Source organism: Microbacterium festucae, from assembly GCF_025421715.1.
In the GTDB taxonomy this organism is placed as follows: domain Bacteria; phylum Actinomycetota; class Actinomycetes; order Actinomycetales; family Microbacteriaceae; genus Microbacterium; species Microbacterium festucae.
Window position 1 is genome coordinate 335,350 of sequence record NZ_JAOEFC010000003.1, and the last position, 188,295, is coordinate 523,644.

Sequence of the window (188,295 nt, forward strand, 5' to 3'; positions counted from 1 at the left end):
GGCTTCGAGGCGCGCTCGTTCACCGGCAGCCAGGCCGGCATGATCACCACCGCCGACCACGGCAGTGCCCGCATCGTCGATGTCACCCCGGTGCGCGTGCGCGAAGCGCTCGACGAGGGCGCGATCGTCATCGTCGCCGGCTTCCAGGGCTTCAACCGCGACACCCGCGACATCACGACCCTCGGTCGCGGCGGCTCGGACACCACCGCCGTCGCCCTCGCCGCGGCCCTCGAAGCCGACGTGTGCGAGATCTACAGCGACGTCGACGGCATCTTCACCGCCGACCCCCGCGTCGTCCCCAACGCGCGCAAGCTCTCGGTCGTCGGTGCGGAGGAGATGCTCGAGCTCGCCGCCAACGGCGCGAAGGTCCTCTACATCCGTGCCGTCGAGTACGCTCGCCGCCACGGCGTCATGATCCACGCCCGCTCCACCTTCAACCCCGGCGTCGGCACGTACGTGCTCGGCCCCGGGATGACGGTGCCGGGTGATGCAGAAGGAGAAGAGATGGAAGAGCCGATCGTCGCGGGCGTCGCGACCGACCTGAGCCAGGCCAAGATCACCGTCGTCGGTGTGCCCGACGTGCCCGGCAAGGCCGCCGAGATCTTCAAGATCGTCGCCAAGAGCGGTGCGAACGTCGACATGATCGTGCAGAACGTGTCGGCGGCCGCCACCGGCCGCACCGACATCTCCTTCACGGTCCCCAAGACCGACGCCGCCACGGCGCTGCGCGCCCTCGCCGGCGAGCAGACCGAGGTCGGCTTCGAGAGCCTCATCCACGACGACCAGATCGGCAAGCTGTCGGTGGTCGGCGCGGGCATGCGCACGCACTCCGGCGTCTCGGCCACCCTCTTCGAGGCGCTGTCCACCGCCGGGGTGAACATCGAGATGATCTCCACCTCCGAGATCCGCATCTCGGTGGTCGTCCGCGGCGACGACCTCGCCGGCGCCGCCCGCGTGGTCCACACCGCCTACGGCCTCGACGGCGACACCGAAGCCGTCGTCCACGCCGGCACCGGCCGCTGACCCCCGCCACCGCCCCGCCCTCGTTCGTTGAGTGAGCGCAGCGAGCCGAAACGCCACCCCCGGCGCATAACTCCTGCAGATTCGCGCTCCCAGCCCCCGCGCACCCCACGTTCTGCCTGAGTTATGCGCCCTGGCCGCCGCCGCACCTCCGTTCGTTGAGCGAGCGCAGCGAGTCGAAACGCCGCGCCCCGCTCCGTTCGTTGAGCGAGCGCAGCGAGTCGAAACGCCCCGCCCCCGGCGCATAACTCCTGCAGATTCAAGCCCCGAGCCCCCGCGCACCCCACGAGCCGCACGTTCTGCCTGAGTTATGCGCCCTGGCCGCCGCCCTGGCCGCCCACCCCACCGCCGCGCGCCGCGCGCCTCGCCACCCGTCGCGGCACGTCACACCGCGGCGAGGGGCCCCACGGGGCCGGTAGAATCGCGGAAACCCGCCGCCGGCACCACCCCGTTGCCCGCAGTCCCACGCCGCTTCACGCAAGGATTCACCATGACCCGCATCTCAGACTCCGGACTCTCCGTCGCCGTCGTCGGCGCCACCGGCCAGGTCGGCACGGTCATGCGCGAGATCCTCGCCGAGCGGGCGTTCCCGATCGGCGAGCTGCGCCTGTTCGCCACGGCGCGCAGCGCCGGTCAGGCGGTCGAGTTCGGCGGCGCGACGATCATCGTCGAAGACGTCGCCACGGCCGACCCCGCTGGCATCGACATCGCCCTGTTCTCCGCCGGCGCCACCGGCTCGCGCGCCCACGCGCCGCGCTTCGCCGAGGCCGGCGCGGTCGTCATCGACAACTCCAGCGCCTGGCGCATGGACCCCGAGGTGCCTCTGGTGGTCAGCGAGGTCAACCCCCACGCCATCGAGAACCTCCCCAAGGGCATCATCGCCAACCCCAACTGCACCACGATGGCCGCGATGCCGGTGCTCAAGCCCCTCCACGAGGCCGCCGGCCTCGAGCGGCTGATCGTCTCGACCTACCAGGCGGTCTCCGGTTCGGGGCTGGCTGGCGCCCAGGAGCTGCTGGGCCAGGTCGAGGGCGTGCTCGCACAGAACAACACCCTCGCGCTCGTGCACGACGGCTCGGCCGTCGACTTCCCGCAGCCCGAGAAGTACGTCGCCCCGATCGCGTTCGACGTCATCCCGTTCGCCGGCAACCTCGTCGCCGACGGCGACAACGAGACCGACGAAGAGAAGAAGCTCCGCAACGAGAGCCGCAAGATCCTCGAGCTCCCCGACCTGCGGGTGGCGGGCACCTGCGTGCGCGTGCCGGTGTTCACCGGCCACTCGCTGTCGATCCACGCCGAGTTCGCCGGTGACATCACCCCCGAGCGCGCCCGCGAGATCCTCGCGGCGGCGCCCGGCGTCGTGCTCGAAGAGGTGCCCACGCCCCTGCAGGCCGCCGGCGCCGACCCGAGCTTCGTCGGCCGCATCCGCGCCGACCAGTCCGCGCCCGAGGGCAAGGGTCTCGTGCTGTTCATCTCGAACGACAACCTGCGCAAGGGCGCGGCGCTCAACGCCGTGCAGATCGCCGAGCTCGTCGCCGCGCGCCTGAGCGCGGCGGTCTGATCGTCGCGGTCCGACGGGCCGCGTTTTCGCCCCGCGGAAAGAACCGCGGATGTTGACGGATGCCGGGCCGTCCCGGCGCGGCAGCACCACCTTCAGGGCCGCTTAGACTGGAACACCGTGACCACTCCCACCTACGACGCCGTGCTCATCGGTGGCGGCATCATGAGCGCCACCCTCGGGACCCTGCTGGCTGAGCTGCAGCCCGACTGGAAGATCCTCGTGCTGGAGCGACTGAGCGACGTGGCGCAGGAGTCGTCGAACGCCTGGAACAACGCCGGCACCGGTCACGCGGCCCTCTGCGAGCTCAACTACATGCCCGCCGCGGCCGACGGCTCGGTCGACCCGGGCAAGGCGGTGGCGATCAACGAGCAGTTCCAGCAGAGCCGGCAGCTGTGGACGTCGCTGGTGGAGCGGGGCGTGCTCGACGAGCCGTCGACGTTCATCAACGCCGCCCCTCACATGACCTTCGTGCGCGGCGAGGGCGATGTCGCCTATCTCAAGAAGCGCTACGAGTCGCTCAAGCAGCAGCCGCTGTTCGCCGGCATCGAGTACTCCGAGGACTCGCGCGTCATCAACCAGTGGGCGCCGCTGCTCATGCAGAAGCGCCGCCGCGGCGAGCCGTTCGCGGCCACGCGCGTGCCGGCCGGCACCGACGTCGACTTCGGCGCGCTGACCCGGCAGATGTTCGCCCACCTCGAGAAGCAGGGTGTGGAGGTGCACACCAACACCGAGGTGCGCCGGCTGCGCAAGCAGAAGGACGGCACCTGGAACATCGGCTTCCGCCGCTCGCTGGGCCGCACGCCCGGCGTGATCTCGAGCCGCTTCGTCTTCGTGGGCGCCGGCGGCTGGGCGATCAAGCTGCTGCAGTCCTCCCGCATCCCCGAGATCTCCGGCTACGGCGTGTTCCCGATCGGCGGCCAGTTCCTCAAGACGACGAACCCCGCCATCGTCGCCCAGCACAAGGCGAAGGTGTACTCGCAGGCGTCGGTGGGCGCCCCGCCCATGTCGGTGCCGCACCTCGACACCCGTGTCGTCGACGGCGAGGCATCGCTGCTGTTCGGCCCGTTCGCCACGTTCAGCCCGAAGTTCCTCAAGACCGGACGCATCACCGACATCGTCGCGCAGGTGCGCCCCGGCAACATCGGTCCGATGCTGAAGGTCGGCGCCACCAACATCGATCTGGTGAAGTACCTGGTGGGGGAGCTCACCAAGACCCACCGCAAGAAGGTCGACTCGCTGCGCGAATTCATGCCCACCGCCAAGGACGAGGACTGGGAGCTCATCCAGGCCGGTCAGCGCGCGCAGGTCATGAAGCGCGACCCCGAGAAGGGCGGCGTGCTGCAGTTCGGCACCGAGGTCATCACCTCCGCCGACGGCTCCCTCGCGGGGCTGCTGGGTGCTTCCCCCGGTGCGTCGACGGCCGCGTCGATCATGATGGGCCTGCTGAAGACCTGCTTCCCCGATCGGATGCCGGAGTGGGAGCCCATCCTGCGCGGCCTCGTCCCCAGCTACGGCACGACGCTCAACCCGGATGCCGCGGCGGCCGACGCCTCGATGACGCGCACCGCCGACGCGCTGGCCATCACGCGCTGACGCGCGGCACTTCGGACGACGACAGTGGCGAAGCTCTATTTCCGCTACGGCGCGATGAACTCGGGCAAGTCGACGGCGCTGCTGCAGGCGGCGTACAACTACGAGGAGCGCGGGCAGCACGTGCTGCTGGCCAAGCCCGAGATCGACACCAAGGGCGCCGATCAGATCTCCAGCCGGCTCGGCGTCTCGCGCGAGGTGGACTTCCTGATCGGTCCCGACGACGATGTGCGCGCGCTCCTGGCCGAGCATCGGCGGCGCCTGCCCGACCTCGCGTGTCTGCTGCTCGACGAGGCGCAGTTCCTGACCCCGTCGCAGGTCGACGATCTGCTGCGGATCGTCGTCGACGACGGCATCCCGGTGCTGGCCTACGGCATCCGCACCGATTTCCAGACCCGCGCCTTCCCGGGGTCGGCGCGGCTGATGGAGCTCTCGCACAGCCTCGAAGAGCTGAAGACGATCTGCCGCTGCGGGCGCAAGGCGCTGTTCAACGCGCGGCTGGTGGGTGGGCGCTTCGTCTTCGACGGCGACCAGGTGGCCATCGACGAGCTCGCTGCCGATCGGGTCACGTACGAGTCGATGTGCGCGCAGTGCTATCTCACCGCCTCGGGCGGCCGCCTCTCTTAGCACCTCCGTCACATGACGGCTACGGGTTTGCAAGGTCTGACCACCGGAGATAATGTGGTCTGACATTTGAGAGGACAGTGATGTCGGAAAGCACGACCCCCCGCGCCTGGCGCGTGGTGCTCGAGAAGATCGAGTCTGACCTGCTGGAGGGCCGCCTCGGCCCCGGCGACCGGCTGCAGCCCGAGCGGGAGCTCGCCACCACCCTCGGGGTGGGGCGATCGAGTGTGCGCGAGGCGCTGCGCGTGCTGGAGGTCATGGGCCTCATCCGCACCGCCACCGGCTCCGGCCCCACGTCGGGCGCGATCATCATCGCCACCCCGCACGGTGGTCTGGCGCAGCTGCTGCGCCTGCAGGTGGCCGCGCAGGGCTTCCCGATCCCCGACGTCTACGAGACGCGGCTGCTGCTGGAGGAGTGGGCCGTCGCCCACCTCGCCACCCGGTCGGATCCCGCGCTCGACGAGGCCCGCGCCACCCTCACCGCCATGGACCAGGACGGCCTGTCGGTCGAGGACTTCCTCGCCCTCGACGCGCAGTTCCACACCCGCCTCACCGACGCGGCCGGCAACGTCGTCGTCGCGGCGACGATGGCGGGCCTGCGTCCCACGATCGAGGGGTACATCCGTGCCGGTGCCGAGCGCATCGGCGACTGGGAGGCCACCGCCGAGCGCCTCCGTCATGAGCACCACGACGTGCTCGACGCCATCGAGGCGGGCCAGGCCGACCGCGCGCGCGACCTCGTGCGCGCGCACATCAGCGGCTACTACGGCGACGCCGGCCTCACCGACCCCGCCCGACAGAACTGAGAGAAGCTCCCATGGTCCAGCGTCAGCTCCCCAAAGTCCCCGAGCTGCTCGAGCTCATGCAGTTCAAGAAGCCCGAGTTGGATGCCACGAAGCGGCGTCTCGAGTCGGCACTCACCATCGCCGACCTGCGCACGATCGCCAAGCGTCGCACCCCGAAGGCCGCCTTCGACTACACCGACGGCGCCGCCGAGGGCGAGCTCTCGCTCGCACGGGCGCGCCAGGCCTTCGAAGACATCGAGTTCCACCCCGACATCCTGCGTCCCGCCGCCCACGTCGACACCTCCACCGAGATCCTCGGCGGTCCGTCGGCGCTGCCGTTCGGCATCGCCCCGACCGGCTTCACCCGCCTGATGCAGACCGAGGGAGAGGTCGCCGGCGCGGGCGCGGCCGGTGCCGCCGGCATCCCGTTCACCCTGTCGACCCTCGGCACGACCTCGATCGAGAACGTGCGCGCCGCCAACCCCGGCGGCCGCAACTGGTTCCAGCTGTACGTCATGCGCGAGCGGGAGATCTCCTACGGCCTCGTCGAGCGCGCGGCGGCGGCCGGGTTCGACACCCTCATGTTCACCGTCGACACGCCCATCGCCGGTGCCCGCCTGCGCGACAAGCGCAACGGCTTCTCGATCCCGCCGCAGCTGACCCTCGGCACGATCGTCAACGCCATCCCGCGGCCGTGGTGGTGGATCGACTTCCTCACCACCCCGCCCCTCGAGTTCGCCTCGCTCACCACCACCGGCGGCACGGTGGGGGAGCTGCTCAACGCGGCCATGGACCCGACGATCAGCTACGACGACCTGCAGATCATCCGTGACCTGTGGCCCGGCAAGATCGTCATCAAGGGCGTGCAGAACGTCGCCGACAGCACGCGCCTGGTCGACCTGGGCGTCGACGGCATCGTGCTGTCCAACCACGGCGGGCGTCAGCTCGACCGTGCGCCGATCCCGTTCCACCTGCTGCCGCAGGTCGTGCGCGAGGTCGGCAAGGACGCCACCGTGATGATCGACACCGGCATCATGAACGGCGCCGACATCGTGGCATCCGTCGCCCTCGGCGCGAAGTTCACGCTTATCGGTCGTGCCTACCTCTACGGCCTCATGGCCGGCGGCCGCCGCGGCGTCGACCGCACGATCGCGATCCTGCGCACCGAGATCGAGCGCACGATGGCCCTGCTGGGGGTCTCGTCGCTGGCCGAGCTCGAGCCGCGGCACGTCACGCAGCTGCAGCGCCTCGCGCCGATCGCCCGCCCCGAGGCTGCTCGCACTGCCGCCGTCACAGCCTGACGCCCGGCATCCGGTGCGCTCCTGACTCTGCCGCGCACCGATCTCGGAGATCGCCACCCAGCTCGGAGCATTCTCCCCGAATCCTCCGAGCCGGGTGGCATCCTCCGAGGTGGGTGACGCGTCGGCGCGAGCTGGGTGACGCGTGGGCTCCGCGTGCGTGCCGCGTGGGCTCCGCTCGGGGTCGGGGAGTGTCACGCTCGGGCTGGCGTCCTCTGCCCGGATGCCACGTCACCGACGTCGGAGATCGTCGCCCACGTCGGAGGTTCCAGCCGGAAAGCTCCGACCAGGATCGCATCCTCCGAGCGACGCCGCGCCCGGCCCGACCCGGCCCGGGCCCTCAGCGAACGGGGAGCGTCGGGATCAGGGCCTCGAGGTGCACGGCGGTGTCCTCCCAGCCGGTGACGGCGTGGCAGGCCACGCCCATGGCCAGCACGGGGTAGTCGTTGCCGTGCTCGTCGAGGCGGTCGCCGACGAAGAGCATGTCGTCGAGGTCGATGCCGGTCTGTTCGGCGAGCTGGCGCATGCCGTAGGCCTTGTCGATGCCCTGGCGGGTGATGTCGACCGAGGTCGAGCCGCCCGAGCGCACCTCGAGGTCGGGGATGCGGGCGGCCACGGCGTCGCGCAGCGCGTTCTTGCGGGCACCGGTCGGGTCCCACGCGGTCTTGGCGGCCACGGGCGCTGACTGCCCGAGGGCCGAGAAGGTGATCTGCGAGCCGCGGTCTTCGAGGATGGGGCCCCAGGTCTTCGACTCCCACAGGTCGAGGCGGCGCGCCTCCTCCTCGACGGCGGTCAGCGCGCGCGACTTCTCGTCGTCGGTGAGGGCGTGGGCGTAGACGGTCTGGGCGCCGTCGGCGGTGAGGCGGTAATACTGCGTGCCGCACGTGGGCATGAGGTGGAAGCGGGCGAGGATGCCGGCATCCGTGCCCGCGGGAAGACGGTCGACGACCTGCATCTGGAACTGCTGGAGCTGCCCGCCCGAGATGATCGCCACCTCGACGCGCTCCGCGAGGGCGACCAGCAGCTCACCCATGCGCTCGTCGATGGGGCTCTTCGACGGGGCCAGCGTGTCGTCGAGATCGAAGGCGACGAGGCGCGGAGCGGGCATGGGTTCTCCGATTCTGTAGTGAGACACGAGAGGCTCCACCGTGGCGGTGGAGCCTCTCTCTGGTCGGGGTGACAGGATTTGAACCTGCGGCCTCTTCGTCCCGAACGAAGCGCGCTACCAAGCTGCGCCACACCCCGTGGCAACCCCCCGAGTCTACCCTGTTCCGAGCCTCGACACGAATCGGGTCATGCCGCGGCGACCGGATGCAGCGTCAGCACGGTCGCCTCCGGACGGCATCCGAATCTCACGGGCGCGTAGATGGAGTGTCCGAGCCCGGCGCTGACGTTCAGGGGCACGGTGCGCCCGTCGGCGGTCCAGTGCGAGAGGCCCCGCGCCTGGTCGAGGGGGATGTCGCAGTTGGCCACGAGCGCCGAGCGGGAGAACGGGACGCGCACCTGTCCGCCGTGGGTGTGGCCCGCCAGCACCGCGTCGGCGCCCAGCTCGACGAAGCGGTCGAGCACGCGGCGGTAGGGGGCGTGGGTGACGCCGAGGGTGAACGGGGCGGATCCCCGCTCGCGCAGGCGCGCTCCGCGGCGCACGGCCTCGAGGGCGCCCGGCAGGGCGTAGAGGTCGTCCCACGAGCGGTGGGCGTCGTTCACGCCGAACGTGTCGAGGGTGATCCCCGCCACCCGCACGCGGGCGGCGGTGTTGTTGAGGTCGGTCCAGCCGAGCTCGTCCTGGAAGTAGGCGTCCATCGCGGGAGTGTCGAGCCGGTCGCCGCGCTTGGCGCGCTCGGACGGCCCCGAGAAGTAGCGCAGCGGGTTGCGCGCCGACGGGCCGATGACATCGTTCGAGCCGTGCACGAACAGTCCGGGCACCCCGCGCAGGGGCTCGAAGGCGGCGCGGATGCCGGTGAGTCCGTCGACATGGCCGAGGTTGTCACCGGTGTTGACGACGAGGTCGGGCTGCACGTGCTGGGCGACCCGGGCGATCCACTGCTGCTTGCGGTGCTGCCACGGCGCCATGTGGGCGTCGGACAGGTGCAGCACCGTCAGCGGGGGAGAGCCCGCAGGCAGCACCGCGAGGTCGTGGCGCCGCAGGGTGAACAGGTAGCGCTCGATGCCGATGCCCCACACCGCACAGGCCGCGCCGACCGCCCCCACTGCCGAGAGGGCGGTGAGGGCGGTGCGAGTCCCATCTGGCACGGTCAGCCGCGGCCGCCGCCGCCGACGCGGCTGCAGTCCTTGGCCTGGAACTGGATCGCGATGGCCGCGCCGCGGTTCGTGATCGTTCCGGCCGCCGGGTTGGTGCCGGTGACGACGCCCTGTTCGGGGGCGCCCTCAGATGCCGTGCACTCGGCGGTCAGCGAGGTGAACCCGGCCCGTTGCAGCTGCTGCGCCGCTTCCTGCGGGTTGCCGCTGACACCGGGGACGGCCACACCCGCGCCGTTGCTCGGGGAGATGACGACGTTCGTGCCGCCGGCGACCTTGCCCGCGCCGGGGCTCTGGGCGACGATCGTGCCGGCCGCCTCCACGCCGTCGACGGGGTCGCCCACGGTCACGCCGAAGCCGGCGCCCTGCAGCGTGCGGGTGGCCTGATCGACGTTCTGCCCGATCACCGAGGGAAGGTCGACGAGCACCTGCTTCGTCAGCTCGCCGTCGGGTGCGGCGAAGGCATCCCCGCCGTACTTCGAGTTGGCGGCGCGCTGCATCTCGGGCCAGATGCCGTTGCGCAGGCGCGAGAGGGTGTAGCCGGACTCGCGGTGCTTGTCGAGCTTGACGTGACCCTCGACGTTGCCGACCCAGACCACGGTGGTCACCTTCGAGCTCGAGCCGTCCATCCAGGTGTGCTCGAACTCGTGGATACCGGTCTTGCCGAAGATCGGGGTGCCGTCACCGGTGCGGGCGCCGGAACCGGTGCCGTCGGCCTGCATGACGCTCTGCAGCGTGTAGGCGGCGGTGGAGGCGACGGCCTCCGACAGCTGACGCTCGCAGGTGGTCGCCGGGATCGGCTGCTCCTCGCCCGCGCTGTTGACGACGCGGTCGATGGCCTTCGGCTGGCAGTAGATGCCGTTCGACGCGATGGCGGCGTAGGCGGCGGCCATGTCGATCGGCGCGACGTTCTTGTCGCCGAGCACGTTGTAGGGCAGGTTCGACGAATCCAGCGCCGAGCCGTCGCCGTACGTGACGCCGAGCTTGCCGGCGAGGCGGTTGGTCGAGCACACCGAGATGGTCGAGGCCATCGAGATGAAGCCGGAGTTCAGCGAGTCCTTCGTGAAGCGGTAGATCGAGCCGTTGTAGCCCGGGTTGCTCTCGAAGTTGCCGATGCCGCCGCCGCCGTTCTTCAGCTTCACCTTCTGGGTGGCGCCGTCGCAGGTCTGCACCGTCTTGTCGCCGATGCGACCGTTGATGTTCTCGTTGACCGAGTGGCCCTGCTCGAGCCAGTTCAGCAGGCTGAACGCCTTGTACGTCGAACCGGCGGGGTGGCCGATGCCACCGCCGTTGGCCTCGCGCACGTTGTAGTTGACGGACGTGGTGCCGCCGGACTCGTCGCCCTGCACGCTGTAGGGACGGTTCTGCACCATCGACAGCACGCGGCCGGTGCCGACCTCCACCTGCACGCCCGACGCGCCGAAGTCCATGTACGACACCGTCGCTGGCGCGATTGAGATCGCCTCCTGGGCGGCGGCCTGCAGGTCGGGGTCGAGGGTCGTGTAGATCTTCAGACCGCCACGGCGCAGGGCCGCGGTGCGCTCTTCGCTGGTCGCGCCGAACGCGGGGTCGGACTTCACGATCGACACCACGTACTCGCAGAAGAACTCCGAGCCGGCGGCCTGGCTGCAGCCGGTGGCGCGGGTCTGCACGTTGGGGGTGACCTCCGAGGCATCCGCCTCGTCGTACTCGGCCTGGGTGATCTTGCCGTCGGCGAGCATGCGACCGAGCACGTAGTGGCGGCGGTCCTTGGTGAGCGCGTAGCCGTCGGCGGCGCTGTTGATCGCCTCGCCGGCCTTGTTGGTGGCCGAGCCCTCGGGCTTGTCGATGCGGTAGGTGTTGGGCTCCTGCACCATGCCGGCGATGGTCGCGGCCTGGGCGATGGTGAGGTCCTTCGCGCTGACGCCGAAGTAGCGCTGCGCGGCGGCGCCGATGCCGTAGGTGCTGCCGCCGAACGAGGCGATGTTCAGGTACCCGAGCAGGATGTCGTCCTTCGAGTACTCCTTCTCGAGCTGGATCGCGTAGCGCATCTCCTGCAGCTTGCGCTGGTAGCCGTCGGTGCCCTTGGAGACGGTGGTCTCCTTGAAGCAGGTGGCGACCTCTTCGGAGTTCTTGGCCTGCGCCTCGCAGCTCTGCTGCAGCACGTTCTTCACGTACTGCTGGGTGATCGAGGAGCCACCGCGGTTGGAACCGGAGCTGGCGTTGCCCACGAGCGCCTTCACGGTGCCCATGAGGTCGACGCCGCCGTGCACGTAGAAGTTCTTGTCCTCACTGGAGAGGATCGCGTCGTACATGACGGGCGCGACTTCGTCGTAGGCGACGGGGATGCGGTTCTGGTCGTAGAACTCCGCCATCAGCGCGTCGCTGCCGTCGCTGGCCTTCTTGTAGATCTCGGTCGGAAGCATGAGCTTCTCGGGCTGCAGATAGCTCGGCATGTTGTCGAACATCTTGATCGCCGACGAGGCCGCATAGCCGGAAACGGCGATGGCGGGGGTGACCGTCGCAGTGATGAGGAGACCGGCGATGGCGCTCAGGCCGACGAGGCCGAGCAGTCCTCCGAGCACACCGGTGGCCGTCCGTTTCGAGTGGGGCATAGGGTTGATGCTAGGGGAGATAGCTGAGAGGAACCCTCCGGCGCCCCGTGCCATGTCGACCTCCGGGAGCCCCTCATGACCACGTGGGAATACCTCACGACCCCCCTGCTGATCCACAACACCGCCGCCATCCTCAACAACTGGGGGAAGAAGGGGTGGGAGCTGGTGCAGATCGTCCCCGGCCCCGAAGGCGGCCTCGTGGCCTACTTCAAGCGGCCCCTCGGCGCCGGCGAGACCAACGTCGGCATCGACGCGGCCGCCCAGGCCGCCCAGCAGTTCGAGCAGGCCTGATGACCGTCTCCGCCCGCCTGGCCGAGCTCGGCATCGAGCTGCCCGCCGTCGTGCCGCCGGTGGCCACCTACATCCCGGCGACCGTGCACGGCGACCTCGTCTACACCTCCGGCCAGCTGCCGATGGTCGACGGGGCGCTCCCCGCGACCGGCAAGGTCGGCGAGGGCGACGGGCTCGTCCCGCCCGCGGATGCCGCTGCCTACGCGCGCCGGTGCGCGCTCAACGCCCTGGCCGCCGCGGCGGGCGTCGCCGGCGGCGTCGACCGGATCACCCGCGTCGTCAAGGTCACCGGCTTCGTGGCATCCGTCCCCGCCTTCACCGGTCAGCCGGGTGTCATCAACGGGGCCAGCGAAGTGCTCGGCGAGATCTTCGGCGAGGCGGGCCGGCACGCCCGCTCCGCGGTGGGCGTGCCGGTGCTGCCGCTGGACTCGCCGGTCGAGGTGGAAGTCGTCTTCGCCTTCGCCTGATCCGGCTCGTCCGAGCGGATGCTCCGCCCGGCCTACTTGAGCTGGGCGGAGATGACGCTCATCACCGCGGTGTCGGCCAGCGTCGTCGTGTCGCCGACCTCGCGGCCTTCGGCGACGTCGCGCAGCAGGCGCCGCATGATCTTCCCCGAGCGGGTCTTGGGGAGCTCGCCGACGATGTAGACGTCGCGCGGGCGGGCAATGGGGCCGATCTGCTCGCCCACCCATCCACGCAGCGTACCGGCCAGGCCCTCGGGGGAGTGCGCGTCGAGGTAGCTCTGCTTGACGATGACGAAGGCCACCACCGCCTGGCCGGTCGTCTCGTCGGAGGCGCCGACCACGGCGGCCTCGGCCACCGCTTCGTTGCCGACGAGCGCCGATTCGATCTCGGTCGTCGACAGCCGGTGGCCCGAGACGTTCATGACGTCGTCGACGCGCCCCAGGAACCAGACGTCGCCGTCGTCGTCGAGGCGCGCGCCGTCGCCGGCGAAGTAGTAGCCCTGGGCGCGGAACTTCTCCCAGTACGTTTCGACGAAGCGGTCGGGGTCGCCCCAGATGCCGCGCAGCATCGAGGGCCACGGCTCGGTGACCACGAGCAGTCCGCCGTTGCCGTTGCCGACCTTCTTGCCGTCTTCGTCGACCACGTCGATCGAGATGCCGGGGAGGGGCACCTGCGCGCTGCCGGGCTTGGTCTCGGTGACGCCCGGCAGGGCCGACACCATGATCGATCCGGTCTCGGTCTGCCACCACGTGTCGACGATCGGCGCGGTCTTGCCGCCGATCACCTTGCGGTACCACATCCACGCCTCCGGGTTGATGGGTTCGCCCACCGACCCCAGCAGGCGCAGCGACGACAGGTCGAACTGCTGCGGGATCGCGCGCCCCAGCTTCATGAACGAGCGGATCGCGGTGGGGGCGGTGTAGAGGATCGTGACGCCGTACTTCTCGACGAGCTCCCACCAGCGGCCCGGATGCGGGGAGTCGGGGGTGCCTTCGTAGAGCACCTGGGTCACGCCGTTGGCGAGCGGCCCGTAGGCCACATAGGAGTGCCCGGTGACCCAGCCGATGTCGGCCGTGCACCAGAACACGTCCGTTTCGGGGTGCAGGTCGTGGACGACCTTGTTGGTGAAGGCGGTCTGGGTGAGGTAGCCGCCGGAGGTGTGGAGGATGCCCTTGGGCTTGCCGGTCGTGCCGGAGGTGTAGAGGATGAACAGCGGGTTCTCGGCGGGGAAGGGCTGCGCCTCGTGCTCGGCGGATGCCGTGGGCACGACCTCGTGCCACCAGAGGTCGCGCTCGTCGTTCCAGCTCACCTCGTTGCCGCCGCGGCGCACCACCAGCACGTGCTCCACGGTTCCCTGCACCCCGGCGCCGCGGTCGCCGAGCGCCTGGTCGACGGCGGGCTTGAGCGGCGAGACCTTGCCCTTGCGGTAGCCGCCGTCGGCGGTGATGACCAGCTTCGCCCCGGCGTCGTCGATGCGGGCGCGCAGGCTGTCGGCGGAGAACCCGCCGAAGACGACGGAGTGGATGGCGCCGAGGCGGGCCACGGCGAGCATCGCCGCGATGGCCTCGGGGATCATCGGCATGTAGATCGCGACGCGGTCGCCGGCGACGATGCCGAGGCCGGTCAGCACGTTGGCGACGCGCTTGACCTCGTCGGTCAGCTCGGCGTAGGTCACGCGGCGCTCGTCGCCGGGCTCGCCCTCCCACAGCAGCGCGACGCGGTCGCCGTTGCCGGCCTCGACGTGGCGGTCGAGGCAGTTGTAGGCGACGTTGAGCTCACCGTCGGCGAACCAGGTGGCGAAGGGCGGGTTCGACCAGTCGAGCACCTGGGTGAAGGGGGTGTGCCAGTGCAGCTCACGCGCCTGCTCGGCCCAGAACCCCTCGCGGTCGGCACGCGCGCGGGCGTACAGCTCGGCGTCGGCGACGGCCGCCGCGGCGAAGTCGTCGGACGGGGCGAAACGTCGGGTCTCGTTCAGCAGGTGGTCGATCTGGCTGCTCATCGGGCGCGCTCCTTTGCGGCGGGACGGGGGCGTCGCTGACGGCGCGACGATGCCGGAAATCTAACGGTGCGGTGCCCCCGGCACTACCGCCGTTAGTAGGGGACGGACAAGTCGCCCGCCCCGACTGATATATCGCGCCGCGACGCGCCGGAGGGGTTTTGGCGCCACGCGCGCGGATGCGTATGCTCGGTCGCGGCCGAACTTCGATTCTGGCATCGCAGCATCCGCACACCCCCCGATCGTCGGATGCTGCGCAGGGTGGCATCCCGTTCCCCCCATGGGATGCCACCCTCTTCCTTTTCTTGGGACCGCTCCCGGCGGAGCGGGTGCGCTCCGGATGCCACGGGTGCCACTTCCTCACCAGGTGCCCACCTGCGCGGTCCGTCCCCGGATCGGCCGGCTGCCGGTCACCGGCGCCCGCCGCGCTCGTAGCGTCTCGTGCATGTCCGAGCCGTTCGTCGTCCGCCCCCGCGGGGCGCCGTCGTCGGTGCCCGGGGCCGTGGCGCCCGCGCGACGCCGCGTGCTGCCCGACCATCCGGCGCTCGCGTCGCTGCGCCCGCACCTGGCCGACCCCGACGTGACCGACGTGTTCGTCAACGGCGGGGGCGCCCTGTTCATCGACCGCGGCCGGGGCGCGGAGCGCGTGCCCGGCTGGGCGGCCACCGAGGCCGAGGTGCGCGAGCTGGCGGTCACCCTCATCGGGCTCGGCGGCCGGCACCTCGACGATCTCGCTCCGCTGGTCGACGTGCGCTGGGAGCACGGGGCGCGGGTGCACGCGGTGCTCCCGCCGGTGGCGGTGGGCGGCGCGGTGATCTCCATCCGGCTGCCGTCGACGCGGCGACTCGACCTCGACGCGCTCGGCCGCCAGGGCATGTTCGACGCGGCCACCGGCGCCGTGCTGGAGCGGTTCGTCGCCGACCGCGAGAACGTGTTGGTGAGCGGGGCCACCGGCACCGGCAAGACGACGATGCTCGCCGCGATGCTCGGGCGGGTGCCCGCGGCGGAGCGGATCGTCACGATCGAAGACGTCGCCGAGCTGGCGATCGACCACCCTCACCACGTGCGCTTGGAATCGCGCCAGCCCAACCTCGAGGGCGCCGGCGCGGTGGGCCTCGCCCGGCTCGTGCGTGAGGCGCTGCGGATGCGACCCGACCGGCTGGTGGTCGGCGAGTGCCGCGGCGAAGAGGTGCGCGAGCTGCTGTCGGCGCTCAACACCGGGCACGACGGTGGAGCCGGCACCATCCATGCCGGCGGGATGGACGACGTGCCGGCGCGGCTCGAGGCGCTCGGCGCGCTCGCCGGGCTCGACGACCGGGCGCTGGCCCGGCAGGTGGCCAGCGCCGTGGGTGCGGTGGTGCACCTCGCCCGCGGCGCCGACGGCATCCGGCGCGTCGCCGCCATCGCCCGACCGGTGATCACCCGGGACCGCCTGGAGATGGCGGAGCGCACATGAGCACCGCGGGCGCCGTGCACCGGCTGGCGGTGCTGCTGGAGGCGGGCCTCACGCCGGGACGGGCGTGGGAGCATCTGGCCGCGGGCGGCGACGCCGATGCTGCGGCCGTCGTCGCCGGGGCCGCGGATGGGCGGCCGGTGGCCGCGGTGCTCGCCGCGCGCGCCGACCCCTGGCCCCAGGTGTCGCGGGCGTGGCAGGTGGCGGCCGAAGTGGGGGCGCCGCTCGCGCCCAGCCTGCGCGGCATCGCCGACGCGCTGCGCGATGCCCAGGCCGCCCGCGACGAGGTGCGGGTGGCGCTGGCCGAGCCCGCCACCACCGCGCGGCTGGTCTCCTGGCTGCCGCTGCTGGCGGTCGTCCTGGTCGTCGCCTTCGGGTTCGACGTGGTGCCCGTGCTCACCCAGCCCGTCGGCATCGCGTGTCTGGTGGCGGGCCTCGCCCTCATCGTGCTCGCCCGACGGTGGACGGCGCGGCTGGTCGCCCGCGCGCAGCCCGACCCCCGCATCCCGGGGCTCTCGTGCGACCTGGTGGCGATCGCACTCAGCGGCGGCGTGGCGATTCCGCGGGCGCTCGCCGTGGTCGGCGACGACGCGGCGGCCGAGACGGCGACGGTGCTCGAGCTCTCGCGCGCCAGCGGTGCCCCCGCCATCGAACTGCTGCGCGCCACCGCCGTCGACGCCCGCCGCGACGCGCGCACCGAGGGCCGGCTGCGCGCCGCGAAGCTCTCCGGCGCGTTGTTGCTGCCGCTCGGGGTGTGCACGCTGCCCGCCTTCCTGCTGCTGGGGGTCGCCCCCATGCTCCTGTCGGTGCTCACCGCCACCCCGCTGACCCTGTGACCCAGGCCCCGTGATCCTTGCGACCCGTGACCCCGTGACCCCGTGACCCCGTGACCCCGCGACCCGTGCCGACCATCCGTGCCGCCGAACGAAAGGAACACCATGTCCCACCCCATCCCCGCCCTGCCGCCCCTGACCCGTCGCCGCGCGCAACGCCTGTTCGCCGTCCACCGCTCCGCCGATCTGGCCGACGAGACCGGCGCCGCCACCGCGGAGTACGCGATCGCCACGATGGCGGCGGTCGCCTTCGCGGGACTGCTGGTGGTGATCATGCGCTCCGACGAGGTGCGCGGCATCCTCACCGACCTCGTGCGCCGAGCGCTGACGGTGGCGTGAACCTGCGCAGCCGCCGGCTCGGCGAGCGGGGAGCGGTGACGGCCGAGTTCGCCGTCGCCCTCCCCGCGGTCGTCGCGGTCGTGGCGCTGTGCATCGGCGCGCTGGCGACCGTGGGACGGCAGGTGCGTCTCGAGCAGGCCGTCGCCCAGGGGGCCCGCCTCGCGGCGCGAGGCGAGCCGGCCGACGCGGTGCACGACGTCGTCGCGCGCATCTCGGGGGCGGGGTCGGTCGCCATCGCCGGCGAGGGCGACCTCGTCTGCGTCAGCGCGGCGGTGGCCATCGCCGCGCCCTTCCCCGAGATCCGGGCCCGGTCGTGCGCGCTGGCCGGTGACCCCTGATGCCGGGCACGATCCTCGCCCTCGGCGCGGTGGCCGCCACCGCCGTGTTCGCCGTCGGCCTCGGCGCGGCCGCGGCGGTCTCGCTCGGGGCGACGCGCGCGGGCGTAGCGGCGGATGCCGCGGCCCTGGCCGCCGCCGACACGGCGGCCGGGTTCGCGGCCGGCGAACCGTGCACGCGTGCGGCCGAGGTCGCCGCCCGCGGGGGAGCGCGCATCGTCTCGTGCGACCTCGACGGGCTGGTCGCCACGGTCGAGGTCGCCGGGACGGCGGGGGTGTACGCGGTGCAGGCGCGCGCCCGGGCCGGGCCGCCGCCGTGAGGGTCGGGCGCCGCCGCGCCACGGGCAAGCCCCGGCCGCTCCCAGCATCCTCATGTGGCGGCGGTGTGTATGGTGTGCAACGAAGAAAGGACGGCCACGTGGCACAGGTCAAGGGCGGCAAGGTCGAGGGCAAGAAACTCGTCATCGTCGAGTCGCCGACGAAGATGCGGTCGATCCAGGGCTACCTGGGCGACGGGTACGAGGTGCTCAGCTCGGTGGGTCACATCCGTGACCTCGCTGACAAGAAGGACATCCCCGCCGAGTTGAAGAAGACCTCGGTCGGCAAGTACTCCATCGACATCGAGAACGGGTTCACTCCTCTTTATGTGGAGAGCGAACGCGGCAAGAAGACCGTCGCCGAGCTCAAGCGCGCCCTCAAGACCGCCGACGAACTGCTGCTGGCCACTGATGAAGACCGCGAAGGCGAAGCCATCGCGTGGCACCTGCTCGAGACCTTGAAGCCGAAGGTCCCCGTCAAGCGCATGGTCTTCCACGAGATCACCAAAGACGCCATCCGCGCCGCCGTCGACAACACCCGCGAGCTCGACCTCGCCCTCGTCGACGCGCAGGAGACCCGCCGCATCGTCGACCGCCTCTACGGCTGGGACGTCTCCGACGTCACCCGTCGCAAGGTCGGCCAGGGCACCTCCGCCGGCCGTGTGCAGTCGGCCGCCACTCGCCTCATCGTCGACCGCGAGCGCGAGCGCATGGCGTTCGTCTCGGCGTCGTACTGGGACGTCGAGGCCGCCGCACGCCGCGCCGAGGCCGGCGCCGACGCCTTCTCGACCCGCCTGGCCCGCCTCGACGGCGCCGCCCTGGCGCGCGGCACCGACTTCGACGACCGCGGCGCGCTGCGCAAGGCCGTCGTGGTGCTCACCGAGGCCGAGGCCCGCGAGATCGCCGCCGCCCTCGAAGCCGACGGCGCCGCCACCGTCACCTCCGTCGAGGCCAAGCCGGGCACCCGCAGCCCGAAGCCCCCCTTCACGACCTCCACCATGCAGCAGGAGGCCGGACGCAAGCTCTCGATGAGCGCCAAGCACGCCATGGGCGTCGCGCAGCGGCTCTACGAAAAGGGCTACATCACCTATATGCGCACCGACTCGACCTCGCTGTCGACGCAGGCGATCGCCGCCGCCCGTGCGCAGGCCGTCGCCCTCTACGGCGACCGCGCCGTGCCGGCGAGCCCGCGCAGCTACCGCAGCAGCAGCAAGAACGCGCAAGAGGCGCACGAGGCCATCCGTCCGTCGGGCGAAGACTTCCGCACCCCCGCGTCGGTGTCCTCCGGCCTCGACCGCGACGAACTGCGCCTCTACGACCTCATCTGGAAGCGCACCGTCGCCAGCCAGATGTCGGATGCCACGTACGAGACGACCACCGTCGTGCTGGAGACCACGGTCACCGGCCGCGTCGCCGCGTTCACCGCCTCGGGCACCGTCTACACCTTCAAGGGCTTCCTGGAGGCCTACGAAGAGGGACGCGACGAGAAGCGCTCCGACGCCGAGAAGGCCGACGACCAGTCGCTGCCCCAGCTCACCGTCGGCGACGCGGTGCGCCTGAGCGAGATCGAGCCCAAGGGCCACTCCACCAGCCCGAAGCCGCGCTACACCGAGGCGTCGCTGGTGAAAGCCCTCGAAGAGAAGGGCATCGGTCGCCCGTCGACCTTCGCCTCGATCATCGACGTCATCCTCGACCGCGGCTACGTGAGCAAGCGCGGTCAGGCGCTCGTTCCCAGCTGGCTGGCGTTCAGCATCGTGCGCCTGCTCGAGCAGCACTTCGCCGAGCTCGTCGACTACGACTTCACCGCCGGCCTCGAAGACGACCTCGACGCCATCTCGCGCGGCGAGGAGAACCGCGCCGAATGGCTGCGCGGCTTCTACTTCGGCTCCGAGGGCCACGTGGGTCTGCGCAACGTCGTCGACAACCTCGGCGACATCGACGCCCGCGAGATCAACTCCACCCCGATCGGCGACGTCGCGGTGCTGCGCCTGGGCCGCTACGGCCCGTACCTCGAGGTGCCGGGCGATGACCCCGAGACCCCGCGCCGCATCAATGTGCCCGCCGACCTCGCGCCCGACGAGCTCACCCCCGAGCGCGCGCAGGAGCTCGTCGACGCCCCCGTCGGCGGCGACCGCGTGCTCGGTCAGAACCCCGAGAACGGCCGCGACATCGTCGTGAAGGACGGGCGTTTCGGCCCCTACCTCGAAGAGGTGCTGCCCGAGACCGAGCCCGAGCCCGAGGCCGCCCCGAAGAAGCGCGGCGCGAAGAAGGTCGAGCCGGCCAAGCCCAAGCGCGCGTCGCTGTTCAAGAGCATGTCGCCCGAGACGATCGACCTCGACACCGCGGTGAAGCTGCTGTCGCTGCCGCGCGTGGTGGGGGTCGACCCCGAGACCGAGCAGCCCATCACGGCGCAGAACGGCCCCTACGGCCCGTACATCAAGAAGGGCACCGACTCGCGCTCCATCGCCAGCGAAGACCTCATCTTCGACCTGACGCTCGAGCAGGCGCTGGAGATCTACGCCCAGCCGAAGTACGCCAACCGCGCGGCCACCTCGCTCAAGGAGTTCGAGGCCGACCCCGTCAGCGGCAAGCCGATCCGCATCAAGGACGGCCGATTCGGCGCCTACGTCACCGACGGCACGACCAACGTGACGATCCCCAAGGGGCAGACCCCCGATGAGATCACCTTCGAGGTCGCGGTGCAGATGCTCGCCGACAAGCGCGCCAAGGGTCCCGCCCCCAAGCGCACGACCCGACGCGCCCCGGCCGCGCGCAAGGCGCCGGCGAAGAAGAAGTGACCGCCCCCGTGCCCCACGGCGCCGACGCCCCGCGCGCCGGCCTGTGGATCACCATCGAGGGCGGCGACGGCGCCGGCAAGACGACCCAGTCGCGGATGCTGGAGGAGTGGATGCGCGGCGAGGGCCGCACGGTCGTGCGCACCCGCGAGCCCGGCGGCTCGGAGGTCGGGGTGCTCGTGCGCGACATCGTGCTGCACCACCGAGGCGACATCGCCCCGCGCGCCGAGGCGCTGCTGTACGCCGCCGATCGGGCCCACCACGTGGCATCCGTCGTGCGCCCCGCCCTCGCGCGGGGCGAGGTGGTCATCCAAGACCGCTACCTCGACTCGTCGGTGGCCTACCAGGGCGCCGGGCGGGTGCTGGATGCCGGTGAGATCCGCGATCTGTCGCTGTGGGCCGCCGAAGGCGCGCTCCCCGACGTGACGGTGCTGCTCGACCTCGACCCGGCCCTCGCCCGCGCGCGGCTCGACGCCGACGACAAGCCCTTCGACCGGCTCGAGTCGGAGCGCGCCGAGTTCCATGAGCGGGTGCGCGCCGCCTTCCTCGCCCTGGCCGCCGCCGAGCCCGACCGCTTTCTGGTGCTCGACGCCTCGCGGCCCGCCGCAGAGCTGGCCGCCGCCGTGCGCGCGCGCGTCGCGCCGCTGGTGGCGCCCGGCCACGTCGGCGGGGCACCGTAGGCTGTTCGGCATGACCTCGATCGCCCTGCAGGAACTGCCGTGGGGTCAGGTGTGGGGGCAGGACGACGCGATCGCCCAGCTGCAGGCCGCCGCCGCCGATCCGGCGCTGCTGGCGCACGCGTGGCTGATCACCGGGCCGCCCGGCTCGGGCCGCTCCACGATCGCGACCGCCTTCGCCGCCGCCCTCATCGCCGACCCCGGTGACGAGACCGCCATGCGCCAGGTCATCGCCGGCACCCACCCCGACCTGACCACCCTGCGCGCCGAGGGCGTGATCATCTCGATCAAAGACGCCCGCGCCCTGGTCGAGCGCTCCTACTTCGCACCGTCGCTGGGCCGCCACCGCGTGATCGTCATGGAAGACGCCGACCGCATGGTCGAGCGCACCAGCAACGTGCTGCTCAAGGCGCTCGAAGAGCCGCCCGACCAGACCATCTGGATCCTCTGCGCCCCGAGCGACGCCGACCTGCTGCCCACGATCCGCTCGCGGGTGCGCACCCTGCGGCTGCGCGAACCCGAGGTCGCCGACGTGGCCCGCCTCATCGTCGAGCGCACCGGGGTCGACCCCGCCGTCGCCGAGCAGTCGGCCCGTCTCGCGCAGCGGCACATCGGCATGGCGCAGCGCCTGGCCACCGACGACGTCTCCCGCGCCCGGCGCGCCGAGACGCTCGCCGCCTCCCTCGGCGTGCGCGGCGTCGGCGATGCCGTCGAGACGGCCGCGCGCATCGTGCAGCTGGCCACCGACGACGCGAAGGCCCTCACCGCCGAGCGCGACGAGTCCGAGCGCACGGGCCTGCTGCGCACCCTCGGCATCGCCCCCGGCGGCCCGGTGCCCCCGGCGGTGCGCGGCCAGGTCAACGCCCTCGAAGAAGAGCAGAAGCGGCGTGCGACCCGCAGCCTGCGCGACGGCATCGACCGTGTGCTCACCGACCTCGAGTCGATGTACCGCGACACCCTCATGCTGCAGCTGGGCCGCGGCGGCGACCTCATCAACCTCGAACTGACCGCCGAGCTCACCACGCTGGCCGCCGCGTGGACCCCCGAGCGTACGCTCACCGTGCTCGATCAGATCGCCCTCACCCGCACGCACCTGCAGGGCAACGCCGCCCCCGCGCTCGCCCTCGAGAGCCTGCTCATCACCGTCGCCAGCGGAAGGACCCCGTGACCCTCACCCGTCGCCTCGTGACCGCCGTGGCCGGCATCGCCGCCGCCACCCTCGCCCTCACCGGGTGCATCGCCGCGGCGATCCCAGCCGAGTCGGGCGCCCCCGGGCCCACCCGCACGCCGGTCACCGACGGCGCCCCCGCCGGCTTCGAGGAGTACTACGGGCAGACCCTCATCTGGGAGGGGTGCACCGGGGCGGATGCCGGTGCGTACGACTGCACCGAGGTCACCGCGCCGCGCGACTGGTCTGACCCGGATGCCGGCGACCTCACGCTCGCCCTCATCCGCCGCGCCGCCGACAACGGCTCACCGCTCGGATCGCTGCTGACCAACCCGGGCGGCCCCGGCGCCAGCGGGTACGACCTCATCGCCGACTCGGCCACCTACGCCGTGGGGCAGCCGCTGCTGCAGAACTACGACGTCATCGGGTTCGACCCGCGCGGGGTCGGCCGGTCGTCGGCGGTGTCGTGCCTGGCGCCGGCCGAGATGGACGACTACCTCTTCGACATCCCGGAGAACCCGCGCGGGTCCGACGGGTGGCGTGCCGAGCTCACCGAGCGCAACGCCGGCTTCGTGGCCGCGTGCGAGGCGGGCAGCGACGGCCTGCTGCCGGCGATTACGACCGACGATTCCGCCCGTGACATGGACCTGCTGCGCGCCGTGCTCGGCGACGAGCAGCTCAGCTACCTGGGCTACTCGTACGGCACCTTCCTCGGGGCGACCTACGCCAAGCTGTTCCCCGAGCGCGTGGGCCGGCTCGTGCTCGACGGCGCGATCGACCCGTCGGTGTCGGGTCTCGACGTCAGCACCACGCAGGCGGTCGGGTTCGAGTCGGCGCTGCGCGCCTACATGGCCGACTGCCTCACCCAGCGCGACTGCCCCTTCACGGGCACCGTCGACGACGCCATGGCCGACCTCGGCACGCTGCTGGCCGGTGTCGACCGTGCACCGCTGCCCGCCGCCGACGGGCGCGACCTCGGCGCCGACTCGCTGATGACCGGCATCATCGCCGCGCTGTACTCGAAGGACAGCTGGCAGTTCCTCACCGTCGCCCTCACCCAGGCGCTCAAGGGCGACCCGTCGGCGGCGTTCCAGCTCGCCGACTTCTACTACGGCCGCAATGCCGACGGCACCTACGCCGACAACTCCACCGAGGCGTTCCGGGCCTACAACTGCATGGACTACCCGATGGACACCGACCAGGCCGACCTCGACGCCGCCGACGCGCGGGTCGCCGCTGAGGCACCGACGATCGCCCCCTACTGGGACGGCGTCGACGTGTGCGCATCGTGGCCCTACCCGCCGACGGGCGTGCGCGAGCCGATCGCCGCCGACGGGGCGGCGCCCATCGTCGTGGTCGGCACCACCAACGACCCCGCCACGCCCTACACGTGGTCGGAGTCGCTGGCCGCCCAGCTGTCGTCGGGCGTGCTGGTCACCCGCGTGGGCGAGGGGCACACCGGCTACAACAAGGGCAACTCGTGCGTCGACGACGCCGTGAACGCCTACCTCGTCAGCGGCACGGTTCCCGACGACGGTCTGCGCTGCGGCGGCTGACTGGGTCGCGGCCCGCCGCCGGCCGAGGCTCATGCCGCCGCTCGATCGGGTCGCGGCAGGGGCCGCGGCCGGGGGTCAGCGGCGCAGCACGCGCCGGGCGAGAGCGTTGCCGAGGAACTGCACGCCCTGCACCAGCACGATGATGATGAGCACGGCCGCCCACGTGACCACCGGGTTGAACTGCTTGAACCCGTAGACGATCGCGAACTCGCCCAGGCCCCCCGCGGCCACCGCGCCGGCGATGGCCGTCATGTCGACGAGGGCGACGACGATGAAGGTGTAACCGAGGATCAGCGGGCCGAGGGCCTCGCGCGGGATGAGGCGGAACAGGATGCGGCTGCGGCTGGCGCCGGCCGCTCGTGCGGCCTCGATCACGCCGGGGCGCACCGTCAGCAGGTTCTGCTCCACGATGCGGCTGATGGCGAACATCGAGGCGATCGTGATGGCGAACACGCCGAACTCGGGCCCGATGCCGGGGATGCCGAGCCCGCGCGCGAACGGCTGCACGGCGGCGAGGAGGATCACGAACGGGATCGGGCGGAAGAAGTTGACGACCACGTTCAGCACGCCGAACACGACCCGCTGCGGGTAGAGGCTGCCGGCGCGGGTCGCATAGAGCGCGAGGCCGAGCAGCAGCCCCGCCAGCCCGCCGAACACGAGCGCCAGGGTGACGACGTAGAGGGTCTCGGCCGTGGCCGACCACAGTTCGGGCAGCAGATCGATGAGCCTATCCACGGGCGTCCTCCTCGATGAGCGGGGCGATCTCGGATGCCGCGGCGATGGCCCGGCCGACGGCATCCGCCTCGCCGGTGAGGGCGAGGGTGAGGTGGCCGAACACGCGGCCGCGGATGTCGTTGATGCCGCCGTGGATGAGCTCGAAGCGCACCCCGTGGGCCGAGAGCGCGGCGAACACGTCGGCCTGGGTCACGTCGCCGTCGCGCACGGTGAAGGTGACGATGCGACCCGGATGCCGTCGGCGCAGCGTCTGCAGCTGTTCGCCGACCGGCACGTCTTCGATGATGCTCGCCACGAACCGGCGGGTGGCTCGGTGCTGCGGCGCCGAGAGCACGTCGAACACCTCGCCCTGTTCGATGATGCGGCCGTGCTCCATGACCACGACGCGGTCGGCGAGGGTGCGGATGACGTCCATCTCGTGCGTGATGACGAGGATCGTGATGCCCAGCTCGGTGTTCACCCGCTTGAGCAGCGTGAGCACCTCGTGGGTCGTGTCGGGGTCGAGGGCGCTGGTGGCCTCGTCGGCGAGCAGGATGCGCGGGTCGGTGGCCAGGGCGCGGGCGATGCCGACGCGCTGCTTCTGGCCGCCGGAGAGCTGCTCGGGGTAGCTCTTGGCCTTGTCGGCGAGGCCGACGAAGGCGAGCAGCTCGCTCACCCGGGCGGTGATCTCGGCGCGCGGGCGGCGGGCGACCTCGAGCGGGTAGGCGACGTTGCCGGCCACGGTGCGCGAGTCGAACAGGTTGAACTGCTGGAAGATCATGCCGATGTCGCCGCGGAGCGCGCGCAGGTCGCGCTCGCGCAGGCGGGTGATGTCGCGGCCGTCGATCTCGACGGTGCCCGAGGTCGGCGCCTCGAGGGCGTTCACGAGGCGCAGCACGGTGCTCTTGCCGGCCCCGGAGTAGCCGATGATGCCGCAGATCTGCCCCGCCCCGACGACCAGGTCGACGTCGTCGACGGCGGTGACCGGCGCGGCATCCTTTCCGGCCGGAGGGAAGGTCTTCGTCACGCCGGAGAGGCGGATGAGGGTCATGTGCGGCTCCTTGCAGACAAACGTGTGCGGCCCGCTCGGAGGAACGGGCCGCACACGCAGGGTATTACTGGTTGGCGCGGATGTCGTCCTCGACTGACTTCAGCGACGCGGTGAGCTCGTCGACCGGGGTGGTCAGCAGCACCGCGGTGTTGCCCGAGGCCTCCTGCACGCCGTCGAGCACGTCCTGGGTCTGCTGGTAGATCTCGACGAGCTTCTGGTACGTCGGGTTGTCGGCGTCGTCGGCGCGGGCCGCGAAGATGTTGACGTACGGCAGCGCGTTCGGGTCGGACGGGTCGTCCTGGGCGATCGCGTCGTCGAAGCTGAGGCCGGCGTCCTCGACGAAGTCGTTGTTGATGATGGCGGCGGCCACGTCGGGCAGCGAGGTGGCCGTGAAGGCGGCGTCGAGCGCCTCGACCTTGACCTTCGACTCGGGCAGCACGTCGGCGACGGTCGAGAAGATCGAGCCGCCGTCCTTCAGCTCGATGAGCCCGGCCGACTGCAGCACGAGCAGACCGCGGGCCTGGTTCGACTCGTCGTTGGGCACGGCCACCGTCTCGCCGGCGGGGATCTCGTCGGGCGAGGCGTACTTCGACGAGTAGAGACCCAGCGGGTAGATCGCCGTCGCGCCGATCGGCACCAGGTCGTCGTCGGCCTGCACGTTGTAGGTGGCGAGGTAGATGATGTGCTGGAACTGGTTGAGGTCCAGCTCGCCCGCCGAGAGGGCGGGGTTGGGCTGCGTGTACTCGCTGAAGTCGACGAGCTCGACGTCGATGCCCTCGGCGGCCGCGGCCTCCTTGTAGGTCTCCCAGTACGGGTCGCCGGCGCCGACGACGCCGATCTTGACGGTCTCGGTGCTGGCGGCGTCCCCCGACGCGGCGGGCTCGGACGAGCCGCTGGCGCAGGCGCCGAGCAGCAGGGCGAGGGGGAGCGCGAGAGCTGCTCCGACGATCGTCTTCTTGGACATGGTGGTGCTCCTTGTGTGTCGGGGCACCGCGGGCGCGGGGCGCCGATCATGGTCCGTGGACCGCGATCGCCTCATCGCGGTGCCTGTTCGACGCTACGCGGGATGCCGTGCGGTTCCGATTCGGCTGTAACACGGCGTCGCACCGGCCGGTCGGCGGTGGTTCGCGGGGGTGACGCCGACACTGTAAGATCGTTCTTCGTGCACGGCGCTCGCGCCTTGCGCCGCCTTAGCTCAGACGGCAGAGCGATTCACTCGTAATGAATAGGTCAAGGGTTCGATTCCCTTAGGCGGCTCCAACTCACCTCCCACGTCCACGACCGAGGGGTCCCCATGGATCACGCACTGGACGCGGTGCTGGAGATCTTCTCGTGGATCGGCTTCGCCGGCGCCGCGTTCTTCGGCGCCCTGTGGCTCGTGCTGTGGGCGGCCGACGGGTCGTGGCTGCCGGTGCAGGCGATCGTCGACCGCGACGGCGAGCACCCGGCGGTGCGCTGGTTCGGCACCGACGGCGCCCACCACGCGTTCCTGGCGCCCCACGACGCCGCGACCCTGGACGGGGCCGACGAGGCGACCGTGTGGCACCGGGTGGGCCGCCCCGAGCAGGTGCGCCTCACGCGGCGTCCGCCGGCGCTGGATGCCGTCGGCTGGGGCGCGGTGGGCCTGGCGGCTCTGGGCGTCGTGACCCTCATCGGGTCGTGGGTCGTGCTCTTCGTGCGCGGCTGAGCCGCTCAGGGGGCGATGCCGAGGATCGCGCCGGCGACGAGGGCCAGCACCAGACCCGCCCATTGGGCGGGGGCGATGCGCTCGCGCAGCACGAGAGCGGCGAGGATGACGGTGCCGGCCGGATAGAGCGCGGTGAGGGCGGCCACGACCGACAGGTCGCCTCCCGAGCGCAGCGCGGTCAGCAGCAGCAGATTGGCGACGGCGTCGACCAGGCCGCACGCGACGGCCAGCAGCCACGCGCGGCGCACCACTGAGGACGTGGCGGTGGATGTCGTGGTGCGGGCGATCAGCGCGTCGCGGGCGCGGGCACCCCGTCGGGCCGCGATGACGATCAGCGCGACCACGACCGCGCCGGTGATGAGCGCGTTGACGGCGCGGTTCATGATCAGGGGCACCACGCCACTGGCATCCGATGTCTGATCGATGAGGATCAGGAACGCGCCGATGGCCAGGCCCGACCCGAACGCCATCGTCAGCCCCAGTGCCGACGGTCGCGAGAAGCCCGCGGTCGGCAGGAAGGCCACCAGCACCACCGCCACGATCGCCAGGGCGATGCCGAGGATGCCGAGCGGGGAGAGCGCCTCGCCCTTGACGAGGGCGGCCCACAGGATCGGTGCCACCGCCGAGACGACGGCGGTGACGGGGGAGAGCACGCTCATCGGGCCGATCGCGAGGCACGCGTAGAGCAGGCCGATCGCGACCGCACCGGTGACCCCCGACAGCGCGCCCCACAGCACGTCGCGCGGGGCCCACACCCCGCCGAGCACGGGGAGGGAGACCAGCAGCACGGCCAGTCCCGACGTCGCCGCGGTGGCGGTGACCACGACCGCACGGAGGTGGCGGGAGGCCAGTCCTCCGAGGAAATCGGCCGATCCGTAGACGAGCGCGCCGACGAAGGCGAGGGCGGCCGAGAGCATGCGGTCAGCCTAGTGAGCGGCGTGCACAGATCCGGAGGTGACGAAACGGGTTATTGCTAGATAAGCTAGCAACATGAAGAACTACCGACCCTCCCGGTGGCTGCGTATCGGCATCCCCGTCCTGCTCGTGCTGATCTGGCTCGTGGGCGGATCCATCGGAGGGCCGTACTTCGGCAAGATCGACGAGGTCGCCACCAACGACCAGTCGTCGTTCCTGCCCTCGAGTGCCGAGGGCACGCAGGTGCAAGAGCGCCTGGGCGACTTCCTCGGCAGCGAGACGATCCCCGCCGTGGTCGTGGTGAGCTCGGACACCGCCCTCACCGACACGCAGCTGAGCGAGCTCACCGCGCTGTCGGAAGACATCGCCGCCATCGACGGCGTGGGGGAGGTGTCGCCGCCGATCCCGTCGGACGACGGCGAAGCGGTGCAGCTGTTCGTGCCGATCGACGCGTCGGGCGAGGTCAGCGACATCGTCGCCGAGGTGCGCACGCTGGTGCAGGACGAGGTCGGTGACGGGCTCGAAGCCTGGGTCACCGGTCCCGCCGGGTTCACCGCCGACCTGGTGAAGGGCTTCCTCGGCATCGACGGCCTGCTGCTGATCGTCGCGCTCGGTGCGGTGTTCGTCATCCTGGTGATCGTCTACCGCTCGCCGCTGCTGCCGGTGCTCGTGCTGCTGACATCGACCTTCGCGCTGTGCGTGGCGCTGCTGACGGTGTGGTGGCTGGCCAAGGCGGGCATCTTCCTGCTCAACGGCCAGGTGCAGGGCATCCTGTTCATCCTGGTCATCGGCGCCGCCACCGACTATGCGCTGTTGTACGTGGCCCGATTCCGAGAGGCGATCGGCACCGGCCAGAGCCGCTGGACGGCCACCGTGCAGGCGTGGAAGGGCTCGTTCGAGCCGATCATCGCCTCGGGCGGCACCGTGATCGCGGGCCTGCTGTGTCTGCTGCTGAGCGACCTCGCCTCCAACCGCGCCCTCGGGCCCATCGCCTCGATCGGCATCGCGTTCGCGGTGCTGTCGGCCCTCACCTTCCTCCCCGCACTGCTGGCGCTGTTCGGGCGCGTCGCCTTCTGGCCGTTCATCCCGAAGGATGCCGGTGTGGTGCTGCCCGAGCGCTTCGACGCCGACCCGGCCAAGGCCATGGACGCCCACCCGGTGAAGGGGCTGTGGGCCCGTCAGGCGCGCTTCGTCGCCCGGCGCGCACGCACCGTCTGGATCGTGTGCACCGTCGTGCTGCTGGCCGCGAGCGTCGGCGTGCTGCAGCTGAAGGCCGACGGCGTGCCCGCCAGCGACCTCGTGCTCGGCGCCTCCGAAGCGCGCGACGGTCAGGTCGCCCTCGCCGAGCACTTCCCGGCCGGCTCGGGCAGCCCCGTCTACGTGATCGTGCCGCAGGACGAGGTCACCGACGCGCTCACCGTGCTCGACGACAGCGACGGCGTCGACACCGTCGCCATCGCCTCGGCCGACTCGCCCACCGGCCAGGCCGGCATCGCCCTCGAGGGCGGCGAGCCGGTGATCTCGGCGCAGGGCCCTCCCGGAACCCCGGCGCCCGAGCCCACCGTCGTCGACGGCGACGTGATGCTCGTGGGCACCCTCACCGACGCGGCCGACTCGCTCGCCGCCGAAGACACGGTGCGCGATCTGCGGGCCGCCTACGCGGATGCCGTGCCGGATGCGCTCGTGGGTGGTTCGACCGCTCTCGACGTCGACACCAACGACACCTCGATCCGCGACCGCAACGTGATCATCCCCGTGATCCTGCTGGTGATCCTCGTGATCCTCATGCTGCTGCTGCGGGCGATCGTGGCCCCGGTGCTGCTGATCCTCAGCGTGGTGCTCTCCTTCGGTGCGGCCCTGGGGGTGAGCGCCCTGGTCTTCAACCACGTGTTCGGCTTCCCGGGTGCCGACCCGGCGGTGCCGCTGTACGGCTTCGTGTTCCTCGTGGCGCTCGGGGTGGATTACAACATCTTCCTGATGTCGCGGGTGCGCGAGGAATCGCGCGCGCACGGCACCCGTCCCGGCATCCTGCGCGGGCTCATCGCGACCGGAGGTGTGATCACCTCGGCGGGGCTGGTGCTGGCGGCCACGTTCGCCGCGCTCGGAGTGATCCCGATCCTCTTCCTCGCCCAGCTCGCGTTCATCGTGGCCTTCGGTGTGCTGCTGGACACCTTCGTGGTGCGCTCGCTGCTCGTGCCGGCGGTCGCCTACGACATGGGCCGGGTCATCTGGTGGCCGTCGAAGCTGTCGCGTCGGGATGCCGAGGCCACGACGACCGGCACCGACGGCGACGACGACATCGCCGTCGACCACCTCACGCGAGCGGAGTACCGGGCTACGCTCGACACATGAGCACCGCACTGTTCATCGTCGACGTCCAGAACGACTTCACCGAAGGGGGAGCGCTCGCCGTGGCGGGCGGTGACGCCGTGGCATCCGCGATAACCGCCTACCTCGCGCGCAACGCCGACCGGTACGCCCTGGTCATCGCCTCGCGCGACTGGCACGACGCCGAGGGCTCCAACGGCGGGCACTTCGCCGGGGTCGACTCCGACGCGGCCCCCGACTACGTCGACACCTGGCCGGTGCACTGCGTCGCCGGCACCCCGGGCGCCGATTACGACCCCGGGCTCGACACCACCGCCGTCACCCACCACGTGAAGAAGGGGCAGGGAGTGCCTGCCTACTCGCTGTTCGAAGGGGTGACCGACGACGGAAGCACCGTGGCCGACCTGTTGACCGCCCACGGGGTGGTCGACGTCGACGTCACCGGCATCGCCACCGACCACTGCGTGCGGGCCTCCGCCCTCGACGCGCTGGCCCACGGCCGGCACGTGCGCATTCTGACCGATCTCGTCGCGGGCGTCGCCCCGCAGACGAGCGAGGCCGCCCTGGCCGAACTCGCCCACGCGGGCGCCGATCTCGAGGAGAGCAAATGACCACCCCGACCCCCGCCGGATGGTACCCCGACCCCGCAGACCCCTCCCGCACGCGCTGGTGGGACGGTGCGCAGTGGACCGAGAACGTCGCGGGCGGCCAGCCCGCCGCACCGGCAGCCCCCACGGCACCGGCCGCACCCGCCTACGGTGAGAACCCGACGACGCCGGCCTACGGCGCCTACCCGACGGCTGCCGGCTACCAGGCCGCGCCCGCCTACCAGGGGGCGCCCGCCTACCAGTCGGGACCGTCGGCCCCGGGCGCCTCGGGCGACACGCTCTGGATCTACCTGTCGATTGCGGCATCCCTGCTGCCGGTGTTCAGCATCTTCTTCATCGACTGGACCCCGTTCCTGGCGATCAGCGCGACGCAGTCGCCCACCGATGCCGACGTGGCCGCGCTGATGACGGGCTTCTTCGCCCAGACGCTGCTGATCAGCGTGTTCTCCTACGCGATGATCGCCCTGTCGATCGTGTTCGCCTGGCTCGACTGGCGCGAGCTGAAGCGCCGCGGCGTGGCGCGCCCCTTCCACTGGGCGTTCGCGTTCTTCGCCCTCGTGATCTCGATCGGCGTCTACATCATCGGGCGCACCGTCGTGCTCAAGCGTGAGACCGGCAAGGGGCTCACCGCCCTGTGGGTGTGGATCGCCACCATCGTGCTCGCGATCGTCATCTCGATCGTGTGGACGGTCGGCCTGTTCGCCCAGATGGCCGAGTACATGCAGTACATGCCGTACTGACCTCACCCGTTGCCGCGGCCGTTGCCCTTGCCGTTGCCGTTGCCGTTATCGGAGTTCCCCGAGTTGCCGTTGCCGGAGCCGGAGTTGCCGGAGTTGTTGCTCCCGGAGTTGCCGTTGCCGGAGGTCCCGTCGCCCTCGTCGGTGCTCGCGCCGTCGTCGGTGGGCTGATCGACCACCACGGTCTCCGGTGCCGGCGGCTCGGATGCCGGTGCGGCGGGCACCTCGACGGTGGGCGTGGTGCTGGGGGTCGGCTCCGCGGTGGGGGAGACGCCGGCCGCGAGCGACCACGCACCGGTGACCAGCAGGGCGGCAGCCGCAGCCGAGGCCACCCAGACCCCGACGCGCCGTGCCCGGCGCCGCCGGCCGGTGGCGGCGGGCGCTGCGACCGGTGAGGAGGCCGCTGCCGCGGCGGCCGCGGCGGCCGGGATCGCCGGTGGCAGCACCATCGTGCGCGTCGGGTCGTCGGCATCCGCCATGGTCGGGGTCGACGCCGGCGGCGCCATCGCCGCCGTGGCGCCCCAGGCGGCCGTGGCCCCCATGGGGAGGATCGTCACGGGCGCCGTGGCCTCATCGAGGTCGGGGGCGCCGGCGGGGATCGCCGCCAGCAGGGTGAGCAGCTCTGCGGCATCCGGACGGTCGGCGGGAGTGCGCGAGGCCATGCGGGTGAACAGTTCGCGCCGGTGCGCACCGAGCGATGCGGGCACGAACGGGTCGCTGGTGAGGCGTGCGAGCATCTGGGCGCGAGGGTCGGTCATGCCGAACGCGCGGCGACCGGTCGCGGCCTCGATCAGCACGAGTCCGAGCGCGTAGATGTCGGACGGCGGCGCGGGGTCGGCGCCGTCGAGCAGCTCGGGAGCGATGTAGGCGGCGGTGCCGACGGTGAGCCCGGGGGAGGTCACCCGCGTGGCATCCAGCAGATGGGCGATGCCGAAGTCGGCGAGCTTGGCGCGGTAGGGACGCGAGGGCACCGGGGTGCGCGCGAGCAGCACGTTCGAGGGCTTCACGTCGCGGTGCACGATGCCCGCCGCGTGCACGATGTGCAGGGCTTCGGCGAGGTCGGCGGCGAGGGCGTCGAGCTCGGCGACCGGGAGGGGACCCTCGGCGATGCGCTCCGACAGCGTCGGGCCCGTGACGAACTCCATGACCAGGTAGGCCGGGCCGGTGCCGGTGCCGGTGCCGGTGCCGGTGACGCGGGCGTCGTAGAGGGTGACGAGCGAATGCCCGCCGACCGAGGCCAGCAGACTCACCTCGGCGCGCAGTCGTTCGGGGCCCGACTGCTCTTCGGCGTGGGCGTGCATCACCTTCACCGCGACCACGCGCCCGAGCGCGAGGTCGTCGGCCCGGTACACGTGGGCCATCCCACCTGTGCCGACGAGTTCGACCAGTCGATAGCGCTCATCGAGGGTGTCGCCGACGCCCGGCCGGTGCGAGTCGGTCATTCTTCGACCGTACGCCGGACCGGCAAGATGCGAGATCCCCTTGACAGGGGCGCCGTGTGGTGCCGTCAGCTGCGGTAGGCCGCGACGAGCAGCGGCCCGCGGATGTCGGTCAGCACGTCGACGAGGCGCTCGACGGTGCGTCGGCTCGTCGTGGCGGCGGTGACATCGTGCGGTCCGAGCGGGGGCAGCGCGCCGGCGCGCAGGCGCACCACCTCCCAGCCCGCGGCGCGCAGCAGCCGGTCTTTGCGGCGGTCGGCGTCTTCGCGTTGCCCGACGTGCTCGAGCCCGAACCTGCCGGTGGTGTCGTATTCGACGGCCACGCGCAGTTCGGGCAGCAGCATGTCGGGCCACACCTCGAGGTGCTCGAAGAACGGGCGGGCCACGCGCACCGCGTTCATGCCGCTGGTGACGGCGAGGGCGTCGAAGATCGCCGCGCGCAGCTTCTCTTCGGCGGCCGAGGCGGGCCGGGGCGCGCAGGCGCTCACGAACGCCGTGCCCACCGCGACGTCGGGGGTCTTGCCGCACAGGCGGCGGCGGGGGCGGGCGCGGGCGCGCGTCGCGGGCGTCGGTGCCGCCGGACTCGCGGCCGGGGTCGGCATGGGGGCCCTGACGATGCGCGGCGGCGCCGCCCCGGCCGTGCAGTCGGGGCACCACGCCGACCGCCGCCGACGCCCGGTGGGACGGGCACGCTGCTCGCTCGGGGTGGCCACGAACAGGTGGCCGACCTCGCACTGCCACAGCAGCAGCACGTCGGCGGCGGGCGGGATCTGCGAGAGCACGATCCCCGCGTTGAGGTCGGGGTGATACTGCCGCACGAGCATCGGGTACGACGACCATGCGTCACGGTAGGTGCCCACTTCGTAGGGCACGGCGCGGTCTCGGGAGAACTGTCGCCGCGCCCACCAGTCCTCGATGCGCTCCGCCACGCTCCGAAGGGTACGAGCGGCCTCCGACGTCGCCGCCCCGGTGTCGGCCGTGCGTGCGACGATCCACCCCACCGGCCCGTGACGGCGCCGGCGATCCAGGCGCGGGCGAACAGGAGGCGACATGCGGGGCGAGGCGACCGTGCTGCACGCCGACCTCGACGCGTTCTACGCGTCGGTCGAGCAACGCGACGCGCCGGCGTTGCGCGGCCGACCGGTGATCGTGGGAGGCGGGGTGGTGCTCGCAGCGAGCTACGAGGCGAAGGCCCGGGGCGTGCGCACGGCGATGGGTGGGCGGCAGGCGCGCGAGCTGTGCCCGGATGCCGTGGTCGTTCCGCCCCGCATGGAGGCCTACACGGCGGCCAGCCGCGCGGTGTTCGCGGTGTTCCGCGACACGACGCCGCTGGTGGAGGGGCTCTCGATCGACGAGGCGTTCCTCGAGGTCGGCGGGCTGCGGCGCCTCGCGGGATCGCCCGAGCAGATCGCCGTGCGGCTGCGCGAGCGCGTGCGCGTCGAGGTGGGACTGCCCATCTCGGTCGGGGTGGCGCGCACCAAGTTCCTCGCCAAGGTCGCCAGCGCCGTCAGCAAGCCCGACGGGCTGCTCGTGGTCGAGCCCGACGGCGAGGAGGACTTCCTGCTGCCGCTGCCGGTCGAACGGCTGTGGGGAGTGGGCGCCGTCACGGCCGAGAAGCTGCACCGTCTCGGCATCCACACCGTCGGCCAACTGGCAGAGCTCGAGACCGAGGCCGCGCAACGGCTGCTGGGCCGGGCGGCGGGAGCCCACGTGCATGCGATGGCACGCCTGCTCGACCCGCGGCCCGTGGTCACCACCCGCCGTCGCGGCTCGATCGGCTCGCAGCGGGCGCTCGGCAGCCGCCCCCGTAGCGCCGACGAGCTCGACGTGATGCTGACGCAGATCATCGACCGTCTCGCCCGGCGGCTGCGCGACGGCGGCCGCGGATGCCGCACCGTCGTGCTGCGGCTGCGCTTCGGCGACTTCACGAAGGCCACACGCTCGCGCTCGCTGCGGTCGGCGACCGACCGCACGGCGGTGCTCCTGGCCGTGGCGCGCACCCTGCTGGTCGCCGCGCAGCCCGAGATCGACGCACGCGGCATCACGCTCATCGGCATCTCGCTCTCGCAGCTGGTGCGCGCCGAGGAGATGCCGCCCGAGCTGCCCCTCGACGAGCCCGACGGCGCCCGCCTCGACACGGTGTTCGACAAAGTCCGCGACCGCTTCGGCGCGGCATCCCTCGCGCGGGCGACGCAGGTGGGGCGCGACCCGGGCTGGTCGGCCCCGTTGCTGCCGGAGCACGAGTGACCGAGGTCTCGTAGGCTGGAAGCATGAGCGGGCGTCCCGCATACCCGCAGGCCTGCCCCACCTGCGGTGACCCGTTGTCGTTCGAGATCCTCGACGACGAGAGGTTCCTCGTGGCGTGGTCGTGCGTGACCTGCGGGCTCATCCGCACGACCGAGCCGGTCTAGCGCGCCCTGCCGTGTGAGGGTGTTCCGGTGTCGTAGCGTCGTGGTGTGGCGCGCCGAGGCATCTATGTGGAGACGGTGGTCCGCGCCGACCTCGATCGGGTGTGGGAGGCCACGCAAGACCCCGTCCAGCACGTGCGGTGGGACGTGCGGTTCAGCCGCATCTCGCCGACCGGGGTGACCGATGCCGGTGCCACGACGTTCGGGTACGAGCGCCGCGTGCCGCTGCACACGGTGCGGGGCACCGGGGTCAGCATCGGCGAGCGGCACAGCACGGGCGGCGTCCGCACGTCGGCGCTGCGCTTCCACACTGCAGACCGGCTCTCGCCGATCGCCGCCGGCCGCGGCTACTGGCGTTACGTCCCTACCGCCGACGGGGTGACCTTCATCACCGGGTACGACTACACGCCGGGCTGGGGACCGCTCGATGTCGTCGTGCGGCCCGCCCTGGGATGGGCGACGGCGTGGAGTTTCGACCGCCTGCGCCTCTGGCTCGAGACCGGGGTGCCGCCCGAGCGGTGGCCGCTGTGGAGCGTGCTGTGGTGGTGGCGCCGCGACCGTCCGCGTGCCGCCCGATGCCGTCGCATGCCCGTCGGAGGGTCACGCCGCGGCGACCAGCTCGCCGCCGCCCCGGCATCCCTCGCTGCTCTTCCCGATCCGAAAGGCACGCGGTGACCTCGATCTTCGCGCAGGCGCTCGGCGCCGACTTCGACCGCCTGCACCCGCAGATGCAACGGCGCTTCGGCGTCGGGCTCGACTCCGGCGAGGCGTGCGTCGGGCGCGGTGTGATGACCAGCATCCGCCGCGGGCCGTGGTGGACGGTGCCGTTCTTGCAGATCGGGCGGCTGCGGAACATCCTCATTCCCGACACCGGCACCGACGTGCCGTTCGTCATCGAGAACTTCCCCTACGTCGACCCGTTGGGACGCGAGACGGTGACCTTCGTGCGGGAATACACGATCGGCCGCAAGCGGCGACGCTTCGACGCGACGATGGTGCTCGATCAGGGGCGCATCGTCGACTACCTCGGCACGCACCAGCATCTCGCCGTCGATCTCGAGCTGCGCGTCGACGACCGCGGCGGGCTCGTGCTCACCTCGCAGGCGCAGCGCTTCTACGAGGGGCCGGTCGGCTTCCGCTTCCCGATGATCTTCAGCGGTCGCGCACACCTGCGCGAGTACTACGACGATGCCGACCAGAAGTTCCACATCGACCTCGAGGTGCGCAACCACCGGTTCGGGTTCCTGTTCGGCTACCGCGGTTCGTTCACCCCGGAGTGGATGCCGGCCGTCGACGCACCGGCACGGCTCAAGCCGCGGCGCCACGAGCGTCGCACGTGAGCTGCACCGTTCCGGTCAGTTGAGGATCTCGCCGCGCTCGTCGGCGCGCAGGTCGGCGATGCGGCGTCGCCACTCCTGCAGGGCCTCGTCGGTGAGCCGCGTCCAGTCGTGCACCTCGGCGACAACGCGCAACGGTGCGGCCGAGCGGAACGACCGCGTGGGGTTGCCGGGGAACTTCTTGTCGGTGACGTTCGGGTCGTTCTCGAAGTCGCCCGTCGGCTCCACGAGGTAGACCCGCGGTGCGGCGTCGCCGGCGGCGAGCTCGGCCGCCAGCCCGGCACCGTCGCGAAGCGCCGTGAAGTAGACGTGGTTCATCACGACCTCGGGGCGGTAGTTCGAGCGGAACCCCGCCGTCAGCAGGTCGCCCTCACGCAGGTCGGCCTTCGTGCCATGAAAGAAGGGGCCGGGATCGAGCGGGGCGTCGGAGGCAGCATCCACGCCGACAGCGTACGCCGGGTGGGGTGGCCTCGTGAGCCGCTCCCTGGCGCGCGCAGGCAGACCCGCCGGGTCAGTCGGTCTCGCGTGAGGCCCCGGAAGACGGGCGATAGAAGGCGCGGGCGATGAGCGCGGCGCCGCCGAGCAGGCACAGCCAGGCCACCCCGAGTGCGGCGAACCCGAGAAGCTGATGGGAGTCCACCCAGGCCCGCACATCGGGGGTGCCCTTGACGAGCATCCACGTCAGGAAGAACGCGATGAGAACACTGCCGCTCAGCACGAGCCCGATCTTGTTCGCCATTCTTCGAGGGTAGGGGGCGGCGCGACGCTACGGTGAGCGGGTGCCCTTCGCTCTCGTCTTCACCGTGGTGCTGGTGCTGTTGGCGCTGTTTCAGCTGGCATTGGTGCTGGGCGCGCCGTGGGGGCACTTCGCGTGGGGCGGGGCAGACCGCGTGCTGCCCGCCGGCAAGCGCATCGGCAGCGTGATCTCGATCCTGATCTACGCGCTGATGGCGCTGATCGCGTGGGATCGCGTCGGCGTCATCGACGTCTTCCCCGACCTGTTCTCGCAGATCGCGATGTGGGTGGTCTTCGGATACTCGGCGCTCGGCATCCTGATGAACGCGATCTCGCGCAGCAAGCCGGAGCGCTACACGATGGTGCCGGTGTCGATCGTGCTCGCGGTGCTGTCGCTGCTGATGGCCCTCGGGTACGGCGAGATGGCGACGGCGATCTGACGGCGGTCGTCGCCCAGAGGCCCTCCGCTCAGCCGGTCGGGCGTCGGCGACCGAGCAGGAACCCGCCGATCACACCGAGCCCCACCAGGCCCGCCACCGCGAACATGCCCGCTGCCGCCGCGAGCGGCGTGAGGATGACGAGGGACTCGGGCACGAAGGTCGCCGCCGCCAGCGGCTGGTAGGCGAACCAGCCGAAGGATGCCGTCTGCGTCGGCCCGGCGGTGAGGAGCACGATCGCGCCACCGAGGAAGAACAGTCCGGAGACGACCGCGGCGATGACGAGTCCGATCGGGGTGCGGCGCATGACGTCACCCTACCGAGACGTCGACCGCCCGCCGCCTGCTGCCGGAGGAGAGAATGTCCTGTGATCGATCGCCTGACGCTTCCCGCTTCCTTGTCGACCCGCGACTTCCGCGTGGTTCTGCGCAGAGCGACGAAAGACGATCTGCATGCGATCATCGGGCTGCTCTCCGACGACCCCATCAGCGCGGGGCGTGGCGATGTCGCCGGCGCCGACGACGAGCAGGCCTACGGGGTCGCGCTCGACCGGATCGTCGCCGACCCGAGCAATGAGCTGCTCGTCGCCGTCAACGCTGCCGGCGCCGTCGTGGCGACGCTGCAGCTGACGGTCATCCCCGGTATGGCGCGGCGGGGGAGCACCCGGCTGCTCGTCGAGGCGGTGCGGGTGTCGAGTGCGGAGCGTTCGTCGGGAATCGGCTCCGCCATCATGCGGTGGGTCGTCGACCAGGCCGCGGTCGAGCTGGGCGCGCCGCTGGTGCAGCTCACCTCGGATGCGGCCCGGGTCGACGCGCACCGGTTCTACCTGCGGCTCGGCTTCGTCGACTCCCACATCGGCTTCAAGTACTCGGTGCCGCAGACTCCGGATGCCGCTCCGCCCGGCCCCACTGCGCACGAGGCCACGGGGTGACGCGCCCCGGCGTCCCGTCGGTCAGCGGACGTCGAGGAAGTCGCGGAGCGCGTCGATCCACTGGTCGAACGCGTCGAGGTGCGCGTCGTGCGAGGCGCCCGAGAGGTCGGTCCGGGTGACGGTGCGGCCGCGCGAGACGAAGGCATCCTTCTGCGCATCGGTGAACATGCCGCCGTCCGCATAGACGACGAGCGTGGGTGCCGTCACCCGCTCCCACTCGTCCCACCGGGGCTCGGCGACGGCGCGGATCGTCGCGACCATGGCATCCGCATCGAAGCGCGGGTGGAAGCCGTCGGGTCGCTCCTCGAGGTCCGCCGCCCACGCGGCGGCGAGCGGCCCGCCGCCCAGCGACGCCTGCGCTTGCGCGCGTGTGGCGAAGGGCACCTCCCACGACCGGAAGAAGTCGCCGAGCGCGGCGTGATCCGCCGCCGATCCGCCGCCCTCGTTCCCCTCGAGAAGCACCAGCCGACGCACGAGGTCGGGGCGAGCGGAGGCCACGAGCATCGCCGTGTGCGCACCCATCGACTGGCCGACGAGGTCGACCGGCGCCGCGCCTTCCGCCTCGATCACCCGCACGACGTCGCTCACGAACGAGGCCCGGGAGGTGTCGGCGGGCAGACGCGTGCTGCCGCCATGGCCGCGCTGGTCGATGAGGATCACGCGCCGCCCCGAGAGCGCTTCGGCGGTCGGCACGAACTCCCGGCTGCTGCCGGCCAGGCCGTGCAGGATCACCACGGCGGGGTGCGCCCCGTCGCGCACGGCATATGCGATCGTGGTGCCGTCGTCGGCGCGGATCTCACGTGCATCCAGGGTCACCCGGCGATCCTATCGACGGGCGACTCGGCGCCGACGCGACCGCGCGTGCGGGCGCGCGTCGTCAGCCGAAGAGCAGATAGGGCGCCGGCTTGTCGGGCTCGCGCAGTTCGAACTGCAGGGCCAGGTCTGTGCCGCGGATGAGCTCCAGCTGTCGGACGAACGGCTCACTCGCCGCGTACACGGCCGTGTCGAACCGCCACTCCTCGCTGAACCACGCGCGCAGCGCCGCGAGGAGGCGCTCGTCCATCCCCGTGGCGACCCGCGAGGCGCGAGCCCAGAAGTAGACCACGGCGTCGACGTCCGCCCACGCGGCATCCGCTACCGCGATGACCTCACACTTCGCCAGGAACCCGGCCGTCGTGGGGAAGATGTAGACGCATCCCAGGCACTCGGTGTCGTCGGGGTCGAGCACCGTGAAGGTGAACGCGCGATGTGCACGATGACGCTCTTCGAGGTCGACCAGGTCCACCCGGTTCTCCTCCACCGTGAACCCATCCGCGGGCCAGGTGGACTGCTCCCACAACCGCAGGTCGTCGGTGGTCTCGACCACGGCGGCGTGGTCGCGCTGCGCATCGGTGGCGAGGATCGGGCGCAGAACGAACTCATCGGCGACCAGGCCCGTCGGCACGACGGCGCTCGGGTCGGTGAAGACGGTTGACACAGAGGTTCCTTTCATCGGGTCACCCGCCCGGCCCGGTGGGGTCGATCGGTGCGCCATCGCCGTTCTCGGGCAGGTCGCCGCGTTCCACCGGACCTGTCGACGTGTCGGGAAGGTCGGAGAAGAGATGCTCGAGCTCGGCTTCCGAGGGCGTGCGTGCCGCCTGCGCGGCGGCGAGAAGGTCGGCCTGCGGGGCGCCATCCATGCCGATGACCTGAATCCACACGCCATCTCGCACGGTGACGTACTCGTGGATCGGGCCCGCCGATCGGTGCCAGAGGCCGCCCTCGTCGGTGCAGGTCACCGGTGCGTCCGGTGACTCCCACACCGGCGTCTCGGCGCACGACGCTGCCGTCATCTCGCCCCACTCGGTGCGGATGCTCAGCATGGCGTGTGTGGTCGCGTTGAACCACGTGGCGGACATGCCGTCATCGGCAGTGGGTCCCACAGACTGCGGTGCCACGTCGTAGCCCGCCACCTCGGTGGTGTAGACGAGCTCCGGCGCGATGCCGGCGGCGTCGGCGTAGGCGGCGATCGAGTCGGCGCTCGCCGCAGTGCCGGCGGATGCCGTCGCGCACCCGGCCAGCGAGAGCACGACCGCAGCGGCCGCGGCCGGCCCGGTCACGGTGACGGTCACCGTCGAGCTTCTGCGAGGCACGAGGGCATTCTTTCGCACGCGCCGGTCTTGCGCACGTGCGTCGCCGCGGTCGGGGAAGCGGGGGAGTCCCGATCCAATGGGGCGACGCCGGGCCACCTCCCAGGTGCCGGCTGTAGACTGATAGGGATAGGCGGACTTCTCATTCGTCTCGCCCCGGCTGTGTGGTAACAGTCGGGGCTTTTTCTTTGCCCTGGACGTCGAGTGGTCGCGGGCGCGATCGCGCCATGGCGGGGCGCTCTCCTTCTTACGACGCGGGTGCGGTGGAGGCGCGGAGGACGAAGCGGGGTTCGATCTGGATCTGAACGGGGGGCTCGGAGCTGGGCTCCCGGATGAGGTCGAGGAGAAGCTGCGTCGCGAGGGCTCCGACGCGGCGCCTGTCAGGTGCCACTGCCGAGATCGGGGGATCGGCGCGCGCCGAGACATCGTCGTCGTACGCGACGATCGAGAGGCGATCGGGAACAGAGAGTCCCCGAGCTCGAGCGTTCTGGAGGAGACCGAACAACGAGTTCTCATCGCCGTGGCAGAACAGTGCCGTGGCGTCGATGCGTTCAACGGCGTCGAGCACCACGTCCGCGCTCCCGCGCTCCCAGCGAGGGCCGGCACCGAGCTCGTCCGGCCCGAGAATCATGCTGTCAGGGTGCAGGCCGAGCCGATCGACGGCATCGCGCCAACCGCGTCGGACGAACTCGGCACTCTGCGAGCGGCCCCTGCTCACCATGATCAGTCGACGATGCCCGAGCTCGTAGAGGTGATGGAGAGCCCCGAGGGCCCCGCGTTCGTGGGCGGAGCGCACCGATGAGATCGATCCCAGCCCGCCGCCGGGCATCTCGCGCTCGACGAAGACCAGCGGCACTTCGATTCCTTCGACCTTCTCGCGGAAGCCCGACGGCGCGCCGCGCTCGGACACGGTGGGCACCCAGAGGAGCCCGTCCACGCCCTCGCGCACGAGTTCGTCGATGAGTCGGTATTCCTCTTCGAGGTCGTACTCGGAGATCACGAGCTTCATCTCGCCGCCCGAAGCGAGCGCATCGTCGATTCCTTCCACCACGTAGCGGTAGTAATACGAGGTGGGAACGACGACGCCGATCGTTCCCGTGAATGCTCCTCGTGCCGGAGCGGGGGAGTGATCGCCGCGGAGAACGGCGCCGCCGCGGACTTTGTCGAGGATCCGTTCCGCGACAAGCGCGTCCAGGTCTCGCCGGATGGTGACGTGGGACACGCCGATGTCGTCGACCAGGGAGGCGATGCGGACCGCGCCGTCCTGTTGGGCGCGGTCGATGATCATGGCGCGCCGCTCTGCTGCGAGCATCGGGTCCCCCTTCCGAGTGGCGTGGTGACCGTGTGACTCTCGTCGACGCCGGTCTTGCCGTTGCCCCTCTCGTATCGGAGGAGTCGGTTTAGAATACTTTCTCTTCGTTTCGAAATGTGAAATTCGTCGAAGCCGGTCAGGCGATGATCCCCAACGACGAGCGTTCCACGCGGTGCAACGGGTCGTGGCCGTCGATCAGACGCTGGATTTCGTCGAGTGCGGAATCGGCGAGCCTGCCAGTCTCTGCATGCATCGCTCCGGCGATGTGGGGGCTTAGCACCACCCCTGGAGTCTGGAACAGTTCGGAGTCCGGTGGCAGGGGCTCCGGGTCGGTCACGTCGAGGATCGCACGGAGAGTTCCCGTGCGACAGCGCTCAATGAGCGCGCGGGTGTCGACCAGCGAGCCTCGAGCCGTGTTGATCAGCACCGTGTGAGGTCGCATGAGGGCGATTCTGCGCGCGTTCAGCAGGTGGTGCGTGTCGGGCAGCTCAGGGGCATGGACGGTCACGATGTCGCTGAAGGCCAGCATCTCGTCGAGCTCGACCAGATGGGCGCCGAAGGCGGATGCCTCGTCGGCCGTGATGTGCGGATCGGCGACGAGCACATCAAAGTCGAACGGCCGCAGAAGCTCGGCGACCCGCCGACCCACTCGGGAGAGTCCGATGATGCCGACGGTGCCGCCGAAGTTCACGGCAGGGGGGATGACATCGCGCCAGGGGCCGCCGACCGAGCGGGTCTTGCGGTAGCCCTCGATGTATGTGGCGACGCGCTTGCCCTCGAGGAGGATCGTCGCCAAGGTGAACTCCGCGACGGGGATCGCATTGGCGTCGGCGGCACTGGTCACGACGATGCCCCGGTCCCAGAAGTCGGGTGACACGTGCTGCTTCACCGAGCCGCCGGTATGGATCACCGCGCGCAACGCCGGCGCGGCAGCGAGCACTTCGGGTCCGAGCGTGGGTGATCCCCACCCCGTCACGACGATCTCGGTGCGTGCGAGCCGGTCCATCGCCGCCGCGCCGCGGAGGTCATCCAGACGCGGCGGGTCGGCGATGTCCACCATGCCGCGCAACCGGGTCAAGCGGCGGGTGTCGAAGAGATCCGCATACGCACGAGACCCCATCAGGAGGAGTGCGGTGGGCCGGGCCGCTTCGGCGCGGTTCTCGACGACGGATGCCATGGACAAATAAGATCACGAATAAGCCAAACTTCACAAGTTAGAAACCCAAATGTGAAGAAAGCTTCAAAAACCTTGCAATGTGTGATTGCCGTCTGCATACTGGGCGAGACGCACGACGAGGTGTGACCGGATTCCCCGGATCCAGCTTCCGTCAGCGACCATCGCGACCGCAGCGCGCGGCCGTATCCGAACGGAGGAATCATGCACCAGCGCACCCGACGTGCCCTCGCCGCACTCGTCGTGGTCCCGCTCCTGGCAGGCACGGCTGCCTGTAGCAGCGGATCGAGCGGGGATCCGGAAGAGGCGGGTGACGAAGAGGTCACCATCTCCATCATGGGCAAGCCCGCTGCCACCAACACGGCGGCAGTCGAGCTGTTCGAACGGCAGGTCGCCGCCTTCGAAGAGGCGAACCCGAACATCACCATCGAAGCATCGGATGTGCCGTGGGACGCGAAGACCTTCGCAACGCGCCTCGCCGGCGGCAGCGCACCCACTCTCCTTCGCGTTCCTCTCACCGAGCCGCCGTCGTTGATAGAGCGCGGCCAGGTCGCCGACATCTCCGTCGAGGCCAGCGAGCTCGACAGCTTCGCCGACCTCAACCCCCGAGTGATGCAATTCCTCGAGCGCGACGGAGCCGTGTACGGCATCCCGGAGAAGAGCTACGCGTTCGGACTCGTCTACAACCGAGATCTGTTCGAACAGGCCGGTCTCGATCCCGACAGCCCGCCCGCAACCTGGGATGAGGTGCGCGAGTACGCCGACCAGATCGCAAAGGCCACGGGGAAGACCGGGTTCGGTGAGATCACCACGAACAACAGCGGCGGGTGGCATCTCACGGGGTACGACTACACCTTCGGCGGAAAGATCATCGATCAGGACTCCGACGGCACATGGACCGCGGCCTTCAACGATGACGCGGCCCGCGACGTGCTCGAGCTGTGGAAAGCAATGCGATGGGAGGACGATTCGCTCGGCGACAACGTGCTCGGCAAGCAGGAAGATCTCGTCGCGGACTTCACCGCCGGCAATGTGGGGATGTGGGTCTCCGCTCCGCCGGACGTCTACCCCAACTACATCGCGGCCGGGGGAGACCCGGGAGCATTCGGCGCCGGCCCCATGCCCCAGGGCGGAGGCGACGCGACCCTCGCGGGGGCGACGGTGCTCATGGTGAACGCTCAGGCCAGCGACGCGGAGAGAGCGGCGGCGGTCAAGTGGATCGACTGGCGTGCACTGCGCCCCAACTACGACCTGGAGGTCGCCGCGGAGACGGCGAAGGCGTCGGCAGCCGACGGGCTCCCCGTAGGTGTTCCCGTCGCCCCCATCTTCAGCGACTCTTCAGCGACGAAGCATATGCGGCGTATCGCGAAGCGATCGACGAGTACGTCAACTTGCCGGTCGAGAACTTCGCCCCGTACGTCGAGTCGCTCACTGCGTTCGAGTATGTGCCCGAGCCCGCAGTCGCATCGCAGGAGATCTACGCGGCGCTCGATCCGATCGTGCAGGCGATCCTGACCGATCCCAACGCCGACGTCGACACCCTCCTCACCGACGCCGAGGCTCGGGTGAACGCCATTCTGGCTCAGTACGCGTCATGACGATCACCTCCGAACGCCTGAGCGGTACGGTCGCCGACCGTGCCGCTCAGGCGGTGGCGGCCCCGCCTCGTCGGCGCAACTCGCAGCGTCACCGCGCCGCGCTCGCCGCCCTGCTCTTCCTCATCCCTGCGCTTCTGACCTTCGGCTACTTCGCCTGGTGGCCGATTCTTCAAAGCGCTGTTCTCGCCTTCCAGCAGACCAATCTCGTCGACCCGCCGGAGTGGGTGGGGCTCCGCAACTTCGAGCTCCTCTTCGCCGACCCTCTGCTGCCCAGAGCCGCACTGAACACCCTCTGGTTCACCGTTCTTTCGCTCGCGATCGGCTTGCCGGTACCCCTGCTGTGCGCTGTGCTCATGTCGGAGCTTCGCCGGGGTGGGGCGATCGCCCGCCTGCTCGCGTACCTGCCCGTCGTCGTGCCGCCGGTGGTCGCCGTGCTGCTCTGGAAGGTCTTCTTCAGCCCCGGCGAGTCGGGAGTCGTCAACGCCCTGCTCGCACTGGTGGGCATCGGACCGTTCCCGTGGCTGCAGTCGCCAGAGCTCGCCATGCCGAGTCTGGTGATCGTCGCCACATGGTCCGGCGCGGGTACCGCGGTCCTCATCTACCTCGCGGCGCTCGCGGGGGTGAGTCCCGAGCTCTATGAAGCCGCGGAGCTGGACGGCGCCTCGGTCTGGCAGCGCGTGCGATACATCACGTTGCCGCAGATGCGCGGGATCATCCTGGTGCTGCTCCTCCTGCAGATCATCGGGGCGATTCAGGTGTTCACCGAGCCCTATGTGATGACCGATGGCGGTCCTGCGAACGCGACCGTCACGATCCTGCTCATGGTCTATCGCTATGCGTTCCTGTTCGGCAATTACGGCATCGCGACGGCACTCAGCGTGCTTCTCGCCGTCGTGCTCATCATCGTGTCGGCGGTCTACCTCCGGTTGACCAGATCCTGGAGCTCCCGATGAGCGTCACCTCAGCCTCCCCGCGCGAACGACGCCGTGAGCCCCGCAGCCGCGAACGCGGCCTGCTGTCGTCTTTTGACTGGCGTCGGCCGCGCATCTTCGTGGGCTGGCGCGCCATGCATGTCGTTCTGTTCGGCGGCCTCATCGCATTCGGCGCCATCCCCATCGTCTGGATGCTGCGCGCCGCGATCTCGACGACCACCGACCTCGTGCAGCACCCGCTCAGTCTCGTCCCCGAACCCGCGCGCTGGGAGAACATCCCCACCGCGTGGAACCTCCTCGACATCGGTCACTACCTCATGAACACCGTCGTCCTGGTCGGAGGGTCGTGGGCGGTGCAGCTGCTGGTGTCCGCCACGGCCGGCTACGCGTTGGCCGTCATCCGTCCGTGGTACGGGAAGTATGTCTACGGCGCGTTCCTCGTGACGCTCTTCGTGCCCGCGACCGTGACGCTCATTGCCCTGTACCTCACGGTGCTGGACATGCCGCTGCTCGGGATCGGGCTGACCGACACACCCTGGGCGGTATGGCTCCCCGCCGGAGCGAACGCTTTCACCATCCTTCTGGTCAAGCAGTTCTTCGAGGAGATTCCACGCGACCTCTTCGAGGCGGCCCAGCTCGACGGCGCTGGATGGTGGACGATCTTCTGGCGCATCGTGCTTCCCATGTCCCGGCCCGTCCTCGCTGTCGTCTCGCTCCTGGCGATCATGAGCGCGTGGAAGGAGTTCCTGTGGCCGTTGATCGTGCTCACAGACCCCACCACGCAGCCGCTGGCCGTCGCGCTGCCGCGTCTCGCGCAAGCGACCGACCCCGCCTTCCTCATCGCCGGGATGCTCATCGCGAGCATCCCGCCCATCCTCATCTTCCTGATCTTCCAGCGCTCCATCGTGCGCGGAGTCGGATTCTCCGGCCTCAAGGGCTGACTCCCGAACCGAAAGGACCAGCGTCACCATGCCCGCAAAGCTCACCGGCGACGTATCCGCCGCACATCTCACCTGGCGGGATCTCAACGGCAACGGACGCCTCGACCCCTACGAGGACCCGCGCCTGACTGCCGCCGAGCGCACGGCCGATCTGCTCGCGCGTCTGAGCCTCGAAGAGAAGGTGGGGCTCATGTTCCACACCGTGATCGAGGCCGGGCCCGAGGGGACCCTTCTCGAGGAGCCCGGCCTGCTGAGTAAGTCGCCGACGAGCACGGTCGTGCTCGACAAGCGCATGAACCACTTCAACATCCATGCGCTCGGGCGGGCTCGAGACGCGGCGCGCTGGGCCAACGCCCTTCAGCACCTCGCCGCTCGCACGCCGCACGGGATACCCGTCACCATCAGCACAGACCCTCGGCACGGCTTCTTCGAGAACGAGGGGGCATCCTTCGCGGCGGGGTCGTTCTCACAATGGCCCGAGCCGCTCGGGCTGGCCGCGATCGATGACGACGACATTCGCGAGTTCGCCGAGATCGCGCGCCGGGAGTATCTGGCGGTGGGAATCCGGATGGCCCTGCATCCCCAGGTCGATCTCGCGACCGAGCCGCGCTGGGGCCGACAGTTACACACCTTCGGCTCCGATCCGAACCGCACGTGCCGTGCGCTCGCCGCGTACATCGACGGCTTCCAGGGATTCGATCTCACGCCCCACTCGGTCGCCTGCGTGACCAAGCACTTTCCGGGCGCGGGACCGCAGCAGGACGGCGAGGACGCCCATTTCCCCTACGGTCGTGAGCAGGTGTACCCCGGTGGGGCCTTCGACATCCACCTCGAGCCGTTCCGCACCGCGATCGCGGCCGGCACCGCGGGAATGATGCCCTACTACGGCATGCCGGTCGGACTCGAACGCGACGGCGTTCCGATCGAGGCGGTGGGATTCGGCTACAACCGTCAGATCATCACCGGACTGCTCCGCGAAGAACTCGGGTTCGACGGGATCGTGGTCACGGACTGGGAACTCGTCAACGACAACGTCGCGCAAGGGCAGGTGCTTCCGGCGAAAGCATGGGGTGTCGAGCACCTCGACCCCGCCGAGCGCCTTCTCGCCCTGCTGGGCGCCGGGTGCGATCAGTTCGGCGGTGAGGAGTGCGTCGACCTGCTCATCGACCTGGTGCGCGTCGGCCGCGTCAGTGAGGAGCGAATCGACGAGTCTGCGCGGCGCCTCCTCGAGCTGAAGTTCCGACTCGGTCTGTTCGACGACCCCTTCGTCGACGAAGATGCCGCCGAGGCGATCGTGGGCCGGCCCGACCATCGTGCGGCGGGACTTCGAGCCCAGGCGGCTGCGGTGACGGTGCTGCGCGTGACCGATTCGGGCGACCTCCCGCTGCTCCCGCTGGTCGCGCGCTCCGACCGACGCGTCTACGTCGAAGGGATCGATCCCGCCCAGGCCCGCGCGCTCGGTGTGATCGTCGACCGACCCGAAGACGCAGACCTCGCCGTCGTCCGCATCGCCGCGCCGTTCGAACCGCGCGATGACCTGCTGTTCGAGTCGCGGTTCCATCAGGGGTCCCTCGATTTCCGCCCCGGGCTCGTGGCACGCCTGGCGCGCATCAGCGCGGTCACCCCCCTCGTGCTCGACGTCGCCCTGGATCGACCGGCGATCCTCACGCCCCTCGTGCCGTTGGCGAGCGTGCTCGTGGCCACATTCGGGGCGAGCGATGCCGCACTGATCGCAGCGCTCACCGGCGCCGTCGAGCCGCGTGGTCGCCTGCCGTTCGAGATCCCTCGTTCTATGCATGCCGTGCGCCAGTCCCAGGAGGACGTCCCCAACGACACGGTCGACCCGCTCTACCCCGTCGGCTTCTCGCGCGCGGCGGCGGGCGTGCCCGCCCACCCGGCCGTCGTCACGCCCCGATGAATCGAGGCATCGTGCACTCCGATCCCCGCCGCGTCCGCGACCGGCTCACCCGTTTCGTCGAGGAGAGTCTGCGCGGCGCGGTGCACACCCGCGTCGCCCCGCTGACCATCACCGGCTGGGAGGTGCCCGGCGAGCCCGTGCCGTTCGCAGAAGCGCAGCGGCAGGCCTTCCAGCCGTTCGCCGTCGGCACGTGGTGGGGCACACCGTGGAGCACGCACTGGTTGCGCATCGAAGGCGCGATTCCGAAGGACTGGGTGCGCGACGAACGGCACCACGCGGAGGTGGCGATCGACCTCGGCTTCAACGGGCTCGCCCCCGGCTTCCAGGCCGAAGCGTTGGCCTTCCGGCCCGACGGAACGATCGTCAAGGGAGTCTCGCCCCGCAACTCGCACCTTCCGGTCGCCGCCGACGGCGTCGTCGACTTCTACCTCGAACTCGCCGCGAACCCGACCATCCCGCCCGAGTCGCATTGGGTCACCACCGGGCTCGGCGACAAGACAACCGCAGGTTCTCGCGCCTCGTACCGCCTGGAGCGACTCGAACTCGCGCTCGTCGATCGACAGGCCTGGGAGCTGCTGCAGGACATCGAGATCGTCCGCGGCCTCGCCGACAACCTGCCCGCAGACCTTCCCCGCGCTGCGCAGCTGTGGGCGGCGCTCGACGCCATGCTCGACACCGTCGATCCGGATGCCGTCGGTGCGACGGCATCCGCGGCGAGGGCGGCGCTCGCGCCTGCGCTCGCCGCGCCTTCCGTGCGGAGCGCACACACCTTGATGGCCACCGGGCACGCCCACATCGACTCCGCCTGGCTGTGGCCGGTGCGCGAGACCGTGCGCAAGTGCGCGCGCACGTTCTCCAACGTCGTCGCCCTCATGGACGAGCACCCGGACTTCCGATTCGCCTGCTCGTCTGCGCAGCAGCTCGCGTGGGTCAAGGAGAGCTACCCCGATCTGTTCGCCAGAATCCGCGAGAAGGTGGCGACCGGCCAGTTCGTGCCGGTGGGCGGGCAGTGGGTCGAGCCTGACACGAACATGCCCGGCGGTGAATCGACCGTGCGGCAGCTCGTCTACGGCAAGCGGTTCTTCCTCGAGGAGTTCGGTGTCGAGACCACCGAGGTCTGGCTCCCCGACACGTTCGGCTACACGGCGTCCTTGCCGCAGATCATCCGGCTGTCGGGATCGGACTGGTTCATGACGCAGAAGATCTCCTGGAACCAGACCAACGCGATGCCGCATCACACCTTCTGGTGGGAGGGCATCGACGGCACCCGCATCTTCACCCACTTCCCGCCGATCGAGACGTACAACGCCGAACTCTCGCCCACCGAGCTCGCTCACGCCCAGCGGACGTATCGCGATCACGGGGCCGGGTCCGTGTCGCTCGCCCCGTTCGGCTGGGGGGATGGCGGCGGGGGTCCGACGCGCGAGATGGTCGCGGCGGCGCGTCGCCAGGCCGATCTCGACGGCTCACCGCGCGTGCACCTGGGCACACCACGTGAGTTCTACGAAACGGCGCGGGCCGAGCGTGACGACCTGCCGGTGTGGTCGGGGGAGATGTACCTCGAACTGCACCGAGGAACCCTCACGAGTCAGTTGCGCACCAAACAGGGCAATCGCCGAGTCGAGCGCCTTCTGCGCGAAGCCGAGCTCTGGTCGACCACGGCAGCGCTCATACGCGGCCGCGAGTACCCGTACGACGAGCTCGCGCAGATCTGGCGCAGGACGCTCCTCCTGCAGTTCCATGACATCCTTCCTGGCAGCTCGATCTCGTGGGTGCATCGCGAGGCGGAAGCCGATCACCGGCGCCTGGCAGGCGAACTGGAACGGATCGTGGACGACGCGGTGCGCGCCCTGACGGGAGAGGGCACGCGGCGCCTCATCGCCAACTCCGCCCCCATCGCATTCGCGGAGACGGCCGCGGGAGCCATCGTGGCAGCGCCGGCAGAGCCGGCGACGTCGACGACGATGCGGCGCGCAACCCCCGGCGACGAAGCAACGGGGGGATGGGTTCTCGACAACGGGCGCCTGCGGGTCGTGGTCGATGCCGATGGACTTCTGCGGTCGGTGCGCGATCAGTCCGGACGCGACGCGATCGCTCCGGGAGAGCGCGGTGCGCTGCTGCGGCTTCACCGGGATGTGCCCGACAAGTGGGACGCGTGGGACATCGACCGGCACTATCGACGCGTGGCTGTCGACCTCGACGCGGCGGAGCAGGTCTCGTCGTCCATCCGCGACGGCGTCGCGGTCATCGAGGCCACACGGCGCGTCGGCCGATCCGTGATCACCCAGACGGTGGCACTCGGCCCGGGGCGGGATGCAGTCGACATCACCCTCGATGTCGACTGGCGCGAACGACACAAGCTCCTCAGGCTGTCGTTCCCGTTGGACGTGCACGCCGACCGTTCGACGTCCGAGATCCAGTTCGGTCATGTCGACCGGCCGACGCACGCGAACACCTCCTGGGACGAAGCGCGATTCGAGTTCGTGGCGCATCGATGGATTCGAGTGGCGGAAGACGGCTACGGGGTCGCTATCGCGAACGACTCGACCTTCGGCCATTCCGTCACCCGTGACACCCGTCCCGACGGGGGGACCACGACGTGGGTCGGGTTGTCGGTGCTGCGCGCCCCGACGTTCCCAGATCCGGAATCGGATCAGGGGCGGCATCTTCTCCGCTTCGCTCTCCGGCCGGCCGCGTCTGCTGCGGACGCAGCCGCAGAGGGCTACCTGCTCGATCGGTCCCTGCGCGATGTCGCCGGGGGCGAGGAGGTCGCGCCGGTGGTCTGCTCGAGCGAGCCGGATGTGCGCATCGAGGCGGTGAAGCTGGCGGAGGACCGCTCCGGCGACCTGATCGTGCGCGTCTACGAATCCAGCGGTGGGCGCCGGTCGACAGTGGTTGCGACCGGCGTCAAGGTCGAGGCGGTGCAGATCGTGGACCTGCTCGAGCGCCCGCTCCGCGACGCTCCCGTGCTCGACGGCGCGCCGAGTCGCCTCACACTCCACCTGCGGCCGTTCCAGATCATCACCCTGCGCTACAGGAGGGCGCGCATCGATCAGGTCGGGCGGTAGACGTCCACGCTTCCGCTGCGCACCCGCGCCGCGAGCACGAGGGCGATGATCCCCAGACCGAGAGTTCGCGCGAGGAACCCGACCGCGCCGATCAGGATGGCGATCTCGGCGTACCCCTGCGCGCCACCGGGACGGGAAGCCGCGAAGAGGAGCTGCGGAACGACTCCGGCGGCGACCGATGCGATCAGCGCCCACAGCGGCGCTCGATTCCACGGCGCCGGCACGACCCCGGCGCGGGCGATGCGCACACAGGCGAGCAGTGCGGCGGCGAGGGAGACCAGCAGGTTCACGTAGAACACCGCGGTCAGCGTGCCCTCGGCCGCGCGGTACGCCTCCAGGCCCGCATCGAAGGTCTCCGCGCCCATGGGGGGAAGAAAAGCCGCCACCACACGCATGACGAGTGGCCACACCGCCACCACCACGAGAGCGACCATCCCCAGGGGTTCACGGCGCACGACGCTGGCCGCACGCGACGACCCGATCGCGAAGACGAGCACCGACGACGCGAAGAGCGCGTCGAGCACGAGTCCGCTGGCCTGGGCCATGCCGACCACCGAATACTGCAGCATCCCGATGACGCCGCACACCACGAGGCCGATGCCGCCGATCATCCACGTCGATCGCTGCCGCCTCAGGCGCTGCCCGGAGTCGTCGGTCATACGGCGCATGCCGGACGCGAGGAGTTCTCGATCATTCGGGCGGTGTCTTGCGTGATGCCGTTCCGACGTGGTCGCATGCCACGATCGTATCCGGGGCCGACCCGGCTATCCCGGTGCTGACACAGATCCAGAGGTGGGCCCCGTGGGGCTCGAACCCACGACCCGCGGATTAAAAGTCCGATGCTCTACCGACTGAGCTAGAGGCCCTCGGCATCCAGCCTAATGGCTGAGTGTCGAGGGCCTCTGTCACGCGAGGGTGCCGCGGATCACATCGGGGGCATGAGCACCGTGTCGATGAGGTACACCGTGGCGTTGGCGGTCTGCACGCCGCCGCAGATCACGGTGGCCTGGTCGTTGACCATGAGGTCGTCGCCCGATCCGGTGACGGTCAGGTCGGCGCCGTTCACGGTCGCGTGGGTGCCGTCGATCTCGTCCGGAGCGATCTGGCCGGGCACCACGTGGTAGGTGAGGATCGAGGTCAGCGTGGCGCTGTCGGTCTTCAGCGTCTCGATGGTGGCGGGGTCGATCTTGGCGAAGGCGTCGTCGACGGGGGCGAAGACGGTGAACTCGTCACCGTTGAGCGTGTCGACGAGGTTCACGTCGGGGTTGAGCTGTCCGCTGACGGCCGCGACGAGCGTCTTCAGCAGCGGGTTGTTCGACGCGGCGGTGGCCACCGGGTCCTGCGACATGCCCTCGACCGAGCCGGCGCCGTCCGGCACCTGCTCTGCATACGCGGCGCAGCCGGCACCGACGAGGTTGGCGGCCGGGTCCATGGCCTCGGGGGTCATCTCCTCGGTGGGCGATGCGGGGGCGGGAGTCGAGCTGGTCTCCGAGCCGCTGGTCGAGCCACCCATCGAACATGCCGACAGGGCGAACGCGCCCGCAATCGTCAGAGTCAGAGCGGCGGTGATCTTCTTCTTGGTGCTGAGCATGATGTCCTCCAGTGCTGGATGCCGCGGGGGTGCGGCGTCAACAGTCCTTCGGAGCCGATGCCCGATCGGATGGGACGACTTTCCGAACGCGCATCATTGCGCGGCATCCGCCCCGCAATACGGCATGCTGGAAGGGATGGTCATCGATGGCATGGACGTACCCGAGGACGCGCCGGCGCGTGATGCCGTCGCCGACCTCCTCGTCCGCACGGCAGCCGGCGACCAGCAGGCGTTCGCCACTCTCTATGACACGCTGTCGTCGCGCGTGTTCGGACTGCTGCTGCGCGTGATCGTCAACCGCTCGCAGGCCGAAGAGGTGCTGCAAGAGGTCTTCCTCGAGATCTGGCAATCCGCCGGCGCGTTCGCTCCGAACAAGGGGCAAGGGAGATCTTGGGTTCTCACGATCGCTCATCGGAGGGCGGTGGACCGGGTGCGCGCGTCGCAGTCGGCCGCCGATCGCGACGTGAAAGCGGGGATGCGAGACCTCGGGACTCCCACCGAACGGGTGGACGAGATGGTCGAGACCGCGATCGAGGCGGAGAAGGTGGTGCGGGCACTGGCCGCGCTTCCCGAAGCGCAACAGGAAGCACTCACCCTCGCGTACTACGGTGGCTACTCGCAAAGCGAGATCGCCGCCCTCGTCGGGGCCCCGCTGGGGACGATCAAGACACGGATGCGGGACGGTTTGTCTCGCCTGAGGACGGAGATGGGGGTGACATCGTGACCGTGGAGGAGTTCGCCGAACTGTCGGCAGGCCATGCGCTGGGTGCGCTGTCGCCCGACGACGAGCGCGCCTTCCAGGCGGCGCTCGTCGCGCACCCCGAGTGGGCTGCGATCGCCACGATGGATGCCGACACGGCGGCCGCGCTCGCCGACACCGCGCCCCCGGTCGCCCCGCCCCTGAACCTGCGCACCAGCATCCTCGCCCAGGTCGCGGCCCAGGCCGCCGCCGAGGCGACCGCCGACGACCCCTCAGACGACGAGCCGGTGCGCGAAGCCCCGACCACCGACACCGCCCAGACCGTGCAGCGCCGCACCTGGACCAAGGCCCTGTTCGGCCTCGTCGCCTCGATGGTGCTGCTCGTCGGGCTCGGCTGGGGCGTCGGGTCGCTGTCGAACCTGTGGCAGACCCCCGCCGACGTGATCGCCCTCGAGCAGATCGAGGCGGCCCCGGATGCCGACTCGGCGACCATCGAGCTCGACTCGGGCGCGACGGCGACGGCGCACTGGTCGGCATCGCTCGGCTCGGTCGTCATGGTCATGAACGGCATGAGCGCGCTCCCCGAAGACCAGACCTACGAGCTGTGGTTCGTCCGCGGTGAGACCCCGGTCTCGGCCGGCACCTTCGCGGTGTCGGGGGACACGACCACGGCCGAACTCGACGGCGAGATGCAGCCCGGCGACACCATCGCCGTGACGGTCGAGCCCGCCGGCGGCGCCCCCGACGGCGTGCCGACCTCGGCGCCCATCCTCGCCATCGCCACCGCCTGAGCGCCCCTCCCGCGAGCCCGACGGCCCGAGCGCGGGTAGCCTGGATCGGATGAGCGACGCCCCTCGCGAGTTCCACAAACCCGTCCGCCGCCCCGGCGAGGTGTTCGACCGCGCCTTCACCTCCACCGACCCCGCCGAGGTCTCACGGGCCGCCCACGCCACGGCGACGGCCCTCGTCTCGCGGGTGCGCGAGAACCCCTCGGATGCCGTCGTCGACCGGCTCATCGACTTCACTGACACGCATGGCATCGACACGCTCGCCGAACTGTGGTCGCGGTCGCCGGCACGGTCGCTGCCGGGCGCGCTGTGGCGCATCTACCTGCTGCAGCTGATGGTGCACGACGATGCCCGCACTGCGGCACTGCAGTACGAGCGTGGGCGTCACGCCCTGGCATCCGCCGACGACGTCGTCGCCGGCGCACCGACCCCGGCCGGTCCCGACGAGCTCGTCGAACTGTCGGATGCGATTCTGCGCGGCGTCTTCACGGGCGACTTCGCCGTGGCGCTCGACCGCGCCGCGTCGTTCTGCCGGGTCGAGGCGGCCGGCGCCGCCGACCTGGCCGACGACGCCGACGACGTCGACCCCGAACGGGCGCGCGGGTACACCGCACGCGCCCTGCGGCTGGCGACCTACGCCGACGAGCTGACGGCGGCGGCCGGGCTGTGGCGCCGCGACGCACTCACCTGACGATTCGGTGAACGTTCGCACCGGCGAGGTCACCGCCGGTTCACCTGCGGTTCGCGCGGGGCGGGGAGGGTGGGCCACGCCCCATCGGGCGCTCTCCCGTATACAGAACCGAGGTATTTCCGCGTGTCCGCAGCTCATCCCCGCCCCCGAACACCGCGCGTCGTCGCATCCGTCGTCGGACTGGGGGTGTTCCTCACCGGCGCGTTGACGGCCGCCCCCGCCTATGCGGCCGACGGCTTCACCGACGCGCAGAAGCAGGCCGTCTACAGCTCCGACACCACCGCCGGCACCGGCAGCCAGTCGGCGCCTGACCCCGCCAACTGGTCGGTGGCGATGATGGACGTGTTCACCGATCTGCGCACCGACCGCGGCGAAGGCGGGAACGCGGCGGTGATGGACGTCAACGACCAGCTCACCAGCAGCATCAACCTCGGCGCCACCGACGCTCAGCGCGAGCGCGCCATCGTCGACCAGTACGGCGACATGGCCCTCACCATGGCCGACGGCCTGGGCGCGCGGCTCGGCGACATCTACGCCACGGCCTGGGAGGCGGGCGAGCTGCCCAAGACCCGCTGGCTGCTGAGCAAGAGCGGCGGCAAGGTCGGCTCGGTCTCGTCGACCAACCCGCCGAAGAACTTCTTCGACTTCGACCGCCCCTATCTGCGGCTCGACCCGCAGACGCAGCTGCGCTACGTCGACCGCGAGGGCGGCGACGCGTGGGGCTCCACGAGCGGCGCCTTCCCGTCGGGGCACACCTCGCAGGCCTACTGGCAGGGCGTCTCGCTGGCGACGCTGCTGCCCGAGCTCGCACCGCAGATTCTCGCGCGCACGTCGGAGGCCGGTCACAACCGCATCGTCATGGGGGCCCACTACCCGCTCGACGTCATCAGCGGCCGCATGATGGGCGAGAAGATCGTGCAGCTGCGCCTGGCCGACGACGCCTTCCGTGCGCTCATGGACGAAGCCTCGGCCGAACTGCGCTCGGTGCTCGCCGCCGGCTGCGGCGCGACGCTGGCCACCTGCATCGCCGACGACACCCCGTACCTGCCCACCGACGAGGCCCTCGCCGTCTACGCCGACCGCCTGCACTACGACTTCCCGACCACCGGGCCGGCAGACGCGGCCGTGGTGGTTCCCGAAGGTGCCGAGACGCTGCTGCTGTCGAGCCACCCCGAGCTGACCGCCGACCAGCGCCGCCAGGTGCTCGCCCTCACCGCCGCGCCGTCGGGTCACCCCCTCGACGTCGGAGAGCAGGAGAGCTGGCAGCGCCTCGACCTGGCCGCGGCCATGAGCGCCCAGGTGACCGTCGCCCCCGACGGCACCGTGTCGCTGGGCTCCGGCACCGGCCAGCCCCCGGTCGACCCCGAGCCCACGCCCGAGCCGACCCCCACCCCCGGCCCGACCACCCAGCCCACCCCGACCCCGGCTCCCACCACTCCGGCGCCGTCGGCGACCACCCCGGCCGCCCCGGTGGCCGACGGCGACGACCTTCCGGCCGCCGCCGAGGGTCGCATCACCGCGACGCTCTCGGGCAGCACGGTCTCGCTCGGCGGCCTGACGGCGGGTGAGCGCTACTTCGTCTACGCCTACTCGACGCCCACCGCGCTGGGCTGGACGCAGGCGGATGCCGCGGGCACGGCATCCGTGTCGCTGCCGGCCGCGCTCGCACCGGGGGCGCACCGCATCGCCGTGCTGAGCGCCGACGGCACCCTCGTCGGCTGGGCCGCGATCACCGTGCCCGCCGCCACACCGGCCGGGTCGGCGCTGCCGGCCACGGGCGGCGACGCGGCAGGCCTGTGGGTGACCGGACTGACCGCGTCGATGGTGCTCGCGGCGGGCATCGTGCTCGCCCTGCGCCACCGCGCACGTCGCGCCTGATCCACGGCACCCGCTGTGCGTGGGGGTGGCGTCGCGGGGCGTCGTCAGGCGGGTGAGAGCACGCGGGTCGTGCCGGCGGGGTGGCGGCGCAGCGCCTCGGCGGGGCGCACCGGCCGCAGCTGCAGGTCGCCGCCGCAGTTCGGGCACGCCCGCCCGGGAAAGCCGGCGACGCAGTCGGGGCACCAGGTGCACTCGAACGAGCAGATGAGCGCCGCGTCGTGCGGGGCCAGGTCGCGGTCGCAGCGTTCGCAGTTCGGACGGATCTCGAGCATGCCCCCACGGTAGGGGCGGGCGGAGGCGCCGGCGAGCAGGCGCCCGGCCACAGGTCGTCGCGTTCCTGCCAGCATGCGCAGACGCGGCGCCGGAGCGGGAGCGGCGCCCGGGCAGAGAAGTGCCGGGCCGCAGAAACGCCTCTCGGCGCAAGGCCGCTCGAAGCGGCAGAAGATGGAGCCCGGGGTTACTGCGGCCCGGCTGTTCCATTCTAACCGGCGCCGCCGCCGTGGCATTCCCTGAGGCGTCCCGGGGGCGTGGCTGAGGCGTGCCGGGGGCGTCCCGGAGGCGTGGCGGAGGCGTGGCTTTCGCGCGGCGGCGCCGTAGGCTCGACCCATGGCTTGGCGCTTCGCCCTCATGATCGACCCCGCGGCATCCGACGACGGCCGCACCGACTACGACGCGACGTTCACGCAGGTGGACCCGTCGGCTCCGGCTCTGACGGTGGGGGAGTTGAGCACGCAGCGCGGCGACGGCATCTTCGAGTCGATCGGCGTCGTCGACGGCCACCCGCAAGAGGTCACCGCGCACCTCGAGCGCCTCGCGCACTCGGCGCGGCTGTGCGACCTGCCCGTTCCCCACCTGGGGCAGTGGCGGCAGGCTGTGGCCCGCGCCGCCGCCGCGTGCGGTGAGGGGGAGGCGGTCATCAAGCTGATCCTGAGCCGCGGCGTCGAGCACGGTCCCACGCCCACCGCGTGGGTGACCGCCGCGACGGCGGCCGACTTCACCGCGCCCCGCACCGACGGCATCCGCGTGGTGACCCTCGACCGCGGCTACGGGCTGGCGACGCCGGCGCAGGCGCCGTGGCTGCTGCTGGGGGCGAAGACCCTCTCGTATGCGGTCAACATGGCCGCGCTGCGCGAGGCCCACCGTCGCGGCGCCGACGACGCGATCTTCACGACCAGCGACGGATTCGTGCTGGAGGCCCCGACCGCCAGCCTCATCCTGCGGCGCGGCGACACGTTCGTCACCCCGGCGCCCAACGCCGGCATCCTGCACGGCACGACGCAGCTGAGCCTGTTCGAGCACCTCGAGGCGCAGGGCCACGAGGTCGCCTACGAGACCGTTCCCGTCGCCGCGCTCGCCACCGCCGACGCCGCATGGCTGGTCTCGAGCGTGCGTCTGGCAGCGCCCATCACCGCCGTCGACGGCACCCCCGTGCCCCACGACGCCGCCCTCACCGCGGCGATGAACGCCTACCTGCTGAGCCCCCGCGACTGAGCCGCCGCCGCGCGCGCCGCGCGCCCGCCGCACAAGTGCGGTGCCGTCAGGCCGACACGCCGGCCCACGGCATCCGTCGGCGGCGTGTCGCGCTGCGGCTCACCCCGTTGTGCGGCCGGTGAGGTGCAGCCCCGCGTCGACGAGGCCCATCACGGCGGCTTCGACGGTCGGCCAGTCGTGCACGACCAGCGCGTAGTCGAAGCGCACGGTCAGGTAGCCCCACGCCGCCGCGTGGGCATCGCGCACGAGGTCTTTGTGCCGGTGCGAGGCGTCGTCGTGGTTGCCGCGGCCGTCGACCTCGACGATCAGCCGGTCGCTGATGAGCACGTCGACCACCCCGACTGAGGTGATGCGCACCTGCGTGCGCACGGTCAGCCGGCGATGCCGCAGCCGCCAGCGGAACAGCGATTCCAGCCCGCTGTCGGCGTCGTCGCGCGACAGCCGCAGCGCCTCGCGTGCCTGCGGCCCCACGCGCCCGTGCAGCCACTGACGTGCAGCGCCGCTCAGGATGCCGAGACGGCGAGCAGACTCGACGGCGACGAAGAACGCCTCGACGCCGCGGCACCGCAGCAGCTGCTCCAGCACGCGCGGCACCGAGGGCAGGCCGAAGCCGTCGGTGCGCCGCCGCGGCGACATCGGTGGACAGAGACGAAGAACGGATGCCGGGGGAGGAACCCCCGGCATCCGTCGTCAGCTCGCGGTGATCACCCGAAGCGGCCCGAGACGTAGTCCTCGGTGGCCTGCACGGTGGGCGTCGTGAAGATCGACGTGGTGTCGTTGTACTCGATGAGCTTGCCCGGCTTGCCGGTGCCGGCGATGTTGAAGAACGCCGTCTTGTCGGACACGCGCGAGGCCTGCTGCATGTTGTGGGTCACGATCACGATCGTGTAGTCGGCCTTCAGCTCGCCGATCAGCTCTTCGATCGCGTAGGTCGAGATCGGGTCGAGGGCCGAGCAGGGCTCGTCCATGAGCAGCACGTCGGGCGCGACGGCGATCGCACGCGCGATGCACAGACGCTGCTGCTGGCCGCCCGACAGGCCCGAGCCGGGCTTGTCGAGGCGGTCCTTGACCTCGTTCCACAGGTTGGCGCCGCGCAGCGACTTCTCGACGAGCGCGTCGGCGTCGCTCTTGGAGATGCGCTTGTTGTTGAGCTTCACACCTGCCAGCACGTTCTCCTTGATCGACATCGTCGGGAACGGGTTGGGGCGCTGGAAGACCATGCCCACCTGGCGGCGCACGAGCACCGGGTCGACGCCCGGGCCGTAGAGGTCGTCGCCGTCGAGCAGCACCTGACCCTCGACGCGGGCGCCGGGGATGACTTCGTGCATGCGGTTGAGCGTGCGCAGGAAGGTCGACTTGCCGCAGCCCGAGGGGCCGATGAACGCGGTGACGCTGCGGGGCTGGATGTCGAGGGAGACCCCCTCGACGGCGAGGAAGTCGCCGTAGAAGACGTTGAGGTCGTTGACTTCGATGCTCTTGGACACGTCGGTTCTCTCTGGTTCTTGATCGGATGCCGCGGGCTCAGCGGCCGAACTTGGGGGCGAACTTCTTCGCGATGAAACGGGCGAGCAGGTTCAGCACCATGACGAGGATGATGAGGGTCAGTGCGCCCGCCCACGCGCGCCCGAGGGCCGCGTCGATGTTGGTGCCGGGGTTCTGGAACTGCGTGTACACGAACACCGGCAGCGTCATCATCGGCTGGTTGGTGAGGTCGAGGTTCAGCGACGTCGTGAAGCCGGCCGTCAGCAGCAGCGGCGCGGTCTCGCCGATGACGCGCGAGATCGACAGCATGATGCCGGTGGTGATGCCCGCGATGGCGGTGGGGAGGACGACCTTGGCGATCGTGAGCCACTTGGGCACGCCCAGCGCGTAGCTGGCCTCACGCAGCTCGTTGGGCACCAGGCGCAGCATCTCTTCGCTGGAGCGCACGACGACGGGGATCATCAGCACCGTCAGCGACAGTGCGCCCATCATGCCCATGTACTTGCCGGGGCCGATGATCATGGTGAACAGGGCCACGATGAACAGACCCGCCACGATCGAGGGGATGCCGGTCATGACGTCGACGAAGAACGTGATCGCCTTGGCGAGACGGCCGCGACCGTACTCGACGAGGTAGATGGAGGTCAGCAGGCCGATCGGCACCGAGATGATCGCCGCGACCAGCGTGATCAGCAGGGTGCCCCAGATGGCGTGCAGGGCGCCGCCGCCCTCGCCGACGACGTTGCGCATCGTCCAGGTGAAGAAGGTCGCGTCGAAGCGGGCGATGCCGTTGACGATGACCGTGTACATCAGCGAGATGAGGGGGAGGAGGGCGATCGCGAAGGCGATGCTCACCAGCACCGTGGCCAGGCGGTCGACGGCACGGCGGGGCGTCTCGATGACGGCCGAGAGCACGACCAGGCCGATGCCGAACAGCACGATGGCGATGATGACGGCGGCGCCGATGTTGAAGGCGGCCGCGTCACCCCCGGCGAGGATCGCGAAGACCGCGCACGAGAGCACCAGGGCGATGCCCAGCAGGGTCCACGGCAGCCACTTGGGCAGCTGGCCGGCGGTGAGGCTGTTCGAGACGCGCTCGGGCGCCGGGGCGGGGGCGGTGGTCGTGGTGGCCATCAGTTGGCTCCCGAGAACTCGGCGCGGCGGCTGACGATCCAGCGCGCGAACGCATTGACGGCGAAGGTGACGATGAACAGCACGAGACCGGTGGCGATCAGGGCGTTGACGCCGCTGCCGTGGGCTTCACCGAACTTGAGGGCGATGTTGGCCGGGATGGTCGTCGGGTTGGTCGAGGTGAGCACCTCGAAGGTGACCGCGCTCGAGGCCGACAGCACCATGGTCACGGCCATCGTCTCGCCCAGCGCCCGGCCGAGGGCCAGCATCGCGGCCGAGACCATGCCGCCGCGGGCGAACGGGAAGACGGCCATGCGGATCATCTCCCAGCGGGTCGAGCCGAGGGCCAGTGCCGCCTCTTCGTGGAGCTTGGGGGTCTGCAGGAACACCTCGCGGCAGATGGCGGTCATGATCGGGAGGATCATCACGGCCAGCACGATCGCGGCGGTGAGGATGGTGCGGCCGGTGGCCGAGACCGTGCCGCTGAACAGCGGGAACCAGCCGACGTTGGCGTTGAGCCACACGTAGAACGGCTGCACCCAGCCGGCGAGCACGAGTGCGCCCCACAGGCCGAAGACGACCGAGGGGATCGCGGCGAGCAGGTCGATGATGTAGCCGAGCACCGCCGCGATGCGGCGGGGGGCGTAGTGCGAGATGAACAGCGCGATGCCGATGCTCAGCGGCGCCGCGAAGATGAGCGCCAGCAGGGCGGCCCAGATCGTGCCGAACACGAGCGGCCCGACGTACGCGAGGAAGGTCTGCCCGCGCAGGATCGAGTTGTCGGCGGGGTCTTCGGTGAGCGCGGGGATCGACTGCGCGACGAGGAAGACGGTGACGGCGACGAGGATGAGCAGGATCAGGATGCCGGAACCGAGGGCGGTGCCGGAGAAGACGGCGTCGCCGAGACGTCGCTTGGCGGCGACCGTCTGGGGTCGCACCGGGGTGGTGGCGGTGGTCATGGTCTCCTCGAACCTTGTCTCATCGAGTCGGGTCTCATCGAGTCGGGGCTTCCGGGCAGGTGCCCCGGCCTGAGTTCAGACCGGGGCACCTGCGGACGGGAGTGATCAGCCGATCAGCGAGATGGCGGCGTTGATCTGCTCACGCAGGTTGTCCGACAGCGGGGCCGAGCCGGCAGCCTCCTGGGCCACGTCCTGACCCTCGGCGCTGACGACGTAGCTGAAGTACTCGCGCACGAGCTCAGCGGTGGCCTCGTCCTCGTAAGCCTCGCACCCGATGAGGTAGCTCACCAGGGCGATCGGGTACGAGCCGGCCGGAGCGGCGGCGGGGTCGACGTCGAAGACGAGGTCGCCCTCGCCGCGGCCCTCGACCAGCGGCGACGCCTCGACGAGCGCGGCAGCGGCCTCGGACGAGTACGAGACGAACTCGTCGCCGACCTTGATCGCGACGGTGCCCAGGTCACGCGCCTGCGAGGCGTCGGCGTAGCCGATGGTGCCCGCGCCGCCCTTGACGGCGGCGACGACACCCGAGGTGCCCTGCGCGGCCTCACCCGATGCCAGCGGCCACTCGTCGGAGGCCTCGTGCGGCCACGCCTCGGGGGCGACCGCCTCGAGGTAACCGGTGAAGATGTCGCTCGTGCCCGAGGGGTCGGAGCGGTGCACCGGCGAGATGGCGGTGTCGGGCAGGGTCACGTCGGTGTTGAGGTCGGCGATGGCCGGGTCGTTCCACGTGGTGATGTCGCCGTTGAAGATCTTCGCGATGGTGGCCGCGTCGAGGTTGAGCGACTCGACACCCTCGAGGTTGAAGATGACCGCGACGGGGGAGATGTAGGCGGGGACCTCGACGATGGCGTCGCTGGTGCACGAGCCGAAGCCGCCGGCGGCGATCTCCTCCTCGTTGAACGCGCGGTCGGAGCCGATGTACGACTGGCCGCCGGCGAGGAAGTTGTCACGGCCGACGCCCGAGCCGGTGGCCTGGTAGTTGATGGTGACGCCCGGGTTCGCGGTCTGGAACGCGGCGACCCACGCCTGCTGCGCGGCGTCCTGCGACGAGGCGCCGGTGGCGTTGAGGGTGCCCTCGAGGGTCGAGGCGCTGGCGTCGCCGGAGGGGGTGCCGGAGGGCTCGTTGGCCGCACACGCGGTGAGGGCGAGAGCGGCGACGGCGCCCAGGGCGCCGATCTGGGCGAAACGGGAAAGCTTCACGGGGTGATTCCTTCGGGTGTCAGGGAGGTGCCCTGTCGTGCAGGGCGAGGATCTGCCCTTGGTGCAGGGCTCGTCCGAGACGGTAGACACCGACTCTTACGAGAGTGCGCTGCGGCGGTGAACGGGAGGTGAACGACTTCCCGCGTCACCCCGGTGCGGCGTTCATCTGCGGGCGATACCCTCACCGGCATGACCAAGCCCACGAAGGCCGAGCGCGCCGCGCGCGAGGCGACTGCCACCGCCGCCGACGCCGCGTCCCGCGCGAAGAAGACCGCTCGCACGCTGAGCAAGAAACTCGCCGGAGAGCTGGACGACTACATCGAGGAGGCCCGCGAGGCCGCCGACGTCTCCAAGAAGAAGCTGCGCGCCAAGCCGAAGAAGGTGGCCGCGCGCGCCGAGCGGGCCGCCCGCCGCCTCGAGCGCGCGGTGGCCAAGACCGTCGCCAAGGCCGAGCGCAAGTCGCGGCTGCGCGCCGAGGCCCGTCGTGCCGCCGAGGACGCCGCCCGCGCCGAGGCCGAGGCGGCAGCGCGTGCCGCCGAGGCCAAAGCACTGAAGAAGGCGGCCCGTCAGGCCGAGCGTGCCGCGGCCCGCGCCGAGCAGGAGTCGGCCGCCGCCGACGAAGAGCTGGCCGTCGCGCTCACCGCCCCCGCCGAGCCCGAGGTCGAGGTCGTCGAGACCCCGGCCTCGAAGACCCCGGCCCCGAAGACCACGGCCCCGAAGACCCCGGCCCGCCGAACCTCGAAGCAGACCCCGAAGCAGGCGCCGAAGGCTGCCGCCGAGCCCGTCGAGACCCTCACGGTGGCGCAGCTGCGCCAGCGCGCCCGCGCCGCCGGTCACACGGGCTACTCGCGACTGACCAAGGCGCAGCTGATCGATCTGCTGTCCTGACGTGCCCGCCCCCGCAGCCCCTTCGCCCGACGCCGCTTCCGACGCCGGCGCGCAGGCGGTGCTCGACGCCGCGCGCGTCGCGCCGCCTGCGCGCACGCTGCTCGACATCCTGCGGGAGACCGCGACGCGGCATCCTCAGGAGTCCGCCCTCGACGACGGCTCGGGGGCGCTGAGCTACCGCGAGCTGCTCGCGCGGGTGGGGCGCACGGCGGCGATGCTCGTCGAGGCGGGGGTGCGGCGGGGCGACCGGGTGGGCATCCGGATGCCGTCGGGATCGAAGGAGCTGTACATCGGCATCCTCGGCACGATCGCCGCGGGGGCGGCGTATGTGCCGGTCGACGCCGACGACCCCGAGGAGCGGGCGCGGCTGGTGTTCGGCGAGGCGGCCGTGGCCGGGGTGATCGAGGGCGCCGGGGTCTTCCGCCCCGCCGCCGCAACCGCCGAGCGCGCGCTCTTCGACGGCGAGAGCGCGCACCCGACGACCGCCGCCGTGCGCGCCGTGCCGCCGCCGACCCCCGACGACGACGCCTGGGTGATCTTCACCTCGGGGTCGACGGGGGTCCCCAAGGGCGTCGCCGTCAGCCACCGCTCGGCCGCGGCCTTCGTCGACGCCGAGGCGCGCCTGTTCCTGACGGGTGCCCCGCTCGCGCCGGGCGACCGCGTGCTGGCGGGGCTCTCGGTGGCCTTCGACGCCTCGTGCGAGGAGATGTGGCTGGCGTGGCGCCACGGCGCCTGCCTCGTGCCCGCGCCCCGCTCGCTGGTGCGCTCGGGCGAAGACCTCGCCCCGTGGCTGCTGCGGCAGGGCATCACCGTCGTGTCCACCGTGCCGACGCTGGCGGCGATGTGGCCGGGCGAGGCGATCGAGAACGTGCGCCTGCTGATCTTCGGCGGCGAGGCCTGCCCGCCCGAACTGGCCGCCCGCCTCGCGGCGGACGGTCGAGAGGTGTGGAACACGTACGGTCCGACCGAGGCGACCGTCGTCGCGTGCGCCGCGCTGCTGGGCGGCGAGGGACCGGTGCGCATCGGCCTCCCGCTGGACGGCTGGGCCCTGGCCGTCGTCGACGCCGAGGGGGCGCGCGTCGAGCCGGGCGGCATCGGCGAGCTCATCATCGGCGGCGTCGGGCTGGCGCGCTACCTCGACCCCGCGAAGGATGCCGAGAAGTACGCGCCGATGCCCTCGCTCGGCTGGGAGCGGGCCTACCGCTCCGGCGACCTCGTGCGCTTCGACCCCGAGGGGCTCGTCTTCCAGGGGCGCGCCGACGACCAGGTGAAGGTCGGCGGCCGCCGCATCGAGCTGGGCGAGGTGGAGGCCGCGCTGCAGGAGCTCCCCGGCGTCACCGGCGCCGCGGCGGCGGTGCGCACCACCGAGGCCGGCGTGCCGGTGCTCGTGGGCTACCTCGCCGCCCCCGCCGACTTCGACCGCGCCGCCGCCCGCGCCGACCTCGCCGGGCGGCTGCCCGCGCCGATGGTGCCCCTGCTGGCCGTGGTCGACGACCTGCCGGTGCGCACGTCGGGCAAGGTCGACCGCGCCGCGCTGCCGTGGCCGCTGCCGGGCATCGAGCCGGCCGCCACCGACTTCACCCCGGGCGAGGCGTGGCTGGCCGCACAGTGGCAGGCGGTGCTGGGCCTGCCGGTCACCCGCCGCAAAGACGACTTCTTCGACCTCGGCGGCGGCTCGCTCGCCGCCGCCCAGCTGGTCTCTCGCATCCGCGTGCGGGTGCCCGAGTTCTCGGTCGCCGACATCTACGACGTGCCGCGGCTGGGCGCGATGGCCAAGGCGCTCGGCTCGGCGCTCACCGACGACGTCGCCGACGGCTACCGGCGGCCCGCGCCCACGCCGCTGCGCATGCAGTGGCTGCAGTCGCTGCTGGCGGCGCCGCTGTTCGTGCTCACCGGCATCCGCTGGCTGCTGTGCCTGCTGACCGCGTCGGCGATCCTCGGCACCGTGCCGGGGTTCGAGGTGCTGCCGCAGGCCCCGCTGTGGCTGCTCGTGCTCGGCCTCGTGGTCTTCGCCACCCCGTTCGGGCGCATGGCGATCGCCGCCGTCGCCGCCCGGGTGCTGCTGCGGGGCCTGCGCCCCGGCGACTACCCGCGCGGCGGCTGGGTGCACGTGCGGCTGTGGCTGGCCGAGCAGATCGCCGACCAGGTGGGCGCCGTGGGGCTCGCCGGCGCGCCCTGGGTGAGCTACTACGCCCGCGCGCTCGGCGCCCGCATCGGCCGCGGTGTCGACCTGCACGCCCTGCCACCCATCACCGGCATGCTCCAGATCGGCGACGGGGCGGCGATCGAGCCCGAGGTCGACCTCAGCGGCTATTGGATCGACGGCGACGTCGTGCGCATCGGCGGCATCCGCATCGGCGCCGACGCCTCGATCGGCGCGCGCAGCACCCTGGCCCCCGGCACCCGCATCGGCCGCCGCGCCGAGATCGCCCCGGGCTCGGCGGTCTTCGGGCGCGTGCGGGCCGATCAGACGTGGGCGGGCTCGCCCGCCGTGCGGGTGGGCGGCGTCTCGACGCACTGGCCCGCCGAGCGCGCACCTGCGCCGCACCGCTGGCTGTGGGCGTATGGCGCCTCGGCGGCCGGGCTCGCGCTGCTTCCCATCGTCGCCTTCGCCGCCGGCGCCCTCGTCGTCGCGCAGGGGGTGCGCGGCGCTGCGACGCTCGGCGAGGCGCTGGCGGGCACGCTCCCGTGGCTCGTGCCGGGGGTGCTGGTGACCGGTGTCGTGTTCGCCGGTGCGGTCGTGGCGGCCGTGCGGCTGCTGTCGATCCGCCTCGACGAGGGCGTGCACCCGGTGCGCAGCCGCGTGGCCTGGCAGGCGTGGACCATCGAGCGGCTGCTCGACTCGGCCCGCACCATCCTCTTCCCGCTCTACTCGAGCCTGTTCACGCCGGTGTGGCTGCGGATGCTGGGCGCCGAGGTGGGGCGCGACGTCGAGGCGTCGACGGTGCTGTTGATCCCCTCGCTCACCCGCATCGAAGACGGGGCGTTCCTCGCCGACGACACGATGGTCGCCTCCTACGAGCTGCACGGCGGCTGGATGCGGCTGGGCACGGTGCGCCTGGGCAAACGCGCGTTCCTCGGCAACTCGGGCATGGCCGCCCCCGGGCACCGCGTGCCCAAGGACGGCCTGGTCGCGGTGCTGTCGTCGGCGCCCGCGAAGGCGAAGGCCGGCTCGTCGTGGCTCGGGTCTCCGGCCGTGCGGCTGCGCCGGGTGACCGCCGACGGCGATCAGGAGCGCACCTACCGCCCGGCCACCCGCCTGCGGGTCGCCCGCACGCTGTGGGAGCTGTGCCGCATCGTGCCGGTGATCGTCACGTGCGCCCTGGGGGTGCTCGTGGTGTTCGCGCTGGCCGCGCTCGTGGATGCGGTGGGCGTCGGCTGGGCGGTGCCGGTGTCGGGTGTGGTCGTGCTGGTGGCCGGCGCGCTCGCGGCGGGTGTCTCCACAGCCGCGAAGTGGCTGATCGTCGGGCCGATCCGCGCCGGCGAGCAGCCGCTGTGGTCGAGCTTCGTCTGGCGCACCGAGGTCTCCGACACCTTCACCGAGATGGTCGCGGCGCCGTGGTTCGCCCGTGCGGCGGCGGGCACGCCCGCCCTGGCGGTGTGGCTGCGCAGCCTGGGTGCCAGAATCGGGCGCGGCGTGTGGTGCGATTCATACTGGCTGCCCGAGCCCGACCTCGTCACCCTGGGCGACGCCTCGACGGTGAATCGGGGCTGCGTTGTGCAGACCCACCTGTTCCATGATCGAATCATGAGCATGGACACCGTCGAACTCGAGGCCGGCGCCACGCTCGGCCCGCACAGCGTGATCCTGCCCGCCGCCTCGATCGGCGCCGACGCCACCGTGGGACCGGCCTCGCTCGTGATGCGCGGCGAGTCGGTGCCGGTCGGCTCGCGCTGGAGCGGCAACCCGATCGGCCCGTGGCGCGCGGTCACCGTGCGCGCCTACCAGTCCACCACCTGATGGGCGGCGGCGACCCCTACGTCCCCGAGAGCGGCGACGCCTCGTTCGACGTCGACGGCTACGACCTGACGCTCGACTACACCGTGCGCACCAACCGGCTCGAGGGCCGGGCGGTCATCACCGCGACCGCCGTCGCGGCGCTCTCGGCGTTCAGCCTCGACCTGGTGGGGCTGCGCGCCACGCGCGTGCGCGTCGACGGCGAGCGGCGCACCGCGTTCCGCCAGGGGCCGCGCAAGCTGCGCATCACGCCGGCACGGCCGATCGCCGCGGGGGAGGCCTTCTCGATCGAGGTGACCTACGGCGGCGCGCCCGCCCCGCGCCGGTCGCGGTGGGGCACGATCGGCTGGGAAGAGCTCGAAGACGGCGCGCTGGTCGCCTCGCAGCCCACCGGCGCCCCCACCTGGTTCCCGTGCAACGACCGGCCCGACGCGCGCGCGCAGATGCGCCTGTCGGTGACCACCGACGCCGGCTACACCGCGGTGCCCACCGGTCGCCCGGTCTCGTCGGTCGCGGCCCGGGGCCGCACGACGGTCGTCGCCGAGAGCCGTGTCCCCGTGGCCACCTACCTCGCTGCCGTGCACGTCGGCCGCTATCGCGAGAGCTGGCTCGCCGCCGACCCGCGCGTGCGGGTGTTCGCACCGCCGGCGCTCGCCGCCGACGCGGCCCGCGGGTTCGCCCGGGTGCCCGAGATGATGGCCCTCTTCGAGTCGGCGTTCGGGCCCTACCCGCAGGAGGACTGCGCGCTCGTGGTCACCCCCGACGAGCTCGAGATCCCCCTCGAGGCGCAGGGCCTGGCCGTCTTCGGGGCCAACCACCTCGCGTTCGAGCAGCAGCGCCTCATCGCCCACGAGCTCTCGCACCAGTGGTTCGGCAACAGCGTCGGCATCGGCCGCTGGCAGGACATCTGGCTCAACGAGGGCTTCGCGTGCTTCGCCGAGTGGCTGTGGTCGGAGCGCTCGGGCGGTCACACCGTCGCGCAGAAGGCGGCGCGTCATCACGCCCGGCTGCACGCCCTGCCGCATGACCTCGTGATCGCCGACCCCGGGCCCGATCTGATGTTCGACGACCGCGTCTACAAGCGCGGCGCGCTCACCCTTTATGCCCTGCGGTGCGCCGTCGGCGCCGACACGTTCGCGCAGATCGTGCACGCGTGGGTGGCCGAGAACCGGCACTCGCTGGCATCCACCGACGACTTCCGCGCCTGCGTGGCGCGGGTGGCGGGCGAGGGGGCGGCTGCGGTGCTCACGCCGTGGCTGGATGCCGCGCCGCTGCCGCCTCTTCCCGCACCGCGACGCTGACCACGAGCCCCGCCGGTGCCGCCGGCTCCCACCCCGCATAGGTGTGCGCCGATCCCGGCACGCGCGCCGTCCACCCGTCGGCGTGCGCGGTGACGCGCACCGTCTGCGGCGCGACGGCGAGGCCGCGGCCGTCGGCCTTCAGGGCCGCCTCCACGCGCACCCACTGCGTCAGCCCGCCGGTGACCACGCCCTGCCAGCCCGCGGCGTCGCGCACCGCATCGTCCACCGGCTCGGCGTCGATCCCGAGGGCGGCGATCCCCGTCGCCGGCGCCACCGCGACCACGGCGAGCCCGCCGGCATAGCTCGCTGACGCCCGCCACGCCGCACCGGCCACCGTCAGCGCGCCGTGCCCGTCGCTGCCGCACCGACCGCAGCGCTGCGCGATCACGGCATCCGGGTGGCCCGTCTGGGCGAGCAGGCCCCGCAGCAGGGCGCGCGAGGTCTCGCGGCGGGCAGTCCCGTCGGGCACGGGTGCCCACGCGAGCAGCACGCCCCGGCCGGCCCCGGTCACCGGTTCGTCAGACCTTCGGCTCGTGCGTCTCGATCATGACGATGCCCGACCCGGGGTTGGTCGCCGACAGGTGCACGACCGAGAAGGCGCCCACCTCCAGCGCCGACGCGCTGCCGAGGTACGAGCCGCGCAGGGTGCCGGTGGCCAGGGCGAGCTCGGCGAGGATGTCGGGCAGCACCGGTCCGTGGCTGCACAGCACGGCGGGCTTGCGGGTGCGCACGCGCTTGCCGACCACCGCGCGCACCTGGGCGTCGCCGGCCTCCCAGGCATCCTGGCTCAGGCCGGGCTCGCGGGTGATGCGCTTGCCGAGGGCCGCCGCCAGCGGCGTGACGGTGGCCACGCACCGCACCGCACCGCTGGAGATGATCTTGCGCACCCCGAACGCGCGCAGCGGGCCCACCGCCGCGGCCGCCTGCTTCACGCCGCGGTCGGTCAGCGGGCGCGCCGCGTCGGCGCCCTTCCAGTCGTCGCGCGAGACCGCCTTGCCGTGGCGCAGCACGACGATGGGGAAGGTCGAGAGGATGCCGTCGCCGACGAGCTTCAGGAAGTTCTCGAGGATCTCGATGTCGACCGGGTAGCTCAGCCGCGACAGCGCCTTGCGCGGGCTCACCCACTCCAGCCCCGCGATCTCTTTGTTGGGCACGAACGCCGAGTCGCGGATGGCCTCGTCGCTGGCCTCGGCTGCCCAGTAGTGCACGATCTTCTGGCGCTTGTTGGGCATGCGGTAGCGCGAGACGCCCACCGGCACTCCGAGGGACACCCGGATGCCGGTCTCTTCGAAGATCTCGCGCACGGCGGTCTCGGCGAGGGTCTCGCCCGGGTCGACCTTGCCCTTGGGCAGGGTGACGTCGACGTAGGCGGTGCGGTGGATGAGCAGCACCAGCAGGCGCCCCTCCACCATCCGCCACACCACGCCGCCCGCGGCGAAGACGGCGGTGTCGCTCATCGCACCGCCCGCGAACGCCGCCGGCGCTGCACCTGCGCCATCGTCTTGTCCTGCAGGTCGATGAGCGGCTTGCCGTCGGCGCCGACCGAGTGGCGCGTCCACACGCCCTCGTCGCCCAGGTGCCACGAGCTCGTGGTGTCGGCCATCGCCAGGTCGAACAGGTCGACGAGCTCCTTCACGTGCGCCGGGGCGACCACGCGCACGAGCGCCTCGACACGGCGGTCGAGGTTGCGGTGCATCATGTCGGCGCTGCCGATGTAGACCTGCGGGTCGCCGTCGTTGTCGAACGCGAAGATGCGCGAGTGCTCGAGGTAGCGGCCGAGGATCGATCGCACAGTGATGTTCTCGCTCACCCCGGGCAGGTCGGTGCGCAGCGAGCAGATGCCGCGCACCCACACGTCCACGCGCACCCCGGCCTGGCTGGCCCGGTACAGCGCGTCGATGATCTGCTCGTCGACCATCGAGTTGACCTTGATGCGGATGCCGGCGGGCTTGCCCTCCTGCGCGTTGCGCCGCTCCTTGTCGATCTGCCGCAGCAGCCCCTTGCGCAGGTGCAGGGGCGCCACCAGCAGACGCTTGAACTTCTTCTCGATCGCGTAGCCCGACAGCTCGTTGAACAGGCGGGTGAGGTCGCGCCCCACCTGCTCGTCGGAGGTGAACAGGCCGAAGTCCTCGTAGAGGCGGCTGGTCTTGGGGTTGTAGTTGCCGGTGCCGATGTGGCTGTAGCTGCGCAGCATCCCGTCTTCCTCGCGGATGACGTGCAGCAGCTTGCAGTGAGTCTTCAGCCCCACCATGCCGTAGACGACGTGCACGCCCGCCTTCTCGAGCTTGCGCGCCCACACGATGTTGGCGGCCTCGTCGAAGCGGGCCTTCACCTCGACCAGCGCCAGCACCTGCTTGCCGTTCTGGGCGGCGTCGATGAGCGCCTCCACGATCGGGCTGTCGCCCGAGGTGCGGTAGAGGGTCTGCTTGATGGCGAGCACGTGCGGGTCGCGGGCGGCCTGCTCGAGGAAGGCGACGACGCTCGTGTTGAACGACTCGTAGGGGTGGTGCACGAGCACGTCGGCCTTGCGGATCGCGGCGAACAGGTCGGCGCGGCCGTTCTGCTCGGCGGGCTGGAAGGCGGTGGCGGTCGTCGGCACGTGCGGCGGGTAGTGCAGCTCGGGCCGGTCGATGCGCGACAGGTCGAACAGACCCCGCATGTCCAGCGGCCCGGGCAGGCGGTAGACCTCCTGCTCGGTGATGTCGAGCTCGTTGATGAGCAGCTCGAGGGTCACCTCGTCCATCTTCTCGGTGACCTCGAGGCGGATCGGCGGGCCGAACCGGCGCCGCAGCAGCTCGGCCTCGAGGGCCTGGATGAGGTTCTCGGTCTCGTCCTCCTCGATGACGACGTCTTCGTTGCGGGTGAGGCGGAAGCTGTGGTGCTCGAGGATCTCCATGCCCGGGAACAGGTCGCCGAGGTTCTGCGAGATGAGCTCTTCCAGCGGCAGGTAGCGCGCGGAGCGGCGCTCGCCCGACAGCTCGACGAAGCGGGGGAGCATCGGCGGCACCTTGAGGCGGGCGAACTCCTGGCGGCCGGTCTTGGCGTTGCGGATGCGCACCGCGAGGTTCAGCGAGAGTCCCGAGATGTAGGGGAAGGGGTGCGCCGGGTCGACGGCCAGCGGCATCAGCACCGGGAACACCTGCGCCTGGAAGTAGTCGTACATGCGCGACTTCTCGTCGGGCGCCAGGTCGTCCCAGTGCACGACCTCGATGCCCTCCTTCGCCAGCGCGGGGCGCACCTGCTCCTTCCACGCCAAGGCGTGACGCAGCTGCAGGGCGTGCGCGCTGGCCGAGATGTCGGCGAGCACCTCCTGCGGCGCCCGGCCGACGTTGGTGGGCACGGCCAGACCGGTGAGGATGCGGCGCTTGAGGCCCGCGACGCGCACCATGAAGAACTCGTCGAGGTTACTGGCGAAGATGGCGAGGAAGTTCGCCCGCTCCAGCACCGGCACGGTCTCGTCCTCGGCCAGCTCCAGCACCCGCTGGTTGAACGCGAGCCAGCTGACCTCGCGGTCGGTGTAGCGGTGGTCGGGCAGCAGCGAGTCGAACGCCTCGACGATGTCGTCGAAGTCGTCGTCGGCGTCACCCAGTCCGGAGTCCAGCGGCTCGATGTCGATCATCCCCTCATCATTGCAGGGCGAGGTGACGCGATTGTGAACGGCGTGCGCGTGTGGACGCTCAGGCGTCGGTGCGTTCGCGGCCGGCGCTGACCTGGTCGTCGTCGTACACGTTGAAGCGGTAGCCGACGTTGCGCACCGTGCCGATGAGCTGCTCGAGGTCGCCGAGCTTGGCGCGCAGGCGCCGCACGTGCACGTCGACGGTGCGGGTGCCGCCGAAGTAGTCGTAGCCCCACACCTCGCTCAGCAGCTGCTCGCGGGTGAACACGCGCGAGGGGTGCGTGGCGAAGAAGTGCAGGAGCTGGAACTCCTTGTAGGTGAGATCCAGCGGCTTGCCGTGCACCTTCGCCGAGTACGACGACTCGTCGATGGTGATGCCCGAGGTCTGGATGCGCGAGGACACCGGGTCTTTGGTCATGCGCCCGATGGCCAGGCGGATGCGTGCGTCGACTTCGGCGGGGCCGGCGCCCACCAGGATCACGTCGTCCACGCCCCAGTCGGTCGACACGGCGGTGAGGCCGCCCTCGGTGACCACGAGCACCAGCGGGGCGTCGAGCCCGGTCGTGTTGAGGATCTTGCACAGCGACTTCGCGCCGACCAGGTCGATGCGCGCGTCGACGAAGATGACGTCGGCGCTGGGGGCGTTCACCAGCTGGGCGGGCTCGGCGGGAATCTGGCGCACCCGGTGGCTGAGCAGCTCGAGCGAAGGCAGGACGGGACCGCCGCCATGCGCGGAACTCAGAACGAGCAGCTGTGCCAAAGGGGATCCTCCCGGTGCGAGACGCCGGAGTCGTGCCCCCATCTTAGGACCACGCTCAGGTGCGCCCAGGTCGGGTGGTGGGTCACAATGGACCCGTGACCCTTCCCGAGCTCGCGCCGCGCCGCACCTACACGGCCGTCATCGCGACGTGGATCCTCGCCGCGGTGCTCGCGCTCGCCGTCGGACTGCTCGCTCCCGAAGACTGGCGTGCCGCCTGGATGCCGGTGGCGATGGGCGTCTGCTTCATCGCGGCGTTCGCGCTCAACCTCGCCTCGGGCCGGTCGCAGGGCTTCATCCAGCGGATCGCGGCGAGCGTGCTCGGCGCCCTCGTGGTGATGGGTCTCATCGGCGCGGGGCTCGGTCTTGCCTCCCTGTTCGGCGGCGCCGTCTAGACTGGGCGCCATGGACCTCGTCGCACTCGAACTGTTCTTCGTGGGGCTGCTCGGGCTCGCCTCGCTCGCGATCGTCTTCGTGTCGGGAGTCGTGCTCAAGAACCTCTACCGCGGCCAGCGCTGAGCCCGTGTTCGATCTGCCCACGGATCTGCCGGCCGACCTCGTGCCGCTGTCGTGGCTGCTCGGCGTCTGGGAGGGCACCGGGGTCATCGACTACGACACCGGCGACCACCACTACACGGGTGAGTTCGCGCACCGGGTGAGCTTCAGCCACGACGGCGGCGACCACCTCAACTACGCCGCGTCGGCGTGGCTGCTCGACGCCGACGACGAGGGCGCCCGCACTGCGCTGGTGGCCGAGACCGGGTTCTGGAAGCTCTCCCGCCCCGCGGGCGACGACGACGCCGGCCCGGGCCTGCTGCCCCCGCGCACCGCGCGGGTGGCGCGCCGCACCGCCGACGACGTCGAGGCGCTGCGCACCGACGCGGGCGGCTTCGAGATCGAGGCCGCGATCGTGCACTCCGACGGCATCAGCGAGCTCTACCTCGGCCAGGTCACCGGGCCCCGCATCGATCTGGCCACCGACGCCGTCGTGCGCCCCGCCGGCGCGAAGGTCTACGGCTCGGCCACCCGCCTGTACGGCCTCGTCGACGGTCACCTGCTGTGGGCCTGGGACATCGCCGCCGTGGGCGGCGAACTCGCCTCGCACGCCTCGGCGCGCCTGGCGCGGGCCGAGTGATGACCACCGCAGCGGCCTCCCGCGTCTTCGCCGATGTGCCCGGCGCCGTCGTCGACGACGAGGGCCTGGCCCACCTCGGCGCACCGCTGCGCGAGCAGCGCCTGCTGGCCGAGGGGCGCGCCGTGGCCCCGCTCGGCGATCGCGCCGTGCTCACCGTGGCCGGCGACGACCGCCTGTCCTGGCTCGACTCGCTGTCGTCGCAGGCCCTCACCGCCCTGCCGCCCGGCGTCTCGACCGAGATGCTCATCCTCGACCCGCACGGGCACGTCGAGTACGCCGCCTCGGTGGTCGACGACGGTGAGCGCACGTGGCTCATCGTCGACGCCCCCGCCGCCGAGGGACTGCTCGCGTGGCTGCGTCGCATGCGCTTCCGCCTGCGCGTCGACCCGCAAGACGCCTCCGCCGACCACGTCGTCGTCGCCGGCACCGCCGCCGCCGTCGCGGGCCTCCCCGCCCTCGCCCGCTGGCAGGACCCGTGGCCCGGTGTCTCCACCGGCGGCTGGGGCTACGCCGAGCAGACCGGGCACGCCGCCGCGGGCCGCGACTGGACCGAGACCGTCGTCCCGGCATCCGCCCTCGACGCGCTGGCCGCGCAGGCCGCGGCGGGGGAGCGCGCGCTCGCCGGGCGCCTGGCCGCCGACGCCCTGCGCGTGGCCGCGTGGCGCCCGCGCGGCGCTGCCGAGGCCGACGGCAAGACGCTGCCGCACGAGGTCGACTGGCTGCGCACCGCCGTGCACCTGGCCAAGGGCTGCTACCGCGGGCAGGAGACCGTCGCCAAGGTGCACAACCTCGGCCACCCGCCGCGCCGGCTCGTCGCGCTGCAGCTCGACGGCAGCGACGCGCTGCTGCCGGCGCCCGGCGACGAGGTGCACCTGGGCGAGGCCGTCGTGGGCACGGTGACCTCGGTCGCCCGCCACTACGAAGACGGCCCCATCGCCCTGGCGCTCGTGCGCCGGTCGACCCCGGCCGACACCGACCTGCAGGTGGTCACCGCCGACGGCGTCGTCACCGCGACGGCGCAGACGATCGTCCCCGCCGATGCCGGGGCCACCGCCGACGTGCCGCGGCTGCCGCGTCTGGGTCGCCGCACGTCGTCGTGACGGTGGGGCGCACCCGGTGAAGCCCGGCCTCGCGCGGCTGCGCGAGTCGTGGCCGGCCATTGTGCAGATCGTCGTGGCGGCCACCGGCGCCTACGCGTTCTCGGTGTTCGTGCTCGGCCACAGCGCCCCGCTGCTGACGACGACGGTCACCATCTCGAGCCTGGGGCTCGTGCGCGACGCGCGCCCCCGCGTGCTGGCCGAGACCCTCGCCGGCATGGTGTTCGGCGTGCTCGTGGCGGAGGTGCTGCGCTTCGTGTTCGGCGCGGGGTGGTGGCAGCTGGGCCTGGCGCTGGCCCTCACCCTCGCCGTGGCCCGGTTCCTCTCGCCGCAGCCCTGGTTCGCGATCGCCGCGGCCATCCAGTCGGGCATCGTCATCGTCATCCCCGGCAACGAGCCGTTCGCCCGCCTGGCCGACGCGCTCGTCGGCGCGGTCGCGGCGCTGCTGGTGACCGCGCTGCTGCCACGGTCGGCGCGCAGCGTGCAGGCCCGCGACGGCCGGGCCCTGTTCGCCGCCTTCGACCAGGCCGCCGGCACGCTGGCCCAGGCGCTGCGCCGCGGCGACCCGCTGCGCGCCGCGCGCGGGCTCGAGACCGCCCGCGCCACCAACGAGCGCGTCGACACGTGGCGGGCGAGCCTGGACTCGGGCCGCGAGATCGCGCGCATCTCGCCGTTCCTGGCGCGGGAGCGCTCCGAGCTGGCACGGCACGCCGACGTGCTCGCCGCCATGGACCTCGCGGTGCGCAACCTCCGGGTCGTCGCCCGGCGCGTGGTCTACGTCGTCGACGACGGGCAGGCCCGGCCGGTGGCGGCCGGCATCCTCGGCGAGCTGCAGCGCGGTGCGGCCCTCGTCTCCGACGCGCTCGACGACATCTCGCTGCAGCCGGTGGCGCGCGCCGTGCTGGTGGCGGTGGCCCGCCGCCTCGACCCGGTGGCCCTCATGCCGGGCGCCTCCCACAGCGACCAGAACGTCATCGCGGCGATGCGCCCCCTCGCCGTCGACCTGCTGACGGCGACGGGCATGAGCTCCGCCGAGGCGCGCGCGGCCTTGCCGAGGGTGTGAGCGCGGCGCCGGTCAGCCCGGCGCCACCGACGCCCACGGCACGGTCAGCTCGCCCAGGCGCCAGCGGCTGCGGCCGCGCACCGACAGGCCGGCATCCGTCATCGCCTGCAGCGCCGCCTGCCAGCGCTGCTGCGGACCGAACGCGGATGCCGCCACCGCACGGGTCCACTCGGTCTCGAGCGCGGTCAGCACGTCGTGCACGCGCTCCCCGTCGACGTTGCGGTGGATGAGCGCCTTCGGCAGACGCTCGGCGGCGATCGCGGGCGATTCCAGCCCCGTGAGGCGCAGCGAGACCGTCAGCGTGCGCGGCACGGCGTCGGCGCCGACCTCGATCCACGTCGACACGCGACCGATCTCGTCGCAGGTGCCCTCGACGAGGATGCCGTCCGGCTGCAGGCGCGCGCACATGCGCGCCCAGGCGTCGGGCACGTCGGCCTCGTCGTACTGGCGCAGCACGTTGAAGGCGCGGATGACCGCGGGGCGTCGCCCGCCCGGCGCCGGCACCTCGAAGCCGCCGCGGGCGAACGACACGCGGGCGTCGGGGGCGAACGGGCCCTGACCTGCCCGCACGGCCTGCAGCTGCTCGCGCGCGCGGGCCACCCGCTCGGGGGCGATCTCCAGGCCCAGCACCTCGACGTCGGGCCGCGCCCGGCGCAGCCGCGCCTCCAGCTCCAGGGCCGTCACCCCGCTCGCGCCGTAGCCGAGGTCGACGACGAACGGGTCGGCCGTGCGGCGCAGCACCGGGTGCCGGGCGATCCAGCGATCGACCCGGCGCAGGCGGTTGGTGCCGGTGGTCCCGCGGGTGATCCGACCGACCGCCCGCCCGGGGGGTTTCTCCGGCGACATCCCTCCATGATGGCAGGGCCGCCCCGGTAGGCTGGCGACATGACTGCGCCGTACACGCTCATCCTCCTCCGCCACGGTCAGAGCGAGTGGAACAAGACCAATCAGTTCACCGGATGGGTGGACGTCCGCCTCACCGAGCAGGGCAAGGGCGAAGCCCAGCGCGGCGGCGAGCTGCTCAAGGAATCGGGCCTGCTGCCCGACGTGCTGCACACCTCGGTGCTCAGCCGCGCCATCCAGACCGCCAACATCGCCCTCGACGCCGCCGACCGCCTGTGGATCCCGGTGAAGCGCTCGTGGCGCCTCAACGAGCGCCACTACGGCGCCCTGCAGGGCAAGGACAAGGCACAGACCCTCGAAGAGTTCGGCAACGAGCAGTTCATGCTGTGGCGCCGCTCGTTCGACGTGCCGCCGCCCCCGCTGCCCGCCGACGACGAGTACAGCCAGTCCGGCGACCCCCGCTACGTCGGCATCGACGGCGAGGTGCCCGACACCGAGTCGCTGAAGATCGTCATCGACCGGATGCTGCCCTACTGGGAGTCCGACATCATCCCCGACCTCGCCGCCGGCAAGACGGTGCTCGTCACCGCGCACGGCAACTCGCTGCGGGGCCTGGTCAAGCACCTCGACGGCATCAGCGACGCCGACATCGCCGAGCTGAACATCCCCACCGGCATCCCGCTGGTCTACCGCCTCGGCGAGGACTTCCGTCCTCTCGGCCCGGGCGAGTACCTCGACCCCGAAGCCGCCGCCGCCGGCGCCGCGGCCGTGGCCAGCCAGGGCAAGAAGTAACCGCGACCCGCTCGCATACGACTGCGGCCCGGACCAGAAGGTCCGGGCCGCAGTCGTATGTCGTCGTCAGTTCTTGGTGATCGCCGGTCCGGCGATGACGGCGATCTCGTCGGTCTGGGTCGTCCACTCGCCGGTGGCGAGGTAGGAGACCTTCTTGGCCACCGACACCGCGTGGTCGGCGAAGCGCTCGAGGTAGCGGCTGGCCAGGGTGGCATCGACGGTGGCCGCCGCCTCGCCCTGCCAGTTGTCGCTGAGCACCTTCTCGAACACCGACAGGTGCAGGTCGTCGAGCTGCTCCTCGAGGGCGCGCAGCTCTTCGAGCAGGCCCAGGTCTTCGGTGCGCAGGATCTCGGTGAGCTTGCGCGCCGCCTCGACGTCGAGCTCGCCCATCTTGGTGAAGGTGCTCTTGAGGCCCTTCGGGATGGCCCGCTCGGGGAAGCGCATGCGGGTGAACTGCGCGATGTGCTCGGCGATGTCGCCCATGCGCTCCAGCGACGCGCTCACCCGCAGGGCGGCCACGACGATGCGCAGATCCCGGGCGACGGGCTGCTGACGGGCGAGGATCTCGATGGCCAGCTCGTCCAGGGCCGCGGCCTTGGCGTCGATGACGGCATCGGCCTCGATGACCTCTTCGGCCAGCGCCACGTCGCTGGTGCCGAAGGCGCGGGTGGCGCCCTCGATGGCGACGGTGACGAGCTCGGCGATCTCGACGAGACGTGCCTGCACGTCCTCGAGCGACTGGTGGAACACTTCGCGCATCGGAAACCTCTCATTCGCGGGAAGGCGCGCCGCGATCGGCGCCGCGGCGATCCTCCCCCGAGAAGGTTAACGAACGGTGCCGAAGGTGTGAACACTGCACGGAGGGCCGCGGGGAACGGGCCTCGGCGACGGGGGAGTACCTGCACGGCACTCTACGCTGGAGGCATGAATGCGACGCTGACGGCGCTCGTCATCCTCGCCGTCGGCATGATCCTCGGCGCTGCGGTGACCGCACTGGTCGTCTTCGCGATCAGCTCGCGCCAGCGCACCCGCATCCAGTCGTCCACGACGCTGCCCGATGGCGCGCGTGCCGTGCTGCAGGGGATGGACGAGGTCGCGGTCGTCGTCGACAACTCGCTGTCGATCGTGGCGGCCTCCGCGCCGGCGTCGGTGTTCGCCATGCACGAGGGCGGGGTGCTCCCCGACGACCAGCTGCGCCAGCTCGTGCGCGCGGCCCGCCGCGCCGACCGGCCCGAGGCGGCCACCCTGCGGCTGCGCCGCGGCATCGAACCGCGCCTGGTGGCCGCCCGCGCCAGCGTCATCACCCCGCGCCTCACCCTCATCGTCATCCGCGACATCACCGAGGCCGAGCGCGTCGAAGAGATGCGCCGCGACTTCGTGGCCAACACCAGTCACGAGCTGAAGACCCCGGTGGGCGCGGTGAGCCTGCTGGCCGAGGCCGTGGCATCCGCCGCCGACGACCCCGACCAGGTGCGCCACTTCGCCACCCGCCTGGGCGCCGAGGCGACCCGCCTGGGGCAGCTGACCTCGCGCATCATGCACCTGTCGCGCCTGCAGGCCGCCGACGACCTCACCGACCTGCGCGACGTGTCGATCGACGAGGTCGTCGCCTCGGCGATCGAGTCGCAGGCCCTCACGGCCGAGTCGGCGGGCATCCAGATCGTGCGCGGCGGCGTGCGCGGAGCCTACGTGCGCGGCGACGTGCAGGTGCTCACCGAGGCACTCTCCAACCTCGTCGCCAACGCGGTTGCCTACTCGCCGGCCGGCGCCCAGGTGGGCGTCGGGGTGAAGGTGGCCGACGACGTCGTCGACATCGCCGTCACCGACCGCGGCATCGGCATCCCCGAGTCGGAGCAGAACCGCGTGTTCGAGCGCTTCTACCGCGCCGACCAGGCCCGCTCGCGCCGCACCGGCGGCACCGGGCTCGGCCTGTCGATCGTCAAGTACGCCGTGCAGCGCCACGGCGGCGAGGTCGTGCTGTGGTCGCGCCCCGGCCGCGGCTCGACCTTCACGGTGCGCCTGCCGGCCGTCGAGGGCCCCCTCCCCGGCGAGAAGCCGAAGAAGCGCAAGAAGAACAAGCCCAAGAAGAAGCTCGCCGCAGCACCCACGCCGGCAGAGGGAGTACAGCCATGACCCGCGTCCTGATCGTCGAGGACGAGCCCGATCTCGCAGATCCGCTCGCCTACCTGCTGCGCCGAGAGGGCTTCGAGGTCGAGATCGCCGAAGACGGCCCCACCGCGCTCGAGGCCTTCTCCGCCCGCGGTGCCGACATCATCCTGCTCGACCTGATGCTGCCCGGGATGCCGGGGACCGAGGTGTGCCGCGTCGTGCGCACCACCTCGAAGGTGCCGATCATCATGCTCACCGCGAAGGACTCCGAGGTCGACATCGTCGTCGGGCTCGAGCTCGGCGCCGACGACTACGTCACCAAGCCCTACTCGTCGCGCGAGCTGCTCGCCCGGATGCGGGCGGTGCTGCGCCGCTCCGAGACCGACGACGTCGAGGTCGAAGACCGCATCCTCGAGGGCGGGCGCGTGCGCATCGACCTCGACCGCCACACCGTCGAGGTCGGCGGCGGCGAGATCGCGATGCCGCTCAAGGAGTTCGAGCTGCTCGAGGTACTCATGCGCAACTCGGGGCGCGTGCTCACCCGCGGCCAGCTGATCGATCGGGTGTGGGGGAGCGACTATTTCGGCGACACCAAGACGCTCGACGTGCACATCAAGCGCATCCGCTCGCGCATCGAGCAGAACCCCGGCGAGCCGACGATGCTGCTGACCGTGCGCGGCCTCGGCTACCGCTTCGAGGGCTGAGCGCCCCGCACGAACGACGAAGGGGGCCGAGTCGACTCGGCCCCCTTCGTCATCGCATCCGCTCAGCTGTCGCCGGCGCGCGGCACGAACTCCTCGTACTGCGGCAGGGTGCCGTCGAGCACCGGGATGGCCGTGGCCACGCCCTCGCCGTCGCCGGACTGGAACGAGATCTCCACGTCGGAGCCGGGCTTGCTGTCGAGGTTCTCGATGAGCAGCGGGTCGACGTCGACGCCGAGGCTCACCGTGGTGCGCGCGGGCACGCGCAGGGTCTGGAAGTCGCCGGCCACGCCGATGTTGAGCGTGACGCCGTCGTCGGTGTCGTTGATGACGGCGGCGAGCAGGTTGCCGGCCTCACCGCTCTCGTCGGCGATGACGAGGGCGTTGCGCACGATGAGGGGGCCGGAGTCGGGGACGTTCACGCCGTCGGACGGCGAGTACGAGATCGTCGTCGCCTGCGGCGCGACCATGCTGCAGCCGGTGGCTCCGAAGGTGAGGGCGAGGCCCAGGGCCAGGGGCGCGATCAGACGCGATTTCACGGATCCTCCAGGGTGACGATGCGGGGCGATCTCATTCTATGGTCACGACGGACCTGCGCACGGGGCCGGGCGCGAGGAGGGGCGGGCCGCGCGAACCGGCGAACCTTAGCGTATGTACGCTGTGGTATCCTTGAGGTTGCCGAAAGGACATAACTGCATGCTTTTTGAGGTTGGCGAGACGGTCGTCTATCCGCACCACGGCGCCGCGACGATCATCGAGGTCAAAGACCGGATCATCAAGGGCGAGACGAAGAAGTATCTGAAGCTGAACGTCACGCAGGGCGACCTCATCATCGAGGTTCCGGCAGACAACGTCGACCTGGTCGGCGTTCGCGACGTGATCGGCAAGGACGGACTCGAGCGCGTCTTCGACGTGCTGCGCGCGCCCTTCACCGAGGAGCCCACCAACTGGTCCCGCCGGTACAAGGCGAACCTCGAGAAGCTCGCCTCCGGCGATGTCATCAAGGTGAGCGAGGTCGTGCGCGACCTCTGGCGCCGCGACCAGGACCGCGGCCTGTCGGCGGGCGAGAAGCGCATGCTCGCGAAGGCCCGTCAGATCCTCGTCTCCGAGATCGCGCTCGCGCTGAAGACCGAAGAGGAGAAGGCCTCGGCCGTCCTCGACGAGGTCCTCGCGTCCTGATCGCGCCCTCGCGCTGACGGTACGCTCGCTGTCGTGAGCGCACCGATCCTTCCCGTTCCGCGCGTCGCGGTGATCGTCGTCGCCGCGGGCTCGGGCACCCGGCTGGCCGCCGGCGCGCCCAAGGCCTTCGTCGGCATCGACGGGCGCAGCGTGCTCAGCCACGCGCTCGACGGCGTGTTCGCCGCGCCGCTCGCGCAGGTGGTCGTCGTCGCCCCGCACGATCGTGTCGGCGACGCGCTCACCGAGACCCGGCAGATCGCGGGCGCACGCCACGACCTCGTCACCGTCGTCGCCGGCGGTGACACGCGCCAGGCCTCGGTCGCGGCGGGGCTCGCCGCCGTCTGGGCCGACGTCGAGCTCGTGCTCGTGCACGACGCGGCACGCGCCCTCACCCCGCCCGAGGTGTTCGCGCGGGTCATCGCCGCGCTGGATGTCGGCGCCGACGCGGCCCTGCCGGTGCTGCCGGTGATCGACACGCTCAAGCGCGTCGACGGCGACCGCGTCGTCGAAGCCGTCGACCGCGCCCCGCTCACCGCCGCCCAGACGCCCCAGGGCTTCCGTCGCAGCGTGCTGCAGGCCGCGTACGCGGGCGCCGCCGCCGACTTCACAGACGACGCCGCGCTCGTGCAGGCGGCCGGGCACGAGGTCGTGACCGTCGGCGGCGACGAGCGCGCTTTCAAGATCACCACCCCCGGCGACCTCGACCGCGCGCGCCGCCTGCTCGCCCCGGCAGCCACCCCGACCCCCGCTCCCGTGCCGCTCACGATCGGCGTTCCGCGCGTGGGCGTCGGCACCGACGTGCACGCGGTGGGCGGCGAGGGTGCGCTGTGGCTCGCCGGTCTGGAATGGCCGGGGGAGAGTGCGCTGTCGGGCCACTCCGACGGGGATGCCGTCGCCCACGCGATCGTCGACGCGCTGCTGTCCGCGGCGGGCCTGGGCGACATCGGCACCCACTTCGGCGTCGACCGCCCCGAGTACGCCGGCGCCCACGCCGAGGCGTTCCTGGCCCGCACCCGGGCGCTGCTGGCCGAGGCCGGCTGGCGCGTGGGCAACGTGTCGGTGCAGGTGCAGGCCAGGCGCCCCCGGTTCGCGCCCCGGCGCGCCGAGGCCGAGCGGGTGCTGTCGGCGGCGCTGGGCGCTCCGGTGTCGGTGGCGGCCACCACCACCGACGGCCTCGGTTTCACCGGCAGCGGCGAGGGCGTGCAGGCCTTCGCGGTGGCCGTGATCGTCCCTGCCTGAGCGGGCTCCCACGTCGGGCGGCGGTGCCGCCGGTAGGCTGGTGCAGTGACGATCCGGCTCTACGACACCAAGGCGCAGACACTGCGCGACTTCGTGCCCGGCGACCCCCGCAACGTCACCGTCTACGTGTGCGGTCCCACGGTGCAATCCGGCCCGCACATCGGTCACGTGCGCGCCGCGCTGGGCTTCGATCTGCTGCGCCGCTGGCTGCAGCACCGGTTCGGCCGGGTGACCTTCGTGCGCAACGTCACCGACATCGACGACAAGGTGCTCGCCGGGGCCACCGCCGACGAGCCGTGGTGGGCGCTGGCCTACCGCGTCGAGCTGGAGTTCTCGCGCGCCTATGCCGCCCTCGGCATCCTGCCGCCCACCTACGAGCCGCGCGCGACCGCGTCGATCCCGCAGATGCAGGAGCTCATCGCGCGCCTCATCGATGCCGGCCACGCCTACGCCGCCGCGGGCGACGTCTACTTCGACGTGCGCTCGTGGCCGCGCTACGGCGAGCTCACCCGCCAGTCCATCGACGCCATGGAGCCGGCCGCCGACGCCGACCCGCGCGGCAAGCGCGACCCCCGCGACTTCGCACTGTGGAAGGGCGCCAAGGCCGACGAGCCGGCGGATGCCGCATGGGACTCGCCCTGGGGCCCCGGCCGCCCCGGCTGGCACATCGAATGCTCGGCCATGAGCCGGCGCTACCTCGGCGCCGACTTCGACATCCACGGCGGCGGCCTCGACCTGCGCTTCCCGCACCACGAGAACGAGCTGGCCCAGTCGGCCGCGGCCGGTGACGGCTTCGCGCGCTACTGGGTGCACAACGGGCTCGTCACCGTCGGCGACCAGAAGATGTCGAAGTCGCTCGGCAACTTCCTCCTCGCCGCCGATGTGCTCGCCGACCACGACCCGCTGGTCGTGCGCTACGCCCTCGCCGCCGCGCACTACCGGTCGAGCCTCGACATCACGGCATCCTCGTTCGACGAGGCCGAGGCGGCGCTGGAGCGCATCCGCATCTTCCTCGCCCGGGTGCGCCGCACCGGCACCCCCGACGCCGGCGACACGCTCGCCGTGCCCGAGGCGTTCGCGGCCGCCCTCGACGACGACCTCGGCGTGCCCCAGGCCCTGGCCGTGCTGCACGAGACCGTGCGCGCCGGCAACGCCGCGCTCGACGACGGCGACCTCGACACCGCCCGCGCCCGCTGGCGCGACGTGACCGCGATGACCGGCATCCTCGGCATCGACCCGCACGACCCCGCATGGGCGACAGGGGGCGCCGGCGCCGAGACCGCCGCGCTCGACGCGCTCGTGCAGACGATGATCACCCAGCGCGCCCAGGCGCGCATCGACAAGGACTGGGCGTCCGCCGACCGCATCCGCGACGCGATCGCAGCGGCCGGCATCGCCCTCGAAGACGGTCCCGATGGGACCCATTGGAGTTTGAGCAATGGCTAAGCCAGGACGCCCCGGAGCGGGCAACAGCAAGAAGAAGGGCCCCACCAAGGGCACCGGCGGCAAGAACAAGCGCTCCCTCGAGGGCCGCGGGCCGACCCCGAAGGCCGAAGACCGCGCCTGGCACCCCGCCGGCAAGCGCAAGGCCGCCCAGGAGCGGTTCATCGCCGCCGGCGGCCGGCCCAAGACCTCGTCGGGCGGCAACCGCGCCCCGAAGTCGAAGGCGGGCGACGACACCGAGACCGTCACCGGGCGCAACTCGGTGCTCGAGGCCCTGCGCGCCAAGATCCCCGCCACGGCGTTCTACATCGCCCAGCGCGTGGAGATGGACGACCGCGTCAAGGAGATGCTCTCCATCGCCACCCACCGCGGTATCCCGGTGCTCGAGGTGACCCGTCAGGAGCTCGACCGCATGGCCGGCTTCGACGGCGTGCACCAGGGTGTGGCGCTGAAGGTGCCGCCCTACGAGTACGGCCACCCGCAGGACCTGCTCGAGGAGATCATCGACCGCGGCGAGGCGCCGCTGCTGGTGGCCCTCGACGGCGTCACCGACCCGCGCAACCTCGGGGCGATCATCCGCTCCACCGCCGCCTTCGGCGGGCAGGGCATCATCATCCCGCAGCGCCGCTCGGCGGGCGTGAACTCGGCGGCCTGGAAGACCAGCGCCGGGGCGGCCGCCCGCATCCCCGTGGTCATCGCCCCCAACCTCACCACCACGCTCAAGGAGTTCAAGAAGCAGGGCGTGTTCGTGCTGGGCCTGGACGGCGGCGGCGACGTGGAGCTGCCCGCCCTCGAGCTGGCCGACCGCCCGATCGTCGTGGTCGTCGGCAGCGAGGGCAAGGGCCTGTCGCGCCTGGTGACCGAGACGTGCGACCAGGTCGTGTCGATCCCGATCTCCGCGGCCACCGAGTCGCTCAACGCCGGCATCGCGGCATCCGTCGCGCTCTACCAGGTGTCGACCATGCGCGCCGCGCGCTGACCCACCCCGCCCGACCACACGCCCGACCACACCGAGGAGCACGCATCATGGCCCGTATCGCCGTCATCGGAGGCTCCGGCTACGCCGGGCGCCACATCGTCGCCGAAGCCGCCGCGCGCGGCCACGCCGTGCTCTCGGTCGCCCGCCGCATCCCGGCCGAGCGACACACCGGCGCGCTCTACATCGAGGGGTCGCTCGCCGACGTGCCCTCGCTGGTGAGCGAGCTGGAGGGCGTCGACGTGGTCGTGTCGGCCGTCGCCCCCCGCGGCGACATGGCAGGGCTCGTGCGCCCCAACCTCGCCGCGCTGGCGGCCACCCTCCCCGAGACGGTGCGCCTGGGAGTCGTGGGCGGCGCCGGCGGCAGCCTCGTCGCCCCGGGCGGTCCGCGCCTGGTCGACGAAGGGTTCCCCGAGGCGTTCCGCGACGAGGCGCTCGAGATGATCGGCGTGCTCGAAGACCTGCAGGCCGGCGTGTCCGACCGCGACTGGTTCTTCATCCACCCCGCCGGCGGCTTCGGAGCCTTCCACCCGGGGGAGCGCACCGGCACCTACCGCGACGGCGGCGACGTGCTCGTGACGGATGCCGACGGCGAGTCGTTCATCTCGGGCGAGGACTTCGGCATCGCGGTGGTCGACGAGATCGAGTCGCCCCGGCACGTGCGCGGCCGCTTCACCGTCGGCTACTGAGCCTGCGGCGCCGCGGAGCCCGCGGGCGGTCAGACCAGGTCGCGCCAGTTGAGCGCGGCGGTCTGCGGCGACGGCTCGGCCACCTCGTCGTCGTCGAAATCGCCCTGCAGCACCTCGATGGAGGTCGTGTCGGTGGGCGGGCCGGTGACGGTGGCCTCGTCGCGGCGGTGACGCAGCACGTCGTCGACGTACGACGAGAGGGCCTCGGCGATCGGCACCGAGCGGCCGCGCGCCTGCGAGGCGTACCAGCGGTGCTCGAGCAGCTGGTGGAACACCTCGGCGGGCTCGAGCTTGGCGCGCAGGTCGAACGGGATGGCCTTCACGACCGGCTCGAACACGCGGGTGAGCCACTCGTGCGCGACCATCTCCTCGTCCGAGCCCAGGCGTGAGACCCGGGCGCTGAACTGGTCCATGTCGTTGAGCAGGCGGCGGGCCTGGTTCTCCTCGACGTCGAGCCCGGTCAGCCGCAGCAGACGCCGCTGGTGGTGCCCGGCATCCACGACCTTCGGCTGGATCGACACGCGCGCGCCGTCGGGGGTCGCGTTGATCGACATCTCGCCGATGTCGAAGCCCAGCTCGTTGAGCCGGCGCACCCGCTCGGTGATGTGCCACGCCTCGTCGGCGGCGAAGGTCTCCTCGTCGCGCAGCGCGCCCCACAGCGAGTGGTACGACGAGACGATGCCGTCGGCGATCGCGACGGCGTCCAGGCCACCCTCGAGGCGGCCGCCGGCTTCGAGGTCCATGATCTCGCCGGCGATGTTGGTGCGGGCCACGTCGAGGTCGTGGGCGCGCTGACCGGGCGTGAGTCCGCGGCCGTGCAGCTCGCCGGTCTCGGCGTCGACGAGGTAGGCGGCGAACGCCCCGGCATCCCGTCGGAAGAGCGTGTTCGACAGCGACACGTCGCCCCAGAAGAAGCCGATGTTGTGCAGGCGCACCAGCAGCACCGCCAGCGCGTCGACGAGGCGCGTGGCGGTGTGCGGACGCAGGGTCTGGGTGAACAGGGCCCGGTAGGGCAGGGAGAAGCGCAGGTGGGCCGTCACGAGCGCGGCGGGCAGTTCCTCGCCCTTGGCGTCGCGTCGCCCCTCGATCACCGCGACGCGCTCGACGCACGGCACGTCGAGCTTGGCGAGCTGACCGAGCATCTCGTACTCGCGCCGGGCCATCGTCGAGGTGGTCTCCTTGACGGCGATGGTCTTGCCGGAGAGATTCGCGAAGCGCACCAGGTGGCGCGAGATGCCCTTGGGGAGCGAGACGATCGTGTCGCTCGGCCACGACCCCAGCGGAGTGGACCAGGGCAGGGCCAGCAGCCCCGCATCGATGCTGGATGCCGTGATGGTCAGCGATGCGCTCACGCCGTTGCCCTCCTGGATGCTGATGGATGCCACGGGCCGATGCCCCGTGGATGCGCCGCGGCGCGGGTGGTCAGATGACCCCCCGCGCCGCGTTGCTCTCGATCGGTGATCAGGCCGAAGCGATCGCCTTGTCGGTGAGACGCTCGCCCGACTCGCTGTCGAAGACGTGCACGTGGCCGGGAACCGGCGCCAGCACGACGCGGTCGCCCGCGTTGGGGTGACGGCGGCCGTCGACACGGGCCACGACGTCGGTGCGCTTGCCGCCGACCTCGGTGTGGCCGTACAGGTAGCCGTCCGCGCCGAGCTCCTCGACGAGGTCGACGTCGACCGTGATGCCCTGGCCGTCCTCGGGGTTGACCACGATGTCCTCGGGGCGCACACCCACGGTGACCTCGGAGCCGTGCGCCTTGCCGAGCGTGTCGGCCTCGACGCCGACGACCTTCGTGCCGAACTGCACGCCGCCTTCGGCCAGGCCCGCCGGGAACAGGTTCATGGCGGGGGAGCCGATGAAGCCGGCGACGAACACGTTGTTCGGCTTCTCGTACAGGTCGCGCGGGGTGCCGACCTGCTGCAGCAGGCCGTCCTTGAGCACGGCGATGCGGTCACCCATGGTGAGCGCCTCGGTCTGGTCGTGCGTGACGTAGACCGTGGTGACGCCCAGGCGGCGCTGGAGCGACGCGATCTGGGTGCGGGTCTGCACGCGCAGCTTGGCGTCGAGGTTCGACAGCGGCTCGTCCATGAGGAACACCTGGGGCTGACGCACGATGGCGCGGCCCATGGCGACACGCTGACGCTGACCACCCGAGAGGGCCTTCGGCTTGCGGGCGAGGTACTGCTCGAGGTCGAGGAGCTTCGCTGCCTCTTCGACGCGCTTGGCGCGCTCTTCCTTGCCGACGCCGGCGATCTTCAGGGCGAAGCCCATGTTCTCGGCGACGGTCATGTGCGGGTAGAGCGCGTAGTTCTGGAACACCATCGCGATGTCGCGGTCCTTCGGCGGGATGTCGGTGACATCGCGGTCGCCGATGAGGATGCGGCCGGCGTTGACCTCTTCGAGGCCGGCGAGCATGCGCAGCGAGGTGGACTTACCGCAACCGGAGGGGCCGACCAGAACCAGGAACTCGCCGTCGGCGATCTCGAGGTTCAGCTTGTCGACCGCGGGGCGGGTTCCGCCGGGGTAGAGGCGGGTTGCGTTGTCAAAGGTGACGGACGCCATTTGTTCTTCTCCTTCACCGGCAGGTACGTGCCGGACGATCCGTAGTGATGGAATGAGCGGGGGCTTGGCCCGCACGTCCCGGGAGGACGCGCGTTCAGTATCTCATGCCCGGCCGGTGTTCTGGCACGACGTGCGCAGGCTCCGTCTGGCCATTTCCCAGCCTGCTTCATTAGCATCGTCCTCGGTCGCAATACCCGTGCGCCAGGCCGATTTCTTCCGGCCGTTGTCTGTGTCGAGAGGTCCCATGTCCAACGACGACTCCACGAACGAGCCGGAGCGCGATCGCCGCGAGGTGCTGCGTGAGAAGGCGAAGCTCGTCCACGTGAAGCAGTCGCGCGCCCGCCTGGCGCGTCGCTCGGCGCTCGTGGTCACCGCCGTCGCCGCCGTGGCCGTGGTCGCCGTCGTCGTCTCGTGGGCCATCGGCTCGGCCGCCGACCGTCCGCAGCTCTCGCCCGAGAACACCGCCGACGACGGGTTCGCCGTGTCGTCGATCAGCGGTGCGGTGCAGGGTGCCTCCGACGAGACCCTCGACATGCAGGCCGCTCCTCCCGCCGACGATGAAGCGCAGGGTGAGGCCACCGCCCCCGCGCCGACCGCGACCGCCGAGCCGCCCGTCGACATCCGCGTCTACGTCGACTACCTCTCGCCCGCCGCGCGCGAGTGGCAGATCGCCAACGTGCAGCAGCTGTCGTCGTGGGTGGGTCAGGGCGCCGTCGCCCTCAGCTACCACCCGGTGTCGATGCTCACCGCCAAGTCGAACGGCACCAAGTACTCGCTGCGCGCCGCCAGCGCTGCGGCGTGCGTGGCGACCTACTCGCCCGACACGTTCTTCGCCTACAACAACGAGCTGCTCTCCAAGCAGCCGGCCGTCGACTCCGACGGCTTCACCGACAAGGAGCTCGCGACCCTCGCGATCGCCTCGGGTGTGGGCGACCCCAAGAAGGTGCGCTCCTGCATCGAGGAGGAGTCGTTCTCGACGTGGGTGAAGTCGGTCACCGAGCGCGCGATCTCCGGCATCCCGGATGCCGACGGCGTCTCGCTCACCGGCACCCCGATGGTGCTCGTCAACGGCGAGCAGTACGTCGGCTCGCTCAGCGACCCGGCCGAGTTCTCGCAGTTCGTGCTCACCAGCGCCAGCGACGCGTTCTACAAGACGCAGAGCCCCACGCCGACGCCGACCCCCTGACGTCTCCGTCGCAACGGGGCGGCGGCAGCGGCCCCGATAGACTGGGCGCTCTTGCCGGCTTGGCGCAATTGGTAGCGCACCGTACTTGTAATACGGGGGTTGCAGGTTCAAGTCCTGTAGCCGGCACCGTTCCGCCGTCGTCCCGCGACGACGTGCCCCGTCATCCCGGAGCGCCCGCGCTGTCGTCGTGACGCGCGTAGCGCGCCTTCCCCCGGTCGCGCATCCGCTTCCAGATGAGGTCGAACACCACCGCGGCGGCGAGGATCACCACGAGGGCCAGCGCGGTCTTCGGCTCGGCGACGAGGGTGGTCATCGTGAACACCACGAAGGTGCCGAGGGTCGTGATGAGCGCGATGACGAGCACCACGAGCCGGGCGTGCGTCTCGCGATATGTGCGGAAGTGGGCGACGGTGACCGCCGAGAAGATCAGCAGGGCCACGGCGCTGCCCAGCGACGCGATGCTGTTGAGGTCGAGCGCGACGATCATGAAGATCGTGAGCACCGCCATCACGACCAGTCCCACCGGTGCGCGCCGACCGATGTTGCGTCCGAACGCTCGGGGGAACTGACCGACCTCTGCCAGGTGCCGGGTCATCCCCGCCGAGGGGTAGAGGCTCGCGTTGACCGCTCCGGCGGTGGACAGGAGCGCGGTGATCACCATCAGCACGTACCCGGTCTGACCGAGCGTCGGCTTGGCCGCCTCGGCGAGGGCGGTGGCCCCGTACGCCACGACCTCGTCGGCGGTGAGGGTGGCGAACACGCCCACCGACACGGCGACGTAGATGGCGGTGGCGATGCCCAGGGCGAGGTACATGGCGCGCGGGAGCTGCCGCACCGGCTGCGGGAGGTCTTTCGCGGTGAAGGTGATGACGCCGAACCCGAGGAAGGCGAAGAAGGTCAGGGCGACGCTGGAGATGATCTCGCGCACGCCGGGGTATCCGCCCGGGTCGAGCATCGCCGCATCGCCGTTGGCGATGGTGACGACGGCGAACAGGGTGAGGATCGCCAGCACCACCTTCACGATCACCGACTGCACGCGGGCGACCGCGGTCGATCCGACGATGTTCAGCCCCGTCATCACGACGACCAGGAGCACGGCGAACACCACGGCCCACAGCGGGTCGTCGCCCGTGACGACCGCGCTGGCGTAGCCGCCGAAGGAGGTGGCGACCATCGCGGCCACGATCGCGCCGGTCATGTAGAACAGCCACGAGACGATCCCGGTGATGCGCCGTTCGCCGAAGCCCTTCGCCAGGTAGGTGAGCATCCCGCCCGACGACGGGTAGGTGGAGCCGAGCTTGGCGAACGAGTAGCCCTGCAGGGCCGCGATCGCCCCGGCGATGACGAACGACAGCCAGACGGCCGAGCCGGCCACCGCCCCGGCGGCACCGAGCAGCGCGAAGATCCCCGCACCGACCATCGCCCCCACGCCGATGAACGAGGCCTGCGTGACGCTCATCGGCTTCTTCGCGGCGGCGGCCGCGGGGGACGGACCCTGCTCGGTGCTCATGGGGGCCGTTAGGCGTCGTCGCGCAGTTCGCGCCCGTGCACGATCAGCGCGTAGATCACCAGGACGTCGATGGAGATGACGATCAGCGACCACCACGGCTGCGCCGGGACGAGCAGCAGCTGGCCCACGGCGCTGAGGATCGCCAGGATCACGGCGACGACCCGCCCCCAGGTCTGCCCGGCGAACAGCGCGAAGGCGACCAGCACCAGGAGCAGTCCGATGATCAGGTTCCACCACCCCCACCCGGCGACGTCGAAGAGCCACAGGCCGCCCTCGGTGCGCAGGTAGTAGGTGTCGGGGCCGATCAGCGCGACGATGCCCTGCACCGCGCTGAACAGACCGCTGAGCAGAAGGATGATCCCGGCGAACACGACCCATCCGGCCCATCCGGTCCTGCGTGCTGTCGTCGTGCCACTGTCTGTCATGTCACTCTCTCTTTCCGAAGGGCTCACGGCCGGAGCGCCGCGTAGCGCTGGAAGAAGTACGCCTCGGCGAGTGCGCACCGTTCGATCTCGTGGGGATCGACGCTTTCGTTCGGGGCGTGGATGAGCGCGAGCGGCTCTTCGACACCCATCAGGATGATCTCGGCCTGCGGATAGAGGTCGGCGAACACGTTGCACAGCGGAATCGAGCCGCCCTGGCCGAGCGTGGTCATCGGCACGCCGAAGGCCTCGCCCATCGCCCAGGTGAACGCCCGGTAGGCGGGGCCCGTGCTGTCTGCGAGGAAGGGCGCGCCCATCGCCTCGGTCTCGACGCTCACGCGCACGCCCCAGGGCGCCGCCGCCACGAGGTGCGCCACCAGGGCGTCGCGCGCGGCCTCGGGGTCGGTCCCCGGGGGGATGCGCAGGTTCAGGCGCGCGGCGGTGCGGGGGAGCAGCGCCGCAGTCGAGCCCAGCACCGGCGCCGCGTCGAGCCCGAGCACGGTCAGCGCCGGGCGTGCCCACAGCATGTCCGACACGCTGCCGTCGCCGATGAGCTCGACGCCCTCGAGCAGCGCGGCGTCGGCGCGGAACTGGTCGGGCGGGTAGCTCTCGCCGGTCCACGTGCCGGTGCGATCGAGCCCGTCGACGACGGTGTTGCCGGCGTCGTCGCGCAGCGAGGCGAGGATCTTCACGAGCGCGGCGAGCGCATCGGGCACCGGGCCGCCGAACATCCCGGAGTGGATCTCTGAGGTGAGCGATTCGACCGTGACGATGACGTTGACCATGCCGCGCAGGCTGATGGTCGCGGCCGGCTTGCCGACGGCGGCGTTGCCGGTGTCGCACACCAGGATCGCGTCGGCGCGGAACAGGTCGGGCCGCGCCGCGACCAGGGCCTCCAACCCGCCGGTCCCCGCTTCCTCCGAACCTTCCACGACCAGCCGGAGGTTGACGGGGATGTCCGCCCCGAGGCTGCGGAGGGCGACCAGGTGCATGAGGATGTTGCCCTTGCAGTCGGCCGCGCCCCGGCCGTACCAGCGCCCGTCCACCTCGTGCAGCTCGAACGGCGGCGTGCGCCAGGCGGCGTCGTCGAGGGGTGGCTGCACGTCGTAGTGCGCATAGAGCAGCACTGTCGGGGCGGCCGGATCGGCGCACGGCCGGGAGCCGACGACGGCCTGACTGCCGTCGGGGGTGAGTTCCAGCCGCACGTCGTCGAACCCCTCCGCGAGGAACTTGTCGCGCACCCACGCGGCGGCCCTTTCGCAGCCCTCCGGCGGGAACTGCCGGGGGTCGGCGACCGATCGCAGGGCGATGAGCTCGGTGAGCTCGTCGCGCACGGTGCCCATCAGCGCATGGCTGCGTTCGCGCAGATCCGCGCTCATGTGCGGTTCACCGACCCGAGCTCGTCGAGGAACTTCTCGTAGTTCGGGAACTCGTCGGGGCAGTAGACGCCGATGATGAGCAGCTGGCTCTTCAAGACGCGGTCTTCGACGATGACCGGGCGTCGGCCGGGACCGGCCGCACCGTTCATCAGCTCGCTGAGCACGAGACCGCGGGTGAGGGCGCCGTTCGGGTTCTCGCAGACGATCCCGCCGTCCTCGCCCAGCACCCGGGCGATCTGGTCGGGCGACGGGGCGGCCATGCCGACGGCATCCATCGCCTGCACGAGCTCGAGGGCCTTCTCGTCGGCCGCCTCGTTCTGACGATTCGTGCGGAAGGTGAACAGGGCGATCACCGTGAGCACGACGACCACGACGATCACGACGATGTAGATGACGGAGCGTTCCCGACCGCTCTGCGGCTGCGATTCGCTCATGACGACACCTCCGAGTCGGATTCGTCTGCCGGCGCGTTCGCGGGCTGCTTCCACGAGGGCTTGCGGAACTTGTAGAACAGGAACGGCACGAGCAGTCCGAGCCCGAGCGCCCCGCCGGCGACGATGAAGAAGTAGACGATCGGGTTGCCGCCGCCGAACTGCGACGGCGGGATGAAGCCGACCAGCAGCGCCATGAGCGAGGCGGTGAAGCCCACGCCGCACAGGGCGACCAGCATCGGTGCGCGAAAGCCCCGCGGATGGTCCGGCTGATGCTTGCGCAGTCGCACCGCCGCGACGAACATCAGCAGGTACATGATCAGGTACACCTGCGTGGTGATCACCGAGAAGATCCAGTAGGCGCTGGACACGTCGGGGATGAGGGCGTAGCCGAGGGCGATCACGGTCGTGACGACACCCTGCGTGACGAGCAGGTTCTGCTGGATGCCCTGCTTGTTCATCTTCTGCAGGAACGGGGGCAGGTAGCCCTCTTCGCGGGAGATGAGCAGCAGGCCGCGCGAGGGTCCCGCGAGCCAGGTCAGCATTCCGGCGAGGGATGCGGAGACCAGCATGATGCCGATGATCGGCGTCAGCCACTGCCACCCGAACGTCGCGAGCACCATGTCGAAGGCCTGCATCACGCCCGCGGTGAGCGAGAGCTCGTCGGCCGGCACGATCCAGCTGATCGCCAGCGCCGGGAGGATGAAGATCAGCAGCACCAGTCCCATCGACAGGAACATCGCCTTCGGGAAGTCCCTGCTCGGATTGCGCATCGACGACACGTGCACCGCGTTCATCTCCATCCCGCTGTACGAGAGGAAGTTGTTCACGATCAGCACCAGGCTCGCCAGGCCCGCCCACTGCGGCAGCAGGTTGTCGGCCGTCATCGGGGCCGCCGACGGGTTGCCCTGGCCGAGGAAGACCGCCCCCAGCAGGATCAGGATCGCTCCCGGGATCAGCGTGCCGATGATCAGGCCGCCGCTGGCAAGCCCGGCGACCGCCTTGGTCCCGCGGGACGAGATGAACACGCCCGACCAGTAGCAGACGACGATCACCAGCGCCGTCCAGACGCCGTTGCTGGCCAGGGCCGGATTGATCACGTAGGCGAGCGTGCTCGCCACGAACCCGAGCAGGGTCGGGTAGTAGAAGATCGTCATCGCGAACTGGCACCACACCGCGAGGAAGCCCATCGGCTTGGAGATGCCGGCCGCCACCCACTTGTAGACGCCGCCCTTCCAGCCCGAGGCGAGCTCCGCGGCCACCAGCGAGGTCGGCAGCAGGAAGACGATCGCCGGAACGATGTAGAGGAAGACGGATGCCAGGCCGTAGACGGCCATGGTGGGCGCCGGCCGCAGGCTCGCCACGGAGCTCGTCGTCATCAGTGCGAGGGCGACCCACGAGATGAAGACGGCCTTGGGCACCTTCGCCCGGGTCGGCGCGAGGGGCGTGGCGGCCGATCCGCCCGCGCTCACGACTGCACCCCGTCAGAGGAGGCCTGACCGTGTCGGCCGGTCGTGAGGGCGGTGCGCGGCGCACCCGCCCGGAGAGTGATGACTGCGATGCACATCGTTACTCCTTTGAACGGCGCCGATTCCGTCGACGACCCGGTGTCGGACTGCGACGAAGGGCCGGGCGGTGGGATGGAGAGTTCTGGCGCGCCTTGATCGCATTTCTAGAACCGCCGCCCAGCGTGGGCATCACCCGGATCGAATGAGATCCGACACGCCCCCGTTTCCGGGCCGCACGCCGATGCGGGGCGCGGCACGAATCACTCGGCGGGGGTGATGGCCGCCGACCCGCGGCGCGTCACCATGTCAGCGACGACATGATCCGGCGGGTGGGAGGCATCGCGCGTGTGGCAGCCAGCAGCGGGGCGACTGATCGGTCTCGCCGTGGTGCTCGTCGCCCTCTCCGGCGCCCTCAGCGGCCCTCTCAGCGGGCCCCTGGGCGACCAACTGAGCGCGCCGCTGGGCGCGGATCCGTCGGCCGACCCGTCGCCGACGCCCAGCCCGACGGGCGCGGTGGTGCCGACGCCCCCGGTCACCCCGACGGCCGAGCCGGTGCCGACCCTGCCGGTGACCCCCACGCCCACGCCGACGCCGGCGAGGTCGGCATCGCCCACGCCCACCGCGACCCCGACAGCGACGGCGACGGTGGTCGCGGTGCCGGCGGTGCCCCCGGCGATCGCGACGTCGGCCATCTCGCCGACGGCCCTGTTCATCGCCGTCGGCGTGCTGCTGGCCGGGGCGATCTTCCTCTGGTGGCTCGTGCGCCGCCGCCCGCCGTCGGCGCCGGCGATGCCGCCGACGGCGCAGCCGGTGCCGACCCCGGTGCTGCTGGACTCGATGGCCACGCTCGGCACGGCCATGATCGACAGCGGCTATCCGGTCGGCCTCATCCACGATGCCCTCGGCGACCTGGCCACGGCCAGCGGCAGACCGACGGTGCAGGCGGTGGTCTTCCCCACCTCTATCCTCGTGTCGGCGGCCGACGACGACGGGGCGCAGACGCGGGCCGTGGCGGCGGGGGAGTCGTCGTATCTGCTGTATCAGATCGACATGGTCGACCACATCGTGGCGGTCGCCCGGCGACGCCCGGGAGCAGCGCCGTGGGTCGGCCGGCAGGCCGCTCGGGTCGCCGATGCGCCGCCACCGTTCTCCCGCGCGCAGCGCATCGGCGCCTCGGGCCTGCTCTCGGCCGCGCTGAGCGTGCTGCTCGGCGCGTCGTGGCTGGGGGTGCTGGTGGCGGGTGTCCTCGGCGTCGCGGTCGGGGTGGTGCTGCTGACCACCGAGCGCGTCGCGGCGGGGTCGCAGGCGCTGGTGGTCGTGTCGGTGTCGCTCGGCGTCGCCCTCGCGGTGCTGCTGGTGGCACACACGGTCGATCCGGGTGTGCTGCCGGCGATGGTCGCCCCGCTGGTCATCCTGCTCCCCGGCGGGTTGCTGACGATCGCGGTCATCGAGCTGGCCACCGGCCAGATCATGTCGGGCGCCGCCCGAGCCGCCGCCGGCGCGATGCGGCTGCTGCTGCTGGCGACCGGGATCGTCGCGGCATCCGCGCTGATCGGGATCCCCGCCCGAGACCCTTTGCAGCTGAATCCGCTCGGCCCGGTGGCGCCGTGGATCGCGGTCGCGGTCTTCGGCATCGGCATCACCGTCTATCAGTGCGCCCGGCGCTCGTCGGTGGGGTGGATCCTCGTGGTGCTCTATGTGGCGTACGGCGCGCAGGTGGTCGCCGACGTGTTCTTCGACGGGGTGCTGTCGGCCCTCGTCGGCGCGGCCGTGATGACCCCCGTCGCCGTCGTCATCGCCCGGGAGCGCACCGGCCCCCCGGCCATCGCGAGCTTCCTGCCGGCGTTCTGGCTGCTCGTCCCGGGTGCCCTGGGGCTCGTCGGCGTGGCCGGCGTGCTCGAGGGTGACCTGGATGCCACGAGCACGATCATCACCACCGTCGCGACCATGATCGCCATCGCGCTGGGAGTGCTCGTGGGCCTCGCGATCGCCGGCACGTTGTGCGGCTCTGCGAGCGGCGACGACCCCGTCGACGCCGACGAGCTGATCCGGGGATCGGATGCCGGGGCGTAGCGCCTACGCGACGATCGCCATCTCGCGCGACGTGCGGTTGAGGCGCCTCCCGCCGTCGGGCGTCACGGTCACGATGTCTTCGATGCGCACACCGAACCGGCCCGGAAGGTAGACGCCGGGCTCGATGGAGAAGCACATGCCGGGCTCCAACTGCTGGTGCTCGCCCTCGACCATGTAGGGCGGTTCGTGGGTCGTGAGCCCGATCCCGTGACCGACGCGATGGATGAAGTACTCGCCGTACCCGGCGGCGGTGATCACCGCGCGCGCGGCGCGGTCGACGGTCTCGCACGGCGCACCCGGGCGCACCGCCGCGAACCCCGCCTGCTGCGCGTCGCGCACGACGTCGTGCACGGCCCGCTCTTCGGCCGTGGGCTCGCCGACATGCACCGTGCGGGTGGTGTCGGAGCCGTAGCCGTGCTGCAGGCCGCCGAAGTCCAAGACCACCATGTCGCCGTCCCGGATGACCCGATCGCCCATCTCATGGTGCGGGTTGGCCCCGTTGGGGCCCGAGCCGACCACCGTGAAGTCGACCTGGGAGTGCCCGAACCGCCGCAGCAGGTCCGCCAGGTCGGAGCCGACCTCGGTCTCGCTGCGGCCGGCGAAGCGCACCCCGAGGATCTCGGCGTAGGCGGCATCGGCCGACGCGCCCGCCGCGGTCAGCCGCTGGATCTCGTGCTCGTCCTTCACCGCGCGCAGCATCGGCAGCGCCGTGGTCATCGCGGCGTACGTCGTCGCGGGGAGGTGCGCCTGCAGACCGAGCAGGTGCATCGCCCATGCCGAGTCCGACAGCGCGTACCGGCCGGGCTGCAGCAGCCGCGCCGTCGCCGCATACGGGTCGCTGCCGTCGGTCCAGTCGACGAGTCCGACGGCGGCGGCCCCCGGGGCCTCCTGCGCGTCGGGGAGTTCGAGTCGCGGCACGACCATGGTGGCCTCGCCGCCGACGGGCACCACCAGCATGGTGAGCCGCTCGGTGATCGCCACCGGGGCGTAGCCGGTGAGGTAGAGCAGGTCGGGCCCCGGGGTCAGCACAAGCCCCGCCAGCCCGGCCGCCTCCGCCGACCGGGCTGCGCGTTCACGGCGGGCGGCGTAGTCGGCCGCAGTGAACGGGGGCGGTGCGACGGGCGTCGTCGGCTCGGTCATCGCATCCTCTTCCCCTCGAGGCCGCCCCCGCTCGGCGTGGTGGCCTATTCGTACGCTCCGTCGACCTCGTCGTCGAGCTCGCTGTCGTCGACGGAGAGATCGCGTTGCGTGACCGCCGTCGCGTTGCCCAACAGCGTCTCCAGCTCGGCGGTGTCGGCGGGATCGATGACGAACACGATGCCGGCGCTGCCCGCGTGCAGCGTCTCGCTGATCGCCTCGAGGTCCTTCGTCGGGGTCTTGCGGCCGATGTGACCGGCGATGGCCCCGATGCCGGCCCCCGACCCCCCGGCCACCAGCAGCGCGCCGCCGAGGGCGACGGCGGGGAACAGGGCGACGGCCAGCCCGCTCGCGAGCCCTACCGCCAGGCCCTTGCGTGCCCCGTGGCTCTTGTTGCCGTCGTCGCGGCGCACGATGGTGAGCTTGCCCTCGAAGTCGCGGGCGATCACCGCGGCGTCCAGCGGCGCATGGTCGTGCCGGTCGTCGTCCTTGTAGTGCGCGCGGATCGCGTCGAAGTCGGCGACGGCGCTCTCCTCGCTCGGGTACTGCGCTGCCACCGCGACATAGGTCTTGTCCGCCATGATCTGACTCCTTGTGGTCGTGAGCGGCGTCGTCGTCGACTCGCCGCGCCGGAATGGCCGGTCACGCGGAGCCTAGAATCGCCTTCCGCGCGTCGGCATCATCCGATGCAGGTGACTTCTGCCGTGCGCCGCCGTGCGCGCCGCATCAGGAGATGCGGGAGAAGTCCCGTGGGTCGATCAGCCCCGCTTCGACGGCGCGCTCGATCGCCTCGTCGCGCCCGCGCACGCCGAGCTTGCCGTAGATGTGGCCCAGGTGGGTCTTCACCGTATTCGTCGACACGAAGCAGCGTGCCGCGATGTCGGGGATCGTGAGCCTGCTGGGCAGGTAGGCGAACAGCTCCCGCTCGCGGGGCGTCAGGTCGTCGAAGGGGCTGGCCGTCCGTGGCGACGTGTCGGCGCGCAGGCGATCCTCCACCCGTCGCACGAACTCCGACCGCCGCCCGGGCACCCGGTCGAGCAGATCGAGCACGTGCGGCCCGACGCGCACGAACGGGTGCACGAGACCCTCGGGCTCTGCCACCGCCAGTGCCGCCGCGACGTGCTCCTGCGACTGCACGCGGTGCCCCTCCAGCGAGCTCTCCCAGCCCGCGAGCAGGGCGAACTCGACCGTGGTGAGGGGGCTGCGCGCCCTGCCGCGGGCCCCGAAGTGGGCCAGCCGGCCCTGGGCTGCCACCAGGTCGCGCGAGGCCAGCAGCGAGGCGATCTCCTCGAACGCGAGCGGCGACCATGACGACGCGGGTCTCGGCGGCGCGCTGGGGGTGCCGCGCAGACGCGAACGGCGCAGCACCAGCGCGGTCAGCGCCTGTCGCACGAACGGCGGCGGCGGCCCCGTCGGCCCGGCGGCGGGCGCCGCGTCGCCGGGTTCGATCAGCTGAGCGGCGAGGTGGGCGAACCACAGCAGCTGGGTGCGGTGGTTCGACGCGGCGCGGATGCGGCCTTCGGTGAGGGCGATCGCACCGGCCTCCGGGTCGCCGCGCTGGATCGCCATCACGGCGCGTGCAAGGTATGCGTCGGCCGGAGCGGGATGGGAGAGCAGCCCCACCTCTTGCGCGGCCTCGAGGGCTTCGTCGGCGTGGTCGGATGCCGCACCCAGGCGCCCGGTGAGGGCCTCGACCAGCGCGAGGCTGCCCAGCGCCTGCACCCGATAGGGCGGATACGACAGGCTGCCCGCGTCGTGCGCGTCGACGAGGGCGTCGTGGGCCTCGTCGAGCTGCCCGAGCATCAGCAGCGCACGCCCGAGCGAGAGCCGGCTGATGAGCAGGAGCATCGCACGGGAGGTGAGGCCCATCAGGTCGGGCAGCACCGCGTCGGGGTGCTGTTCCAATGCGGCCAGCGCCTGACGCGACGCCTCGAGGAACACCTCGGGGCGCGGCTCGAACTGCACCCCCGCCGCCGCGTACGCCAGCGCCACCTGGCGGTGTCCGTCGCAGAGGTCCGCGTGGGAGAGCACCTTCTCGAAGGCGTCCGCCGAGCGCGCGGCATTGCCGCCCATCCCCTGGGCGATGGCCATGAGCAGCTCGGCGTCGGGACGGGTGGCGAGCACCTCCGGCGGCACGAGGGAGAGCCAGTGGGCGACCGTCGTGGTGCGCATCTCCTCGTAGACCTCGCGGCCGGTGCTGAGCATCGCATCCATCACGCGCTCCCACTTGTGGGCGCGCTGCAGGCACTCCACGGCGGCGTCGAGGTCGCCTTCTTCGAGATGCCAGTCGGCGGCGGCTTCGAGGATGCGCGCCTCCGCATGGTCATCCGAGGCGCGCAGGCGGTAGAGCAGCAGGTTCCGGAAGAGCCGGTGCAGTCGGAACCAGCCGGCCCGTCCGGTGACGGGCACGAGGAACAGCGAGTCGCGTTCCAGGCGCGCGAGGAACTCGGCACCCGGGGTGTGCGCGACCGCCGTGATCAGGCCTGCCGAGACCTCGTCGAGCACGGCGAGCACCATGAGCGCCTCCCGGCGCCCGGGGTCCATCGCATCCAGCACCTCTTCGCTCAGGTAGTCGACGATGAGGCGGTCGCTGTCGGTGATCGCGGCGACGAGTTCGCCCGGGTCGTCGACCGACCGCAGGCGCAGTGCGGTCAGCTGCACCCCCGCGGCCCACCCCTCGGTGCGCGCGGTGACCGCGGCGGCGAGGTCGTCGTCGACCGGGCGGCCGGTGATCGCCGCGAGCACCTGCGCTGTCGTCTCGCGGTCGAACGCCAGTTCGCGCTGGCGGATCTCGACGAGACCGTGCTGCAGCCGGTGCCGGCTCCACCCCAGCTTGAGGTCGACCCGCGATGCGAAGATCGCGTGCGCGTTGGGTGGCAGCAGGTCGACGAGCCGCCACAGATCGGTCAGCAGGGCGCCGCCGGGGAGCCTGTCGAGATCGTCGAACACCAGCACGATCGTGCCGGCGCCCGCCATGCCCGCCGCCAGGCTCTCGAGGAACGGCTCGCCGAGCCGCTGGTCGGCGAGCTTGGCCGCCGCCGCCGGCGGCTGGAAGTCGGGCGCCACCGCGGCGATCTGCTCGACCAGGCGCCGGGCGAACGAGGCCGCGGGGGCGTCAGCCGCGGTGATGTCGAACCATGCCACGGCCACGTCGGGGCGGGCGTGCGCCCACTGGCTGAGCAGCACCGTCTTGCCCGAACCGGCGGGCGCGACGACCAGCGACAGTGGGCAGTCCAATCCGCGATCAAGCTGGCTGCGAAGGGCTGGTCTGTCGACGGCGTGCTGTGGAACCTGGCGAGGTAAGGCCATGGTCTGCTCTGCCCTCGTTGTGGATGCCTGCGTGGGCGAATCATCCCACACGGGTGACGCCGCCGCGAGAGGGGCGGAGCACGATGCGTCAGACAGGTCGATCGCAGACCTCGACCCACGCGACGACGGCGGGAGGTTGCCGATGGACAGCCAGGAGATCGAGTTCGTCGTGCGGGGGCGGATCGGCCCTGATCTCATCGCCGCCCTCGACGGGTTCTCGGTGTCACACCACCTGCTCGGCCGCACGCGCGTCGTGGGTGCGGTGCTCGACCAGTCGCAGATGCTCGGCATCCTCGCGATGTTCGACGAGATGCACATCGACGTCATCTCGGTGAACCCCGTGGCGGCCGACCCGCGGTGATTCTCACCCCCACCGGGTGACGTGGCGGGCGTGGGGGTCCTCGTAGCTTTTCGTCACACGGGCGATCGACTGGTACGCCCCCGACGATGGGTGGTTCGTATGGACATCTGGGCCTGGATCGCATGGTTCTTCTGGATCTTCGTGTTCGTCTCCTGCCTGATGGTGGTCTTCTCGATCATCGGCGACATCTTCCGTGACGACTCCATGAACGGCTGGGTCAAGGCGCTGTGGATCATCCTGCTGGTGTTCCTCCCGCTGTTGACGGCGCTGGTGTACCTCATCGCGCGCGGGCCGAAGATGCGGGAACGCTCGATGGAGCGGGCGCGGGCCATGCAGGCCGAGCAGGTCGCCTACATCCGCGCCACGGCCTCCACCGCTTCACCGGCCGAGGAGATCGCCAAGGCGAAGGGGCTGCTCGACGCCGGCGCCATCTCGCCGGCCGAGTTCGACACGCTCAAGTCGCGCGTTCTCGCCGGCTGAACCGAGGAAGGGAACACGACGATGACGACATTCGACTACGGTCCGATCGAGTTCTACGCGATCGGCTTCGACGGCGACAGGCCGGGCCCGGGCGTGCTGCAGGCGATCGACGACCTGGTGGAGTCGGGCACGGTGAACCTGCTCGACCTCGTGTTCGCCACCCGCGCGGCCGACGGCGAGCTGAGCGTCGTCGAGCTGAGCGACACCACCGACGACGGTGGGGCGCCCGCGCTGGATCTCATCGGCCTCACCGGGCACGACGACGTCGAGGCGCTCGCCGAGAACCTGCCGCCCGGATCGTCGGCGGCCATCCTCGCCGTCGAGCTGCTGTGGGCCAAGAAGTTCGCGGCGGCGCTCTATGACGCCGGCGGTGCGGTGATCGCACGCGAGGGCGTGCCCGCCCCGCTCGTGAACGCGTTTCTGGCAGCCCACGACGAACCAGAAGGAGACTGACATGCTTCGCAGAGGAGGACGGCCGGGCCTGCTCGGCATGGCCGCGCGCACGGCGGTGGTGGCCGGTACCGCCACGGCGGTCTCGGGGCGGGTGGCCCGCCGCCAGCAGGACCGCGCCGACCAGCAGTCCGAACAGCTCGCGTGGGAGGCGCAGCAGCAGCAGGCCGCGATGGACGCCTCCGCGGCGCAGGCCGTGGCCAACGCGCAGGCGGCGGCGCCACCCGCGCCGGCGCCCGGCGGCGGCTCCGACCTCATGGCGCAGCTGACCCAGCTCGCGACCCTCCACACGCAGGGCATCCTGTCCGACGACGAGTTCGCGTCGGCCAAGGCGAAGCTCCTGTCCTGACGGTCGTCCCGTCGTCCTGATGCCATGAACGCGCCGGAACCGGCGGTGCCGCCGGTGGAGGCTGTGGCCGCCCAGAGTCCGCGGGCCGAGTCGGAGGCGGTGTACGCCGCCCTCGGCGCCGGCGTGATCGGCGCCGTGTACGGGTGGATCGTCTCGCTGGTGGCGGGGTCGCTGGGCCTCGCGAACGAGGACCCCTTCGGGGTGTGGGCGGCGGCGGGGGCCGCCGTCGTGGCCGCGATCGCCGCGACGACGGGCTACTGGCGCGCCCGCGGCGATCCGGGGCAGGAGTGGCGGCGCACGCTTCCGGCCTGGAAGTTCACGATCAACACGATCTCGGTCGTCATCGTGCACACCGCCCTGGCCTTCCTGGGCACCTACGCGCTCTATCGGCTGCTGGCGCTGGGCTTCATCGGCCTGCCGGTGATCCGGTTCTGGGCGGTCGTGCTGATGGCGGTGACCCTGGGCATCACGACCTATCTGGTGTACCTGTCGGCCTCGAGCATGTCCACGCAGCGCACCTCGTCGCTGCTGATGGCCTTCATCGTCGCCGGCACCCTCACCGCGATGGTCACCACACCCGACCCCGACTGGTGGCGGGTGCACTTCAGCCAGCTCGGCACCTTCGACGAGCTGTCGAGTTGGGTCTTCAACGCCACCCTCATCGCCGGCGGACTGCTCGTCACGACGTTCGCCGTGTACATCGAGAACGAGCTCACCGCGCTCGTGGCGGCCGGGGTGCTTCCCGACCCGCGCGAGCCGGCGATCGTCTCCCGGCTGTTCGCGATCATGGGCATCATGCTCGCCTGCGTCGGCGTGTTCCCCGTCGACGTCAATCTGCTGCTGCACAACGTCTCGGCATCCGGCATGGCGGCGATGTTCCTCGTGCTGCTGATCGGCGGGCCGAAGCTGCTCGCCGGGATGCCGCGGACGTACTTCGTCGCCTCGTGGACGTTCTTGGCGGGGCTGCTGGCATCGGTCGTGCTGTTCGCCGTCGGGTACTTCTCGCTCACCGCGTTCGAGATCATCGTCTTCGCGCTCATCTTCGGCTGGATCGCCGTCTTCATCCGCTTCCTCGGGGTCGCCGGCAGAACCGACTGAGACCCCCGACACCGCGCGGCGGGGCGGGGAGCGGGGGTCAAGATCACCCCTCTCGGGTGAGTGCGCGCCGAGTACCGTCTGGCCATGAGCACGATCGTCGACACCCCTGCCCACCCCTGGCACACGCAAGACGCCGGCAGTGTCATCGCCGAACTCGGCACCGATCCGAGCACCGGATTGACGCGGGCCGAGGCTGAACGTCGCCTGGCCGAGCACGGGCCGAACGCGATCGCAGCCGAGCCGTCGCCCTCGGTCTGGCAGGTCTCGCTGGCCCAGCTGGCTGACCCCATGAACGTCATGCTCGTCGCCGTCGCGGTGATCAGCCTGTTCATCAACCAGGTCAGCGTCGGCATCCTGATCGGCGCCCTCGTGGTGCTCAACGTGGTGCTCGGGGCGCGGCAGGAGCTCAAGGCGAAGGCATCGGTCGACGCCCTCGCGAAGATGCAGATCCCGCAGGCGCGGGTCGTGCGCGACGGCATCCTGGAACAGGTGGATGCCACCACCCTCGTTCCGGGCGACATCGTCGCGCTCGAGGCGGGCGACATCGTGCCGGCGGATGCGCGCATCATCCGCTCGGCCACCCTCGAGACGCAGGAGGCGGCGCTCACGGGGGAGAGCGCGCCGATCGCGAAAGACGCCGCCGTGATCGACAAGGCCGACACGACGCTCGGCGACCGCACCAACATGGTGTTCCAGAACACCCAGGCCACCCGCGGCACCGCCTCGGTGGTCGTCGTCGCGACCGGCATGGACACCCAGATGGGCGAGATCGCATCGATGCTCTCGGCGATCCGGCCCGCGAAATCTCCGCTGCAGCGCGAGCTCGACGCCCTCACCGGCGTGCTCGGCTGGATCGCCTGGGGCGCGGTCGCGGTGATCGTGGTCACCGGGCTGCTGCGCGGGCAGGCGATCGCATCGGTCATCCTGCTCGGCATCTCGATGGCGATCTCGGCGATCCCCACCGGCATGCCCTCGTTCGTGCAGGCCATGCTCTCCTACGGCTCGCGGCAGCTGGCCGAGCACAAGGCCGTCGTCAAGAACCTCACCGACGTCGAGACCCTGGGGGCGACCAGCGCGATCAACTCCGACAAGACCGGCACGCTCACGATGAACGAGATGACGGTCGAGTCGCTGTACTTCGACGGCGAGTGGTTCACCGTCGGCGGCACCGGCTACGAGAAGTCGGGGGAGATCCTGCACGCGGCGGGGCGGCCGAACCCCGATTTCAGCCAGCTCGCGCTCGGGCTCACGCTCTGCAACGACGCGACGGTCTCCGACGAGGGCGCGGTGATCGGCGACCCCACCGAGGCGGCTCTGGTGGTGCTCGCCGCCAAGATGGGCGCCGATGCCGCGCTCACACGCACGCAGCATCCGCGCACCGCGGAGGTGCCGTTCGACTCGGCGTACAAGTTCATGGCGACCTTCCATGAGCTGCCGGGCGAGACCGGCGGGCAGTCCCGCGTCGTGGGGCTGGTGAAGGGCGGGCCGGATGTCGTGCTCGACAGGTGCTCGGCTGTGGCGACGCCGACGGGAACGGCGCCGATCGAGGAGCTTCGGCAGACCGTGCTGGATGCGAACCGGTCGCTGTCCGAGCGGGGGCTGCGGGTGCTCGCCTTCGCGGTGCGCCGCTTCGCCCCCGGAGAGGCGCTTCCCGCCGACCCGATGAGCGCCGTGCGCGACCTCACCCTCGTGGGGCTCGTGGGGATCATCGACCCGTTGCGGCCGTCGTCGGCCGAAGCGGTCAGGATCGCGCAGGAGGCGGGGATCGTCGTGCGGATGATCACCGGCGACCACGCGATCACCGCCGCCGCGATCGGCAAGAAGCTGGGGCTCGGCTCCGGCGCCGCCAGCGGCGCGGAGATCCAGGCGATGACCGACGAGCAGCTGGCTGCCGCGTTGCCGGGCCTCCACGTGTTCGGGCGGGTGACGCCCGAAGACAAGCTGCGCCTGGCCCGCATCATGCAGGAGCAGGGCGCGGTGGTCGCGATGACCGGCGACGCGGTCAACGACGCCGCCGCCCTCAAGCAGGCCGACATCGGCGTGGCGATGGGGTCGGGCAGCGAGGTCACCAAGCAGGCGGGCAAGATGATCCTCGTCGACGACAACTTCGGCACGCTCGTCACGGCGGTGCGGCTCGGGCGCTCCATCTACGACAAGATCGTCAGCTACGTGCGCTACCAGATGGCGCAGCTGTTCTCGCTCGTCCTGCTGTTCCTCGTCGCCAGCATCTTCGCGATCAACGACGGCGTGCCGCTCACGCCGATCATGGTGCTGTTCCTCAACTTCTTCGTCTCGATCTTCCCGGTGATCGTGATCCTGCTCGACCCCGTGTCGGATGGCATCATGCTCAAGCCGCCGCGCGATCCGAAGGTGACCATCGCCAATCGGGGCGCGGTGACGCTGTGGTTCGTCTACGGCGGTCTCATCTTCCTCACCACGCTGGTGCCGCTGCTGATCTACCCCGACCTGCTGAGCTCCACCGCGCCGAACGCGCCCGTCACGATGGCGTTCGTCGTGTGTGCGCTGGGGTCGATCTTCGGCGGCCTGGTGATGCGCCGCGATCCCGAGTCGGGGCTGAGCGGACCGCTAATCGTCGCCGTCAAGTGGCTGTCGATCCCGCTCGCGCTGACGGTCGCTGCGGTCGAGGTCGACTTCATGCAGCGACTCATCGGCACGACCTCGCTCGACGGAGGACAGTGGCTCGTGTGCCTGGGACTGGCCCTCCTCGTGCCGGTGCTGATCGAGCTCGAGAAGTGGCTGCGCCGCGCGCGGCTGCGCAGGCGCAGCAGAGGCGGCGCCCGACGGTGACCGTCGATCCGCAGCAGGAGACGCCCCGCCTGGTCAGGATCCTGATGACGGAGGAGGCCATCTACGGCCTCATCCTGATCTCCGGAATGATCGTGGTGAGCGGGACGACGGTGGGGACGGCGATCGATGCGCTGGTCACCGTGGCGATCACGGTGGTCATCTTCTTTGCGGCCCACGTGTACGCCGGCACGCTCTCCCGCCTGGCCGAGACCGCCGGCGCCTCGGGGCTGCGTGCCAGCCTGGGCGCTGCGGCGCTGCAGTCGTCGGGCCTGCTCGCGGCCAGTGTCGTGCCGCTGACGATCCTCGTGCTCGGCACGACGCAGGCGCTCGCCGACGACACCGCACTGTGGACGGCGTTGATCGCGAACACGGTGCTCCTCGCCGGGCTCGGCTGGGTCGCGGTGGCCCGGTGGAGCTCGCACTGGACGGCGCGGATCCTCGGCGCGCTCATCGCCGCGTGCTTCGGCGGCGCACTGACCCTGTTGAAGGGGCTGGTCTCGCATTGACCGGTGGGCGCCGGTTCACGTCCGGTCGACGCCGCCGCCCGCGTTCGCCGCGACGGTCGTGCGCATCACCGTCTTGCTCTTGCCGATGTGCCGTTCGAAGGTGAACCCCGCCTTCTCGAACATGGCGCGCGTGCCGTTGTGGAGGAACGACGACGACGTGCGCGTGCCGGGGACGAGCTCGTTGGGGAACGAGACCACCTCCCCGCCACCGGCCTGGGCGATCAGCGCGAGCGCCCCGTCGAGCGCCTCGCGTGCGACGCCGGAGCGACGGTGGTCGCGATCGACGAAGAAGCAGGTGATCCGCCACGGGGCGGGCCGGGTCTCGCCGGCGTCGTACTGCTTGCGGTGGTAGATGCCGGGCAGCTCGAGCGGCGACCCGTACTCGCACCACGCGATCGCGTCGTCGCCGTCGAACACGAGCGCGGCATGGGCCACGCCCTCGGCCACCAGGCGCTGCTTGAATGTGGGGCCGTCGTACTCGCTCTTCACGGTGTGCGCGGTGTCGCCGTGGAAGTAGGAGCAATAGCATCCGCCCCACACGCCGTTGTGCTTCTGCGCGAGCGCCAGCCACGCGGGGAAGGTCGCGGTCGTCAGCGGCTTGATCACGTGCCGCGCGGTCGCCTCCGCCATGGCGCCTCCTCCCGTCGGTGGCCCCAGTATGCTCCGCGGTCGCCGCACGCTGTAGACCCCCACCCATGCCGCGTGCGGCACACGTGCAGGCGCGGGGTAGGGAAGATCGGTAATCTTCGCTCATGACTCTGGGTGTGGGGATGGGGTGGGGGCGGCTGGGGCAGTCGCTCGCACACAACGGCAACGCGTGGCGACGGGTGACCGTGGCGGTGCGACTGACGCCGGAACAGCGTGTGCATGCCGCTGCGCCGATCGTCGCGTTCGACGGCGCGCGGCTGCGCCCCGACGGCGTGGTGCTCCCCGGACTGGGTGTCGTGCGGCACCGGCATCCGGCCGTTCTCAGCCCCTGGCTGCGCACGGTGCGCCTGCTCACCCTCAGCGACGGCAGCCACGCCGTGGAGTACACGGCGCGGTCGCTGGCCTCGGTGGTCACCCCGGTGCGCCTCATCATGCTGGCCATGACCGTGCTGGCTTCGGCCGTCTCGCTGTCGGCGCTCACCACGCGCGACCGGTTCTGGTGGATGCATGCCTTCAGCCGACTGGGCGTGTTCGACGACCTGTCGTCGCTCGCCTTCAACGGCGGCCTGATCGTGTCGGGCATCGTGTCGGGGCTGTTCGCCACGCGGCTGTGGCTCGACCTGGCGCGCCTGTCGCGGCGCGGCGCGCGGCCGGCGGCGGCCGTGGTGGTGCCCGCCCTGTGCATGCTGGCCAGCGTCGGCATCGTGTCGGTGGGGCTGTTCACCGAGTACGCCAACAAGGTCGTGCACGACATCTCGGCGGCCACGCTCGCCCTGGCGTTCGCCGGCATGATGATCACCGCGCCGTGGATGCTGAAGGGCCTCGGCCGCCGGCCGCGCCTGGTCACCCGCATCTGCTCCACCGGGCTGGTCGTGGGCATCACCCTGCACGTGCTCGAGATCATCAACCTGGCGCTGTTCGAGCTCGTGATGTTCGCACTGTTCTTCCTGTGGCTGGTGACGGTGTCGGTCGCCGCCCACAGCCGCCTCCACGCGCACGCCCTGGCCCGCGTCGGCGCTTCGCAGCCCGCCGCGCCGGAGCCGGTCATCGCGGTGCCGCAGACGCCGGTCATCGCGGTGCGTCACGCCGCGCCGCGCCGCATCGCGCCGGTCCGCCCCATATCGATGGCGCCGCGCCGCGTGTCGGCCGGTCGCGCCACCCGTGCCGTGCGCGTGGACCGCGCCCGCCCGCGCGTGCGCCGCACGGTCGCCCCGCGCCCGCACCGCAGAGAGCTCGCCCGCCGGCCGTAAGCTCGACGGGTGTCCCACCCCCGCATCTCCGAAGCCGCGCGGATGCCGGTGTGGTTGGCCGTCGGCGGCGCCGTGCTGGTCGGCGTGCTCACGGCGCTGCAGGCGCGCATCAACGGTCAGCTCGGCGGCATGCTCGGCGACGGCTTCGTCGCCGCGGCGATCTCGTTCGGCTCGGGACTGATTGCGCTGATCGTGCTGTCGACGGTGCTCCCGGCCGGGCGGCGCGGGTTCGCGCAGCTGTCGGCGGGCGTGCGGGAGCGCCGCATCCCGTGGTGGATGCTGGGCGGCGGCGCCGCCGGTGCGCTGACGGTGGCCACCCAGGGGCTCGCCGTCGCGGTGATCGGCGTCTCGCTGTTCACCGTCGGCGTCGTGGCCGGGCAGACCCTGCACGGGCTCGTTCTCGATCGCATCGGCTACGGCCCGGCCGGCGTGGTGGCCGTCACCGTGCCGCGCGTGATCGGCGGGGCCCTCGCCCTCGGGGCGGTGGTGGTGTCGCTGCAGGGCGGCGCGCTCGAGCGCGTGCCGCTGTGGATGCTGCTGCTCCCGTTCGCCGCGGGCGCCGGCATCGCCTGGCAGCAGGCCACCAACGGTCGCCTGCGTCAGCGGGTCGGCACGCCCCTCACGGCGACCCTCGTGAACTTCATCGGCGGCACCGGCATCCTCGTCGTGCTGGCCGCGGTGAGCGTGGCCGTCTCGGGGATGCCGGCTGCCCTGCCGACGCAGCCGTGGGTGTACCTCGGCGGGGTGATCGGGGTGACCTACATCTTCTTGTCGGCGGCGCTCGTGATGCATACCGGCGTGCTGCTGCTGGGCCTGGGCACCGTCGTCGGGCAGCTCGTCACGGCCTTCGTGCTCGACGCGCTGTGGCCGGCGCCCGCCTCACCCGGGTGGGTGCTGCAGCTGATCACCATCGGGATCGCGCTCGCCTCGGTGGTCGTGGCCACCGCGCCGCGCCGGCGCTGAGCGCTTACAGCGCGATGTCGCCGCCGGCGTGCGCGCCGCCCTGATGCTTCTTGCCGCCCTTGTCCTTCTTCTTCTGCTTCTTCTTGCCCTCGGCGGCGGGCAGGCGGCTGAGGTGCTTTCCCGCGTCGACGGGCTTGCGCCGGCTCGGGCGGGAGCGCACCGGCTTGCCGCCGACGTACAGCCACCCCAGCAGCGCCTCGTCCTTGCCCAGGCTGTGGAGCTTCGCCACCGCCTTCGAGCGGGTCGCCTCGCCGGTGCGCCAGAACACGCCCCAGCCGGCATCGTCGAGCAGCAGGCTCAGCATGTGGGCGACACCGGATGCCACGGCCTCCTGCTCCCAGTGCGGCACCTTGCTCTTGCGGTAGCTCGCCACCACCGCGATCAGCAGCGGCGCCCGCAGCGGCTTCGTGGATGGCTTCTTGTCGCCCTCCGCCTTGGCGATGGCCTCGCCCAGCCGCCGGCGGTCGGCGCCGCGCAGCTCGATGAGACGCCAGGGGCGCAGCGACGAATGGTCGGCCACCCGCCCCGCGGCACTGACGAACTCTGCGAGCTCGTCAGTGCTGGGGGCCTCGTCGGTGACCTTCGACCAGGAGCGGCGGTCGCGGACGGCCTCGAAGGCGCCCGTCATGCGTCCGTCTCGGCCGGGGTGGCCTCGGCGCCCTCGGGCGCGAACGACAGCGACAGCGAGTTCATGCAGTAGCGGTCGCCGGTGGGCGTGCCGAACCCGTCGGGGAAGACGTGGCCCAGGTGCGAACCGCACGCCGCGCACCGCACTTCGGTGCGCTGCATGCCGTGGCTGCGGTCGTCGATCAGCTCGACGGCCTCGGGACGCACCGACTCGTAGAAGCTCGGCCACCCGCAGTGCGAGTCGAACTTGGTGCCGGAGCGGAACAGCTCCGCCCCGCACGCGGCACAGGTGTACAGGCCCGCGCGGCTCTCGTCCAGCAGCTCACCGGTCCAGGCGCGCTCGGTGCCGGCCTGGCGCAGCACCGCGTACTGCTCCGGGCTGAGCTCCTCGCGCCACTGCTGGTCGGTCTTGTTCACTCGATATGTCATGGGGATGTCCCTCCTGATCCCATTCAACATCAGCGCGCCGCTCGCTGTTCCTGCCCGTGTGCGACGTAGCGTGGACGGATGGCCCTCTCCGCGCGCGATCTGACGATCCTCGACTTCGAGGCGCGCTGGGATCGGCACGGCGCGGCCAAGGAGGAGGCGGTGCGCACCGAGCTCGGTCTCACCCCGGCGCGGTACTACCAGCTGCTCACCCGGCTGCTCGACGACGCCGACGCCCTCGCCCACGACCCGCTGCTCGTGCACCGGCTGCGACGCCGACGCGACGTGCGCCGCAGCGCCGTGGCATCCGGCGTCGAGCAGGCGCTCATCTCCGGCCGGTAGCATTCTCGGGTGCCCCACACCCCCGCCGCACCGGACCGCTTCGACGACCTTCCCGCCGACTCCGCCCGTGTCGGGGCGCACCGCGCCGAGAACCCCCGCATCCGCGCGGGCGTCGTCTTGGTCTGGACGATCGTCTCGATCGTCGTGCTGGTGACCGCGGGCATCGTGGGCACGCTCCTGGCCACCGGCAAGATCGCCCTGGCCCCGTCGCCGGCGGTCAGCGTCGCGCCCTCGCCGAACGTCGACCCCGTCGTCGACCCGTCGTACCCCGTGCTCGTGCTCAACGCCACCACGCGCGACGGCCTGGCCGGACAGGTGCGCGAGCAGCTGGTCGGTGCCGGCTGGGCGGCCGGTGACGTCACCGCGGGGGAGGCCGGGTCGCAGGATTTCGCCCACACGACCGTCTACTACTCCAACGACGCCGACCAGGCGGCCGCCCTCGGGGTCGCCGAGGTGCTCGGCGGTGCGCGCACCGAGCAGAGCGAGGCCTACGTCCCCGCCGACGACCCGAACACCGGCGACGTCGACGAGAGCCAGGCCAAGCAGCTGGTCGTCGTGATCGGCGCCGACTGGGCGGGCGAGGGCGTCACTCCCTGACGCATCGGATGCCGCGTGTTTCACGCGTGTGAACACTTCGGTGCGCGTGTGTCAACACTTGCGGCATCGGCGAATCCGCCGCTCCGGCCGTGGTTAGCATTGCCACGTTCCGCCGCAGCATCAGGAGATTCACATGGCCCAGGGCACCGTCAAATGGTTCAACGCCGAGAAGGGATTCGGCTTCATCACCGTCTCCGACGGCGAGGACGTCTTCGTCCACTACTCCAACATCGACATGTCGGGATTCCGCGTGCTCGAAGAGGGACAGGCGGTGGAGTTCACCGTCGGAACGGGCCAGAAGGGCCCGCAGGCGGAGTCCGTCCGCCCCCTCTGAGCGCCCCGCTCGTCAGCGCCTGTGGCGCTGTGTGTCGTGCCCTCCCCGGCGGCTTGCACTCTCCAGGGTCGAGTGCCAGAATGGCTTAGCACTCCATCTTGCTGAGTGCTAAAGACCATCGTCTACGTCCGGGAGGGACGACACACATATGGCTAAGATCATCGCTTTCGACGAGGAGGCCCGCCGCGGCCTCGAGCGCGGCCTGAACATCCTCGCCGACGCCGTCAAGGTGACCCTGGGCCCCCGCGGCCGCAACGTCGTGCTCGAGAAGAAGTGGGGCGCTCCCACCATCACGAACGACGGTGTCTCGATCGCCAAGGAGATCGAGCTCGACGACCCGTTCGAGAAGATCGGCGCGGAGCTCGTCAAGGAGGTCGCCAAGAAGACCGACGACGTCGCCGGTGACGGCACCACGACCGCCACGGTGCTCGCTCAGGCGCTCGTGCGCGAGGGCCTGCGCAACGTCGCGGCCGGCGCCGACCCCATCTCGCTGAAGAAGGGCATCGAGAAGGCCGTCAAGGCCATCTCCGACGAGCTGCTCGCCTCGGCCAAGGAGGTCGAGACCAAGGAGGAGATCGCCGCCACGGCATCCATCTCCGCCGCCGACCCCGAGATCGGCGCGCTGATCGCCGAGGCCATCGATAAGGTGGGCAAGGAAGGCGTCGTCACCGTCGAGGAGTCGAACACCTTCGGCACCGAGCTCGAGCTCACCGAGGGCATGCGCTTCGACAAGGGCTACCTGAACCCCTACTTCGTCACCGACCCGGAGCGTCAGGAAGCGGTCTTCGAAGACCCCTACATCCTGATCGCGAACCAGAAGATCTCCAACATCAAGGACCTTCTGCCGATCGTCGACAAGGTGATCCAGGACGGCAAGGAGCTCGTCATCATCGCCGAGGACGTCGAGGGTGAGGCTCTCGCGACCCTCGTGCTCAACAAGATCCGCGGCATCTTCAAGTCGGCTGCCGTCAAGGCCCCCGGCTTCGGCGACCGTCGCAAGGCGCAGCTGCAGGACATCGCGATCCTCACCGGTGGCCAGGTCGTCACCGAAGAGGTCGGCCTCAAGCTCGAGAACGCGACGCTCGACCTGCTCGGTCGTGCCCGCAAGGTCATCATCACCAAGGACGAGACCACCATCGTCGAGGGTGCCGGCGACGCCACGCAGATCGAGGGTCGCGTGACCCAGATCAAGCGCGAGATCGACAACACCGACAGCGACTACGACCGCGAGAAGCTCCAGGAGCGCCTCGCGAAGCTCGCCGGCGGCGTGGCCGTCATCAAGGCGGGCGCGGCCACCGAGGTCGAGCTCAAGGAGCGCAAGCACCGCATCGAGGACGCCGTCCGCAACGCGAAGGCTGCCGTCGAAGAGGGCATCGTCGCCGGTGGTGGCGTGGCCCTCATTCAGGCCGGCTCGAAGGCGCTCGGCGCCCTGGAGCTGACCGGTGACGAGGCGACCGGTGCCAACATCGTGCGCGTCGCGATCGAGGCCCCGCTCAAGCAGATCGCCCTCAACGCGGGCCTCGAGCCCGGCGTCGTGGCCAACAAGGTCTCGGAGCTGCCCATCGGTCACGGCCTGAACGCCGCGACCGGCGAGTACGGTGACCTGTTCGCACAGGGCATCATCGACCCGGCCAAGGTCACCCGTTCGGCGCTGCAGAACGCCGCGTCGATCGCGGGCCTGTTCCTCACCACCGAGGCGGTCGTCGCCGACAAGCCCGAGAAGGCCGCCGCGCCCGCCGGCGACCCGACGGGTGGCATGGACTTCTGAGTCCGCAGCGATCCACGGAAGGGCCCCTCTTCGGAGGGGCCCTTCCCCGTTTCTTGCGGGTGATGGCGGCCGTGTCCGGGGGAAGCCGCCGCGTCAGCGGAACAGACCGGCCGCGGTCAGCTCGGTCTGCGCGTATTGCGCGCCGACGTGGCCGAGGGCCGCGCCGATATCGGCCAGGGCGGCGTCGAGGTCGCGCTGGGCGGCGCGCCAGCGCTCCACCACGCCCTGGAAGGCCACCGAGGCGGTACCGGTCCAGCTGCCCTGCAGCTGCGTGAGCTGGGCGAGCATCGCGGCGGTGTCGGCCTGCAGCCGGTCGCCGGTGGCGCGGATGCCGGCCGTGGCGACCATGACCTGGTCGCTGTCGACGGAGAAGACGGCCATGAGGGCTCCTTTCGAGAGGGTGCGCCCCACGGTAGGCCGCCCCGCGGCATCCGCCGGCGCGGCCCGACGCATCGGGGGAGCGATCGTGCCCGCGGCGGAATGGTGAGGAAGCTGCCACGGGCGCCCGCCCCGCCGCGCAGAGCCCGGCCTCTCAGAGCCCCGGTGCCCGGTCGCTCAGGGCTCAAGAGCCCCGGGGCTCAGCTGCCGGGGCGGAGCCGGGGGAGCGGCTGCGTCGCGATCGACAGGTGCTCCTGCGGGTCGCGGGTGCGCGCCAGCGGGAACGCGACGCGGAAGGTCGCGCCGCCGCCGGGGGTCTCGACGACCTCGATCGACCCGTGCAGGGCGTCGACGATCGACGCGACGATCGACAGCCCCAGTCCCGATCCGCCGGTCTCGCGGGTGCGGGAGTTGTCGGCGCGCCAGAAGCGCTGGAAGATCTTGTCGCGGATCTGCGCCGGGATGCCCTCGCCGTGGTCGACGATCGCGATCCAGCCCATGCCGCCGGTCTCGTCGACGCCGACGGTGATCTCGATCGGCGAGCCCTCGGGGGTGTAGCGGCGCGCGTTGGCGAGGAGGTTCGCGACGACCTGACGGATGCGGTGCTCGTCGCCGAGCACGATGGGCGCCCACCGCAGCGGCATCGTGAGCGGGCCGGTCTCGGTGCCGGCGGTGTCGGCCGCGCCCTCGCCGGCGCCGTCGCCGGTGCGGGGGCGGCGGCGCAGCAGCGAGCGGGTCGCCCCGGCCAGCCCCGCCGTCGCGGGACGCCGGCGCCCGGTCTTGGCGGTGCCGGTCACCGGCTGCGAGGCGGTGATGGTCGCCAGCGGGCGGGCGATGCTCTCGTCCACGAACCGGACGGTGCGATCGGGCGCGGTCACCCCCATGTCCATCGCCGCGTCGCGGCCGATCGGGCGCAGATCGATCTCGGTGATGGCGATATCGCGACGCTCGTCGAGGCGGGCCAGGGCTAGCAGGTCTTCGACCAGCGCGCCCATCCGCACCGCCTCTTTCTCGATGCGCTCCATCGACTGCGCGGTCTGCTCGTCGCCCGAGATGGCGCCCATGCGGTAGAGCTCGGCGTAGCCGCGCACGGTGACCAGGGGAGTGCGCAGCTCGTGGCTGGCATCGCCGATGAAGCGTCGCATCTGCTGCACGGTGGCGTCGCGCTGGGCGAGCGCTTGATCGACGCGGTCGAGCATCGCGTTAATGGCGTGGGTGAGCCGCCCCACCTCGGTGGTGGGGGAGTTCTCGCCCATGCGCTGGCTGAAATCGCCCGCCGCGATCGACATGGCGGTGCGCTCGACCTGCCCGAGGCTGCGGAAGGCGAGGGTCACCGCGCCGCGGGTGAGCAGCGCCCCGCCGAGGATGGTGAGCAGGGCCAGAACCGTGTAGATGCCGATGTAGGTCGCGACGGTCTGGTTGACCGAGGTCAGCGGCAGCGCCACCATCTGCGTGTACTGGTTGTCGACGACCCCGTCGATGGGCGGCAGGAAGTCGACGCCGACGTGGAACGTCGCCCCGCCCTCGGCGGCGGGAAGGGTGAACGGCTCGCCCAGCCGCATGTAGGTCTTCTCGAGGGTGAAGCTGTCGGGGAAGTCGGGTTCCGAGACCCCGCTGCCCCCGGCCGATCCGAGGAACTGCCCGTCGGGCCCGTAGACGGCCACGAGGTACTGCGTGGCCGGAGCCGACTCGTCGGCACGGAACTGCGGCACGCCGTCGGTGACCGTCACCGTCATGAGGGTGCTCGCCACATCGGTGGGGGCCAGCTGCATGAGGTAGTCGTCGAGCGCCTGGATCTGCGCGTTGCGCAGGAACACCATGGTGCCCACGCCCGCCGCGACCAGGCCCACCGCGAGCACGCCGACGGTCACCCCGGTGATCTTCGCGCGCAGGCTGATGCCGCGCCACCACGAGGTGACACGGTCGGTCTTGCGACGCGGTGCGGTCAGGAGCGGCCCTCTCGCCCGGTCAGGCGGACTTGGCCGTCTTGAGCATGTAGCCGAAGCCGCGCTTGGTCTGGATCAGCGGCTCGCTGGAGTGCGGATCGATCTTGCGGCGCAGGTAGGAGATGTAGCTCTCGACGATGCCCGCGTCGCCGTTGAAGTCGTACTCCCAGACGTGATCGAGGATCTGCGCCTTGCTCAGCACCCGGTTGGGGTTGAGCATCAGGTAGCGCAGCAGCTTGAACTCGGTGGGCGACAGGTCGATGGGCACATCGCCGACGATGACGTCGTGGGTGTCCTGGTCCATCGTCAGCTCGCCGGCCTTGATCGTCGACTCCTCGTCGGACTGCATCGTGCGGCGCAGGATGGCCTGGATGCGCGCGACGATCTCATCGAGGGAGAAGGGCTTGGTGACGTAGTCGTCGCCGCCGGCGTTGAGGCCCTCGATCTTGTCCTCGATCTCGTCTTTGGCGGTGAGGAAGAGGATCGGCGCGGTGTAGCCGGCGCCGCGGAGGCGCTTGGTCACACTGAAGCCGTTCATGTCGGGCAGCATGACGTCGAGGATGATGAGGTCGGGTTCCTCCTCGAGCACGGCCGAGATGGTCTGCGCACCGTTGGCCACGGCGCGCACCTGGAATCCCGCGAACTTCAGGCTCGTCACCAAGAGGTCTCGGATGTTCGGCTCGTCGTCCACAACGAGGATGCGCGGTGCAGTCATAGGTTCATACTGGCACCGGATGCCATGTGTCCGCTGGATATCGGCGGGCGTGGGCCCACCACTGCGAGGATGGGACCATGACGCCGACCCGCGCCCTGCCCGCCGACGCCACCTCTCCGGGGCTCGCCTTCCACCGCCTCGTGTTCGCCCGCCGCCGCAGCGCCTGGTGGACGCCGCTGCTGACCGGACTGCTCGGCGTGGCCCTGTACGCCGTGATGCTGCTGATCGTCGTGGCCGTCGTCATCGTCGCCTCGCTGCTCGTGCCCGGCGCCGCCGGCTGGATGATGTCCATCACCGAGACGGCCGCGTTCGACCTCACCGACCCGCTGTCGATGCTGCTGCTGCTCGGCACGATCGTGCTGATGCTCCCGGCCTACGTCATCGCCTCGCGCATCGTCAACGGGGCCCGCGTGGGACTCGTCTCGTCGGCGGCCGGACGGCTGCGGTGGGGCTGGATGCTGCAGTGCACGGCGCTGGCGGCCGTGCTGGCCACCGTGCTCACCGTCGCCACGTTCCTCCTGCCTTCGGATGCCGACGCGACGGGCGCCGGCGTGGTGCCGCCGTCGCAGAACCCGGCGCTGTGGGCGAGCCTGGCCGTCATCGTGCTGGTGGTGCCGCTGCAGGCCGCCGCCGAGGAGTACGTCTTTCGCGGGTACCTGCAGCAGGCGATCGGCCGGTGGCTGCGGCATCCGCTGTTCGCGATCCTGCTGCCGGTGCCGCTGTTCGTGCTCGGTCACCTCTACGACCCGCTCGGTCAGGCCGCCGTCGGACTGTTCGCCGTCGTGGCGGGCTGGCTCACCTGGCGCACCGGCGGGCTGGAGGCGGCCATCGCCCTGCACGTCGTGAACAACCTGTCGGCGTTCCTGCTGGCGCTGATGGGACTGTCGGACGTCAACGAGAGCGCGCCCGGGGTGGCCAGCTTCGTGTTCTCGTTCGTGATCACCGTCGGCTTCGCCGCGCTCGTGGAGGTTCTGCTGCGCCGCCGCCCGCTGCCGCGCACGCTCGTGCTGACCGCGCCGGTGGTGCCGGTGGCGCCTCAGGTGCCCGTGGCGGTTCCGGCGGGGAGCGCCTCGACCCCGTAGGTTTCGGCTCGCTGCGCTCGCTCAACCTTGTCCCGCAAGGGATCAACGCCGCTATGCGGCATTGATCCCTTCCGCGTCAAGAATCGTGTAGCTGTAGCCCTGCTCGGCGAGGAAGCGCTGACGGTTCTGCGCGAAGTCCTGGTCGACGGTGTCGCGGGCGATGAGGGTGTAGAAGCTGGCGGTGTGCCCGTTGGTCTTCGGGCGCAGCAGGCGGCCGAGGCGCTGGGCCTCCTCCTGGCGGGAGCCGAACGACCCCGACACCTGGATGGCCACGGAGGCCTCGGGCAGGTCGATCGAGAAGTTGGCGACCTTCGAGACGACCAGCACGCTGAGCTCACCGCTGCGGAATGCGCCGAACAGCTGCTCGCGCTCGTCGACGGGGGTCGCACCGGTGATCTTCGGGGCGCCGAGGGCGTCGGCGAGCACGTCGATCTGGTCGAGGTACTGCCCGATCACCAGGATCTGCTCGCCGGCGTGCCGCTCGACGAGGTCGCGGACGACGCCGATCTTGGCGTGCGCGGTGGCCGCCAGTCGGTAGCGCTCGTCGTCGGCGGCCGCGGCGTACTCCAACCGGTCGGATGCCGGCAGGTCGACGCGCACCTCGTAGCAGACGGCCGGTGAGATGAAGCCCTGCGCTTCGATCTCCTTCCACGGTGCGTCGAACCGCTTGGGGCCGATGAGGCTGAACACGTCGCCCTCGCGGCCGTCTTCGCGCACGAGGGTCGCGGTGAGGCCGAGGCGGCGGCGGGCCTGCAGGTCGGCGGTGAGCTTGAACACCGGGGCGGGGAGCAGGTGCACCTCGTCGTAGACGATGAGCCCCCAGTCCAGGGCATCCAGCAGCGCCAGGTGGGCGTAGTTGCCCTGCCGCTTGGCGGTGAGGATCTGGTAGGTCGCGATCGTGACCGGCTTGACCTCTTTGACCTGGCCGGAGTACTCGCCGATCTCCTCGGGGGTGAGGGAGGTGCGCTTGAGCAGCTCGTCGCGCCACTGCCGGGCCGAGACGGTGTTGGTCACCAGGATGAGCGTCGTCGTCTTGGTGTCGGCCATCGCGGCCGCGCCGACGAGGGTCTTGCCGGCGCCGCAGGGGAGAACCACGACGCCCGACCCGCCTTGCGTGAAGATGTCGACCGCCTGCCGCTGGTAGGGGCGCAGCGTCCAGCCGTCTTCGGCGAGGTCGATCTCGTGCGGGGTGCCGGGGGTGTAGCCGGCGAGGTCTTCGGCGGGCCAGCCGATCTTCAGCAGCTCCTGCTTGATGTGCCCGCGCGCCCACGCGTCGATCTCGTGGGTGTCGGGGGAGGGGCGGCCCACCAGCAGCGGCTGGATGCGCTTGTTGCGGGCGACCTCGGCGAGCACGGCCGGGTCGGATCCGCGCAGGATCAGGCGCTCCTCGGCGTCGCGCTCGATCACCAGGCGCCCGTAGCGGCCCACCGTCTCGCGGATGTCGAGCGACACCGACGGCGGCACCGGGAAGCGCGACCAGCGGTCGAGGGTGGCGAGCATGTCATCGGCCTGATGCCCCGCTGCGCGGGCGTTCCACAGTCCCAGCCGGGTGATGCGGTAGGTGTGGATGTGCTCGGGGGCGCGCTCGAGCTCGGCGAAGATCGCGAGCTCGTGGCGCGCGTTCTCCGCGTCGGGGTGCGCCACTTCCAGGAGCACGGTGCGATCGCTCTGCACGATGAGGGGGCCGTCAGCCATAACGGACCAGTTTACCTGTGCTGCGGTGACCGGCGGCCCGGACGGGTGGCCGGCGGAGCGGTCGGGCGTTCGCGCGGGTGTCAGGCGGGGCGGATGCCGGTGATGCTGGTCACCGGCAGGGTGCGCTCGACGTCGGCGGCGCGGTCGAGGCCGCGCAGGCGCCCGCCGCCCAGGCCCGCCGCCTCGACGGTGAACTCCCGCTCCGACCCGTCGGGCAGGCGCACCGCGACGACGATGGTCGAGCGGGCGCGCACGGCGAGTTCGAGCTCGCGGCTGAGCCAGCCGGCGCCCGAGTCGCGCTGCTGCGCGGCGCGCAGGCGTGCCAGCAGCGCGGAATGGTCGGGGCGGCCCGCGGCATCGAGGGCGCTGGCCAGCCGGTGGCGGTCGAGGGTGACCCGCTCGCCGGCGGCGTCGAGGGCGATCACCGGATAGCGTGCGTCGGCCAGCATCCAGAAGGTCGTCTCGCTGCTGGCGCGCGAGAGCAGCGCCGCACCGTCCGCGTCGTCGTCGAAGCGCAGACCCAGCGGCCGCAGCGCCTGGTCGACGGCGATGGTGCGCAGCAGATCGGCATCCGTACTGGTCACGCGGGTGCCGAGCACCGGGTCGGGCGCGACGCGCACGGCGCCGTGCCGGGCGGCGGTGCGCTCGATCTCGTAGGCGAGGGGCTGCGGCAGGCCGGTGAGGGAGAGCGACTGCAGGAAGTCGCGCAGCGAATCGGCCGTCTCGCCGGCGGTGAGGGCGGCATTGAGGGTCTCGGAGGTGAACCGGTAGCTCGAGGCCTGGGCGCGCGATTCGCGCCGGGCCATCGTGCGCAGCCGCAGATCGAGGGTCGGCTGCAGCGGACCGGGCGCGATCGCGGTGAGATCGTTCTGCAAGAAGACGCGGTCGACCTCGGGCGGCAGCAGGGCGCCGAGGGCCTCGGTGTCGGCGTCGGCGCCGGCCGCCAGCGGCGCGGCGAACGCGGCCGGGGTGCCCGTGGCATCGAGCATCGCCCAGCGCCGCAGCAGCCGTCGCAGGCGCGCGGCCTGGGCGGGCCAGGCCGCGTCGAACGGGTGCACGCCCGGCCAGTCGGCCGCGGCGACCCAGCCGCCGTCGGGCGTGCGCAGCGCGGGCGGAAGGGCCTCGCGCAGGTGGCGGGCCACGACGTGCCAGCGCTCGAGCGTGCCGGCGGCGAGCCAGTCGCGCCCGGCGGGCGTGACCAGCCACAGACGCTCGGCGGCGGCGACGAGCCCAGCCGCCTCGGCGATGCCGAGAAGGTCGTCGGCCGCGTCGGCGTCGTCGGCGGCGCCGCTCTCGACGAGGCGGCGGCGGTCGGCGGCGCCCAGCGCGCCCGAGCCGATGCGGGCCGGGGGTGCGGTGAGCGCGGTCTGCAGGATGTCGGCGAGCGAGGCCGATGCGGCGAACGCCCGCTCGGCCGCGTGCGCGTCGCTCTCGCGCTCCGCGGCGCCGACGGCGGCAGCGTCCGCGACCGCGGTGCGGGGCAGGGCGGCGAGGGCATCGGCGACGGGGGCGTAGGGGTGACCGTCGGCGTCGACGAGCGCCGCGGCGGTCAGGCGGGCACGCACCTCCTCGGCGACCGGCGCGCCGGTGCGGGCGGCGGATGCGAGAGCATCGGCATCCGCGGCACTCAGGCCGGTGAGGAAGCGGGTGAGGGTCGTCGGGTCGAGGAGGCCCTCGGCCACGTCGAAGAAGTCGGCCCACGAGACGCTCGCCGGCACGCGGCGCACGGCCAGCAGCGACGTCAGCGCGTCGTCGTCGGAAGCCGCCAGCTGTTCGGCCAGAGCGCGTGCGTCCGAAGCTGCCACGACTCAGCGGCCTCGGCCGGCCCGAGCCTTTCGGATGAAGGTCATGATCAGCACCGTCAGCAGCAGCGCGAAGGCCAGCAGCGGGGCGAAGTAGACGACCACGCCCACGGTGGGCCATGCGCCCGACTTCATGTCGGCGCCGGACGACGAGCCGATCATGATCGCCAGGAACGCGGCGATGGACAGCACGAGCAGTCCCAGCGACATGAACGCCAGGATGCGGTCGATGCGGCGGACCGGGAGGTCTTGGCCGGAGGACGGTGTGCTCATCCGTCCCAGCCTAGTGCGTCGGGGCGGGGTCTCCGGGTTGGTGGTGCCCTAGTGTTGAGGTGGGGCCGACGGGCCCCGGTTCCACTCTGCCCGCCGGTCGCGGGCGTACTCCAGCGAGGTTCAGCAATGCCCAGCGGCAAGGTCAGGTACTACGACGAGGCGAAGGGCTTCGGTTTCATCACCGCCGAAGACGGTCAGGACGTGTTCCTGCACGCCTCCGCCCTCCCCGCCGGCGCGGTCGTCAAGCCCGGCGCGCGGGTGGAGTTCGGTGTCGCCGACGGCCGCAAGGGCCCGCAGGCCCTGTCGGTGCGCGTGCTCGAGGCTCCCGTGAGCCTCGCCCAGCGCAACCGCATGAAGGCCGAGGACATGGCGATCGTCGTCGAAGACCTCGTGAAGCTGCTCGACGGCATCGGCGGCGACCTGCGGCGCAACAACTACCCCAAGGGTGCGCAGGCGAAGAAGATCGCGGCGATCCTGCGCAAGGTTGCCGATGACCTCGACGCCTGAGCCGGTCGACGAGCGGCTGCTCAACGCCCACGACCTCGCGCGCGCCGCGCTGCGTGAGATCACGCCCGACGCGACGGTCGGCGATGTCGCCGGCCACACCGTCGAAGAGGGCGGCGTCGTGTCGCTGCGCTTCCACAACCGTCTGGCCGCCTACCCCGGCTGGTTCTGGACGGTGAGTGTCGCCGTCGTCGAAGACGCCGAGCCCACCGTGCTCGAAGTCGAACTGCTCCCCGGTGAGGGCGCGCTCGTCGCCCCCGACTGGGTGCCGTGGGCCGTGCGCCTGGCCGACTACCAGGCCGCGCAGGCCGCGCTCGCCGAGACCGCGGATGTCGACGACTCAGGCGACGACGAGGATGACGACGACGAGGACGACGACGAGCTGAGCGATCTCGACGACGTGGACGCCGACGACTTCGACGAGGACGGCTCGCCGATCCTCCACGCCGGCGACCTCGACGGCGTCGACATCGACGAACTCGACGACACGGAGGACGACGACTCCGACGAGGACGACGACACCGTCTGACCCAGCGGTGCCGTCGTCGCGCTGATCGGCGGGATCAGCCCTTCAGGCCGTCGATGATGAACTCGATGCACTTGACGAGCTGACGCACGTCGTCGGGCTCGATCGAGACGAACGTGGCCACGCGCAGCTGGTTGCGGCCGAGCTTGCGGTAGGGCTCGGTGTCGACGATGCCGTTGCCGCGCAGGCTCGCCGCGACGGCGGCCGCGTCGACGGTGTCGTCGAAGTCGATCGTCGCGACCACGGGCGAACGGTGCTCGGGGTCGGTGACGAACGGGGTCGCGTAGGCGACCGACTCGGCCCAGTCGTACAGCACGCCCGACGACTCGCGGGTGCGCGCCGACGCCCAGCCGAGGCCGCCGTTGCCGTTGATCCACTCCAGCTGCTTGTCGAGCAGGTGCAGGGTGGCCACGGCGGGGGTGTTGAGCGTCTGGTTCAGACGCGAGTTGTCGAGCGCGTTCTTCAGGCTCAGGAACTCGGGGATGTACCGGCCGGATGCCGCGATGCGCTCGATGCGCTCGATGGCCGCCGGCGAGACCGCCGCGAACCACAGGCCGCCGTCGGAGCCGAGGTTCTTCTGGGGGGCGAAGTAGTAGACGTCGCACTGCGAGACGGCGAAGTTGATGCCGCCCGCCGCGCTCGTGGCGTCGATGATCGTGAGCGCGCCCTCGTCGCCGGCCACGCGGGTGACCGGGGCGAACACGCCGGTGGAGGTCTCGTTGTGGGGCCAGCCGTACACGTCGACGCCCTCGACGGGCTCGGCGGTGGTGCGCGAGCCCGGGTCGGCCTTGCGCACGTCGGGGGCTTCCAGCCACGGGGTCTTGGCGGCGGCGGCGAACTTGCCGCCGAACTCGCCGAACACGATCGCCTGGGCGCGGTTCTCGATGAGGCCGAACGCCGCGGCATCCCAGAACGCGGTCGACCCGCCGTTGCCGGCGATGATCTCGTAGCCGTCGGGCAGGCGCAGCAGGTCGGACAGTCCGGCGCGCACCTGGCCGACGAGGTTCTTGATGGGCGCCTGGCGGTGCGAGGTTCCCATCAGCACCGAACCGGGCCCGGCGAGCGAGGCGATCTGCTCGGCGCGGATCTTGGACGGGCCGCAGCCGAAGCGTCCGTCGGTGGGCAGGATCTCGCGAGGCAGCGTGACGTGGGCCATGCCCCGATTGTAGGGGTGACCCCGCACCTCTCCGGGCATCGCAGCCGTCACAAAGGATAGGCTGGCTTTGCTTTCCGACACCCCGTATCGAGGCCTCACATGACCGATCTGATCGACACCACCGAGATGTACCTGCGCACCGTCCTCGAACTCGAGGAAGAGGGCATCGTGCCCCTGCGCGCCCGCATCTCCGAGCGGCTCGGCCACTCCGGGCCCACCGTGTCGCAGACCGTCGGCCGCATGGAGCGCGACGGACTGATCGTGGTCTCCGAAGACCGCTCCCTCGAACTGACGGATGCCGGACGGCAGAAGGCTGTCGACGTCATGCGCAAGCACCGTCTGGCCGAGCGCCTGCTCAGCGACGTGATCGGGCTCGACTGGGCCTACGTGCACGACGAGGCCTGCCGGTGGGAGCACGTGATGAGCGAGCACGTCGAACGCCGCCTGATCGAGCTGCTCGACCACCCCACCGAGTCGCCGTACGGCAACCCGATCCCGGGCCTCGACCAGCTGGGCGATGCCCCGGCGCGCACGTTCGACGAGGGCGTGGTCGGCCTGGTGCGGCTGCTGGGCACGCTCGACGGCGCCGTCAGCGCGACGGTGCGCCGCCTCGCCGAGCCGGTGCAGGTCGACCCCGAGCTGCTCGGCCAGCTGCGGGGCGCGGGCGTGCTCCCCGGAGCGCCCGGAACCTTCCAGTTCAGCGAGGGTTATGTGCTGGCCCAGATGGACGGTCACGACGAGGGACTGGAGCTGCCCGTGGAGGTGGCATCCCACATCTTCGTCGTCGATGCGCGCGTCGAAAACTGAGGATCCGCGCAAAGAGATGCCCTGCAGGGGGCCGTTACGTGACTTATTCGTTACCTTCCGGTAGCCTCTGAGAGTCCGTCGGCGAGAAGCCCGCCACAGGACCGCCACCCGAATTGCCTCTCCGGTTCGTCGTTCGTGCGGTGAAGCCCTACGCCTGCGTCCGCGCACGCGACACACATAGTGCCGACGAACCAGTGCCCTCGGGCGCGGAGGCGCCGGAGGAACTATTGGCTGAAAAGTACGACCCGTCCGAAGACGCACCCGAAACGTCGACGACGGCCCCCACTCGGCGAGACCGCGCCCAGCGTCCCTCGGCACAGCGCTCGCCCGCCCGCCGTCCTGCCGCGAAGGCGCCCGCGACCACGTCGCCCGCCCGCCCCACCCGCGGTGCCGCGCACCACGTGCGCAGCTTCTTCACCGTCGCCGCCGTGGCCGGTCTCGTGGCCACCGTCGCGATCCCGGCGTTCGCCGCGACCAAGACCGACACCGCCGAGGCCGTGACGATCCAGCAGGTCGCTGCCGACAACGCGCAGTCGCTCGTCGTGGCCTCCGAGGCCTCGCCGGCCGCCTTCGACCGCGGCGGCTACAGCGCCACCACGCCCGAAGAGATCGCCAAGGTCAAGGCCGAAGAGGCCGCAAAGGCCGCGCTGGCCGCCCGCGTCGCCGCGCGCAGCGCGTCGTCGTCGTCGTCCTCTTCCTTCGCCGGCACGATCGCCCAGTCGATCGCCGCCTCCGGCGAGGTCGTGCGCCCGCTCACCTCGTTCAACAACTTCGGCACCCCCTACGCCGGCCACAAGGGCACCGACTACATGGCCGACCGTGGCACCCCGATCTACTCGATCGCCGACGGCGTCGTGGTGGCCTCCACCGAGAGCGGCCCGGGCTGGGGCGTCTACGTGAAGATCGCCCACAACATCGGCGGTACGAGCGTCACCTCGCTCTACGCGCACATGCTCTACGGCAGCCGTCAGGTGCAGGTGGGCGACACGGTGCACGCCGGTCAGCTGCTCGGCCAGGTCAGCGACACCGGTCGCGCCTTCGGCACGCACCTGCACCTCGAGATCTACGTGAACGGCGCCTGGACCAACGCCGAGTCGTGGCTGCAGGCCAACGCGCGGTGACGCGCGGCATCCGTTTCCTCACGCGTTGCGCCCCGGTCGGTTCCGGCTGGGTTACTCTGATCCCGACGCTCGCATGAGCTGAGGGGGAGCAGATGGACGCACGACCCCGCATTCGAACCCTGGATGCGCTAGGCCGTCATGTCCTTCGGCATCGTGTGCACGACACCCGCGGCTTCGGCCGTGGATGTGAAGGCGCTGTCATTTCGACAGCGCCTTTTTTCGTGCCCGCGCCCGCTCGTCACGCGCAGCGCCGCAGTCGGACAACCGCTGAAGCCGTCACGGCAGTTCGAGAGGAATCTCATGCGCACTCTGGTGCTGAACGCAGGATATGAACCCTTGGCCATCGTGTCGTTCAAGCGGGCCCTGGTGCTCGTGATGAACGACAAGGCCACCGTCGTCGAACGTGTCGACGGCGACCCCGTCTGGGGCACGCGGGGCAGACACGATCGACCCGCCGTGATCCTGCTGACGCGCTATGTGCGCGTGCCGGGCGCGCGTCGGGTGCCGGTGACCCGCCGCGGGGTGCTGCGCCGCGACGCCCACCACTGCGGCTACTGCGGGAAGGCGGCCAGCACGATTGACCACGTGCTGCCGCGCTCGCGTGGGGGCGCCGACTCGTGGGAGAACCTCGTGGCCTGCTGCCTGCGGTGCAACAACGTCAAGGGCGATCGCACCCCGCAGGAGATGAACTGGGAGCTCCGCTTCCTGCCGCAGCCGCCGCACGGCGCGCACTGGACGGTGCGGGGCACCGAGCGCAGCGAGCCGTCGTGGGAGCCGTATCTCGGGATGGCCGCCTGAGCGACCGCTGACCTTCTCGCGCCCGGCTTCCGCCGATGTCGGAAGTCGAGCGTATCTTCGACACGCACGCCTTGAAGGCGTCGTACAGATGTTCTAATCTGTCACGGTGAAGGTCGGAGTGAGGTCGTTCGTGGGCAACACTGCTGTCGCAGAACTGCGCGCCCGCGTCGAGCAGCTGCAGGGGCGGCGGCTCGATACGCCGGTGCTGCCGACCCATCCCGCCCTGGCGGGGCTGCTGCCCGGTCGGGGGTTGCGCACCGGATCGAGCTACGCGCTCGGGCCGTCGATGTCGCTGCTGTTCGCGCTGCTGGCCGCACCGTCGCAGGCGGGCTCGTGGTGTGCCGTGGTGGGGATGCCGGGGCTCGGCGCCGAGGCGGCCGCGCACGCGGGGGTCGACCTCTCCCGCCTGGTGGTCGTGCCCGAGCCCGGGGCGCGGTGGCTCGCGGTGACGGCCACCCTGGCAGATGTGCTGCCGGTGGTGGCGGTGCGTCCTCCCACCCGCGCCAAGGATGCCGAGATCTCGCGGCTGGCGGCACGCATGCGCGAACGGGGGTCGGTGCTGCTCGTGCAGGGGCCGTGGCCGCAGACCGAGGCGATGCTCGACGTCGACGCGCCGCAGTGGTCGGGGCTCGGCGACGGGTACGGCATCCTCGCCGAGCGGGAGATCACGGTGACCGTGTCGAGCCGGCGCTTTCCGGTGCCGCGGCGCACGCGGGTGCTGCTGCCCTCGGCCGGCGGCGAGGTGGCCGCGACGGTCGAGAGCGACGTGGCCGTGGGCGACCGGCCGCGCATGCGGGCGGTGAGCTGACGTGGCCGGCTCCCCGATCCCCGGCGCGCCGACATCCGGCGCCCCGATCCCCGGCGCTTCGATCCGCAGCCTCGTGGTGTGGGTGCCCGACTGGCCGGTGGTCGCCCTCACCCGTGACGGCGAAGACCCGCCCGACCCGGCCGCGCCCATCGCGGTCTTCGCGAAGGGCGCCGTCGTGGCGTGCTCGGCGGCAGCGCGCGACGAGGGGGTGCGTCCCGGGCAGCGGCGCCGCGACGCTCAGGCACGCTGCCCGCAGCTGATCGTGGCGGATGCCGATGCGGTGCGCGACCATCGGGTGTTCGCGCCCCTCATCGCACGGCTCGAGGAGCTGGCCCCGGGGGTGCAGCTGCGCGAGCCGGGGCTGTGCGTGCTGCGCGCCCGCGGTCCCGCCCGCTACTACGGGGGCGAGGCGGCGGCCGCCACGGCGCTGGCCGGCGCCCTGGCCGACGACGGCCTGGATGTGCGGGCCGGGGTGGCCGACGGTCCGTTCGCGGCCGAGCAGGCCGCCCGCATCGGCACCCGCGCCGGCGACCCGCTGCGCATCGTGTCGCCGGGGGAGACCCCCGCCTTCCTCGCCCCGCTGTCGGTCGCGGTGCTCGACGACCCGTCGGTCGACCTGTTCGCCCGGTTGGGGCTGCACACCCTCGGTCAGGTCGCGGCGCTGCCGCCGGAGCGGATGAGCGAGCGCTTCGGCCCGCGCGGGCTGCGCCTGCACGCCCTGGCCTCGGGGGGCGATGCGGCGCCGGTGACCCCGCGCACCCCACCGGCCGAGCTGCACCGCGAGATGTCGTTCGAGCCGCCGCTCGAGCTGGCCGAGCAGGTGGCCTTCGGCATGAGGGTGGCCGCCGAGGAGTTCATCGCCGGGCTCGGCGCGGCCGACCTGGTCTGCACCGCGCTGCGGGTGGTCGTCACCGGGGAGCGCGGCGAGCAGAGCTCGCGGGTGTGGCTGCATCCGGGGGCCTTCGACGCGTCGGGGGTCGTCGACCGGGTGCGCTGGCAGCTGGCCGAACGGGCGGTGCGCAGCGCGGTGGAGCGGGTGCGCATCGAGCCCGAGCAGCTCGACGACGCGTCCCATCACGTGCGGGCCCTGTTCGGCTCGGGGCCGGAGGAACGCGTGCACCATGCGCTCTCGCGCGTGCAGGCGATGCTCGGCCACCGCGAGGTGCTCACCCCGGTGGTCGGGGGCGGGCGCTGGCTGGCCGAACGGCAGGTGCTGGTGCCGTGGGGCGACCGCCCGGTGGCCGCACGCGACCCCGCCCAGCCCTGGCCGGGGAGCCTCCCCGACCCGCTGCCGGCCACCGTGTTCGCCACGGCGCTGCCGGTGGCGGTAGTCGACGCCGACGGCGACATGGTCGCCGTGGACGATCGCGGCGAGCCGACCGCGGCGCCGCAGGCGCTGATCGTCGACGGCCGTCCCCGCCGGGTCGACGGCTGGGCCGGGCCGTGGCCGGTGATCGAACGCGGGTGGGACCCGTCGCGCGCCCGTCGCGCGCACCGCTTTCAGGTGGTCGACGCCCAGCAGACCGCGTGGCTGCTGGTGTGCGAAGAGGGCGTCTGGCATGCCGAGGGGAGGTATGACTGATGGGCTTCAACAACCCCTCGGTGACCTGGGGGCAGATGGAGAAGCTGCTCAGCGGCAAGCCGCCCGGCAAAGAGCCCGACGGCGGTGACGGTCCGGCCTTCTCGCGCAAACGCGGAAAGTACGTGCGGCCGCCCATCGAGCGGCCCGACAACCCGGTGCCCTACGCCGAGCTGCACGCGCATTCCTCGTTCTCGTTCCTCGACGGCGCCTCCAGCCCTGCCGAGCTCGCTGAAGAGGCCGAGCGGCTGGGGCTGCACGCGCTGGCGGTGACCGACCACGACGGGTTCTACGGCATCGTGCGCTTCGCCGAGGCCGCCGAACAGCTGCAGGTGAAGACGGTGTTCGGTGCCGAGCTGTCGTTGGGGCTGCCGGGGCCGCAGAACGGCGAGGCCGACCCGGTCGGCTCGCACCTGCTGGTGCTCGCCCGTGGCGAAGAGGGGTATCACCGGCTGGCGGCCGCGCTCACCCACGCGCAGCTGTCGGGGGAGCAGAAGGGGCGCCCGGTCTACGACCTCGACACGCTCGCCGATCAGGCCGGCGACCAGTGGGCGATCCTCACCGGCTGCCGCAAGGGTGCCGTGCGCCAGGGGCTCGCCGCCGCGGGGCCCGGCGGCGCCGCCCGTGCGCTCGACGGGCTGGTGGCGCGGTTCGGGGCGGGTGCGGTGACCGTCGAGCTGATCGACCATGGCAACCCCACCGACACCCGCGACAACGATGTGCTCGCCCGCCTCGCCGCCGAGCGCGGGCTGCCGGTGGTGGCCACCGGCAACGTGCACTATGCGGTGCCGGATCGCGTGCACCTGGCGGCGGCGGTGGCCGCGGTGCGCGCAGGCCGCGGCCTCGACGAGCTCGACGGCTGGCTGCCCGCGCACGCCGGCGCGCATCTGCGTTCGGGTGCCGAGATGAGCCGCCGCTTCCGCCGCTATCCGGGCGCGGTGGCCCGGTCGGTGACGCTCGCCGACGAACTGGCCTTCCCGTTGCGGCGGGCAAAGCCCGCGCTGCCCAAGACGGCCGTGCCGGAGGGGCACACGCCGATGTCGTGGCTGCGGCACCTGGTGTGGGAGGCGGTGCCGCGCCGTTACCCCGACCTCGCCCCCGACGACCGGGCCCGCATCGAGCGGGAGCTCGCCGTGATCGAGCAGAAGGACTTCCCCGGCTACTTCCTCATCGTGCACGGCATCGTGCAAGAGGCGCGGCGGCGCGGCATCCTCTGCCAGGGGCGTGGGTCGGCGGCCAACAGCGCCGTCTGCTATCTGCTCGACATCACCGCCGTCGACTCGATCTTCTACCGGCTGCCGTTCGAACGGTTCCTCTCGGCGATGCGCGAGGAAGAGCCCGACATCGACGTCGATTTCGACTCCGACCGGCGCGAGGAGATCATCCAGTGGGTGTACGCGCAGTACGGCCGTGACCGCGCCGCCCAGGTGGCCAACGTCATCCAGTACCGGCCCAAGAACGCGGTGCGCGACATGGCCAAGGCGCTGGGGCATTCGCCGGGGCAGCAGGATGCCTGGTCGAAGCAGGTCGACCGGTGGGACGGCGTCTACGAGACGGTCGACACCGACATCCCCGACCGGGTGCTCGCCTATGCGCGCGAGCTGATGAAGGCGCCCCGGCATCTCGGCATCCATTCGGGCGGCATGGTGCTCACCGACCGGCCCGTGGGGGAGGTCGTGCCCATCGAGCACGCGCGCATGGAGGATCGCACCGTCATCCAGTGGGACAAAGACGACGCCGCCTGGATGGGGCTCGTCAAGTTCGACCTGCTGGGGCTCGGGATGCTCGCGGCCCTGCAGTACTGCTTCGACATGATCGCCGAGGCCACGGGGGAGAGGTGGGAGCTGGCGACCCTGCCCAAAGAGGAGCAGGGGGTCTACGACATGCTGTGCCGGGCCGATTCGATCGGGGTGTTCCAGGTCGAGTCGCGGGCGCAGATGGGGCTGCTGCCGCGGTTGCAGCCGCGGCGGTTCTACGACCTGGTGATCGAGATCGCCCTCATCCGGCCGGGCCCCATCCAGGGTGGCGCCGTGCACCCCTATGTGCGGCGCAAGCTCGGTCGCGAAGAGGTGACCTATGCCCACGAGAAGCTGCGGCCGGTGCTGGAGCGCACCCTGGGCATCCCGGTGTTCCAAGAGCAGCTCATGCAGATGGGCATGGCCATCGGCGACCTCACCGGTGAGGATGCCGATGTGTTGCGGCGCGCGATGGGATCCAAGCGCGGCATCGAGCGGATCGACTCGCTGCGGCAGAAACTCTATGACGGCATGGCGCGCAACGGTCTGGTGGGGGAGGCCGCCGACGACATCTATACGAAGATCCAGGCGTTCGCGAACTTCGGGTTCGCCGAGAGCCACTCGCTGTCGTTCGGGCTGCTCGTCTACGCGTCGTCGTGGTTGAAGCTGCACTATCCGGCCGCGTTCCTCGCCGCGCTGCTGCGCGCCCAGCCGATGGGGTTCTACTCGCCCGCCTCGCTCTCGGCCGATGCCCGCCGGCACGGGGTGAGCGTGCTGCGCCCCGACCTGCACGCCTCGGGCGCCGATGCCGTGCTCGAGCCGGAGCAGGAGGGGGTGACGGCGGCCACCGGCCGCGACACCTGCACGCACCGGCATCAGCCCCCGGTGCCGGGCTTCGACGCCGACGCGCCCGACGAGTCGGCGGCGCACCGCCGCGACGGGGCGTTCGCGGTGCGGCTGGGCCTGGCGTCGGTCACCGGCATCGGCACGCCGCTGGCCGAGCGGATCGTCGCCAGTCGCACCGCCGAGGGGCCCTTCCACGACCTCCGCGACCTGGTGCGGCGCACCGGGGCGACGGCCGCGCAGGTCGAGGCGCTGGCGACGGCGGGGGCGTTCGAGAGCATGGGAATCAGCCGACGCGAGGGCATGTGGCTGGCGGGGGATGCCGCGCAGGACCGCGCCGAGTTCCTGCCGGGCACGCTGGTGTCGGTGCAGCCGCCGCTGTTCCCCGACCAGTCCAGCTACGACATCCTCGCCGCCGACCTGTGGGCCACGGGGATCTCCGCCGACGACCACCCGCTCACCCACTACCGGGCCCAGCTGGATGCCCGGGGGGTGCTCACCTCACGCGAGCTGCGCGCTCACGAGACGGGGCGGCGCATCGAGGTGGCGGGTCTGGTGACGCACCGGCAGCGGCCGGCGACGGCATCCGGGGTCACGTTCCTCAACCTGGAAGACGAGCACGGCCTGGTGAACGTCATCTGCTCGGTGGGGGTGTGGAACAGGTATCGCCGGGTGCTGCGCGACAGTCCGGCGCTCATCGCCCGCGGCATCCTGGAACGTTCGCCGGAGGGGGTGACCAACGTGCTCGCCGACCGGTTCGACGACCTGCGGGTGGGGGTGCAGCATCGCTCGCGCGACTTCCGCTGACCCGACCGGCCGCTGACCCGACCGCCCGCGCGCGGGCCGCGTCGGCGACCCGCCCGCACATGCCGCGACGCCCCGGGAACAGGTCCCGGGGCGTCGCGGAAGTCGTGCGGTGGCTCAGCGCTGCTGGGCGAGGGCGAAGCCGATCGATCCGTCGTCGGCGACGCGGGCGTCGAGCACGCGATCGTCGAGCTGCACGGTGGCGACCGGGTCGACGAAGACGCGGGCTCCGGAGTTCTCGACCACGACATCGTCGGGCTGCGGGGCCGTGGCGAGGCTGACGGCGTAGCCGGCGCCGGGCTCGACGGCTTCGCTGATGCGGATGCCTCCGGTATCGGTCGGAAGCTGAGCCGCGAGGTCCTTCACGGCGGTGGCGGCGTTCTCGGTGAGTGTGAGCATGGGTGCTCCCCTTCCGTGGATTGCGTGCGGACCGGCCACGATTCCGAGAATCGGCGGCACACGCAACCTGAGGCCTCGACTCACACCGAACGCCAAGGTTCGGGGTGGGCGTAGCGTGGACGGCATGGCCAACGTCGCAGAGTTCTTCATCGACACGCTCAAGGCCGCCGGGGTGACCCGCGTGTGGGGCCTGCCGGGCGACTCGCTCAACGCCTTCACCGACGCGCTGCGCCGAGACGGCGACATCCGGTGGATGCACATGCGTCACGAAGAGGCGGCGGCGTTCGCAGCGGGGGCGGATGCCGAGCTCACCGGCGAGCTGGCCGTGGTCGCCGGCTCGTGCGGTCCCGGCAACCTGCACTTCATCAACGGGCTGTTCGATGCCAACCGCACGCGCGTGCCGGTGCTGGCGATCGCCTCGCACATCCCGTCGGAGGAGATCGGCAGCGCCTACTTCCAGGAGACCCACCCGCAGGAGCTGTTCCGCGAGTGCAGCGTCTACTGCGAGATGGTGAGCGACCCGGCGCAGCTGCCGTGGGTGCTCGAGATCGCCATGCGCACCGCCGTCGAGAAGCGGGGGGTCGCTGTGGTCGTGGTGCCCGGCGACGTGTTCTTCGCGCCGGCCCCCGGCCGTCGGGCGTCGGCGCCCATCCGCGCCACGGTGTCGTCGACCGTTCCCGCGCCCGAGACGCTGGCCGAGGCAGCCGCCCTGCTCAACCAGGCGCGGCGTGTGACGATCCTCGCGGGGGCGGGTGTCGCGGGTGCGCGCGACGAAGTGATCGCGCTCGCCGAGCGTCTGCAGGCGCCGATCGTGCATGCGCTGCGCGGCAAGGAGCACATGGAGGGCGACAACCCGTACGACGTCGGCATGACGGGGCTGCTCGGCTTCGCATCCGGCTATCGCGCGATGGAGCACTGCGATGCGCTGCTCATGCTCGGCACCGACTTCCCGTATCGGCAGTTCTACCCCGACAAGGCGAAGATCGTGCAGGTCGACATCCGCGGCGAGCAGCTCGGTCGTCGCACACCCATCGATCTCGGCATGGTCGGCGGGGTGAAAGAGACCGCGGCGGCCCTGCTGCCGCTGATCGCCGAGGGCCGCGACGACGCCCACGTGACCGACAGCGTCGAGCACTACCGCAAGACCCGGAAGGGGCTCGACGCGCTCGCCGTCGACGACGGCGATGCCCCGATCCACCCGCAGTACGTCGCGCGTCTGCTCGACGAGCTGGCCACAGGCGACGCCGTCTTCACCGCCGATGTGGGCAGCCCCGTGATCTGGGCCGCACGCTACCTGACCCTCGGGGGCGGGCGCCGGCTGCTGGGGTCGTTCCTGCACGGCTCGATGGCCAACGCGATGCCGCAGGCGCTGGGCGCGCAGGCCGACGACCGGTCGCGGCAGGTCATCGCGCTGGCCGGCGACGGCGGGCTGGCGATGCTGATGGGCGATCTGCTGTCGATCCGCCAGAACGACCTGCCCGTGAAGATCGTCGTGTTCAACAACTCGTCGCTCAACTTCGTCGAGGTGGAGATGAAGGCGGCCGGCATCGTGAACTTCGGCACCGAGCTCGACAACCCGAGCTTCGCGGCGGTGGCCGAAGCGGTCGGCATCACCGGCGTCCGCGTCGAGCAGCCGGGCGACCTGCGCCCCGCCCTGGAACGCGCGCTCGCGACCGACGGCCCGGTGCTGGTCGACGTCGTCACGGCGCGTCAGGAGCTGTCGATGCCGCCGGCGATCACCGCCGCGCAGGCGAAGGGCTTCACGCTGTGGGCGCTGCGCACCGTGCTGTCGGGGCGCGGCGACGAGCTGCTCGACCTCGCCGACACCAACCTGTGGCGGCGCATCTTCCACTGACGCGGTGAGAGCCCCGGGTAGGCCACACTGGGCGCATGAGAGCTGTGGTCTATGACCGGTACGGCGGCGTCGACCGGCTGCGGCACATGGAGCTGCCCACGCCCGACCCCGGCCCCGGCGAGGTGCTCGTCGAGGTGCTCGCCACGTCGCTGAACCTCAGCGACTGGGAGACGCTGCACGGGTCGCCGGCCTATTCGCGCATCGGCGCACCGCTGCGGCCGCGCCGCAGGATTCTGGGGTCTGACATCGCCGGGGTCGTGGCCGCCGTCGGCGCCGGGGTCACCCGCTGGCGGGTCGGCGATGAGGTCTACGGCGACAACCTGGCCCGCAAGGGCGGGTTCGCCGAGTATGCCGTCGCGCCCGAAGGGGTGCTGGCCCGCAAGCCCGAGACGCTGACCTTCGAGCAGGCATCGACCATCCCGCAGTCGGGAGCGATCGCCGCGCAGACGGTGGCGCGGGCGCAGCCGGGGGAGCGGATGCTGCTCAACGGCGCCGGCGGCGGCGCCGGGGTGTTCGCGATTCCGCTGGCCGCGGCGGCCGGCGTGCACCTCACCGCCGTCGACAACGCGAGCAAGCTCGCCTTCATGCGGGGGCTCGGGGCAGCCGAGGTCATCGACTACCGGCAGACCGACTTCACGCGCACCGGCCCCTATGACCTGGTGGTCGACCTCGTCGCGCACCGGTCGGTGTTCGCCTATCGCCGCGCGCTGGCCCCGGGCGGCCGCGCCCTGGTCGTCGGCGGCACGACGCGCACCCTGCTGCGGATGCTGACCCTCGGTGCGCTGGTCGGCTGGGCGAGCGGGAGGCGACTGGGCGTGATGGCCGTGCGCGAGGGGCCCGCGCACTTCGCGCCCGTCGCGGATGCCGTCGCCTCCGGCGCGGTGACCGTCGTGATCGATCGGGTCTACCCGCTCGCGCAGGTCGCCGAGGCGCTCACTCTCCACGGCGAGGGACGTGCGCTCGGCAAGGTCGTCGTGCGGGTGCGCGACTGAGCGGGTCGCCGGATCGTCGGACGCGCGGGTCGGGCGTTCGGGGCGGGCGTTTAGAATCGGAAGGCCAGCCTCTGTAGCTCAGTGGAAGAGCCACTCCGTCCTAAGGAGCGGGTCGGGGGTTCGAATCCCTCCAGGGGCACTTTTGCTTATTGCCTTTGACCAGGGTTTTCCTTCTTTCAACCAATCTCAGGATTGCCTTTTTGGCCGCTTTCTGGCCGCATTCTCGAATGCTGCGTGGTGAACTGGAGTCTTCAGAGGCCTTCATTCGGCTTCTCAGAGAGCCGATAACGGGCATTTCGAGCGTCTCGCTGCGGGCGAGAAAGTGAGCACTCTGCTCTCGGCGGTCAGTGTGGGCGGCGGTAGCGGGTCTGCGGCCCCGCGGGGAGCGCCACAAGCGGCATCGCGTCGTTCAGGCGCGCCGCGACGGCATCCAGATCGTCGTCGAAGAGGTCGGCATAGGTGTCGAGCGTCATCGCCGCCGACGCGTGCCCGAGCATCCGCTGCACGGCCTTCACGTTGGCGCCGGAGCTGATCGCGAGGGACGCAGCGGTATGACGGAGATCGTGCGGAGTGAGTCGCGGGATCGATGGATCGACAGCATGCGCGCGCTTCACGGCGTTAGCGAACCATCCCTGCGCACCCGAGTTGCGCATGTGGTTGACGCCGTCGCCGAAGAGCAGCCCTTCCAGACCCTTCCCTGCGCACGCCTGCTCGATCATCGGCGCGAGGCGCTCTGGGTAAGGGACCGAGCGCTTCTTGTGCGTCTTGGGCGTGCCGACGTGGATTTCGTAGCCGATCATCACTGCGTTCTCCTCGATGACGAAGCGTCGGCGCAGTCGGTTCACGGCGCGTACTCGCAGCGCGGTCGCCTCGCCCCAGCGCAGGCCGGTGTACGCCAGCGTCAGAACGAGCGTCGGATGCGCCGAGCATGCCGCCAGCGTCGCCACCTGATCATGCGTGAGGTAGACGCGGCGTTTGCCGGGCCCGTTCCGAGGGAGATTCCGGACATGGCGGGCCGGATTGTTCGTGAGGCGACGATCATCGATGGCGACATCGAGGATGCCGGCCAGGACTCCCAGAGCGCGAACGACGACAGTGCGCGACTTCTCCGTGGCGAGCTCGGATACCCAATCCTGGACTTCCGAGCGCCGGATCGACCAGATCTCTCGGTCAGCCCATACCGGAGCGACGTGGTTCTTCCACGCGCGCTCGAGCGTCATGTAGTACGAGGGCTTCGACATCGGCGGCTGCTTGGACCGCAGCCAGCTGTCGGCGAACATCCGGACCGGCACCCGCGACGCCGCGGGATCGATGTACTCGCCTTTCGACTTCGACACCGTGACCATGGAGAGGTAGAGCTGCGCTTCGCGCATGGTGGTGAAGCCGCGCTTCTGCGTCTCCGAGCGATCCGGCTTGTAATAGCGCACGCGGTAACGGCGGCCCTTCGCGGTCTCGTATGAGGTGATGGTGCCCACCTTGACCTCCGTTCGTGCTGGCTCGACGGCCAGCATCGGCCCAGTGTCGGACACTGATCGGATGCCGTCAACGCGGCGGACGACGGATGTGGATAGATGGCGGAAGACGTCGTCAATTGCCGTTGAGTTGAGGGCGCCTCCCTCCGACGCCGAGAGTGTAGCAATCGGCCGCGCCTCCGTTCTCGCCGCTCACTCCTTGCAGACTCCGCGCTGGCGCGCCTCGCTTAACAGCCGTTCGACGACGAGAATTGCGTCACGCCCGGTCGCTGAGTGGCCGCATGTCGGAGGAAAGCTGACCTTGGTCGCGCGTCGCTTCTTCGGATCCGCAGCGGCGTTGTGGCGTCACCGCGACGGCGGCGGTCGGATGACACTCTTGGACATTCGACTGAATCCGTTCTACTGCAATAGCCGCAGGATCACCGTGGTTTCCCGCCCCATGCCGACCTAAGGGGGATCACCATGGCGCGAATCGTGTCGGTTACGGCTGGGCATCAGGACGTCCGGCTGCACCAGTCGGAGGTCGAGTGTTTCGTGCAAGAGCTCCGCGGCCTGGACGACGAGAAGCTCCTTCACATCAGCGCCTTTGGGTCGACTCAGCGACAGTCTCGTCCGAAGGGCAGTCAGTCGATGCAATTCGACGAGGCGATGGCATTTGCGCTCGTCGAACAGTTCGTAGCGGTGTTTGGTGAGGACGTGGTCCCACGGCATCTGTGACGGGCTGCTGGGGGCGTCGAGCGGTCGCGGCGGGCGCGGTGCGGCCGTCCGATACGCCGACGGCACGAAGCACATACCGCGGGCACGCGTCAGCCATGCTGACGTGCCGGGGAAGAGCAGTCCGCGATCGGGTCCCGGATCCGGCCGAGGTCGACCCGTCACGACCCTCGCGCTCAGCGAAGAGGCGCATGATGTCGCGCTTGCGGCGCTGCTCTAGGCTCGACGCGTCCATCCATGTGAAGACGGACGGCACGGCTATTCGAAGAAGTCCTCGTCGATCTCGACGATCTGCACCGTTTGCCTGGTCTGCACGCCGATTCCGAATCGGATCATCAGCGAGGTGAGACGCTCGCCATCAATCAGGATGATTCGCGTTGGTACAGCGTCCGCATACTGTCGAGCGCCAGGGCTGAAGCGTCCCGTCGTGATGAACACTCCGCCGTCGGCTTTGCCGCTCAGCGCGCCGACGAAGCCCTGAACTTCCGGTCTGTTGACAGCGTTGTCGGGCGAGTATCTCTTGGCCTGAACGTAGACGCGACTGAGCCCAAGGGTGTCCTGATCAATGACTCCGTCGATGCCGCCGTCATTCGACGCGGACGTCACGCGCGCCTGTCCCTCCGCACCGCCGTAACCCATCGCGACGAGGAGGTCAACTACGGTCTGTTCGAAGAATGTCGGCGACTTCGCCATGAGACGAGTGAGAAGCTCGGCGGCAACCTCTGCCTGAATCTGCTTGATCCCCTGATCAATCAGTTCGGCAGGATCCAGGGATTCGACGTCTTCCGCCAGGTCTGCCGATGGTTGCGCGGCGGGGCGCGACCGACGATACCCCGTGACGGCTTCGACGTCGGCGCGGGTCACCGCTGGGCGCTGGGTCAGGAGCATCTGGCCTTGTTCGCCGATGACGTATCTCCCGCGCTCGGGGCGGAGCAACGCCCCAGCCTTGGTCAGGTGTGAGATCGCCCACCCGACGCGGTTCGCGTACATCGGCTGCCCGGTCGTCAGCGTGACTTCACGTTCAGCTTCCGTCAGGGCAACCTCATCCGCGGCGGCCTCCGTGATCTCACTGCGATCACGGGTTGCCCCGTCGCTCATGGCGCGCAGCACCGGCGCCATGAACTCATGCCACTTAGGTATCGACAACGTCAAGCTCCTTACGTCTTCTGGTCCAAACTCGAGGCTTTGCGATTCCTGCTCGGCCGACATTGCGGATTACGTCGAGGAGGACAGAGTTTCCCGAGGATACGTTGACCGTGGCGGGGCGGATCTTACCGGTGTACACCTGCCCGCACATTCGGGTCACGCCGGCGCCTGTCGTTTCGAGACCAGCGGTTGTCGTCGGAGCGCACTGCGCGGCCGTGGTGGTCAGTGGGTGTATCTCTCCAGGCGCATGCGACGGTGCAGTCCTGTGAATCTATCCGGTAGCGGCGTTAATCGCTGTTTGCGCGCAGCTGCTCTCACCGTCAACAGATCGTGAGGGGCGGCTGGCGTCGACACCGGGCGACAAGGTCGCGCCGCGTCACGTCGATAGGCCAGGTTTCGATACTCTGACGGCATGTCAGCCGATGATCGACTCCCCGCCGAAGCGCGGGCGAGGAAGCTCATTGACTCCCAACTCGAAGCCGCTGGTTGGGTTGTGCAAGACCGCAAGGCGTTAAACCTCTTCGCCGGGCAGGGCATCGCCGTCCGCGAGTTCATTATGGCGACGGGGCACGGCCGCGCAGACTACCTTCTGTACGTTGACAAGAAGGTGGTGGGCGTCATCGAGGCGAAGCCCGTCGGCACGCCGCTGTCGGGGGTCGAGTGGCAGTCTGCGATGTACGCGACAGGACTGCCCGAAGTTCACGCCAAACGCGCCATCGTCGCAGACGGGCGGCTGCCGTTCGTGCTCGAGGCGTCCGGAGTCGAGACGCACTTCACGAACGGCTACGACCCGCACCCACGCGCCCGCCGGCTCTTCGCCTTTCCCCAGCCCGCGACCCTGGCACGGCAGGTTCGCGAGGCGACCGAGAGACCGGATGCCCCGGCCTGGCGTGCGCGCGTGCGCTCCTTGCCTGCGCTCGACACGTCGAGTCTGCGTCCGGCGCAGATCGACGCGATCCAAGGGGTCGAGCGGTCGCTGCGCGAGCAGCGGTTCTCGCGATCGCTCATCCAGATGGCGACCGGCGCCGGCAAGACCTTCACCGCCGTCACCGAGGCGTATCGCCTGCTCGCGTTCGGCGGTTTCACTCGCATCCTGTTCCTCGTCGATCGGAACAATCTCGCCGATCAGACGCTCGCGGAGTTCCAGAACTACCGAACGCCCGGAGACGGGCGCCGGTTCACCGAGCTCTATCCCGTCGCGAAGCTCTCGAGCGCCGGGATGCTTCAGTCCTCGAGCGTCGTCATCTCGACGATCCAGCGCGTGCATCGGGCACTCCAGGGCAAGCAGGTCGATGACCGCGACGACCCGGGCATCGACGGGTATGTGCCGGACGAGCCGGTATCGGTGGCGTACAGCGCGACGCTCCCGCCCGAGGCGTTCGACCTTGTGATCGTCGATGAGGCGCACCGTTCGATCTACGGAGTGTGGCGCGGAGTGCTCGAGTATTTCGACGCGCACATCGTCGGTCTTACCGCGACGCCGGGCAAGCAAACGTTCGGCTTCTTCCAGCAGAACCTCGTCTCGGAGTACACCTACCCCGAGTCGATCGCCGACGGCGTCAACGTCGACTTCGACATCTACCGGATCAAGACGCGGGTCAGCGAAGAGGGCGGGCTGATCGAGGCCGGCACCGTCGTGCCGAAGATCGACCGGCGCACGCGACGACAGCGGCTCGAGGCGCTAGACGAAGAACTCGACTACACGGCATCCCAACTCGACCGCGCCGTGACGAATCTGTCGCAACTGCGCACCATCCTCGAGACCTACCGCGATCGCATGCCCGAGATCTTCCCTGGGCGCCGCGTCGTGCCCAAGACCCTCATCTTCTGCAAAGACGACAACCACGCCGAGACCGTCGTCACCCTCGTGCGAGAAGTGTTCGGCAAGGGCAACGACTTCGCAGCCAAAATCACCTACATCGCAAAAGACCCGAAGGGGCACCTGCGGGCCTTCCGCACATCGCCCACGCTCCGCGTCGCGGTGACCGTCGACATGATCGCGACCGGCACCGACGTGAAGCCGCTGGAGTGCGTCTTCTTCCTACGCGACGTGCGCAGCGCCCAGTATTTCGAGCAGATGAAAGGTCGTGGCGCACGCACGATCGCGTCGGCGGACTTTCAGGCGGTGACGCCGGACGCTCCGGAGAAGACGCGCTTCGTCATCGTCGACGCCGTCGGAGTGACGGAGCATGACTTCGTCGAACCGCCACTCAACCGCGATCGCGGCATCTCGCTGCAGAAGCTGCTCGCGAAGGTGGCCGACCTTTCGATCACCGAGGACGAGACCGCGACCCTCGCCTCGCGTCTTGCCGCCCTCGAGCTGCAGCTGACGCCCGGGGAGCGCACGGAACTCGACACGGTGGCCGGCGCATCAGTCCGCGACATCGTCCGCGGGATCGTGGATGCTGTCGACCCCGACAAGCAGGCCGCCGCGGTGTCCTCCGCTGTCGACCGGGAGGGAGCTGTCGCGGCGCTCATCGAGCGCGCCATCGAGCCGCTCGCGGCGAACCCCGACCTTCGCTCACGCATCCTCGAACTACGCCGTGCCCACGACCAGGTGATCGACGAGGTCACCATCGACGAGCTCGTGGACGCGTATGGCGTCGTCGACACGGGTCGCGCGCGCTCGATTGTCGAGTCCTGGCGCGCGTACCTCGCCGAGCATCGCAGCGAGATCAGCGCGATCCAGCTGCTCACCGACGCGAGTAACCGTCGCGTGCCGTTCGCCGCGATCTCGGAGCTCGCCGATCGCATCGCACGCCCTCCGCACAACTGGACTGTCGACCTCATCTGGCATGCTTACGAGACCCTGCAGATCGAGCGCGTGCGTCCCAATGCGCACGCGCGGCTGACGGACCTTGTCTCGCTTTTGCGTTACGAGCTGGGGGAGGATGCGGACCTCGTGCCTTACGCGGATGTCGTGCGCTCACGCTACAACGAGTGGCTCGGTCAGCAGCAACTCGCAGGTGTGACGTTCACCGAGTCCCAGCGGTGGTGGCTCGACCGAATGGCGGACGTCATCGCAAATTCGGCAGGATTGACGGATGCCGATCTCGACGCCGCACCCTTCACCGAGCGCGGCGGGGTCGACGGCGCCGTTCGTGACCTGGGAGCGGGTACGGGAATGCTGATCGAGGAACTGAACGCGGAGCTGACCGCGTGAGCCCGCCCAGTGGCTGGAAGCTGGCGCGGCTGGGTGACATCCTGATCGTGCGATACGGCAAGGCACTGCAGGCTGATTCCCGCTCGCAGGACGGCGAGTTCCCCGTCCTCGGGTCGGCTGGCCGACTCACGGGAACGTCGCAAGCGCTCACGAGGCAGCCGGCGGTGGTCGTTGGGAGAAAGGGCGCGGTCGGCGCTGTACACCTCGTTGAGGGTGGAAGCTGGCCGCTGGATACGACGTACTACATCAACGTGCCCCCGTCCTTCGAACCCCGCTTTCTCGCCTGGCAGCTTCGGGCACTTGACCTCGCGCAGCTCGACAGTTCGACTGCAGTTCCCAGCCTGCGGAGACAAGATCTCGAAGCTCAGTCGCTGCTTCAGCCGGAATTGCATGAGCAGCGGCGAATCGTCGACATCCTTGAGGACCACCTCTCTCGCCTCGATGCTGCTGGGTCTGGACTCGCTTCGATCACAGCCCGTGCAGAGGCACTACTCGCGAGCCAGGCCGCAGTCTCTCTCGCCGCAGCAGGTGGTCAGATGACGACGATCGGGACTGTCTCGACGAACGTCAAGAACGGCGTGTTCGTCTCGCGTTCGACCCAGCAAGCCACAGGAGTCCCGATTCTCCGCATCGGAAGCGTTAGGCCGATGAAGATCGACTTTTCGAACAGTGGTCGATCGGGCCTCACGGACGCCGAGGTCGATGCAGCGGGAGGTCGACTTGCGGAAGGCGACGTACTGTTTACCCGATACAACGGAAACCCCAAACTTGTGGCGTCCGCCGCGGTCGTCCCAGCGATCGGTCGAACCTTCACCTACCCCGACAAACTCATCCGGGTACGTGTGCGGCAGGATGTGGTCCGTTCAGAGTTTCTCGCCGTTGCTGCGCGGTGGGGAGCCACACGCACGAACCTCCAGTCCCGCGTCAAGACGACATCGGGGCAGGCAGGGATCTCGGGTGCCGACTTGAAGGCAACGCCATTGATTCTTCCGTCGCTGGCCGAGCAGGATGCGATTATCGCGCGGATCGGCGAGGTCGCACATGGTGCAGCGGCTCTGATCGACTCGGTTTCTCGCGCACACCGGCGATCGCATGCGCTTCGCCGGGCTCTGCTCGCGGCGGCGTTCTCCGGCCAGCTCGCGGGCGTGGCCTCCGATTCCGATCGCATTGAAGAGCTCGCGTCAGCGCTGTAACAGACTCGACTCAAGCCCTACCGAAGACCTGGAGCCCACTTCATGATCGATCCCCGCCGCCTCGTCGACAAGCTGTGGGCGTATGCGAACGTGCTGCGCGACGACGGTGTCGGCACCATCGACTACACCGAGCAGCTCACCTACCTGCTGTTCCTCAAGATGGCCCACGAGCGCGCGACGCGGCCGCTGCGTCCGGAGCGAATCGTGCCGGAGGGGTACTCGTGGCAACACCTGCTTGATGCCGACGGGATCGAGCTCGAGACCGAGTACACGCGCATCCTGCAGGGACTCGGCCGCGAGCCGGGCACGCTCGGCGTGATCTTCCGCAAGGCGCAGAACCGCGTGCAGGATCCCGCGAAGCTGAAGCGCCTCATACATGACCTCATCGACGCCGAGCAGTGGTCGCAGACGGGCGTCGACATCAAGGGCGACGCCTACGAGTCGCTCCTCGCCAAGGGCGCCGAAGACGTGAAGTCGGGCGCCGGCCAATACTTCACTCCGCGGGCGATCATCGATGCGATCGTGGACTGCGTCCGCCCGACGGTTGACGACACCGTCACCGACCCCGCGTGCGGCACCGGCGGGTTTTTGCTCCAGGCCTTCGAGTTCGCGTCACGGGAGGCGGCATCCTTCACTCCTCCCCAGCGCGAGCACCTGCAGAAGAAGTTGATCCACGGCGTCGAACTCGTCGACGGCACAGCACGTCTGGCCGCGATGAACCTCCTTCTGCACGGAGCGGGCGAGCCGAACGGTCCGTCGCTCATCGAAGTGAAGGACTCACTCATCGCCGATCCGGGGCGTCGCTGGAGCGTCGTGCTGTCGAACCCGCCGTTCGGGCGCAAGTCCTCGCTGACCATGGTCGGCGCCGACGGGCGCGAAGCGCGCGAACACCTCGAGATCGCGCGTCAGGACTTCGTCGTCACGACCTCGAACAAACAGCTCAACTTCCTGCAGCACATCGCTACGATCCTCGACATCAACGGCCGCGCCGCCGTCGTGCTTCCCGACAACGTTCTGTTTGAAGGAGGCGCCGGTGAGACATTGCGCCGCCGCATGCTGAAGGACTTCGACCTTCACACGATGCTGCGCCTGCCGACGGGCATCTTCTACGCGGGTGGCGTCAAGGCCAACGTGCTGTTCTTCGACAAGAGGCCGGCGGGCGAGCGCCCGTGGACTTCGAAGCTCTGGATCTACGACCTGCGCACCAACCAGCACTTCACGCTTAAGCAGAACCCACTGACCCGCGCGCATCTCGAGGACTTCGTCCAGTCGTTCGGAAGCGACCATGGCGCGCGCGTCGAGACCGAGCGGTTTAAGGCGTTCGATTACGCCGACGTGATCGCACGCGACAAAGTCAACCTCGATATCACCTGGCTCCGGGATGAGTCGTTGGAAGGTCTCGACAACCTCCCGGCACCGGAAGTCATTGCGCGCGAGATCGTTGACGATCTCGCCGCCGCCCTTGCCGAATTCGAGGCCGTGGCAGCATCGCTCGAGTCGAGCTCAGCTCCCGGGCACGCCTAGGTGTTACCAAGAACCGCACGGATATCGCCTGGGGCTGCTCGCCCTCACTCAGCCGGCCCGCCTTTCACACCACTTCCCGAGAGTCCACCCTCGATGGCTAGGCTCCCGGGCTTGATGCGCTGCAGCCCACCCGACCAAGTAGCGATCCAGGTAGCGATGCACGCAGGCACCAGCGGTGAGCGACCCCCTTTAGAAGCACTCCGCAACAACTACCTGCATGCCACAAAAATACCTGGATAACGGGTAAAAACGCTCGTACTCTGGCGCCATGCGAGGAGGCCTCGAGCGCTGGAAGCGGGGTGTCGAATCCCGAGGGGTTCGGCAGGCCATCGCGTACGCACTCGAGGGCACATGCGACGCCCACCTGCAGCAGGCGACGGGCCTGGCAGCGCTCGAGGCCTACAGCACCGCATCCGATTCCACCGTCTCTCGGTTCATCGTCGACAACGGCGTCATCACGTCGGACGAGCTCACGGCCGGCGGCCTCCGGGTATGGCTTACCGGTCATGACCCGGTCACGGGGGAGGAGCGCGGCCACCAGCGGCTGAGTCCCGACGCCGACCTCCTGCTTGACGGGACGCTCAACCACCCAAAGTCCTACAGCATCGCCGCGCTGCTACATCCCGAACTCGCTGTCGAGTTCGAGGCCCTGCAAGACCGGCTGCGTGAGCGCATCCTGCTCACCTGGCAGATCGAGCTCAACGCGCGGCGCGGACACGGTGGGCTCATCCGCGAGGCGATTGCGCGCATCGAGGTTGTCGAGCTGCAGCACCGTCGCTCGCGCGCGCTCGACCCGCACATCCACCGGCACCTCTGGCTGAACATCAAGGTGCGCGGCGCGGATGGCAAGTGGTCGAACCTCGATTCGCGCGTCGCGATGAAGCTGCACACCGTCATCAACGCCGAGGGCGAGCTCGCGGCCCGCACTGATCCCGCGTGGATCGCCGCGCTCGCGCGCCACGGCTACACGCTCGACGGCGCGGGGGAGATCGCCGAACTGGCCGGCGCCGTGCGTCCGCTCTCGCGTCGGTCCTCACAGATCGAGGCGAACCGTGCGCGCCTGATCGCGGAATGGTCGGCGGCGCACGGAGGATTGGCGCCGAGCGTCGACGCATTGCAGCAGATGGACCGACGGGCGTGGGCGGTGGCGCGTCCGAATAAGCCGGCCGACATCGACGAGATGTCGTGGGAGACGAAAGTCCGCGACGAGATCGCGGCGATCAATCCGAGCCTGATCTCACCGCGCGCAGCCGTTCCCACCGCCGCAAGAGATCTGCACACGGTCGATCTCGATCTGCTCGCCGCACAGGCGATTGTCGACGCAGACGAACGGTCCACCTCGAGCGGTGGGCGGTTCAGCATTTTCGACCTTCGCGCGGGTGCGATCCGCGCGCTCTCGCGCATGGGTGTCGTTGCCGAGCGTGACCGGCTGGATGGGGTGATCGCCGACGTCACCGAGCGTGCCACGCGTGCCGTGTATCGTCTTGTCGCGGATGACCCGCCGGCGCACGTGAAGGCGTTCATGGCGACCGAGACCCTGGGCGCGAAATTGCGTCTCGCCGGCCGTCTGGAAGCGCTCGCCCACCAAGGGCGCTCGCTGCTGCCGGGCGAACTGCGCCGATTCGCGCACAACGAGGATCTTTCAACACTGGATGCCACGCAAGCCGTGGCGGCGTGCGCCATCGCTGGCACGGACAATCTCGTGACGGTGACCGGCCCCGCCGGTACGGGCAAGACGACGATGCTGCGCGCTGCGTTCGCGGCGCTCACGGCTCAACGGCGGCGGATGCTCGTCGTTGCCCCCACGCGAAAAGCGGCGTCGGTGGCGTCTCGCGAGATCGGAGCCGCGGCATCCAGTCTTCACGCCCTCCTCTCGGATCACGGCTACCGATGGGGCGCGGATGAGACGGGAGCGAAGGTCTGGACGCGGCTTCGTCGAGGCGAGGTCGACCTCAGGGCAGGCGCTGTCTACGTTGGTCCGACCCGATACCCACTGGGTCCCGGCGATCGGATCGTCGTCGACGAAGCCGGCATGGTCGACCTGCAGACGGCCAACGTTCTTGTGGAGCTCGCGATCGAGCATGGCGTCGGGCTGGCGTTCGTGGGGGACACGCATCAAGCGCTACCCGTCGGACATGCGGGCGCGATGGGCTCCGCGATCCGGCACGCGAACGCTGCGGTCGAGCTCGACACGGTGCACCGGTTCCGCGATCCCGACTACGCCGCGCTCACGCTGCGACTGCGGAACGCCGGAGATCGCGAGCGGGCGCTGATGGTTGCGTCCGCGCTTGCGGAACGCGGTCACCTCGACCGGGTCGATCACCACGACGCGGCACGCGAGCGGATGATCGAGGCGTACTTCAAGTGGCATGCGCGCGGTAAGCGCGTGACGCTGGTGTCCGGCACCAACGCTGAGGCGGATGCCATCAACGACGCCATCCAGCAGCGGCGGGTGAACGAAGGTGAACTCGACGCCGGCGTCGCCGCGTGGGGGATGGGGGAGCAGCGCATCCTAGTTGGCGACACCGTCCAGACCCGTCGCAACGACCGGTTCACGGGCGTTGAGAATCGCGCGCAGTGGATCGTGCGCGGCATCCGGGACGAGCTCGTCGACCTGGTGTCGGTGGGCGACAGCGGCGAGCTGGCTCGCGTGTCCGCCGAGTATGCGCGCGAGCACCTGCAGCTCGCGTATGCGTCTACCGTGCACGGTGTGCAGGGCGACACGGCCGACGCATCGGTGGTCGGACCCGGTGTGGATGCCGCCGGGCTCTACGTCGGCCTCACCCGCGGGCGGGTGCACAACGCTGCGATTGTGGTTGCGCGGACGGATGCCGCGGCTCGCGAGTGCCTCGCGGACTCGATGCAGCGCGGTACGCCGGAATTGACGATGCAGGATGCCGTGCGCGCGGCCGAGGCGGAGCTGCGGCGTGCCGCGAGGGAGCGGGAGGCGGCGATGCTAACCGGACCAGTGACCGGGGCGCCGAGTGCGGGGCGCGGGATCGGAATGTAGAGGCAGCCGGTCCTATCTGTTGCCGCCACTACGCGTTACCGAATCACGCGACGTATGCCCTGCGGCGCCCTACAACAGGTAGGCCGTGGCCACGCCACCGCCGGCGACCAGCAGGACGAGCGCACCCACCAACGACCACGCAATAATCCGCGGCCAGTCAATCCATCGCCGCGTGCGGGTTCCGGGGCCGAACCCCGCGGCATCGGCGGCGCGGACGAAGTCGTCGAACCGGATGGTCACGCGCGGCGCCTCTGGCCGGGGCCGAGACTCGCTCGTGCGCGGGCGAGCGCGTTCGCGACGGGGCGGGGGAGTGCTCGTCGACGGAGGTGGCGTGCTCGCGAACGGGCCCGCAGACGGCTGAGCGCTCTCGCTTGACCGCGATGTTCTCGAGCTCGCAGCCGTGGTGGTCTCCACGCGTGCAGGGTCGCTGGTGAACCTTACGAGGATGTCCCGAGCTTCTCGCGCGCGAGCGAACTCACGTCCGAGCTGTCTCCGCCTCGCGTCATCCTCGAACGGATGCCGGCGTGCCTGGTGTTGGGAAGGACTCGACCGCCCATCAGATCGCGACACGCCGACCTTCACACGTGATCTCGAACGATTGATCGCATCGTATGTTGGCGACATGAGGGGCACCACGGCGACGCGGAATGGGAACGCAGCCACCGTACTGATCGTTGAGTTCTCGGACGAGTTGAAAGACGAGCTTCGAGCACGCTTTACTGCGTTCTGTTATGGAGCAGAGCGCGTGCAAGAAGACAACGACTACTACTCGATTGAGGCAACGGTATCCGAGTTCCTGACTCGATTCGACTCCAAGCCCGACGAGACGAAGATCGGGATGGTGGGAGAATTGCTGATGCATCTGCTGCATCCGACTACTTACGCTGATCTGCTGAGTGCGGCCGTGTACTTCAACAAAGAAGATCGAAGCATCAAGAAGGGCTTCGACCTTTCCTTCCTGCAACAGTCCCCGGACACTGTCTGGTATGGCGAGGTGAAATCCGGCGAACTCGGGGCTCTCGCGTCCGCCGACGACAAGCTGCACGCGCTGTTCCTGCACGCCGCGCGCGACCTTCACGAGAAGTTGACAACTCCGCAGCGCTCGCGATGGGACGCCGCGCTGCTCGACGCGGATCTCACCCTCGCATCCGGCCACGCCGCGACGGTGAAACAGCTGCTGCGGTCCGACACGCGTGCGTTAGAAGACGGAGCGTCCATCTCCCGTCGTGCGTTCCTGGGTTCGGTCGTGCTGCACGACATCGACGCTTCGGCCATCTCGCAAGATGGAACCGACCGATCGATGTCAAGCATTGCTGGAAGTGCGAAGTTTCAGGATGTGAAGCTCCTAGCCATCCAACACGTCGGTATACAGGAGATCGTGTCATTCATTCGAACGCAGATGGTGCGGGCCGATGCCGAGACAAGTTGAGCTCACAGCCACCAAAGTGCGAGACGCCCGGAACCTTGATGACTCGCGATTCCTGTCTCTGTACACAGCGCTCATACGCATAGACGCCATGACCGATGATGACCTTGTGGACGTGCTGCGGTTCGCGGTCCTCTTTCTTCGGTCCGATGATGCGCTTCTTCAGCGTTTGGGTTACCGGGTACTTCTGCAGTACGCCCAAGTGACGGGGGATTACGAGCCAATCCATGACATCGCACGCGTGAAGGATTTGATGCCGGTGGTGGTGGCAGCGGAGAGGCTTCAGAGCACTCTGTCCAGCACCGACTCATTCCACGATCTCCTTCACGTGGCTCACCGAACGAACTTCCGCGTCGCTGGTGCGGGCGATGACGAGACGTACCGAACTCGGGGCCAGATGGAGCTCCGACAGTTCAACAGTCGAGCGCAGCGCGCCGTCGTCGTGGCTCCCACTTCTTACGGCAAGTCCGAAATGTTGATCGACCGGGTGGCCGCCTCGTTGGGAGAGCGGATTTGCGTGATAGTGCCGACCCGTGCGCTAATTGCGCAGACACGCGCAAATCTGATGTCCGATTCTCGGGTGTATGACTCCCGGGTGAGAATCCTCACGCACCCGGATTCCTACGCCGGTGATGCCTCGTTCGTCGCGGTTATGACTCAAGAACGCCTCCAGCGGCTGTTCGTCGAGCAGAGTGATCTCGCGCTGGATGCTCTCCTGATCGACGAAGCCCACTCCGTGCTCCAGGCCGACGGAAGGGCGATTGATCTCGCCCAAGTGACGCTAGTCGCCCAGCACCGAAATCCAGGACTGCGGATCGCGTACTACACGCCCTTTGTTGCTGATCCAACGCTGTTGCGTCTAGTCGGAGATGAGCTCGAACTACCTACCAAGGTGACTAACGAGCATGTGAAGGCCGAGAAGTACCTGTGGGCGCGCGTGGGCGAGACTGCCCTGCTCTACGACCAGTTCCTCAATCGATTCATCGAAACGCGGCGCGAAATTCCGGCTGACCCGATCGACGCGATCTTCGTGCTGGCCGGCCGTCGGACACTTCTCTACGTCAACAAGCCGAGCCAAGCTCAAAAGCTCGCCGCCGAGATCGCCGCGCGGTTGCCGGAGCTTGACCTGTCGGAGCAAGCGCAGAGAGCGATTGCTGCGATCGGAGACCTCATTGACCCTGCCTACAGCCTGATCGACGCCATTAAGAAGGGCGTATTTTACCACCACGGACGGGTGCCAGACATCCTGCGCCACTACATCGAGCGTCTCTTTCGAGAGGACGCGTCCGTCGATCCCCGCTACATGGTATGCACCTCGACGCTCCTCGAAGGCGTGAATACTCCCGCTGATCGATTGATCATGCTCAGTCATAAGCGCGGCCGCAATACCCTCTCCCGCTCAGCCTTCCGCAATCTCGCTGGCAGAGTCGGCAGATTCAGTGAGGTGTTTGACCCTCGGCGAGAGACTCTCGACCTCCTTCAACCAGAGATAGCCCTCCTTCCGAACGCGGCATACTCAGATAGTCGCTGGAACGTGGAGAACTACCTTCCCCAGGTCGCCGATCTTCAGAAGGCCGTGGTCGACAAGGCCGACAACCCGCTCCTAGCGGCAGCTGAAGACTCCCTCGCACGCGCTGAGGCGCTCGAATACCTCGAAAACATCGAGCCCGGCATAACCCAGATGCTCGCTCCGCGAAGTGCTCAGACCGAGGTCGGAAGATTGTGCTTTGTCCACGGCGTGCGGGACTTCGACATCTTCGACAACGAGCACACGATTCAGTCGCTTGTCGATGAGTACCGCTCGCGACAGGTGGTGCTCAGTGATATGGCCGCGGTGGTCGACGCAGTGACGGACCTATTCATCGAACGGATCGACCCTGAGTCGAGGACGAAGGCGAACCTGCGGCGTTTGGCCGACAACGAAAGCGCTCGGGCATTCTATTCCGCGTTCCTGTCCTGGCGTACACAGAACGCCCCGTACAAGGTCCTGATTTCTCGATTCATGGGCTGGTGGGAGCAGAATGACGAAGAGTACGTCTACGTCGGTACCTCCTGGGGCGAAGAGCGGCTCGGCGGGCCGCTGCCGCTCTACGTTCGCATGCGTGAGAAGAGCCACACTGAACGCCTGAACCTTGCGGTAGCGAAGGTAAAGGAGGAGCACGACTTCGTTGACTTCAACCTGATGCGGTACGTGGACATCTTGAGCGCGCTGGATCTGCTTAGCGAGCGCCTCCATTTGAACGTGAAGTACGGCACCACCGACCCCTACCTCATCGCGTTGCTTCGAACCGGATTTTCGCCTGAGTTGGCTCGATTAATCGAGGCCGACTACCGGGACCACGTAGCTGTAGACCTGATAGCGGACCTCGTGGTCGTGGCCGACAGCCTCGCGACCTCAATGGAGCGCGATGGCGCTAACGACGTGCTCATCTATGAGGCTCGTACTCTCGCTGGCGGCCCGGGGCAAGCATCTGAGTAGTGCTGGCGACTGCGCGCTGAGGGATCGTTGGTGGCCCTTGCTCGCGCGATTCTTGCCCAGCAGAGAGGGTCGGAGGGGAGGCAATGCCTCCCCTCCGACTAGAATCAGGCGGCGATCTCCCACTCGGTCCGGTAGTCGGCCGATGCTGTGCGCAAGAAGGCGATCCGTTTGGGCGTTAGGGCCTGCACCGGGTCGACGAGCATGAGCTTGCCCGCCTTGACCATTGCGATGGCGGGGATCGCTGAGGCGTTCATCTGACGGGCGGCCATGGCGACCGCCGTTTCCATCACCGCAATCTCAGCCTCGAGGAGAGCATCGCTCGGGAAGTGCATGTAGGTGATGAGGTGACGTCCGTCGACGAGGACGAGCTCGACGTGCATGCGGATGCTGACTATTTCGTACTCGTCTGCGTCCTTCACGACGGTGCTTCGCTGGTGCCGGACTCCCTCGCGGGCAGGGTAGCGATCCAGAATCGCCTTCATGCCACGCGCAGCCTGGTCATAGCTCGCGCGCATCCGGACAGAGGCGTTGTGCACGGCATCGTCGAGCGCGCTTCCCCGAGAACCGCGCGCGACATAAGCGAGCAGGGCGGTGATGAACTTCTCATACACATGCGCGAAGATGCGCCCGTCCGCGGGGGCTTCCACCTGCTGGCGGTCTTGGGCGACGCGGGTGGGGCGACCGGCAGACTTCGCGCGAACGAAGACTCGGAGATGGTTGAACGACGGAATGTGATCTGCAGAAGGCATAGAGCCCCCTTCTCGCCCAGGACTGGGACGATGCGCAGAGACGGATCGCTGGCGAAAGGTGAGGGAACGAAGGGGCTGACGCTTTGTCAGCCCCTTCTGCTGTTATCCCTTGCCGAGGGTCGAGCCGGCCTGCGACTTGGCCGACTTGCTCGACGAGTCTGACGCGAGCGTCTTTCCTGCCTTGCTCAGCGTGGCCTTCGAGGGCTTGGACGACCGCGACGATGCCTTCGCCATGGTGATTCCTCTCTGACTTGAGTGGAGCAGGTCACCCGGTCAAGACCACCCGGCCTCGAACGCGTAGAGGCTACTGAGCCTCTAGAGTTGAGAAGTCCTCCACAGACACCTCAGCCCCGATCTGCTATGCACGAGAAGTCCTTCTCGGCGTGAGCCGATCGGGGCTGCATCGTACGTAGCCAAATTCTAGTGCGCACCCCTGACACCGCCCCTGGGTGCAGCGCGCCTATGGGGAGATATTGCACCAGCCTTGAGGTTTCCCCGGTCGCCTATGACCGTTGGGGCGGCAGAAGGTGCCTCCAAGCTCCACCGGCGGCACGTTTTTTGAGGCCGGGCCCCCGAGTTATCCACATTGCAGGCTCTAGCCCTCAGTTCGACCGAAAGCCGGAGGCCGTGCCCTGGACATGAGCGGGACCAGCCCCTCAAAGTCAACCCCGACTCGAAACCACCTCGAACACACGCGCCACATCGTGAAATCGAGTGCCCGTAAAGGGATGGTTCGTAGGGCGTTGTCAGCGCGTATTGAAAAACGCCGAATGGCCCAATGATGGGGATCATTGCAGCACGCCAGACTGGACGACGTGCTATCACACATCGGTAGGGCGAAAGCGCCCGAAATCCTGTCCTGGGATTGGTGGATGGACGGCGTTATTCCGACTGTTGGTGCGGTAGGCGCACTCGTCGTAGCCGTCGTCGCGCTTCTCATCTCAATTGGGGTTGCACGGCGAGAACGAGAGGAACGCGCCCGGAGCCAACGTGCTTCCTTCGCAGAGTCCGTATATCGCTTCCTAGACGGACTCTCCGTCGCGCCGCCCCTCGACATCCCCACGCTGGTCACACAGATCAAGCGGCCGCTCGACCAGATTCGCGACGAGGCCGCTGCTGGCTCTGACGGAGCAGCGGGCGTCGCGCGATGGGTCTTGAGCCAAACTAACGAGTGCGGAAAGCTCATTCTCTCGCCAGTCCCGGGGACATCGGAGAAGCGGAAGGCCCACGTTGTACAGGGGTGGTCAGTCTTCCAGGGAGCAATGCGGCGCCGGATTCGAGACTGGGTAGCAACAGGCGTGCTGAAGCCCTACCCGATCTTCAAACCGAACACGCCGATTCCCACCGCTCTCGACTGACGCGAATACCCGCGGGGACGGACCGACAGGATTTTCTCGGCGGCTGTCGGAGGCGCACGTGCGGACCCGCGCTACTGGAGTGGTGGCGTAACGGTACTGCGTTTCGGTCGGTGAGTGCGCATGGATCTCGCGCCGTCGCGTGCGACAGCTCTCAGACCTCGACGCCGAACGCGCGGAGCAGGCCGGCGCGCGGAATCATGCGGCGCGGGCCGAGCTGGATCGTCGGAATCGTTCCGCTGTCGATGCCGAGCTTGATCGTCCGGTAGTCGACGCCGACGAGCTTCGCGGCGTCCTTCATGGTCAGAGCCAGGCTCTCAGCTGATCGGTTCATCGTTCCATTCCTCTCGTGAGCCATCATTGACATTCACCTTTCGCCGCAAGCTACCACAGACGTGAGCCAAGATCGACACTCTTCTTCGCGGAATAGGTGAAGCCATGGAATAGTGGCGGCATGGCACACGTCGAGGCGTACGACATCAGCGAAGACCGCATCCAGCTCGGCAGCGGCGTGAGCGTGCCGAGCGCCTGGCATGTGCGCGTGGCAGGGGAGCAGGATGTGCCCGGGACGATCACGGTGCGCGTGGAGTGGGATGCCACGCTTGGCCGCACGGCGATCGCGTTCGCCGGCGTCGAGCGCGCCGAAGGCGGCATCGACATCACCAGCCAGATCCTGCGCGAAGTGCGTACTCACTGGATCTTGGCGAGCTCCGCGCTCGACGTCGTCACCGTCGACGAGGGGGCGGGGCGGACCACCGGTGCCCGGGAGTTTCTCGGCGAACAGCTCGCGCGCAAAGAACGCACGACAGAAGACGCGGTCGACGACGCGGTCGCGGTCTATCGCGTAGCGAGCGCCCTCAGCTTCCCGCCTCTCAAGCTCGTCTCCGACACGCTCCAGATCAGCCAGAGCACCGCGACCCGACTCATGAGCCGCGCGCGTGAGCTCGGCATCGCGCCGGAGATTCGGATGCAAGAGCCCCGACGGGCGCCGGCGATCGACCCTTACGGCCACGACCCGAGCCGCGCTTATCCCGCTCCGACGAGCCCCACCGGTCCCTCAGTCGAGATCTGAGTCATCTTGAGCATATTGCTCAGTTGCAAAGCCCGCAGAGCGGCTTGAGTTAGCAACCTGCTCAAATTGGCTTTGTCGGAATTTGACCCTGCCGGCAGCCTATTGCGGTGGGTCTCAAGGTGCCTGATCAGAGGCTCTATTTGTGGCCGCCTTTTGCCCGCAATCTGTTTGCACCTGGCTGTTTTCGGACGTTCCTGGATGTCGTCAAGCTTGTCAACTCCCGCGTAATTCCGCTGTTTTCTCCGCTAAATGTCGAAATGCAAAGTGCTCAAAACGTGTTCGAATCCCTCCAGGGGCAGTCTCTCCCGAACCACGCCGGCGCCCGTGTCAGTCCTCCGGGTCGCCCACCCGACCTCGGTACGGCAACCGTCCAAGCGTCGCCACGTCCATGGGCCTCGTTGCTTCGCCCATCAGGTAGAGGCCGCCGTCGACCGCGAAGGACAGGGGGGCGTCGGCGAACTCGAGGTCGGCGGGCAGCGGCTCCTTGTCGGTCGAGCTGAAGAACGACCGGCCGAACTCATCCCGGTCCATCGACAGGTCCCCCGAGGTCATCGGGCTGAGGATGCACCGATGCGCGCCGTCCTCGGCCCAGTAGGCGCGGTCGGAGAGCGGCATGTTCTTCGTCGCGGGCATGTTCATCCCGGCGCAGATCATCGTGGTGCCCGCGATCTTCGTGCTCAAGGCCGTCGGCCTGATGGGCACGGTGCCCGGGCTGATCCTGTTCATGTCGGCCTCGATGATCCCGTTCACGCTGTTCATGTTCAGCGGCTACATCCGGATGCTGCCGCGAACGCTCGACGAAGCGGCCGCCATCGATGGGGCGGGCCGTCTGCGCGTGATCTGGACGATCATCTTCCCGCTGATGAAGCCGATCGTCGCGACCGCCTTCATCCTGAACGCGCTGAGTGCGTGGAATGACTTCGTGAGCCTGCAGCTGATCCTCGGACCGGGTTCGTCGGCGAAGACGATCACGACGGGCGTGTACGCCGCGGTGTCGTCGTACTCGACGAACTACGAGATCGTCTTCCCCACACTGCTGCTCGCGGTGTTGCCGATTCTCGTGATCTTCATCCTCACCCAGCGGTTCATCATGGGCGGACTGGCGGCCGGCGCGGTCAAGGGCTGATCGGCCTCCCCACCGCGGCGGAGTGATCTCCGACCGTGGAGGGAGGTCTCGGCTTCGCCATCCGGGTTGGCTGGGTGCATGGATGCTTCACGATCGACCCCGACCGCGACCACCACAACCCCGGCCACCCCGCCGCCGCGACACCGACGACGCGCCGCCGCTTTCGTCGCTGCCGCACTCGCCGCCGGCCTGCTCGCCGGATGCACCACCGCTCCGGCGGCCACCCCCACGGCATCCGCCAGCGCAGCCGCACAGGTCGTCGCCCTGCCCGACACTGTGCTCGGGGAGCAGGCGCAGTGGGTGCTCGATGCGATCAACGGCGAGATCGACGAGCCCGCGGCCGAAGCGCCCGAGCACGTCTCGTCCCTTCTTCTCGAGCAGATCAGTGCGCAAGATCTCGCCGCCGTCTTCTCGCAGCTCGCGCCGCAGAGCCCCTGGGTGCCGACCGCGGTGCAGGATGCCGGTGACTCGGCGCTCATCACGATCGCGCCCGCGTCCGGCGATGCGCTGGACATGCAGATCGCGGTCGGCGCTGACGGACTGATCGCGGGACTCCTGTTCTCGGCGTCGGCCGCCGACCGCGTGCCCGCGACGTCGTGGTCGGAGCTCGAGGACTCGGTCGAAGGCTTCGCCGCCGACACCACGTTGACCGTCACCGACGTCACCGACGGCGCGTCTGAGCGCATTGCCGCCGCCGGCACGGGAAGCGCGGTGGGCGACACCGAGGCGAAGCCCTCGGGATCGATGTTCAAGCTCTACGTGCTCGGCGCGGTGGCAGAGGCCGTCGCTGCGGGAGAGCTCACGTGGGAGACGCCGCTGACCGTCACCGACGACGTCAAGAGCCTGCCGTCCGGTGAGCTGCAGAACGCCCCGTCCGGCACGACGGTGACGGTGCAGGAGGCGGCCGCGCAGATGATCGCGATCAGCGACAACACCGCCACCGACATGCTGATGTCAGCCGTCGGACCCGCTGCGCTGGAGCGCGCTCTGGCCGACCTCGGCCACCACGACCCGGCGCTGAACACGCCGTTGCTCACCACCCGTGCGGTCTTCCAGCTCGGATGGGGTGCGGGCGGAGCCGGCGGCCAGGCCCGCGCCGACTGGAGCGCCGCGACGACCGAGGGCGACAAGCGTGCGGTGATCGACGCGCTGCCCACCGGCCTGCTCGACATCCCGGTGACAGCGGTCACCACCCCCGTCTGGCAGGACGGGCTCGATTGGTTCACGACCCCCGATGACCTGGCCGCCGTCCACCTCGCGCTGCAGAAGCTGGCGACGACGGTTGCCGGGGCGCCGATCCGCGACATCATCGCCACGAACAGCGGCCTCGGCGACCTCGGCGACGAGTGGACCTACGTCGCGTTCAAGGGCGGCAGTTCGATCGGCGTGCTGGGCGGGTCGTGGTACCTCGAGCGGGCCGACGGCCGCGCGTTCGTCATCACGATCCAGGGGTCGACCGCCGAGGCGAGCGAGCTCGGCGATCAGGCCACGTTCTTCGGCCAGGTGACCGACGCCGTCGCTCTTCTCGAGAAGGAGTGAGGCCGAGTGGAACCTGCCGGCACGTTCAGCGGCGGCTGAGGCACGGCGCTCGCCGCCTGCCAATCTCGCCGCGATTTCCTGCCATCTGTGGCCGGCCGGGGCTCTGGCGACGGCGTGGGGATGCCGTCGCGGTCACAATCAGGACATGACCGACACCACCACCTCGACCTCACCGGCCGTCGCGCACTTCGCCGCCAAGCTCCGGTTCGAGACCGACCCCTCCGACGTGCACGCCGACCTCGAGGCCGGCGCGCGGTTCGCGTTCATCGACTCCCGAGCCGAGGTCGCGTGGGCGCAGGGGCGCGCCCGCGGCGCCGTGCACCTGCCGACCCGTGAGATCGCCGCGCGCGCCGCGAACGAGATCCCCGCCGACATGCCGGTGGTCGTGTACTGCTGGGGGCCCGGATGCAACGGTGCCACGCGCGCCGCGCTGGAGTTCGCGAAGCTCGGCTACGAGGTCAGAGAGATGATCGGCGGCTTCGAGTACTGGGCGCGCGAGGGCTACCCGACCGAGAACGACGAGGGCGCGATCGTGCGTCCCGTCGATCCGCTGACGGCGCCACTGGGCGCGATCAGCTGCGCCTGCTGAAGGAGAACGAGATGATCACCATCCACCTGCGATACGAGATCGACCCCGACAAGCTCGAGGAGTTCACCGCCTACGGCCGCGAGTGGATCCGCCTCGTGAACAAGCTGGGCGGCACCCACCACGGCTACTTCCTGCCCGCCGAGGGCGACAGCGACGAGGCATTCGCGCTGTTCACGTTCCCCTCGCTCGCCGCCTACGAGGTCTACCGCAACGCGTCGTTCGACGACCCGGAATGCCTCGCCGCTTTCCAGTTCGCGCGCGACACGCAGTGCATCCGGCGGTACGAGCGCCGCATCCAGAAGCCGCTGTTCGAGTGACGCCCGGCGCCTAGTCAGCCGCCGAACGTGCGCGTGTAGAAATCGATCGCTGTCGGAGCGGCGACGCCGAGGAGGACGACGAACGCGGCGGCGCCCCACAGCATCCGCACACGACTCGCGCGCGTCACTTCGCTCTGCAAGGCGGCGAACGCGGAGCCATCGGCGGGTCGGGGCGTCTCAAACGTCCACGTGTCGGTTCGGGATGCCGTCGTGACGATTCGAGCGACCGTCTCGTCGTCGAGCTGCGGCTTCTGGCGCTGCAACCAGCGGATGAGCGCCTGCGACCGCAGCACCGTCACGTGGTCGGGACGCTCGCGGATCGTGATGTCTCTCGCGCCGACGATGACGACGAGCCCCGTGACCGGCACGACGAGTCCGCCGGCCGACGACAGGAGTTCGTGCACACGGGTCGCCTCGTATCCGGCATTGCGGAGGTGGTCGGTCGGCTGGCCGTTCACGAGGAGCTTTCGACGACCGACCCAGACCCGGGCGCCGTCGTGGTGCTTCGTGTTGACGGTGAAGACCCCTGCGCGTCCGATGACGACGTGGTCGATGTCGCTGCCACGCGTACCGACCGGCACGGAGTGGAGCACTGTCCATCCCTCGCCCAGCGCATCCATCCGGCGTGCGACCTCGATCTCGCCGAGCGCACCGAGGTACCACCGGCGCGACTCGTCTGACAGCGGTGAGCGGCCGAAGAAGCGCGCCACCGGCGTTCGTTCCGGCACGTCGTGCTGCACGCGCAGCAACTCGGCGATCACGGCGGCGGCGGGCACCGCCCCGAACGCGGGACGGGGCTCAGCGCTCACACACCCAGCCGTCACCGTCTCGGTCGCGGTACCAGTTGTACTCCGGGTCGACGCCGGCCTGGTAGTCGCCGTACCCGGCCGCGTTCGCCTCGCGACAGGTGCCGAACTGCGGGTCGTTCGTCGGTGCCGCAGGCGCCGGCTGCGCGGGTGCGGGTGCGGGTTCCGCCGGCTGCGGGGGAGCGGGAGCGACGGGAGCAGGCTCCGGCGCCGGTTCGGCGGGCATCTCTCGCGCGGCATCCAGGCTGACGTACTCCGCCTGCTGCGGGTGTTGACCGTAGCCGTCGCGCCCGTCATAGCGGGCGACCGCCCACCCGGTGTCGATGAGATGCAGGCCGGCGTCGTGTCCGTTCACGCGCACGTATCGCAGCAGGCGGCCGTACTGGTCGACATCGTCGCGACCGGGCACGGCCACCAGGGTGAGGGCTCCGGCGGAGAGGAACTGCGTCAGCTCAGCGGTCCCTTCCGCGTAGCCCCACGCTCCCTGCTCCGGGGTGTCGATTCCGATCAGGCGGACAGTCCCAGCGCTCGTCTCGATGGTGTCACCGTCGACGACGCGAACGAGCGTGGCCGGGCTCTCGGTCGGCGTCGGCGTGGGTGTCGGCGTGGGTGTTGCGGTGGGAATGGAGCGCTCGGTCGCCTCGGCCGTCGGCGACGGCGAAGCTGCCGCGAATGCGACCGCATCGGCATCGGGCGATCTGCTGAGGATGGCGCCTGAGATGCTGCCGGTGACCAGCAGCATCATCGCGGCGGCAGCCGTCACCCACGCGGCTGCCGTTCGACTGCGAAATCGCAGCCAGGTGCGACCGCCGCGTGCCAGCGCCACGATGCCGGTGATGACGACCGCGAACGACACCAGGGCGAACACCGGCGAGAGGATGACGCCGACCACGAGGACGACTAGGGCGATCAGGATCCACGCCCAGACTGGCATGCGCCGCCTGGCGGCGGGCGTGCGGGCGGGGGTGGGCGGCAGCAGGGGTGGGGGTGTCGTCGTCGACATGGAGGCTCCGGGTGGTCACTTCATTAGATGAGAACACTCTAATGAAGCGGCTCGGTCCCTCCGAACGCCGTCGGTGGCTAGCGTCCCTGACGCTTCTTGTAGGGCTTCGGCTGGCCCTTCACGATCGGCGCTCGGCCCTTGCCCTTGGATGCCTTCGCCTTGCCGCCCGCGGGCGCGACGGTCTTCGGGGCGGGTTCGGGCGCCTCGGCGATGCGACGCCGAGCCTCGTCGAGCAGAAGGCTGCCGGCGGGGGTGAGCGTGGCCGCACCCTTCGCCCCGGACAGGAGCGGATGGCCGACCTCGTCTTCGAGCTTCTCGACCGACGTGTAGAGCGAGGCGAGGGGGATGCCCAGCACCTCGGCCGCCCGCGGGAAGTGCAGGTCATTGTCGACCAGTGCGACGAACCGGCGGAGCAGCGCGATCTTCATGCATCGATCCTCGCAGACAGGCCCGCCGGCAGCTCGTCGATCGCTTCGCGCCGTGAGTGGCGGCCATCGCGCGCGGTGCGGCAGGATGCAGGAAGTCGAGATCGAAGGAGACGGCGCTGGACGACCTGACCGAACTGCTCAGTCGTGAGCAGGAGCTGCTCGGCGACGCGCCCGCCCCGACCGATCCCGCTCCGCGGCGGGGCCGACGCATCGGTCTCATCGTGGCCGCCCTCGTCGTGGTGCTGCTGCTGGTGGTGCCGGCCGGCTATGTGGCCTGGGCGCTGTCGGCCGCGCTGCCCGACCCGGTCGAGACCTCTGCCGTCCCCGCGGTGGCGACGGTGCCGCCGGCGGCGCTCGCCGCTCCGACCGTCGGCGCGTTCGCGATCTCGGTCGCGGGCGCCGATGACTACCTGGGACCCGACGCGGCCGGCATCTGGGCCGCGGGCGGGGGCGACCAGCCGCTGCCGATGGCGAGCATCAGCAAGCTCGTCACCGCACTGGTCGTGCTCGACCGCCACCCGCTCACCCACCCGACCGACGCCGGGCCCGCCATCACGTTCGACAAAGCGGCCCACGCGCTCTACGACGAGTACTACGTGCGGGGCGCCACCATCGCACCCATGCCCACCGGCACCACCATGTCGCTGCGCGAAGCGCTCGCCGCCATGCTCCTGCCGTCGGCCAGCAACTACGCCGAGGCGGTGGCGGGCTGGGCCTACGGCTCGCAGGGCGCGTTCCTCAGCGCGACGCGGCGGTGGCTGGCGGCCAACGGCCTGACGCAGACCACCATCGTCGAACCCACCGGCATCGATGCGCGCAACACCAGCACGACCGCCGACATGATCGCCCTCGGCCGCCTCGCCGCCGCCAACCCGGTGGTCGCCTCGCTCGCCCGCACCCCGTCTCTCGACATCCCCGGCGCCGGTGTGGTGAGGAACACGAACCCGATGCTGGGCGAGCTCGGCATCACGGGGCTGAAGACCGGCACCCTCGAAGAGAGCGGCTCGAACCTGCTCTACACAGCCAGCCTGGATGTGGGACTCGAGGCGCCGCTGAGCATCGTCGGCGTGCAGCTGGGCGCCGAGGGCCGCGCCTCGCTCGAGCAGAGCGTGCGCGGCCTGCTGCAGAGCATCGCCGGCGGGTTCGACGTCGTGCCGCTGGCCGAAGAGGGACGGCTGGTGGGCACCTACGAGACCCCGTGGGGGAGCGAGGCGCGCATGGTGCTCAGTGCCGACGCGTCGCTGTTCACCTGGCGCGGGCGCCCTGTCACCGCCACCATGGAGACCCAGACCCCCACCACCTGGCTCGACGGCGAACAGGTCGGCACCGTCTCCTGGACCGACGGACTGCGCACCACCTCGGTGCCGGTGCGCATCGAGGGCGACATCACCGAGCCCGACGCCTGGTGGCGGCTCACCCACCCGGGGGAGCTCCGCTGACCACCCGCGCATGCGGATGGCAGAGTGGTGACCATGGTCGACGACGCGAGTGAACTGGCGGCGCTGCGCGCCCGGGCCTACGGCGCCGACGCCGACATCCACGACGACCCCGACGCCCTGCGCCGGCTGACCGCGCTCGAAGAGGCCGGCCGCCGCGCCCGCACCGCGCCGCCGGCGCCACCGCTCGTCACCACCGTGCCGCGGTCGGGCGGCACACCCCGGGCCCATCGCGCTCCGGCCACCGCGACGCCGACGGATGCCGGAGCGTCGGCCGATCCCGACGGCGTCGACGCCCTCGGGTCGGCGCCCCCGGAGAACGACGAGCCTCCGGTGCGGCGCTGGCGCACCGCCGCGCTGCTGCTGGCCTGCGCCGCGACGGCAGTGGTGACCGCAGCTCTCACGGCGGGGGTCGTGCTGCCGCTGAGCCTCCTGGCCGGCGACACCTCGCCCCGCCCGATCGCGGTGCTGCACGTCGACCCCGATGCGGAAGGGGACGAGACATCGCCCGGCGACGGCGCCGCACGATACGACGACTTCTACGGGATGCGGATCAGCAGCGGCGAGTACGACGAGACCGGCGGACGCTGCATCACGATCATGCCCGACGCGGCCCTGAGCGGCACCTCCACCGGCGTGTGCTCCGCGCCCGGGCTCGAGCCGAGCATCGACCTGACGGTGATGGACGGGCAGGTGGGCGAAGGCGTGATCGAGCGGTACGCCCCGGGCACCACCCTGCGGTTCACTCTCGCCGGCGACGAGGTGCGGGTCTACATCTCAGAGCCGCCCGCCACCTGACGGCCGCGACCCCACGGCCGCGCGGTTATCCACGGCGCGGCGCCCGCCGGCATCCGATGGCCGGTGGCTACCCTCGGTGGCGTGAACGATCAACCCATCGTCATCGACAGTGAGACCGATCCGACGGTCGTGCTCGGCTACGACTGACCGACGGCAGTCGCCCAGACGTCAGACGGCAGACGCCAGACGCCAGTCGTCAGTTCGCGGCGTCGTACGCCTCGAGCACGGCGGCGGGGATGCGGCCGCGCTCCGAGAGCGTGTAGCCGTTGGCGGCCGCCCACGTGCGCACCGGCGCGTAGTCGCGCTGACCCGAGCGGCGCTGGGTGCGTGCTCCGGCGCGCGGCGCCGGAGCCGAGCCGCCGCGGGGCGAGCCCGCACGCGCCGACACCGAGCGGCCCGCCGCGATGTAGGGGGCGAGCGCGTCGCGCAGGCCCGCGGCGTTCTCGTCGGTGAGATCGATCTCGTAGGCGGTGCCGTCCAGAGAGAAGAGGACCGTCTCGCCGGACCCGACCTCCAAGACGGTGCCGTCCAGGTCGTCGACGAGCTGATGCACGATTCTGCGGGTCATGCCGGAAGCCTAGTGGCGCCCGGCCCCGCGGCGCCGCACATTCGTGCGGCTGATCAGGGGAGCAATCCCGCGCGGCGAGCGCGGGCGACGGCGGCGTGCCGCGTCGAGGCATCCAGCTTCGACATCGCCGACTGCAGGTAGGACTTCACGGTGCCCTCCTTCAGCGACAGCGCCGCGGCGATCTCGGCGTTGGTCGACCCGAGGGCGGCGCACGCGAGCACGTCGGTCTCGCGCGGCGACAGGCGCACGTCGAGTTCGAGATCGTGCGGCTCGCCGTCGTTCGAGAGCGCGGCCAGCCGCCGCTCCAGCACCGACAGGCGCGAACGGATGCCGGCATCGGCGACCTCGGAGGCGATGCTGCGCAGCTCGGCGTAGGTCTCGCGCAGCTCTTCGCGGGCACGCGCGTCGATGCCGGTGTCGGAGGGGACGGCTGCCAGCGACAGGTGGCGCTGCACTTCGTCGCGCACGCGCAGCTCGGTCGCGAAGTCGGCGGCGACCTGCACGGCGGTGCGCGCGGTGGCCTCGCCGAAGCGCGAGGTCTGCCACGACCCGCAGTACAGCACGCTGCGCGTGCGCCCCGAGACGACCACGGGCACGGCGAACAGCGTCGAGATGCCCTCGCCCAGGATCACGCGGTCGTAGTCATGGGTGATGTGACGCGACGAGCGGTAGTCGAGGGCCAGCCGGGGGCGGCGCTCGACCATGGCGCGGCCGCCGAGGCCGCGGGTGGCGCGCACGACGAGGCCCGACAGGTGGGGGGTGCGGCTGCCGACGACGGCGGTCATCTCCACGGCATCCTGCACTTCGTAGCCGCCGAACGCCACAGGCAGCCCGGTGCGAGAGGCGAGATCACCCACCGCGCGGGCGAGCAGATCGTCCTCGGATGCGAGGCCGGTGGATGCCATCGCGTGCTACCTACTTCCGGGGGTGACGACCACGTCACCCGTTTTCGTAGCGTCGACGATACCACGCGGCCGGTCGACGGAGACCGGCCGCGGGAGCGCGCTCCCGTCATGAGGCAAGGAGGCCACATGTCCGCACCGTCCGATGGCTCGCCCCCCGGAATCGACCCCCCGGGCATCGACTACATCGCCGTCGAGGAGTCGCCCCGATTCGTCGAACTGCGGCGCACGCATCGCAGCTTCGTGTGGCCGCTCACCGTCGCCTTCCTGGTCTGGTACTTCGCCTACGTGCTGCTGTCGTCGTTCGCGACGGAGTTCATGGCCACGCGGGTGTGGGGTGACGTGACCATCGGCCTGCTGCTGGGCCTCGGGCAGTTCGTCACCACGTTCGCCATCACCATGGGCTACGTCAGCTACGCCAACCGCCGGCTCGACCCGATCTCATCCGAGATCCGCGCCGACCTCGAACAGCGGGAGGCCCGCTCATGACGCTCCGACCCGCTCAAGGACCCTGGGAGGCGGTCACCGCCGCCGTGGAGACGGTGGAGAACAACCCCATCCTCAACATCTCGATCTTCGGGGCCTTCGTCGCGGTGACGCTGTTCATCGTCATCCGCGCCAGCCGCAACAACAAGACCGCCGCCGACTACTACGCGGCCGGCCGCTCGTTCACCGGCCCGCAGAACGGCTTCGCGATCGCCGGCGACTACCTGTCGGCCGCCTCGTTCCTCGGCATCGTCGGGGCGATCGCCATCAACGGGTACGACGGGTTCCTCTACTCGATCGGCTTCCTGGTGGCGTGGCTGGTGGCGCTGCTGCTGGTGGCCGAGCTCATGCGCAACACCGGCAAGTTCACGATGGCCGATGTGCTGGCCTTCCGCCTCAAGCAGTCGCCGGTGCGCATGGCCGCGGCCATCACGACCCTCGCGGTGTGCTTCTTCTACCTGCTGGCCCAGATGGCGGGCGCCGGCGGACTGGTCTCGTTGCTGCTGGGCATCAACGACAAGATCGGCCAATCGGTGGTCGTCGCCGTGGTCGGCGTGCTCATGATCGTCTACGTGCTCGTCGGCGGCATGAAGGGCACCACCTGGGTGCAGATCGTCAAGGCGTTCCTGCTGATCGGCGGGGCGATCGTGATGACCATCTGGGTGCTCGCTATCAACGGCTTCAGCCTGAACACGCTGCTGGAGAGCGCGGTTGCCGCCTCGGTCACCGACCCGAAGGACGCCATCCTCGGGCCGGGACTGCAGTACGGCAAGAACCCGTGGGACTTCATCTCGCTGGCCATCGCGCTGGTGCTCGGCACGGCGGGTCTGCCGCACGTGCTCATGCGCTTCTACACGGTGCCCACCGCCAAGGAGGCGCGGCGCTCGGTCGTGTGGGCGATCTGGCTGATCGGCCTGTTCTACCTGCTGACGCTCGTGCTCGGTTACGGCGCGGGTGCCCTCGTCGGACCCGAGACGATCGCGGGCGCGCCCGGCGGGGTCAACTCCGCCGCGCCGCTGCTGGCCCTCGCCCTCGGCGGACCGGTGCTGCTGGGCTTCATCTCCGCGGTCGCCTTCGCCACGATCCTCGCCGTGGTCGCCGGTCTCACGATCACCGCCGCGGCCTCGTTCGCCCACGACATCTACGCGAACGTCGTGAAGAAGGGCAACGTGCCGCCCGACGGCGAGGTGAAGGTCGCCCGGCGCACCGTCATCGTGATCGGTGTGCTCGCGATCCTCGGCGGCATCGGCGTGCAGGGGCAGAACGTCGCGTTCCTCGTGGCGCTCGCCTTCGCCGTGGCCGCCTCGGCGAACCTCCCGACGATCATCTACTCGCTGTTCTGGCGCCGCTTCTCCACTCGCGGCGCGGTGTGGAGCATGTACGGCGGGCTCGCCGCCGCGGTCATCCTCATCGTGCTCTCGCCGGTGTTCTGGGGAACCGAGACCAGCGTGTTCAAGAACGTCGGCACCGCCATCTGGCCGCTCAACAACCCGGGCATCGTGTCGATCCCGCTGGGGTTCTTCCTCGGCTGGCTCGGTTCGGTCACCTCACGGCGCGCCGAGGATCGCGCCAAGGCCGCGGAGATGGAGGTGCGCTCGCTCACCGGCTACGGCGCCGAGAAGGCCGTCGACCACTGACGACCGCGCACTCCTGACAGCCGCGTCGCGGCGGGCGGCCTACACGCCCGCCGCGACGCGGTCTTCCAGGTCGAGCAGGAAGCGCTTGACCTCGGGGTGCCCGCCGTACTCGCCGATCGAGCCGTCGGCCCGCACGACGCGATGGGCGGGCACCACGATCGAGATCGCGGTGCGCGCGCACGCCGACCCCACCGCGCGGTGCGCCCCGGGCGAGCCGGCGAGCACGGCGATCTCGCCGTACGACGCGGTCTGCCCGTAGGGCACCGACTGCACGCTCTCCAGCGCCCGACGGGTGAAGCCCTCCGCGAACCACCAGTCGATCGGCAGATCGAACGCGCGCCGGTCGCCGGCGAAGTACTCGTCGAGCTGCGCGGCGACGGCGGCCGTGGCCGCAGGGTCTTCCCGCGGCACCGCGTGCAGGGCCAGGCCGATGCCCGCCAGCGCCGCGTCGTGCGGCCCGTCGAGCAGATGAAGGGCGGCCAGGCCCGCGTCGGTCGTCACGATGAGGGCCTGGCCGATCGGTGTCGGGTGCACCGAATACGCTGCGGAAGACATGGCCCCATCATGGCGTGCACGTCGGATGCCGCCGGCCCGGCCGCCGGCATCCGTGGACAGATCGCGGCGAGGGCGCCCTGTGGAGGAAGCTGCGGCGCACAGCGCGCCGAAACGCGGTGCAATCACGGAAAACGCGCGGGTCAGACGCGGGGTTCGCGTGATCCGCGCCTAAGGTGTCTCGTGTGTGGCGAGGAGAAGGTGGCGCCGTGCGAGGCATGGATGATGCCACGTACGACGATTCAGTGACCCCCGACGCGATCGACTTCTCGGAGCAGGGTGTGGTCGTCACGAACGTGGCGGAGCCGCAGCGTGCCCGCATCCGGGAAGAGTCGGCGCAACTGGGCGGGCGCTCGACGCTGCTGCACTACACCGACCACGGTGACGCCGGCATCGACATCACCAAGGCCCACCCCGGCAGCCTGCCGCAGTTCATCACCGGCCGCTCCACGCTGCTGTCTAATCTCTTCCGCGACGAGGTGGCCCTGCGCACCGCGCGCCTGGCCGCCGAGCGCATCGTCGCCAAAGACGTCGAGCTGCGCACCGCGCGCGGGCTCGACGCCGTGCACCTGGCCGTCGGCGTCGCCTCGTGGCGCATCGGCGGCGTGGGCTACGCCGCCCCCGTGCTGCTGCGCCCGCTCGCCATCCGGCGCCACCACACCGACGTCGAACTGAAGCTGCACGGCGCGTTCCGCATCAACCCCGAGCTGGTCACCGCCGCGCGCACCCACTTCGGCATCGCCCTCGACGGCAGCGCGCTGGCCGCCCTCGCCCACGACGGCGGCGTGTTCAAGCCGCAGCCGGTGATCGACCACCTGCGCGCCCTCACCTCGCACATCCCCACCTTCACGGTGCAGCCGCGGCTGGTGGTGTCGACCTTCGCCGACGTCTCGGGGAACATGGAGCGCGACGCCGCGCACCTCGACCACCCGATGCTCAACGCGCTCGCCGGGCACATCGCCGACCGCGAGTCGGTGTCGCTCGTGCGTGCGGTGCCGGCCCTGGTCAGCTCCGACGAGCGCCCCCCGGCATCCGATCGGCTGCTGCTGGACGCCGATGCCGAGCAGGAGAAGGTGCTCGCGCGCATCGTGGCCGGTCAGCCGCTGGCCGTGCACACGCTGCCCGGCACCGGCGGCACCCAGACCGTCATCAACGCGATCGGCGAGCTGGTGCGCGCCGGCAAGCGCGTGCTGGTCGTCAGCACCCGCCGCTCCACGCTCGACGGCGTGCGTCACCGGCTGGCCGGTATCGGCCTGCAGGGGCTCGCCGTCTCGCCCTCGCAGCCGCACCGCGACCTCATCCGCGCCATCGCGCGCAACGAGAAGGCCGAGCCGCCCAAGGTCGCCGATGTCGACGACGCGCTGGTGCGCCTGCGCGCCGTGCTGCGCGACTACCGCGGCGCGCTCACCCAGCGCCACCCGGCGCTCGGCGTCTCGCCGCTCGAGGCCCTGCGCACCCTCGCCACGATCTCGTCGGCCACCCTCGCACCCACCGCGCAGACGCGCTTCGACGTGTCGGTGCTGCAGTCGCTGTCGAACCGGCGCGCCGAGGCCGCCGAGGCGCTGTCGACGGCGGCGCGACTGGGCGAGTTCCGCTTCGGGCCCGACGATTCGCCCTGGTACGGCGTCGCCTTCGCCACGACGGATGCCGCGCGCTCCGCGCATGCGCTCGCCCGCCGCCTGCACCGCACCGACGTGCCCGCCATCCTCGAGCGCGGCTACGAGCTGATCGCCCAGACGCGCATGCGTCCCTTCGGCACGGTCGCCGAGCTCGGCGCCTACGTGAAGCTGCTGCAGGGCATCCGCGGGTCGCTCGACCGCTTCAGCCCCACCGTCTTCGAACGCCCCCTCGGCGAACTCATCCAGGCCCACGCCACGCGCCGCGACGCGCCGTCGATGACCGGCGCCAACCGCCGCCGCCTGCGCCACCTGTCGAAGGAGTACGTGCGGCCCGGCATGCACGTCACCGACATGCACGAGGCCCTCTCGCGCGTGCAGCAGCAGCGCGGACAGTGGCAGCAGGTCGTCGAGAGCGGCGTCACCCCCGAGATCCCGCTGGGCCTCGACGACGTCGCCACCGCGTGGCAGCGCGTGAACGCCGACCTCGCCGAGCTCGACCGCGTGCTCGGGCGGCAGATCCCGCTCGCCTCCACGCCCATCGCCCAGCTGCTGCGCACCCTGGCCGGGCTGGCCGCCGACTCCGACGTGTTCGACAACCTCGTCGAGCGGGCCCAGCTGCGCGACCGCCTCGCCCAGCTGGGGCTCGACACGCTGCTCACCGAGCTGTCGGTGCGCCACGTGGGCGAAGAGCGCGTGGCCGCCGAGTTCGAGTTCGTCTGGTGGCAGTCGGCCCTCGAGGCGATGCTGCGCAGCGACCGCGCGCTGCTGGGCGCCAACACCGCCGTCGTCGACCGCCTCGAGCGCGACTACCGACTCGTCGACGAGGCCCACGCCGGCTTCGCCGGTCCGCAGCTGGCGGCCGAGCTGGCCACCCGCTGGAAGATCGCCATCGTCGATGAGGCGGGGGAGACCGCGGCGCTGAAGACCGCGCTGCGCGGGGGCACCGCCACGGCATCCGAGATTCTCGCGACCGCGCCGACGCTGCTGCGCACTCTCGCGCCGGTGTGGCTGGCCTCGCCCTACGAGGTGCCGCAGATTCCCGACACCGAGGCCTTCGACGTGCTGCTGCTGGCCGACGCGGCCGCCGTGTGCCTCACCGAGGCGGCCCCGGCCCTGCGCCGCGCCCGCCAGGTGGTGGCCTTCGGCGACCCGGTGACCCAGAAGCCCACGCCGTTCCGGGTGGGCGCCGGTCGCAGCGACGACGACGAGCCCGAGGTGCCCTTCGACGCGGTGAGCGTGTTCGAGCGCCTCGCCGAGCTGGTGCCGGTCGAGACCCTCACCCGCAGCTACCGCGCCGGCGGCGAAGACCTCGCCGAGCTGGTCAACGACGCGTTCTACGGCGGCGAGCTCGTCTCGCTTCCGTGGGCGGGCTCGTACCTCGGCCGCGGCAGCCTCAGCGTCGACTACGTCGAAGGCGGCACCGGCACGCCCGACCCTGAGACCGGCGCCGTCGAGAGCCCCGATGCCGAGGTCGCCCGTGTGGTGAGCCTCGTCGTCGAGCACGCCGTCAACCGCCCCACCGAGTCGCTCATGGTCGTCACCGCCTCGACCCGGCACGTCGAGCGCGTGCGCGCGGCCGTCGCCGAAGCCTTCGCCGGCCGCTCCGACGTGGCCGAGTTCGTCTCGCGCGACACCGCCGAGCCGTTCGCGGTGCTGGGGCTGGAGGAATCGGTCGCCGAGAGCCGCGACCGCGTCGTGTTCTCGCTCGGCTTCGGGCTCACCAAGCACGGTCGCGTGCTCACCGACTTCGGCGACCTGTCGCGCGAAGACGGCGAGCGGCTGCTCACCGTCGGCATGACCCGTGCCCGCCGCTCCATGGTGATCGTCTCGTCGATCCGGCCGTCCGCCTTCGACGAGGGGCGGCTCGAGTACGGCGCCGCCACTCTCATGTCGATCCTCGGCGGCATCGCCGCCCGCGCCCGTGAGGCGCGGCTGGAAGACCTCGCCGACCCGCTGACCCTGTCGCTCGCGCAGCAGCTGCGCAGCCTCGGCATCTCGGTCGACGTCGACTACCGCGGTCTGCTGCCGCTGGTGGCCCAGTACCAGGGCAAGGCCGTGGTCGTCGAGAGCGACCCCGAGACCACGGGGGAGTCGCTGCGCGAGTCGCTGCGACTGCGCCCCCAGATCCTGCGCCGGCTCGGCTGGCACTACGTGCGCGTGCACTCCTTCGACCTGTACAGCGACCCCGCCGGCGTCGCCGCCCGGGTCGCCGCGATCCTCGGCGCCCCGCCCGACACACCCAGCGCGCAGGTGCCCACCCAGCCGATCGACGGCCTGCGGTGACGCCAGCAGACGACCGGCAGCGCATCGAGCGGATGCCGGGACGCCGCCGCGCCCGCCTCACTCCGGCGCCCGGCACCGATGCCGAGCCGGCGGCTGCCGACGACCGCACCGCGGCGCGGGCTGCAGACGCGAAAGAGGCGGGACCCAACGACGACCGGATGCGTCGCGAGGTCCCGCCCCATTACTGAGCCGCGGGTGTGTCGGGCTGAGGGCGTCGGGAGGTACGGGTCGGGTCGGCCGTGCCGAGTTCGGAGCCCGTCACCAGGATCGGAGTTTCTGGGCCGATTCCTCCGACCCGGGCGCCGATCTCCGAGATGGGTGCGCGTGAGGGGCTGTGACCGCACAGGGTCGTGGGGCTCTCGGTGTGACGCCCGGCACTCGGGCCCTCCCGGATCCACGCCCCGCGGCATCCGCACGCCTTACCGGATTCGGAGAACCTGGCCTCACCGGATTCGGAGACCAGCTCCAGAATCGGATGCTTTCGCCGCAATCCTCCGAACTGGGGCGCATCCTCCGAACTGGGGCGCACCCTCCGAACTGGGGCGCACCCTCCGAACTGGGAGCCACCCTCCGAACTGGGGGCCTCCGAACTGGGGCGCGCCCTCCCGAGACGGGTGCACAGAGGGCGCGAGTGACGGTCCAGCTCCGCAGCCCGCGGCATCCGCACGCCTCACCCGATTCGGAGACCAGCTCCAGAATCGGATGCTTTCGCCGCAATCCTCCGAACTGAGGCGCGCCCTCCGACGTAGGCCCACAAGTGCGCGTGACGCACGTGAGCTGCGGGGTCAGACCTTCGGCGTCTGGTTCTTCTCCAGCAGGTCGCGGATCTGGATGAGCAGCTCCTGCTCGGTGGGCAGCGGCTCCTCGGCGTTCTCGTTGACGCCGGCCTTGGCCGCCTGACGGCTCTTCCAGACGTTCATCGGGTAGACGAAGACGAAGTAGACCACGACCGCGACGGCGACGAAGCCGATGAGCGCGCTGATGAGGTCGCCGATCGGGAAGGTGACGGTGCCGCCGTAGAGGTCGGGCACGGGGAAGCCCATCTTGCCGGACGCGTCGGGCTTCCAGAAGATCGCGATGAGCGGGTTGATGATCGCGGCGACGACCGCATTCACCAGCGCGGTGAACGCGGCGCCGATGACGACCGCGACGGCCAGATCGATGACGTTGCCGCGGAGGATGAACTCCTTGAAGCCTTTGATCACGTGGGTGCTCCCTCTATCGCCGGCTTCTGCCGGGTTACGACCCCGACGGTGCGGGTGAGGCCTTCGCCTCGGACTTCGATGATGGCGAAGATCCGCCGGAGGCGCCACCCGAGCCCTGGCGGGAGTCGGTGCGGTAGAAGCCCGAGCCGTTGAAGGTCACGCCCACCGCGCCGTACTGCTTGCGCAGCGTTCCGCCGCACTCGGGGCACTCGGTGAGGGCGGCGTCGGCGAACGACTGCACGGCGTCGAAGGCGTGACCGCACTGCTTGCAGGCATACGAGTAGGTGGGCATGGGGCTCCTTCGAGCGGTCCTCAGCGGGCGTGGGCTGCGAGGGTGATGGTCTGGGTGGGCGTCACGACGCCCGACACCGGCTGGTCGTGCAGGTCGCGGGGGACCTCGTCGACCAGTTCGGAGTCGAAGATGACAGCGTAAACCGGCGGGCACTTCTCCATCGAACCGAGGGTCTTGTCGAAGAAGCCGCGCCCCCAGCCCAGGCGCATCCCGGTGCGGTCGACGGCGGCCGCAGGGATCAGCAGCAGATCGACGTCGTTGAGGGCGAGCGGGCTGAGTACATCGGCCACCGGCTCGGGAAGGCCGAACAGCCCCTCGGCGATGTCGACGTCGGGGGTCGCGACGGCCCAGTCGAGCAGCCCGTCGGCGCGGGTGATGGGCAGCAGCACGCGGATGCCGCGGCTCACGGCATCCGTCACGAACGCGTGCGTGCCGGGCTCGGTGGGGGTGGACAGGAAGCACGAGACCGAGCGGGCGCCGGTGGCGGCCACGAGGGCGTCGAGCTGCTGCTTCACACCCGCTTCGGCGGTCTCCAGCGATGCCTGGGAGCGCTGCTGGCGCCGCTCGCGGAGATCGGCTCGCAGGGCCCGTTTGGCGTCGCCGATGGCATCCGTCATGCGTCCGATTGTAGGCGCGGATTGCCGGCACGTCGGAGGCGCCCGCTATCGTGAAGCCATGTCGCACCGCGCACTCAAGGCCGTCGTTCCCGCCGCAGGCCTCGGCACCCGCTTCCTGCCCGCCACCAAGGCGCTCCCCAAGGAGATGCTGCCCGTGGTCGACAAGCCGGCCATCCAGTACGTGGTCGAAGAAGTCACCCGCGCCGGCATCCGCGACACCCTCATCATTCTGGGGCGCAACAAGAACGCGATCTCCAACCACTTCGACTCGGTGCCCGAGCTCGAGGCGAACCTCACCAACAAGGGCGACGTCGAGAAGCTGCAGCGCGTGCAGGCCTCGACCGACCTCGCCGACATCCACTTCGTGCGCCAGGGCGAGCCCAAGGGCCTCGGGCACGCCGTGCTGCGCGCGAAGGCGCACGTCGGCGACGAGACGTTCGCGGTGCTGCTGGGTGACGACCTCATCGACGAGCGCGACACCCTGCTCGAGACGATGCTCGACCAGAACGAGCAGACCGGTCTGACCGTCGTGGCGCTCATGGAGGTCGACCCCGACCACATCCACATGTACGGCGTGGCGTCGGTGGAGCCCACCGACAACCCCGACGTGGTCAAGGTCACGGGGCTCGTCGAGAAGCCCAAGAAGGAGGACGCGCCCTCCAACTACGCCGTCATCGGCCGCTACGTGCTCCCCGCGAAGGTGTTCGAGATCCTCGAGCGCACCGAGCCCGGCAAGGGCGGCGAGATCCAGCTGACCGATGCCCTGCAGGAGCTGGCCGTCACCGACGGCGTGCTGGGCGTCGTGTTCCGCGGTCGCCGCTACGACACCGGCGATAGGGTGGACTACATCAAGGCCATCGTGCAGCTGGCGACGGACCGGAGCGATCTCGGTGCCGACCTGCGGCCCTGGCTGAAGGACTTCGCCGCGACGCTCTGACGCGTCGCAGCCCGCGAACCGAGCGACTGGGGGTGCGGCATGGACCTGACGGTGCCCCGCCGCTACGGCCCGGTGTCGATACGTCTCGTGCGCGCGCGCGACGCGCGCCCGCTGCAGTCCGAGCTGATGTCCAACCGCTCGTGGCTGCGGCCGTGGGAGGCGACGAGCCCCGACGGTCCGGTGTCGTTCGACATGCGGCTGTCGATCCGCCGCCTGCTGCAGCAGTACCGCGACGGCGGCGGCGTGCCCCTGGTCATGGAGTACGACGGCGACGTCGCCGGGCAGCTGAACGTGTGGGGTCTCGCCCGCGGGTCGCTGTCGTCGGCGACGATCGGCTACTGGGTGAGCGAGCGCTTCGCCGGCCGCGGCATCACCCCCACCAGCGTGGCGCTGGCCACCGACCTGTGCTTCCAGGAGCTGCGTCTGCACCGGATGGAGATCTGCATCCGGCCCGAGAACCAGGCGAGCCTGCGCGTGGTCGAGAAGCTCGGCTTCCGCTACGAAGGCCTGCGCCGGCGGTACATCCACATCGACGGCGACTGGCGCGATCACTACGCGTTCGCGCTCGTGCGCGAAGAGGTGCCCGAGGGTGTGCTCAACCGCTGGGTGGCGGGTCGCGCCCCGCTGGATGCGGCGACCGTGCCGCTCGCAGATCGGATGCCGCAGCGCCCGGACGAGGCGTCGAGCCGCGCGTGAAACCTTCGAGTTCAACTCGAAGCTGAGACACGCGGACGGATGCGCGGGCTGCGCGGCATCCTGCCCCTACCGTTGTCGGCATGGGTGGACAGGTCTTCGGCGGTGGGGTGGTCGTGCTCGTGGCCGTCGTGCTGTGGCTGGTCTACCTGTTGCCGTCGTGGCACGGCCGCTACCGGTACAACGCGTCGGAGCGCAACGCCGTGCGCCTGAGCCAGGCCCTGCGCGTGCTCGCCGAGACCAGCGAGACCCCCGACGAAGTGCGCATGGAGCTGACGGCCCGTTCGGCCCTCGCCCAGCAGAAGCTCGCCCGTCGGATGCAGGCCGACATCGAGCGCGCCGACCGCGACCACGCCCGCGCCGCCCAGGAGGCCGAGCGCGCGCAGGCGCTGGCCGATGCCGCCGTCGCCCGCCAGCGGGCCCTCGCCGAGCGCGACCGCGCGCTGGCCGCCGCAGCTGCCGCGCACGCCGCGCCGGCCGCACGCCTGGCCCGCGCCCGTCGCCGGGCGCGCCTGACGACCACCGTCATCGCCCTCGCCGCACTGGTGCTGGCCGGTTGGGGCGGCTGGCAGCTCGCCCTCGGCGCCGCGCCCACGCTGCTGATCGCCGGTGCGCTCACCGTCGTCGGCTGCCTCGTCGTGCTGCAGCGCATGGCTTCGGTGCAGCGTCGTGCCGGCGTGCGCGTGACCGCCGCGCCGCAGGCCCGTTCCCTCGCCGATCTGCAGGATGTGCAGGACGTGTCGCTGGCCTCTGACCGCGTCGCCTGGACTCCGCGCGAACTGCCCCGTCCGCTCACGGCGTCGGCCGGCTCCCGCGCCGCCGCCGTGCTCGACGAGGCCGAGGCGCGCGACGCCTTGCGCCGCGCCGCGCTCGAAGAGGCGATGCGTGAGCGCGCTGCCAAGTCCGCACCCCGCGCCATCGACCCCGCTCGTCGCGAGCGCGCGGCCGCCCTGGCCGGCCCCGGCGACGACACCGCCATCGAGGCGCACGTGCGCGACCTGCTCGCCCGTCGCGCGTCGGGCCAGTAAGACCCGCACGCCCGTCGCGCCTCGGGCCAGTAGAGCCCGCACTAGGACCCGCACGCCGGCCGCGCCGACGGGCGCCGCGCACGACACTCGCCGCGCAGGGCCCCTCAACCGGAAGGCCGGTCAGCCCGCGAGCAGGCGCCCACCGCCGACGACGACCTCGCGGCGCGGCATCCGCACCAGCGCGTCCATCGGGTTCTCGGCGTCGATGAGCACGATGTCGGCGCGGTCGCCGACGGCCAGGCGCGCGGCCGGCAGGCCCGCGAACCCGGCGGAGGCTCCCGTGGCGATCTCCATCACGCGGTGCAGGTCTTCGTCGCGCACGAGGCTCGACGAGCGCGCGTACTGCCACGCGATGCCCAGCAGATCGCCGGTGCCGTACGGGCTCCACAGGTCGCGGATGCCGTCGGTGCCGAATCCGAAGCGCACCCCTGCCTCATCGAGTTCGTGCAGTGGCAGCTGGGGGAGGCGCAGCGGGGCGACCGTGGTCATCGATACGTCCAGCGCCCCCATCCGCTGCAACAGGTCGCGGCGGCGCACGGCGTCGAGCTGGGCGACGGCGAACCCGTGCGCGATGTTCACGCGGCCCGCCAGGCCCAGTCGCTCGGTGCGCTCGAGGATCAGCTCGATCTGGAACGCGCCCAGCTCGGCCGGGTCGTGCAGGTGGATGTCGACGCCGGCACCGGTCTCGGCGGCGAGGGCGAGGATCGCGTCGATCTGACCGACCGGGTCGCGGTCGATGGTCGCCGGGTCGAGCCCGCCGATGTGCTCGGCGCCCGCGTGGGCTGCCTGTGCCAGCCGCTCCATCACACCCGGGCGGCGCAGCACGCCGTCTTGCGGGAAGGCGACGACGGTGACGGTGACGGCGCCCTCGTAGGCGGCGGCGGCTTCGCGCACGACCTCGATGCCCCGCAGCCCCAGGCCCGGGTCGACGTCGACGTGGGTGCGCAGCGCGGTGGTGCCGGTCTCGACCGACCGGGCGAGCACCCGCGCGGTGATCGGCACCGACGGGATGCCGAGCTCGTCGCGGCGCGCCCGCTCGTGACGGATGCGCCCCTCGGTGCCGCCCTCGCCGCCATACGACTGCCACGGCAGCCCCCACCACGACTTGTCGACGTGCGCGTGCGCGTTGACGAAGCCGGGGAGGGCGAGCAGGCCCCGGCCGTCGATCTCGCCCGTCGTGACCGGGTGGGAACCGGCGGGGGAGAGGGCGGTGATCGTGTCGCCGTCCACCACGATGTCGACGGCTTCACCACCCCAGGGACGGACGTTGCGGACGGCGGAGACGGGGGTCGAGACGATCGGCATCCGTCCATTCTCGCGCCGCCCGCGGTGTGCGGGACGGCCGCGCGTGCGTGATAGTGTTGTCGAGTTCTCGGGCCTGTGGCGCAGTTGGTAGCGCGCTTCGTTCGCAATGAAGAGGTCAGGGGTTCGAATCCCCTCAGGTCCACCGCAGACAGATGAAAGCCCCTCCACGGAGGGGCTTTCATCGTTGACGGGCGCCGTTCTCACACCGTCCGCCGTCGCCGTGTGAGAAGACTGTTCACGCCCCGACACGCAATCGGAAAAGGCCCCGAAACAGCCGCGCCGTACCGTCTCCTCCATGACAGCGCGCACACAGCCCCCCACTCGGGACCGGACACGCCTGGTGGTGGTGGGCGCCGGGATGGTCGCCCACCGCTTCGTCGAGAGCCTGCTCGACGACGCGCCCGACGGTTCCGGGGCGCACGCGCCGTTCGAGATCACCGTGCTCGGCGAAGAGGGTCGCGCCCCCTACGACCGCGTCGCTCTCACCAGCGTGCTCACCGGCGGCACCGTGGCTGGCCTCACGCTCGACGAGCAGGTGCTCGCCGACGACCGCGTGCGCTTCGTGCCCGACGACGCGGTGCGCCGCATCGACCGTGACGAGCGCGCCGTCGTCACCGAGTCGGGTGCGCGCCACGAGTACGACCACCTCGTGCTGGCCACCGGCTCATACGCCGCACGCCTCGCCGTCGAGGGGTTCGACCTGCCCGGATGCTTCGTCTACCGCACCGTCGCCGACGTCGAGGGACTGGCCGATTTCGTCGCCGCCCGCAGCGCCGAGCTCGGCCGCCGGCTCACCGGCTATGTGATCGGCGGCGGCCTGCTCGGCCTCGAGGCCGCCGGCGCCCTGCAGGGACTCGACGTCGACTGCACGATCGTGCAGTCCAGCGACCGGCTCATGTCGGCGCAGCTCGACGCGCCCTCGGGCGGGATGCTCCGCCGCCTCATCGAAGCGCGCGGCATCGGCGTGCGCACCCAGACGATCACCACCTGCCTGCGCCCCGACCGCTCCGGCCGGGTGGCCGAACTCGAGTTCCGCGACGGGTCGACCGCCGGGGCCGACGTCGTCGTGTTCACCGTGGGCGTGCGCCCTCGCGACCAGCTGGCCCGCGAGGCGCAGCTGGAGTGCGACCCGCGCGGCGGGGTGCGCATCGACGGTGCGTGCCTCACGAGCGACCCGGCGATCTCGGCGATCGGCGAGGTGGCCAGCTTCGACGGCGCCGCCGTGGGCCTGGTCGCCCCCGGCTACGCCATGGCCGAGGTGGCCGCCACGCGCCTGCGCGGCGGCGAGGCCGCCTTCGCCGGCTACGACCTGTCGACAAAGCTGAAGTTGTCGGGCGTCGACGTGGCGAGCTTCGGCGACGCGTTCGCCACCACGCCCGGCGCGCTGGATGTCACGTACGCCGACCCGGTGACGGGCGTGTTCAAGAAGCTCGTGCTCTCGGACGACGCCAAGACGCTGCTCGGCGGCATCCTCGTCGGTGACGCCTCGGCCTACGGCACGCTGCGGGCGCTCGTCGGCGCCGACCTCGGCGCCGACCCCGCCGCCTACCTGCTCCCCGCCGACGGGGTGGCCGCACCCTCGGGCGAGCTGCCCGACGACGCCGTCGTCTGCTCGTGCTCCACGGTCACCGCCGGTCGCATCCGCCAGGCCGTGCATGAGGACGGCTGCGTCGACGCGGCAGAGGTCAAGGCCTGCACCAAGGCGGGCGCCACCTGCGGGTCGTGCTCGGCGCTGGTGGGACGCATCGTCGGCACCGAGCTCACCAAGCTCGGCAAAGAGGTCTCCCTCGCCCTGTGCGAGCACTTCGACATGTCGCGCCGGCAGCTCTTCGACGCCGTGCGCGTCTCGGGGCTCGGCACCTTCAGCGCCGTCATCGAGCGCTTCGGCCGCGGCCGCGGGTGCGACATCTGCAAGCCGGCGCTGGCCAGCATCCTCGCCGTGCTCACCGGCACGCACGTGCTCGACGGCGAGAACGCGACCCTGCAGGACACCAACGACCACGTCATGGCCAACATGCAGAAAGACGGCACCTACTCGGTCGTCCCGCGCATGCCCGGCGGCGAGGTCACCCCCGACGGCCTCATCGTGATCGGCGAGATCGCCCGCGACTTCGGGCTCTACACCAAGATCACCGGCGGCCAGCGCGTCGACATGTTCGGCGCCCGGCTCGAGCAGCTGCCCGACATCTGGAAGCGCCTCGTGGATGCCGGATTCGAGTCCGGCCACGCCTACGGCAAGTCGCTGCGCACCGTGAAGTCGTGCGTCGGCTCGACCTGGTGCCGCTACGGGGTGCTGGACTCGGTGGGGATGGCAGTGACGCTGGAGCTGCGCTACCGCGGACTGCGCGCCCCCCACAAGCTCAAGCTCGGCGTCTCGGGGTGCGCCCGCGAGTGCGCCGAAGCGCGCTCGAAGGATGCCGGCATCATCGCCACCGAAGCCGGCTGGAACCTCTACGTCGGCGGCAACGGCGGCTTCACCCCGCGGCATGCCCAGCTGCTGGCCGAAGGGCTCGACGACGAGGGGCTCATCACGGCGATCGACCGGTACTTCATGTACTACATCCGCACCGCCGACCGGCTGCAGCGCACGGCCCCCTGGGTCGAAGCCCTCGAGGGCGGTCTGGAGGGTCTGCGCGAGGTCATCTTCGACGACAGCCTCGGCATCTGCGACGATCTCGACGCGGCGATGGCACGCCACATCGAAGGCTACGAAGACGAGTGGGCCGCCACCCTCGCCGACCCCGAGAAGCTCACCCGCTTCCAGTCGTTCGTGAACGCGCCCACCACCCCCGACCCGTCGCTGGCCTACGTCGCCGAGCGCGGCCAGGTGCGTCCGGCCACCGCCGGCGAGCGGGAGAGCGGCGTGTTCATCGCCGGCACCACGCTGGAGGTGCGGCGATGACCCTGTCGATGCCCGCCCGCACGAGCACGTGGCGCCGTGTCTGCGGCGTGGCCGACCTCGAGGTGGAGCGCGGACGCGCCGCCCTGATCGACGGCGTCCAGGTGGCGCTCGTGCTCACCCCCGACGGCGCCGTCTGGGCCGTCGACAACCTCGACCCCTACTCGGGCGCCCACGTCATCTCGCGCGGGATCGTCGGCACACGCGGCGCCGCGCCCACCATCGCCTCGCCGATGTACAAGCAGGCCTGGGATCTGCGCAGCGGCGTGTGCGTGCAGACGCAGGGCAAGGAACCTCGCGCGCTGCGCACCTGGCTCGTCGAGCGCCGCGGCGACGACGTGATGATCTACTGGGAGGACCCGGCATGACCACGATTCTCGGCATCCCGCTCGCCGGCCGCGATGTGCTGATGGTGGGCGGCGGCGCGGTCACCGCGCGCCGCCTGCAGCGCTTCGCGGCAGACGGCGCCCTGGTGCGCATCGTCGCCCCGGCCCTCGCGCCCGAGACCCGCGCGCTCGTCGACGGCGCCGCCGCCACCTGGACGCCGCGCGCCTTCGCAGCCGGCGACCTCGACGGCGCCTGGCTCGTGCACACCGCCACCGGCGACCCCCGCATCGACCTCGATGTCGCCGCCGCGTGCGAGCGCAGCCGCATCCTGTGCATCAACGCGTCCGACGGCGCCCACGGGTCGGCGCGACTCACCGCCCAGACGACGTCGGGCGACGTCGCGGTGGGCGTGGTCTCGGATGCCGGTGTCGATCCCGGCCGTTCGTCGCGGGTGCGCGACGCCATCGGCACGCTGCTGCACGACGGCGCGCTGCCGGTGCGCCGTCGTCGCCGTGCCGCGGCCGGGCGGGTCGACCTCATCGGCGGCGGCCCGGGACCGGCCGACCTCATGACGGTGCGCGCCCGGCGCCTGCTCGCCGAGGCCGATGTGGTCGTCGCCGACCGGCTGGGACCGGCCGAGGAGATCCTTCCCCACCTCGACCCCGACGTGCTCGTGATCGACGTCGGCAAGGCGCCCGGCGCGCACCCGGTGCCGCAGGACGAGATCAACCGGCTGCTGGTCGCCCACGCCCGCGACGGCCGCCGCGTCGTGCGCCTCAAGGGCGGCGACCCGTTCGTGTTCGGCCGCGGCGGCGAGGAAGTGCTCGCGTGCCTGGCCGCCGGCGTGCCCGTCGACGTGGTGCCCGGCGTCACGAGCGCGGTCTCGGTGCCGCAGGCCGCCGGCATCCCGGTGACCCATCGCGGCACGTCGGCCGCGGTGCACATCGTCAACGGCCAGGCCGAGATCTCGGCCACCACGCTCGCGGCCATGGCCGACCCGGCCGTGACCACCGTCGTGCTCATGGGTGTTGCGGCCCTTCCCCGCCTCGTGGCCGCGGCCCTGCGCGCCGGCGCCCCGGCGGGCACGCCCGTCGCCATCGTCGAGAGCGGGCACACCCCGCGGCAGCGCACCACCCACGCCACGCTCGGCACGATCACCGAGGCGGCGACCGCGGCCGGGGTGCGCAACCCCGCCGTCATCGTCGTCGGCGACGTCGCGGCCGCCGGATTCCTGTACTCTGCTCGGTCATGGCAGGACGCGGCGACGAGGTGACCACGCAGACGCGCGCGCCGTTGTCGTCCGCGCTGCAGGGATGCTCCATCGTGATCGCCGTCGACCGCCGTGCCGGCGAGCTCACCGCGGCCCTCGAGCGTCACGGTGCCGCGGTGCGCCAGGCGCCGGCGCTGAGCATCGTGCCGCACGTCGACGACGCGGCGCTGCTCGAGGCGACGCGCGCGATCATCGCCGACCCGCCCGACATCGTCGTGGCCACCACCGGCATCGGCTTCCGCGGCTGGATGGAGGCGGCTCTCGAGGCCGATCTCGCAACCGAGCTCACCGCCGCCCTCGGGGGTGCGGTGATCGTCGCCCGCGGGCCCAAGGCGCGCGGCGCCATCCAGCAGGCAGGCCTGGCCGCCGACTGGGTGGCCGAGTCCGAGACCTCGGCAGAACTCGGCGCCTACCTGGTGGATGCCGGTGTGGCGGGCAAGCGCATCGCCGTGCAGCACCACGGCTCGGGCTCGGACGGGCTCGACGAACTCTTCGAGGAGCACGGCGCCGAGATCGTGAGTCTCACGGTCTACCGGTGGGGCCCGCCCGCCGACCCCGTCGCCGTGCAGCGGTCGGTGCAGCTGACCGCCGCCGGCGAGGTCGACGCGGTGCTGTTCACCTCGGCGCCCGGAGCGAGCGAGTGGCTCGCCGCCGCCGAGCGCGAGGGCGTGCTCGACGAGGTGCGTCGCCGCAGCGGCGGCGGCCGGCTGCTGATCGCGTCGGTCGGTCCCATCACCGCGGGACCGCTCACCGACGCCGGACTCGCGGTGACCATCGCCGATCGGGGCCGCCTGGGCTCGCTCGTGCGCAGCGTCGTGCATCACTTCTCGGGTGCGGGTGTGCCGCAGATCGCCACCGTCGCCGGCGACCTGTCGCTGCGCAGCGGCGGCGCCGTGCTCGACGGCGCGTTCGTGCCGCTCTCGCGCACCGGGGTCGATCTGCTGACCCTGCTGGCCGACAACCCCGGCGCGGTCGTCAGCCGCACCCGGCTGCAGACCGCGCTCTCGCGGGCGTCGCTGAGCCCGCACGCCGTGGAGATGGCCGTCGCGCGGGTGCGCGAGGCGCTCGGCGCGCCCGAGGTCATCAAGACGGTCGTCAAGCGCGGCTACCGCCTGAACACGGTCGACGACGCATGAGCGCGCTCATCGCGTGCGCGCACGGCACCCGTTCGCCCGAGGGCCAGGCCACCGTGGCCGCCCTCGTCGACAGGGTGCGCACGCTCCTGCCGGGAGTGGCCGTGCACGACGCCTTCGTCGACGTGCAGCAGCCCGAGATCGACGATGTCGTCGCCGCCGCCGACGATCCGCCGGTGGTCGTGCCGGTGCTGCTCTCGCGCGGCTTCCACACCCGCGTCGACATCGCCCGCGCGGTGCGCTCGCGCGAGGGATCGCGCCAGACCGCCCCGCTCGGCCCGCATCCGCTGCTGGCCGAGGTCTTGCGCGACCGCATCGTCGCCGCCGTCGAACTCGCACCCGGCGACCACGTCGTGCTCGCCGCAGCCGGGTCGACCGATCCGCGCGCCGAAGACGACGTCGCCGCCCAGGCCGACCTGCTGCGCGCCCTGCTGACGGTGCCGGTCTCGGTCGGCTTCGCCGCCGGCACGACGCCGACGATCGCGGATGCCGTCACGGCGGCGCGGCACGGGGGAGCGGCCCGGGTGATCGCGGCCAGCTATGTGCTCGCGCCGGGCTACTTCGCCGACGTCGTCGTGCGGGCCGGAGCCGACGTCACCACCGATGTTCTCGGTGCCGACGAGCGGCTGGCCCGCGTCATCGTCGAGCGCTACCGCGACGCCTGAGTCTCGGCGGCCGCCTTCTCGCGGGCACGCAGGTCTTTGCGGAGGATCTTTCCGGCCGCCGACTTCGGGATGGCCTCGACGAACTCCACCCGGCGCACCTTCTTGTAGGGCGCGACGTGCTCGGTGACGAAGGCGATGACGTCGTCGTCGGTGAGGGGCGACGCTGCGCCGGGCGCGGCGACGACGAACGCCTTGGGAATCTCCTCGCCGTCGTCGCGGGCCACGCCGATCACCGCGGCATCCATCACCTGCGGATGCGACAGCAGCAGTGCCTCGAGCTCGGCCGGGGCGATCTGGTAGCCCTTGTACTTGATCAGCTCCTTCACCCGGTCGACGATCTGGTACCAGCCGGCCTCGTGGCGCACCGCCACATCGCCGGTGTGCAGGAACCCGTCGGCATCCAGCGTCTCGGCCGTCGCGTCGGGGCGACCGAGGTAGCCGAGCATCACATTCGGCCCCTTCACCCACAGCTCGCCCGGACCGGTGAGGCCGTCGTCGCCCGCCTCGGTGATCTCGGCGCCGGTCTCGGTGTCGACGATCTTGCAGGTGGTGTTGGGCAGCGGTGTGCCCACCGAGCTCACCGGGATGTCGTCGCGGTCGAACGGCATCGCGTGCGAGACGGGGCTCAGCTCGCTCATGCCGTAGCCCTGCAGCATGCGCGCGCCGATGCGGCGCCCGGCGAGCTCCGCCGTCTCGCCGTCGAGCGGCGCGGCGCCCGAGAAGACCGTGTGCACCGTGGAGATGTCGTACTCGTCCACGAGCGGGTGCTTGGCCAGGGCCACCGCGATCGGCGGCGCGATGTACAGGTACGTGCAGCGGTGCCGCTGGATGTTGTCGAGGAAGGCCGGCAGCTCGAACCTCGGCATCGTCACCAGGCTCGCCCGCTGGCGCAGCGCCAGGTTGAGCAGCACCGTCATGCCGTAGATGTGAAAGAACGGCAGCACGGCCAGCACGCGATCGGTGGCGCGCAGGTCGATGTTCACGCGGCACTGGGCCACGTTGGCGACGAGGTTGCGATGGCTGAGCATGACGCCCTTGGGGATGCCGGTGGTCCCCGACGAGTAGGGGAGCACCGCCACGTGGGTGGCCGGGTCGAACGAGACCTCGGGGGCGGGCGCGCCCTCGCCGAGCAGGGTGCGCAGGTCGGCGTGGCCCTCGGCCCCGTCGAGCACGATCAGGCGCTCGTCGGGGATGCCGGCGGATGCCGCAGCTTCTCGCGCCTGCGGCAGCAGGGGACTGATGGTCACGAGCCACTGCGCGGCGGCGTCGCCGAGCTGGGTGGTGATCTCGCCCGGGGTGTAGAGCGAGTTGATCGTGGTCACGGTGGCGCCCGCGCGCAGGATGCCGTGGAACACGGTGGCGAACGCCGGCACGTTGGGGCACAGCAGACCCACCACGGTGCCGACGCCGACGCCCCGCGCGGCCAGAGCGCCCGCGAACGCGTCGATCTGCGCCCGCAGCGCGCCATAGGTCGTCTCGGCGCCGGTCGCGCCGTCGACGAGGGCGATGCGGCCGAGGTCGTCGGGCTCGAGCGAGTCGAACAGATACGCGTAGACGCTCACGTCGGGAATGTCGACATCGGGGTAGGGGCTGGTGAACACGGATCGTCTCCCTCGAGGATCGGCGCAGGTCCGGCCACGTCGCCGGGTGGCTTCATCCTGACAGCCGGAAACCGGCCTGTCACCTGCGTGCTCGCGCGCGACACGCCCGGGATGCGGGCTGGATTTGCCCGATCCCCGGGATCCGCGTAAGTTTCTATTTGTTCGCCCCACAGGGAAGCGGAGAGGCAGAAGCCCCGCCCCTCAAGTGGTAAACATCACCCCCTTCAGAACCTCGTCAGAGGATCACGAGCTCCGGCTCATCGGAGGGGTTCTGGATGCTTCCAGCGGACGGTTCGTCGGCGGTCGCGATCAGGCAGAAATGCCGGATCGGCCGATTTGACAGCCACCGCGAGAGGTGGTCTAAGATAGAGAAGTTGCCCTGCAGGGAAGGCCGAGAGGCTGGAAGGCGGGAGCATCCGATCCTTGAGAACTCAACAGCGTGCACTTGTCAAATGCCAAATAACCTCGACTCCATCTTTTTGGTGGGGTGAGATTCCTTTGGATCAAGTCCAATCCTCTCTTGTGGGGGGTTG

General features: G+C 70.7%; 177 protein-coding genes and 6 tRNA genes (1 of these 183 only partly in view). 109 read left to right on the plus strand and 74 right to left on the minus strand.

What is annotated here, in order from left to right:
• The 6 genes from N3K63_RS11915 to N3K63_RS11940 form a co-directional block, all read left to right on the plus strand.
• A protein-coding gene (locus N3K63_RS11915) for an aspartate kinase (protein ID WP_261580393.1) crosses the window boundary here: on the plus strand, window positions 1-1,023 show its 3' portion. 264 nt of this gene lie to the left of the window's left edge; only the last 1,023 of its 1,287 coding nucleotides appear in the window; the start codon falls outside the window, past its left edge; the stop codon is at window positions 1,021-1,023.
• A 487-nt stretch (window positions 1,024-1,510) separates the two neighbouring features.
• The gene (locus N3K63_RS11920) at window positions 1,511-2,581 is read left to right on the plus strand and encodes an aspartate-semialdehyde dehydrogenase (protein WP_261580394.1); all 1,071 of its coding nucleotides are present in this window, start codon (window positions 1,511-1,513) and stop codon (window positions 2,579-2,581) included.
• A gap of 162 nt (window positions 2,582-2,743) precedes the next feature.
• Window positions 2,744-4,174: a malate dehydrogenase (quinone) gene (gene mqo / locus N3K63_RS11925; RefSeq protein WP_390895191.1), complete on the plus strand. Its 1,431-nt coding sequence runs from the start codon at window positions 2,744-2,746 to the stop codon at window positions 4,172-4,174.
• 24 nt (window positions 4,175-4,198) lie between these two features.
• Window positions 4,199-4,798, plus strand: coding sequence for a thymidine kinase (locus N3K63_RS11930; protein ID WP_261580397.1), 600 nt, complete (start codon window positions 4,199-4,201; stop codon window positions 4,796-4,798).
• Between the two features lie 80 nt (window positions 4,799-4,878).
• Window positions 4,879-5,601: a FadR/GntR family transcriptional regulator gene (locus N3K63_RS11935; protein ID WP_261580398.1), complete on the plus strand. Its 723-nt coding sequence runs from the start codon at window positions 4,879-4,881 to the stop codon at window positions 5,599-5,601.
• An 11-nt stretch (window positions 5,602-5,612) separates the two neighbouring features.
• Window positions 5,613-6,881, plus strand: coding sequence for an alpha-hydroxy acid oxidase (locus N3K63_RS11940; RefSeq protein ID WP_261580399.1), 1,269 nt, complete (start codon window positions 5,613-5,615; stop codon window positions 6,879-6,881).
• A 337-nt stretch (window positions 6,882-7,218) separates the two neighbouring features.
• Here N3K63_RS11940 and N3K63_RS11945 read toward each other — a convergent pair whose 3' ends face one another.
• From N3K63_RS11945 to N3K63_RS11960, 4 genes are all read right to left on the minus strand, one after another.
• Entirely contained in the window at window positions 7,219-7,986 is a 768-nt protein-coding gene (locus N3K63_RS11945; protein WP_261580400.1) for an HAD-IIB family hydrolase, read from the minus strand.
• A gap of 60 nt (window positions 7,987-8,046) precedes the next feature.
• Window positions 8,047-8,123 (minus strand) — tRNA-Pro (locus N3K63_RS11950).
• A 48-nt stretch (window positions 8,124-8,171) separates the two neighbouring features.
• Entirely contained in the window at window positions 8,172-9,131 is a 960-nt protein-coding gene (locus tag N3K63_RS11955) for a metallophosphoesterase (RefSeq protein WP_261580401.1), read from the minus strand.
• Between the two features lie 2 nt (window positions 9,132-9,133).
• Window positions 9,134-11,731 carry a transglycosylase domain-containing protein gene (locus N3K63_RS11960; protein ID WP_261580402.1) on the minus strand — a complete coding sequence of 866 codons (2,598 nt, stop codon included), beginning with the start codon at window positions 11,729-11,731 and terminating at the stop codon, window positions 9,134-9,136.
• 75 nt (window positions 11,732-11,806) lie between these two features.
• Between N3K63_RS11960 and N3K63_RS11965 the strand changes: the two genes are divergently transcribed.
• Complete coding sequence (locus tag N3K63_RS11965) at window positions 11,807-12,022, plus strand: DUF4177 domain-containing protein (protein WP_261580403.1); 216 nt, start codon at window positions 11,807-11,809, stop codon at window positions 12,020-12,022.
• Window positions 12,022-12,489, plus strand: coding sequence for a RidA family protein (locus tag N3K63_RS11970; protein ID WP_261580404.1), 468 nt, complete (start codon window positions 12,022-12,024; stop codon window positions 12,487-12,489). The genes N3K63_RS11965 and N3K63_RS11970 overlap by 1 nt, the downstream gene beginning before the upstream one ends.
• Before the next feature lie 32 nt (window positions 12,490-12,521).
• On the opposite strand, the gene acs is transcribed toward N3K63_RS11970, so the two are convergent.
• The gene (gene acs, locus N3K63_RS11975; protein WP_261580405.1) at window positions 12,522-14,486 is read right to left on the minus strand and encodes an acetate--CoA ligase; all 1,965 of its coding nucleotides are present in this window, start codon (window positions 14,484-14,486) and stop codon (window positions 12,522-12,524) included.
• 442 nt (window positions 14,487-14,928) lie between these two features.
• Between acs and N3K63_RS11980 the strand changes: the two genes are divergently transcribed.
• From N3K63_RS11980 to N3K63_RS12020, 9 genes are all read left to right on the plus strand, one after another.
• The gene (locus tag N3K63_RS11980; protein ID WP_261580406.1) at window positions 14,929-15,939 is read left to right on the plus strand and encodes a TadA family conjugal transfer-associated ATPase; all 1,011 of its coding nucleotides are present in this window, start codon (window positions 14,929-14,931) and stop codon (window positions 15,937-15,939) included.
• Window positions 15,936-16,772 (plus strand): type II secretion system F family protein, encoded by an 837-nt coding sequence (locus N3K63_RS11985; RefSeq protein WP_261580407.1) that lies wholly within the window; start codon window positions 15,936-15,938, stop codon window positions 16,770-16,772. Before N3K63_RS11980 ends, N3K63_RS11985 begins: the two co-directional genes overlap by 4 nt.
• Window positions 16,773-16,874: 102 nt before the next feature.
• Window positions 16,875-17,108 (plus strand): DUF4244 domain-containing protein, encoded by a 234-nt coding sequence (locus N3K63_RS11990; protein WP_261580408.1) that lies wholly within the window; start codon window positions 16,875-16,877, stop codon window positions 17,106-17,108.
• The gene (locus tag N3K63_RS11995; protein WP_261580409.1) at window positions 17,105-17,446 is read left to right on the plus strand and encodes a TadE family type IV pilus minor pilin; all 342 of its coding nucleotides are present in this window, start codon (window positions 17,105-17,107) and stop codon (window positions 17,444-17,446) included. The genes N3K63_RS11990 and N3K63_RS11995 overlap by 4 nt, the downstream gene beginning before the upstream one ends.
• Window positions 17,446-17,763 (plus strand): Rv3654c family TadE-like protein, encoded by a 318-nt coding sequence (locus N3K63_RS12000; protein WP_261580410.1) that lies wholly within the window; start codon window positions 17,446-17,448, stop codon window positions 17,761-17,763. The genes N3K63_RS11995 and N3K63_RS12000 overlap by 1 nt, the downstream gene beginning before the upstream one ends.
• A gap of 98 nt (window positions 17,764-17,861) precedes the next feature.
• Window positions 17,862-20,558, plus strand: a complete 2,697-nt coding sequence (gene topA, locus N3K63_RS12005) for a type I DNA topoisomerase (protein WP_261580411.1) — start codon at window positions 17,862-17,864, stop codon at window positions 20,556-20,558.
• Entirely contained in the window at window positions 20,555-21,235 is a 681-nt protein-coding gene (tmk, locus tag N3K63_RS12010) for a dTMP kinase (RefSeq protein ID WP_261580412.1), read from the plus strand. Before topA ends, tmk begins: the two co-directional genes overlap by 4 nt.
• Window positions 21,236-21,245: 10 nt before the next feature.
• Complete coding sequence (locus tag N3K63_RS12015) at window positions 21,246-22,400, plus strand: DNA polymerase III subunit delta' (protein ID WP_261580413.1); 1,155 nt, start codon at window positions 21,246-21,248, stop codon at window positions 22,398-22,400.
• A complete protein-coding gene (locus N3K63_RS12020; RefSeq protein ID WP_261580414.1) occupies window positions 22,397-23,956 on the plus strand; it encodes an alpha/beta hydrolase in 1,560 nt (519 codons plus the stop codon). Before N3K63_RS12015 ends, N3K63_RS12020 begins: the two co-directional genes overlap by 4 nt.
• 75 nt (window positions 23,957-24,031) lie before the next feature.
• Here N3K63_RS12020 and N3K63_RS12025 read toward each other — a convergent pair whose 3' ends face one another.
• The 3 genes from N3K63_RS12025 to N3K63_RS12035 all read right to left on the minus strand — a co-directional run bounded on the left by N3K63_RS12025 (window position 24,032) and on the right by N3K63_RS12035 (window position 26,685).
• Complete coding sequence (locus N3K63_RS12025; protein ID WP_261580415.1) at window positions 24,032-24,691, minus strand: ABC transporter permease subunit; 660 nt, start codon at window positions 24,689-24,691, stop codon at window positions 24,032-24,034.
• Window positions 24,684-25,721, minus strand: a complete 1,038-nt coding sequence (locus tag N3K63_RS12030; protein WP_261580416.1) for a methionine ABC transporter ATP-binding protein — start codon at window positions 25,719-25,721, stop codon at window positions 24,684-24,686. Before N3K63_RS12030 ends, N3K63_RS12025 begins: the two co-directional genes overlap by 8 nt.
• A 64-nt stretch (window positions 25,722-25,785) precedes the next feature.
• Window positions 25,786-26,685 (minus strand): MetQ/NlpA family ABC transporter substrate-binding protein, encoded by a 900-nt coding sequence (locus N3K63_RS12035; RefSeq protein ID WP_261580417.1) that lies wholly within the window; start codon window positions 26,683-26,685, stop codon window positions 25,786-25,788.
• 220 nt (window positions 26,686-26,905) lie between these two features.
• Here N3K63_RS12035 and N3K63_RS12040 point away from each other — a divergent pair.
• Window positions 26,906-26,981 (plus strand) — tRNA-Thr (locus N3K63_RS12040).
• A gap of 34 nt (window positions 26,982-27,015) precedes the next feature.
• A complete protein-coding gene (locus tag N3K63_RS12045) occupies window positions 27,016-27,408 on the plus strand; it encodes a hypothetical protein (RefSeq protein ID WP_261580418.1) in 393 nt (130 codons plus the stop codon).
• A 5-nt stretch (window positions 27,409-27,413) separates the two neighbouring features.
• Here the strand turns inward: N3K63_RS12045 and N3K63_RS12050 are convergent, their stop codons facing one another.
• Window positions 27,414-28,325, minus strand: coding sequence for a DMT family transporter (locus tag N3K63_RS12050; RefSeq protein WP_261580419.1), 912 nt, complete (start codon window positions 28,323-28,325; stop codon window positions 27,414-27,416).
• A 73-nt stretch (window positions 28,326-28,398) separates the two neighbouring features.
• Between N3K63_RS12050 and N3K63_RS12055 the strand changes: the two genes are divergently transcribed.
• Genes N3K63_RS12055 through N3K63_RS12065 form a run of 3 tightly spaced genes read left to right on the plus strand, consistent with a single transcriptional unit; the run spans window position 28,399 to window position 31,999 of the window.
• On the plus strand, window positions 28,399-30,675 hold the full coding sequence (locus tag N3K63_RS12055) for an MMPL family transporter (protein WP_261580420.1): 2,277 nt from the start codon (window positions 28,399-28,401) through the stop codon (window positions 30,673-30,675).
• Window positions 30,672-31,262, plus strand: coding sequence for an isochorismatase family protein (locus tag N3K63_RS12060; RefSeq protein WP_261580421.1), 591 nt, complete (start codon window positions 30,672-30,674; stop codon window positions 31,260-31,262). Before N3K63_RS12055 ends, N3K63_RS12060 begins: the two co-directional genes overlap by 4 nt.
• Window positions 31,259-31,999 carry a DUF2510 domain-containing protein gene (locus N3K63_RS12065; RefSeq protein WP_261580422.1) on the plus strand — a complete coding sequence of 247 codons (741 nt, stop codon included), beginning with the start codon at window positions 31,259-31,261 and terminating at the stop codon, window positions 31,997-31,999. Before N3K63_RS12060 ends, N3K63_RS12065 begins: the two co-directional genes overlap by 4 nt.
• A 2-nt stretch (window positions 32,000-32,001) precedes the next feature.
• Here the strand turns inward: N3K63_RS12065 and N3K63_RS12070 are convergent, their stop codons facing one another.
• On the minus strand, window positions 32,002-33,438 hold the full coding sequence (locus tag N3K63_RS12070; protein WP_261580423.1) for a serine/threonine-protein kinase: 1,437 nt from the start codon (window positions 33,436-33,438) through the stop codon (window positions 32,002-32,004).
• Between the two features lie 65 nt (window positions 33,439-33,503).
• Window positions 33,504-34,364: a zinc-ribbon domain-containing protein gene (locus N3K63_RS12075; RefSeq protein ID WP_261580424.1), complete on the minus strand. Its 861-nt coding sequence runs from the start codon at window positions 34,362-34,364 to the stop codon at window positions 33,504-33,506.
• Between the two features lie 121 nt (window positions 34,365-34,485).
• Between N3K63_RS12075 and dinB the strand changes: the two genes are divergently transcribed.
• The 4 genes from dinB to N3K63_RS12095 are packed head-to-tail and all read left to right on the plus strand — an operon-like array spanning window position 34,486 to window position 37,183.
• On the plus strand, window positions 34,486-35,682 hold the full coding sequence (gene dinB / locus N3K63_RS12080; RefSeq protein WP_261580425.1) for a DNA polymerase IV: 1,197 nt from the start codon (window positions 34,486-34,488) through the stop codon (window positions 35,680-35,682).
• Window positions 35,683-35,705: 23 nt separating this feature from the next.
• A complete protein-coding gene (locus N3K63_RS12085; protein WP_261580426.1) occupies window positions 35,706-35,846 on the plus strand; it encodes a hypothetical protein in 141 nt (46 codons plus the stop codon).
• Window positions 35,847-35,891: 45 nt separating this feature from the next.
• Window positions 35,892-36,518 (plus strand): SRPBCC family protein, encoded by a 627-nt coding sequence (locus tag N3K63_RS12090; RefSeq protein WP_261580427.1) that lies wholly within the window; start codon window positions 35,892-35,894, stop codon window positions 36,516-36,518.
• Window positions 36,515-37,183 carry a DUF4166 domain-containing protein gene (locus N3K63_RS12095; protein WP_261580428.1) on the plus strand — a complete coding sequence of 223 codons (669 nt, stop codon included), beginning with the start codon at window positions 36,515-36,517 and terminating at the stop codon, window positions 37,181-37,183. The genes N3K63_RS12090 and N3K63_RS12095 overlap by 4 nt, the downstream gene beginning before the upstream one ends.
• A 15-nt stretch (window positions 37,184-37,198) precedes the next feature.
• Here N3K63_RS12095 and arr read toward each other — a convergent pair whose 3' ends face one another.
• Both arr and N3K63_RS12105 read right to left on the minus strand, forming a co-directional pair.
• On the minus strand, window positions 37,199-37,621 hold the full coding sequence (gene arr, locus N3K63_RS12100; protein ID WP_261580429.1) for an NAD(+)--rifampin ADP-ribosyltransferase: 423 nt from the start codon (window positions 37,619-37,621) through the stop codon (window positions 37,199-37,201).
• Window positions 37,622-37,691: 70 nt separating this feature from the next.
• On the minus strand, window positions 37,692-37,919 hold the full coding sequence (locus N3K63_RS12105; RefSeq protein ID WP_261580430.1) for a hypothetical protein: 228 nt from the start codon (window positions 37,917-37,919) through the stop codon (window positions 37,692-37,694).
• A gap of 40 nt (window positions 37,920-37,959) precedes the next feature.
• On the opposite strand from N3K63_RS12105, the gene N3K63_RS12110 reads away from it, so the two are divergent.
• Window positions 37,960-38,355 carry a hypothetical protein gene (locus N3K63_RS12110; RefSeq protein ID WP_261580431.1) on the plus strand — a complete coding sequence of 132 codons (396 nt, stop codon included), beginning with the start codon at window positions 37,960-37,962 and terminating at the stop codon, window positions 38,353-38,355.
• 28 nt (window positions 38,356-38,383) lie between these two features.
• Here N3K63_RS12110 and N3K63_RS12115 read toward each other — a convergent pair whose 3' ends face one another.
• A complete protein-coding gene (locus tag N3K63_RS12115; RefSeq protein ID WP_261580432.1) occupies window positions 38,384-38,659 on the minus strand; it encodes a hypothetical protein in 276 nt (91 codons plus the stop codon).
• 60 nt (window positions 38,660-38,719) lie between these two features.
• Here N3K63_RS12115 and N3K63_RS12120 point away from each other — a divergent pair, with 60 nt between their 5' ends.
• On the plus strand, window positions 38,720-39,283 hold the full coding sequence (locus N3K63_RS12120) for a GNAT family N-acetyltransferase (protein ID WP_261580433.1): 564 nt from the start codon (window positions 38,720-38,722) through the stop codon (window positions 39,281-39,283).
• Window positions 39,284-39,304: 21 nt separating this feature from the next.
• Here the strand turns inward: N3K63_RS12120 and N3K63_RS12125 are convergent, their stop codons facing one another.
• The 5 genes from N3K63_RS12125 to N3K63_RS12145 all read right to left on the minus strand — a co-directional run bounded on the left by N3K63_RS12125 (window position 39,305) and on the right by N3K63_RS12145 (window position 43,901).
• Window positions 39,305-40,099: an alpha/beta fold hydrolase gene (locus N3K63_RS12125; RefSeq protein WP_261580434.1), complete on the minus strand. Its 795-nt coding sequence runs from the start codon at window positions 40,097-40,099 to the stop codon at window positions 39,305-39,307.
• Window positions 40,100-40,160: 61 nt separating this feature from the next.
• Window positions 40,161-40,760 (minus strand): N-acetyltransferase, encoded by a 600-nt coding sequence (locus N3K63_RS12130; RefSeq protein WP_261580435.1) that lies wholly within the window; start codon window positions 40,758-40,760, stop codon window positions 40,161-40,163.
• 19 nt (window positions 40,761-40,779) lie between these two features.
• Entirely contained in the window at window positions 40,780-41,415 is a 636-nt protein-coding gene (locus N3K63_RS12135) for a hypothetical protein (RefSeq protein WP_261580436.1), read from the minus strand.
• Between the two features lie 244 nt (window positions 41,416-41,659).
• Window positions 41,660-42,724 carry a substrate-binding domain-containing protein gene (locus N3K63_RS12140; RefSeq protein ID WP_261580437.1) on the minus strand — a complete coding sequence of 355 codons (1,065 nt, stop codon included), beginning with the start codon at window positions 42,722-42,724 and terminating at the stop codon, window positions 41,660-41,662.
• Between the two features lie 136 nt (window positions 42,725-42,860).
• Window positions 42,861-43,901 carry a hydroxyacid dehydrogenase gene (locus tag N3K63_RS12145; RefSeq protein ID WP_261580438.1) on the minus strand — a complete coding sequence of 347 codons (1,041 nt, stop codon included), beginning with the start codon at window positions 43,899-43,901 and terminating at the stop codon, window positions 42,861-42,863.
• A 201-nt stretch (window positions 43,902-44,102) separates the two neighbouring features.
• On the opposite strand from N3K63_RS12145, the gene N3K63_RS12150 reads away from it, so the two are divergent.
• From N3K63_RS12150 to N3K63_RS12170, 5 genes are all read left to right on the plus strand, one after another.
• Window positions 44,103-45,413 carry an ABC transporter substrate-binding protein gene (locus N3K63_RS12150; protein WP_261580439.1) on the plus strand — a complete coding sequence of 437 codons (1,311 nt, stop codon included), beginning with the start codon at window positions 44,103-44,105 and terminating at the stop codon, window positions 45,411-45,413.
• 79 nt (window positions 45,414-45,492) lie between these two features.
• A complete protein-coding gene (locus N3K63_RS12155) occupies window positions 45,493-46,449 on the plus strand; it encodes a carbohydrate ABC transporter permease (RefSeq protein ID WP_261580440.1) in 957 nt (318 codons plus the stop codon).
• Window positions 46,446-47,369 carry a carbohydrate ABC transporter permease gene (locus N3K63_RS12160; protein ID WP_261580441.1) on the plus strand — a complete coding sequence of 308 codons (924 nt, stop codon included), beginning with the start codon at window positions 46,446-46,448 and terminating at the stop codon, window positions 47,367-47,369. Before N3K63_RS12155 ends, N3K63_RS12160 begins: the two co-directional genes overlap by 4 nt.
• 28 nt (window positions 47,370-47,397) lie before the next feature.
• Window positions 47,398-49,287, plus strand: coding sequence for a glycoside hydrolase family 3 protein (locus tag N3K63_RS12165; protein ID WP_261580442.1), 1,890 nt, complete (start codon window positions 47,398-47,400; stop codon window positions 49,285-49,287).
• Between the two features lie 11 nt (window positions 49,288-49,298).
• Window positions 49,299-52,355, plus strand: a complete 3,057-nt coding sequence (locus N3K63_RS12170; RefSeq protein ID WP_390895182.1) for an alpha-mannosidase — start codon at window positions 49,299-49,301, stop codon at window positions 52,353-52,355.
• On the opposite strand, the gene N3K63_RS12175 is transcribed toward N3K63_RS12170, so the two are convergent.
• The 3 genes from N3K63_RS12175 to N3K63_RS12185 all read right to left on the minus strand — a co-directional run bounded on the left by N3K63_RS12175 (window position 52,340) and on the right by N3K63_RS12185 (window position 53,946).
• On the minus strand, window positions 52,340-53,014 hold the full coding sequence (locus N3K63_RS12175) for a hypothetical protein (RefSeq protein WP_261580444.1): 675 nt from the start codon (window positions 53,012-53,014) through the stop codon (window positions 52,340-52,342). The genes N3K63_RS12170 and N3K63_RS12175 overlap by 16 nt on opposite strands.
• A gap of 134 nt (window positions 53,015-53,148) precedes the next feature.
• Window positions 53,149-53,221 (minus strand) — tRNA-Lys (locus N3K63_RS12180).
• Window positions 53,222-53,280: 59 nt separating this feature from the next.
• A complete protein-coding gene (locus N3K63_RS12185; RefSeq protein ID WP_261580445.1) occupies window positions 53,281-53,946 on the minus strand; it encodes a fasciclin domain-containing protein in 666 nt (221 codons plus the stop codon).
• A gap of 124 nt (window positions 53,947-54,070) precedes the next feature.
• Here N3K63_RS12185 and sigK point away from each other — a divergent pair, with 124 nt between their 5' ends.
• The 4 genes from sigK (at window position 54,071) to N3K63_RS12205 (ending at window position 58,003) form a co-directional block, all read left to right on the plus strand.
• Entirely contained in the window at window positions 54,071-54,670 is a 600-nt protein-coding gene (gene sigK / locus N3K63_RS12190; RefSeq protein ID WP_261580446.1) for an ECF RNA polymerase sigma factor SigK, read from the plus strand.
• Window positions 54,667-55,437: an anti-sigma factor gene (locus N3K63_RS12195; RefSeq protein ID WP_261580447.1), complete on the plus strand. Its 771-nt coding sequence runs from the start codon at window positions 54,667-54,669 to the stop codon at window positions 55,435-55,437. Before sigK ends, N3K63_RS12195 begins: the two co-directional genes overlap by 4 nt.
• A 49-nt stretch (window positions 55,438-55,486) precedes the next feature.
• Entirely contained in the window at window positions 55,487-56,125 is a 639-nt protein-coding gene (locus N3K63_RS12200; RefSeq protein WP_261580448.1) for a DNA-directed RNA polymerase subunit beta, read from the plus strand.
• A gap of 123 nt (window positions 56,126-56,248) precedes the next feature.
• On the plus strand, window positions 56,249-58,003 hold the full coding sequence (locus tag N3K63_RS12205) for a phosphatase PAP2 family protein (protein ID WP_261580449.1): 1,755 nt from the start codon (window positions 56,249-56,251) through the stop codon (window positions 58,001-58,003).
• Between the two features lie 44 nt (window positions 58,004-58,047).
• On the opposite strand, the gene N3K63_RS12210 is transcribed toward N3K63_RS12205, so the two are convergent.
• Window positions 58,048-58,275, minus strand: a complete 228-nt coding sequence (locus N3K63_RS12210; RefSeq protein ID WP_261580450.1) for a DUF1272 domain-containing protein — start codon at window positions 58,273-58,275, stop codon at window positions 58,048-58,050.
• A 334-nt stretch (window positions 58,276-58,609) separates the two neighbouring features.
• Between N3K63_RS12210 and N3K63_RS12215 the strand changes: the two genes are divergently transcribed.
• Window positions 58,610-59,494 (plus strand): aminodeoxychorismate lyase, encoded by an 885-nt coding sequence (locus N3K63_RS12215; protein ID WP_261580451.1) that lies wholly within the window; start codon window positions 58,610-58,612, stop codon window positions 59,492-59,494.
• 99 nt (window positions 59,495-59,593) lie between these two features.
• Here N3K63_RS12215 and N3K63_RS12220 read toward each other — a convergent pair whose 3' ends face one another.
• From N3K63_RS12220 to pstS, 5 genes are all read right to left on the minus strand, one after another.
• The gene (locus N3K63_RS12220) at window positions 59,594-60,130 is read right to left on the minus strand and encodes an endonuclease domain-containing protein (RefSeq protein ID WP_261580452.1); all 537 of its coding nucleotides are present in this window, start codon (window positions 60,128-60,130) and stop codon (window positions 59,594-59,596) included.
• A gap of 68 nt (window positions 60,131-60,198) precedes the next feature.
• Window positions 60,199-60,978: a phosphate ABC transporter ATP-binding protein PstB gene (gene pstB, locus N3K63_RS12225; RefSeq protein ID WP_261580453.1), complete on the minus strand. Its 780-nt coding sequence runs from the start codon at window positions 60,976-60,978 to the stop codon at window positions 60,199-60,201.
• A gap of 37 nt (window positions 60,979-61,015) precedes the next feature.
• Window positions 61,016-62,110 carry a phosphate ABC transporter permease PstA gene (gene pstA, locus N3K63_RS12230; protein ID WP_261580454.1) on the minus strand — a complete coding sequence of 365 codons (1,095 nt, stop codon included), beginning with the start codon at window positions 62,108-62,110 and terminating at the stop codon, window positions 61,016-61,018.
• The gene (gene pstC / locus N3K63_RS12235; RefSeq protein ID WP_261580455.1) at window positions 62,110-63,066 is read right to left on the minus strand and encodes a phosphate ABC transporter permease subunit PstC; all 957 of its coding nucleotides are present in this window, start codon (window positions 63,064-63,066) and stop codon (window positions 62,110-62,112) included. Before pstC ends, pstA begins: the two co-directional genes overlap by 1 nt.
• 105 nt (window positions 63,067-63,171) lie before the next feature.
• Window positions 63,172-64,266: a phosphate ABC transporter substrate-binding protein PstS gene (gene pstS / locus N3K63_RS12240; RefSeq protein ID WP_261580456.1), complete on the minus strand. Its 1,095-nt coding sequence runs from the start codon at window positions 64,264-64,266 to the stop codon at window positions 63,172-63,174.
• A 189-nt stretch (window positions 64,267-64,455) separates the two neighbouring features.
• On the opposite strand from pstS, the gene N3K63_RS12245 reads away from it, so the two are divergent.
• Genes N3K63_RS12245 through N3K63_RS12255 form a run of 3 tightly spaced genes read left to right on the plus strand, consistent with a single transcriptional unit; the run spans window position 64,456 to window position 70,413 of the window.
• Window positions 64,456-65,154, plus strand: a complete 699-nt coding sequence (locus tag N3K63_RS12245) for a hypothetical protein (RefSeq protein ID WP_261580457.1) — start codon at window positions 64,456-64,458, stop codon at window positions 65,152-65,154.
• 1 nt (window position 65,155) lies between these two features.
• Window positions 65,156-69,115, plus strand: a complete 3,960-nt coding sequence (locus tag N3K63_RS12250) for a Pls/PosA family non-ribosomal peptide synthetase (protein WP_261580458.1) — start codon at window positions 65,156-65,158, stop codon at window positions 69,113-69,115.
• Window positions 69,115-70,413 (plus strand): M1 family metallopeptidase, encoded by a 1,299-nt coding sequence (locus tag N3K63_RS12255; protein WP_261580459.1) that lies wholly within the window; start codon window positions 69,115-69,117, stop codon window positions 70,411-70,413. Before N3K63_RS12250 ends, N3K63_RS12255 begins: the two co-directional genes overlap by 1 nt.
• Here N3K63_RS12255 and N3K63_RS12260 read toward each other — a convergent pair.
• From N3K63_RS12260 to N3K63_RS12275, 4 genes are read right to left on the minus strand one after another with little or no spacing between them, the layout of a single operon-like run.
• Window positions 70,358-70,924, minus strand: a complete 567-nt coding sequence (locus N3K63_RS12260; protein ID WP_261580460.1) for a chemotaxis protein CheY — start codon at window positions 70,922-70,924, stop codon at window positions 70,358-70,360. The two genes, N3K63_RS12255 and N3K63_RS12260, sit on opposite strands and share 56 nt — an antisense overlap.
• Window positions 70,925-70,931: 7 nt before the next feature.
• Window positions 70,932-71,870 (minus strand): NUDIX hydrolase, encoded by a 939-nt coding sequence (locus tag N3K63_RS12265; RefSeq protein ID WP_261580462.1) that lies wholly within the window; start codon window positions 71,868-71,870, stop codon window positions 70,932-70,934.
• A complete protein-coding gene (locus tag N3K63_RS12270; RefSeq protein ID WP_261580463.1) occupies window positions 71,867-74,032 on the minus strand; it encodes an RNA degradosome polyphosphate kinase in 2,166 nt (721 codons plus the stop codon). The genes N3K63_RS12265 and N3K63_RS12270 overlap by 4 nt, the downstream gene beginning before the upstream one ends.
• Window positions 74,033-74,090: 58 nt before the next feature.
• On the minus strand, window positions 74,091-74,789 hold the full coding sequence (locus N3K63_RS12275; protein ID WP_261580464.1) for a response regulator transcription factor: 699 nt from the start codon (window positions 74,787-74,789) through the stop codon (window positions 74,091-74,093).
• A 95-nt stretch (window positions 74,790-74,884) separates the two neighbouring features.
• Between N3K63_RS12275 and N3K63_RS12280 the strand changes: the two genes are divergently transcribed.
• From N3K63_RS12280 to N3K63_RS12295, 4 genes are all read left to right on the plus strand, one after another.
• Window positions 74,885-75,181: a hypothetical protein gene (locus tag N3K63_RS12280; RefSeq protein WP_261580465.1), complete on the plus strand. Its 297-nt coding sequence runs from the start codon at window positions 74,885-74,887 to the stop codon at window positions 75,179-75,181.
• 128 nt (window positions 75,182-75,309) lie between these two features.
• Entirely contained in the window at window positions 75,310-75,921 is a 612-nt protein-coding gene (locus N3K63_RS12285) for an FABP family protein (RefSeq protein WP_261580466.1), read from the plus strand.
• Window positions 75,921-77,021 (plus strand): CAF17-like 4Fe-4S cluster assembly/insertion protein YgfZ, encoded by a 1,101-nt coding sequence (gene ygfZ, locus N3K63_RS12290; protein ID WP_261580467.1) that lies wholly within the window; start codon window positions 75,921-75,923, stop codon window positions 77,019-77,021. Before N3K63_RS12285 ends, ygfZ begins: the two co-directional genes overlap by 1 nt.
• Window positions 77,022-77,037: 16 nt before the next feature.
• Entirely contained in the window at window positions 77,038-78,081 is a 1,044-nt protein-coding gene (locus tag N3K63_RS12295) for an FUSC family protein (RefSeq protein ID WP_261580468.1), read from the plus strand.
• Between the two features lie 12 nt (window positions 78,082-78,093).
• Here the strand turns inward: N3K63_RS12295 and N3K63_RS12300 are convergent, their stop codons facing one another.
• Entirely contained in the window at window positions 78,094-78,927 is an 834-nt protein-coding gene (locus N3K63_RS12300; RefSeq protein WP_261580469.1) for a class I SAM-dependent methyltransferase, read from the minus strand.
• A gap of 39 nt (window positions 78,928-78,966) precedes the next feature.
• On the opposite strand from N3K63_RS12300, the gene N3K63_RS12305 reads away from it, so the two are divergent.
• Window positions 78,967-79,716, plus strand: coding sequence for a phosphoglyceromutase (locus tag N3K63_RS12305; protein WP_261580470.1), 750 nt, complete (start codon window positions 78,967-78,969; stop codon window positions 79,714-79,716).
• A gap of 66 nt (window positions 79,717-79,782) precedes the next feature.
• Here N3K63_RS12305 and phoU read toward each other — a convergent pair whose 3' ends face one another.
• Entirely contained in the window at window positions 79,783-80,475 is a 693-nt protein-coding gene (gene phoU / locus N3K63_RS12310; protein WP_261580471.1) for a phosphate signaling complex protein PhoU, read from the minus strand.
• Between the two features lie 165 nt (window positions 80,476-80,640).
• Between phoU and N3K63_RS12315 the strand changes: the two genes are divergently transcribed.
• Entirely contained in the window at window positions 80,641-81,849 is a 1,209-nt protein-coding gene (locus N3K63_RS12315; protein WP_261580472.1) for a sensor histidine kinase, read from the plus strand.
• On the plus strand, window positions 81,846-82,529 hold the full coding sequence (locus N3K63_RS12320) for a response regulator transcription factor (protein ID WP_261580473.1): 684 nt from the start codon (window positions 81,846-81,848) through the stop codon (window positions 82,527-82,529). The genes N3K63_RS12315 and N3K63_RS12320 overlap by 4 nt, the downstream gene beginning before the upstream one ends.
• Before the next feature lie 62 nt (window positions 82,530-82,591).
• On the opposite strand, the gene N3K63_RS12325 is transcribed toward N3K63_RS12320, so the two are convergent.
• Entirely contained in the window at window positions 82,592-83,065 is a 474-nt protein-coding gene (locus N3K63_RS12325) for a DNA modification methylase (protein WP_261580474.1), read from the minus strand.
• Between the two features lie 157 nt (window positions 83,066-83,222).
• On the opposite strand from N3K63_RS12325, the gene N3K63_RS12330 reads away from it, so the two are divergent.
• The 5 genes from N3K63_RS12330 to N3K63_RS12350 are packed head-to-tail and all read left to right on the plus strand — an operon-like array spanning window position 83,223 to window position 88,052.
• Complete coding sequence (locus tag N3K63_RS12330; protein ID WP_261580475.1) at window positions 83,223-83,705, plus strand: CarD family transcriptional regulator; 483 nt, start codon at window positions 83,223-83,225, stop codon at window positions 83,703-83,705.
• Window positions 83,706-83,738: 33 nt separating this feature from the next.
• On the plus strand, window positions 83,739-84,944 hold the full coding sequence (gene ispD, locus N3K63_RS12335) for a 2-C-methyl-D-erythritol 4-phosphate cytidylyltransferase (protein WP_261580476.1): 1,206 nt from the start codon (window positions 83,739-83,741) through the stop codon (window positions 84,942-84,944).
• 45 nt (window positions 84,945-84,989) lie between these two features.
• A complete protein-coding gene (gene cysS / locus N3K63_RS12340) occupies window positions 84,990-86,390 on the plus strand; it encodes a cysteine--tRNA ligase (RefSeq protein WP_261580477.1) in 1,401 nt (466 codons plus the stop codon).
• Window positions 86,383-87,366 (plus strand): 23S rRNA (guanosine(2251)-2'-O)-methyltransferase RlmB, encoded by a 984-nt coding sequence (rlmB, locus tag N3K63_RS12345; protein ID WP_261580478.1) that lies wholly within the window; start codon window positions 86,383-86,385, stop codon window positions 87,364-87,366. The genes cysS and rlmB overlap by 8 nt, the downstream gene beginning before the upstream one ends.
• A 47-nt stretch (window positions 87,367-87,413) precedes the next feature.
• Window positions 87,414-88,052, plus strand: coding sequence for an NAD(P)-dependent oxidoreductase (locus tag N3K63_RS12350; protein WP_261580479.1), 639 nt, complete (start codon window positions 87,414-87,416; stop codon window positions 88,050-88,052).
• A 29-nt stretch (window positions 88,053-88,081) separates the two neighbouring features.
• Here the strand turns inward: N3K63_RS12350 and N3K63_RS12355 are convergent, their stop codons facing one another.
• Window positions 88,082-89,404, minus strand: coding sequence for a DUF4032 domain-containing protein (locus N3K63_RS12355; RefSeq protein WP_261580580.1), 1,323 nt, complete (start codon window positions 89,402-89,404; stop codon window positions 88,082-88,084).
• Between the two features lie 109 nt (window positions 89,405-89,513).
• On the minus strand, window positions 89,514-90,617 hold the full coding sequence (locus N3K63_RS12360) for an ABC transporter ATP-binding protein (protein WP_261580480.1): 1,104 nt from the start codon (window positions 90,615-90,617) through the stop codon (window positions 89,514-89,516).
• A gap of 244 nt (window positions 90,618-90,861) precedes the next feature.
• Between N3K63_RS12360 and N3K63_RS12365 the strand changes: the two genes are divergently transcribed.
• Window positions 90,862-91,803 (plus strand): DsbA family protein, encoded by a 942-nt coding sequence (locus N3K63_RS12365; protein ID WP_261580481.1) that lies wholly within the window; start codon window positions 90,862-90,864, stop codon window positions 91,801-91,803.
• Between the two features lie 53 nt (window positions 91,804-91,856).
• Window positions 91,857-91,929: transfer RNA gene (locus tag N3K63_RS12370), tRNA-Thr, on the plus strand.
• 34 nt (window positions 91,930-91,963) lie between these two features.
• On the opposite strand, the gene N3K63_RS12375 is transcribed toward N3K63_RS12370, so the two are convergent.
• Genes N3K63_RS12375 through N3K63_RS12395 form a run of 5 tightly spaced genes read right to left on the minus strand, consistent with a single transcriptional unit; the run spans window position 91,964 to window position 97,017 of the window.
• The gene (locus tag N3K63_RS12375; protein WP_261580482.1) at window positions 91,964-93,313 is read right to left on the minus strand and encodes an APC family permease; all 1,350 of its coding nucleotides are present in this window, start codon (window positions 93,311-93,313) and stop codon (window positions 91,964-91,966) included.
• 8 nt (window positions 93,314-93,321) lie between these two features.
• Window positions 93,322-93,738, minus strand: coding sequence for a DUF7144 family membrane protein (locus tag N3K63_RS12380; protein ID WP_261580483.1), 417 nt, complete (start codon window positions 93,736-93,738; stop codon window positions 93,322-93,324).
• Window positions 93,739-93,761: 23 nt separating this feature from the next.
• A complete protein-coding gene (locus N3K63_RS12385; protein WP_261580484.1) occupies window positions 93,762-95,114 on the minus strand; it encodes a dipeptidase in 1,353 nt (450 codons plus the stop codon).
• Window positions 95,111-95,548: a hypothetical protein gene (locus N3K63_RS12390; protein WP_261580485.1), complete on the minus strand. Its 438-nt coding sequence runs from the start codon at window positions 95,546-95,548 to the stop codon at window positions 95,111-95,113. The genes N3K63_RS12385 and N3K63_RS12390 overlap by 4 nt, the downstream gene beginning before the upstream one ends.
• The gene (locus N3K63_RS12395; RefSeq protein ID WP_261580486.1) at window positions 95,545-97,017 is read right to left on the minus strand and encodes an APC family permease; all 1,473 of its coding nucleotides are present in this window, start codon (window positions 97,015-97,017) and stop codon (window positions 95,545-95,547) included. The genes N3K63_RS12390 and N3K63_RS12395 overlap by 4 nt, the downstream gene beginning before the upstream one ends.
• A gap of 381 nt (window positions 97,018-97,398) precedes the next feature.
• Between N3K63_RS12395 and N3K63_RS12400 the strand changes: the two genes are divergently transcribed.
• Window positions 97,399-99,126, plus strand: coding sequence for a threonine/serine exporter family protein (locus N3K63_RS12400; protein ID WP_261580487.1), 1,728 nt, complete (start codon window positions 97,399-97,401; stop codon window positions 99,124-99,126).
• A 3-nt stretch (window positions 99,127-99,129) separates the two neighbouring features.
• Here the strand turns inward: N3K63_RS12400 and N3K63_RS12405 are convergent, their stop codons facing one another.
• The 3 genes from N3K63_RS12405 to N3K63_RS12415 all read right to left on the minus strand — a co-directional run bounded on the left by N3K63_RS12405 (window position 99,130) and on the right by N3K63_RS12415 (window position 103,500).
• Window positions 99,130-100,266 (minus strand): M24 family metallopeptidase, encoded by a 1,137-nt coding sequence (locus tag N3K63_RS12405; RefSeq protein ID WP_261580488.1) that lies wholly within the window; start codon window positions 100,264-100,266, stop codon window positions 99,130-99,132.
• A gap of 44 nt (window positions 100,267-100,310) precedes the next feature.
• A complete protein-coding gene (locus N3K63_RS12410) occupies window positions 100,311-100,844 on the minus strand; it encodes a hypothetical protein (RefSeq protein ID WP_261580489.1) in 534 nt (177 codons plus the stop codon).
• A 145-nt stretch (window positions 100,845-100,989) separates the two neighbouring features.
• Window positions 100,990-103,500, minus strand: coding sequence for a LuxR C-terminal-related transcriptional regulator (locus N3K63_RS12415; RefSeq protein WP_261580490.1), 2,511 nt, complete (start codon window positions 103,498-103,500; stop codon window positions 100,990-100,992).
• A 214-nt stretch (window positions 103,501-103,714) separates the two neighbouring features.
• On the opposite strand from N3K63_RS12415, the gene N3K63_RS12420 reads away from it, so the two are divergent.
• The 7 genes from N3K63_RS12420 (at window position 103,715) to N3K63_RS12450 (ending at window position 109,624) form a co-directional block, all read left to right on the plus strand.
• On the plus strand, window positions 103,715-103,933 hold the full coding sequence (locus N3K63_RS12420; RefSeq protein WP_261580491.1) for a hypothetical protein: 219 nt from the start codon (window positions 103,715-103,717) through the stop codon (window positions 103,931-103,933).
• Window positions 103,934-104,032: 99 nt separating this feature from the next.
• Window positions 104,033-104,413: an SHOCT domain-containing protein gene (locus tag N3K63_RS12425; RefSeq protein WP_261580492.1), complete on the plus strand. Its 381-nt coding sequence runs from the start codon at window positions 104,033-104,035 to the stop codon at window positions 104,411-104,413.
• Window positions 104,414-104,434: 21 nt separating this feature from the next.
• Window positions 104,435-104,866, plus strand: coding sequence for a DUF6325 family protein (locus N3K63_RS12430; RefSeq protein ID WP_261580493.1), 432 nt, complete (start codon window positions 104,435-104,437; stop codon window positions 104,864-104,866).
• 1 nt (window position 104,867) lies between these two features.
• The gene (locus N3K63_RS12435; RefSeq protein ID WP_261580494.1) at window positions 104,868-105,212 is read left to right on the plus strand and encodes an SHOCT domain-containing protein; all 345 of its coding nucleotides are present in this window, start codon (window positions 104,868-104,870) and stop codon (window positions 105,210-105,212) included.
• 24 nt (window positions 105,213-105,236) lie between these two features.
• The gene (locus N3K63_RS12440) at window positions 105,237-106,310 is read left to right on the plus strand and encodes a DUF998 domain-containing protein (RefSeq protein ID WP_261580495.1); all 1,074 of its coding nucleotides are present in this window, start codon (window positions 105,237-105,239) and stop codon (window positions 106,308-106,310) included.
• A gap of 84 nt (window positions 106,311-106,394) precedes the next feature.
• Window positions 106,395-109,118 carry a cation-translocating P-type ATPase gene (locus N3K63_RS12445; protein WP_261580496.1) on the plus strand — a complete coding sequence of 908 codons (2,724 nt, stop codon included), beginning with the start codon at window positions 106,395-106,397 and terminating at the stop codon, window positions 109,116-109,118.
• On the plus strand, window positions 109,115-109,624 hold the full coding sequence (locus N3K63_RS12450; protein ID WP_261580497.1) for a hypothetical protein: 510 nt from the start codon (window positions 109,115-109,117) through the stop codon (window positions 109,622-109,624). The genes N3K63_RS12445 and N3K63_RS12450 overlap by 4 nt, the downstream gene beginning before the upstream one ends.
• Before the next feature lie 15 nt (window positions 109,625-109,639).
• On the opposite strand, the gene N3K63_RS12455 is transcribed toward N3K63_RS12450, so the two are convergent.
• Window positions 109,640-110,254 carry a GNAT family N-acetyltransferase gene (locus N3K63_RS12455; protein ID WP_261580498.1) on the minus strand — a complete coding sequence of 205 codons (615 nt, stop codon included), beginning with the start codon at window positions 110,252-110,254 and terminating at the stop codon, window positions 109,640-109,642.
• Window positions 110,255-110,376: 122 nt separating this feature from the next.
• Between N3K63_RS12455 and N3K63_RS12460 the strand changes: the two genes are divergently transcribed.
• Window positions 110,377-111,522: a DUF998 domain-containing protein gene (locus N3K63_RS12460; protein ID WP_261580499.1), complete on the plus strand. Its 1,146-nt coding sequence runs from the start codon at window positions 110,377-110,379 to the stop codon at window positions 111,520-111,522.
• A 42-nt stretch (window positions 111,523-111,564) separates the two neighbouring features.
• Window positions 111,565-112,485, plus strand: a complete 921-nt coding sequence (locus tag N3K63_RS12465; RefSeq protein WP_261580581.1) for a DMT family transporter — start codon at window positions 111,565-111,567, stop codon at window positions 112,483-112,485.
• 4 nt (window positions 112,486-112,489) lie between these two features.
• Here N3K63_RS12465 and N3K63_RS12470 read toward each other — a convergent pair whose 3' ends face one another.
• Together N3K63_RS12470 and msrB are read right to left on the minus strand one after the other, a co-directional pair.
• Window positions 112,490-113,113 (minus strand): nitroreductase family protein, encoded by a 624-nt coding sequence (locus N3K63_RS12470; RefSeq protein WP_261580500.1) that lies wholly within the window; start codon window positions 113,111-113,113, stop codon window positions 112,490-112,492.
• Window positions 113,110-113,541, minus strand: a complete 432-nt coding sequence (msrB, locus tag N3K63_RS12475; protein ID WP_261580501.1) for a peptide-methionine (R)-S-oxide reductase MsrB — start codon at window positions 113,539-113,541, stop codon at window positions 113,110-113,112. Before msrB ends, N3K63_RS12470 begins: the two co-directional genes overlap by 4 nt.
• 78 nt (window positions 113,542-113,619) lie before the next feature.
• Here msrB and N3K63_RS12480 point away from each other — a divergent pair, with 78 nt between their 5' ends.
• The 4 genes from N3K63_RS12480 to groL all read left to right on the plus strand — a co-directional run bounded on the left by N3K63_RS12480 (window position 113,620) and on the right by groL (window position 116,579).
• The gene (locus tag N3K63_RS12480; RefSeq protein ID WP_261580502.1) at window positions 113,620-113,880 is read left to right on the plus strand and encodes a DUF3263 domain-containing protein; all 261 of its coding nucleotides are present in this window, start codon (window positions 113,620-113,622) and stop codon (window positions 113,878-113,880) included.
• Window positions 113,881-113,889: 9 nt separating this feature from the next.
• A complete protein-coding gene (locus N3K63_RS12485) occupies window positions 113,890-114,477 on the plus strand; it encodes a LytR C-terminal domain-containing protein (RefSeq protein ID WP_261580503.1) in 588 nt (195 codons plus the stop codon).
• 133 nt (window positions 114,478-114,610) lie between these two features.
• A complete protein-coding gene (locus N3K63_RS12490; RefSeq protein ID WP_261580504.1) occupies window positions 114,611-114,811 on the plus strand; it encodes a cold-shock protein in 201 nt (66 codons plus the stop codon).
• A 148-nt stretch (window positions 114,812-114,959) separates the two neighbouring features.
• On the plus strand, window positions 114,960-116,579 hold the full coding sequence (gene groL / locus N3K63_RS12495; protein ID WP_261580505.1) for a chaperonin GroEL: 1,620 nt from the start codon (window positions 114,960-114,962) through the stop codon (window positions 116,577-116,579).
• A 93-nt stretch (window positions 116,580-116,672) separates the two neighbouring features.
• Here groL and N3K63_RS12500 read toward each other — a convergent pair whose 3' ends face one another.
• The 3 genes from N3K63_RS12500 to N3K63_RS12510 all read right to left on the minus strand — a co-directional run bounded on the left by N3K63_RS12500 (window position 116,673) and on the right by N3K63_RS12510 (window position 119,618).
• On the minus strand, window positions 116,673-116,960 hold the full coding sequence (locus tag N3K63_RS12500) for a WXG100 family type VII secretion target (RefSeq protein ID WP_261580506.1): 288 nt from the start codon (window positions 116,958-116,960) through the stop codon (window positions 116,673-116,675).
• Window positions 116,961-117,157: 197 nt separating this feature from the next.
• On the minus strand, window positions 117,158-118,828 hold the full coding sequence (locus tag N3K63_RS12505) for a sensor histidine kinase (RefSeq protein WP_261580507.1): 1,671 nt from the start codon (window positions 118,826-118,828) through the stop codon (window positions 117,158-117,160).
• 97 nt (window positions 118,829-118,925) lie between these two features.
• Window positions 118,926-119,618: a response regulator transcription factor gene (locus N3K63_RS12510; RefSeq protein ID WP_261580508.1), complete on the minus strand. Its 693-nt coding sequence runs from the start codon at window positions 119,616-119,618 to the stop codon at window positions 118,926-118,928.
• A gap of 77 nt (window positions 119,619-119,695) precedes the next feature.
• Here N3K63_RS12510 and N3K63_RS12515 point away from each other — a divergent pair, with 77 nt between their 5' ends.
• On the plus strand, window positions 119,696-120,700 hold the full coding sequence (locus tag N3K63_RS12515; protein ID WP_261580509.1) for a CPBP family intramembrane glutamic endopeptidase: 1,005 nt from the start codon (window positions 119,696-119,698) through the stop codon (window positions 120,698-120,700).
• Between the two features lie 51 nt (window positions 120,701-120,751).
• On the opposite strand, the gene N3K63_RS12520 is transcribed toward N3K63_RS12515, so the two are convergent.
• The 3 genes from N3K63_RS12520 to N3K63_RS12530 form a co-directional block, all read right to left on the minus strand.
• On the minus strand, window positions 120,752-122,395 hold the full coding sequence (locus N3K63_RS12520) for a DNA repair helicase XPB (RefSeq protein ID WP_261580510.1): 1,644 nt from the start codon (window positions 122,393-122,395) through the stop codon (window positions 120,752-120,754).
• Window positions 122,396-122,475: 80 nt separating this feature from the next.
• Window positions 122,476-124,200, minus strand: a complete 1,725-nt coding sequence (locus N3K63_RS12525; RefSeq protein ID WP_261580511.1) for a helicase-associated domain-containing protein — start codon at window positions 124,198-124,200, stop codon at window positions 122,476-122,478.
• A 3-nt stretch (window positions 124,201-124,203) separates the two neighbouring features.
• Entirely contained in the window at window positions 124,204-124,470 is a 267-nt protein-coding gene (locus N3K63_RS12530) for a multidrug ABC transporter ATPase (protein ID WP_261580512.1), read from the minus strand.
• Window positions 124,471-124,596: 126 nt separating this feature from the next.
• Between N3K63_RS12530 and N3K63_RS12535 the strand changes: the two genes are divergently transcribed.
• Together N3K63_RS12535 and N3K63_RS12540 are read left to right on the plus strand one after the other, a co-directional pair.
• Entirely contained in the window at window positions 124,597-124,977 is a 381-nt protein-coding gene (locus tag N3K63_RS12535; protein ID WP_261580513.1) for a cold-shock protein, read from the plus strand.
• Window positions 124,961-125,503 (plus strand): DUF3027 domain-containing protein, encoded by a 543-nt coding sequence (locus tag N3K63_RS12540; protein ID WP_261580514.1) that lies wholly within the window; start codon window positions 124,961-124,963, stop codon window positions 125,501-125,503. The genes N3K63_RS12535 and N3K63_RS12540 overlap by 17 nt, the downstream gene beginning before the upstream one ends.
• A 34-nt stretch (window positions 125,504-125,537) precedes the next feature.
• Here N3K63_RS12540 and serC read toward each other — a convergent pair whose 3' ends face one another.
• Window positions 125,538-126,656 carry a phosphoserine transaminase gene (gene serC, locus N3K63_RS12545; protein ID WP_261580515.1) on the minus strand — a complete coding sequence of 373 codons (1,119 nt, stop codon included), beginning with the start codon at window positions 126,654-126,656 and terminating at the stop codon, window positions 125,538-125,540.
• Window positions 126,657-126,755: 99 nt separating this feature from the next.
• On the opposite strand from serC, the gene N3K63_RS12550 reads away from it, so the two are divergent.
• From N3K63_RS12550 to N3K63_RS12575, 6 genes are all read left to right on the plus strand, one after another.
• Complete coding sequence (locus N3K63_RS12550; RefSeq protein ID WP_261580516.1) at window positions 126,756-127,463, plus strand: metal-dependent transcriptional regulator; 708 nt, start codon at window positions 126,756-126,758, stop codon at window positions 127,461-127,463.
• Between the two features lie 227 nt (window positions 127,464-127,690).
• Window positions 127,691-128,584 (plus strand): M23 family metallopeptidase, encoded by an 894-nt coding sequence (locus N3K63_RS12555; RefSeq protein WP_261580517.1) that lies wholly within the window; start codon window positions 127,691-127,693, stop codon window positions 128,582-128,584.
• A gap of 300 nt (window positions 128,585-128,884) precedes the next feature.
• Window positions 128,885-129,382 carry an HNH endonuclease gene (locus N3K63_RS12560; protein ID WP_261580582.1) on the plus strand — a complete coding sequence of 166 codons (498 nt, stop codon included), beginning with the start codon at window positions 128,885-128,887 and terminating at the stop codon, window positions 129,380-129,382.
• A gap of 130 nt (window positions 129,383-129,512) precedes the next feature.
• Window positions 129,513-130,190: a hypothetical protein gene (locus tag N3K63_RS12565; RefSeq protein ID WP_261580518.1), complete on the plus strand. Its 678-nt coding sequence runs from the start codon at window positions 129,513-129,515 to the stop codon at window positions 130,188-130,190.
• A gap of 1 nt (window position 130,191) precedes the next feature.
• Window positions 130,192-131,772 (plus strand): DNA polymerase Y family protein, encoded by a 1,581-nt coding sequence (locus N3K63_RS12570; protein ID WP_390895184.1) that lies wholly within the window; start codon window positions 130,192-130,194, stop codon window positions 131,770-131,772.
• Complete coding sequence (locus N3K63_RS12575; RefSeq protein ID WP_261580519.1) at window positions 131,772-135,155, plus strand: error-prone DNA polymerase; 3,384 nt, start codon at window positions 131,772-131,774, stop codon at window positions 135,153-135,155. The genes N3K63_RS12570 and N3K63_RS12575 overlap by 1 nt, the downstream gene beginning before the upstream one ends.
• A gap of 114 nt (window positions 135,156-135,269) precedes the next feature.
• Here N3K63_RS12575 and N3K63_RS12580 read toward each other — a convergent pair whose 3' ends face one another.
• Window positions 135,270-135,551 carry a HesB/IscA family protein gene (locus N3K63_RS12580; protein WP_261580520.1) on the minus strand — a complete coding sequence of 94 codons (282 nt, stop codon included), beginning with the start codon at window positions 135,549-135,551 and terminating at the stop codon, window positions 135,270-135,272.
• Window positions 135,552-135,675: 124 nt separating this feature from the next.
• Between N3K63_RS12580 and poxB the strand changes: the two genes are divergently transcribed.
• The 3 genes from poxB (at window position 135,676) to N3K63_RS12595 (ending at window position 138,537) form a co-directional block, all read left to right on the plus strand.
• Entirely contained in the window at window positions 135,676-137,406 is a 1,731-nt protein-coding gene (gene poxB / locus N3K63_RS12585) for a ubiquinone-dependent pyruvate dehydrogenase (RefSeq protein WP_261580521.1), read from the plus strand.
• A gap of 35 nt (window positions 137,407-137,441) precedes the next feature.
• Entirely contained in the window at window positions 137,442-138,398 is a 957-nt protein-coding gene (locus tag N3K63_RS12590; RefSeq protein ID WP_261580522.1) for an NAD(P)-dependent alcohol dehydrogenase, read from the plus strand.
• Window positions 138,399-138,465: 67 nt separating this feature from the next.
• Window positions 138,466-138,537 (plus strand) — tRNA-Arg (locus N3K63_RS12595).
• 205 nt (window positions 138,538-138,742) lie between these two features.
• Here the strand turns inward: N3K63_RS12595 and N3K63_RS12600 are convergent.
• The gene (locus tag N3K63_RS12600) at window positions 138,743-139,873 is read right to left on the minus strand and encodes a tyrosine-type recombinase/integrase (protein WP_449288829.1); all 1,131 of its coding nucleotides are present in this window, start codon (window positions 139,871-139,873) and stop codon (window positions 138,743-138,745) included.
• Window positions 139,874-140,332: 459 nt separating this feature from the next.
• On the opposite strand from N3K63_RS12600, the gene N3K63_RS12605 reads away from it, so the two are divergent.
• Window positions 140,333-140,587 carry a hypothetical protein gene (locus N3K63_RS12605; protein ID WP_261580524.1) on the plus strand — a complete coding sequence of 85 codons (255 nt, stop codon included), beginning with the start codon at window positions 140,333-140,335 and terminating at the stop codon, window positions 140,585-140,587.
• Between the two features lie 255 nt (window positions 140,588-140,842).
• Here the strand turns inward: N3K63_RS12605 and N3K63_RS12610 are convergent, their stop codons facing one another.
• Window positions 140,843-141,703: a restriction endonuclease gene (locus tag N3K63_RS12610; RefSeq protein WP_261580525.1), complete on the minus strand. Its 861-nt coding sequence runs from the start codon at window positions 141,701-141,703 to the stop codon at window positions 140,843-140,845.
• A 439-nt stretch (window positions 141,704-142,142) separates the two neighbouring features.
• Between N3K63_RS12610 and N3K63_RS12615 the strand changes: the two genes are divergently transcribed.
• The 4 genes from N3K63_RS12615 to N3K63_RS12630 all read left to right on the plus strand — a co-directional run bounded on the left by N3K63_RS12615 (window position 142,143) and on the right by N3K63_RS12630 (window position 150,620).
• A complete protein-coding gene (locus N3K63_RS12615; protein WP_261580526.1) occupies window positions 142,143-144,893 on the plus strand; it encodes a type I restriction endonuclease subunit R in 2,751 nt (916 codons plus the stop codon).
• Window positions 144,890-146,086 (plus strand): restriction endonuclease subunit S, encoded by a 1,197-nt coding sequence (locus N3K63_RS12620; RefSeq protein ID WP_261580527.1) that lies wholly within the window; start codon window positions 144,890-144,892, stop codon window positions 146,084-146,086. The genes N3K63_RS12615 and N3K63_RS12620 overlap by 4 nt, the downstream gene beginning before the upstream one ends.
• A 42-nt stretch (window positions 146,087-146,128) precedes the next feature.
• Entirely contained in the window at window positions 146,129-147,610 is a 1,482-nt protein-coding gene (locus N3K63_RS12625) for a class I SAM-dependent DNA methyltransferase (protein WP_261580528.1), read from the plus strand.
• 268 nt (window positions 147,611-147,878) lie between these two features.
• Window positions 147,879-150,620 carry an AAA family ATPase gene (locus tag N3K63_RS12630; RefSeq protein WP_261580529.1) on the plus strand — a complete coding sequence of 914 codons (2,742 nt, stop codon included), beginning with the start codon at window positions 147,879-147,881 and terminating at the stop codon, window positions 150,618-150,620.
• Between the two features lie 69 nt (window positions 150,621-150,689).
• On the opposite strand, the gene N3K63_RS12635 is transcribed toward N3K63_RS12630, so the two are convergent.
• Window positions 150,690-150,860 carry a hypothetical protein gene (locus tag N3K63_RS12635; protein WP_261580530.1) on the minus strand — a complete coding sequence of 57 codons (171 nt, stop codon included), beginning with the start codon at window positions 150,858-150,860 and terminating at the stop codon, window positions 150,690-150,692.
• A gap of 382 nt (window positions 150,861-151,242) precedes the next feature.
• Here N3K63_RS12635 and N3K63_RS12640 point away from each other — a divergent pair, with 382 nt between their 5' ends.
• Together N3K63_RS12640 and N3K63_RS12645 are read left to right on the plus strand one after the other, a co-directional pair.
• The gene (locus tag N3K63_RS12640; RefSeq protein WP_261580531.1) at window positions 151,243-152,049 is read left to right on the plus strand and encodes a hypothetical protein; all 807 of its coding nucleotides are present in this window, start codon (window positions 151,243-151,245) and stop codon (window positions 152,047-152,049) included.
• An 88-nt stretch (window positions 152,050-152,137) separates the two neighbouring features.
• Window positions 152,138-154,525, plus strand: a complete 2,388-nt coding sequence (locus N3K63_RS12645; RefSeq protein ID WP_261580532.1) for a DEAD/DEAH box helicase — start codon at window positions 152,138-152,140, stop codon at window positions 154,523-154,525.
• A gap of 104 nt (window positions 154,526-154,629) precedes the next feature.
• Here the strand turns inward: N3K63_RS12645 and N3K63_RS12650 are convergent, their stop codons facing one another.
• Both N3K63_RS12650 and N3K63_RS12655 read right to left on the minus strand, forming a co-directional pair.
• Window positions 154,630-155,274 carry a hypothetical protein gene (locus tag N3K63_RS12650; RefSeq protein WP_261580533.1) on the minus strand — a complete coding sequence of 215 codons (645 nt, stop codon included), beginning with the start codon at window positions 155,272-155,274 and terminating at the stop codon, window positions 154,630-154,632.
• A gap of 102 nt (window positions 155,275-155,376) precedes the next feature.
• The gene (locus N3K63_RS12655) at window positions 155,377-155,508 is read right to left on the minus strand and encodes a hypothetical protein (protein ID WP_261580534.1); all 132 of its coding nucleotides are present in this window, start codon (window positions 155,506-155,508) and stop codon (window positions 155,377-155,379) included.
• 581 nt (window positions 155,509-156,089) lie between these two features.
• Between N3K63_RS12655 and N3K63_RS12660 the strand changes: the two genes are divergently transcribed.
• Window positions 156,090-156,632: a hypothetical protein gene (locus N3K63_RS12660; RefSeq protein WP_261580535.1), complete on the plus strand. Its 543-nt coding sequence runs from the start codon at window positions 156,090-156,092 to the stop codon at window positions 156,630-156,632.
• Window positions 156,633-156,783: 151 nt separating this feature from the next.
• Here the strand turns inward: N3K63_RS12660 and N3K63_RS12665 are convergent, their stop codons facing one another.
• The gene (locus tag N3K63_RS12665; protein WP_261580536.1) at window positions 156,784-156,963 is read right to left on the minus strand and encodes a helix-turn-helix domain-containing protein; all 180 of its coding nucleotides are present in this window, start codon (window positions 156,961-156,963) and stop codon (window positions 156,784-156,786) included.
• Between the two features lie 120 nt (window positions 156,964-157,083).
• Here N3K63_RS12665 and N3K63_RS12670 point away from each other — a divergent pair, with 120 nt between their 5' ends.
• On the plus strand, window positions 157,084-157,701 hold the full coding sequence (locus N3K63_RS12670; protein WP_261580537.1) for a hypothetical protein: 618 nt from the start codon (window positions 157,084-157,086) through the stop codon (window positions 157,699-157,701).
• A 327-nt stretch (window positions 157,702-158,028) separates the two neighbouring features.
• Here N3K63_RS12670 and N3K63_RS12675 read toward each other — a convergent pair whose 3' ends face one another.
• Window positions 158,029-158,334 carry a hypothetical protein gene (locus N3K63_RS12675; protein ID WP_261580538.1) on the minus strand — a complete coding sequence of 102 codons (306 nt, stop codon included), beginning with the start codon at window positions 158,332-158,334 and terminating at the stop codon, window positions 158,029-158,031.
• Here N3K63_RS12675 and N3K63_RS12680 point away from each other — a divergent pair.
• The 4 genes from N3K63_RS12680 (at window position 158,315) to N3K63_RS12695 (ending at window position 161,272) form a co-directional block, all read left to right on the plus strand.
• On the plus strand, window positions 158,315-158,827 hold the full coding sequence (locus N3K63_RS12680) for a carbohydrate ABC transporter permease (RefSeq protein WP_261580539.1): 513 nt from the start codon (window positions 158,315-158,317) through the stop codon (window positions 158,825-158,827). The two genes, N3K63_RS12675 and N3K63_RS12680, sit on opposite strands and share 20 nt — an antisense overlap.
• A gap of 78 nt (window positions 158,828-158,905) precedes the next feature.
• Window positions 158,906-160,366, plus strand: a complete 1,461-nt coding sequence (locus N3K63_RS12685) for a serine hydrolase (RefSeq protein ID WP_261580540.1) — start codon at window positions 158,906-158,908, stop codon at window positions 160,364-160,366.
• Between the two features lie 145 nt (window positions 160,367-160,511).
• Window positions 160,512-160,955, plus strand: coding sequence for a rhodanese-like domain-containing protein (locus N3K63_RS12690; RefSeq protein WP_261580541.1), 444 nt, complete (start codon window positions 160,512-160,514; stop codon window positions 160,953-160,955).
• A gap of 11 nt (window positions 160,956-160,966) precedes the next feature.
• Window positions 160,967-161,272: an NIPSNAP family protein gene (locus N3K63_RS12695; RefSeq protein WP_261580542.1), complete on the plus strand. Its 306-nt coding sequence runs from the start codon at window positions 160,967-160,969 to the stop codon at window positions 161,270-161,272.
• A 14-nt stretch (window positions 161,273-161,286) separates the two neighbouring features.
• Here N3K63_RS12695 and N3K63_RS12700 read toward each other — a convergent pair whose 3' ends face one another.
• The 3 genes from N3K63_RS12700 to N3K63_RS12710 all read right to left on the minus strand — a co-directional run bounded on the left by N3K63_RS12700 (window position 161,287) and on the right by N3K63_RS12710 (window position 163,509).
• Window positions 161,287-162,081, minus strand: a complete 795-nt coding sequence (locus N3K63_RS12700; RefSeq protein WP_261580543.1) for a nuclease-related domain-containing protein — start codon at window positions 162,079-162,081, stop codon at window positions 161,287-161,289.
• On the minus strand, window positions 162,071-163,012 hold the full coding sequence (locus N3K63_RS12705) for a thermonuclease family protein (RefSeq protein ID WP_261580544.1): 942 nt from the start codon (window positions 163,010-163,012) through the stop codon (window positions 162,071-162,073). The genes N3K63_RS12700 and N3K63_RS12705 overlap by 11 nt, the downstream gene beginning before the upstream one ends.
• A 146-nt stretch (window positions 163,013-163,158) precedes the next feature.
• Complete coding sequence (locus tag N3K63_RS12710) at window positions 163,159-163,509, minus strand: LysR family transcriptional regulator (protein WP_261580545.1); 351 nt, start codon at window positions 163,507-163,509, stop codon at window positions 163,159-163,161.
• A gap of 56 nt (window positions 163,510-163,565) precedes the next feature.
• Between N3K63_RS12710 and N3K63_RS12715 the strand changes: the two genes are divergently transcribed.
• Window positions 163,566-164,948: a D-alanyl-D-alanine carboxypeptidase family protein gene (locus tag N3K63_RS12715; protein WP_261580546.1), complete on the plus strand. Its 1,383-nt coding sequence runs from the start codon at window positions 163,566-163,568 to the stop codon at window positions 164,946-164,948.
• Between the two features lie 33 nt (window positions 164,949-164,981).
• The gene (locus tag N3K63_RS12720) at window positions 164,982-165,743 is read left to right on the plus strand and encodes a hypothetical protein (RefSeq protein WP_261580547.1); all 762 of its coding nucleotides are present in this window, start codon (window positions 164,982-164,984) and stop codon (window positions 165,741-165,743) included.
• A 196-nt stretch (window positions 165,744-165,939) separates the two neighbouring features.
• On the opposite strand, the gene N3K63_RS12725 is transcribed toward N3K63_RS12720, so the two are convergent.
• Both N3K63_RS12725 and N3K63_RS12730 read right to left on the minus strand, forming a co-directional pair.
• Window positions 165,940-166,311, minus strand: coding sequence for a histone-like nucleoid-structuring protein Lsr2 (locus tag N3K63_RS12725; RefSeq protein ID WP_261580548.1), 372 nt, complete (start codon window positions 166,309-166,311; stop codon window positions 165,940-165,942).
• 53 nt (window positions 166,312-166,364) lie between these two features.
• Window positions 166,365-167,216 (minus strand): LuxR C-terminal-related transcriptional regulator, encoded by an 852-nt coding sequence (locus N3K63_RS12730; RefSeq protein WP_261580549.1) that lies wholly within the window; start codon window positions 167,214-167,216, stop codon window positions 166,365-166,367.
• Between the two features lie 126 nt (window positions 167,217-167,342).
• Between N3K63_RS12730 and N3K63_RS12735 the strand changes: the two genes are divergently transcribed.
• Together N3K63_RS12735 and N3K63_RS12740 are read left to right on the plus strand one after the other, a co-directional pair.
• Window positions 167,343-167,702: a DUF485 domain-containing protein gene (locus N3K63_RS12735; RefSeq protein ID WP_261580550.1), complete on the plus strand. Its 360-nt coding sequence runs from the start codon at window positions 167,343-167,345 to the stop codon at window positions 167,700-167,702.
• Complete coding sequence (locus N3K63_RS12740) at window positions 167,699-169,336, plus strand: solute symporter family protein (RefSeq protein ID WP_261580551.1); 1,638 nt, start codon at window positions 167,699-167,701, stop codon at window positions 169,334-169,336. The genes N3K63_RS12735 and N3K63_RS12740 overlap by 4 nt, the downstream gene beginning before the upstream one ends.
• A 39-nt stretch (window positions 169,337-169,375) precedes the next feature.
• Here the strand turns inward: N3K63_RS12740 and N3K63_RS12745 are convergent, their stop codons facing one another.
• Window positions 169,376-169,891, minus strand: a complete 516-nt coding sequence (locus tag N3K63_RS12745; protein WP_261580552.1) for a methylated-DNA--[protein]-cysteine S-methyltransferase — start codon at window positions 169,889-169,891, stop codon at window positions 169,376-169,378.
• 215 nt (window positions 169,892-170,106) lie between these two features.
• Here N3K63_RS12745 and N3K63_RS12750 point away from each other — a divergent pair, with 215 nt between their 5' ends.
• Together N3K63_RS12750 and N3K63_RS12755 are read left to right on the plus strand one after the other, a co-directional pair.
• Complete coding sequence (locus N3K63_RS12750) at window positions 170,107-173,790, plus strand: AAA family ATPase (RefSeq protein ID WP_261580553.1); 3,684 nt, start codon at window positions 170,107-170,109, stop codon at window positions 173,788-173,790.
• Complete coding sequence (locus N3K63_RS12755; RefSeq protein WP_261580554.1) at window positions 173,787-173,978, plus strand: hypothetical protein; 192 nt, start codon at window positions 173,787-173,789, stop codon at window positions 173,976-173,978. Before N3K63_RS12750 ends, N3K63_RS12755 begins: the two co-directional genes overlap by 4 nt.
• Before the next feature lie 597 nt (window positions 173,979-174,575).
• Here the strand turns inward: N3K63_RS12755 and mscL are convergent.
• The 3 genes from mscL to N3K63_RS12770 are packed head-to-tail and all read right to left on the minus strand — an operon-like array spanning window position 174,576 to window position 175,904.
• Window positions 174,576-174,995, minus strand: a complete 420-nt coding sequence (gene mscL, locus N3K63_RS12760) for a large conductance mechanosensitive channel protein MscL (protein ID WP_261580555.1) — start codon at window positions 174,993-174,995, stop codon at window positions 174,576-174,578.
• 34 nt (window positions 174,996-175,029) lie between these two features.
• Window positions 175,030-175,287: an FmdB family zinc ribbon protein gene (locus tag N3K63_RS12765; protein ID WP_261580556.1), complete on the minus strand. Its 258-nt coding sequence runs from the start codon at window positions 175,285-175,287 to the stop codon at window positions 175,030-175,032.
• Window positions 175,288-175,307: 20 nt separating this feature from the next.
• Entirely contained in the window at window positions 175,308-175,904 is a 597-nt protein-coding gene (locus tag N3K63_RS12770) for a 5-formyltetrahydrofolate cyclo-ligase (RefSeq protein ID WP_261580557.1), read from the minus strand.
• A gap of 58 nt (window positions 175,905-175,962) precedes the next feature.
• On the opposite strand from N3K63_RS12770, the gene galU reads away from it, so the two are divergent.
• From galU to N3K63_RS12785, 3 genes are all read left to right on the plus strand, one after another.
• Window positions 175,963-176,841 carry a UTP--glucose-1-phosphate uridylyltransferase GalU gene (galU, locus tag N3K63_RS12775; protein WP_261580558.1) on the plus strand — a complete coding sequence of 293 codons (879 nt, stop codon included), beginning with the start codon at window positions 175,963-175,965 and terminating at the stop codon, window positions 176,839-176,841.
• A 39-nt stretch (window positions 176,842-176,880) separates the two neighbouring features.
• Window positions 176,881-177,537: a GNAT family N-acetyltransferase gene (locus tag N3K63_RS12780; protein ID WP_261580559.1), complete on the plus strand. Its 657-nt coding sequence runs from the start codon at window positions 176,881-176,883 to the stop codon at window positions 177,535-177,537.
• Between the two features lie 80 nt (window positions 177,538-177,617).
• Window positions 177,618-178,562 carry a large exoprotein gene (locus N3K63_RS12785; protein ID WP_261580560.1) on the plus strand — a complete coding sequence of 315 codons (945 nt, stop codon included), beginning with the start codon at window positions 177,618-177,620 and terminating at the stop codon, window positions 178,560-178,562.
• 120 nt (window positions 178,563-178,682) lie between these two features.
• On the opposite strand, the gene N3K63_RS12790 is transcribed toward N3K63_RS12785, so the two are convergent.
• Window positions 178,683-179,867 carry an amidohydrolase family protein gene (locus N3K63_RS12790; RefSeq protein ID WP_261580561.1) on the minus strand — a complete coding sequence of 395 codons (1,185 nt, stop codon included), beginning with the start codon at window positions 179,865-179,867 and terminating at the stop codon, window positions 178,683-178,685.
• A gap of 69 nt (window positions 179,868-179,936) precedes the next feature.
• Here N3K63_RS12790 and N3K63_RS12795 point away from each other — a divergent pair.
• The 6 genes from N3K63_RS12795 (at window position 179,937) to N3K63_RS12820 (ending at window position 186,161) form a co-directional block, all read left to right on the plus strand.
• Window positions 179,937-180,009: transfer RNA gene (locus N3K63_RS12795), tRNA-Ala, on the plus strand.
• Between the two features lie 153 nt (window positions 180,010-180,162).
• Window positions 180,163-182,769 carry a nitrite reductase large subunit NirB gene (gene nirB / locus N3K63_RS12800; RefSeq protein WP_261580562.1) on the plus strand — a complete coding sequence of 869 codons (2,607 nt, stop codon included), beginning with the start codon at window positions 180,163-180,165 and terminating at the stop codon, window positions 182,767-182,769.
• On the plus strand, window positions 182,766-183,134 hold the full coding sequence (locus tag N3K63_RS12805; protein WP_261580563.1) for a nitrite reductase (NAD(P)H) small subunit: 369 nt from the start codon (window positions 182,766-182,768) through the stop codon (window positions 183,132-183,134). Before nirB ends, N3K63_RS12805 begins: the two co-directional genes overlap by 4 nt.
• Window positions 183,131-184,366: a uroporphyrinogen-III C-methyltransferase gene (gene cobA, locus N3K63_RS12810; protein WP_261580564.1), complete on the plus strand. Its 1,236-nt coding sequence runs from the start codon at window positions 183,131-183,133 to the stop codon at window positions 184,364-184,366. Before N3K63_RS12805 ends, cobA begins: the two co-directional genes overlap by 4 nt.
• On the plus strand, window positions 184,342-185,499 hold the full coding sequence (locus tag N3K63_RS12815; RefSeq protein ID WP_261580565.1) for a uroporphyrinogen-III synthase: 1,158 nt from the start codon (window positions 184,342-184,344) through the stop codon (window positions 185,497-185,499). Before cobA ends, N3K63_RS12815 begins: the two co-directional genes overlap by 25 nt.
• Window positions 185,496-186,161, plus strand: coding sequence for a sirohydrochlorin chelatase (locus N3K63_RS12820; RefSeq protein WP_261580566.1), 666 nt, complete (start codon window positions 185,496-185,498; stop codon window positions 186,159-186,161). The genes N3K63_RS12815 and N3K63_RS12820 overlap by 4 nt, the downstream gene beginning before the upstream one ends.
• Here the strand turns inward: N3K63_RS12820 and N3K63_RS12825 are convergent.
• Window positions 186,146-187,762 (minus strand): AMP-binding protein, encoded by a 1,617-nt coding sequence (locus tag N3K63_RS12825; RefSeq protein ID WP_261580567.1) that lies wholly within the window; start codon window positions 187,760-187,762, stop codon window positions 186,146-186,148. The genes N3K63_RS12820 and N3K63_RS12825 overlap by 16 nt on opposite strands.
• Window positions 187,763-188,295 lie beyond the last annotated feature (533 nt).

Coding starts and splice junctions, on each gene's coding strand:
- N3K63_RS12615 (WP_261580526.1), top strand. CDS start 142,143: ATGTCAGCCGATGATCGACTCCCCGCCGAAGCGCGGGCGAGGAAGCTC.
- N3K63_RS12300 (WP_261580469.1), bottom strand. CDS start 78,927: ATGTCGCCGGAGAAACCCCCCGGGCGGGCGGTCGGTCGGATCACCCGC.
- N3K63_RS12410 (WP_261580489.1), bottom strand. CDS start 100,844: ATGGCGGACAAGACCTATGTCGCGGTGGCAGCGCAGTACCCGAGCGAG.
- N3K63_RS12140 (WP_261580437.1), bottom strand. CDS start 42,724: ATGCTCGCAGCAGAGCGGCGCGCCATGATCATCGACCGCGCCCAACAG.
- N3K63_RS12670 (WP_261580537.1), top strand. CDS start 157,084: ATGGCACACGTCGAGGCGTACGACATCAGCGAAGACCGCATCCAGCTC.
- serC (WP_261580515.1), bottom strand. CDS start 126,656: ATGGCCCACGTCACGCTGCCTCGCGAGATCCTGCCCACCGACGGACGC.
- N3K63_RS12150 (WP_261580439.1), top strand. CDS start 44,103: ATGCACCAGCGCACCCGACGTGCCCTCGCCGCACTCGTCGTGGTCCCG.
- N3K63_RS11920 (WP_261580394.1), top strand. CDS start 1,511: ATGACCCGCATCTCAGACTCCGGACTCTCCGTCGCCGTCGTCGGCGCC.
- N3K63_RS12365 (WP_261580481.1), top strand. CDS start 90,862: ATGTCCAACGACGACTCCACGAACGAGCCGGAGCGCGATCGCCGCGAG.
- N3K63_RS12185 (WP_261580445.1), bottom strand. CDS start 53,946: ATGCTCAGCACCAAGAAGAAGATCACCGCCGCTCTGACTCTGACGATT.
- pstA (WP_261580454.1), bottom strand. CDS start 62,110: ATGGCCACCACGACCACCGCCCCCGCCCCGGCGCCCGAGCGCGTCTCG.
- N3K63_RS12610 (WP_261580525.1), bottom strand. CDS start 141,703: ATGGCGCCGGTGCTGCGCGCCATGAGCGACGGGGCAACCCGTGATCGC.
- cobA (WP_261580564.1), top strand. CDS start 183,131: ATGACCACGATTCTCGGCATCCCGCTCGCCGGCCGCGATGTGCTGATG.
- N3K63_RS12405 (WP_261580488.1), bottom strand. CDS start 100,266: ATGACCGAGCCGACGACGCCCGTCGCACCGCCCCCGTTCACTGCGGCC.
- N3K63_RS12455 (WP_261580498.1), bottom strand. CDS start 110,254: ATGGCGGAGGCGACCGCGCGGCACGTGATCAAGCCGCTGACGACCGCG.
- N3K63_RS12740 (WP_261580551.1), top strand. CDS start 167,699: ATGACGCTCCGACCCGCTCAAGGACCCTGGGAGGCGGTCACCGCCGCC.
- N3K63_RS12550 (WP_261580516.1), top strand. CDS start 126,756: ATGACCGATCTGATCGACACCACCGAGATGTACCTGCGCACCGTCCTC.
- N3K63_RS12490 (WP_261580504.1), top strand. CDS start 114,611: ATGGCCCAGGGCACCGTCAAATGGTTCAACGCCGAGAAGGGATTCGGC.
- nirB (WP_261580562.1), top strand. CDS start 180,163: ATGACAGCGCGCACACAGCCCCCCACTCGGGACCGGACACGCCTGGTG.
- N3K63_RS12720 (WP_261580547.1), top strand. CDS start 164,982: ATGGTCGACGACGCGAGTGAACTGGCGGCGCTGCGCGCCCGGGCCTAC.
- N3K63_RS12690 (WP_261580541.1), top strand. CDS start 160,512: ATGACCGACACCACCACCTCGACCTCACCGGCCGTCGCGCACTTCGCC.
- N3K63_RS12055 (WP_261580420.1), top strand. CDS start 28,399: ATGAAGAACTACCGACCCTCCCGGTGGCTGCGTATCGGCATCCCCGTC.
- N3K63_RS12735 (WP_261580550.1), top strand. CDS start 167,343: ATGTCCGCACCGTCCGATGGCTCGCCCCCCGGAATCGACCCCCCGGGC.
- sigK (WP_261580446.1), top strand. CDS start 54,071: ATGCTGGAAGGGATGGTCATCGATGGCATGGACGTACCCGAGGACGCG.
- N3K63_RS12705 (WP_261580544.1), bottom strand. CDS start 163,012: ATGCCAGTCTGGGCGTGGATCCTGATCGCCCTAGTCGTCCTCGTGGTC.
- rlmB (WP_261580478.1), top strand. CDS start 86,383: ATGGCTAAGCCAGGACGCCCCGGAGCGGGCAACAGCAAGAAGAAGGGC.
- N3K63_RS12425 (WP_261580492.1), top strand. CDS start 104,033: ATGGACATCTGGGCCTGGATCGCATGGTTCTTCTGGATCTTCGTGTTC.
- N3K63_RS11945 (WP_261580400.1), bottom strand. CDS start 7,986: ATGCCCGCTCCGCGCCTCGTCGCCTTCGATCTCGACGACACGCTGGCC.
- N3K63_RS12470 (WP_261580500.1), bottom strand. CDS start 113,113: ATGACGGGCGCCTTCGAGGCCGTCCGCGACCGCCGCTCCTGGTCGAAG.
- N3K63_RS12065 (WP_261580422.1), top strand. CDS start 31,259: ATGACCACCCCGACCCCCGCCGGATGGTACCCCGACCCCGCAGACCCC.
- N3K63_RS12050 (WP_261580419.1), bottom strand. CDS start 28,325: ATGCTCTCGGCCGCCCTCGCCTTCGTCGGCGCGCTCGTCTACGGATCG.
- N3K63_RS12605 (WP_261580524.1), top strand. CDS start 140,333: ATGGCGCGAATCGTGTCGGTTACGGCTGGGCATCAGGACGTCCGGCTG.
- N3K63_RS12210 (WP_261580450.1), bottom strand. CDS start 58,275: ATGCTCGAGATCCGTCCGAACTGCGAACGCTGCGACCGCGACCTGGCC.
- N3K63_RS12745 (WP_261580552.1), bottom strand. CDS start 169,891: ATGTCTTCCGCAGCGTATTCGGTGCACCCGACACCGATCGGCCAGGCC.
- N3K63_RS11980 (WP_261580406.1), top strand. CDS start 14,929: ATGTCCGAGCCGTTCGTCGTCCGCCCCCGCGGGGCGCCGTCGTCGGTG.
- N3K63_RS12725 (WP_261580548.1), bottom strand. CDS start 166,311: ATGACCCGCAGAATCGTGCATCAGCTCGTCGACGACCTGGACGGCACC.
- N3K63_RS12200 (WP_261580448.1), top strand. CDS start 55,487: ATGAGCGACGCCCCTCGCGAGTTCCACAAACCCGTCCGCCGCCCCGGC.
- N3K63_RS12480 (WP_261580502.1), top strand. CDS start 113,620: ATGGCCCTCTCCGCGCGCGATCTGACGATCCTCGACTTCGAGGCGCGC.
- N3K63_RS12420 (WP_261580491.1), top strand. CDS start 103,715: ATGGACAGCCAGGAGATCGAGTTCGTCGTGCGGGGGCGGATCGGCCCT.
- N3K63_RS12145 (WP_261580438.1), bottom strand. CDS start 43,901: ATGGCATCCGTCGTCGAGAACCGCGCCGAAGCGGCCCGGCCCACCGCA.
- N3K63_RS12390 (WP_261580485.1), bottom strand. CDS start 95,548: ATGAGCGAATCGCAGCCGCAGAGCGGTCGGGAACGCTCCGTCATCTAC.
- N3K63_RS12060 (WP_261580421.1), top strand. CDS start 30,672: ATGAGCACCGCACTGTTCATCGTCGACGTCCAGAACGACTTCACCGAA.
- N3K63_RS11965 (WP_261580403.1), top strand. CDS start 11,807: ATGACCACGTGGGAATACCTCACGACCCCCCTGCTGATCCACAACACC.
- N3K63_RS12445 (WP_261580496.1), top strand. CDS start 106,395: ATGAGCACGATCGTCGACACCCCTGCCCACCCCTGGCACACGCAAGAC.
- N3K63_RS12380 (WP_261580483.1), bottom strand. CDS start 93,738: ATGACAGACAGTGGCACGACGACAGCACGCAGGACCGGATGGGCCGGA.
- N3K63_RS12510 (WP_261580508.1), bottom strand. CDS start 119,618: ATGACTGCACCGCGCATCCTCGTTGTGGACGACGAGCCGAACATCCGA.
- N3K63_RS12630 (WP_261580529.1), top strand. CDS start 147,879: ATGCGAGGAGGCCTCGAGCGCTGGAAGCGGGGTGTCGAATCCCGAGGG.
- N3K63_RS12530 (WP_261580512.1), bottom strand. CDS start 124,470: ATGAGCACACCGTCCTCCGGCCAAGACCTCCCGGTCCGCCGCATCGAC.
- phoU (WP_261580471.1), bottom strand. CDS start 80,475: ATGCGCGAAGTGTTCCACCAGTCGCTCGAGGACGTGCAGGCACGTCTC.
- N3K63_RS12330 (WP_261580475.1), top strand. CDS start 83,223: ATGCTTTTTGAGGTTGGCGAGACGGTCGTCTATCCGCACCACGGCGCC.
- N3K63_RS12695 (WP_261580542.1), top strand. CDS start 160,967: ATGATCACCATCCACCTGCGATACGAGATCGACCCCGACAAGCTCGAG.
- N3K63_RS12160 (WP_261580441.1), top strand. CDS start 46,446: ATGAGCGTCACCTCAGCCTCCCCGCGCGAACGACGCCGTGAGCCCCGC.
- N3K63_RS12815 (WP_261580565.1), top strand. CDS start 184,342: ATGGCAGGACGCGGCGACGAGGTGACCACGCAGACGCGCGCGCCGTTG.
- N3K63_RS12270 (WP_261580463.1), bottom strand. CDS start 74,032: ATGATCGACATCGAGCCGCTGGACTCCGGACTGGGTGACGCCGACGAC.
- N3K63_RS12115 (WP_261580432.1), bottom strand. CDS start 38,659: ATGCGCCGCACCCCGATCGGACTCGTCATCGCCGCGGTCGTCTCCGGA.
- N3K63_RS12515 (WP_261580509.1), top strand. CDS start 119,696: ATGACGCCGACCCGCGCCCTGCCCGCCGACGCCACCTCTCCGGGGCTC.
- N3K63_RS12770 (WP_261580557.1), bottom strand. CDS start 175,904: ATGACGGATGCCATCGGCGACGCCAAACGGGCCCTGCGAGCCGATCTC.
- N3K63_RS12535 (WP_261580513.1), top strand. CDS start 124,597: ATGCCCAGCGGCAAGGTCAGGTACTACGACGAGGCGAAGGGCTTCGGT.
- ygfZ (WP_261580467.1), top strand. CDS start 75,921: ATGACCACCGCAGCGGCCTCCCGCGTCTTCGCCGATGTGCCCGGCGCC.
- N3K63_RS12675 (WP_261580538.1), bottom strand. CDS start 158,334: ATGCCCGCGACGAAGAACATGCCGCTCTCCGACCGCGCCTACTGGGCC.
- N3K63_RS12650 (WP_261580533.1), bottom strand. CDS start 155,274: ATGCCTTCTGCAGATCACATTCCGTCGTTCAACCATCTCCGAGTCTTC.
- N3K63_RS12640 (WP_261580531.1), top strand. CDS start 151,243: ATGAGGGGCACCACGGCGACGCGGAATGGGAACGCAGCCACCGTACTG.
- N3K63_RS12765 (WP_261580556.1), bottom strand. CDS start 175,287: ATGCCCACCTACTCGTATGCCTGCAAGCAGTGCGGTCACGCCTTCGAC.
- N3K63_RS12435 (WP_261580494.1), top strand. CDS start 104,868: ATGCTTCGCAGAGGAGGACGGCCGGGCCTGCTCGGCATGGCCGCGCGC.
- N3K63_RS11935 (WP_261580398.1), top strand. CDS start 4,879: ATGTCGGAAAGCACGACCCCCCGCGCCTGGCGCGTGGTGCTCGAGAAG.
- mqo (WP_390895191.1), top strand. CDS start 2,744: ATGAGCGCCACCCTCGGGACCCTGCTGGCTGAGCTGCAGCCCGACTGG.
- N3K63_RS12320 (WP_261580473.1), top strand. CDS start 81,846: ATGACCCGCGTCCTGATCGTCGAGGACGAGCCCGATCTCGCAGATCCG.
- N3K63_RS12520 (WP_261580510.1), bottom strand. CDS start 122,395: ATGGCTGACGGCCCCCTCATCGTGCAGAGCGATCGCACCGTGCTCCTG.
- N3K63_RS12360 (WP_261580480.1), bottom strand. CDS start 90,617: ATGGCGTCCGTCACCTTTGACAACGCAACCCGCCTCTACCCCGGCGGA.
- N3K63_RS12155 (WP_261580440.1), top strand. CDS start 45,493: ATGACGATCACCTCCGAACGCCTGAGCGGTACGGTCGCCGACCGTGCC.
- N3K63_RS11985 (WP_261580407.1), top strand. CDS start 15,936: ATGAGCACCGCGGGCGCCGTGCACCGGCTGGCGGTGCTGCTGGAGGCG.
- N3K63_RS12440 (WP_261580495.1), top strand. CDS start 105,237: ATGAACGCGCCGGAACCGGCGGTGCCGCCGGTGGAGGCTGTGGCCGCC.
- N3K63_RS12215 (WP_261580451.1), top strand. CDS start 58,610: ATGGCTTGGCGCTTCGCCCTCATGATCGACCCCGCGGCATCCGACGAC.
- N3K63_RS12540 (WP_261580514.1), top strand. CDS start 124,961: ATGACCTCGACGCCTGAGCCGGTCGACGAGCGGCTGCTCAACGCCCAC.
- N3K63_RS12350 (WP_261580479.1), top strand. CDS start 87,414: ATGGCCCGTATCGCCGTCATCGGAGGCTCCGGCTACGCCGGGCGCCAC.
- N3K63_RS12750 (WP_261580553.1), top strand. CDS start 170,107: ATGGATGATGCCACGTACGACGATTCAGTGACCCCCGACGCGATCGAC.
- N3K63_RS12685 (WP_261580540.1), top strand. CDS start 158,906: ATGGATGCTTCACGATCGACCCCGACCGCGACCACCACAACCCCGGCC.
- N3K63_RS12645 (WP_261580532.1), top strand. CDS start 152,138: ATGACCGATGATGACCTTGTGGACGTGCTGCGGTTCGCGGTCCTCTTT.
- N3K63_RS12500 (WP_261580506.1), bottom strand. CDS start 116,960: ATGGCCGTCTTCTCCGTCGACAGCGACCAGGTCATGGTCGCCACGGCC.
- N3K63_RS12255 (WP_261580459.1), top strand. CDS start 69,115: ATGGGCGGCGGCGACCCCTACGTCCCCGAGAGCGGCGACGCCTCGTTC.
- acs (WP_261580405.1), bottom strand. CDS start 14,486: ATGAGCAGCCAGATCGACCACCTGCTGAACGAGACCCGACGTTTCGCC.
- N3K63_RS12030 (WP_261580416.1), bottom strand. CDS start 25,721: ATGACCCTCATCCGCCTCTCCGGCGTGACGAAGACCTTCCCTCCGGCC.
- N3K63_RS12625 (WP_261580528.1), top strand. CDS start 146,129: ATGATCGATCCCCGCCGCCTCGTCGACAAGCTGTGGGCGTATGCGAAC.
- N3K63_RS12085 (WP_261580426.1), top strand. CDS start 35,706: ATGAGCGGGCGTCCCGCATACCCGCAGGCCTGCCCCACCTGCGGTGAC.
- N3K63_RS11960 (WP_261580402.1), bottom strand. CDS start 11,731: ATGCCCCACTCGAAACGGACGGCCACCGGTGTGCTCGGAGGACTGCTC.
- N3K63_RS12265 (WP_261580462.1), bottom strand. CDS start 71,870: ATGAGCGACACCGCCGTCTTCGCCGCGGGCGGCGTGGTGTGGCGGATG.
- galU (WP_261580558.1), top strand. CDS start 175,963: ATGTCGCACCGCGCACTCAAGGCCGTCGTTCCCGCCGCAGGCCTCGGC.
- N3K63_RS12710 (WP_261580545.1), bottom strand. CDS start 163,509: ATGAAGATCGCGCTGCTCCGCCGGTTCGTCGCACTGGTCGACAATGAC.
- N3K63_RS12175 (WP_261580444.1), bottom strand. CDS start 53,014: ATGACCGACGACTCCGGGCAGCGCCTGAGGCGGCAGCGATCGACGTGG.
- N3K63_RS12665 (WP_261580536.1), bottom strand. CDS start 156,963: ATGAACCGATCAGCTGAGAGCCTGGCTCTGACCATGAAGGACGCCGCG.
- N3K63_RS12375 (WP_261580482.1), bottom strand. CDS start 93,313: ATGAGCACCGAGCAGGGTCCGTCCCCCGCGGCCGCCGCCGCGAAGAAG.
- N3K63_RS12305 (WP_261580470.1), top strand. CDS start 78,967: ATGACTGCGCCGTACACGCTCATCCTCCTCCGCCACGGTCAGAGCGAG.
- pstC (WP_261580455.1), bottom strand. CDS start 63,066: ATGACCACCGCCACCACCCCGGTGCGACCCCAGACGGTCGCCGCCAAG.
- N3K63_RS12820 (WP_261580566.1), top strand. CDS start 185,496: ATGAGCGCGCTCATCGCGTGCGCGCACGGCACCCGTTCGCCCGAGGGC.
- N3K63_RS12575 (WP_261580519.1), top strand. CDS start 131,772: ATGGGCTTCAACAACCCCTCGGTGACCTGGGGGCAGATGGAGAAGCTG.
- N3K63_RS11970 (WP_261580404.1), top strand. CDS start 12,022: ATGACCGTCTCCGCCCGCCTGGCCGAGCTCGGCATCGAGCTGCCCGCC.
- N3K63_RS12315 (WP_261580472.1), top strand. CDS start 80,641: ATGAATGCGACGCTGACGGCGCTCGTCATCCTCGCCGTCGGCATGATC.
- N3K63_RS12560 (WP_261580582.1), top strand. CDS start 128,885: ATGCGCACTCTGGTGCTGAACGCAGGATATGAACCCTTGGCCATCGTG.
- N3K63_RS12165 (WP_261580442.1), top strand. CDS start 47,398: ATGCCCGCAAAGCTCACCGGCGACGTATCCGCCGCACATCTCACCTGG.
- N3K63_RS12580 (WP_261580520.1), bottom strand. CDS start 135,551: ATGCTCACACTCACCGAGAACGCCGCCACCGCCGTGAAGGACCTCGCG.
- msrB (WP_261580501.1), bottom strand. CDS start 113,541: ATGACATATCGAGTGAACAAGACCGACCAGCAGTGGCGCGAGGAGCTC.
- N3K63_RS12045 (WP_261580418.1), top strand. CDS start 27,016: ATGGATCACGCACTGGACGCGGTGCTGGAGATCTTCTCGTGGATCGGC.
- N3K63_RS12790 (WP_261580561.1), bottom strand. CDS start 179,867: ATGCCGATCGTCTCGACCCCCGTCTCCGCCGTCCGCAACGTCCGTCCC.
- N3K63_RS12680 (WP_261580539.1), top strand. CDS start 158,315: ATGTTCTTCGTCGCGGGCATGTTCATCCCGGCGCAGATCATCGTGGTG.
- N3K63_RS12590 (WP_261580522.1), top strand. CDS start 137,442: ATGAGAGCTGTGGTCTATGACCGGTACGGCGGCGTCGACCGGCTGCGG.
- N3K63_RS12780 (WP_261580559.1), top strand. CDS start 176,881: ATGGACCTGACGGTGCCCCGCCGCTACGGCCCGGTGTCGATACGTCTC.
- N3K63_RS12105 (WP_261580430.1), bottom strand. CDS start 37,919: ATGGCGAACAAGATCGGGCTCGTGCTGAGCGGCAGTGTTCTCATCGCG.
- N3K63_RS12015 (WP_261580413.1), top strand. CDS start 21,246: ATGACCTCGATCGCCCTGCAGGAACTGCCGTGGGGTCAGGTGTGGGGG.
- N3K63_RS12730 (WP_261580549.1), bottom strand. CDS start 167,216: ATGGCATCCACCGGCCTCGCATCCGAGGACGATCTGCTCGCCCGCGCG.
- N3K63_RS11990 (WP_261580408.1), top strand. CDS start 16,875: ATGTCCCACCCCATCCCCGCCCTGCCGCCCCTGACCCGTCGCCGCGCG.
- N3K63_RS12035 (WP_261580417.1), bottom strand. CDS start 26,685: ATGTCCAAGAAGACGATCGTCGGAGCAGCTCTCGCGCTCCCCCTCGCC.
- N3K63_RS12385 (WP_261580484.1), bottom strand. CDS start 95,114: ATGAGCGCGGATCTGCGCGAACGCAGCCATGCGCTGATGGGCACCGTG.
- N3K63_RS12460 (WP_261580499.1), top strand. CDS start 110,377: ATGACTCTGGGTGTGGGGATGGGGTGGGGGCGGCTGGGGCAGTCGCTC.
- N3K63_RS12465 (WP_261580581.1), top strand. CDS start 111,565: ATGCCGGTGTGGTTGGCCGTCGGCGGCGCCGTGCTGGTCGGCGTGCTC.
- N3K63_RS12245 (WP_261580457.1), top strand. CDS start 64,456: ATGACCAAGCCCACGAAGGCCGAGCGCGCCGCGCGCGAGGCGACTGCC.
- N3K63_RS12655 (WP_261580534.1), bottom strand. CDS start 155,508: ATGGCGAAGGCATCGTCGCGGTCGTCCAAGCCCTCGAAGGCCACGCTG.
- N3K63_RS12805 (WP_261580563.1), top strand. CDS start 182,766: ATGACCCTGTCGATGCCCGCCCGCACGAGCACGTGGCGCCGTGTCTGC.
- N3K63_RS11940 (WP_261580399.1), top strand. CDS start 5,613: ATGGTCCAGCGTCAGCTCCCCAAAGTCCCCGAGCTGCTCGAGCTCATG.
- N3K63_RS12070 (WP_261580423.1), bottom strand. CDS start 33,438: ATGACCGACTCGCACCGGCCGGGCGTCGGCGACACCCTCGATGAGCGC.
- N3K63_RS12785 (WP_261580560.1), top strand. CDS start 177,618: ATGGGTGGACAGGTCTTCGGCGGTGGGGTGGTCGTGCTCGTGGCCGTC.
- N3K63_RS12220 (WP_261580452.1), bottom strand. CDS start 60,130: ATGTCGCCGCGGCGGCGCACCGACGGCTTCGGCCTGCCCTCGGTGCCG.
- dinB (WP_261580425.1), top strand. CDS start 34,486: ATGCGGGGCGAGGCGACCGTGCTGCACGCCGACCTCGACGCGTTCTAC.
- groL (WP_261580505.1), top strand. CDS start 114,960: ATGGCTAAGATCATCGCTTTCGACGAGGAGGCCCGCCGCGGCCTCGAG.
- N3K63_RS12000 (WP_261580410.1), top strand. CDS start 17,446: ATGCCGGGCACGATCCTCGCCCTCGGCGCGGTGGCCGCCACCGCCGTG.
- poxB (WP_261580521.1), top strand. CDS start 135,676: ATGGCCAACGTCGCAGAGTTCTTCATCGACACGCTCAAGGCCGCCGGG.
- N3K63_RS12430 (WP_261580493.1), top strand. CDS start 104,435: ATGACGACATTCGACTACGGTCCGATCGAGTTCTACGCGATCGGCTTC.